A 228335-nucleotide genomic window follows, 5' to 3' on the forward strand; every position below is an offset into this window, starting at 1 on the left:
CGCACAGCCAGGACAGCACCAGGGAGGACACCCACGCACCGGCCGACAGCTTCGCACCTGTGGCGGAGCCGATCGCGAAGACGATGATCACCGGCAGGGCGGCCGCGACCATCGCGCACACCACCTTCACGGCGATGTATGCCGAGCCGGACAGCGGTGTCAGGCGCAGCTGCCGGCTCCACCCCTGTGCCCGCTCCACGGCGACGCTCGCGCCGATCGCGGCCGAGGCGGCGAGGGCGCCGTACAGGGCGAACGTGATCATCTCGTACGCCTTGATGTCGATCGGGTTGGCGCTGCTGAACTTCCCGCTCTGGGTCGCGCCGAAGGCGGCGTAGAACGCGACGGGCAGCACCACGGTGAAGATCATCGTGCGCTTGTTGCGCAGCACCCGCTTCAACTCGATGCGCAGCAACCGGGTGCTGAAGCCTCCTCGGGCGGGCACCCGACGCTCCAGGTCGATGCGCTCGGCGGTCGGGACCGCGTGCAGAGCTGTGTAGTCGGTCATCGGTCAGGCTCCTTCCTGGTCGTCGCCGGTGAGCGCGAGGAACGCGTCCTCGAGACCACGAGCGGTGATCTCGACATCACGGGCATTGGTGTTTGCGAAGAGGTAGCGGGCGACCGAGTCGCTGTCCTTGGAGTGCAGGGTGACCGTGTCACCTTGCAACTCAACGGAATCCACGCCGGGTATGCCGGCCAGTTCGCGATCGCTGAGGCCCGTCATCGTGGCGCGGACGGTGCGACCGGTGGCCATCGCCTTGATCTGCGCGCCGGTGCCGTCGGCGACGATCTGGCCCTTGCGGACCAGGACGATCCGATCGGCATACTGATCGGCCTCCTCCAGGTAGTGCGTCGCAAAGAGCACGGTGCGGCCGCGCTGGGCGTCCTGCCGGATCGCCGACCAGAACTCCCGGCGGCCGGTGACGTCCATGCCGGTGGTCGGCTCGTCGAGCACGACCAGCGCGGGGTCCGACACCAGGGCCATCGCGAAACGCAGCCGCTGCTGCTGGCCGCCGGAGCACTTCTGCACGCGGCGGTCGCCGATGTCGGCGATGCCGGCGCGTTCCAGGCACTCGTCGACCGATCGCGTCTGCACGAAAAGGCTGGCGGTCAGCTCGACGGTCTCGCGGATGGTGAGGTCCTTCAACAGTCCGCCGGTCTGCATGACGGCGGCGACCAGGCCGCGGCCGATCGCATCACGCGGCTGCATACCGAAGACCCGGGCGCTGCCGGCGCTCGGGTTCGACAGGCCGAGCATCATGTCGATGGTCGTGGTCTTGCCGGCGCCGTTCGGGCCGAGGAAGGCGACGATCTCGCCCTGCTCGACGGTCAGGTCGAGCCCGCGCACGGCGTGGACCGACCCGAAGCTCTTCTCCAGGCCGACGAGTTCGATCGCCGGCGCCCCCTGCGGATCCGGGCAACCCACGGCTCCCGGCTGTTGTGTCGTCATCATGTCGAGAACTCTGCCAGGGGCGGCGCCTGCCGCCCCGTGCCGCGGATCATGCCGTGCCCATGACATCGGTCATGGGGCATCGTTCGTGGCAGATATCCTGGAGTGGATGTCAGCCACTTCCCGACCGAGCGTCCGTACCTCTCCCCTGCGCGTCCGTATCGAGCACGCCAGCGATCCGCTGCTCCAGCGGCTCGCCGCTGCGCCGCGCGCCCTGCCTGCTGTCGTCGTCCTGCTCCTGCTGGTGGTCGGTGCGGTCTTCCGCGGTGTCGTCGGCACTGTGTGCTTCGGGATCTGCGCCCTCGTCGTCGCCTGGCTGCTCTATCTCGCGTGGCCGCGCATCCAGCCGATCGAGCGCATGATGCGCTGCTCGGTGTTGTTGCTCGCGGTCGCACTCGCCGTCGTCAGCACCGGGATGTGATGACGGTGGCAGGCAAGCAGCCGGCGCGCCGGACGACCCGTCAGCAGGTGGCGGTCGCGGAGCAGTTGCGTGACCAGGAGGACTTCGTCTCCGCCCAGGAGTTGCACTCCGCGCTCAAGGACTGCGGTGAATCCGTCGGTCTGGCAACGGTTTACCGGATCCTGCAGACCATGGCGGCCGACGGTGAACTCGACGTGCTGCGCGCGCCGGACGGTGAGTCGATCTACCGGCGGTGCAGCACCGGGCACCACCATCACCTCGTATGCCGCCGCTGCGGCCGTGCCGTCGAGGTCGAGGGACCGCAGGTCGAGCGCTGGGCCGCCTCGGTCAGCGCCGAGCACGGTTTCACCGAGGTCGAGCACACCGTGGAGATCTTCGGCGTCTGCGCGGACTGCGCCGCGAAGGCCTGAATCGAGCGCTTCTGCCGTTTTGCCGATGCCCAGCGGGAGGTATGGCTCCCGTTCGGCATGGGGAAGGAGTCGCTATCGCCGAGCCAGCTCGTCATACGTATGGCGGACCTGCTGCATGAAGCGGTCCGACGCAATCCGAAAGCCGATGACCGGAATGCGCAGGACACGTTCACCCGCGACGACCCGATCGTTCTGCCGGAGTGCGTCGTCGATCGGGTTCAACGCGCGGGCATGGTGTCCGCCGTCGATCTCGACCACGAGGCCAATCGCGTCCCAGGCGATATCGAGATAGACGCGACCGCCGGGCCCGGTTCGTAGCGCCTGATGCGACGGCGCAGGCATTCCGGCTCGGCGCGCCCATCGCGTGAAGTCCAGTTCCCCGAGCGAGTGCGCTCCGTCGGTGACATCGGTGATGATTGTGTCCAAGAACCGTCGTCTCGCAGAGCGCCCCACACCCCGCCATGCCATCTGAAGCCGAACCGTGCTGACCAGCCGTTGCTGGATCGGCAGGCAGATGAGCAGCGCAGCCTGCCGATCGCTGACGGCCCATTGGGCGGCATGGATCGTTGCGAGTTCCAAGGCGACCCGTGGAATGCCGGCACCTTTGCGCGGTGCGGGGCAATCCACGCGATGCAAGCGGACACCGTCGAGCCGATGGTGTCGATTGCGTGCTGGCATCGTCACGTCGATGACATCTGGGGTGAAGCCCGCGATGCCTCCTGCCAACAACGCACTCGCGCCGTCAAGCCGTGCTCCGGATCCGCTCTCCCACACCGCACGCCAGTGCAGTGCCGGCGTACTCAAGGCAGGGGTATCGATCGCGACCGTGTGAGTCCCTGCTCGAAACCACCGGCCGGCGGCAATCTCGTCACGGATGGCGTTCCGCCCGATCCCCAGGTCGGCCAACTCGGTGCGATGCACGACGCCGCCGTGCTCGGCGGCGAATTCCCTGGCCGCACCGCGTCGAGCGGCACCGCTCGCTCGAGGCCATCCGACGACTGCCTCCTGGACGGCACGATCTTTCATCCGCAGATGATGCCGGGGTCTCGGCACCTGCCGCAGAACCGCTGTGGATATCCCCGTTTCGTGGATCTTCCCCATGCCGAACGGGAGGTATGGCTCCCGTTCGGCATGGGGAAGGTTGGAGCCGCGGTCAGCTCTTGGCTGCGTCGATCGCGCCACCGAACCGCCGGTCACGCTCCGCATAGATCTGTATGGCGCGCCACAGGTCACGCCGGTCGAAATCCGGCCACAGGGTGTCGAGAAAGACCATCTCGGCATACGCCGACTGCCAGAGCATGAAGTTGCTGGTGCGCTGCTCGCCCGAGGAGCGCACGAACAGGTCGACGTCCGGCATGTCCGGCCACGTGAGGTTGCGCGCGATCGTCTTCTCGCTGATCGAGGACGGCTTGAGCTTGCCGGCCTTGACCTGCTCGGCGATGCGGCGGGTGGCGTCGGCGATCTCCGCGCGGCCGCCGTAGTTGACGCACATCTGCAGCGTCATCACGGTGTTGCCGGCGGTCATCTCCTCGGCGCGCTGCAACTCCTTGAGCACCGAACGCCACAGCCGCGGTCGCTGCCCGGACCAGCGGCACCGCACTCCCCACGAGTGCAGCAGGTCGACCCGGCGCCGGATGACGTCACGATTGAAGCCCATCAGGAAGCGCACCTCGTCGGGCGAACGCCGCCAGTTCTCGGTCGAGAACATGTATGCCGACAGGTTCTGCACGCCCGCATCGATGCAGCCGGCGATCACGTCGATCAGTTGTGCTTCGCCGGCCTCGTGGCCCTTGGTCCGCGGCAGGCCGCGCTGGTTGGCCCAGCGTCCGTTGCCGTCCATCACCATCGCGATGTGCTGCGGCACGAGGTCCGCGGGTATGACGGGCGGCGTCGCACCGCTCGGGTGCGGGAAGGGTCGTTCGGTCATCGGGAGGTTTCCAGGTTCGCGCGGCCGAAGGACGCGCCATCGGGTTCAGTTCGAGGGCGCGAGGATGAGGGACGAATCGTCGCGTCGGAGGTCCGGTCCACGAGACGCAACGATCTCACGCCTCGCTCCAGGTGCCACTGCACGTATGCCGCCACCAAGCCGCTCGCCTCGCGACGTGCACCCGGGCCGCTCGCGTCGGCCGTCTCCCAGTCACCGGTGAGCAGTGCCGCCAACAGCGCGAATGTCTCCGGGTGCGGTGCCGAACTGCCCGGCGTACGGCACGAGTAGCAGACAGCTCCACCCGAGGCCAGGTTGAACGCTCGGTGCGGACCGGCCGCCCCGCAACCCGCGCAGTCCACGAAGCTGGGCGCCCAGCCGGCGATCGCGACGGACCGCAGCAGGTAGGAGTCGAGCACCAGGGTGGGCTCGTGCTCCCGGTGCGCGAGCGACGCCAGGGCACCGGCGAGCAGGTTGAACTGCTGTGGCACGGCCTCACGTTCCTCGACGAGTCGCTCGGCGGTCTCCAGCATGGCGGTCGCCGCGGTGAAGGCGCCGTAGTCGTGGACCAGCCGTTCGCCATAGGGGGCGATGATCTCGGCCTGGGTGACGGTGTCGAGCGAACGTCCCTCGTAGCACTGCAGATCGACGATCATGCCCGGCTCGAGACGTGCCCCGAACTTCGACTTGGTGCGACGCACGCCCTTGGCGACGGCCCGGATCTCGCCGCGGCCGCGCGTCAGCATGGTGACGATGCGATCGGTCTCCCCCAGCTTGTGGGTGCGCAGCACGATGCCGACGTCGCGATAAGTGGCCATGACCTGCTCATTGTCCCCGATGCCCGGTAGGTCGTCGCACTGCCACGCGGCATTGCGGCGACAAAGTGACGACAGTAGCGATCTGCTCGCCCGATTTGCTCGGCGACGGATCGCCCTCGGTCCTACGCTGCCCCCATGCCACGTTCTCGGTATGACGTCATCGTCGTCGGCGGCGGTCACAACGGCCTGACCGCGGCGGCCTATCTGGCCAAGGCCGGCAAGTCCGTCCTGTTGTTGGAACGCCAGGCGGCGCTCGGTGGGGCATCGGTGTCGGCCGACGCGTTCCCCGGGATGGGCGCGCACCTGTCGCGCTACTCCTATCTGGTCAGCCTGCTTCCCCGGCAGATCATCGACGACCTGGGCCTGCGGATCACGTTGAAGCGCAGGCGTTTTGCGTCATACACGCCGGTGCCGGGCGGCGACCACGGATTGCTCGTCGACCATGGCGACGCGGCCGCGACGGCGGCATCGTTCGCGGCTGTCGGGGCGGGCGACGACGTCGTCGGTTGGGACGAGTTCTACGGCCGTGCCGGACGTATGGCGCAGGCGCTCTGGCCGACAGTCACCGAGCCACTGCAGCGGGCGACGGACATCGCCCGGACCATCGGCGACGACTCGCTGGTGCGGGATTTCCTGCAGCGACCGCTGGGCGAGGCGATCGAGTCGGCCGTGCGGGACGACCTGGTGCGTGGCGTGATCCTGACCGACGGCCTCATCTCCACGTTCGCCGGCGCACACGACACGGATCTGCAGCAGAACATCTGCTTCCTCTACCACGTGATCGGCGGCGGGACCGGCGACTGGGACGTGCCGGTCGGCGGCATGGGCGCGGTGTCCGGAGCGCTCGAGCAGGCGGCGCGGGACGCCGGCGCGGAGCTGCGCACCGGTTGCGAGGTGACCGGTGTGGAGGACGGCATCGTCCGCTGGCGGCACCGCGACGACGAGGAGGTCGCCGACGCCGGGCAGGTGCTCTGGGCGGCGGCGCCGGGAGTGCTCGACGGATTGCGCGGCCGGACGCCCGGGCCTGCCGAAGGTGCGCAGGTCAAGGTCAACCTGCTGCTGCGCCGTCTGCCGAAGCTGCGCGAGAGCGACGTCGATCCGGCAGCGGCATTCGGTGGGACGTTCCACATCAACGAGACCTACACCGGACTCGAAACCGCTTACCAACAGGCACTTTCCGGACAGGTACCATCACCGATGCCGGCCGAGATCTACTGCCACTCCCTCACCGATCCGAGCATCCTGTCCCCGCACCTGCAGGAGTCGGGCGCCCACACGTTGACCGTGTTCTCGCTGCAGACTCCCGACCGGCTGCTCACCGGTGGTGACACCGAACGCGACCGACTGCAACGCGTCGTGCTCGACTCGCTGTCCAGCGTGCTCGCCGAGCCCATCGAGGACGTCGTGCTGGCCGACACCGCCGGCAACCCGTGCATCGAGACCAAGACGACCCGCGACCTGCAGGACACGTTGCGTATGCCGGGCGGCAACATCTTCCACGGACCACTGTCCTGGCCCTGGGCGACCGACGACGAGCCCCTGGACACCCCTGCGCAGCGCTGGGGTGTGGCCACGGCGGACGACGGAATCCTGTTGGCCGGAGCGGGATCTCGCCGCGGCGGCGGGGTCAGCGCCCTCGGCGGGTACCACGCCGCGCGTGCCGCGTTGGAGTCCAACACAGACTAGACATATGTTCGAACGCGCGCCTATGCTGGATGCGTGAACTTGGCATTGCAGGGTTCGTTGTTGGACCAGGTCGACGAGGTCGGGCTGCGTCCGCTGACCGGCGCGATCCGGCGGATCGAGCTCAGCGACGGGGCGTGGCTCGACCTGCGACCCGGCTGGCTGACCGGCGCGGACGAGTTGTTCAGCCGACTGTCGCTGGGCGGCAGCGCGGGGGTCGACTGGCAGGGTGAACGACGGCAGATGTACGACCGGGAGGTCGCGACACCGCGGTTGCTGCGCTTCTACCACCAGCACGAGACGCTCCCCGATCCGGTTCTGACACAGGCACGTTCGGCATTGTCAGCGCACTACGCGAACGAGCTCGGCGAGCCGTTCACCACGGCCGGCATGTGCCTTTACCGCGACGGCCGCGACTCGGTGGCCTGGCACGGCGACCGGATCGGCCGGTCCAACACGCAGGACACGATGATCGCGATCGTCTCGATCGGCCAGCCGCGCACCTTCGCGATGCGCCCGGTCGGCGGTGGCGCGTCGATCCGGCACACCATCGGGCACGGCGACCTGATCGTGATGGGCGGTTCGGCGCAGCGGACCTGGGAGCACGCCATACCCAAGACCAGCAAGCCGGTCGGCCCGCGGATCAGCATCCAGTTCCGCCCGTACGACGTGCGATAGGCGTCAGAGGTCGGTCGGCAGCTTGCCGAAGATCACCAGGTCGACACGTCCACCGTGGGTGAAACCGGCCGAGCGCAGCACACCCTCTTCCCGATACCCCGCCGCGAGGGCGGCCCGTTGGGAGCCGACATTGCCTGTCGCAGAACGAATCTCGACCCGTTGCATGCCCTGCTCGCGCAGCGCCCAGTCACCCAGCAACTGCGCCGCTCGCCCCGCGAGCCCCTGGCCGCGGTGGCCCGGGGCGACCCAGTAGCCGATCTCCGTCGTCAGCCCGCGCCAGTCGGTCTTCTTCAGATCGATCATGCCGGCGAAGTCGCCGTCCCATTCGATGGCTCGCACGATGCCGAAACCGGTCCGCAGCGCCGCGGGCGCAGTGTCCGAGACGAAGCCGAGAGCGTGCGTCTCGTCATACGGTGTCGGCAGCGGAAGCCATTGCTGTGTCAAGGGATCCCGGCAGGCTCGGACGATGGCTGGCACGTCGTCCGTCGAAGGCGCACGCAACACCAGCACGTCGTCGTGCAGGGTCACGTCGTCGAAGGTTCTCGTCCCCGGTGCAGTCACCGCGCGAGTCTCGCACAGGGCAGGCCCCTTCGAGACGCTCACTCGTCCCTCGTGAGCTCCTCAGGGCGCACTAACGGCAAGAAGCGAGCGCCCTGCGCCGGAACGCTCTAGAGTCCGCGCATGAGCGACTCCACCATGACCCGACGGCTGCTCATCGCCGGTGGCCTGTCGACCGCGGGCACCGCACTCCTCGGCACCGCACCAGCCGAAGCCGCGAACATGACGGCGGCCCAGCTGACCGCGAAACTGAAGTCATACCAAGCGAGCCGGGGCGGCTCGTTCAGCGTCGCGCTCTACGACCGACGCAACCACCGGACGTTCACCTACCAGGGCAGCTGGCGCAACGAGACGCTCAGCACCATCAAGGTGCTGATCATGGCGACCGTCCTGCGTCGGTGCCAGGAGGGCAAGGTCAACCTGACCAAGACCCAGGTCGCGCAGGCCAAGGCAATGATCACCCGCAGCGACAACACGGCCACGAACGCACTGCTCACCTGGGCAGGTGTCTCGAACGTCCGCCGCGTCGCCGGCCTCTACGGGATGAAGAGCACCGTCATACAGGGCGGCACGACAGCGGGCGCGAGCAACTGGTGGGGCTACTCGACGACGACCGCACAGGACCAGATCGTGCTGATGACGGGGATCATCTGGGGCACGTCGGTGATCTCCGTCGCCAACCGCGACTACCTCAAACGACTCATGGCACAGGTGACCTCGTCGCAGCGTTGGGGCGTGTGCGCTCCCCCTCTGCCGACCAGCAACGCGTGGAACACCAAGAACGGCTGGGGGCCACGGACCGGCGGCTACCGGCTGAACTCGATCGGTCACATCTACGGCAACGGCCGCAACTACAACGCGGTGATCCTCAGCCGGGCACCGAAGGGCTTCTACTACGGCCGCGACACCGTCAACGGCGTGTCCAAGATCCTGTATGCCGCGATGGCTCAGCCCCTGAGCTGACCGACAGAGTGCCGTCCTCGGACCACTATCGTGGTCCGAATGGTCAACCCCGCCGTGAGTCGCCGTTTGCTGGTTGCGGGCGGTCTCGGTGCGGGCGGCGTTGCCCTCGTGGGCGTCCTGAAGCACGAAGCACACGGCTCCGCCACACCCGCGGCCACGCGCACCACGACGGCGTCGCCGAGGCCTACCGCAGCCCCCGCAGCGACGCGATCCGAGAGCGCCACCCCGAGCGCGCCGACCACCGTGGCCACACCCCGAACTCCGGCCGAGCTGAGCGCCAAGCTCGAGGCATACGGCCGCAGCCGCGGTGCCACGTTCTCGGTCGCCCTGCGCGACCGTCGCAACCGCGCTGTCTACAGCCTCCGCGGGACCTGGCGCAGCGAGACGTTGAGCATCGTGAAGGTGCTGATCATGGCCACGGTGCTGCACGAGTGCCAGGAGCGCGGGACCAGCCTGACACCCCAGCAGGTCGGGCAGGCATCGGCGATGATCACTCGCAGTGACAATGATGCGGCCGACGCGCTGCTCACCTGGGTGGGTGTCGCGGAAGTGCGCGAGATCGCGAAGCGCTACGGGCTGGCCAGCACCGTCATACAGGCCGGCACCGAGGACGGCGAGGACGACTGGTGGGGCTACTCGACCACCACTGCCCTCGACCAGCTCCGACTGCTGACCGGTCTGCTCGGAGGCAGCAGCGTCCTGTCCACGGCCAACCGCAACTACCTGACCGGCCTGATGGGGTCGGTGACACCACCGCAGCGCTGGGGCATCTGCACGCCGCCGCTGCCCACGAATGTCCGGTGGACCACCAAGAACGGCTGGGGCGGCCGGGAGGACGGCTACCGGGCCAATTCGATCGGCCACATCTCCGGCAACGGCCGCGACTATGAGGCCGTCGTGCTGAGCAGGACACCACGGGATCGCGCGTATGCGCGCGACACCGTCAGTGGCATCTCGCAGATCCTGTATGACGCCATGGCGTCACCGCTGCACTGACCGCTCAGGAGCCGGCCGCGGCGATGACGATGATGACGATCGCGATGAGCAGCAGAACGCCGAAGACACCGAGGAAGACGCCCTTGCCCCCACGCTTCTGCTTGATCGGCCCCATCTTCCCCTTCACGAACTGCACCATCGGCGCCGCGTAGAAGACCGGCACCGACTGCCCGGGCTGGACGTCGACGACGTACGACGCCTGGCCGTACTTCAGCGTACGCGCTGACCGTGTGCCGCCCGGCGGGAACGGGCAACCTGTTCAGGCCGTATGACGCAGGGACCGGGAAGCCGTCGATCTGGACCTGCGGGGTGAGCATGTTCGAGGTGAGCGCGCTGCCCTGCAACGTCAGCTCGATCGTGCCCTCGGGGCCGAAGTGTCCCTGCGGCGGCCCCGGCTGCACGTAGCCCTGCGGCGGCTGCTGGTACGGGTATTGCTGCGGCAGCGGCGGATTCGCCCCTGGCCCCTGCCACGGGTTGTTCGACGGGTTCCCTGGTTGAGTCATGCCGGTGAGTGTAGGTGTCGCTCCGATATCCGGTCGCTCGTTGTCCGCAGGCACCTCTACTGTCCTTCGGTATGACGACCCTTGACTTCCTGACCACCATCCGCGACGAGTCCAGCCGTTTCCGTGCGGCGTTGGCGGACAGCCCGGACCGATCCGTGCCGACGTGCCCCGACTGGTCGACCGACGACCTGCTGTGGCATCTCGCCGAAGTCCAATGGTTCTGGGGCACGATCGTCGCCGAAAACGTCGATGACCCGGACGGGCTGAAGCACCCGCAGCGTCCGGAGGGACGCGAAGCCACGCTCGCCGCCTTCGACGACGCCACCCGGGCTCTGCAGGAGACACTGCGGGACACGCCGCCGGACGACCCGCGCTGGATGTGGACGGTGGACGAGGCGTTGCACACTGCGGGTTACATCCGCCGGCGACAGGCGCACGAGGCGCTGATCCACCGCATCGACGCCGAACTCACTGCGGGAGCCGTGGTTTCGGCGATAGACCCGTCGTTCGCCGCCGACGGCATCGACGAAGTGGTGGACGTCATGTACGGGCGGGACCACCCGCTCGTCACCTTCACTGCCGCCGAGGGACGCGTCGTCGAGTTGGCCGCCACCGATGTCGACCGCCGCTGGGTGCTGCAGCTCGGCCGTGAGACGGCCGACATCGACGGCGAGCACGTCGACGACGCCAACTTCCGCCCGGCGCCGAATGCCACTGCGAACGCGACGATCTCGGGCACCGCAGCCGACCTCGACCTCTGGCTCTGGAACCGCCCGACCGTCGGTGACCTCAGCCGCTCGGGCGACCCGGCGACACTGTCGGCCATCGATGAAGTGCTCGCCGAAGGCCTCCAGTAACGCTAACCCGCCTGCAAGATCTCCTGCAGCGCGGCGAGGTTGAGCGACTCGTCGTCCCGGACCACAGGCAGGCGGCGTATGCCGGGCCGTTCCTTGCTGAGCCGGTCGAGATTGTCGGCATACCAACGCATTTCGCCGGACGACACGTTGGCCTGCCACTGCTCGGCACCCAATCGTGACTCTCCGTCCAGCAGCACGACGACGAAATCGTAGCCCTCGCAGGCCTTTTCGAATCTCCTCAGCTGGTCCGGGTTCGCGACCAGCTGCGGTACGACCACATCGTGCCCGGTGGACAGATGCACCGGAATGATCCGCAACGCGAGAGCGCGCCCGCGCTCGGCGGTCTCCTCCCAGGGACCGCCGAGCAAGGTGCGCGGTCGCTCAACCCGCTTGCTCAGCCAACTCGGCGTCGCGCTCGGCCCGGTTGATGGCGGACAGGATCGCGGTGAGCGACGCCTTCACGATCGAGCTGTGCACGCCGACGCCCCAAATGACCCGGTCGCCGATCGCGCACTCGAGGTATGCCGCGGCGCGCGCGTCACCACCGGTCGACAGCGTGTGCTCGGCGTAGTCCAGCACCCGCACATCCACGTCGATCGTCGCGAGTGCCGCGGTGAACGCGTCGATCGGACCGTTGCCCTCCCCCTCGACGGTGATCTGTTTCCCGTGATCGGTCATCGTCGCGACGATGCGGTCGCGACCGTCCGAACCGCTCTCGAGGGTGTGCGTCACGGGCTGGAAGCGGCCCCAGGCGGATTCGCCCTCGCCGGTGCTCGGCAGGTATTCGTCCTGGAACACCTCCCACAGGTGCTCGGCCGTGACCTCGCCGCCTGCCGTGTCGGTGTGCTGCTGCACCACGGCGCTGAATTCGATCTGCAGTCGACGCGGCAGGTCGAGCTGGTGCTCGGTCTTGAGCAGATAGGCGACGCCGCCCTTGCCGGACTGGCTGTTGACCCGGACGACCGCCTCGTAGGAGCGGCCGACGTCGTGCGGGTCGATCGGCAGGTAGGGCACGCCCCAGACCAGGTCGTCGATCGACTTGCCGGTCTCCGACTCCTGTCGCTGCATGTCGGCGAAGCCCTTGTTGATGGCGTCCTGGTGCGATCCGGAGAAGGCGGTGAACACCAGGTCGCCGCCATACGGGTGACGCTCGTGGACCGGCAGCTGGTTGCAGTGCTCGACGGTCCGGCGGATCTCGTCGATGTTGGAGAAGTCGATCTGCGGATCGATGCTCTGGCTGAACAGGTTCAGGCCCAGGGTGACGAGGTCGACGTTGCCGGTGCGCTCGCCGTTGCCGAAGAGGCATCCCTCGATGCGGTCGGCGCCCGCCTGATAGCCGAGTTCGGCTGCGGCCACACCGGTTCCGCGGTCGTTGTGGGGGTGCAGGCTCAGCAGCACCGACTCGCGACGAGCGAGGTGGGCCGACATCCACTCGATGGAGTCGGCGTAGACGTTGGGTGTCGCCATCTCGACGGTCGCGGGCAGGTTGATGATCATCTGGTGATCCGGCGTCGGATCGATGATCTCGATGACCTCGTTGCAGATCCGCGCCGCGAACTCCAGCTCGGTGCCGGTGTAGGACTCGGGCGAATACTCGTAGTAGACGTCCGTGTCGGGGATGGTCTCCTCGAGCTTCTTGACCAGTCGTGCGGCCTGGGTCGCGATGTCGACGATGCCGTCCTGGTCCAGCCCGAAGACGACTCGTCGCTGCAGCACACTCGTGGAGTTGTAGAAGTGGACGATCGCCTGTTTGGCGCCACGGATCGCGTCGAAGGTCCGCTCGATCAGTTGGTCGCGGCACTGGGTGAGCACCTGGATCGTCACGTCGTCCGGGATGTGGCCGCCGTCGATCAGCTCTCGGACGAAGTCGAAGTCGGTCTGACTGGCGCTGGGGAAACCGACCTCGATCTCCTTGTAACCCATGCGTACCAGCAGGTCGAACATCCGCATCTTGCGCTCGGAGTTCATCGGGTCGATGAGCGCCTGATTGCCGTCACGCAGATCGACGGCACACCAGCGCGGCGCCTTGTTGATGATCTTGCTCGGCCATTGTCGGTCGGGCAGGTCGACCTTGATCTGCTCGTGGAAGGGGACGTACTTGCCGATCGGCATCGAGGTCGGCTGCTGGGGGTGCTTCATGTCTCGCCTTTACGGATGAGTGCTGGGCTTCGGCCCGGGCAGCAACGACACCGCGGCGAGGAAGGCCGAAACGTCAGGCCCCGCCGCGGCAACCAAGAAGAAGCACGTATGCCGCATGCACGCAGGCGACTTTACGGCACCGAGCAGAACCGTGTCCACGAGACGGACCTCACGTCCAGTAGGTGGACGTGGCCCGTTCAGTCGTCGCTGTGCCCCGGATGCACATCGGGGTCGAGACCGTGCCCGGCCGCCAGCTTGCCCAACAGCACGATCAACTCGCGCTGTTCGCGATCGTCCAGTGGGGCGAGGAGTTGCCGGTCCGCCCGCTCGGCTGCGACCCGGATGCGCGGCAACACCTGCTGGGCTGCCTTCGTCAGGTGCAGTTCGTGCAGTCGCCGGTCGGTCTTCTTGCGACGCCGTTCGACAAGTCCGCGCTTCTCCAACGAATCGATCATCACCACGACCCTGCTCGGGACGATGCCGAGACGCGTAGCGAGATCCCGCTGACTGACGGCCGGGTTGCGTGCAAGCAGCCGCAGTGTCCCGGCATCACCGGGTGACAACTCGAGCCCGGCAACAGCTTCGGCGAAGCCACGGGCGGCATACGTTCCCAACGCGGACAGCAGGAACGAGACGCGTCGACCTCTGCGGGTTTCACTCACGCGCACAAGGTAACCCATTGACAGAATCGTTCTGTATATGAATTATTCATTGCATGACCGAATCCGCCAATCGACCCACACCTCGAACCCACCCCACCGGCCCTCCTCCGGGAGTGGTCGCCGCCGTGAGCTTCGTACTCATGGTCGCCGGGCTGGCGGTCGGCGCGGCAATGTCCGGTGGCAACACCCTGTCGTCGCCATTCACATCGACGGCGGAAGTCGTCAATCACGTTGTCGCGCATCACAATGCAGTTCGAGCTTCGGCATTCTTCACCTTCGGTTCCGCGATCCCTCTCGCCATCTTCACCGCGACGGTCTACGCGCGTCAGTTGCGCCTCGGCGTCCGCGTACCCGGACCGGTCATCGCCCTGTCCGGCGGTCTGATCGCCGTCACCTCGCTGCTGTTCTCCGCCTTCGTCACCTATGTCGAGTCACGTCCCGAAGTCGGCTCGGACCACGTCCTCGTGCACGCCCTCGCGTTCCTGGCGTATGTCGGTGGCGGTCCCGGATACGTCGTCGGACTCGGGTTGCTCATCGCCGGCATCGCCGTGCCCGCGTACATCCTGCGTTTCGTCGCGCGACCGGTTGCGATCGCCGGCCTCGTGCTCGCAGTCCTCGCCGAACTCAGCTGGCTCTGCCTGCTCATCGAGCCGCTGCAACCACTGCTCCCCATCGGTCGATTCCTCGGCGGGCTATGGCTCATCGCCGCCGGATTCCTGCTGCCGGTCGATCGACAGCACGCGCGCCGCGACTCCTGAAGGCCGGCCTACATCCCGCGGCGGATGCGACCCGCATCCGTGTCCGTCACACTGGAGCGCATGCCACAGATCTGGGAGCAGGGCCGACCCACGCGTCGGCAGCTGATCTTCGATCTCGGTTGCGCGGCCGGGTTCGCGGTGCTGCTGGGCTTGCTCTACGCGCAGGTTGCGATCGCTCAGGTCGTGGTCGTTCTCGTGCTGGCCGCAGCACTCGCGGTCCGTCGCCTCAGCCTCCCTGCGATGGTGCTGCTCGGAGCGACTGCGGCGATCATCCAGTTCGCCCATCCGGGCTGGTCACTGCAACTCTTCGTCGCCGACGTGGCGTATGCCGCACTCTTCTTCGTGCTGGGGGCGCACCCACGACTCGCGGTGCGTCGCTTCGGCGCGATGGCCGGTGGGGCCGGTTGCGTGCTGTTGCTGGCCTGGATGTGCAGTTTCGTCAACACGGACATGTCCACGAAGGAACGACTCTTCGCCGCGATCGCGGTGACCGGACTCGCAGCGCTGGTGTGCGGCGGCGGCTGGGTCGGCGGCTATCTCCGGCTGCAGCGGCGACGTTCCATCCAGGCCGAACTCGACCGGGTCGAGCAACGTCGGCTCGCCGAGAGTTACGAGCACGAGCTGCAACGCAGCCGCGTCGCCGCCGACATGCACGACATCGTCGCCCACTCGTGGGCGGTCGTGGCCGCGCAGGCCGATGGTGCGCGGTACGCCCTCCGCACCAGCCCCGACGACACCGAACAGGCACTCGAGGTCATCGCCGAGACCGCCCGGTCGACCATCGCCGATCTGCGCACGATCCTCGCCGAGTTGCGGGACAACGACGTCGAGCGGTCGACACCCGGCTACGAGCAGCACGAACGGCTCATGCAACGGATGCGCTTGACCGGCATGCAGATTGACGAACAGCGCACCGGCGAGGCTCCCACCTCCTCGCTGATCGCGCTGACCGCCTACCGTCTGCTGAGCGAGGCACTCACCAACGCGCTCAAGCACGGCGACCTGGGTCGGCCCGTCATCGTCCGACAGGACTGGACGAGCGGCTATCGGCTGCACGTCGTCAACACGGTCGGCATCCGAGGAGACGGCACCGGGCACGGCATCATCGGCATGATGGAGCGTGCCACCATCTCCGGCGGCCACCTCGAGTCACGACAGGTCGGTGACGAGTGGGTCGTCGATGCCGTCATACCCGATCCACAACGCAGCGGGGCGGACGCCGCGCAGAACACCAAGGAGTCGGCCACCAGGTGACGAACCAACCGATCCGCGTTGCGATGATCGACGACCAGGCGCTCTTCCGCAGCGGCCTGCGCCTGGTCATCGGCAGTCAGCCCGACCTCACGGTTGTCGGCGAGGCGGCCGACGGCGCCGACGCTCTCGACGTGGTGCAGCGCACCTCCCCCGACGTCGTACTGATGGATGTTCGTATGCCGCGGGTCGACGGCGTGACCGCCACGCGCACCCTCTGCGAGAAGCTCGGCGCGAAAGCCCCGAAAGTGTTGGTACTCACGACATTCGACCTCGATGCCGCAGTGGCCGACGCCATCGACGCCGGGGCCAGCGGGTTCCTGCTCAAGGACGCCCAGCCCGAGTTCCTGCTCGGCTCCATTCGCGCCGTCGCCGCCGGCAGCCAGGTCGTCGCGGCCAGCGCGACCAAGTCGCTCTTCGAACGCTTCCGCACCAGCCAGAGCCGCCTCCCCGGGAGCGAGTACGAGCAGCTCACGGCACGCGAACGCGAGATCATGCTGCGCGCCGCCGAAGGTATGTCGAACGCCGAAATCGCTTCTGCCGAATACCTTTCCGAGGCAACCGTCAAGACACACATGTCGCGCATCCTGGCCAAGCTGCAACTACGCGATCGGGTGCAACTGGTCGTCTACTGCTACGAGCACGGCCTGCTCTGACCCACGAAGCTGGTCGAGTAGGGCGAGCCGCTAGGCGAGCCCGTATCGAGACCGTGAGATGTATGACGTGGGACTCGTCATACATCTCAGGATGTAGCCGTTTTCGCTCTTGCGCCGGATGTGCCGGACAGCCGGCAACCGCGACGCTGGAGGCATGTTCACCACACCCACGCCCAACGACCCCGCGGTCGTGTCCTTCCGAGAAGTCAGCAAGAGCTACGGCACCGGCGCCGGCGCGGTGCACGCACTCGCCGAGGTCGACGTCGACATCCGGCGCGGTGAATTCACCGCGATCATGGGCCCGTCCGGCTCCGGCAAGTCCACCTTCATGAACGTCGCCGCCGGACTGGACGACGTCACGGCCGGTGGCGTCTTTCTCGACGGGCAGCCGTTGCACGCCATGGACGACACCGCACGGACGATGCTCCGCCGCCGACAGGTCGGCTTCATCTTCCAGTCGTTCAACCTGGTCCCGACGCTCACGGTCGCGGAGAACATCGTGTTGCCGTTCCAACTCGCGGGCCATCGGGTGACTCCCGACGAGCGGCAGTGGATCGACCACCTGGTCAGCGTCCTGGGACTCGACCAGCGGACCGGCCACAAACCCGCCGAACTCTCCGGCGGTCAGCAGCAACGCGTCGCCATCGCACGTGCCCTGGCATCGCGTCCGGCAATCATCTTCGCGGACGAGCCCACCGGGAACCTCGACACCCGGTCCTCCAGTGAAGTGCTGCAGCTGATGCGTTCTGCCGCAACGGAATACGGTCAGACGATCGCAATGGTCAGCCACGACCCGATCGCCGCGTCATACGCCGATCGAGTGCTCGTCCTCGCGGACGGCCGCGTCGTCGCGGACCACGGCCGGCTCTCGCCGCAACAGATCTCCCAGCTACTCCTCACCGCCGAAGGAGCAATCGCATGAGCACCCCGCGCACGAAGCGCAACCTGGTCCTCGGATCGCCACGGGAACTCGGCACGGTCGGCCTGGTCGCCGGTCTCTCCGGTGCGTATGCCGGGGCACTACTCACCTGCAGCAGCATGGTGTCGGCGATCAACTCCGGCGAGGGTGGCTCGGTCGGGGTGCTCCTCGCCGTCGTCTCCACCGTCTTCATCGGTATGGCGCTGTATGTCGCCGCCGTCGTCATCTCCGCCGGAGTCACCACGGTGATTGCCGGACGACTGCACCACATCGCCACCCTGCGGTTGCTCGGCGCCAGAAGCACTGACCTGCGCCGGTCGGTGACCGGGAGCACGGCACGAATCTGCTTGATGGGCAGCGTGATCGGCGTGTTGCTGGCGACGCTGCTGACCGATCTCACCCGTGTCGTCCTCGTGGAACAGGACCACCTCCCGAGCAACGTCGACTACCCGTGGTTCTCCACCGGGTCGATCGTCGCGGTGCTCGCGATCACCGGCGTGGCAGCAGTGGCCGGATGGGCCGGCTCACGCCGGGTCCTGGAGGTCTCGCCCGCGCAGGCACTCGCCGGCACCTCCGGTGCCCGGACCGACACCAAGGCCGTCTCGCGGCTTCGCCTGGTCTGCTCCGTGACGCTGATCATCGTCGGCGTCATACTCTTCGCACTCGCGATGGCGCTCGGCGAACGCGGCGGGGCAGCCGGCTTCTTCATGGCGTTCCTCGCCGCGTGCGTGACGTCCACCGGCCTGCTGGCCGGCGCTCGACTGGTCCTGCCCTGGTCTGTCTCCCAGATCGGCAAGCTCGTCGGAGCCGACGCGGCAAGCAACATCGCGCGTCGGAATGCGGTGGCCGATCCGGCTCGTACGACACGCTCCACTCTCGGACTGTTCATCGGTGTCGCCCTGGTGACGACGATCGCCTCGGGCACCGCCGCCCTGCAGAGCTCGGTGAATTCCTGGGACGGTCTGAGCGCCCACCAGCGCGAGGTCGCGCACACGATGCTCTCGGTCGCCTCGACCGTGACGATCATGGTCGGGGTCGTGTCGTCCCTCATCGCCGCCGTCGGCTTCGTCAGCACCATGTCGCTCACGGTCATCCAGCGACGCCGCGAGCTGGGCCTGCTCCGAGCACTCGGGTTCACCGGCGCCCAGGTCCGCTCGATGATCACCAAGGAGTCGGTGGCGATGTCGGCGGCAGCGACAGCGGCGGGTATCGCCGTCGGACTCTGCTACGGATCGGCGAGCGCCCAGGCGCTGGTCGGCGTCGAGACGTCCGGCTTCGTATGGGGCCTGCCCTGGCTGGTCCTCGTCGCCATCGTGCTCGGCGCGGTGGCCGTCATCCTGCTCGCGTCCCAGCCGCCCGCGCGGCGGGCCATCGCGACCTCCCCGGTCACTGCCCTGCGTGTCGACGCCTGATCCGTCACCCGCCGATTGTCAGCGGGCGGGTCCACCATGGATTCCATGAGTTGCTGCCAGATCGTCCCACCGCACCTGCTCGCCCGGCTGGCCGAGGCCGCCGAGCCGGAGGTCGCTCGAGCCGCCCAGCGCACCCTGGCCGTCAGTCGGTTGCATGCCGACCAGCGCGCCGTGCGCAGCGCTCAGGTGACGACCGACGGCGGCACGGGTGCGTCGGGGCTGATCCCACCGGACCTGCGCGAGCGCGCCGAGCAGTCCGGCGACTACCAGTTGCCCGCCGATACCGTTCGCTCCCAAGCCGATTCAAGTCCGCCGTTCCGCCCGGACCGCACCGTCTACGACGCCCAACACGGCACCGACCTGCCCGGCACGAAGCAGCGCGGCGAGGGCGATCCGGCGAGCGCGGACGAGTCGGTCAACGAGGCCTACGACGGGCTCGGTCAGACGTTCGCGCTCTACGCCGACGCCTACAACCGCAACTCGCTCGACGGCAAGGGGCTACCGCTGATCGCGTCGGTCCATTACGACCGCAACTTCGACAACGCCTACTGGGACGGCGAGCAGATGGTCTTCGGCGACGGCGACGGCGTCTACTTCAGCTCCTTCACCGACTCGGTCGACGTCATCGGCCACGAGCTGACCCACGGTGTCACGCAATACACCGCCGGACTGACCTATGTCGGCCAGTCGGGAGCGCTCAACGAGTCGATCTCCGACTGTTTCGGGTCGATGGTCAAACAACGCGCGCTCGGCCAGTCGGCAGCCGACGCCGATTGGCTGATCGGCGCCGGACTCTTCACCGCGAAGGTGCACGGTGTGGCGCTGCGGTCGATGAAGGCGCCCGGCACCGCGTATGACGACCCGCATCTCGGCAAGGACCCGCAGCCCGCGGACATGAGCGGCTACCAGGACCTGCCGCACGACCAATCGCACGACAACGGTGGTGTGCACATCAACTCCGGCATACCCAACCACGCGTTCTATCTCGCGGCGACCGCCATCGGCGGTAACTCCTGGGAGGGCGCCGGGCGGATCTGGTACGACGTGCTGACCAATGCCAACCTGCCGAAAGACGTTGATTTCAAAGGCTTCGCAGCGGCATCCATCAAGTCGGCGAGCACAGTATTCGGCGCCGGAAGCGCCCAGGAGCAGGCCGTCCAGCAGGCCTGGATCGACGTGCAGGTGCTCGGCGCCTGACTACCGCTTGATGTCGGGCAGCCGCCGGATCGCGAAGTAGCGTTCGTCGATCTCCTCGATGCCGAACTGCCCGATCGGCACTTCGCCGAGCACGATCTCCTCGTCGAGCCCGAAGGCATGGATGGTCGAGACCACTTCACGGACCTGGTCGCCGTCGCGCAGCACCCGGAAGGTGTTGGTGATCTCCACCCGACCGTCGCCCACCGGCTGTGCCTCGAACCACCGCTGGTACTCCATCCGGCCCATGGCGGCGGACTGCACGAGCGATCGTTCGACCGGCTCCTCGGGCACTCCGCCATACGAACGGCTCATCAGGATCGGGGCGCCCGGCACGAGCACCTGCGCCATCCGCTGCCAGAACGCCTCGCGGGCCCGGCCGCCGAGGAAGTAGATGACGTTGAACAGCAACGCTCCACCGCACCGATCCGGCAACCAGGCGTCCAGGATCGGCTCGGCAAGGACGGTGGTGCGAGCGCGCAGGTCCTCGCGCTCGGCGATGCGCAGCATCTGCAGCGAGCGAGTGAGCGGCTCCGGTTCGACGGAGATGATCTCGGCCTCGGGGAACCGCTCGCCGAGGGTGACCGTGGTCAGTCCACTGCCCGAGCCGATGTCGATCAGCGGTAGCTGCGGGAGCAATCCCGCTGCCTCCCAAGGGATTCCGTGAACGTAGTCGCGCTCGGGATCCACGGGCAGCCGCAACACTTCACCGAACTCGGCCCAGACAAGACTCTCCCGATCACGCGCCATGATCATTCATCTTGCTGCATGTGGGCGTTCACTCGTCGGCCACCCCCTCACGACGACGGTTCGACCGAGCGCTCACTCCTCCGGCGGGACGAGGTAGATCCTGAATTCGTTGTCGCCCTGGTGGACCGTTCCCATGGCCTGCGCGTCCTCCGGTGCCGTGATCTCCGTCGTCTCGTCGTTGAGCCAGAGCACGACGACCCGCACGGCATCCTTGGGCGCCCGATCGCTGCTGCGGAACGCCGTGTCGTCATGACCCTGGATCGCCGGCGGCAGGTAAACGTCGTATCCGTCGTTGCGCAGTGCGAGGCCGAGCGATGGCGAGATCTCGAAGACGGGACCGAGGCCGCTGCCGTGGACCGCGATCGAGCGCGCCGACCCGTCCGCGGCGGGCCACTGCGGCATGGCGTCCACGATCTGCCGCTCCACCGCACGCACATCCCGGCCGACCGCGATCTCGCCCTCCGACGTGGTGGTCGCGTGTGCCGTGAGGACCAGACCGGACACCCCGAGCGCGCATGCCGCGACGGCGGCGGTGCCGATCAGCGGCGGCCGGATCCATCGTCTCGACAGCGCCATACGCACGCGTGCGACGGCATACCCCAGCAGTACCACCAGGCCGAACGCACCGACGGGTGCGCCGGCGGCCACCATCCATGGCTCGGCGAAGTAGGCGGTGTGCGGCACCATCACGATCTGTATGACGAAGAGGGCGATCCCGACCAGCGCGATCCGGGCCGCCATGGTCAGCGCCCGTTGCGTTCCGGGCACTCGGCGTCCCCACGCGACCGGGAGAAGCGCCGCCGTGCCGAGCGTTGCGATCACCTTTGCCGCAGCTCCGGACGCGTGCGGGACCATCCCCTTCGCGATCTGCTCGAACCGGTCGACGTCGGGCCTGGCAACCCCGGGCAGCGTCTTGATCCGCATCTGGTCGATGAGGCTGCTGAAGTTGTTCGGGTGGTAGGTCAGCAACTCGATGACGACCGGCAGCCACAGCAACGCCGTCGCGACAACGCACAGCCACATCGATCGGCTCAGTCGCGTGCGCGACACACCATGCGGCAGCCAACCACGTGCCGGCCACCAGGCATCACGTTCACGACGCCACGCACGTGCACCGACCACCAGTAGGACGAGCGTCAGCCCCACGACGAGGTATCCGTAGGACAGGTGAGACTGCAGCGCGATCGTCCCGGCCAGCGCGAAGACCGGCCATCTCTCGCGACGTCCACCGACGAATTCGGTTGCCACGAAAAGCATCAGCAGGATCATCAGCAACGGCGGGAACGGGTTGAACGGCCGGAAGAGCAAGCCGACCCCGATGTGCAATGCCGTGACCAGGGCGGCGAACGCAGCCGCCACGGCCCCGGACAGGCCGCCGAGCCGATGACCGACCTGCACGGTGGCCGTGGCGGTGATGCCGTTGACCAGGGCGACCCCGACGAGGATGCCCAACGCGCTGAAGCCGAACGGCACCGCACCGATGGACGTCACGTAGTAGAGCGCCGGACCGGGGTGATGCGGATAGACGCCGGTGAATCCGAGCGTGCTCGCCCACGGACCCATCACCCGAGGGTGACCGGTCCAGATGTCGCGCATGGCCATCGCCGTGAACGCGTCGTCGTTCGTCGGCCACCAGTCACGGGCGTTGAGCACTAACACGGTCGCCACGATCGGCACGAGCACGGAGGCGAGGATCAGCCGATAGGCCACGCGTTCGTATGCCGTCGGCACTCGGCCACGGATCGGCCGGGACATCGGCTGCTCAATCCTCCGGCTGCAGGACGGACCGAACAAGCCACTGCCGAGCCGCCGATGAGGGACGAGTCGTCACCTCAGAAGCCGAGCTTCGACAACTGGTTGGGGTCGCGCTGCCAATCCTTGGCGATCTTCACGTGCAGGTCCAGGAAGACCTTCTGCCCGAGCAGTTCCTCGATGGCGGTCCGTGCCCGGGTGCCGACATCACGCAGCCGCGAGCCGCCGCGACCGATGATGATCGCCTTCTGGCTGGACCGCTCGACGAAGATGTTGACCCGGACGTCCATCAACGGGCGATCGACGGGCCGGCCCTCACGCGGCAGCATCTCCTCGACGACGACCGCGATGCTGTGCGGGAGCTCGTCACGCACGCCTTCCAGTGCCGCCTCCCGCACCAGCTCGGCGACCATCACGTCATCGGGCTCGTCGGTCAGCACGCCGTCCGGGTAGAGCTTGGGTGACTCCGGCAGGTACTTCATCAGCACCTCGAGGACGGTCTCGACCTGCTCGCCGCCGGTGGCCGAACACGGCACGATCTCCTGCCAGTCGCCCAGCTGGTCGATGGCCAGCAGGTGTTGCGCCAGCCGGTCCCGATCGACGGTGTCGGACTTGGTCGCCAGCGCCACCACCGGGCGCTTGCGGCCACGCCGCAGCTCGGCGAGTTCGGCGGCGATGAACTGGTCCCCCGGTCCGATCCGCTGGTCGCACGGCAGGCAGAAGCCGATCACGTCGACGTCCATCAATGTCTCGCGCACGACGTCGTTGAGCCGCTGACCCAGGAGGGTGCGCGGCTTGTGCAGCCCGGGGGTGTCCACCAGGATCAGCTGACCTTCATCGGTCGTCGCGATGCCGCGGATCGTGTGCCGGGTCGTCTGCGGCTTGCTGGAGGTGATCGCGACCTTCTGCCCCACCAGGGCGTTGGTCAGCGTCGACTTGCCGGCGTTCGGGCGCCCGACGAGACAGGCGAATCCCGCGCGATACTCACTCATTGCCGTACATCCTTTGCTGACTTCCGCCGACGTGGCCCATCCTGCGTCAATCCTGCTGTATGGCGGCCGGAACCGCCGCATCCGCCCCGGTTTCGGCGCGGTTGACGTCCCGCTCCCCCGCGTCCTCGAGCGGCTCCATCCGCCGCACGATCACCGTTGCGATCTGGTGGCGACGACCGGCGAGCCGCTCAGCGACCAGTCGCAGACCCTCCAGCTCGGCGGTCGCGCCCGGGATCGGCACCCGCCCGACCAGCTTGGCCAACAGGCCACCGACCGTCTCGACGTCGTCGTCCTCGATCGTGACGTCGAAGTATTCGGCCAGGTCGTCGACCGACATACGAGCCGGGACACGGACGGTTCCGTCCGGCAACGGCTCGGGGCCCGGTGTCACGCGGTCGTATTCGTCGTCGATCTCGCCGACGACCTCTTCGATGATGTCCTCGAGGGTCACCAGCCCGGCGGTGCCGCCATACTCGTCGATCACGATGGCGAAATGCCTTCTGGCCAGCTGCATCTCGCGCAGCAGATCGTCGGCCGGCTTGCTGTCCGGCACGAACGTCACGTCCCGCATGACGGAGACGACCGGCTGGTCGAGCATCTCGTCGTGACGGAAGACCCGGGCGGCGACATCCTTGAAGTAGAGGACGCCGTCGATGGCGTCCGGGCTGCCCACGGCCACCGGGACCCGGGAAAAGCCGGACCGCAGGAACAACCGCATCGCCTGGCCAAGCGTCTTGCTCGCATCGATGGTCAGCATGTCCGGACGCGGCACCATCAGCTCGCGCACGACCGTCTCGTCGAGCTCGAAGACCGACTGGATCATCTTCCGCTCGTCGTCCTCGATGAGCTCCGAATCCGTTGCCAGGTCGACGTATTCGCGCAGCTCTTCCTCCGTGTCGAACGGGCCGTCACGGTAGCCGCGACCGGGCGTCACCGCATTGCCGACTGCGACCAGCGCGCGCGCGATCGGTCCGAGGATGCGGTGCAACCAGAGCACGATCGGTGCCGTGCTCAGCGCCACGGCGATGGCGTGTTGGCGACCGAGGGTGCGTGGGGACACTCCGACGAGCACGAACGACACGATCGCCATGACGACGATCGCGATCAGCAGCGCGATCCAGAAGCTGTCGATGGCCTCCCGCACGCCGAGCGTGACGAGCACGGCGGCGGTGGCTTCGGCGGCGACGCGCAGGAACGCGAGGACCATGGCGACCGCGGAGCTGTCCTCGACGAGCTTGCCGAGGGCGTCCGCGCCGCGGCGCTTCTGCTCCACCAGGTCCTCGGCCGTATGGCGCCCGATCCGGCCGAGCGACGAGTCGACCGCCGCGAAGCCGAAGCCGAGCACCACGGACAGCAGTGCCGCGATGAGGAGAAGGATCATGAGTTCACTCGCCGGTCGGCGGAATGATGCGCACGTCCTCACCCTGCCGTTCCCGGCCGGCCAGGAAGGTGAGCAGCAGGGTGCGCTGCAGCGAGAACATCTCGCGACGCTCGTCCGGCTCGGCGTGATCGAATCCGAGCAGGTGCAACAGACCGTGGACGGTCAGCAGCAACAGCTCCTCGGCGGTCGTATGGCCTGCCGCCGCAGCCTGTTTCGCGGCCACCGTCGGGCACAGCACGATGTCGCCGAGCACGCCCTCGACCGGTTCGTCGCCGGTCTTGCCGGGACGCAGCTCGTCCATCGGGAAGCTCATGACATCGGTCGGACCGGGCAGGTCCATCCACTGCTTGTGCAGGATCTCCATCGCGGCCTCGTCAATGATGCCGATGTAGAGCTCCACCTCCGGGTGCACGTTGAGCTCACCGAGGACGTGCACCGCGCAGTCGCGCAACTCGGGCAGATCGACCTCGAAGTCGGTCTCGTTGAGTAGATCGATGCTCACGAGCGATCCCGCCGTTCGGCGCGTACGACGTTGCTCGGCCGGGCGGATGCGCCGCGCGCGTCGAACTCCTCGTAGGCCTCGACGATGGCGCTGACCAACCGGTGTCGCACCACGTCCTGCGCGGTCAACCGGGAGAAGTGGATGTCCTCGACGTCCTCCAAGATGTCCTGCACCACCCGCAGACCGGAGGTCGTACCGCCGGGCAGGTCGACCTGCGTGACGTCCCCGGTCACGACCATCTTGGAGCCGAATCCGAGCCGGGTGAGGAACATCTTCATCTGCTCGGCCGAGGTGTTCTGGGCCTCGTCCAGGATGATGAAGGCGTCGTTCAGGGTGCGACCGCGCATGTATGCCAAGGGGGCGACCTCGATCGTGCCGCTGGCCATCAGCCGCGGGATCGAGTCGGGGTCGATCATGTCGTGCAGCGCGTCATACAACGGCCGCAGGTAGGGGTCGATCTTGTCGTTCAGCGTGCCGGGCAGGAAGCCGAGTCGCTCGCCGGCCTCGACGGCGGGGCGAGTCAGGATGATCCGGTTGACCTGCTTGGCCTGCAGCGCGGCGACCGCCTTCGCCATGGCCAGATAGGTCTTGCCGGTGCCGGCCGGTCCGATGCCGAAGACGACCGTGTGATCGTCGATCGCGTCGACATACTCCTTCTGGCCGAGGGTCTTGGGCCGGATCGTGCGGCCGCGGCTGCTGACGATGTTCATCGTCAGCACGTCCGCCGGACGCTCCCGAGTTCGCCCACGCAGCATGCCGATCGAGCGCTCGACGGCGTCGCGGTTGAGTTGCTGACCGGCGTCGAGCACCGTCAGGAGTTCGTCGAGCAACTCCTCGACGAGTGCCATGTCGGCCGGCGGTCCGGCGAGGTGGAAGACGTTGCCCCGCACATGGATCGTCAGCTTCGGGAACGCCCGCTCCATCGTGCGCAACAACTCGTCGCGCGGTCCGAGGAGGGTCACCATCGACACGTCCGGCGCGATCTCGACGGTGTGCTCGGCCTGGACATCGCCCGGCACGCCGTGGCCGTGGGCGGTGTCGCCGGTCGGCCGGTTCAGCGCTCCGAGCTGGGCATCATGATCGTCACTTGTCATCGTGTGACCATTCTACGGGCGCAGCACGGCACACTCGAATCGTTTCCCTCCCACTCGTGGGCGTGCGTTTCGAGGGCTCGTACGGGTAATGCGCAACGGTTTCCGTATGACGCCCCGATCCCGGTGACTGGATGCGAACGGAGCTGGCGGTACCGGCGCGGGCACGCCGCGTCCCTGGGATGCAGGTTCACCGACTGTGGAACGTCGAGCGGGGCAGGTTCGGCGCTGCCGTAGGACCGGCCGCGGGTCGGATAGTCGCTGGACGCTTAGTCGTCCTCGTCATCCTCACCAGCGGGATGGAGTCGTTCGCTGATACGACTCGCGCCCATCGCCGCCGCGAACGTGATCGCGAGTTCGACGTACCAGGGGTCTGTGAACTTGATGGCGAGCATCGTGATGACGGCGAACACCAACCAGACCAGGTAGCTGACCGCGCGTTGCATGGCGCGAAGCCTATGGGTGTCGCCAGCCTCCAGCAGACCGAATGGCGCGTATCCGCGAACATGAACTTGTTGTCGGTCGCAGCCAACTACAGGCTGCGATGGACGATCCTGTACCGGGCGGTCTCGGAGTGAGATCGGGCTAGTCGCTCACTGTCACGTTGTGTGCTCGATAGACACATCCGTCCTGACCGCTCGGGAAGTGCTCACATTCGAAGCGAACCACTTGCCCGGGCCGAAGAGATCGGTAGCCGTCCATCACGACCGAGGAGAAATGGGCAAAGACGTCCGACTCGACCTCGGCAGAACACAACACTCCCCAGCCCTCCTCGTCGTTCCAGCTGACGACGCTACCGACGACGACCCTCACGACAATCGATCGTAGGCCGACGACGCAGGTGAACGATCCTTTTGTGGCACGCTCCGCGTGACAATCGCCATACGGCGGCGTGTCCTGCGTGGGGCGGCATTGCGTCGCGCTTGCTTCGCGCTCAACGTTCTGCGCGCAGAACGGTCGCGTGCGATCCTGGGTTTCATGCCCCAAAGGTGGCTTTGCGCGACGGCGGTCATCGCGACGCTGCTGAGCGCCTGCAGTTCTCCAGGTGAAAGCCCAACCCGTAGCCTGCGGCCGATCACCGTGACGATCGGCATCGTGTACGCCGGTGGTCCGGCACCCGGCAACTCCAAGCAACTCGTACCCGGAACCATCCGCCTGCGAGGCTCTGGGACTGACAAGTCCCAGGCGGTCGCCAACGGTCAGATCGCGACCTTCTCGGTGCAGCCGGGTCGGTACACCGCAACTGCCCGAAGCGGAGATGCCCGGTGCGCCGACATGAATGTCAGGGTGTCGACCCGCACGTCCGGAAAGGCGGCGCCGATTCTAGTTCGGTGCCACGTCAAGTAAGCCCAACTCTCGAGCAGTGACCGCGTACCGATCCGCATGCGGAACCCTGTATGAGGCCACTGCGGCGCAGCACGGCGCCTGACATGATTTCCCGGTCAGTTGGACGATAAGGAACTGCCCGTGTCGAGCGCATCTGCCGTGGATTGGGACAACCTGCGCAGCATGTTGCGTTCCGCGATCGACGATCCGAGTGTGAGCGACTGGTTCTCCAGCGTCATCCCTCTTACCGATGTCCATCCGCCGGTGACCGCGTGGTCAGATGTGCTGGACCTGATCGCAGACACCTTTGCTGACGACGTCTGCGCGACAACCAGTCGCCGCGACCGCAAGGGCGCCACGTCATGGCAAGACCTCGCGACCACGACCCGGGTCGCCAGTTGGGTCGACGTCCTACTGCACGATCTATGGAGCAACGACGAGGACGACCCACGGCCGACCATGCCCGGTCACGTCCTTCGACAACTGCACGCGGCGATCCAACGGACGCGCACAACACCGGACGAATGACCCATGCGGAAGCACACCGCCTGGTGCGCAGGTCATCCATCGAGTTGTACGCCCTGCCAGTTGTCGGAGCCCGCGTTCGGCCATGGGCATAGGCGGTTCGCCACGTCTTTGAGAACCGTGGGCGCATAGTCCGCGCCGGCCCCTGATCCAGTGGGTCATCGGTCTTCAGTTGCACGTACCCAATCCGCGGTCCAGTACACCCGGCAACCTTGTGGACAACGGCAGCCACGAGAGTGGGGATGTGGATAACACTCGTGCGTGAAAAGCGTTGTGCAGCAACCATATCCATGAGATAATCGAACACATGAACGACATACAGCAGGACGCAAGCGAGGGCGTTGCGGACGCCCTCGACGCACCTGCCGTGCGTGCCTTCCACGACCGGCTCGACGCCCCGATCACCGGTGGCGACCTGCTCGCGGAGCTGCGGGCGTGTGAGGAGTTGAAGAACGCCCTGTCCGCCCGACAAGCCCGCCTTGCCGTGGCCGTGCACGAGAACCAGTCGGCACGTGACATACCGCGCGGCATCAACAAGGCCGACACCGCCCGCCAGGCCGGCGCCCAGGTGGCGCTCGCCCGGCGCTGCGCGCCGCACCTGGGATCCCGGTTACTCGGCCTCGCGCACGCCGTGGTGGAGGAAATGCCACGCACCCGGGAGGCACTGGCGGCCGGGGTGATCACCGAGTGGGACGCGACCATGCTGTGCCGCGAGACCGCATGCCCTGACCCGCGAGGACCGCGCCACCGTGGACGCGGCCGTCGCTGCACTGCTCGGCGCGGTCAGTCACCAACGCCTGGAAGCCCAGACCAGGAAACACGCTTACCAGGCCGACCCGGCAGCGGTCACCGCACGCCGGGCGCGGGCCGAGTCCGAACGCCGGGTCAGCCTGCGCCCCGCACCGGACTGCATGACCCGGCTGAGCGCACTCCTACCCGTCAAGGACGGCGTCGCCTGCTACGCAGCACTGACCAATACCGCCGACGCCACGGCGACACCGCAGCACCCGCGCGGGCACGTCATGGCCGACACTCTCGTCGACCGGATCACCGGACGTGCCCCGAAGAACCCCACCGCGAGCACGGGCCCGACCGCCGGCACTGAGGATGCGTCCGCTGCTGAGCCGATTGCTGCGTCCGATTCACCCGAGGGGTCCGCAGCAATCGGGCTGCCCGGGGCAACCCGTGACGACAGCCCATCATCGGCGGAGAGCGCGAAGAGGTCACCGAAGCCCGAGGTGCGGGTCCACCTGCTGATGCCGGTCGACACCCTGACCGGCGACGTGCCCGCCTACCTCCCCGGGTATGGCCCGATCCCGGCCGACCTGGCCCGCCAGTGGGTGACCGACCCCGACCTGGCGGTCCAGGTGCGGCGCATTTTCGCCTTCCCCGACACCGGCGACCTGGTCGGGATGGACTCCCGAGCCCGTACCTTCCCGAAGCTGCTGGCCGAGTTCATCCGGTTGCGGGACCAGACCTGCCGCACCCCGTACTGCACCGCACCGATCCGGCACACCGACCACATCCGATCCCACGCGGACGGCGGAGCCACCAACGAGCGCAACGGCGACGGCCTGTGCGAGTGGTGCAACTACGTCAAAGAACACCCCGACCACCACGTGACCGGCCACGCGGGCGAAATCACCACCCAGATCGGCAGCCTCACCGCGACCAGTCGGCCGCCCGCACCACCTGGACTTCCACCACCCACCACGTCATACATCGAACGCATCCTCATCGACCTCACCTGGAAACAGTGGCTCAGGCCAAGGCAGTAGACGTTCCGCGCTCGATGCGGCAGGTGAACTCGCCGACGTGGGTTCTGCCGAGCGAGCGGACCGAGCGTGCAGCAGTATGGAGACGTGATCGAGATCCGACCGGCACGAGCTGCCGATGCTGAAGACATGGCCGAGGTGCAGAACGCGATCTACCACGCAGGCCTGCGAGCGACCATGGTCGACGTCGCTGACATTCGCGAGCGATACCTCGACACGGAACACACGGTCGCGTGCTCGGTCGCCGAGTCGAACGGCCGTGTCGTCGGGTTCCAGTCACTCAAGCGGGCGTGGCCCGGGAACCCGTATGACGTCACTCCGGGATGGGGCATCATCGGCACCCACATCCGCCCTGACGTCGGACGAACAGGACTGGGGCGCCGCCTCTTCGCAACATCGTTGGCGGCGGCGCAGGCCGCCGGCCTGCAGCACATCGACGCCACCATCGGTGCCAACAGCCCGCCCGCACTCGCCTACTACGCGGCGATGGGATTCGTGCCGTATCGAGACACCGGCGACGCCATCCCCCACCGGTTCGACGTCCCGTAGCCCGGCCACCTCGCCACACAATTCGTGCTGGGAGAGCTGTATGGATAACCGCATCGAGCCCCTCATGCTTCCTGATCTACGCCGAATCAGTAGACAGCAGAGACGCTTTCGTCATGTCACCGCTACGGCGACGGCTTTGCCGATGAGAGACCGCCATCCACCGGAAGGGTGTGTCCGGTGATCCACGCTGCATCGTCGGAGGCCAGGAACGCGATCGCCGCGGCGACATCCTCCGGCTCGCCGACACGGCCGAGCGGATACAGACCACTGAGCCGATCGGCACCGCCGTCCTGCCCGTCCCAGACCCGGGTACGGATCGTCGCCGGCGCGACCGCGTTCACCCGAATCCCCTGTGGTCCCAACTCTCCTGCCAGGTTCGTCACCAGTGCACCGAGGCCGGCCTTGGCGGCGGCATACGGCTCACTTCCCAAGCTCATCAGCGCATTGATCGAGCTCACGAACACCATGGCACCGCCGCCGTCGCCAGGCAGATACGGAATCGCCGCTCGCGCACAGCGCACCGTTCCGAGCAGGTTCAGCTCGAACATCCGCTGCCACACCTCGTCGCCCGTCCGGGCGAAGTCGGGGTGTGCCGTGTCACCACCTGCGGCCACGACCAATCCGCTCAGCCCACCCAGCCGCTCCGCAGCGGACGCGACACCACGTTCAACGCTGTCCGCCCGGGTGACGTCGAGTTCGACCGACCCGTGGCCCTTTTCGTCGTTCTGGGCAGGCAACTGCCCCGCCACCCCCGCAGCCGCGTCCGCCTCACGATCGGCGATGACGACGCGGGCGCCCTCGGCCGCCAACCGCGCGGCCGCAGCCCGCCCGATGCCATGAGCGCCACCGACGACCAACACCGACCTGCCGGCGAACCGGGATCCTTGCCACATCATCCATGCAGCATTCACCACTCACCGGACGATGCCCAGGACGACTCCGTCACCGGTGTTGATCCGAACGCCCTCCCGCGAACAGCCCGGCGAGCAACCAGATGCCGGCACCGACGACGAAGCAGCTCGCCGTACGAGCGGTGGCGTGGGGTGCACCGACCGGTCCGGCGAGGACGCCGAACAGCGCAACGCCGAACGACGTACCGACCTGCCGCGCCGCGTTGTTCAGCCCACCCACCAGACCGCTGTATGACGGCGCTGCGGCCACCGCAGTGGCGACCAACGGCGTCACCAACAGCCCGAGCGCCCCACCCGCGAGCAACATCCCGGGCACGAGCGGCAGCACGTCGTGCGGTGCCCGCCATACGGCGACGCTGAGGCAGAGCTGACCCAGCACGCCGACCGCGAACCCGAAGCGCACCAACCGATCCGGCGGCACCTGCAGCATCCACCGACGACCGAGCAACGGCACGAGCGTCAGCGGCGCGAACATCGGCAGCGTCGCGAGGCCGGCGGCGAGTGCGTCGCGACCCTGGACCAGTTGGAAGAGGAAGGCCAACACCAACAACGATCCGTTGCCGACCAGGTTCATCCCGAGCGAGCCGACGCAGGAACGCCACAGCGCGACGTTGCGCCACAGCTCGCGCGGCACGATCGGCGACGTCAGCCGGCGTTGCCCGACCACGAAGAGGATCAGGCCGAGGACTGCCCCGCCCACCAACGACAACCTGACCACCGTGATGCCGGATCGGCCGATGAGAATCAGTGCGGCGATCGCGCAGGCGAGACATCCGGTCGAGGACATGGCGCCGAACCAGTCGAGCTGCCGTTGCTGGGTCGGTCCGACCGGCAATCGGCGGGCACCCGTAGCCGCGACGATCACCACGGGCAGATTGATCAGGAAGATCAACCGCCAGCTACCCGCCTCGACCAAGGCACCACCGGCCAGCGGACCGATCGCGACCGCCGAACCCGACACCCCCGACCAGACCGCGATGGCCCGCCCCCGGGCGGCCGGTTCGCCCCAGATCACGGCGATCAGCGACAGACTCGCGGGCAGCATCGCCACCGCTCCGATCCCCTGCAGCATTCGGCCGATCACCAGCATTGGCAACGTGATTGCCGCCGCACACACGACCGAACCGACCCCGAACCCCACCAGTCCGGCGATGAACGACCGCCGCGCGCCCCACCGGTCGGCTGCCGTCCCGGCGGTCAGCAGCAGCGCCGCCAACGGCACCGTGTAGCCGTCGACCACCGCCTGGGCACCTGCGGTGCCACCGCCGAGCCCGCGCGCGATGCTGGGCAATGCGACGTTGACGATCGACACGTCGAGCAGCACCAGGAACATCGCCGCGCACAGGATGACCAGACTGCGCCCGGCGGACCGCCGAGCGCTGTCCGTCGGTGGCCGATCTGCCTTTGCTTCCGTCCGCGTCGCCGCGTTGTCGTTCGTCATACATCGAGCGTGTGGTCGAAACCGTTCGGTGCCGGGCGAAGCATGCTCGGGCCAACAGTTCGCTCGCGGCCGAAGCGTTCCGGACCCACAATGGCGGTATGGCCGACAAGACGACACCGGACGTCTCCGACATCGCCGCGATCTTCGCCGACCGGGCTCGGGCGCAGATGCTCGGCGCGCTGATCGACGGGCGGCGGCTGCCCGCCTCACGGTTGGCGGCGGAGGCCGGTGTCAGCGCGGCCACCGCGAGCGGACACCTGCGTCGGATGCTCGACTCCGGAGTGGTGCGAGTGGAGGTGAGCGGCCGGCATCGCTTCTACTACCTGGCCGATCGGCAGGTCGCCGCGGCGTACGAGGCATTGAGCGCCATGACTCCCTTGCCGCCGATCACCTCCCTGCGCGCCGGCACCCGGATGCAACGGTTGCGCAGTGCGCGCACCTGCTACGACCACTTCGCCGGTCGGCTCGGCGTCGCGATCACCGCGGCCCTGATCGACTCGGCGGTCCTTGAGCCGTCGGACGAGTACGCCGACAATCGTCGCCGCCCGGACGACATGTTGTCCGCGCAACTGGGTGCCGGCCACTTTGTGCTCGGTCGGCGCGCCGCTGACGAATTGCCTTCGTGGGGCGTCGATCTCGCGACCGTGGAGGCGCTCAGCCGTCCGACATTGCGCTTCTGTCTGGACTGGACGGAGCAACGCGAGCACCTTGCCGGCGCGCTGGGTGCAGCGATCCTCGATGCTGCGCGAGAGCGGGAGTGGGTACGTCGTGGGCCGCGACCCCGTGAGCTGGTCGTCACCGACGACGGAGAAGCTGCCTTCGCCCGGCTGGCACCGCAGATCGGCGCACAGCGCGCCGGGTGACACCTACCAGCGGCTGCGCGCGAGCAGCACGGCGAGCGCGGTGGGGCCGGCATTGGACGCGCGCAACACCGTCGGCCCCAGTCGTATGGCGCACCCGCCGACAGCCTCGAAGGCCGCCAGCTCGTCGGGCGTGATACCGCCCTCCGGACCCACGACAACGACGACTTCGCCTGCAGGAACATCGAACTCGGCGATCGACGCCTCCGCGTCCTCATGGAGTATGACGACGGCGTTCGCGTCCTGGAGTCGTGCGACCGCCGACCGAGTGGTCACCAGTTGCTCCACCTGCGGCACGGTCGGGCGACGGGACTGCTTGCTCGCCGCCAGCGCTAGTGACTCCCACTTGCGGTGTGCCTTGGCCGCCTTGTCCCCCCGCCACTGCACGATGCTTCGGTCGGCCTGCCACGGGATCACGGCGTCGACACCGAGCTCGACGGCGGCCTCGATCGCCTGCTCGTCCCGCCCACCCTTGGCGAGCGCCTGCATCAACACGAATCGTGTTGTGGGCTGGTCGAATTCGCTGAGTGACCCGACTCGCACTGTGAGCTGATCGCGGGCAGCGGTGACGATCTCGCCCTCGACAACCCGTCCGGAGCCGTCGGCGACCTGAACCGTCTCGCCGACCTCGAGCCGACTGACCACGACCGCGTGCCGCGCCTCGTCCCCGGACACGCCGACGGTGTCCCCCACCGCGGTGCCGTCGAGCGCACCGGGCTCGGCGAAGAACAGGCGGGAGGTCACGCGCTGCTACTTCGCCTGGAAGGCGTCGCGCAGCTTCCCGAACAGGCCCTTCTCGACGCGACCGAAGCGAGCCTCGGGCCGCTCCTCGCCGCGTTCCTTGGCCAGCAGGCGGAGCAACTCCTCCTGCTGCGGGTCCAGCTTCGTGGGGACGCGCACGTTGGCGTGCACCAGCAGGTCGCCGCGCACCTGCGAGCGCAGGTGCGTCACGCCCAGCCCGCGCAGAGTGATCACGTCGCCGGGCTGGGTGCCCTGCGGGATCTCCACGTCACGTGTGCCGTCGAAGGTCTCCAGCGGAAGTGCTGTGCCGAGCGCAGCGGCCGTCATCGGCAGCTCGACCGAGCAGTGCAGGTCGTCACCGCGTCGCTGGAAGGTCGCGTGCTTGCGGACCCGCACCTCGACATACAGGTCACCGGCGGGTCCGCCGCCGGTGCCGACCTCACCCTCCCCGGACAGCTGGATGCGGGTGCCGGTGTCGACGCCGGCGGGCACCTTGACGGTGATCGTACGACGGTCGCGGACGCGCCCCTCACCGGAGCAGTTGAAGCACGGGTCGTCGATGATCTCGCCGAAGCCGCGGCACGCCTGGCACGGGCGGGTGGTCATGACCTGGCCAAGGAAGGACCGCTGCACCTCCTGGACCTGACCGCTGCCGTGGCAGATGTCGCAGGTGTGCTTGCCGGTGCCGGGCCGTGCACCGTCGCCGTGGCAGACCGAGCACGAGACCGCCGTGTCGAAGGTGAGCTCCTCCGCCCCACCGAAAACCGCTGTGCCCAGATCGATCTCGACCGCAATGAGGGCGTCCTGGCCGCGCTGCATCCGCGACCGCGGACCGCCCTGCGCCGCTCCGGCACCGCCGAAGAAGGCGTCCATGATGTCGGAGAACGAGAAACCCTGGCCATAGCCGGCACCGCCGCCGGCCGCGGCATAGGGGTCGCTGCCCATGTCGTAGGCGCGCCGCTTCTCGGCGTCGCCCAGCACGTCATACGCCTGGGAGACCTTCTTGAACTGGTCGGACGCCTCCTCGGACGGGTTCACGTCCGGGTGCAGCTTGCGGGCCAGCTTGCGGTAGGCCCGCTTGATCTCTTCCGGGCTCGCGTTCTGTGCGACACCCAGGTCGCCGTAGTAGTCGTTCACGAAGTTCCTTCGAGCGTCGCCGCTGTCATCGGGGTCTGGTTGAAGTTGCTCACTGATCGAGAATGTCGGCGACATAGCGTGCCACCGCACGCACCGCCGCCATGGTCGAGGGGTAGTCCATCCGCGTCGGACCGAGCACACCCAGGCTGGCGAGGCTGCCCGCGTCATACGCCGTCGTCACCAGCGAGGTGCCAGAGAGTCCGCTGATGGTGTTCTCGGTGCCGATCCGGACGGCGACACCCTCCGTGGGTTCGCCGCCCTCCTGCGTCAACAACCGCAACAGCACGACGTGTTCCTCGAGCGCGTCGAGCAACGGGCCGAGGGACAGCGCGAAGTCGCTGGAGCGGACGAGGTTGGCGGTGCCACCGAGCACAACCCGGTCCTCGCGCTCCTCCGCGAGGGTCGCGGCGACGGCCTCGATGACCACCGATCGCGAATCCTCCGGGCCCTGCTGCCGCAGCTCGACCGACCACTCGCGCAACGCCCTGGCCGCCACTGCTCGCCGCAGCCCGACGCTCCTGTCGTTGAGGCCGGCGCGCACCTGCTGGATGAGCTCGTCCGCCTCGTCCTCCGTGACCGAACGGCCGAGCTCGATGATTCGCTGGTCCACCTGGCCGGTCGACAGGATCACCACGAGCGTGAGCCGATCGGCGGACCGCGGGACGAGCTCGACGTGCCGCACCATGGCCGCATTGAGCGACGGGTACTGCACCACGGCCGCCTGGCCGGTCAACGAGGACAACAGGCGCACCGTGCGCGAGATCACGTCGTCCAGGTCCACCGAACGGACCAGGAACGCCTCGATCGCCGTGCGCTCGGCACGGGACAACGGCTTGATCTGGCTCAGCTTGTCGACATACAGGCGGTAACCGGCGTCGGTGGGGATGCGGCCGGCGGACGTGTGCGGCGCCGCGATCAGGCCTTCCTCCTCGAGGGCGGCCATGTCGTTGCGGACGGTCGCGGCGCTGACGCCGAGCTGGTGCCGGTCCAGCAGCGCCTTCGAGCCGACCGGCTCGGAGGTCGACACGTAGTCCTGCACGATGGCGCGCAACACCTGGAGCCGACGTTCCTCACTCATCCCGTGCACCTCCTCCGTGACCTCTCCTGCTGGCACTCAAGTATGTCGAGTGCCAAGTCTACGTTGCTCTCGCAACTCGACCGAATCGCCGAACAGCGCGGGGATTCTCCTGCGATGTTTCTCGTGGGATCACGGATAGTCTTCGCGACGTGACCGACAGATATGGCACGGATGTCCTCTCCGGCGACTGGCGCAAGCCACCGCGCGGTCGCTCCGAGCAGGTGCCGGCGGAGACCGGCCTGGTGGTCGAGGAGGTCCAGACCGGCTGGTGCGGCGCCGTCATCTCGGTGGAGAAGGCCGGCGGCATCCGCGTGGTCCACCTGGAGGACCGGCACGGCCGCAGCCGCGCGTTCCCGATGGGACCCGGATTCCTCATCGACGGCAAGCCGGTCGAACTGACCGCACCGACCTCCAGGGCGGACGCCGCGGCGCTGCAGGCCGCCCGCACCGCCGCCCTGACGACCGCGAGCGGCTCGCGAGCCGTCGCCGACGCACCGGCCCGTGTCGCGCGCGGGTCACGCATCTTCGTGGAGGGCAAGCACGACGCCGAACTCGTCGAGAAGGTGTGGGGCGCCGACCTGCGCATCGAGGGTGTCGTCGTCGAGCCGCTGCACGGCGTGGACGATCTGCGGGACGTCATCCGCGACTTCGCGCCCACGCCCGACCGTCGGATGGGTGTGCTCGTCGACCATCTCCTCCCGGGGACCAAGGAAGCGCGGATCGTGGCCGAGGCCCTCGCCATACCGGAGGCGCGGCGGGACGTGCTCGTGCTCGGCCACCCGTATGTCGACGTCTGGCAGTCCGTCCGGCCGGAACGGCTCGGCTGGACCAAGTGGCCGGTCATCCCGCGTGGCACCTCCTGGAAGCACGGCATCCTCGCCGCGCTCGACTGGCCGCACGAGACACAGGCCGACGTCGCGATGGGCTGGCAGCGCATCCTCGGCACGGTCCGCAGCTACACCGACCTGCAGCCCGAATTGCTCGGCCGTGTAGAGGAACTCATCGATTTCGTGACGGCGTCGTCATGAAGCTCGAGGCCGAGCTCGTCGCGGTCGTGCTCGCCGTCGACGCCGGCCGGCCGTGGGTACTGGCGACCGGGCAGCCCACCGCCCTGCCCGCCGGACCGCTGCGCGTCGAGGAGGAGTCGCTGCAGGCCGGAGTGCGCGAATTCGCCCGCGAACGGAGCGGATTCGAGCTCGGGTATGTCGAACAGCTCTACACCTTCGCGGACCTGAGTCGTTCCGGTGGCGACCGCCGCATGGTGTCCATCTCCTACCTCGGCCTGACTCGCGCGCAGATCGCCGGCAGCGTCCGGCCGACCGACTGGTCGCCGCTCTACGACCTGCTGCCCTGGGAGGACCGCCGGCATCTCGATGGCTCCGGCGCGGATCGACTCGGCGAGGAGATCGAACGCGCCCTGCGACGCTGGTCGGACGATTCCGAGGAGCGCCTCGACCGCTGCCGCTTCCTCTTCGCGCATGACGAACGACCCTGGCGCCCCGACCTGGCACTGCAGCGTTACGAGCTGCTCTGGGAAGCCGGCCTGGTTGCCGAATCACCTTCTGCAGGAAGCGTTTCCGCGCTCACTGCAGGGCCGATGCTGCATGACCATCGCCGCATTCTGGCGACCGGCCTCTCCCGCATCCGCGCCAAGCTGCAGTACCGGCCGGTGATCTTCGAGCTGATGCCCGAGACCTTCACCCTGCTGGCCCTGCAGGAGACGGTCGAGGCCATCGCGGGCCAGCATCTGCACAAGCAGAACTTCCGTCGCGCGGTCGAGGTCCAGCACGAGCTGGTCGAACCCACCGGCGGTGTCTCGCACGAGACCGGTGGCCGACCGGCGAAGCTGTACCGCTTCCGTGGCTCGGTCCGCGAGGAACGTGCCCAGGTCGGCACGAAGCTCCCGCTGCCCCGCTGAGTCCTCTGCTCCGACTCCTCGCGGGCCGGCTGCGACTCCTGCTCGCAGGCTCGCAGCGCGTCGCAGCCGACCTGGTCGTCGCCGAAACGTACCCAACTCTCCCCAGGGTCGACATACGCACGCTCCAGCACCCGAAACCGTGCCCAACTGTCCCCCGGGTCGAGGTGGGTACGCACCGGTGTTATGCTCAGTTTCAGCATTTACTCAACATGAGCATTAACCAATCCGAGGAGTCGATGGTGAGCATCAGCGAGTTGCAGTCCTACGACCACGCGGCGGCATACGAAGCTGTCCGGCACGTGATCCCCGAGGTCGAGTGGGCGATGTACGCCGACGACATCGAGGCGATCCAGCGGCTGAAGCGGGAGCAGGACGCCGTGATCCTCGCGCACAACTACATGACGCCGGAGGTGTTCCACGGCGTCGCCGACATCAAGGGCGACTCGCTGGCACTCGCCCGCGAGGCCGAGAAGGTCGACGCCGGCACCATCGTCCTGGCCGGCGTGCACTTCATGGCGGAGACCGCGAAGCTGCTCAACCCCAGCAAGCGGGTGCTGCTCCCCGATCTGCGTTCCGGCTGCTCGCTCGCGGAAAGCATTACGCCGGAAGACATTGCGCAGCTGCGCAAGGAGCACCCCGGTGCTCCGGTCGTCACCTACGTCAACACTTCCGCGGCGGTGAAGGCGGCGAGTGACATCTGCTGCACGTCCGGCAATGCGGTCAAGATCATCCAGTCCCTCGGTGTCGACAAGGTCATCATGATCCCCGACCAGTACCTCGCGCGGAACATCGCGGCGCTGACCGGCGTCGAGGTCGTCACCCACCCCGGAGCATGCGAGGTCCACGAGCGCTTCAGCTCGTTGGACATCGTGCAGATCCGCGAGGGCCACCCCGGCGTGACCGTCCTGGCGCACCCCGAGTGCCCGCCCGAGGTGGTCGCCGAGGCCGACTTCGCCGGCTCCACCGCCGACATGCAGCGGTATGTCGAGACCGAACAGCCTGCCAAGGTCGCGCTCATCACGGAGTGCTCGATGAGTGACAATATCGCCGCCGAGCACCCCGATCTCGAATTCGTCCGACCGTGCAACCTGTGCCCGCACATGAAGCGAAACACGTTGAGCGCCATACGAACCGCGCTGGAGACAGGTGGTCCGGAGATCGATGTCGACCCCGCCGTCGCCGCACTCGCCCGTCGCGCCATCGACCGGATGCTGGAGGTGCACTGATGAGCAACCCGATCATCATCGTCGGCTCCGGCCTGGCCGGACTCACCTGCGCATGGGCAAGCACCGAGCCCTGCGTTCTGGTGACCGCCGGATCGTTGACCGCCGGGGCTGCGAGCATGTGGGCCCAGGGCGGCGTCGCCGCGGCTCTCGCGCCGAACGACTCGACGCAGGACCACGCGGACGACACCTGGCGCGCCGGCGCGTTCTACGGTGACCGAGCCGTCATCGATCGCATCACCGACGACGCACCGGGCATCGTTCGCCTCCTGACGGAGCTCGAGGTCCCCTTCGACCGGGCTCCCGACGGGAGTCTGGACCTGGCGCTCGAGGGCGGTCACAGCAGGCCGCGCGTCGCCCACGCCGGCGACCACAGCGGTGCCGCCATCACGGCGTGCATGGCGTCCGCGGTGCTGCACTCCCCGACGATTGATGTGCGCGAAAACCATTCTGTCGTCGAGGTTCTCACCAACGAGAGCGGTTCGGTGCGTGGCGTCGTCATACGCCGGGCCGATGGTACGACGGAGACGATCGCGACCGAACGTGTCGTCCTGGCGACGGGTGGCCTCGGTGGCCTGTGGGCCGACACCACCAACCCGACGACCGCCCTCGGGCAGGGCGTCGCACTGGCCGCTCGGATCGGTGCGCGCACAGACGACCTGCATCTGGTGCAGTTCCACCCGACCGCTCTCGACGTACCGCGTGACCCGAAACCCCTTCTCACCGAGGCGCTTCGAGGTGCCGGCGCGGTTCTGCTGGCCGACGACGCTCGGTTCGTCGACGAGTTGCAACCGCGCGATGTTGTCGCCGCGGCCGTCTGGGATCAGCTGCGTGCCGGACGCGAGGTACGCCTCGACGCACGTGAAATCCCCGACGTGGCAAGCAAATTCCCCGCCGTCGCCGAACTCACGGCTGCCTCGGGGCTCGACCTGACATCGGACCTGCTTCCCGTCCGGCCCGCCCTGCACTACTCGATGGGCGGCGTCACCGTCGATTCCCGCAGCCGCTCCTCGGTGCCCGGGCTGTGGGCGATCGGCGAGGTCTCCCGGACCGGGCTGCACGGGGCCAACCGGCTGGCATCCAACTCGTTGCTCGAGGCCGTGGTCACCGGTCGTGCCGCCGCAGCGGACGCCTGCAACCCGGGCACCGACAGTTGGGCGCCCACACTCGCGCCGGTCGACCCCGAGACGGTCCTGGCCCGTGACGACACCACCGTCATGGCCGTGCACGACGTGCGCACGCTGCTCGGCGGCGCGTGCGGTGTGCTCCGCGACGGTGCGACCCTGGAACGTGCCGTCGACGCGCTGGCGCCGCACACCGGTGACGACGTGGCGTATGTCGCCTGGCTCATCGCCCGTTCCGCCCTCGCACATCCGCACAGCGTCGGTGCACACCGGCGCACCGACGACACCACCGATGCACGCACCGGAACGACCCAAGGAGTGACCGCATGACCTTCTCCCCCGCACTCGACCGCGTCGTGCGCACGGCGTTGACCGAAGACCTCGGCCTGGGTGGCGACCTGACCACCCGGTTGACCGTTCCCGGCGACGCTCAAGGCACGGCATACATCGTCAGCCGCCATGAGGGCGTCCTGTCCGGCATCGATGCCGCCACCGCCACGTTCGCCGCCGTCGACCCGTCCCTGCGCGTCGATTGGGCCAAGCAGCCCGGCGACAAACTCGTGGGCGGCGACGTCGTCGCGACCATCAGCGGCCCGGCACGATCGGTCCTGACCGCAGAGCGCACCGCACTCAACCTCCTCGGCCATCTGACCGGGATCGCCTCTCGCACCAGCGTTTTCGTCGGTCTGGTCGACGGCACGAAGACTCGGATCGTCGACACCCGCAAGACGACACCTGGGTTGCGAGAGCTGGAGAAGCAGGCGGTGCTGGACGGCGGCGGCACCAACCACCGCTTCGGCCTGTATGACGCGATCCTGGTCAAGGACAACCACATCGGCCTCGGCGGCGGCCTCCTCCCGGTGCTGCAACGGCTCGCTGCGGACGCGGGTCACCTCGTGCGTGTCGAGGTGGAGGTCGACACGATCGAGCAGCTCGACACGCTGCTCGCGTTCGATGCCGACCGCATCGCGCAGGGCAAGGCGCCCGTGGTCCACGCGGTGCTGCTGGACAACATGGAGGCGTGGCAGGTCGCGACGGGCGTCGCACACATCCGACGCCACCCGGCACCGCTCATCGCAGAAGTCTCCGGTGGCGTCAACGAGGACACCGTGCAGGAGCTCGCCCGTGCGGGCGCCGACGCGATCTCGATCGGTGCGCTGACCCACAGCGTCACCTGCCACGACTTCGGGCTCGACCTCCAGGTCTGACCGCGCCCGGTCACCCCACCCACACGCCCATCGCGAATGACGGCTTCTTCGGCGAGTGACGGCCTGATCCGACCGTCACTCGGCGAGGAAGCCGTCATTCGGCATGGTGGGTGGGTCATCGTCCTACCGCGGGCCGAGTCCGGTGCGTCCGTCGAGCAACTCACGCGCGATGTCCAGATGTCCGGCGTGCCGGGCGGTCTCCTCGATCATGTGCAGCACGATGGTTCGCACGCTCCTTGCCAGCTCCGTGTGCACCGGGGCGATCGGGCCACTCGGCGAGGCGTCCAGCGCGACGGAGGCAAGCACCTCGTCCGACTGGCGGCATTGATCGCGGTATGCCTCGAGCACTTCGGCGACCGGCTCGTCGACGCGGAAGCCCTCCGCCGGACCGCCATCATCGGAGTCATCGTCGCCCCCGTCGTCCGGCACCCGGCCGGCCAGCACGATCTGGAACCAGTACATCTCCGCACCGCCCAGATGCCAGACCAGCCCGAGCGGCGTCCACCCCGACGGCACCACGGGCGTGCGCAAGGCCGCATCGTCCAGACCATCGACGATGGCGAGCACCGCCGCACGCTGCTCGCGCAGGTATGCCGTCAGCGTCTCCTTCTCGACATCCGCCCTGACATCGACAATCGTGTCCATGGTTTCCGCTCCTTCTGCGGGCCGCGGCCCGTCCGTTTGTATTCCGTCACCAGTGAGACGTCCGGCTCGCGGCATACTCATCGGAGTGAGCGAAAATTCTTCGCGGGGGCCATCGCCAGCGCCGTCCGCGTGCACCGATGAGGACCTGACGCTGGCGGGCCGCGGAGACCGTGCGGCATACGACCGACTGGTGCGTCCGCTGCTTCCCGAGCTGCACGCGCACTGCTACCGGATGCTCGCCGCGTCTCATGACGCCGACGACGCGCTGCAGGACGCCTTGGTCAAGGCATGGCGGGGGCTCGGCGACTTCGAGGGACACAGCACGCTGCGGACCTGGCTCTACACCGTGGCGACGCGTTCCTGCGTCGACCTTGCGCGCGCACGCGGCCGACGGGCCATGCCGGTCGACCTCGGGCCGGCCAGTTCACACGCGGTCGCCGACGACGCACCGAACACCGACATCACCTGGCTCGGCCCGTATGCCGGCACCGCACCACCGGGCACCGCCTCGCCCGCAGCGCGTTACGAGCAGCGGGAAGCGGTCGAACTTGCCTTCGTCGCGGCGCTCCAGCACCTACCGGGCAATCAGCGCGCCGCGCTGCTGCTCTTCGACGTGCTCGGCTTCGCCGCCGAGGAGATCGCGGCGATGATGCGCACCACGACGGCGTCGGTCAACAGCGCGCTGCAACGAGCCCGAGCGACCGTCGCGCAGCGGATTCCCGATGCCTCCCAGCAGGTCACCGCGCGCAAGATCGGTGACCGGGAGCTGCACGCGGTCGTCGAACGCTTCACGACGGCGCTCGAGCACCGCGACACCGATGCACTCGTCGATCTGGTGACCGAGGACGTCACGTGGGCGATGCCACCGATGCCTCATTGGTATGCCGGGCTCGCCGCCGTCGGCGACTTCGCAGCGCGGGTGCCGATGGGCGACTGCGGCAGCTGGCGGACCCTGCCGACGAGCGTCAACGCACAGCCGGCCGTTGCGTGTTACCTGCGCCCGGATGGTGCGCGGTCCCACGGAGCCTGGGCAATCACCGTCCTGACCCTGCGTGATGCCCGGGTCTCCGGCATCACGTCCTTCCTCGGCGTCGAGCACTTCACCGCTCTCGGCCTGCCGACCGAGTTGCCACCGCTCGCTCAGTAGCCGAGCAGGCGGCGCACCACCGTGTCGGCGAGCAGTCTGCCGCGCAGCGTCAGTCGTGCCGCGGGGTGTTCCCGATGGACCGCCGGTGCGCCTTCGAGCAGCCCATCCGCGATGAGTCCGGCAACAGTTGCTCGACCGGTCGCGTGCAGAGCGTCAAGGGGCAAACCTTCGGTCAGTCGTGTGCCGAGCAACACCTGCTCGTCATACCGCTGCTCGGCCGTGAGCAGCTCGCGGCCGGCGCCCGGCGACGTGCCGGCCATGACCCGATCCGCGTATGGCGCAGGGTGTTTGACGTTCCACCAGCGCACACCGCCGACGTGGCTGTGCGCTCCCGGACCGATGCCCCACCAGTCGTCACCACGCCAATAGGACTCGTTGTGTCTGCATCGGGCGTCAGGTCGACGGGCCCAGTTGCTGATCTCGTACCACTCGAATCCGGCTGCGGTCAGGATGGATTCGGCGATCTCGTACTTCTCGGCCTCGTCGTCGTCCTCCGGCATCCGGACGACACCACGGCGGACCTGCGCCGCGAGCTTGGTGCCTTCCTCCACGACCAGGGCGTAGGCACTGATGTGGTCCGGCTCGAGCTCGACCGCAGCCTCGAGGCTGCGTCGCCAGTCGTCGGCACTCTCGCCGGGCGTGCCGTAGATGAGATCCAGGCTGACCTGCAGGCCGGCGTCGCGCACCGCGCGCACCGCCGTCGCGACCCCGGCCGGATCATGGGTGCGTTCCAGTGTCGCGAGCACGTGCGGGACCGCCGACTGCATGCCGAGGCTGACCCGGTTGAAGCCGCCGTCCGCCAGTGTCTCGGCGACCTGCCGATCCACCGTGTCCGGGTTCGCCTCGGTGGTGACCTCCGCGTCGAGAGCGAGTCCGAATCCGGACCGGACCTCGTCCAGCATGCGCACCAGGTCCCCGGCGCGCAGCATCGTGGGCGTCCCACCACCGACGAAGACCGTGCTCACGGACGGCGCGGCATCGCCGAGCACCTGCCGGGCGAGCCGCAACTCGGCGACCGCCGCGTCGGCATACGTCGAGACGCCCGCGCCATGGCCGCCGAGCTCGCCGATCGTGTAGGTGTTGAAGTCGCAGTATCCGCACCGCACCGAGCAGAACGGCACGTGCAGGTAGATGCCCAACTGGCGCTGCGCGATCCCGTGCAACGCCGCCGCGGGCAGTGAGCCGTCGGAGGGGACCGGTTCTCCGTCGGGCAGGGCTGAGGGCACGTCCCCATGGTAGGTGGCGTCACCACGCCTGCCGGTGACCACATCTCACGCGACCGGTATGAATGGACCCATGAACCTCTTCCTCACCGTCGACGCGGGCGGCACCTCCACACGGGCGCTTGTCCACGACGCCGAGGGGAACTGCTCCGGGTATGCCGTCGCCGGCGGCGGCAACCCCACCGCCTCCGGGGTGGAAGCTGTTGCGAACACTATGCGTTCGGCCGCGGGCGATGCACTGGACCAGGCCGGTGCCGGCCCGGAGCAGGTCGGGCACGCGCTGGCCGCGATGGCCGGTTCGGCGATCGGGCTGACCGGCGTCGAGCGCGGCCTGCAACAGCTCGGAGTCACCGCGCCGTTGCACCTCGGCAGTGACCTGGAGGCGATGTTCTTCGCGGGAACGGCACGGCTCAGCGGCACAGCCCTGGTCTCGGGCACCGGTGCTGCGGCCATCGTCGTCCGCGACGGCGTGACCACGGCGCGCAGCGACGGGCGGGGCTGGCTGCTCGGGGACGACGGATCCGGCTATTGGATCGCCCACCGGTTGGTGCGCGCAGCGACCGCCGATCTGGACGGCCGTGGACCGCGGACCGCACTCACCGACGCACTGCTGCCCGCTGCCGGGGTGACCGGCGACCGGTCCACCGACAAGGACGTGCTGCTCGACCAGCTCGTGACCAACCTCTACGCCATACCGACACCGGGGATCGCCCGCTTCGCACCACTGGCCTTCGAGCAGGCGCCCCACGATGCGATCGCCCGGTCGATCATCGAGGATGCCGCCGCAGCGCTGGCGGACACCGTCACAGCGCTGGCCGCACCCGACCGCGATGCACCACTGATCGTCGGCGGCAGTGTGCTTTTCCACCAGGAGGGTCTGCGCAACCGGGTGACCGAGCTGCTCCGGGAGCATGGCTGGACCGGCCCGGTCGAGCCGATGGCGGACGGCACGCTCGGCGCCGTCTCGATGAACCTGCGTTCCGCGGGCGTCACGGTCGACGACGAGTTGCACGCACACGCACGGAACTCGTTGAACGCCATACGTTCTCGAGGTTGACTCGGGGCGTCAGAGCGTCCCGGTCGCTGCCTGTAGGCCTAGGCTGGCGAGGGAGACGCAGATCCACAGCAATGCGCCGAGCGCGAGCGGCCGCGCACCGGCTTCGCGCAGTTGGGCCGGTCGCATGCCGACGCCGATCGCCGCGAGTGCGACCGTGATCAGGAACGTCCCGAGGAAGGTCAGGCCGTCGTGCCAGGAGCCGGGGATCACACCGATCGAGTTCAGCGTCGCGGCGACCAGGAAGCCGATGAGGAACGCCGGAACGACCTTGCGCCACGGGATGGCCACCCGCTCGCCGTTGCTCACCGCGTCGCGACGGGCGGTCACGAACGCAAGCACGATCACGATCGGGATGATCAGCAACGACCGAGTCAGCTTGACCACGATCGCGTAGGGGCCGGCTCCGTCGCCGAAGCTGTATGCCGCGGCGACGACCGAGGACGTGTCGTTGACCGCCGTGCCGCTCCACAGGCCGAAGGAGTGGCCGGTCATCCCGAGCAGATGCCCGAGCGGCGGAAACAGCAGCACCGCAAGGATGTTGAACGTGAAGATCGTGCCGATCGCGTAGGCGACGTTCGACTGCTTCGGCCGTATGACGGCCGTCGTGGCAGCGATCGCCGACGCGCCACAGATGCCGGTGCCGACGCCGATCAGCGTGGCCACTTCGGCGTTGATGCCGAGCAGGCGCCCGAGCAGGAAGGCGCCGCCGATCGCTACTGCGAAGGTTCCGAGCATCACGGGCAGCGAGCCACCGCCCACGTGCACGACCTGCGCCAGTGACAGACCGGTCCCGAGCACGACGATCGACAGTTGCAGGACGTCCTTGCCGGCGAACCCGAGTCCAGTGGCGAACCGTGGGCCGTGCAGGACCGGGAGTGCCGTGCCTGCGACGATGCCGAGAACGATCCCGAACACCGGCCCGCCGATGACCGGGGCGAAATGACCGAACAGCGTTGCGACACTGGCGATGCCGACAGCGACGAGCAGTCCTGGCAGGTAGGACGACACCGTGCGTGCCAGGTTTCGATACGCCTCCTCCGCTACGCTCCCCCGGCTACTCAACCCGCTTTCATTGCTGGTCGAGTGCCGCGAGGAACGAGCGCCCTCCACGCCGGTCGAGTGCCGCGAGGCACGAGCGGTGTATCGAGACCCGCTGTCGGACTTCGTCGCTATTGCCACACCACAAGGCTCGGGCACCGCGACGCGGCACGGTAGCCGTCATATCTCCATGGCGGGTATATCCTCCGCATATGACGAACTGGCCGGATCTGAGCGCGCTGGAGTTGCTCATCGCTGTCGCCGACCACGGCAGTCTGTCCGCCGGAGCACGCGCCGCCGGCGTGGCGCAGCCCAATGCCAGCCGGTCCATCGCCCGGCTGGAGCGTCACCTCGGCGTGACACTCCTGCACCGATCTACGCACGGTTCGACGCTCACCGACCCCGGCCTGCTGGTCGTCGAGTGGTCTCGGAAGGTCATCCAGGCTGCTCGCGAACTGTCAGCAGGCGCAACGTCGCTCGCCGCAGACAGCACGGATTCGATCGTCGTGGCTGCGAGCCAGACGGTCGCCGAACATCTGCTCCCGTCGTGGCTGGCGGCGCTGCGCGAGACGCATCCGCAGATCCGGATCGAGGTCCACGTCCACAACACCCACGACGTCCTCGACGATCTGCACGAGGCGCGGTGCGATCTGGGGTTCATCGAGGGCCCGCGGCCACCGCGGGGCGTCAATCATCTGGTCGTCGCCCACGACGAGCTGGTCCTCGTCGTGCCGCCGAAACATCCGTGGGCCCGCCGACGCACCCCGGTGACCGAGGCGGAGCTCCGTGCGACGCCGCTGGTGATGCGTGAGGCCGGTTCGGGGACCCGGGTTGCCCTCGAGGACGCACTGGGCGTCCCGGCCACCCCGATGCTCGAACTCGCGAGCAATGCCGCCGTGCGGGTGAGCGTCCAGTCGGGCACGGCGCCGGCCGTGCTCAGTCGGCTCACGGTGTCCGACGCCCTCGCGACCGGCAGCCTCTGCGAAGTGCCGACGACGCTCGACATGCGCCGTCAATTGCGCGCCGTCTGGACCGGTCCGCGCCGACTGGGTGGCGTCGCCGCCGAACTCGTGTCGATCGCCCGCGCAGCCGGTCAGCAGTAGCCGGTCAGACGTCGTCGGGACCGGCCTCGTCGGTCAGGACCGACGGTTCTCGGTCACCCACAGTGGTATGACGCCGCGCACGACCTCGGTGCCGTCGGCCAGCTTGCCGACCACGCGGACATTGACCTCGTGCGGCGTCGGTTGATCCCAGTCCGCCGGGTCGGTCTCCGCGATGCAGTCGACCGCACTCGGCACCTTGGTGATGTATTCGAGCTGAATACCCTTGGGAATCCAGCGAGTTCCTGGCTTCACAGTTGCCTCGGCGAGCAGACCCATCGCAGCTTCCATCCCGTTGGCGACCGCGATCGCGTGAATGGTCCCGATGTGGTTCTGCACGCCCTTCCACTTGCGGATGCGCACGACGCCACGGTTCGGCGCCATCTCGCGCACCTGGGGCTGGACCGTCGCGAAGTACGGCGCACGCGTCACGAACCCGAGAGTGAAGAGCTGCCGCCCGAACGGCTTGGCCGTCAGACGCTGGTAGAGACGGTAGGTCGAGGTCATGACCCGATGTTACTGGTCAGTAGTTCTGCGTGTCCCGACGACGTCCCGCACGATGCGTTCCACCCTGAGACCCTTGCGCTCGAAACGGGTCTCGATCCGCCCCTCGAACCGAGGCGCGAAGCCGCCCCGATCACCCCGCGGGTCCACGTCGGCATCACCCGGGTCGGCCAGGCGGCCGGCATACGGGTTGAGCAACCCCGAACATCCCTCGACGACGTCGCGGATCTGCCAGGCGTAGTCGGCCCAGTCGGTCGCGAGCCGCCAATTGCCTTCCGGTTCCAGCAGATCGGCGATCTTGTCGGCGAACTCCGGTTGCACCAGCCGTCGCTTGTGATGCTTGGACTTCGGCCACGGGTCGGGGAAGAAGGTCCAGACCTCCCGCACGCTCGCCGGTCCGAGCATGGTGGGCAACGCCTGCGCGGCGTCGGCGCAGATCAACCGGACGTTGTCGACACCCTCGTGCACGGCCTTCGCGATGGTCTGTGCCACACCCGGGATCCACACCTCGATCGCGAGGAAGTCCAGCTCCGGGTGCTGCTTCGCGGCGTGCACGACGCAGTCGCCGCCGCCCGAACCGATCTCCACGACGAGGGGCGCGGTCCGCCCGAACACGGATGCCACGTCGAGCCGGAAGTCGGGCTCCACCACCGTGCCCTCGCCGACCATCGGCACGTCCAACAGGTAGGTCGGGCCGTGTTCGGCGAGCGCGCGATGATGCCGCTCGGCCATCCGGCCGCCGCGGCGCGTGAAGGAGCGGGTCCGTGCAAAGTGTCCCGACGAATCAGGCTGCGACACTTACTTCTTCGCCTTCTCGGCAGTGCTGGAGTCCTGCGACAGCGCGGCGATGAACGCCTCCTGCGGCACCTCGACGGAGCCGACCATCTTCATCCGCTTCTTGCCTTCCTTCTGCTTCTCCAGCAGCTTGCGCTTACGGCTGATGTCACCGCCGTAGCACTTCGCCAACACGTCCTTGCGGATGGCGCGGATGTTCTCGCGCGCGATCACTCGCGTGCCGATCGCGGCCTGGATCGGCACCTCGAACTGCTGCCGCGGGATGAGGTCCTTCAGCTTGGTCGCCATGGACACGCCATACGCATAGGCTTTGTCGCGGTGCACGATGTTGGAGAACGCGTCGACCTTGTCGCCCTGCAGCAGTACGTCGACCTTCACCAGGTCGGCTTCCTGTTCGCCGTCGGGCTCGTAGTCGAGAGAGGCGTATCCGCGGGTCTTCGACTTCAACGCGTCGAAGAAGTCGAAGACGATCTCGGCCAGTGGAAGGGTGTAGCGCATCTCCACGCGCTCGGGTGAGAGGTAGTCCATCCCGCGGAGCGTGCCGCGCCGGGACTGGCACAGCTCCATGACCGCACCGATGAACTCACTGGGAGCCAGGATGGTCCCGCGGACCACCGGCTCAGTGATCGAGGAAACCTTGCCGTCCGGGAACTCGCTCGGGTTCGTGACGGTGACCGTCTGCCCGTCGTCGAGCTGCACGTCGTAGACCACACTCGGCAGCGTCGAGATCAGGTCGAGGTCGAACTCGCGCTCCAGCCGCTCGCGGACGATCTCCAGGTGCAGCATGCCCAGGAAGCCGATGCGGAAACCGAAGCCGAGCGCGGCAGACGTCTCGGGTTCGTAGACCAGGGCGGCGTCGTTCAGCTTCAGCTTGTCCAGCGCATCGCGCAGCACCGGATAGTCAGAGCCATCAATGGGATAGAGGCCCGAATAGACCATCGGCTTCGGGTCGCGATAACCGCCGAGCGCCGTCGTGGCACCGCGCCGCGCGGACGTGACCGTGTCACCGACCCGGGACTGCCGCACGTCCTTCACCCCGGTGATGAGGTAGCCGACCTCGCCGACGCCCAGACCGTCCGAGGGCTTGGGCTCGGGCGAGATCACCCCGATCTCGAGCAACTCGTGCACGGCACCGGTCGACATCATCTCGATGCGCTCGCGCGGACTCAGCGAACCGTCGACCACTCGGACGTACGTGACGACACCGCGGTAGGTGTCGTAGACCGAGTCGAAGATCATCGCTCGTGCGGGGGCATCGGCCTCGCCCTGCGGCGCGGGGATCTGCCGGACGATCTCGTCCAGCAGGGGTTCGACCCCCACGCCGGTCTTGCCCGACACCTGCAACACGTCGCCCGGGTCGCAGCCGATGAGGCCGGCGAGCTCCTCGGCATAGCGCTCCGGCTGCGCGGCCGGCAGGTCGATCTTGTTGAGCACCGGGATGATCGTGAGGTCGTTCTCCATGGCGAGGTAGAGATTCGCCAAGGTCTGCGCCTCGATGCCCTGCGCCGCGTCGACCAGCAGGATCGCGCCCTCGCACGCCGCCAGCGAGCGCGACACCTCGTAGGTGAAGTCCACGTGCCCCGGGGTGTCGATCATGTTGAGGCAGTACGTCGCGTCCGCCACGTCCCACGGCATACGCACGGCCTGGCTCTTGATGGTGATGCCACGCTCGCGCTCGATGTCCATGCGGTCGAGGTACTGCGCACGCATCGCCCGCTGCTCCACGACGCCGGTGATCTGCAGCATCCGGTCGGCCAGCGTGGACTTGCCGTGGTCGATGTGGGCGATGATGCAGAAATTCCGGATCAGGTCCGGGGGCGTTGCGGCGGGCGGCAACGCCTGACGAGCCATGGGAGACAACGTGGCTTACCTCGAGAAAGTGGACTGGGATGACTGGAGACAGTCTCCCATGAGCCCGCCGTCCCACCGAACCGGCGAAACCCCACCCCGTAGTTACCGGGTGGTAACCTTGTGGGCCGCATCACAGCAGACCGACAACCGAGGAAAGGATCATCATGACCCCCACCACCCGGCGGATCGGGCTCGCGCTGGCGGCTGCAGGGACCGCAACCGGCCTTGCCGTTGCCACCTCACCCGGCGCGCACGCCGAACCCATCTGGAAACTGCACCACAAGGCGACCGTCGTCACGCACGTCGCCAAGCCGAACAAGGACGTCACCTTCTCCGGCACCCTCGACTCGACCGTGGACATCGGAACCGGCAAGAACAACCTCAGCGCCGCGCTCTCCGTCGGCAAGGGCACCATGAAGGTGGATCTCCCGATCATCCCGGGCAAGCTGTCCGTCCCGAGTGTTGCCACCGCGACCCTGCAGATCGAGCCGCTCGGCCCGGCCAAGGGCTCGTTCGACAGCGGCAAGATCGATGCCACACAGCAGTTCAACGTCCGGATCGTCAAACTGGCTCCCGCCCTCCTGGGCTTCATCAACCTCGTCCCGAATACGTGTATGACGGAGACGCCGGCGACCATGAAGCTGTCCGGCAAGCTGTCCGGCCTCTTCGATCCCGCGACCCTCAAGGGCAGCTACACGCTGCCGAAGTTCAAGGGCTGCGGCCTGCTCACCCCGCTCGTCAGCAGCCTCACCTCCGGCGGTGGCAACTCGGTGCAGGTGCACCTCACCGTCTGATCGGATCCGTTCCGGCCGAAGGCCTCACTCGTCGTGCGCGACGGGTGGGGCCTTCCGTCGTCCAGGGGGCCTCATTCGGGCGCGTCATCGCCGGTGATTGGCGGTGCCGCGTCGAATCACGCAAACCTACGACCACGGAACTTACTTGTTGGTAGTTTGTGATCCCCATCACAGAACTGCGTTTCCTCAGTTCGGCCGAAAGGACACACCCATGGCTCACACCGCACGACGCATCGGAATCGCTCTCGCCGCCACAGGCACCGCAGCCGGCGTCGCCGTCGCGGGGTCCCCCGGTGCCGACGCCGCACCGGTGATCCCGATCAATCAGACGGCCTCGGTGTCGACCTTCGTGGCCAAGCCGGGCAAGACCGTCGTGTTCAGCGGCACGCAGACCGTGAAGGTCGACCTGGGCGCCACGACGAACAACCTGACGGCGTCGCTCAACCTGAAGCCGGCACAGATGAAGGTGGACCTGCCGATCATTCCGGGAGTCTTCAGCATTCCCGGCATCGCCACCGCCACCATGCAGATCGAGCCGCTGGGCGACGCCACGGGCAACCTCAACTTCGCCGATCAGAGCGTGACCGCGACGCAGCAGTTCAACGTGCACATCACCAAGCTGACGCCGCCGATCTTCAGCTTCATCAACCTGGTTCCCAGCACCACCTGTAAGACGTCCGCGCCGGCGACGATGAAACTGAGCGGCAAGCTGACCAGCCTGACCGATCCGCTCACCCTGACCTCGACCTACTCGATCCCGTCCTTCACCGGCTGCGGCCTGCTCACGCCGCTGATCACCCAGCTGACCTCCGGCGGGGGAAACACCGTCAAGGCGACCTTCACACCCGTCGCATCCTGATCGAGAGCACATCGGGCCCGCCCGTCGTCCGCCACGGACGCGGGCGGGTCCTCATCTCTCCCGGCGCGCGAGCAGGGCACTGACCCCGGCGATCGCGATGCCGGCGACGGCGAGCATCGCGCCGACGCGACTGGGCCACTCGTACCCGAGGCCGTGCGCGAGCACGACGCTGCCGAGCCAGGCGCCGAGGGCGTTGGCGATGTTCAGCGTCGAGTGGTTCAGTGCGGCCGCGAGCGACTGCCCCTCGTGCGCCACATCCATCAACCGGGTCTGCAGCAACGGCACGAGCACGGACGGCAGGAGGCCGAGCAGGAAGACACCGAGCACCGCCGTCGGACGGGCCTGCGCGAGGAATCCGAAGGCCGCGAGCAACACCGCGATAGCCGCGAGCATCACGATCATCCCGCGCAGCATCCCGTATGCCGCGACACGGCCCGAGAGCATCGTCCCGAACGTCATACCGACGCCGTACGCGACCAGGATGAAGGGCACGGCGGCGTCGCCGAAGCCGGCCAGGTGCGTCATCGTCGGGGTGATGTAGGAGAAGGTCGCGAACATGCCACCGAAGCCGACGGTGCCCACGCCGAGCGTCAACCACACCTGCGGCCGGGCGAGCGCACTCAGCTCGGAGCGCGCCGACGCCCCGGTATCCGCCGGCTGCATCGGCACCCAGGCGAGGACGGCCAGCACCGTGACGAGCGCGATGACACCGACGAGGACGTACGGCCATTGCCAGCCGAGGTGCTGGCCGAGCAGCGTCCCGAGCGGGACGCCGACGATATTGGCGACCGTCAGGCCGGCAAGCATCATCGCCACGGCCGACGTACGCCGGTGCCGCGGCACCAGCGACGCGGCCACCACCGAGCCGATGCCGAAGAACGCGCCGTGCGGCAGTCCGCTGACGAACCGGGCGATCAGCAGCGTCGCGTAATTGGGTGCCAGCGCCGATCCGATGTTGCCCACGGCGAACGCCACCATCAGCGCCACCAGCACGGCCTTGCGTCGCACTCCGGCCGCGAGCATGGCCACCAGTGGTGCGCCCACCACCACACCCAGTGCGTATGCCGAGACGACGTGACCAGCGGTCGGGATGCTGATGTGGACGCCACCGGCGATCTGCGGCAGAAGTCCCATCGTGACGAATTCCGTTGTCCCGATGGCAAATCCGCCGAGGGCGAGCGCGAACAGCGCGGCCCGGGTTTGCAGTGGCGGCAGCAGCTCGTCGTCGCCGGCAACGGGTCGGCGGGGTGTCACGGAGGTTGTCACCGACCCAGGGTTCCGTGTCACCATGGTTACTCGCGAGTAGATCCGCCCGACGTGACCGGATTCACCCACGACGCATCGCGCGACGACCGCGTGCCGGCCACCCCTTGCGGCCGTCCGCGAGGGGGGAAAGGATCGGCGGGAGGCTGCACGCTAGGCTGCGCGTAGCGAGCCAGAAAATTCCGACATGCGAAAATTTCACATCACATTGTGGAGGTTGCACCAATGTCCGACGAGACCACGCCGACGTTTCCGACCGGCGTGCAAGTCACTGGCCCGATCCAGCCGAGGTATGACGAGATCCTCAGCACGGCCGCGCTGGAGCTCATCGCCGAGCTGCACCGCGCGCTGAACGCTCGCCGGCTCGAGGCCCTCGAGGCCCGCAAGCAGCGCGTCGCCGACGTTGCCGCCGGCAAGGATCTGGACTTCCTGGAGGAGACCCGCTCGGTCCGCGAGGACACCGGCTGGAAGGTCGCGCCGCTGGCACCCGGGCTGGAGGACCGCCGGGTCGAGATGACCGGTCCCACTGATCGCAAGATGACGATCAACGCGCTCAACTCCGGCGCCAAGGCCTGGCTCGCCGACCAGGAGGACGCCAACACCCCGCTGTGGGAGAACGTCGTCGAGGGACCGCTCAACCTGAAGGACGCGATCGACGGCACGATCGACTTCACCAGCCCGGAGGGCAAGGAGTACAAGCTCGTCCCGCCCGAGCAGCAGCCCACGATCATCGTCCGGCCGCGCGGTTGGCACATGCCGGAGAAGCACATCCTGGTCGACGGCGAGGAGACCTCCGGGTCGCTCGTCGACTTCGCCCTCTACTTCGCGGCGTGCGCCCAGAAGCAGATCGACCGCGGCAAGGGTCCGTACTTCTACCTGCCGAAGATGGAGAGCCACAAGGAGGCTCGCCTCTGGAACGATGCGTTCGTCATCGCGCAGGACCGGCTCGGCATACCGCAGGGCACCATCCGGGCAACCTGCCTGATCGAGACGCTGCCCGCAGCGTTCGAGATGGAGGAGATCCTCTACGAGCTGCGCGACCACTCCTCCGGCCTGAACGCCGGCCGCTGGGACTACCTCTTCTCGGTCATCAAGACCTACCGGACCCGCGGTGCGGACTACATCGTCCCGGACCGCAACTCGGTCGGTATGACGGTGCCGTTCATGCGCGCCTACACCCAGCTGCTGGTCAACACCTGCCACCGTCGCGGTGCCTCGGCGATCGGCGGTATGGCGGCGTTCATCCCGAGCAAGGACGAGGCCGTCAACAAGGCCGCCTACGAGAAGGTCACCGCCGACAAGTCCCGCGAGGCCGGCGACGGCTTCGACGGTTCGTGGGTCGCGCACCCGGCCATGGTCGAGACCTGCAAGGACGTCTTCACCGGCGTCCTGGGTGACAACCCGAACCAGATCGCCACGGTCCCCGCGGCCGACGTCAAGGCCGCCGACCTGCTCGACGTGAAGTCGACGCCCGGTGAGGTCACCTCCGCCGGTTTGCGCAGCAACATCGACGTCGCGCTGCAGTACCTCAAGTCCTGGCTCGCCGGGCGCGGTGCGGTCGGCATCCACAACCTGATGGAGGACGCCGCCACTGCCGAGATCAGCCGTTCGCAGATCTGGCAGCAGATCCGCAACGAGGTGAAGCTGGCCGACACCGGTGAACAGGTGACCGAGCAGCTCGTGCTCGGGCTCGTCGACGAGGTGATCGCCGGGCTGCCGGGTGAACCGAGCGACTACGACGCCGCCAAGGCGACGTTCCTCGCGGTCGCGGTCGCCGACGACTACGCGGACTTCCTCACCCTGCCGGCATACGCACGCATGCCCTGATCCGTATGACGCAGTCCGGAGCACCGATCGCAGCTGTCACCGCGCAGCTGCGGTCGGTGCTTGCGTCCGGCGCCGTCATCGACGACCCGACGCAGCTCGCGACCTACGACTGCGACGGCCTGCTGCACTACCGGGTCACGCCCGCCCTCGTGGTCCTGGCGACATCCGCCGACGACGTGCAGCACGCGGTGCGCGCCTGCGCCGAGCACGGTGTGCCGTTCGTGGCGCGCGGGTCCGGCACCGGACTCTCCGGTGGAGCACTCCCCCACGCCGACGGTGTGCTGATCGTGATGAGCGGATTCCGTGAGATCAGAAGCGTTTCCGCACGCGACCAGCGGGCCGTGGTCGACCCCGGCGTCATCAACCTCAACGTCTCCACCCGCACCCGACCGGAGGGCTACTACTTCGCGCCGGATCCCTCCAGTCAGCAGGTGTGCAGCATCGGCGGCAACGTCGCCGAGAACTCCGGTGGCGCCCACTGCCTGAAGTACGGCTTCACGGCGACCCACGTCGTTGCCGCCGAAGTGGTGCTCCCCGACGGGGAGCGCACGACGCTCGGCAGCACCGCGCCGGATGCTCCCGGGTACGACGTGCTCGGCGCCTTCATCGGGTCCGAGGGCACGCTCGGCATCGCGACCGAGGTCACCGTGCGGCTGACCCGGACGCCGGCCGCGGTCCAGACCTTCCTGGCCGGCTTCGCCGACACGGACTCCGCGGGTGCGGCGGTGTCGGCGATCATCGGTGCGGGGATCGTGCCCGCCGCGATCGAGATGATGGACGCACTCGCGATCGAGGCTGCCGAGGCCGCCGTCGCCTGCAACTATCCGGCCGGTGCCGGAGCGGTGCTGGTCGTCGAGCTGGACGGACCGGAGCACGAGGTCGCCGTCGAGTTGGCCGCTGCCGAAGCACACTGCCGCGACGCCGACGCCTTCGAGATCCGGATCGCCGCCGATGACGAGGAACGCCAGGCCATTTGGCGCGGTCGCAAGTCGGCCTTCGCCGCCGTCGGCCGCATCAGCCCCGACTACATCGTGCAGGACGGCGTCATACCGCGCACCGCGCTGCCCGAAGTCCTGCGCTCCATGACCGCGCTGGCCACCGAGCGTGGCGTGCGCGTCGCGAACGTCTTCCATGCGGGTGACGGGAACCTGCACCCGCTGGTGCTCTTCGACGAGCGGGTACCCGGCCAGGCCGAGGCCGCCGAGGACGCCTCGGGCGCCATACTCGACCTGTGCCTCGCGCACGGCGGGTCGATCACCGGCGAACACGGCGTCGGCGCCGACAAGGCCAAGCACATGCCCAAGATGTTCACCGAGGAAGACCTGGACACCATGCAACTCGTGCGTTGTGCCTTCGATCCGACCGGAATCTCCAATCCCGGCAAGGTCTTCCCGACGCCACGCCTGTGCGGAGAGGTCCCCGGGAAGCGACGTGCAGCACATCCCGTGCAGTCGGCCGGGTTGGGCGAGGTCTTCTGAGCATGAAACTGATCGGCACGCTGCGCGACCTCGGGGTCGACGTGCGCCCGGGCGAAGCAGCAGATGCACTCGACGGCCACGTCCCCGGCTGCGTCGCTCGCCCCACGACCACGGCGCAGGTCGCGGCGACGCTGCGCGCCGCCCGCGGTGTCGATGCGGTGACGGTGGTGCGTGGCAACGGCACCAAGCAGACCTTCGGCGGAGCCTGTCCGGCACCCGACCTCGTGCTGGACACGCGTTCGCTGGACCGGATGATCGAGCACCAGCCCGGTGACCTGATCGTGCGGGTCGAGTCCGGTATGCCGCTCGCGACGCTCCAGGACCAGGTCCGCGGCAGTGGACAACTGCTCAGCCTCGACGAGCCGGTGCCCGGCAGCACCATCGGTGGTGTCCTGGCCACCAACAGCAGTGGCCCGCACCGCCTCTCGCACGGCACCGCACGCGATCTGCTCATCGGCGTCACCGTCGTCCTCGCCGACGGCACCGTCGCGCACTCGGGCGGCAAAGTGGTCAAGAACGTCGCGGGCTACGACCTCGGGAAGCTACTGGTCGGCTCGCACGGCACGCTCGCCGTCATCACCGAGGCGACCTTCCGGTTGCACCCGGTCCCCGAGACCCACGCGTGGGTCTCCGCATCGGTTGCGTCCGCGGACCTCGAACCGCTCCTCGCTCGGCTGTGCCACTCACAATTGGCACCGTCCGCGCTCGAGATCGACTGGCATCCGGGCGAACTCGCGACGGTGGCACTGCTGCTGGAGGGCACCGCGGACGGTGTTGCCGGACGTGTCGAGGCGGCGCAGGCCGAGTTCGCTGTCCCGACGGACGTTGCACCGGACCTCGAATGGCCGTGGTCGCTCCCTGGTGCGACCGATGGCAGCGACGTCATCCTCAAGATCACCTGCCGACTCGGAGCCGTGGCCGAGATCGCCCAGGCGGCAACGGAACTCGGCCTCCGGGTGCGCGGAGCAGCAGGCACCGGTGTCCTGTATGCCGCCCCGACGTCCGACTCGTCGACAGATGCACTGGCCGCGTCCCTGCAGGTGCTCCGGCCACTCGCGGGTCGCGCCGGCGGCGCGGTGGTCGTGCTGACCGGGTCCGCGGCCTTGCGCCGGGAGCTCGATGTCTGGGGTCCGGTCGACGGGCTTCCGGTGATGCGCCGGCTCAAGCAGCAGTTCGATCCCGGGCGGCTGCTCGCCCCCGGCCGTTTCGTGGGAGGTGTCTGATGACGCACGAGCTTCCTTCCGCCTTCGACGCGCACAATCCGCCGTCGCAGGAATTGATCGCCGACTGCGTGCACTGCGGGTTCTGCCTGCCTACCTGCCCGACATACCAACTCTGGGGCGAGGAGATGGACTCTCCGCGCGGACGCATCCACCTGATGCAGGCCGGGCTGGAGGGTGCCCCGCTCACGGATCAGATGGTCGAACATTTCGATGCCTGCCTGGGCTGCATGTCCTGCGTCACCGCCTGTCCGAGCGGCGTGCAGTACGACCGGCTGCTGGAGCAGGCCCGAGCGCAGGTCGAGCGGCACCACGAGCGGTCTCGTTCCGAGAAGGCTTTGCGCGGAACCATTTTCAACCTCTTCCCCTACCCCGCCCGGCTGCGCAGACTGCGCGGACCGTTGCGGGCCACGCAGCGACTTGGCCTGGATCGTGCGCTGCGCAGGACGAAGCTGCTGGATCGCTTCTTCCCCGGCCTGGCGGCGATGGAGCGCCTCACCCCGAAACTCGGGGTGCCGGAGCCATTGCCACGTGTGATGCCTGCCGTGGGCGAACAACGTGCGGTGGTCGGCCTGCTGACCGGCTGCGTCCAGGACGTCTTCTTCTCCGACGTCAATGCCGCGACCGCGCGCGTGCTGGCGGCGGAGGGCTGCCGTGTCGTCATACCCGCCGATCAGGGCTGTTGCGGTGCTCTCAGCAGCCATTCGGGTCGAGAGCCCGAGGCACAGGGCTTCGCTCGGCGGACGATGGCGACCTTCGAGGACGCAGCCGAGATCGGGACGATCGTGACCAACGCCGCCGGCTGCGGCAGCGCGATGAAGGACTACGGCACGCTCTTCGCGGCCGAGAACGACGACACCGCAACGCGATCCGCGCAGGACTTCGGCGCGCGGGTGCGTGATCTGAGTGAGGTCCTCACCGAGCTCGGCACCGTTGCGACCCGGCATCCGCTGCCCTTGCGCATCGCCTACCACGACGCGTGTCACCTGGGGCACGCCCAGGGCGTGCGGTCGCAACCACGGGAGCTGCTGCGCGGCATACCCGGTGTGGAGCTGGTCGAGATCCCGGATGCCGCGATCTGCTGCGGCTCCGCCGGCGTCTACAACATCCTGCATCCGCAGACCGCGGCCGAGCTCGGCGAGGCCAAGGCCCGCAGCATCCTGCGCACCGAGCCCGACCTGATCGTGACCGCGAATCCCGGCTGTCTCATGCAGATCGCGAACGCACTGGAGCGGCTCGGCCGCCCGATCCCGATGGCACACACCGCAACCGTGCTGGACGCGTCCATCCGCGGGCTGGCCGCCGAGAGCCTGGTCACCCGATGACCTCACGCCTCGACCTCGCCCGGACGGCCGGCCGCTTCCTCGGCGGCGTACTGCGGAACTCTTGGCAACAGCCCGGGAGGCGTCGGCCCACCGGGACCGTGGCGGAGCGGCGTCGCGGCGACATTCCCTCCGGACCAGCGCATCCCGCGTCGGACTATCCCGGCGACTACGTCGGCGCGCCGTCGATGTCCTACGCGCCGAAGCCGGACGGTCTACCCGATCCCGGCGAAATCGTCTGGGGTTGGGTCCCTTACGAGGAGGACCATGGTCAGGGCAAGGACCGCCCGGTGTTGCTCGTCGGCCGGGACGGTGACTGGTTGCTCGGCCTCATGCTGACCAGCAAGGATCACCATCGGGACGCCGAACAGGAACGCCGTGCCGGCCGGCTGTGGTGCGACATCGGCAGCGGTGACTGGGATCCGAAGCACCGGCCCAGCGAGGTGCGCGTCAACCGGGTGATCCGGTTGTCCGAGCGCAGCATCCGCCGGGAGGGCGCATTCCTCCCCCGCGACCGCTTCGACGCGGTCGCAGCCGCCGTGCGTGCGGCATACGCCTGATCGATCCGGGCCGTCCGACCGTCTTTCGTGGGTGCAGTACCCGATACTCGATGTTTCCGGTACCGTAAGTTACAAGAACATCCGCCTGTCACGAAAGGCAACCATGAGTCACCCGCAATCCAAGCCGTCGCTCGCCGACCGCGGACAGTCCTTCGGCATGCGTCTGATCACCCGCGCCGGTGGCCTGGAAGCGATGAAGAACCCCGCACTGCGCGCCAAGGTCGAGAAGGTTCTCTACCGCGGCGCCCGCCAGGGATTCCGCGCCCAGGTCGCCGCCGGTCGCGCCTTCGCCGCCAAGAGCGGCTCGGGATCGCCGACGCGCACCAAGCCGGCCAAGCCGCGCGTCCAGTTCGACCTCACGCCGAACGACGACCAGGAGATGATCCGCGAGGCGGCTCGCGAGCTCGCCGACGAGGTGCTCCGCCCGGCGGCTGCGACGGCCGACACCGAGCGTGCCGTGCCCGACTCGGTCCGCGAGCAGGCCGCCCAGATGGGTATGGCGCTGCTCGGCGTTCCCACCGAGCTCGGCGGCGTCGCCGAGGAGGCGTCCGCCGTGACGAGTGCGCTCGTCCTGGAGGAATTGGCCCGCGGCGACATGGGACTCGCGGTCGCCGTCATGTCTCCCGCAGCCGTTGCGAATTGCATTGTGAACTACGGGGATTCGGACCAGCAGGCGACATACCTGCCGGCGTTCACCGACGAGAGTTCACCCGCCACCGGAGCCCTCGCCCTGATGGAGCCGCAGCCGCTGTTCGACCCGGCCGCACCGCAGACCACCGGCCGCGTCGAGGGTGACAGCATCGTCCTCGACGGCACCAAGTCGCTCGTGCCCGGCGCAGCGACCTCCGACCTGTTCATCGTCTCGGCGCTGATCGACGGTGTCGCCCGACTGGTCATCGTGCCGCCGACCACCGACGGCGTCACGGTGTCGGACAACCCGGCCATGGGTGTGCGGGCGGCCCACACCGGGACCCTGCACCTCGAGCAGGTCCGGGTCCCCACCACGAACCTGCTGGGCACCGCCGCCGACCACACCGATGCGGTCTCGCGGGCCCGGCTCGCCTGGTCCGCCGCCGCGGTCGGCACCGCGCAGGCCGTGCTCGACCAGGTCGCGACCTACACCAAGGAGCGCAAGGCGTTCGGCGAGCCGATCGCCTACCGCCAGGCGGTCGCTTTCACCGTCGCCAACATCGCCATCGAGCTGGACGGCCTCCGCCTGGTCGTATGGCGGGCGGCCTCGCGCCTGGACCGAGGTCTCGACGCCAGCGAGCAGATCGCGCACGCACGCGCACTGACCGAGAAGCACTGCGCACAGATCGGGTCCGACGGGGTGCAGCTGCTCGGCGGCCACGGCTTCGTCAAGGAGTTCGACAACGAGCGGTGGTTCCGCGACCTGCGCGGCGCCGGCCTGATGGAGGGCGCGCTGCTCGTCTAGAGCGCCCGCCCGCCATACCCCCGAAACGCTTTCATCCCAAAGGATTTCACTCATGATTGATCTTGAGGTTCCGAAGAAGTTCGTCCCCCTGCTGAAGCAGGCGTCCGGCCTCGCGGACGAGGTCTTCCGGCCGATCAGCCGCAAGTACGACCTCGCCGAGCACGAGTACCCGCGTGAACTCGACCTGATGTCCGCCGTCATCGACGGCCTGTCCGACTCCGGCGCGTCCCAGGGTGCCGGTGCGCGCACGACCAGCGGCGGCTCGAAGGAGCCCGCCGGTGTCGGCGCCGGCTCCCGGGGTGCCAAGACGAAGGAAACCGTCAACGGCTCCAACCTGTCGTCGGTCCTGTCGATCATGCAGACCTGCCGCGGCGACGTCGGACTCACCCTGTCCCTCCCCCGCCAGGGGCTCGGCAACGCGGCGATCGCGGCGGTCGCCAACGACGAGCAGAAAGCGCGCTACGGCAGCAAGTGGGCCGCCATGGCGATCACCGAACCCGACACCGGCTCGGACTCCGGCGCGATCCGGACGACCGCGACGAAGGACGGTGACGAATACGTCCTGAACGGCGAGAAGATCTTCGTCACCAGCGGCGAGCGTGCCGAGCTGGTGGTCGTGTGGGCGACGCTGGACCGCTCGCTCGGCAAGAAGGCCATCAAGTCCTTCGTCGTACGCCGCGACAACCCCGGGCTGAAGCTGGTCCGTCTGGAGCACAAGCTCGGCATCCGGGCCTCCGACACGGCAGCCTTCTCGCTCGACAACTGCCGCGTGCCGGCGGAGGACCTGCTCGGCGACCCCGAGATCCGCACCGAGGGCGGCTTCGGCGGCGCCATGCAGACCTTCGACAACACGCGTCCGCTGGTCGCGGCGATGGCCGTCGGGCTGACCCGCGCGAGCCTGGACCTGGCCACCGAGCTGCTCGAGAAGGCCGGCATCACCGCCGACCCGAACGCACCCGTGCACACCCAGCCGTATGCCGCCGCGCGCCTGCTGCAGATGGAGGCCGACTACGAGGCGGCCTACCTGCTGACCATGCGGGCGGCATGGATGGCCGACAACGGCAAGCCGAACTCGATGCAGGCCTCGATGGCCAAGGCGAAGGCCGGTCGCACCTGTGTCGACGTCGCGCTGACCTGCGTACAGCTTTGTGGCGCAACGGGATACGCGGAGACCGAGCTGCTGGAGAAGTGGGCTCGCGACAGCAAGATCCTGGACATCTTCGAGGGGACCCAGCAGATCCAGCTGCTCGTCGTGGCCCGTCGCCTGCTGGAGCTCAGCTCCAGTGAGCTGAAGTAGTCGTCATACGCATGAAGGCCCTGTCCGGTGAACACCGGGCAGGGCCTTTCTGTATGTCGGCACCTCGAGACGCTCGCTCGTCCCTCACGAGCTCCTCGGCGACCTGACAGTCAGCGCGTGGCGTTGGCGCGCTGCATCGCCATCACCAGGTCGTCCCGCGCGCTCTGCGTCGAGGCGCCCCGGATGGCTTCCATCAGCGCCCGACGGCTGCGTGCGGACTCACGACGGTCGCGGATGGCACGGGCGAACGAGGTCATGCTGGTCTCCCTTCGAGACGTATTCGATACCGAATTCTTCGTTATCGAAATTTTACGTCCGCCATACCGTCGGGAGCCAACCCGGCCGGGGTGATTTCGCGCACATCCGTGCGACCGGGAGTTCGGTTGGCGTTCAGGCCTGTTCGAGACTGGTGCGGACGATGCGCAGCAGTTCGTCCGTGCCCAACCCGAGCCGCCGCACCCGTGCCGCGAAGTCGGCCGCCGCCGACGCCGCGAGCGCCCGGGTTCCGTCACCTCCTGCCGCGACCCGCGTCCCGGAGCGCCCCATCCCCTCGACGAGTCCCGCCGCCTCGAGCTCGGTGTAGGCCTTGGCGACGGTGCCGGGCGCCAGCCCGAGCTCCGCAGCCAGCCCGCGCACGGACGTCAGTCGCGCCCCGACGGCCAGCTCACCCGCCTCGATGCGCGCCGCGATCTGATCGCAGATCTGCTGGTACGGCGGGACCGAGCTGTCGTGATCGATGGTCATCATCAGCCCATCGAACCGCCTCCGGCCACGATCCGGAAGACGCGCCGCAACCGGCAGGACCCAAGACGCCTGACGGAAACAATTTTCCCCTACTCTGCCCTTTACGCATCGAAATTTTCGTAGGGTCGCCCTGTCCCGGGTCCATCCCGTTCACCCCCGCTTCACCCCGTCATCGGCCAGCTCACCAAGGAGAACCATGCGCACCACGACAGCTGCGGCACTCGCCTCACTCACCGCTCTCACCCTGGCCCTGGCCGGTTGTGGTGACAGCGGTGGTTCCGACGGTTCGGGCGGCTCCGGAGGCGGCGCGACCGCGGGCGGTGGCGGCAGCGCCAAGTCACTGACCTTCTGGGTCATGAAGGGCACGAACCCGGACGCCTCGAAGTTCTATGCGGAGGCCAAGAAGGAGTTCAAGGCGAAGACCGGCGCGACGCTGAACATCCAGGAGGTCGAGTGGGCGGATGCCCATGACCGGCTGGTGCGTTCGTTCGCGGGCGGCGGTGGTCCGGACGTGTCCGAGATCGGCACGACGTGGACACCGGAGTTCGCGGCGGCCGGCGGCCTGGCCGACATCACCAAGCAGGTCACCTCCTCGGGCATGGGCAAGGACGAGCTGAAGGCGCTGAAGGACTCGGCCACGTATGACGGCAAGCAGTACGGCGTCGGCTGGTACGCCGGTGTCCGGGCGATCGTCTACCGCAAGGACGTCTTCGCCAAGGACGGCATCAAGGTCCCCACGAACTGGGCCGAGCTGGAGCAGGCCGTCAAGACGCTGAAGACCAAGGAGCCGAAGATGGCGGCGATGCCCATCGCCGGCGGTTCGTCATACGCCTCGGCACCGTTCATCTGGGGTGCGGGCGGCGACTTCGCGACCATGTCCGGCGGCAAGTGGAAGAGCACGCTGGACTCCCCGCAGTCCCAGGCGGGGCTGAAGTTCTACACCGACCTGGCGCTGAAGGACGGCTCGTCCACCACCGCGGCCTCCACCTGGAAGGAGACCGACCTGCTGGACGCCTTCGCCAAGAACAAGGCGGCAATGGTCATCCAGGGCAACTGGACGCCCAAGACCGCCATCGAGCAGAACCCCGATCTGAAGAACAAGATCGGCGCGTTCGCGATCCCCGGCAAGAACGGTGGCGTGGCGCCGGCGTTCCTCGGTGGCTCCAACCTGTCGGTGATGGCCACCAGCAAGAAGCAGGACCTCGCCTGGAAGTTCGTCCAGCTGATGACGACCGGTGACCTGGCCAAGAAGTGGGCCGACCAGACCGGTTACCTGCCGACCACCAAGACCGCCCTGCAGCCGTTCGCCGACAGCTCCGACAAGCTCGTCGCGCCGTTCGCGACCGCGATGCTCAAGGGCGGCCGGAACGTTCCGAGCGCGCCGCAGTGGGGCACGGTCGAGGGAAACCAGACCATCACGCAGATGCTGCAGTCGATCCTGACCGGCACGTCGGTGCCGGCGGCGACCAAGAAGGCATCGGAGGCGATCACCTCCACGCTGAACGCCAAGAGCTGACCGCCGCCCCTCCCCGACCGACCCGACAGCGAAGAACCACCACGTGCCCACTTCCAAGACACGGCCCTGGCTGCTGCTCGCCGGCCCGCTGATCGTCATCGCCGGACTGCTGCTCTACCCGATCGTCCGGGTGACGGTGTTGTCCTTCCAGCGCTACAACCTGCGCGAGGTGATCAGCGGGCACCCGGTGGGTGTCGGCTTCGACAACTACAAGCAGATCTTCTCCGGTGCACCCGGCCTTCCGGCGTCATACCTGTGGAAGACGATCCTGCCGAACACCGTTGTGTTCGCTGCACTTGCGGTGTTCTGCACGATCGTGCTCGGGACGCTGGTCGCCCTGCTGTTGCTGAATGTCGGGCCGAAGGTCCGCGCCCTGATCATCGGGTCGATCCTGATCGCCTGGGCGATCCCGGCGGTCTCCGACACCTATGTCTGGACGTGGATCTTCGCGCCGGACGACGGCGTCGCCAAGCACTTCCTGGAGTGGTTGGGGCTGATCGGCCCGGAGGGGCACAACTGGTTCACCGACCGGTGGTCGTTCTACGCGATCGTGCTGCTGAACGTCGTCCACCACAGCTTCCCGTTCGTGGCGGTGACGCTCTTCGCCGGCATGCTCACGGTGCCGACCGAGCTGCACGAGGCGGCGAAGATCGACGGTGCATCAGCGTGGCGGCGGTTCTGGTCCGTCACCATGCCGCTGCTGCGCCCGGTCTTCGCCGTGGTGACCATCCTGTCGACGATCTGGGACTTCAAGGTCTTCACCCAGATCTATCTGATGCCCGGCGGCAACGGCACCAACCCCGAGGTCTTCAACCTCGGCGTCTGGTCGTACGTCACGTCGATCAACCAGACGAAATACGGTCTGGGTTCGGCGATCGCCGTGCTGCTCACCCTGGTGTTGTTGGTGATCACGCTGATCTACCTGCGGGTGATGTTCCGTGAGGAGGAGACCGCATGAGCACCAACTCCCCCTGGCGCACCGTCGGGAAGACGGTGGCCGTCGTCGCGCTGCTGCTCTTCACCCTCTTCCCTGTCTATTTCATGCTCAGCACCGCGTTCAACGGCCGCAACGGCTCGGGCACCGACAACCTGGTGCCGGAACACGTCACGTTCGACAACTTCACCCGCGTCTTCACCAAGCATGATTTCGGTCAGTACCTGCTGAATTCGGCGATCGTGACGGTCGCGGTGGTCGTGATCTCCGGAGCTCTCGCCCTGCTCGGCGCCGTCGCGATCGCGCGGTTCCGTTTCCGGTTCCGCTCCACCATGCTCGTGCTGATCCTGGTGGTGCAGATGCTGCCCGCGGAAGCGCTGGTCATTCCGCTCTTCCTGCAGATGAAGGACTGGAAGATGCTCAACTCGCTGGTCGGGTTGATCCTGGTCTACATCGCCTTCTCGTTGCCGTTCGCGATCTGGAACCTCCGTGGTTTCGTGGCCGCCGTCCCTCGTGAGCTGGAGGAGGCGGCATACCTCGACGGCTGCGGTTGGTGGCGGATGTTCCGGTCGATCCTGCTGCCGCTCGTGGTGCCGGGACTCGTTGCCACATCGGCGTTCTCGTTCGTCATGGCCTGGGAGGAGTTCACCTTCGCGCTGACTTTCCTGTCCAAGGACAGCGTGTTGACGGTCGGGGTCGGGCTGCAGCATTTCTCGACCGCCAACACGAATGACTGGGGAGGCCTCATGGCAGCGTCCACCGTGGTTACTCTTCCTGTCGTGATCGTCTTCGTGCTCGCCCAGCGGCGCCTGGGCGCCGGTCTCGTCTCCGGCGCCGTCAAATGAGTGAGGACCCCGGGGTCGACCGGCTGATCCACACTGTCCTCAAACCAGGTTTTGCCGGTCACGAGACACCACCGCGGTGGCTGGCCGATGCGATCGACCGGGGCCTGGGCGGCGTCGTCTATTTCAGCCACAACATCGGCGACGTCGACACGACCGCGGCACTGTCGCGACAGCTCCACGAGCTCGGCGACGTGCTCATCGCCACTGACGAGGAGGGCGGCATCGTCAGCCGCCTCGGCGCGCGCGCCGGCTCACCGCACGTCGGTGCCGCGATGCTCGGCCGCGTGGACGACGTCGACGCCACCCGCAACGTGGGTGCCGCGATCGGCGCCGACCTGCGCGCGTCCGGCATCGACGTCGATCTGGCGCCCGTCGTCGACGTCAACAGCAACCCGAACAACCCGGTCATCGGGGTGCGCTCGTTCGGCGCCGATCCGGACCTGGTCGCCCGGCACGCCGTGGCGTATGCCGAGGGCTTGCAGTCGACCGGGGTCGCCGCGACGGCCAAGCACTTCCCGGGTCACGGTGACACTGCAGTGGATTCGCACGTCGGGCTGCCTCGGGTGGATGCGCCGCTCGAGGTGCTCAGGCAGCGGGAGCTCGCGCCGTTCGAGGCCGCGGTGCGTGCGGGTGTGCGTGCGGTGATGACGGCGCACGTCATACTTCCGGCGCTGGACCCGTCGCGGCCCGCCACCATCAGTGCACCGGTCCTCTCGCTGCTGCGCGACGAGCTCGGGTTCGACGGCGTGATCATGACCGACGCGCTCGACATGGGTGCGATCCGGGACACGATCGGCCTGGGCGAGGGCTGCGTCCAGGCGCTGCTCGCCGGTGCGGACCTGCTCGGCCTCGGCAACCCGGTGCTCGGCGCGACCAACCCGGACAAGGACGTGCAGGTCTTCACCGAGGCCCGCACCGCGCTGCAGCGTGCCGTCGACGAGGACCGACTGCCGGTCGAACGGCTCGAGGAAGCCGCCGCCCGGATCGACGCGTTGCGGCGGTGGCGACAATCCCGACCGACCCGGGTGCCGGTGGCCGACGACGCAGCGGACCTGTCCGTGGCGCGCCGATCGCCGGCCACCCGTGGCGTGGTGCGGACCGGCCGAGAACGCCTGCGAATCCTTGACATCCGCCGGCAGCGGAACGTCGCGGCGGGGGCCTTGCCCGCGCTGACGGTCCAGGCCCTCCTCGACACGGCGCCCGGCTCCTCGGTCACCTCGGCCTTCGTGCTCCCCGAAGCCGTGGAAGGGCACGCGGACGAGACCGCGCTGGTCCTTCGTCCGGACCTGCCGGTCGCCGATGTCGTCGTGACCGGCTCCCCCGGGCATGACTCGGCGGAGGACGACCAGCTCCGGCGCGCCCTCGCCGCCAACCCGGACGCACTCGTGCTCGTGCTCGGTTACGCGACCGGCGACGAGGAACTGTGTGGCGCTCGACGAGCGATCTGGACCTTCGGGGACAGCGTGCCGACGGCAGCCGCGGTTGCCGAACTCGTCACGCGCTGAGGCACTCCCGCTGCGCTTCCGCCTTCGTCAGGGTTTGGTCAAAACTTCGCATTTTCCTTGGTGCCGATCGCTGTCGGCGCCAGACTACTCGCGTGGGTAATCGTTTACACAAACGGCTGACAGACGCGCGATCCCTTTCGGAGGCACGGCGTGTTCGCCGCATCGCATCCGTCGGGATCGCCGTCTGCGCACTGCTCCTGAGTGGGTGCTTCTCGCCCGCACTGGCGACACCGCGCCCCGACCTGACGCATGTCTCCGCCCACCCGGCGGTAGCGAGCGAGAACCTGGTGGCCGACCCGGGATTCGAGCAACAGTCATCGCAGGCGATGGGCTCACCGTGGCACTGCACCGGCAACTGCGGCGTCGATCTCGCCAAGGGTTGGGCACACGGTGGCGCCAACAACGGTTTCGCGCGCTACAACAGCGGCTGGAACAGCGTCTACCAGACGGTCCCCGTGACCGCCCACACGACATACCTGCTGACCGGTTGGCTGCAGACCTCCGACAACTCCACCGAGGGCTACATCGGTGCACGTGTGCCGGGTGGCGGACCCGTCCGCAACGAGGACCGCTTCGGCGCGATCGGCTCGTGGCGGGAGTTCAGCGTCACCGTCGACAGCGGCACCGCCACCTCCCTCGACGTGTATGCCGGCATCTGGGCCACCGAGGACACCTGGATCCAGGTCGACGATGTCAGTCTGACCGCCGTCGGCGGCGACCAGCTGGGTGACGGCACCAACATGTACCCACGGGCCATCCGCCTCTCACACTCGGGCAGTGCGAACGGCCAGATCATCGCGTCGACTTCGTATGACGCACAACGAGTTTCGTCGATCTACCGCAGCATCGATGACGGCCGGACCTTCAGCAAGATCAGCGCGATCAACGAGCCGCGCGCTCCGCAGGGTGTGTGCTGCGCGTCCATCTACGAGCTGCCGCAGGCCGTCGGCGACCTACCCACGGGCACGTTGCTGTTCGCGGCGTCGTATGGCGCCGACGCACGCCCGATGTCGCTCGAGCTCTGGGCGTCGGAGGACCACGGTGTCTCCTGGACCAAGCGCTCGACGGCGATCACCGCGACCGGCACCGGCACCCTCTGGGAGCCCGAGATGCGAGTGAACGCAGAGGGGCAGCTGACGATGTACTACTCCGACGAGACGCAGCCCAGACACAGCCAGACGCTGATGGAGATCTTCTCCCCCGACGGCGGCAAGACCTTCGGTGCACCATATCCCGTTGTCAGCCTTGCCGATTCGTCAGCGCGACCGGGCATGGCCGTCGTCCGCGAACTCAAGAACGGCACCCGGATCATGACCTACGAGGTCTGCGGTGGCAACTACGCCTGCGACGTCTACTACCGCACCTCCGCGGACGGTGCCGACTGGGGAGATCCGGCCGACGCCGGGAGCCGGATCGTCGCGACGGACGGCACGCACTTCCGGCACACGCCGGTCATCACCGTCGTCGACGACGGCTCGGCCACCGGCAAGCTGGTGCTGGCCGGCCAGCTCTACGTCAACGGCTCGGGCGGAGCAGATGGTGGCAACGGCATCACGTTGCTCACCAACAGCTCCGGCGGCTCCGGTCCGTGGCAGCGCATCGTCGCTCCGGTGAGCGTCCCGGATGCGGCCGACAACCCCTGCGACAACTACAGTCCCGCGCTCGTGCCGACCGCCGATGATCGACACGTGGTGGAGATCTCGACCATGTGGGCCGGCAGCACCTGCATCGCCCGGTTCGCGACCGGGCGTGTCTGACCATCGTCCGACCGAGAAGAAGGATCCTGATGAAACCGACCCGTCGCGCCGTGCTGGGCGCCACCGCCACCGCCGCTCTCACCGGGGCACTCGGTGTGAGCGCGTCCCGCCGGCCGGCGTCCGCCGCGACCGGCGCCGCGAAGATCAAGGACCTCAGCGGTCCGGCGCAGACCGGGCAGTTCGCCACACCCTGGTCCGACCTCGGCATACCGGCGAAATGTCCCGACGGCTCCATGCTCTTCGTCGGCGGTGATTCGTTCGACGGCGCGGGAGTCGGCGGACCCAACTGGCGCTCACCCGTCGGATTGCGTTCCAGCAGCAGCAATCTCGGCTCCCTCACCATTGACAGCGCGGTCGGCGGCAGTTCCGCGGTCGGTCTCGTACCCGAAGGGCACGTGCCGGTCGGTGACGGACGGACGACCGCGATCCCGAGCGACGTCTTCACCATCGGCAACACGATGTACCTGCACCTGATGCGCGGCGTCATCTACCAGACCGACCACAGCGATTTCTGGAAGTCCGACGACAACGGCAACACCTGGACCTACCTGTGCCAGTGGCCAGGTGACCTGCTGGGCGGCCAGTTCCAGCAGAAGACGTATGCCGTCGCGGACGACGGATACTGCTACGTCCTGTCCACCGTCTTCAACCGTGGCACCACGTCCGGCCTCCTGCTGCACCGGGTGCCGCACGCCGAGGTGGGCACGCCGGCGTCGTACCAGCCATGGGGATACACGAACGGTCAATGGGCATGGGGCAATCCGGCATCCACCATCACGACGGCGCGTGGTTGGGGTGAGATCTGCTTCCGTCAGGTCGACGGTCGCTTCGTCTTCACCAATCTGCAGGGCTCGACCATCTATGCCCAGGTCGTCGACAGCCCGTTGGGCAACTTCTTCACGACGCCGCAGCAGACGCTGATCGTGAACGGACCCGCGAACGCCCAGGGTGGCCAGGTCGTGTGCGCGCCGTACGGCGGCTTCATCATCCCGGGATCGACCTTCGCCGACTTCGAGATCGTCGTGAGTCAGTGGTACGACGACACCGACTATCGGTTCATGCAGTATCGGATCGACGGCCTGGCCGTCTGATCGACCGGACAATCTGCGCAGTCTTCAGCCGAACGGCTGACAGCCTCCCACCACGGTCGGTTAGCGTCGTGGGTGCAAGTCGTCGGGCCAGGGGGGCCCGACCGGGGAGGAAAAATGAAGAAGATTCTGGGGACCGCTGCCATCGGCGCCATGGTGCTGGGCGGTCTGACTCTCGGAACAGGGGAAGCGACCGCGGCGCAGGCACCGTCATGTGACGGTATGGCGCCCGTGTCGCAGTTGAACTCGGTCACTTACGCGGATCGCACGATGCGCGCGTTCGGAGCCGAGAACACCAGTGCCCTGCGCTGCTACACGACCCGGTGGGCGTACAGCTCACTGCTCAAGGTCGGGTACGACAACCGCACGCACTGGGCACGGACCGGTTACTCGGGGGCGGCAGGCACGATCTACGTGACCTACCGCAACACCGTCGACGGCCGGCACGTGACGATCGGTGTCAACAACGTCTCGCGCGGCCCCGGAGGTTGGCACGCGGCATACACCGTCAGAGCCTGACGGGAGGGACGACGAAAGACGAACAGGGCGAATCCTGTTGAGGATCCGCCCTGTTCGTCGTTCAAAGTCCGGCCTCAGCCCTCGCTGCGTTTCGCCTCGACGGTGCGGCGCACCGCCTCGGCCACCGCCGGCGCCACGTCGGCGTCGAAGACACTCGGAACGATGTAGCTGGCGTTCAGCTCGCTCGGACCGACCGAGTCGGCGATCGCGCGCGCTGCGGCGACCAGCAACTCGGTGCTGATCTTGTGTGCGGAGGCGTCGAGCAGCCCACGGAACAGCCCCGGAAAAGCCAGCACGTTGTTGATCTGGTTGGGGAAGTCGCTGCGACCGGTCGCGACCACCGCAGCGTGCTTGGCCGCCTCTGCGGCCGGGATCTCCGGGTCGGGGTTGGCGAGCGCGAAGACGATCGAGTCGTCCGCCATCCGCGCGACCTCCTGCTCCCCCAGGATGTTCGGGCCGGAGACGCCGATGAAGACGTCGGCATCGACCAGTGCATCACCGAGCGACCCGATCACGCCCCGCGGGTTGGTGTGCTCGGCGATCCACTGACGGTGCTCGTCCTCGTACGTCTCCCCATTGTGTATGGCGCCCTTGCGGCTGCAGGCCACGATGTCCGAGGCGCCCTGCGCCCCGAGGAGTTGGATGATCGCGTGCCCGGCCGCACCGACGCCGGACACCACGATGCGGACGTCCTCGATCTTCTTGTCGACGACGCGCAGCGCGTTGATGAGCGCGGCGAGCACCACGATCGCGGTGCCGTGCTGGTCGTCGTGGAAGACCGGGATGCTCAGTTCTTCGCGCAGCCGGCGCTCGATCTCGAAACACCGTGGTGCCGCGATGTCCTCCAGGTTGACGCCGCCGTAGACCGGCGCCAGTGCCTTGACGATCGAGATGATCTCCTCGGTGTCTGTCGTGTCGAGGCAGACCGGCCACGCGTCGACACCCCCGAACTGCTTGAAAAGTGCCGCCTTGCCCTCCATCACCGGCAGCGCCGCCTCCGGACCGATGTCGCCGAGACCCAGCACCGCGGTGCCGTCGGTCACCACGGCGACGGTGTTGCGCTTGACGGTCAGCCGCCGCGCGTCCTCGGGGTTGTCCGCGATCGCGAGGCAGACGCGCGCCACACCCGGGGTGTAGGCGCGGGACAGGTCGTCCCGCGTGCGCAACTCGACCTTCGGCTCGACGGACAGCTTGCCGCCGATGTGCATCAGGAAGGTGCGGTCACTGACCTTGCGGACGTCGTATCCGCCTGCGGATGCGAGGGATTCACGAATTCGTCCGGCGTGATCCTCGTCCGTGGTGTCGCAGGTGACGTCCACGACCAGGCCGTCGGGAGTCGACTCGGTGACGTCCAGGGCGGTCACCGACGCCCCGGTGGACGCGACCGCCGACGCGAGATCACTCGCCGTGCGCTGCCCGGGCGTCAGTCCGACGCGCAGCGTGACCGAGTATCCGGGGCTCGTGTGGGTCATGCGTACCTCTCCGTTCTCGCGGGGACGACGGCGGCTGCCGCCGGAATTTCGTCGCAGTATGCCGCATGCGGTTCGCCGAGCGCCGAAGCGACGGCAATGCGGACAGCACCCTTGACGAAGCGGGATCCATCTTGGCACACTTCCATCATTCAATATTTTGTTTCCGTATTGTGGAATTCAGAAAGGCGCCAGGCATGACCCGACACACCGTGAACGCCTCGATCCTGCTGACCGATCGTCCGCTGCTGGAGCGCCCCGCGGTAGTCCGGGACGCCGGATTCGACGCGGTCGAGTTCTGGTGGCCCTGGCCGCAGACCGCGACTCCGTCGACCGACGAGGTCGACGCGTTCGTCGCGGCCCTCGACGACGCCGGGGTGCAACTGACCGGCCTCAACTTCTTCGCGGGTGACATGCCCGCGGGTGAGCGAGGCATCGTCAACAACCCGGACCGCCAGGACGAGTTCCGGGCCAATGTGGAGCTGGTCGTCGACATCGCGCGCCGGACCGGCTGCCGGCACTTCAACGCCCTCTACGGCCTGCACTCCGACGAGCGCGAGGCAGAGGTGGAGGCACGGACCGCGCGGGACAACCTCGCGTATGCCGCGAAGGCGGTCTCGTCGACAGGTGGCACCGTGTTGCTCGAGCCGGTGTCGGGCGCCGATGCCTACCCCCTCAAGACGGCGGCCGACGCGCTCGCGGTCATCGAGGCCGTCGGCGCCGACAACGTGCGACTGCTCGCGGACTTCTACCACCTGGCGGTCAACGGGGACGACGTTGCAACGATCATCGCCGAGCACGCGCCGGACTTCGGACACATCCAGATCGCGGACTCACCGGGACGCGGTGCACCCGGCACCGGGCAACTGCCGCTCGACGACTGGATCGCGGCTGCCGAACAGGGCGGCTACGACGGACCGGTCGGCCTGGAGTACGTCGCCGCCGAAGGCGATCCGTTCAGCTGGATGCAGCGCTGAATCCGCCTGTCCGCCATACACTTTCAAGGAGCCAAGTCATGAACAACAGCAACACCACCGTCGCCGTCGTCGGCCTGGGCATCATGGGCGCACCCATGGCCGCCAACCTCGTCTCCGCCGGATACCAGGTCACCGGCTACAACCGCAGCCAGGACGCGATCGACAAGCTGGTCGCAGCCGGCGGCAGGGGCGCGACCTCCGTCGCGGATGCCGTGCGTGACGCCGACGTCATCATCACGATGGTCCCCGACTCCCCCGACGTCGCCGGGGTCGCCCGCGGCGAGGGTGACGAGCCCGGCCTGATCGCGTCCGCCAAGCAGGGCGCCGTCTGGGTCGACTGCTCGACGATCCGTCCGGACGTCGCCCGCGAGGTCGCGGCGGAGGCGACGGCCGCCGGCCTCAAGGCGCTCGACGCACCAGTGTCCGGTGGAGAGGCCGGAGCTGTCGAGGGCACTTTGTCGATCATGGTCGGTGGCGACTCGGGCGACCTCGAGTCGGTCCGGCCGATCCTCGAAACCGTCGGCAAGACAGTGGTGCACGTGGGTCCGAGCGGATCCGGGCAGACCGTCAAGGCGGCCAACCAGCTCATCGTGGCCGGCACCATCGAACTCGTCGCCGAGGCACTCGTCTTCCTCGAGGCGTATGACGTCGACACGACCGCTGCCGTCGAGGTGCTGGCCGGCGGGCTCGCGGGCAACCGGATCCTGGACCGCAAGGCCGCATCGATGCTCAAGCGCGAATTCGAGCCCGGTTTCCGCATCGACCTGCACCACAAGGACATGGGCATCGTGCTCGACTCGGCTCGTGCGGCCGGGGTCGCCATACCGCTCGGCAGCCAGACCGCCCAACTCGTGCAGGATCTGCGCAACCTGGGCCACGGCAGCCTGGACCACTCCGCACTGCTGCTGCTCGTCGAGCAGCTGTCCGGCCGCGGCGCCCAGAGCCAAGGTGATGCGCGATGACACGGATGCAGGCTGTGGACGCCGCAGTGCTGATTCTCGAAAAAGAAGGCGCCACACAGACTTTCGGACTTCCCGGCGCCGCGATCAACCCGTTGTATGCCGCGATGCGCCGGCACGGTGGGATGCAGCACGTGCTCGCCCGGCACGTCGAGGCCGCCTCGCACATGGCCGAGGGCTACACCCGCGCGGCGCCCGGCAATATCGGCGTCTGCCTCGGCACGTCGGGTCCGGCGGGCACCGACATGATCACCGGCCTCTACTCCGCCGGTGCCGACTCCACGCCCATCCTCGCCATCACCGGTCAGGCACCGCTGGCCAAGCTCGACAAGGAGGACTTCCAGGCCGTCGACATCGCGTCGATCGCCGCACCGGTCACCAAGTGGGCGGTCACCGTGAAGGAGGCCGCGCAGGTGCCCGGCACGTTCGCCAAGGCGTTCTGGCTGATGCGCGAGGGCCGTCCGGGTCCGGTGCTGATCGACCTGCCGCTGGACGTGCAGCAGGCCGAGATCGACTTCGACATCGACACCTACGAGCCGCTGCCGGTCACTCGCCCGGCCGCGACGCAGGCACAGGTCGCCAAGGTCTTCGATCTGCTGCTCGCGGCCGAACGGCCGGTCATCATCGCCGGTGGCGGCATCATCAACGCCGACGCCTCCGACAAGCTGGTCGAGGTTGCCGAATTGCTCGGCATACCAGTCATTCCCACCCTGATGGGGTGGGGCGTCATACCGGATGACCACCCGCTGCACGCGGGCATGGTCGGGCTGCAGACCGCGCACCGCTACGGCAACGAGACCCTGCTCGCCTCCGACTTCGTGCTCGGGGTCGGCAACCGGTGGGCCAACCGTCATACCGGCGCACTGGACGTCTATCGGCAGGGTCGCACGTTCGTGCACGTGGACATCGAGCCGACCCAGATCGGTCGGGTCTTCGCACCCGATTACGGCGTCGTCTCCGACGCGGGTGCGTTCCTCGATGCGTTCCTGGCCGAGGCCGCGCGACGCACGGCGGACGGGCCGCTGCCGGACAACGCCGTCTGGGCGAAGGACTGCCAGCAGCGGAAGGCGACCCTGCAGCGCAAGACGCACTTCGACAACGTCCCGATCAAGCCGCAGCGGGTCTACGAGGCGATGAACGCCGCGTTCACCCGCGAGACGACCTACGTCTCGACGATCGGGCTGTCGCAGATCGCCGGCGCGCAACTGTTGCACGTCTTCGGTCCGCGTCGTTGGATCAACTGCGGCCAGGCCGGTCCGCTGGGTTGGACCCTGCCGGCGGCGCTCGGCGTGGCCACGGCGCACCCGGATCGCCCGGTGGTCGCCCTGTCCGGCGACTACGACTTCCAGTTCCTCATCGAGGAGCTGGCCGCCGGCGCACAGCACAACATCGGCTACGTCCACGTCCTGGTGAACAACTCCTACCTCGGGCTGATCCGCCAGTCGCAGCGCGCCTTCGACATGGACTACTACGTGTCGCTCGCCTTCGAGAACATCAATTCTCCGGAGGTCGAGGGGTATGGCGTGGACCATCTCAAGGTCGTGGAAGGACTGGGCTGCAAGGCAATTCGGGTGCACCACCCGGAGGACCTGGAGTCCGCGTTCCGGAAGGCGAGCGCGATGGCCGCCGAACTGAAGGTGCCCGTCGTCGTCGAGGTCATCATGGAGCGGGTCACTAACATCTCCATGGGTGCCGCCGGAATCGACACGGTCACCGAGTTCGAGGAGGTCGCCCTGACGGCGGCCGACGCACCCACCGCCATCCTGCCGATCGGTTGACGATCGGCAGCAACGAGTAGGAATCGACGATCGGAGAGCATCGTGCGAGTGGTCATCGCCCCGGACAAGTTCAAGGGGTCCCTGCCTGCCGACAGGGTGGCCCGCGCCGTGGCCGAAGGTCTACGCGGTGTCGCTTCGGCCGACATCGACCTCGTTCCCATGGCGGACGGTGGCGACGGAACCGTTGAAGCCGCCGTGCGTGCGGGATTCTCTGCGGCCGCACACACCGTGACCGGTCCGGCCGGGACCGAGGTCGAGGCGGCCATCGCGATCGACGATCGGACTGCGGTCGTGGAGCTGGCGACGGCCTCCGGCATCGCGCTCCTGCCGCAGAACGGACTGCAGCCGCTCACGGCGACCAGCCGCGGCACGGGCGAACTCATCCGCGCCGCACTTGATGCAGGGTGCTCGCGCATCGTGCTCGGCCTCGGCGGCAGCGCCTGCACCGACGGTGGTGCAGGTCTGCTCGCCGCGCTCGGAGCGCGACTGCTCGATTCGACGGGAGCCGACCTGCCGGACGGAGGCGGCGCTCTCGCCGATCTCGACCGGATCGACCTGTCCGCGTTGGATGGCCGGATTCGGCAGACCGAAGTCGTCGTAGCCCTCGACGTCGACAATCCGCTGCTGGGCAGCACCGGGGCCGCGCACACGTTCGGCCCGCAGAAGGGTGCGGACCCGCAGCAGGTCGCCGAACTCGACGCCGCACTGGCCAACTTCGCACGGGTGCTGTGCAGCGAACTCGGCACCGACCTGCGGGAAGCGGTCGAGACACCCGGGGCGGGCGCCGCCGGCGGCGTCGGCTTCGCCGCCCTGACCGGGCTCGACGCAGCCGGTCGACCGGGGCTGGACCTGGTCGCCGACCTCGTGGGGCTGGCGGAGAGGGTACGAGGCGCTGACCTGGTGATCACGGGCGAAGGAAGCCTCGACCGGCAGAGCCTGTCGGGTAAGACCCCGGTCGGCGTCGCCCGAATCGCCCGCACCGCGGGGGTGCCGACGGTCCTCGCGGTCTGTGGTGTCAGTTCGCTGCCGCCCGACGAGGCACGCACGAGCGGCATCGACGCGGTCTGGACCCTCGCCGAACTCGAGCCGGATGTCACCGCGAGCATGGCGAATGCCGCAGCTCTGCTGACCCGTATCGGCGAACAGATCGGTCGATGGACGGTAGCTGCTTCACCCACGGAAAACGTCATTCAACCCGCGCCCGAGGAGGCACGATGACCAACACCCACCTCGCCGGGGTCAACCAACCGGACGTCGTGCAGCAGCAGATCGACGACTTCATTGCGACGCACGGCGACCCGCGGACGTCCGACCGACCCGACCGTACGCAGCCCGCCGGCGATTTCGACCTCGTGGTGCGGGCCCGACGGGCGGTGACTCCCACCGGCGTCATCGCGTGCGAGATCGGCGTACGTGACGGCCGCATCGCCGCCCTGGAACCCTTCGGCAGCGATCTCCGGGCGGGGCAGGTGCTCGATCTCGGCGACGACGAGACTTTGATCCCTGGTGTGGTCGACGCCCACGTGCACGTCAACGAACCTGGCCGGACGGATTGGGAAGGCTTCTGGACCGCCACGAAGGCGGCAGCCGCGGGCGGGGTGACCACGATCATCGACATGCCGCTCAACTCGATCCCGTCGACGGTGACGCCGCAGGCGCTGGAGTTCAAACAGCTCGTGGCGACCGGTCAGACGTTCGTCGACGTGGGCTTCTGGGGTGGTGCGGTGCCCGGCAACCGGGAGTACCTGCGCTCGCTGCAGGAAGCCGGCGTCTTCGGCTTCAAGTGTTTCCTTCTCGACTCGGGTGTCGACGAATACCCGCCGCTGGACCCGGATGCGTTGCAGGACTACCTGGCCACCGTGGCAGAGTTCGACGGCCTGATGATCGTGCACGCGGAGGACGCCGAGACCATCGGTGCAGCGACGGAGCCCCACGGCGACCACTACATCGACTTCCTGCAGTCCCGCCCGCGCGAGGCGGAGAACCTGGCGATCGCCCAGGTGATCGACGCAGCGCGCCGGACGGGTGCGCGCACGCACATCCTGCACCTGTCGTCCTCGGACGCACTCCCTCTGCTGCGTGCCGCCAAACAGGACGGTGTGGACATCACCGCGGAGACCTGTCCGCACTACCTCACTCTGCTCGCCGAGGACGTGCCCAACGGTGGGACTGCCTACAAGTGCTGTCCGCCGATCCGTGAGTCCGCCAATCGCGAGCTGCTCTGGGCAGCGCTCGAGGACGGGACCATCGACTACGTCGCGTCGGACCACTCCCCCTCGACGGTGGAGCTCAAGGACGTCGAGCACGGCGACTTCGGCGCCGCGTGGGGCGGAATCGCCTCGGTGCAGCTCGAACTGGCTGCGGTCTGGACCGAAGCGCGTCGTCGCGGTATCCCGCTGGAGCGGGTGTCACGGTGGCTGTCCGAGCGTCCCGCCGAGCGAATCGGTCTGCAGCACAAGGGAAAGATCGCCATCGGGTATGACGCGGACCTTGTCGTGTTCGCCTCCGAGGACGAGTTCTCGGTCGATGCCGGCCGGCTGCATCACAAGAACCCGGTCTCGGCATACGACGGGAAGACGATGCACGGTGTCGTCCGCGCAACCTTCGTCCGCGGCGACCGGGTCGACCTCGACCGACCTGCCGGCCGCCTGCTCACGCACGGCATCGACTGAGGATCAGATCGTTCATGCGACTACTTCGGGTCGGCGCCCCCGGCGAGGAAAGTCCGGCGGTACTGACCGCCGACGGGTCAGCCGTCGACGTCTCCTCCGTGGTGCCCGACTACGACCACCGCACGCTCGATGCCGACTCGCTCGAGGCTCTCGCGCAGACGGTCGAGGCCGGTGGCCTCCCGGTCGTCGATCTCGGCGAAACACGCGTGGGCCCGCCGGTGGCGCGGCCCGGCAAAGTGGTCTGCATCGGGCTCAACTACCGGGATCACGCAGCGGAAACGGGAGCCGAGATCCCCTCGGAACCCATCGTTTTCATGAAGGACCCATGGACGGTCGTCGGACCGGACGACGACGTGCCGATCCCCCGCGGCAGCACCAAGACCGACTACGAGGTCGAGCTCGCCGTGGTGATCGGTCGCACCGCCAGCTACCTCGAGTCGCCCGGACAGTCTGCCCACCACATCGCCGGTTACGCGATCGCCAACGACGTCTCCGAGCGTGAGTACCAGCTCGAACGCGGGGGCCAATGGGACAAGGGCAAGAGCTGCGAGGGCTTCAACCCGCTCGGACCGTGGCTGGTGACACCCGACGAGTTCGACCCGTCGGACGTGCCGATTCGATTGCAGGTCAACGGTGTTGCACGTCAGTCCAGCCGGACCGGTCAGCTGATCTTCGACGTGCCGACAGTCGTGCACTACCTCAGCCAGTTCATGGTTCTGCGGCCCGGCGATGTCGTCATCACCGGCACGCCGGGCGGAGTCGCGATGGGGCAGCCGGACCCGAAGCCCTACCTGCGTGACGGGGACGTCGTCGAGGCGGAGATCGCCGGTCTCGGACGCATGAGGCAGGTCTTCCGGCAAGCCTGATGGGATCACGGTCGAGGAAGGGGTGGTGGCCAGATCGGCCACCACCCCTTCGTCATACCCGATGAACGGACTCGGCTACTTCTTCCGAATCACCTTCGCGAACTGTGCCTTCTGCCGCAACGAGATCGGCTGGAGGTGGAACTTTCCGTCGTCGCCCAACGTGAGCGCGAGGTTCGAGTTGCGGCTCACCAGAACGTAATGCGTCGAACCGTTGACGTCGGTGTCGTCCGCGCCGTCGACCTTTTTCGCCCCGGAGTTCGGGCCGAGCACTGCGGGCTCGGCATTCGTCTGCGGGAGCAGATACCACTGGTCGGCACCGCCGCCGGACCCGTACCCGCCGTTTCCCTTCGGGTCGTAGTTCTTCTCCTCGGCACCGGTCGTCGCCGTCGCGCCCCAGGCCCGTTTCGCCTCCACATTGTCGCCCGCGATCGTCAGATACTGCCCCGTCTGCATGTTCTCGATCTTGTAGACGCCGGTGTTGTATGCCGTCTGGAACGAGTCCTTGACCGGAACAACCCGCCACTGGGTGTTCTTCGATCCGTCGCTGAGCTTCTTCCCGCCGACGTTCAACTGATAGACACCACTCGTGCTGACGTCGTTGCCCGCAGTGTCCTTCGGCAGTCGTTCCTGCAGGAACAACGGCTGTTGCGCGTTGTGTGGCGTCGGCGTCACCCTGGTGATCGAACTGTCCAGATCGTTGACCGCCAGGAACGAGCGCGTCGTGATGTTCTGATTCGTCAAGCTGCCGTAGTCCAGTGTCGACTGGTAGGCGGGGTTGGACAGAGGCGCATAGCCGACCGGGGTCCAGTTGTTCATCTTGCTCAGGTCGTCGTTCTGGTAGATGTAGCCGTCATACCCGAACGCCTGATAGCGCTGTGACACCGTGTTGTAACTGAGCGCCCACTCGTCCAACGGTTTCGGCAGGAAGATCCGCCCGGTCTTGTCGTCGGTATAGACCGTGTAGTTGCTACCGACAGTGCTGGTGTTGACCACACCCTCGGCACTGATCTGACTGATCTTCAATGTCTTCTTGCCGTCGACCTCGACGGACTGCACCCGGGTGGTCATGTCCAAGGCGGGATCCTGGAACTCCACCTTGTCGACGGTCTTGCCATCCGCATCGGTGATCGTCCCGGTTGCGTAGTCTGCCGTGTACTTCGATCCGACGGCATCGGAGAAACTGAACTGCGGCGAGTCCTTGGTCACCAGATGATTGCGATAGCTGAGCTCACTGCCGTCGGCACCCGAGCCCTTCCACGTCACGAGGTCCTTCGCCGGGGTGTACTTCGGTGTCAGGCCACGAGGCGTGTTCACCGCTCCCTCGAAGCCGCCGATCCCGGGCTGCTTCCAGTTGCCGTTGTCGAACTTGTTCCACGAGCCGGGCGCCATCTTGGCGCTGATCGGCGAGCGCGCCACGGCGTTCCACTGCACGACACTGGTGAACGGTGCCGACTTCAGCCGCACCTGGTAGTTGTAGCTCATGTAGAAGTAGCCGGACGTGTTGTCGACCCAGAACCGCACGCCCGAGACTCCGAACGCCCACGTCGAACCCGGGTAGTCCGAGGGACGCAGGTGGTTCTTCGGCTCCATCGGCGGTGTCACCGCGGCCCCTTCGATGTGCCAGGACTTCCCCTTGTCGGTCGACGTGGCGACCAGCAGTCGGTTGCTGTGGCTGGCGGTCGCGATCCGGTCCGGGACCGGTTTCGCATCCTGATTCAGCGGATCGAAGATGTACTCGTCGTTGATGACGGCGTACCAGGTCTTGGTCGACGGATCGACCCAGGTGCCCACGGTGTCGCAGTGATCGTCGTTGTACGGCGACGGCAGGATTCGCTTGCCCTTGGCGTTCTTGCGATCGTTGAGCCGGTAGCACAGTGTGCCGGGCGTGTTGTAGAACGAACTGGGCTTGTTGGACTGAGTCGTCCCGTCCTTCTGTCCCAGGCTCACCGCACCCATGTCGGTGTTGGTGAACGTGCTGTTGGTCGAGACGCCGGTGTCCGTCCGCTCGTAGCCGGCAACGCCGTTGGTCCAGTGGAACTGGCCGTCCTGGTCGGTGTATGCCGAGCCCACGATGTCCGAGTCGAGTCCGGGTGCAAGGCTTCCGGTGGTGTCCTCGGTGGCCGTCGGGAACTTGGCGTTCTCCGGCGGCACCGAGGGACTCGCCGAGGCGGCGGACAGTGTGGTGCCGACCAACGCCATACTCAGCACGCCTCCGGCGGCGATCTTCCTCATGCGTGACCGTGAATTCACGGGGGTATCCTTTCCGCGTGCGTTTCCGGCCGTGGCCGCGGTGACGGAAACGTGCACGCCGAACCAAATGTGTCGCTTACTGGGTACGTGGTTCGCCGGCTCGGTGTCGGTCGGCCGGCGTCAGGGGGCCTCCTCCTCCGTCGTGACCGGCCGGCGCCGAGCGCCCGGCCTTTCCGCAGTCGAGCCACGCAGAATCACATGCGTGCCCAACTGCACACTTCGCGCCGACCCCTTCGGGCCGTCCACCGCAGCAAGGCCGATACGCACGGCCTCGGCGCCCAACCCTTCCAACGGAATCCGGACGGTGGTCAACCCCGGGCTCAGCTGCCGAGCAACGGGTACGTCGTCGTACCCGACGATGCTCACGTCCGTCGGCACCTGCAGGCCCTTTTCGCGCAGGGCTTGGTACGCGCCCTCGGCGACGATGTCGTTGGCGGCGAAGATCGCAGTGAAGTCCCTTGCCCGTTCGAGTCGGCGGCTGAGGGTCGCGTAGCCGAACTCCCGCCCGAAACTACCGATCTCGACCAGCCCGGGATCCGGCCGAATCCCTCGTGCGGTCAGCGCCCGGCGATGCCCCTCCAGTCGCGCGGCGGTGGTCGACAGCCCGTCCGGGCCACCAAGGTAGAGGATCCGCTCGTGTCCACGGCTGATCAGATGATCGGTCACCGCCGCGGCTCCGTCGGCGTTGTCGTACTCGATCTGGCAGGTCAGGTCGTCAACCCCCAGTGAGGGTCGACCGCACAGGACCAATGCCGAGCCGATGCCGTGCAGAGCGCGCGCACGCGCGGCCATCTTCCGACGGTAGGACTCATCGGAGAAGGAGCCTCCGACGAGGATCACCAGGTTGGTCCGTTGCTGCAGCAACAGGTCGGTGACCGCGATCTCCCGGTCCGCATTGCCCCCGGTCGCGGCGATCAGACTCAGCCGACCCAGCGACGACGCGGCTTGTTCGGCACCACGTGCGATGAAGGCGAAGAAGGGGTCGACGAGATCGTTGAGCACGATGCCGATCGAGCGCACGCGGGAACCAGCCAGAGCCTGGGCGTGCGCATTGGGGATGTAGCCCAGGTCAGTGGCTGCCCGTGTCACCTTCAGCCGGGTTGACTCGGCAACGGGATAGTTGCCGGCAAAGGTGCGAGAGACGGTCGCCGTCGATACGCCGGCTTGCCGTGCGACGTCCTCGATCGTCGCGGAGCGTGGCCCCGATTCCTTGTCCATCAACCCTTCTTCCCCTCGAACGTTCGTACTCGGCGCAGTCTGCCCGACTGGGACGAGCGTCCTCCGAGCACCACACAGACCTGCTCCTCCCCTGCGAGGTCGAGTTCGACGCGAGCGCCGTCGTGGGTGGTCGTCACGTCCACACCAACCGGCACGGCCGCGGGCGCTGGTTCACCGCTGAGCGTCACCAGTGCCACGAAGACCGACTGATCGTCCGCCCTCGCGCCGAGCTGCGGGACGACTGCCCACGGGCCGAATGCACCCGAGTCGATCGAGGTCCGCAGGGATGCATCCGTCCAGCCGTGCAGTCCGAGCACGGCACTGGTCAAACCGGCCGCTGTGGTCGCTGAGGCGCGGACCCCGTCGGCGCACTGATCGCCGGGACCGTCCGCACTGAGCGGATAGCCGCCCAGTTGCACCACCAGGCCGGCAGCACCCCGGACCAGTGCGAGGCGAAGCTCGTGCCGGCCCCACAGCACGCTCGCGACATCGATCGAAGCGACTGTCCCATCAGGGAGTTCAGCTTCGTAGCGGGACGCCGCCATGTCATCCGTCATGCCGAGACGCACGATGTGACTTCGCCGTGTGCTGTGTCCGAGTTCGTCGAGCACGGCGACGTGATTGCCGATTCTCGGCAGCGGTCCGAGGTCGGGTGATGTGTGATTGCTGTAGGCGAACGCTGCGTAGCACGGATCGTCGGCACGCTCGGTCGGTGCGTTGTGGTCGCTGCCGTGATTGATCAACCGCACCACGCCGTCGTCGTGCGTCGAGTGCACCAGCCACCCCGGTGTGGGCAGCGCGACCCGAAGGTCCTGGTCGTCCTGGCTCAACGCCAGCTCCCGATCGGTCCACACCGGATCGTCGGGATCGATCGTCAGGCCGAAGAACGCCATACTCGCCCAATAAGGTGAGGCGGGCCCGGAGTACGGCTGGGTGATCGGCAAGTGCGTGCCGTGCCAGCCGAGGGGCAGCAGACCGGCGCGGTCGGGAGCTCCGTGTTCGGCGAAGTAGCGGATGACGCTCGAGGTCAAGCGCCTCGTCTGCCCCGGTCGCAACGGGGTGGCGTCGAACTGCTGCCCCAGCCAGAAGGGTGCCAGGATCCCGAAGCGATAGGTGAGCGACCGTCCGTGCAGGACGGGTGCGCCGTCACGGCCGAAGAGCAGGCTGTGTTGTCCGAGGAACGTGCGTAGTCGCTCGCGGTAGACATCGCGTCGCCCACCGTCGTCCTGGACCATGGTGGTCCAGAACAACGGGTACGTGTGCAGGATGAACGCGTTGTAGTAGTCGAACTTCCGGCCGTCGCCATCGGTGTACCACCCGTCGCCGGCATACCAGTCCTCGATCCGATCCAGGCCCTCTTCGATCTCGCGCACCGAGTGAGCTGCACCGACGGAGGCGAGGAACTGCTCGATGATGGTCCGGAACAGTATCCAGTTGTTGTCCCAGGTGCGCTTGCCGACGACGCCGGCCAGCCATTCGGTGACCTGCTCCCGTTCCCGGTCGTCCAGCGCTGCCCACACGGTGTCGCGCCCGAGGTGCAGACCGAGCGCGATCGACGCGGCTTCGACCACTTGTTGGCTGCAGTCGGTGAGCGTCGGCCAGGCGTGCGCCCCGCGCGGGTTCGTGCCCGCGAGCAGGCCACGTGTGTACCTCTCGATGAGAGGTTCTGCAGGTGGCGCGGCTGGGGCTGCCAACCGGGTTGCCGCCAGCAGGAAAGGTCGAGCGAAGCCCTCCAAGCCGTCCAGGACGACACCGGACCAGCTGTTGCGTCCGGGGAGCCGATACTGGGCGCCGTCGGCCGTGGCCCACGGCACGAGCGCGTCCAGCAGCTGATCGGCGACCGCCAGCCAGTGATCCCGCGTCCAGCCGGTGAAGCTCGAGAGTTCTCGGTCCAGGGGCGGCAGCCGAAGATGAGGCGGCTGCGCCGATGCATCGATCGATATGAAAGGCACTAGGCGATTCTCCCCAAATCACTTGCTCGGACGGGGAACTGCAGTCCTCGGCCGGCTGCAAGACGTTCGACCTCGTCCACCGCCGACGACCCCATGCGCAGCACTTCGTTGCCCAACGACCCAGCGATATGGGGTGTGAGGACGACGTTCGGCAGCCCGAAGAGGGCACTGTCCTTCGGCAGCGGCTCCGGCTCGGTGACATCCAGATAGGCATCCAGGCGTCCCGAGACCACGTGCGGCTCGAGTGCCGCTGTGTCGACCAGACTCCCGCGTGCCGTGTTGACCAGGATCGCGCCATCCCGCATCAACGGCAGTGTGCCTTCGCCGATCATGTGCCGCGTGGAGCGGTTCTCCGGTGCGTGCAGGGTGACTACGTCACTACGCCGCAGCAGGTCGGGCAGCTCGACGAGTTCCCCGCCGAGGGCTGACGCCTCCTCGTCGTCGAGGAAGGGGTCGCTGATCAGAACGGTGGCATCGAGCACCTGCAGGAGCTCGATCACCCGACGGCCGATCCGCGACGCACCGACGACCCCCACCGTGATGCCGTTGGTCCCATGCGCCAGGGTGTTGATGTCGAACGATCGTTTGTGTCCTGTCGCGCGATAGGCAGCGATGTGCCGGGGGACCCGACTGCGCGCGAAAATTACTGTGGCGACGGTGAATTCGGCGACAGGAATCGCGTTGGCGTCCGCAGCCGAAGACACGGCCACACCGGTGGCCCAGACATCCGGATCGAGGAACGTCTTGACGGTGCCGCCGGAGTGGACGACGGCTGCCAAGTGATCGAAGCGTCCGATGACCTCGGCGTCGATCCGTGGAGCGCCCCAGCCCGTGATGAGGACGTCGGCGGAGCGCAACTGCCCCCAATCACCGTCCTCGAAGGAGTCGACGAGGCGCGGTCGACCACGTCCGTCGCGAACGATCGTCGCGGCTTGCTCGAGTCGGTGCAGGGCCACGTCGTCGAACGCAGCCGCGAATGCCCGCTCGGCCATCGCGAAGCAAACCACGGGCGGACGGGCATCGGTTCGATCCGACGCGTCCCGCATCGCCACAGACACCCACGGGACTGACTCTCCGTCCTCTGGCTGCATCGCACTCTCTCTTTCCCCCGGCGCGGGACGGATCACCACGACTGGCATGGCGTTGTCAGGAACGGCCGACCCGGATCACACAGCCAACCGGCAACAAAATGTAAGCGTTTACTGAATGAGGACAGTAGCGATAGGCACTTCCGGCGTCAACCATCTCATGACCGAACACCGAGCCGGCATGAGGGCGAACCGGTCCGGCAGCAGGAGAACCGCGTTCCGCGTACCTGGCAATTCCCAGCAACAACAGCGCAAAAGGGCTCACAAGCGGCGCGAAGCAAACTCACCCGACCGGCCCGTCTCCGCGATGTCGCCCACCTGGATTCTGCGGGAACCGTTGACAGGGATGCGGATAACTTCTAGGTTTCCGTGGAGCAAGATAGAAAGCGCTTGCTATCCGATCTTGAACACTCGAGGCGTTCGTCGCGAGTCCAGCGAGCAACGGAAGGACGCACCGCACCCATGACGCAGGACGTCCGCACGGCAGAGCCCGTGCCCGCGCATGCCTCGACAGTCAGGTCGAGCGAGCCGCGGAAAAGGAATCGGCGACGCCGCTCGTCGTTGAGCTTCACCCAACGTGTGCGCCGCGACTGGCCGCTGCTCGTGATGATGATCCCGGGGCTGCTCTACTTCGTGGTCTTCCAATACCTGCCGCTGCTGGGGAACGTCATCGCGTTTCAGGACTACCAGCCCTACCTCGGTTTCGGCGGAAGCCCGTTCGTCGGTCTGGAGAACTTCAGCGAGTTGTTCGCCGACCCGGCGTTCTGGCAGGCCACGGTCAACACCTTGAAGATCACCATGCTGCAACTGATCTTCTTCTTCCCGGCTCCGATCTGCCTCGCTCTGCTGCTCAACAGCATCGCCGGCACGAAGATCAAGCGCTTCGTTCAGAGCGTGGTCTACATCCCGCACTTCATCGGTTGGGTAGTCATCGTCTCGCTCTTCCAACAGGTGCTCGGGCCGACAGGCGGTCTGCACCAGCTCCTCGACCTGGTCGGCGTACACCAACCGCAGCTCACGACATCTCCAGGATTCTTCCCGTGGCTGATGGTGCTGGAGATCATCTGGAAGGACACCGGCTGGGGGACGATCATCTTCCTCGCGGCCTTGATGAACATCGACCAGAACCTCTACGAGTCATCCGCCATCGACGGCGCCGGCAAGTGGCGGCGTCTCTGGCACATCACTCTCCCGTCGATCCGCCCGGTGATCATCCTGTTGCTGATCCTGCAACTGGGCAACGCCCTCACTGTGGGCTTCGAACAGATCCTGTTGCAACGCAACAACGTCGGTGCCACCGCCGGCGAAGTGCTCGACACCTACGTCTACTACCACGGAGTCGTCGACGGTCAATGGGGAGTTTCTGCAGCAGCCGGGTTGATCAAGGGCCTGGTCGGCCTCGTACTCGTGCTCGGTGCCAACAAACTCGCGCACATCTTCGGACAAGACGGGATCTATCGCCGTGACGACACGTGAGCTCGACCGAACCCTTCGCCGCAAGAAGGCCAAGGAGACCGCGGTCCATCCCGCCTGGATGGAAAAGCCCTCACGAGCGGGCTCCGTCGGCAAGGGCGTCCTCATCGCCATCATCTCGATGCTGGTGTGTTACCCGTTCGTCACGGTGCTTGCGACCAGCTTCGCGTCCGAAGAGGACATCACGGTCGCCGGCGGCATGGTGTTGTGGCCCAAGCACCCCACCACGGCGGCATACGACAAGATCTTCGCCGGCGGCACCGTCACCCATGCGCTGATCATCAGCATCGTCGTCACGCTCGTCGGCACCGCGCTGAGTATGTTCTGCACGATCACCCTCGCCTATGCGCTGTCGCGCAAAGGTGTCACCGGCGGACGATTCGTGCTGTCGGTCGTTCTCTTCACGATGCTCTTCTCCCCCGGCATCATCGCCAACTTCCTGGCGGTCAAGTCGCTGGGCCTGCTCGGCACGTTCGCGGCAGTGATCCTGCCGGTGATGGTCAGCCCGTTCAACCTGATCGTCATGCGTTCGTTCTTCATGGGATTGCCGGATGAGTTGTACGACGCGGCCCGGATCGACGGCGCCGGCGAGTTCCGGATCCTGGCCACCCTCGCGCTGCCGCTGTCCAAGGGCGTCAGCGCGGTCGTTGCCTTGTTCTACGCCGTGAGCTACTGGAACTCCTTCTTCCTCGCGATGCTCTACCTCGGCTCGGACAAGTGGCCCCTCGCCATGGTGCTGCGGCAGTACGTCCTGCTCGGCCAGCCGATGTCCGGCAACAACACGACGACGTCCGAAGCGGCAGTTCCGTCCCAGGCGATCCAGATGGCCGTCGTGATCGTCGCTCTGGTCCCGATCCTGGCCGTCTATCCGTTCCTCCAGCGCTTCTTCACCAAGGGCGTGCTGACCGGAGCCATCAAGGGCTGACCCGGAAGTCAGCCGAAAACCGTTCTCAATCAAGGAATCCAGCAAGGAGACACCATGAGTCCAGAATTCCCCTCCCCAGGACGGCCCAACCGGTCGACAGCGACTCGACGCACCATCCTGAAGGGCTCGCTCGGCTCGATGGCGACACTTGCCCTCGGCGCCCCGGCCATCGCGGCCCTGGCCGGCTGCTCTTCCAAGAAGAGCGGGAAGGTCTCCAACGCCAGTGAGGTGAAACTTCCGGCCTACATCCCGCAGACCGCTGTGAAGGCCGATCTCGCGGCCGGACGGAATGGTGCGCCCCCGGGTTACTTCAGTTACCCGGCCGACCCCGCCGACACGGTGAAGAAACCACCGCTCGGTGGTACGACGATCTCCGCCATCACGAACCTCTTCCTGCCGCCTCCGCCGGGAGCGGGCAGCAACAAGGCCTGGCAGGGCATCGAGAAGCGCCTCGGCGGCTCGGTCAAATTCCAGATGGTCGGTAGCGACGACTACGCGACCAAGCTGAGCACGGTGATCGCCGGCGGCGACCTACCTGATGTGATGACGTTCCTCGGGCTCGGGGCGCAGAGCGGCATACAGGACGCGCCCGGTTTCCTGGAGAGCAAGTGTCAGGACCTGACCGACGCCCTCGGGGGCGACGCAGTCAAGGACTACCCCAACCTCGCCAACATTCCGACGGTCTTCTGGGAGCAGTGCACGGTAGCCGGAAAGCTCTGGTTCGTCCCCATCCCCCGGAACATCAGTGCCGGAGCAGGTTTCGTTCACCGCGAACTCGTCACCAAGGCCGGGTTGAAGTCGACCGCAGAGCTGGACAGCACTGAGAAACTGAAGTCCTTCTTCAAGGAGGTCACCGACAAGGGCAAGAACCGTTACGCCCTGGGCGCGTCGAAGGACTCCTACTACGCGAACCAGACGTTCTACCAGACCTTCGGTGTCCCGAACCAGTGGAAGAAATCCGGTGACACGATCATCAGCCAGTACGACACGGACGAGTTCGTCCAGGCTGTGGAGTTCATGGCCGAACTGCACGCCGCGGGTTACTACTTCCCCGGTTCTGAGGGATGGACGAAAGCCCAGCTGCAAGATGCCTACCAGTCCGGGCGGATCTGCACGATGTACGACGGCTTCCCGTCCCTGGTCAATCCCTACTGGCAGTCGATGCCCAAGATCAACAAGTCGTTCAAGCCGGGAATGTTCATGCCGCCCGGGTTGAACGGCAGGACACCGACGACGTACGCCGACAACATCAACTTCGCGTACACCATGTTGAAGAAGGCCGACAGCGGACATCTGAAGAAGGTGCTCGGCCTGCTCAACTTCCTTGCAGCACCGTTCGGCTCGTCGGAGTACCTGCTGATCAACTATGGGGTGAAGGGAGCCGACTACACCGTCGACGCCCAGCACAATCCGGTATTGACCGACAGGGGCACCCGCGAAACAGCGGTGCCATGGAAGTACCTCGCGGCCGGCCCGCAGGTCCTCTATGACCCCGGGCACAAGGACTTCGTCGAGTACGCGCACCCGGTGATGAAGACCATCGTCAGCGAAGCCGTGAAAGACCCGACCGCGGGCGCCTACTCACCGACGTATGCCGAGAAGTACCAATCCATCTCCCAGACACTGACCGACTCGGTCAGTGACATCATCGCCGGGCGCAAGCCGACCAGCACGCTGAAGTCCGCAGTCCAGAAGTGGAAGTCAGGTGGCGGCGACAAGATCGCGCACGAGTTCGCCGAGGCACTCAGCCCGAAGAAGTCGACCGCGACCTCCTGAAGACCGGCCGGCTGCCGGAGCCGCGCCGGCAGCCGGCCACCCTTCGTCCTCCTCACCAAAGGCGAGCTACATGAGCGAGCAACCAGAACCGCACGACGACGTTGCCGACGATCCGGAGAACACGGCCTCCGTCGGAGCAGACCTGTGGACCTCATCACGTGTCCTTCCGACGACGAACCTGGCTGTGCGGTTCGGGCCTCTCGTCGGACGACGGGACGACGTGGCGATGCAGGACTTCCGGAGCTACGGCGTCGGACAGTTCTTCCACTTCGGGCTGTTCTCCATCCCCGGCAACGAATGGGAAGGGGTGAGCGCGAGGCGTGGTGCACCGGCGTCCGAATGGATCCGGCACTGGTCCGGACCGACAAAACCCGCAGGTTGGGAGAGCACCTACGACAACCTGTGGCGGGTGTTCGACCCGCACGCCCTCGACACGGCCGGCCTTGCCCGGCAAGCACACGCCATGGGCGCGCGCTACGTCATCGTGCCCACCAAACATCATGACGGGTTCTGCTTGTGGCCAAGCGAATTCAGCGATCACACGGTGGCTCGAACGCCCTATGGAAAGGACATCGTCGGGCAATTCGTCTCGGCGTACGAGGCCGAGGGCATCGACGTCTTCCTCTACTTCTCCGTACTCGAATGGAACCACCCGGACTACATGTCCCACGCTCCCCGAACCGCGGCGGAAGAATCGCGCTTCGAGCGGTTCTTGACGTACACACGCCGCCAACTTCTCGAACTCATCGATCGGTATCCGACGATCAAAGGCTTCTGGTTCGATGGCACGTGGGACGAGTCCTGGGTGCAGTCCTATGAGTTCACGTACCGCCTCGAGCAGGAACTACGATCGGCCGTCCCCGGCCTGATCATCGGCTCACGGTTCCGCAACGACGAATACGGCCGCCGGCATTTCGACAGCCGCGGACGGCTGCTGGGCGACTATGAACAGGGCTGGGAACGCAAGGTTCCCCCGAACTTCGAGATGCTCGATGGCCACGACTGGGACTGCGTCACCTCGATACCCCCGAACGGCTGGGGGTATCTGAAGGACGTTTCCGATCTCTATCTGAAGACCCCGGACGACATCATCGAGATGCTGATGCGTTGCCGTTCGATGAACGGAAACCTGGTCGTCAACTTCGGACCGGACGGCGACGGCCGGTTGCGACCGGAAGAGGACCGGATCGCCGAAGTCCTGGCCGATTGGACCAGTACCAACGCCGACGCGATCTATCCGGCGCGGCATACCGAGCTGCCGGCCAACCGGGCCGGACATCTCACACGCAGCGGCACAAACCTGTACCTGACGGTGCTGAACCGGCCGGTGACGGGCATCGTTCGGGTGGCGCTCCCGAAGGACTCCGTCGAAGTGCCCTGCGCCGCGCGAGTTCTCGGCGATGGCCGCGAGCTACCGGTGCGTCATTCCGACATCGGCTATGACCTCGATGAGAACACCTACTACGACATTCGCCTTCCCACCGGCTTCACGGCCGAGCACGCCTTCGTGATCGCGATGAGACTGGGGCGGCCCGCGAGGCCTGCTGAGTCGTTGATGGACGCACGCATCTAGCACTGGAGCAGGAGAGAGGTTCAGGAATGCAGACGAGATTCTCACGACGCACCTTGATCGTCGGAGCCGGTGCAGGCACCGGGCTGGCGTTCGGGATCGGATCGGCCGCACGGGCGGCGACCGACGACCCAGAGCTGATCGCCACTCGCCGGGTCACCCAACTGGTCGGCGATCTCACCGGCACACCGCCGGCAAGCGTGACGAAGAAGATCAAAGCCGCTGACGACGTCGTCGCCTCCCTTCTCGGAGACACCGACGTCTCCGGGTCATCGGAGGCGATCTGGCCCGACCTGGATCTCGCCGGGATCGGTCGCGTCGCTGCCGCAACCGGGAACCTCGGCGTCACGTTCGACCGCCTACTCACCATCGCGAAAGCCGTTGCGACACCGGGTAGTCGCTACCATCGGGACGCCGCTGCCACAGAGATCGTCTCGAAGGCGCTGGGTCGTCTCACCGAGTTCGCGTACCGGCCCGACGTCCCTGCAGCGGGCAACTGGTGGTTCTGGGAGATCGGCATACCGCGTGATGGGGCGGACATCGCGGTTCTGCTCGGCTCCGCGCTCCCGACCGCGACGCGAGACGCGTTGTTCGCCGCAATTCGCCACTTCACACCCGATCCGAACTACCGGGGTAGGACGCCTGGGTTCGCCGAGACGGGCGCCAATCGGGTCGACAAGGCACTGTCCTGCGTGTTGCGTGGCGTCGCGGACGGCACGACCGCAGACATCGAAGCCGGCCGCGACGCGCTCACTGATGTCCGGGGAAACGGCCGGGACAGTGTTTTCGGCTACGTGACCAGTGGGGACGGCTACTACGCGGATGGATCATTCATCCAGCACGACAAGCTCCCCTACGCCGGCTCGTACGGCGCGGTTGCCCTGCAGGGCGTGTCACGGACACTTGCCCTCGTGACAGGCACCGCTTGGGCCGTCACCGATCCGGCATCGACGTCCTTCTTCGACGTCGTCGAAGCGACCTATGCGCCCTTCATGGTCGACCTCTACCCGATGGACACCGTCCGAGGCCGCGCCGTGTCGCGGCAGCGGGATCTGCAGTACATCATCGGCTACGGCATCTGCGAGGCGGTGCTCACACTCGCCGAGGCTGCGCCGCCGGCCACCGCCAAGCGGTTGCGCAGCATCGCGAAGGGATGGATCCATCGGACGACCAGGCACCCGATGACGACCGACCCCGGAAGCACCGTGCCACAAGCATTGGCGGCCCACGCGCTGCTGCAGGACAAGTCCATCCAGGTTGCGGAGCAACTCGTGATGACCAAGTTCTTCGGCTCGCAGGAACGCCTCGTGCACCGGCGACCCACCTGGTCCTTCTCCGTGAACACGTCCTCGACGCGGATAGGCCGCTTCGAATGGGGCAACGCCGAGAACATTCGCGGTTGGTACCAGGGCGACGGGCAATACTTCCTGCACCACATCGCAGATCCAGCGCAGTACGCCGACGACTTCTGGCCGGTGATCGACAGCACGGCTCTGCCCGGAACCACGGAGAGCACCGAAGCTCGGGTCGGAGACGCCAGTGAGGGGACCGGGATCCCATCAGCATCCAACAGCTACAACGGTGGCCTGACGATCGGCGACGGAATCGGAACTGTCGCAATGGATTTCGGAAACCAGCAGGACACAGTCACTGCCTACAAGAGCTGGTTCACGTTCCCCGAGGAGGTCGTCTGCGTCACCTCGAACGTCCGTAACACCAGCGGCCATGACGTCAAGACCTACCTCGAGCAGCGTGTCTTCGAACCCGGAACGACACCGCGACTGACCGTCGACGGATCCTTCGTGCCGAGCGAGGTGTCCGACAACATCTCCACGGTCAAGCACTGGGCCCACGTCGCCCGCCACGCCGGCTTCGTTCTGTTGCCGATTGATTCGGCCAAACCGGCTCCGGCGAAGCTGCATCTCACGCGTCGCACCGGCACCTGGTGGGACATCGATCAAGGTGCCGACACCTACGGCGACAAGACAGTCCGCACCAAGGACGTGCTGCGAATCGACACCACCCATACGACCGCGAACGCGGCGTTCGCATATCGGATCCTGCCCCTCGCGACCCGCCGACGCACGCAGGCGGCGGTGCACGACGGCGCCGTCCGCGTCGTCTGCGCCGACGACACCGCGCACGTCATACACAGTGAACGGACGAGTACGACGCTGGCACACTTCTTCGTCGCAGCTGAGCGCAGCGGCATAACAGTCAGTCACCCATGCTCCGTGGCGTGGCGACAGATCCGCAATACTCGCTACGAGTTGGTGATCAGCGATCCGACCCGCGCGGCAGGAAAAGTGCTGCTCACGCTCCCGATCGGCGGTTCGGGGTACACCCTCACCGTCGACCTCTCCGCCACGTTCGGCGCCTCGAAGACCGTTCAGGTCGATCTCCTCGCCCCGTAGCGGTGTCAGACATTCATCGGCTCTATCCGGCACTTGTCGCCACTTCTTCGCGCCTACCTGCTAAATTTGCCCAAAATCATCCGATCTTTCAGAGAGTCTGAATTACATGCGCTTGCTCCGTGTCGGCAATCCGGGCGCCGAGCGACCTGCCGTCCTTGCGACGGACGGTTCGGTTCTCGACATCTCCTCCGTGCTGTCTGACCTCGACGACCGCACGCTGGACGATGCGTCCCTCGACCGGGTCCGATCCGCGGTCTCGGCGGGCGGCTTGCCGAAGCTCGATCCGACCGGGGAACGCGTCGGGGCGCCGATCGCGCGCCCCGGGAAGGTCGTCTGCATCGGTCTCAACTACCGTGATCACGCGCGCGAGACCGGCGCCGAGATCCCGGCGGAGCCGATCGTCTTCATGAAGGACCCATGGACCGTCGTCGGCCCGGACGACACCGTGCCGATCCCCCGCGGCAGCACCAAGACCGACTATGAGGCCGAGCTGGCCATCGTCATCGGCCGGACCGCGCGCTACCTGGATTCACCGTCCGACGCCGCCGCGCACATCGCCGGCTATGCGCTGTCTCACGACGTCTCCGAGCGGGAGTTCCAGCTCGAGCGTGGTGGCCAATGGGACAAGGGGAAGAGCTGCGAGGCCTTCAACCCACTCGGACCATGGCTGGTCACCCGCGACGAGTTCGACCCGTCGTCTGCGGCAGTTCGGTTATGGGTCAACGGAATTGCGCGCCAGGACAGCAATACCGACCAGCTGATCTTCGATGTGCCGACCGTCGTGCACTACCTGAGCCAGTTCATGGTCCTGTACCCCGGCGACGTCATCAACACCGGTACCCCGGCCGGTGTCGCACTCGGTATGGCGGACCCCAAGCCCTACCTGCGGGACGGTGACGTCGTCGAGGCCGAGATCGAAGGACTCGGACGGATGCGCCAGACGTTCGAGCAGGCCTGACCGTGTCGACGATCACCGGGTTACGAACCGTCGATGTCCGGTTCCCCACGTCGCAGTCGCTCGACGGCTCGGACGCCATGAACGCCGACCCGGACTACTCGGCCGCCTATGTCATCGTCGAGACCGATGCTGAGGACGAGTTGGCCGGCCACGGCTTCGTTTTCACGATCGGCCGCGGCAACGAGGTCGCGGTCGCCGCGATCGCCGCGCTCGAGCCGGCCCTGATCGGTCAGCAGGTCGAGCCGTTGCTGGCCGATCTCGGTGCGACGTCGGCGATGCTGGTCGGGGACAGCCAGTTGCGCTGGCTCGGGCCGGAGAAGGGCGTCATGCACATGGCGATCTCCGCCGTGCTCAATGCGCTGTGGGACCTGCGCGCGAAGCGCGCCGGGATGCCTCTCTGGCAGCTGCTCGGACGCATGTCGCCGGAGGAGATCGTCGACCTGGTCGATTTCCGCTACCTCACCGATGCGCTCACGCGCGAGGAGGCACTGCAAATCCTGCGCGCCGCAGAACCCGGCCGACGCGAACGCGAGGAGCAGTTGGTGCGCGACGGATACCCGGCATACACGACCTCACCGGGCTGGCTGGGATACTCCGACGAGAAACTGGCCCGACTGGCGACCGAAGCGGTCGCGGACGGCTTCACCCAGATCAAGCTGAAGGTCGGTGCCGACCTGGAGGAAGACATCCGGCGTATGACGCTGGCCCGCAGCACTGTCGGACCCGACGTCCGCATAGCCATCGACGCCAACCAGCGGTGGGACGTCGACGACGCGATCAGGTGGACCCGCGCGCTCGCCGACACCGACCCCTATTGGATCGAAGAACCCACCAGTCCCGATGACGTGCTGGGTCACGCACGCATCCGTGAGGGAGTTCAGCCGATCAAGGTAGCGACCGGCGAACACGCCCAGAACAGAGTCATTTTCAAACAGCTTCTGCAAGCGGACGCTATTGACGTGGTGCAGATCGATGCCGCCCGCGTCGGCGGCGTCAACGAGAACATCGCGATTCTCCTGCTTGCCGCGAAGTTCGGTCGGCCGGTCTGCCCGCACGCCGGCGGCGTCGGACTGTGCGAGATGGTGCAGCACCTGTCGATGTTCGACTTCGTCGCGGTCTCGGGCACGCTCGAGAACCGCGTCATCGAGTATGTCGATCACCTGCACGAGATGTTCCTGGCACCTACCGTGATCACACGCGGCCGATACACGGCGCCGACGGCCCCTGGATTCTCGTCCGAGATGCACGAGAAGGCCTTGCACGACTACACATTCCCGAGCGGCCCGATCTGGACCGAGATCAACTCCGGAGGCAATGAATGAGCGACTACAACGACCTGAGGGTGCTCGTCACCGGCGGGGGCAGCGGCATCGGCCGGGCGACAGCGGAGCTGTTGCAGTCGCGTGGCGCGCGGGTCGCGGTGCTCGACCTTGACGCTTCCGGTGCACCGCAGGGCACGTCCGGCATACGGTGCGACGTGTCGAACGACGATGAGGTGCGCTCCGCCGTCGAGGCCGCCGCGAACCAGCTCGGCGGCATCGACGTCGTGATCAACAACGCGGGCATCGGCGCACAGGGTGACGTCACCGCGAACCCGGACGACGAATGGCACCGCGTCCTGGACATCAACGTCCTCGGCATCGTGCGCGTCACGCGGGCCGCGCTTCCGCAACTGCGCTCCTCGGAGCGCGCAGCCGTCGTCAACACCTGCTCGATCGCCGGCTGGGCGGGCCTGCCGCAACGGGCGCTCTACAGCGCGAGCAAGGGAGCGGTCCAGGCGCTCACCCTGGCCATGGCGGCCGATCACGTTCGCGAGGGCATCCGCGTCAACTGCGTGAACCCGGGGACCGCAGACACTCCCTGGGTCGGTCGACTGTTGGACAGCGCGGACGACCCCGCAGCCGAGCGTGCCGCGCTGGAGGCTCGTCAGCCGACCGGTCGGCTGGTCTCCGCGAGCGACGTCGCCGAGGCCATCTGCTATCTCGCATCACCAGCGGCGCGGTCGACGACCGGCACGGTGCTCGCTGTTGACGGCGGGATGTACGGCCTGCGGGTCCGGCCGAGTTGAGGACCTGATCGTGGACCGGATCGCCCTGCACACCAAGGTTTCTCGCGGGAAGGAAGCCGAATACGCTCAAGCGCACGCCGCCATGCCGGTCGAACTCACCGACGCGCTGCGTGAGGCCGGAGCGCACAGCTGGCGGATCTGGCGGGACGGGCAGGACCTCTTCCACGTCGTCGAGTGCGACGACTATCAGCAGATGCGGGCATTTCTTCGCGACCACCCGGCGAATCTGCCCTGGCAGCAACGGATGAGCGCGTTGCTGGATGTGGAGGACGACTACTCCGGCGAGGACAGCGGCATCGAGCAGGTCTGGGAACTTCCCCCGCTATGAGCACCCCACGACGTTCTCCTCCGAATACTTCGCGGCACTCCGCATGACGCTGCATCCTGTCGCGCTCCCCCGCCGGCCGCAGGTCTCGATCAGTTCGGTCGGGTTCGGCGCCGCGAGCCTCGGCAACCTCTATCAAGCGATCTCCGACGAGCAGGCCCAACAGACGTGCGACGCGGTCACCGCGGCCGGCATCACGTACGTCGACACCGCGCCGCACTACGGCCTCGGGTTGTCCGAGGAGCGCGTCGGCGGCTGGGCCGGGCGAACGCCCGACGTGGTGATCTCGACCAAGGTGGGCCGTGTTCTGGAGCCTCTCGACCCGCCGTGGTCGCGCGACACCGAAGGCTTCGATGCGCCGGCGCGTTTCCGGCGGGTACGCGACTACTCCGCCGCCGGCATCCGCAGGAGCCTCGAGAGCAGTCTCCAACGGTTGGGCCGCGACCGGGTGCAGATCGCACTGCTGCACGACCCGGACGACTTCTACGACCAGGCGCGCACCGAGTCGATACCCGAGTTGATCCGGATGCGGGACGAAGGCATGGTCGACGCCATCGGTGTCGGCATGAACGGATCAACGATGCTGACCGATTTCGTGCAGCGGTGCGACATCGATGTGGTGATGTGTGCCGGACGTTTCACGCTGCTGGACCAGTCTGCCGCGAAGGACCTGTTGCCTGCCGCCGCCGAGCACGGCGTCGCAGTGCTCGCAGCAGGCGTCTTCAACTCAGGCATCCTGACCCGACCAGAGCCCGCTGCGGATGCGACGTACGACTACCTTCCGGCGGGCCCGGCACTCATCGCTCGGGCGCGGCGCGTCGCACAGATCTGCCGCGATCACGGCGTCTCGCTTCCGGATGCAGCAGTCCAGTTCCCGTTGCTCCATCCCGCGGTTGCGAGCGTGGTACTGGGCATGCGGTCCGCCGGGGAGGTTGCCGCGGATGTCACGGCGGCGACGACCGCCATACCCGTGGAGTTGTGGGCTCGGCTGGTGCTCGACGGGCTACTTCCCGAGTCACTGCTCGAGGTGCTGCCGCAGTGAGCACGATCGACGCACACCACCACCTCTGGGATCCGAGCGTCCGGGAGTACCCCTTCCTGGCGGGCGACGAGCTCGCACCGATCCGTCGCCGCTACGTGGTCGACGATCTGCAATCCGTGGCGTCGACACTCGGCGTCGACCGGACGCTTCTGGTCCAGACAGTCTCCGACGAGAGCGAGACTCGCGAATTTCTTCGTTTCGCAGCGAGTTCCGGCGGTCTGATCGCCGGCGTCATCGGTTGGGTCGATCTCACCGCAGCCGACGTGTCCGACCGGTTGCACCGAATGCGCGAGGCACCCGGAGGGGATCTGCTCGTCGGAATCCGGCATCAGATCGAGGACGAGCCGGACCCCCGGTGGGCGCTGCGCGACGACGTGCTGCACGGCATCCGCACGGTCGGTGCCTCCGGGCTCGCCTTCGACGTCCTGGTCCGCCAACCTCAGTGGCCTGCTGTGTCGGAACTCGCCGACGCGTGCCCTGACGTACCCATGGTGCTCGACCATGCGGGGAAACCCCCGATCGCCGGCGGTGAGCTGGTGGAATGGGCCGCGTGGATCCGAGCCGTTGCCGCCCGCCCGAACCTGATGGTCAAGATCAGCGGTCTGGTGACCGAAGCTGACTGGCATCATTGGCGACCCGAGGATCTCGAGCCCGTGGTCGACACCTCGCTGGACGCCTTCGGAACGTCCCGCGCAATGGTCGGCTCCGACTGGCCGGTGGCGGAACTCGCCGGCCCGGTGCAACGCAGTTGGCACGTGCTCAGCGAACTCGTCCGGCAGCGCGCGGGCGACGGCCCGATGGGGCGGACCGCTGAGCGGTTCTATTCGCTCTCCCCCGCCACCGAGGCCTGATCCGGCTCCGCAGCGGCCGCCCGACGTAACCACTCCTCGACGCCGGCGATGTGGACCACCGCGGCAGCCGCCGCGACGTTCGGCTGCCGAGAACGCAGTCCGGACAGGATCTGGCGGTGCTCCCGGATCGTCTGCTCGGTCGCCCGCTGCTGGGTGAGGCCACGCCAGATGCGTGCTCGGTGCGTCGGACCGGCAATCGTGTCCAGCAACGACGCGAGCACCGGGTTGCCGGAACCTCGAGCGATGATGCGGTGGAAGACCAGGTCCGAATCGACGAGCTCCTCGGGTGTCGGCTCGTCCGGCAAGTTGTCGAGATGGGCTGTCAACTCGTCCAATTCGGCGTCGGTCAGCTTCGTCGCAGCCGCGGCGCAGGCTGCCGGCTCGAGTATCCGTCGGACCTCCAGGAAGTGCAGCACCGTGTCGTCATGATGGAAGTCCACGACGAACTCCATGGCGCTGAGCAGCAGATGCGGGTCCAGGCTGGTGACATAGGTGCCGTCTCCCTGGCGCACATCGAGCACATGGATCAGGGACAGTGCACGGACCGCTTCGCGCAGCGAGTTGCGGGACAACCCCAGTCGGCCGGCGAGATCCCCTTCCCTCGGAAGCTTGGATCCGGGCGTGAGTTCCCCGTCGACGATCATCTGCTTGATCTTGGTGATGGCGTCGTCGGTGACGGCCACGGCACCTCCCAGTGTCAGTGTGTGCACGGCTCGGGAGCCAGTATCGCGCATGACCGCCGACCCACGTCGGAGCGCGACAGCCGCTACTTGCCGTGTGCTACGAGGAAATCGGTCACCGTTCGGTGGACCCTTCCGTTGCTGAGCAACGCCGTGCCGTGGGCGGTGCCGGGGACGGTGAGCAGTTGTTTGGTCTTTGCCGGCGATGACTTGTAGTAGCCCGGGGTCGACTCGTCGGAGCCGTAGGGGTCGTCGGACGCGGTGACGTAGAGCGTCGGCGCACTCACGCGCTTGGCGTATGGCGCGACGTCGGTGCCCTGCAGCGCACTCTCCGCCGACAGGCTGACGACCGAATTCGGTTGCGGCCGTAACTTGCTCGCCGCGATCACGGAGGTCTTCGCGCCCTCGGACGCTCCCAGCACGGCGACCGTCCGAGCTCCGTGGGCGCGTTCCGACCGGACCACGGCCGAGAGATCATGCACCGGGTCGGTCGCGTAGTCGTACATCGCGATCGCGAAGCCGTCCCGTTCGAGCGTCCGGGCCAGTGGCAACCAGGAACAGAGATCCTCGTCGCTCTCCTCGGACAACACCACGACGTGCGCACTCCGGCCCAGCAGGACCACGCGCAGGGCCGTCGGTTCGGCGACGGTGCGCACCCTCGCGCCGGCACCCTTGAGGCACGGCCAGTTGGCGACGCCGATGCTCGGAGTCGCGGTGGGCGATGCGGTCGTGGTGGGCCCGGGGGTGGCGGGCGCGGACGTCGCCGACTGTGCACCGGTTGCTCCTGATCCGCACGCTGCGAGGCCGACCGTGAGTAGACCGGCGAGCACTGCGGTCGGCGCCCGCCACCGATATGTCGATATTGACATATTCGCACCGTAGCACCGGTGGCTGTCGGAATGCAGCGGTCAGCCGAGTTCGCCCAGCAGCCAGTCGAACCAGTCGACGACGGCGCGCTCGACGCTGCGTCCGCGCTGGACCGAAGCGGCATCCAGGAAGTCGGCGGACCCGGGCTCCAGTGGGCCCGCATCGGCGAACTCGGCCGCGAGCGCGTCATACCGTTCCAGCGTCGCGCGATGCTGCTCGCGCTGCTCGCGGAGTATGTCGCGCGCTCCGGCCGGGTCCGCGAGCCAGAGCGAGTAGATCTTCAGCAGTTCGACACTGCGCGATGGCTCCGGGGGCGTGCTGGATGCCGCCCACTGCGCGAGCGCGCGGCGACCGGCCGCACGGATGGAGTACCGCCGATTCTCGCGGGGACCCGGTCCGTGCTCCACCTTGCCGCCGATCAGTCCGGCATCCTCCAGCTTGGCCAGCTCGGGGTAGATCTGACTGTGCCGCGCAGTCCAGAAGAAGCCGACCGGTTCGCGCATCGCACGGGACAGTTCGTAGCCCGTTCGCGGACGGCGCGCGAGCAGGCCCAGCAGGGCGTAACCCAGAGTCGACGGCATCGCGCCAGCATAAGCGGGTGGAACTCCGATGGCGTGTCGCGCAAGTCAGCGCGAGGGATGCAGCACCCAGTGCGCGATCTCGCTCGCAAGCACACTCGGTCTCCCCGCCGGCGTCGTGAGCAGATCCCAGCCGTGCACACCCGGACTGCCCTTCTCGATGTCCAGCCGCCGCACCCGGGACCGGACCGCGTTGTAGAACCTGCGGGTCGCGGCGACCGACACGTACTCGTCACCCGGGGCGACGGCGAAGTATGCCGGGACCGTGACGCGCCGCGCGAGCTGGAGATCGTTTGCGCCCGTGTCGTTCTCGTCGCCGGAGATGTCGACAAGGCTGTTCGCGCCGTGGACCGTGGCTGCCGCCTCGAGTGCGTCGAGGCCGCCGCTGGACGCACCGACCAGGGCGACCGTGCGCGCACCGTGGGCCCGGGCCCAGTCGACGGCGGGCTGCGTCTCGCGGCGGATGTCGTGACTGTCGGCCGCGCTCTTGCACGCCGTCTCGCCATACCCGCACCGGTCGACGAGCAGGACCTGCACGTGATCGTGTCCGGCCAGCCACTGCGCGTAGGTCGCGAAGCCGCACATGCCCTGTCCACCCGTCTCATGGAGGAAGACCACGGCTGTCCGACCCGTGCCCGCGACCGCGCCCTGCAGCGACCCGCCGTCCGCCATAGGTAGCCGGACAGCTCGAGCAGCTGGAACCTCCGGACACGGAACTTCTTTCACAGCAGCTGTTTTCGTCGCCGCATCGGCCGCCGGTCGCGTTGTGGCAATGGGAGTCGAGGCGGACGTGGTACCACCCGATGCGGACGACGAGCACCCACCCATGAGGCTGCCCGCCAGCAGCGCAGCGACGCCGGCGCACGCCGACCTGGCCATCAGCCGATGACCGTATGTCACTTTTGTCATAGCTCCACTATGCCGCACGAGAAACGGTGTCCGCGAGACGATCAGGGCGTATACCGCAGCGCGACGATCCCGCTGGCGAACCGGTCGACCCCGGCGAGCGTGAGCGATGGCGCATCTTCCATGCTTTCGAACAGCGGCTGCACCGTCGCCGGAGCTGCCACCGGAGCCAGCCAGAAGTGGTATTCGTCGACAAGCCGTTGCTGCAACAGCAGAGCGTCCAACGGCCCGGTGCCGAATTTCAGCAGACCACCCGGCAGGTCACTCTTCAGCCGCCGGACCGCCTCGGCGACGTCGCCGTTCGACGGCAACTCGAGTCGCTGCGCGTTCCAACCGAATTCGGTCAGCGTCGTGGTGACGACATACTTCGGAATCGCATTCATCCGGCGCACGAACTCGCCGAAGACGCCCTTCGCGTGCTCCTCCATCGCGGGGTATGCCGAGGAAAGCCCCTCGTAGGTCTTACGGCCGAGCAACAGTGCCTCCGCCGCGCGCAGCAGGTCCCACGAGTACTCCTTGTGCTGATCGTCGAGGTACGGGAACGCCCAATCGATGGCCCCGACCTCTCCTCCCAGGGATACGTGTGTTGCCTCGACGAGCCGCCCCATGATGTGCCTCACTTTCCTTGAAAATGCTTGCTGTCATTACTGATTGAGCCGAGTCACACCAGTCGGAACGTCGCCATCATGCCCATGTCCTCATGCTCGAGGTTGTGACAGTGCAGCACGTACCGACCGGGATATTCACCGAAGGTGATCGCCACCCGGATCCGTTCCGCCGGGCGCAGGTCCAGCACGTCCTTGAGTCCGTGGTCGAATTCGCCGGGGCCATTCAGGCCACGGTTGAGGACGCGCATCGACGCCAGGTGCACGTGGATCGGGTGATGGAAGTCCGAGACGAACTCCCAGATCTCGGTGCTTCCTGCCCGCGGGCTGATCAGCGCCTCGGTGGGACTGAACGTCTCGCCGTTGATGGTCCAGCCATGTCCGCCACTACGACGAAAGACGAAGGAACGCGTCCGGGCGGATCGTGCCGGATCCGGCACCGGCGGATGGGACAACCGAATCGGGACTCGGCTGTCGTCGTGAGCCTTTCGTGCGATGCGGAACTGCATTACCTGCTCCATCCGACCAGTGCCGAACCCGTTGCGCAAGGTGATCCGCTCCCCCGGACGGCAGGCCGAGAAGTCGACGACTACGTCGTAACGCTGCGCGGGTGCGATCTCGATCGCCGCATGCCCAAGGGGTGCGTCGAGCAGTCCGCCGTCCGTCCCGACCTGGATGAACGGCGCCTGACCCAACCGCGGGTCGAGGGTCAGGCGATAGCGACGAGCGTTGCTGGCATTGAGGATTCGGAATCGATAGCGAGCTGCATCCACCTCGAGGAACGGCCACGGTCGACCGTTGACGAGCGCGACGTCGCCGAGCACACCGGCGGCATACGCGGCACGCACGCCCGGCCGGATCAGCGACGGATAGCTACTGGGATAGATGAGTTCGCCGTCCCCGCCGAACGAACGGTCGGCGATCATCAGCGGTATGTCGCGCTCGCCCGCAGGCAGCTCGAGCGCCTCCTCCTCCGCATCATGGACGATGAACATGCCGGCCAACCCCCGCCATACGCTCGGTGCGGTGAAGTCCATCCGGTGGTCGTGGTACCAGAGCATGGCGGCGCGCTGCTGCAACGGGTAGGTGTAGTCGCGGCTGGTCTGCACCACGGATGCATGCGGATCGTTCCCGCCCATGCCGTCCATCGACATCGACGCGGCCATCGAGTTGCGAGCGGCGGTCGACGGACTCGGCAGCAGCAAGTCGGTCGGGAATCCGTCACTCGCAGAAGGGGTTTGGCCGGCGTGCAGGTGGGTGACGGTCGGCACCGGCAACAGATTGGTATGCCGCACCACGACGGGTCGGCCACTGCGCGCGTGGATGGTGGAGCCGGGAAACGTCCCGTCATACCCCCAGATCGCGGTGCGCACGCCGGGCAGCACCTCGACCTCCGCCTGGCGCTGGGTGAGCTCGTAGTGGTCCGCCCCGGGAACCGAACCGCGGTTCGGCGTCAGCACCCTGGGGATCTCCAACGGCACCTGGAACGCAGCCGGCAGCGGGCGCCCGCTGCGCAACAGCGTGGCGCTGGACGCCTCTCCGCCGGAACGCAACCCGAGGCCGAACGGTACACCGACCACCGCAGCCGCGGCGCCGCCGCCGGCGACCAACGCCTGCCGGCGACTGATCCGCGCCGCCATCAGGCGCCCACCGATGCGGGCCGGTAACGCCACGCCCACACCGCGAGGTACGACGCCGCGACGATGATCGAGACCCCGAGCGGGATGTGGATCGCGATGACCCGCATGAAGCCGAGCAGAATCTGCACGCCGATCAGCGCGAACAACCCGAACGTCGCGGCGATGGGCCACCACGGCCCCTTCCCGGGCCAGCGGATGAAGATCGCCATCAGTCCGGACACCACGATCATGATCCCGGCGTACGTCGCGTTCTCCCGGTGCGTCAGCAGGGCGCCGTACCGGCCGTCGAGGAACTGGCCGGCGAAGACCGCCTGATTGAACAGCATGAGCGCCCCCAACGTCACCGCCACGCGGTAGGGCCAGATCGTCCACCCCGGCACGGTCGACTCCGCCGCGTCCGGTGCGACGTCGAGTTCGGTCGACATCCGCCATCCCCAATCGTTCCTGATGAGATCGTTTCACTTGAAACGGTAACGATAGGATGGTGCCCATGGCAAGCGACTACCCGATCCGACTCGGCATGCTGCTGCGACAGGCGCATCGACGCGCCGCGGTCGCCGCCGATGAGGCGCTGTCCGAATTCGGTGTGAGCGGAAGGCATCTCGGCGTTCTGACCGCGCTGCGAGATGGGCCACTGAGCCAGCAGGAGCTCGTCACGGCGCTGCGCTCCGACAAGGCTTCGATGGTGCGTAGCGTCGACCACCTGGAGAACTTGGGCTACGTCCAGCGAGCGCCCGTGCGCGAGGACCGACGGTTGCATGCGGTGTCGCTGACAGCCCGCGGCCGCACCGTCCTGCACGACGCCATCGACGCCGCTCGCGCGATGGCGGAGGAACTCACCTCCGGCTTCACCCCGGCCGAGCGAGAGACGTTCGTGGAGTTGCTGGGCAAGTTCGTCGGCGAGCACTGAGGTCTACGCACTCGGAGCACCAAACGTGAAAGAGCCCGGCCGATCGGCCGGGCTCTTTCACGTTTGGTGGAGCATAGGGGATTCGAACCCCTGACCTCTTCCATGCCATGGAAGCGCGCTACCAACTGCGCCAATGCCCCGTGAAGGGTGTCGATCCGGAGAACCGGCGACCGACATACTGTAGCCAGCGAGGGTCGACTGCACCAAATCGGGGGCTGCCGATGCAGCCGATCGGTGTTCAAGCAGTCTTTTTCTTCGGCGGCAACGGTTCCGCGGGAGCCAGGTGTTGCGCACCGAAGTAGTCGGCGACCTTCTCCATCGTGTGCTGCGACTTGCTGAAGATGACGTAGCGCTTGCGACGCGGCGTGGCCCCACCCGGATACCGGAAGTCGAGGTGGTAGCCGAACGCTTGGGCGATCCGCCGCAGCGACTCCGGCGAGTAGTAGGCCGTGTGGTCCGGGAAGTAGATGTAGCGGTCCTCGTTGAGGTCCCCGCCATCGGTGATGTTCGTGCCGCACACGACGACGCCGTCGCGCTTGACCAGCCTGAGCAACTTGTCGAAATCGCTCCACGGGTCGCGGAAGTGCTCGATCACCTCGCAGGCGATCACGATCGAGAACTGGCGCTGCGGAGGCTCGTTGGCGTCGATGAACTCGGCGTCGTCACGGACCTTCATGATGTCGCCGATGGCGACTTGGCTGACTCCGGGCAGCTTCTCCATGTGGTGGTTGTCGAGGCTGCGGCCAGGGCCGTAGACGAGGATGTCCACGTCCTGTTGCTTCAGGATGTCCACTGCCATCTGCGCCATGAAGAACTCGCGACCCTTCTTGGTCGGCGTCCCGGCTCGAGCAGCGCCCGGCAGGCTCTTGAAGTCCTTCAGGTCGGAGTAGTGGCTCCGCTCCTCCTTCGGACAGCGCACGAAACCGCACTGCGGGCACATCCGCACGTCGCAGCTGAGCTTCGGATCCCGGAAGTAGGTGACCCTGCGCTCGGTGAGTCCAGACGCGCCGCACACGAGGCAGCGTTCACCCTGCCGTCGGCGCCGAGGTCCTCCAGGCAGTCGCCTGCGCGCGGCGGCGACGTAACGCGGTCGCGACGCCGGATCCATCAATCCCCGGGCGATCCGCGTCCCACGGATCCTTGACGACCTCAACTTGCGAGCGGTCGAACCAATCATCCGAACGAGGCTAACAAGCTGGGCGTTCCCTGTGTGGTGTCTGCATTCAGCCGATCGAAGCTACGGCGTCCTCCGCGGCGAGATCACGCTTCCAGGTGCGGAAGGCCTCCTCGGTCCGACCGTGCCGCCAATAGCCGGAGATCGACGCCAGAGCGGCCGGTACGCCGCGCTCCTTGCGCAGGTACGGACGCAACTGCCGCATGGTGACCTCGGCCTCGCCGTGCGCGAAGACCTGCACGACACCCTCCGGCCACGGCGCGGCCAGCACCGCATCGCGCAACTGCGAATGGTCGTCCCCGACGCGTCGCACCCAATGCACGGCGAAGCCGTCGGGAAGGGGCAGCGCGAGCTCGTCGGCTGCGTCACCGGTCTCGGCATACACGACGCCGCGGGCACCCTCGGGCATGGCACGCAGGGCGGCGCCGATCGCCGGCAGGGCGGTCTCGTCGCCGATCAGCAGGTGGAAGTCGGCGTCGGGGTTCGGCGAGTAGCCACCGCCTGGTCCCATCATCGGCAGGAGGTCGCCGGGTGTGGCTCGTGCGGCCCACGGTCCGGCGACACCCTCGTCCCCATGTATGACGAAATCGATTGCGAACCGGCGGTTTTCGTCGTCCACCTGTTGGATCGTGTAGGTGCGCCGAATCGCGGCTTCGTCGCCCGGCTGCAGGAAGACGAGCTTCACGTAGGCGTCGGTGTGACCACGCGCGGCGATGGCGTCGAACCCGCCGCCGGTGAACCAGACGCGGGTGAGGTGCGGGGTGATCGTCTCGGTCGAAACGACGTACAGGTCATGGGGCGCGCGAGGGCCGGGCATTCGAACAACTCCTGATCACTTAGGTATGCCTAAATTATCAGGGCCTCGATACACTCCTCCGCTTCGCTCCCCCGCTACTCGACCCGCGTCCTTTTGCGGACGTAGACCTGGCGTCGCACGTGTGCCACCACGGTGCCGTCGTCGAGGGTCAGGTCGGTCTCGAACCAGTGCAGCACCTTCTGTCCGGACTCTGCCTCGGCGCGGATCTGCTCGGCGACCTCACGCGGCACCTCGAAGCGACCGTGCACCGTCGAGATACCGGGGCTGAGGTAGTCGATCTCGGCCTTCGTGTCCCACACGTAATAGCCCTTGCCGAGCTGGTTCCAGAGCAGCAGCGCGAAGAACGCGTCCGACATGGAGCCGATCGATCCACCGAACGCGGTGCCCTGCTGGTTGCGGTTGAGTCGGTTGAGTCGCAACTCGGTCCGGCACACGGTCCAGTCGTCGGAGAACTCCCGCACGCGGATCCCGGCGCCGAGCAACGGCGGGTAGAGAGACATCACCCGCGCGAGCCAACGCGGCGCGATGGTGGGGCGGCCACCGAACTTGGAGGACTTCTTGGCGTCGCTCATCGGGACATCGCTCCTGCCATCACGGTTGCGGGTTGTCGGACGTTCCAGCCGGCGATCTGCCAGCCGCCGGCGCGCTCCACCAGGAGCGCCCAGTGACAGTTCGTCATGCCGTGGAGGGCGTGGAACGCGATCTGCTGCGGTATGCCGGCCAGCGCCGCGCACAGGATGCGCGCGGCGAACCCGTGCGTCGCGATCGCGGCGGTCTCCCCCGCCGGCAGACCCTCGATCAGCTCACCGACTCCGGCCAGCACCCGATCGGCGACCTCGCCGACCGTCTCACCGGTCCCGCCGCGGCGCAGGTCCTCCCCGGCATTGATCCGGTCCAGCAGCTCGCCCTGTGTCGCGCGAATCTCCGGAGTTGTCAGGCCCGCCCAGTTGCCGACGTCGATCTCGCGGAACCGCCGATCGGACGTCACCGTCCGGCCGGTCACGTCCGCGAGCGCCCGCGCCGTGTCAGCCGCGCGACTCAGGTCAGAGGCGAGGATCCGCGAAACGTCGTATGTCGCAAGGGATTTCGCGGCTGTCGTCGCCTGCTCACGGCCGATGTCGGAGAGCGGCGCATCGAACTGCCCTTGCCAGCGGCCGGTGGCGTTGTACTCGGTCTCACCGTGCCGCCATACGACCAAGCGCCGGGGCGCGGCGCTCACTGCGTCAGGTCGATGGTCGGGCAATCGCGCCAGAGCCGCTCGAGGGCGTAGAACTCGCGCTCTTCCTCGTGCAGCACGTGCACCACGATGTCGCCGAAATCGATGAGCACCCAACGGCCTTCGCGGCCACCGCCCTCACGACGGATCGGCTTGCTGCCCAGCTCGCGCAGGCGGTCCTCGACCGCGTCCACGATGGAATTGACCTGGCGTTCGGTCTCACCGGAGGCAACGACGAAGACGTCGGTCAGCGCCAACTGGTCGCTGACGTCGATCGCGACGACCGAGGTCGCCAGCTTGTCCTCCGCCGCGGCGGCTGCGGCCTTGGCCAAATCGATGGCCCGTGCGGTCGCGGTCACCCTTCTGCCTCCTTCATCACGCCGGCTTCCGGCTTGTAGAGCTGATACTTCCCGATGTATTGGACGACGCCGTCCGGCACGAGATACCAGACCGGCTCATCGTCGACGACCCGCTGGCGACAGTCGGTGGAACTGATCGCCATCGCGGGCACTTCCATCAACTGCACGTGCTCCGGTGGCAGTCCCTTGTCGGAGAGCACGTGACCGGGCCGGGTGACGCCGATGAAGTGCGCGAGCGACCACATCTGATCGACCCCGTGCCAGGAGAGGATCTGCGCGAGCGCGTCGGCGCCGGTGATGAAGAACAGCTCCGCGTCCGGGCGCTGCTTGCGCAGGTCGGTCAGCGTGTCGAGCGTGTAGGTGGGTCCGGGCCGGTCGATGTCGACCCGGCTGACGGTGAACCGCGGGTTGGACGCCGTCGCGATGACCGTCATGAGATAGCGGTGCTCGGCCGAGGTGACCCCGCGGCCTTCCTTCTGCCAGGGCTGCCCGGTCGGCACGAAGACGACCTCGTCCAGATCGAGTCGGGCCTGGACCTCACTGGCCGCAACCAGGTGGCCGTGGTGAATGGGGTCGAACGTGCCGCCCATCACCCCCAGCCGAACGGTCAGTGCTCCTTCTCCCCTTTGGCACCGTCGCGCAGGTTGGCGGCAGTGTTGCGGAACGTCCACAGGATGCCGAGCAACAGCAGGAACACACAGAAGGCGATGCCGCCATACATCCAGTGCGGCATCGGCAGGTGGTTCTCCTCCAGCTTCGGCACGCTGGAATCCGTCGCGTATTTCACCAGGGACGAGGTCATGCGGTCAGCTTATCGGGTATGACGATCGGGGTTTCACCGGCAACGCGATAGGCCCTGGTGGCATCCCGGTCACAGGTCGGGCGCGATCAACTCGTCGAAGCGCGTCGCGACCCGTTCGGCGACCTGCGCGAATGACGTCTCCCATGTCTCCTGGTTGAAGATCTCGACCTCGATGTCTCCGGTGTACCCCGCGGCCATCACGGCGCGCGTCAGTGGACCGAAGTCGATCGAGCCGTCCCCCATGAGCCCCCGGCCGAGCAGGTTGTCGGCCGGGATTGGCACCAGCCAGTCGCACACCTGGTAGCTCGCAATCCGACCCTCCGCACCGGCCAGAGCGATCTGCCGTGTGACTTCCGGGTCCCACCACACGTGGTAGGTGTCGACGACTACGCCAACGCTCGGCCCGGCGGCCCGGGCAACCGCCAACGCCTGTGCGAGTGTGGAGATGACGGCCCGGTCAGCGGCGAAGATCGGGTGCAGCGGCTCCACCGCCAGGGTCACGCCGCACGAGGCGGCATACGGCTCCAGCGCTCCGATGACGTCGACGACCCGCTGTCGAGCCCCGGCGAGGTCCTTCGACCCTCGCGGCATACCTCCCGCAACCAGGACCAGGACGGCTCGTGAGCCGTCCGCTCCCGCATCGGCGAGGGCCGCGGTCTCGTCGATCGCCCGGCGGTTGTCGACCAGTGCGTCGTCTTGCGCGCGTCCGGGTTCGGCGGTGAAGAAGCCGCCTCGGCACAGGCTGGAGACACGCAAGCCGGATTCCCGGACCAATTCGACCGCGCGGCTCAGTCCTACCGCGGCAACGGGCTCCCGCCACAGCCCGATGCTCTGATACCCCTGAGTGGTTGACTCCGCGATCGCCTGTTCCAAGGAGGCGTACTTGATCGTCGCCTGGTTGAGCGAGAGTCGCGGGTGCGGTGTCACCGGGTCACTCCGTTCAGTCCGAGCAACGCATGCCAGCGGCCGGCCGCCAGCTGTGGGTCCTCCAGCGCCCCAGCGCTGTTGGCCAGACGTACGATCTCCGAGAGATGCGGCAGGCTGCGCGCGGAGTGCAGCCCACCGACCATCGTCGGCGACGCCTGGTGCCCGTTCAGCCAGCTCAGGAACGCCACGCCGGTCTTGTAGTAGAAGGTCGGTGCAGCGAAGATGTGCCGGGACAATTCTTCGGAGGGCCGCAGAATCTGTTCGTAGCCGTCGCTGTCCCCGGCATCCAGCGCTCGGATCGCCCGAGCAGCCAGAGGCGCGATCGCGGCGAAGGCGCCGAGGAGCGCGTGCGAGAAGTGGCCGGGTTGTTCGGTGCCGTCACCGCGGATCAGGTCGACGTAGTGGAAGTCGTCACCGGTGAACATCGACGCCGATCGCGGCAGCCGGCAACGCACGTCGATCTCGGCATCGGCGTTCAGCAGGCTCATCTTGACGCCCGCGACCTTGTCGGGATGCGCTTCGACAATTCGGATCAGAGTGTCGGCCGCCTCGTCGCCGGCGCCGAAGTAGCCGCGCAGCACCGGATCGAACGCCTCACCCAACCAGTGCAGGATCACCGGGGCCCCGGCGCGCTCAAGCACCGCGCCATATACCCGCTCGTAGTCGGCAGACGACTGTGCGGCACGCGCGAGATGGCGCGAAGCCATGAGCACAACGCCGGCGCCGGCGTCTTCGGTGAATTCCAGTTGCCGCAAGTACGCGTCGGTCACCGAGCTCAGGGAGACCACCTCCTGGTCCACGTCGTCGGTGTTCACACCGGCCACGATCGACCCGCCGACCGACCGCGCCGCGGCGGCACTGCGCCGGATCAGCTCGCGGGTCGCCGCCGAGTCGAGTCCCATATTGCGCTGAGCTGTGTCCATCGCATCCGCGACGCCGAGCCCGTGGGACCACAAGTGCCGGCGGAAGGCGATCGTGGCATCCCAATCGATCTCGGCCGGTGCACCGGGCGTGTTCTGCCCGTGCACCTCGGGTATGACGTGGGCTGCGGCATACGCCACCCGCGACCGGAGGGAATCGGCGGCGACCGGGATCGGAGACTGCTCGAGCAGGCGTTCGCTATGTGTTCGCCCGTCGGCGCCGAGCAGCAGCAGTTCGCTCATAGAGTGACCTCCGGGATCTCGACCCGGCGCTCCGCGCGAGCGCTCTCCAAGCCCTTCTCGGCCAACAGCACCCCGCGCGCTCCGGCGAGGAAGTCGTAGGGGAACGGCGAGTCCTCGGCGACGTGGCGGATGAACTCCTCCCATTGGACCTTGAAGCCGTTCTCGAAGACCTCGTTGTCGGGCACTTCGTGCCAGTCGCCGGCGTAGTCGTGGCCGTCCAGGACGTCGGGGTTCCAGGTGGGACGCGGGGTCGCAGTGCGGTGTTGGACCTTGCAACCCCACAGCCCCACAACGGCGCTGCCGTGTGTGCCGTCGACCTGGAACTCCACCAGTTCGTCCCTGTTGACCCGGGTCACCCAGCTGGAGTTGAGCTGTGCTGTCACTCCCCCGGCCAGCTCGAAGATCGCGTAGGCGGCGTCGTCGGCGGTCGCGCGGTAGGACTCGCCGCGCTCGTCCACCCGCTCCGGAATCTCTGTGGTGGTACGCGCGTACACGGACTCGACTCTCCCGAAAAGGTTTTCGAGCAGATAGTTCCAGTGCGGGAACATGTCGACGACAATTCCTCCCCCGTCCTCGGACCGGTAGTTCCAGCTGGGTCGCTGCGCAGGAATCCCGTCGCCTTCGAAGACCCAGTAGCCGAACTCGCCGCGGACGGAGAGGATCTCGCCGAAGAAGCCCGAGTCGATGAGTCGACGCAACTTGCGCAATCCCGGCAGGTAGAGCTTGTCGTGCACGACGCCGTTCTTGATTCCGGCCCCGTCCGCCAGTCTGGCGAGCTCCAGCGCATCGGCGTAGCTCTCGGCGGTCGGCTTCTCCGTATAGATCGCTTTGCCCGCCGCAATCGCCTTGCGAATGGCCGGAACTCGCGCACTGGTGACGAGGAAATCGGCGTACACCTGCCATCGGTCGTCGGCGAGCGCGGCGTCCAGGTCCGTCGTGTAATGCTCGATGTTGTGCCGCTTCGCGATCTCGGCCAGCTTCGCCTCGGTCCGACCGACCAGGAGCGGCTCGACGGTGACTCGGCTGCCGTCGGAGAGCAGCACCCCACCCTGGTCACGGATAGCCAGGATCGAGCGCACCAAATGCTGGCGATAGCCCATGCGCCCGGAGGCGCCGTTCATGATGATGCCGAGAGGCTTGGTCGACACGAGTGCTCACTTCCGATGTGATGATGAGCGCTGGAAAGCGCTTTCCGAACGCAAAGATTAGGCCCATCGACCCCACGGGGCAAGGGCATGCCGAATCAAGCAGGCGACACGGCTCTGCGATACCACGCGAGCGCAGGCTCGAGCGCCTCCGGCAGGTCGGCGATCTCCGGGTGCCAAAGCTTCTCCCACTCCAGCGACCACCAGCGATCTGCGCGGTCCGGCAGTTGTGCCGCTATGCGGTCAAGCGGCACTCGTCCGTCGCCGACCTTGCGCAGGACGCCGTCGTCGTCGGCGTCCTTGATCTGCACGTATGCCAGCCACGGGCCGATCGCTTGCAACGTCGACTCCGGCGTCTCTCCGGCCCGCCACGGATGCAGGGCGTCCCAGACCACCTCCACCTCGTGGGCCGGGCTCTGCTGGTCGAGCATGTGGAGGATGCCGGAGATGTCGCTTCCCCGCGGGTGAGAATCGTGTGTTTCCAGGCATATTCGAACACCGAGCGATTTTGCAGTCGCCACACACTCGCTGAGTCTGCGCACCGCTCGAGCATCACCTTCGAGGTCATCGGCGTCCGACCCGGGAAAGGTGCGCACGTAGCTCGCCCCCAGGTCTGCAGCCAGCCGCAGGTGGTCTACCGCATCGCGCACGAACGCGCCGTCGTCCCCCGGGTCGCACACCCGCAGATAGCTCGCGACGGTCAGCACTCGCATCCCCGCCGCCTCGAACGCGGTGCGCAGGCGGGCGCGCTCGGCGTCATCGAGGCCGACGTGGACGCCTGCATCGGGTGCGGCGCGCAACTCGAGTCCGCTGACGCCGGTGGAGGTGGCGAGCTCGAGCACCTCCTGCATCGAGCGATCCGGACAACCGAGAGTCGAGAAGGCGAACGGCATGTGGACTGGTCTCCTTTGATGAACGGGCTTCAGGAAGATCTGGTGGGTGTGCTCTCGCGCAACACGACCGAACCGAGTACCGGCTCGACGGTCGTCTGCGGGCCATCCCCGAGCGCAACCTCCAGGAGACGACGGCCCATGTCCCGCAGGGGCAACGAGACCGTCGTCAGTCCCGGTGTCACGTCCTGCAGCATCTCGATGTCGTCATACCCCGCGACGGCGACGTCTCGCCCCGGCTGCAACCCGGCCGCCCGGATCGCCGCCATCGCCCCGACCGCCATGACGTCGGTGACGGCGAAGACGACCTCAGGTCGTGATCCCCCTTCGAGAACGGTTGTCATCGCTGTGAATCCGCCTTCTCGGGACAGCGGTCCAGCAACCTGCAGCTCGCGCGAGACGGGTAGTTCTGCGCGCAGCATCCCGGCCAGGAAACCGGATGCGCGCTCGGTCGCCGTCAGCAACTCGGCCGGCCCGGTCAGCACTGCGGCCCTTCGGTAACCGAGGGCGACCATCTGTTCGGCCAGCGCTTCAGCGCTGGCGCCATGGTCCACCGGCACCCCGTCGAACCCGTCGGGCGCGCGACCGAGGTACGCGACGCGACCGCCATACGCGCGAACCCGGGACAATTCGGTGGCGACCCGGTCGTCCGCGGCCCGGTCGACGTGCCGGCTGACCGTCATCAGTACGGCGAGCGGCCGGCCCCCGCGCAGCACCGAGAGTGACGCGACCACCCGGTCCGGATCGCCGGCCGCGGATGCCATGGTCACAACCAGTCCCCGTTCCGCGGCTGCGGCGGTGACACCCGAGGCCACCTGCGCGAAATAGGGGTCGGCGATGTCTCCGACCACGATGCCGACGGTGCGGGTCGCACCCCGTGCGACGGCCTGCGCCTGTTGGTTGGCCGTGTAGCCCAGCTCCGCCGCCGCCGCGAGCACGCGGTCGCGCAACTCTGGGCGCACGACTCGCTCACTCCCGTTGAGCGCGCGTGACGCGGTCGCCAGCGAGACCCCCGCAGCCGCCGCGACATCGGACAGCTTCACCGATCCGCCCATCGCGCGTTCGTTGTCCACGAGACGTCACACTACGTCCTGGCCGGGCCGTGAATCACGTGTGCAGAACTGTTCATTTCCTTGACCGATACGCCGAATCGCCCCAAGACTCACGGCATTTCCCGGCCACACGTCCGGCGCGAGAGCGTCTGCGGCCCACGACGAAGGAGTCAAGGTGAACAGATTCACGATGTCCGGACGGTTGTGTCCAAAAGGCTGGTTCGTCCTTCCGATCGTCGCGGCTGCAGCACTCGGGTTCTGCGGAACCGTGACGGCAGCCCCCGCCGCTCATGCGTCGCCGACCCGTCACTACGTCGACTGTGGCGCGACCGGCGGCACCGGTGACGGTTCGGCGTCATCGCCGTGGTCGACGCTGGCAGCGGTCAACGAACGCACCTTCGAGCCGGGAGATGTCCTGGCCTTCGCTGCTGGATCGACCTGCAAGGGCACGCTCAGCCCCCGAGGCAGCGGCAGCGCGACCGCCCCCATCACCGTCACGCGGTATGGCACAGGCTCGCTGCCCGTCATCGACGGGAACGGCGCAGCCGACGCTCTCACCCTGACCGATCAGGATCACTGGACGATAAGGGACATCGAGGTCATCAACCCGGGGACCCAGGACAACATCACCGCCCGGACCGGGATCCACGTGACCGCTGATGACGGGGCGGCGCACCACGGCATTCACATCACCCATGTGGCGGTCGATCGCACGGCCGGGTCGGGGGTCAAGAGCACCGGCGGAACCTACAGCGCTGGAATCGAATTCGGCTGTACCGGGGACAACACGACGATCAACGACAGCGATGTCACCGACAGCACGATCAGCGACACCGGTGGTGGCGGCATCAAACTGCGGGTCGGTTCGTCGCCGACCGTGACCGCCCCACACGGACGACACGTCAAGGCCACCCACAACACACTCAAGGACGTTGGCGGCGACGGAATCATCATCGAGTTCGCGGTGTCCCCGCTGATCGAGCACAACACCGCCGATCGTCTCGGCTACGGCGCCTACCCCTGGACCGGTGGCAACTTCGCCGGCATGTGGTTCGCCACCGACATCGGCACGTCCGTCGCGCAGTACAACACCGTCCGCAACTCCAAAATCACGTACGACAGCGAGGGATTCGACTGCGATGGTGGGATGGTGGGCACCTGTCTCATCCAGCACAACCGCACTGTCAACAACAACGGTTTGTTCCTGGACTGCAACGGATGTTTCGACGGTGGCAAGGCGCGCGACGTCGTCCGCTACAACGTCGCGATCAACGACTGCAATGTTCATATCGCGGAGAGCAGCAGTTCCCCGAACGCCGTCTACGGCAACGTCTTCTACTGCCCCGGCCGCAAGGCGTCGTTCTACCAACCCGGGGCAACCGATGCGACTGTTGACTTCGAGCACAATGTGGTCGTGGCGGCTCCCGGATCGACCATGCCGAGCGGACCGGTGTTCACCTACCGCGACAACATCTGGAAGGGAGTCACTCCTCCCCCCGCCGGCGATGCCGTGTCCTCTCCAGGAGTCACCCCGGCAGAGCGGCACTGAGCTGTCCGTCGGGAAGATTCACCTGGACAGCCGAGCCGTCGGAGCTGGCAGTCGCCGTGATGGCGTCGACGCACGACAGCACCTCCGGATCACCGGAGAGCACGGCGAGGGTGGCGTACACCGCGCGCGTTCCGTCATACGCACGCTCGATCCACGGAACCAACGTCTCGCCCAACGGACTCGCGCCGTGCACCGACGTCTCATCGACCTCGGCATCGTCCAGGAGAGGCACTATCCGACTGACCATCGAGCCGTCCGCCGGCGCGGCGTAACCCGACTCGTAGACGGATCGGGTTGCTGCCACGGCAGATTCGACCAGGTGCAGGCGCAGTTCGTAGGGCCCCCGCACAGCCGATGCCGAGGTGATGGTCCAGTCTGCAGCTGCCTCGTCGTCGTCCCACACCGGATGATGCATGCTCGCGACCACCCCGTCCGGCTGCGGCAACACTCGGTGGATCCGGGTGCGCCGTGAGAGTCGGCCCACCTCGTCGCGCACCGCAACGTGCGAATCGACCGTGCCCGTGCCGTAGAGCGGCGTGGTGTGACTGGAGTAGGCGAATCGGGAGTATGCCGGGTCGTCACCCGGCTCGAGCGACGGCTGGTGATCGCTGCCGTGGTTCAGCAGCCGGACGACACCGTCCATCGAGGTCGACGAAAGCACGAAGCCGGGAGCACGCAGCGTCCGCACCGCGTCGGACGTTTCCACCGGCGACGCAGCCTCGGTTTGGGCCCAGACCGGGCTGTCCGCGGGGAGCAGCAGTCCGAGAAAACCCTTCGAGGCCCAGTAGGGCGAGGCCGGACCGGAGTAGGGCTGCACCATCGGCGGAAAGTCGTCGAACCAGCCCAGCGTCAGCAGCCCGGCATCGTTGAAGGCACCGCCGTCGACGAAGTGGCGAAGACTCCCACTGGCTACTCGGCGGACGGCGCCCGGTGACACCGGGCTCACGTCCAGCAGCTCACCCAGCCACAACGGCGCCGTGGCCGCGCAGCGGTAGATCAACGATCGACCCTGAAAGACAGGCGCGCCGTCTGCGCCGAAGAAGTAGATGTAATCCTGGAGGAACCGCCGCAGCCGTTCCCGGTATGTCGCCAGCCGTTCCGCGGCCAGCTCCGGCAGCCGATCCTGCGCCATCCGTGCCCAAAGGATCGGATAGAGGTGCATCGCCCAGCCGCAGTAGTAGTCGAAGTTGTCGCCGCTGCCGTCGCGATACCAGCCGTCTCCGACATACCAGTCTTCGATGCGGGCGAGTCCTGCCTCGATGTCGTTGTCGCAGAACGGCATTCCAACGGACGCGAGGAATTCCTGGACCACCACTCGGAATAGCACCCAGTTGTTGTCCGGCGTCTCGACACCCGCGGCACCGGACAGCCACCGCCCGACGCGAGAACGATCGCCGTTGCTCAGTTCGTCCCACAACCAGGGCCTGGTCAGGTGGAGACCGATCGCGATCGAGGCTGCCTCGACCAGCGGTTGGCCGCGGTCCTCGATCGCCGGCCAAACCTCCGCCGAGAGCGGGTCGGTGCCGGCCACCAGGCCACGCCCGTAGGACGACATCAGGCCAGCAGGATCGTCTCCGCCCTCACCGGCGACGCGGAAGCAGGCGAGCAGGAAGGTCCGGGCGAAGCCCTCCAACCCGTCCGACACAGGTCCTGACCAGCTCGGTCGACCCGGTAGCGAGAGCCGGGCACCGCCGCTCGATGCGAACGGGAGAACCGCGGCCAACTGTGCGTCGGCGAATGCGAGCCAGTGCGCGCGGGTGTATCCGGTCAGCGGGCTGAGCGCCCGGTCCTGCGGGGGCATCATGTGCGATTCCTGTCGTGGACGGTTCGTCGCCGGCGAGTCTATGATCCAGAATGTTCGTTCAGTAGCAAATGAACATCAATGCACATCGAGGAGATCGTGGGACGCATGCTGCCCTCTGAGCGACGCGAGCAGATCCTGCGCGAACTCGAACTGCGCGGCAGCGTGACCGTGGCAGAGTTCGCCGATCGCACCGGCGTGTCCGGCATGACACTGCGACGCGATCTTGCTGCCCTGGAGGGCAGGGGTCTCTTGCGCAGGGTCCACGGCGGCGCGATCTCCGCCAACCAGACGGCCGCCCGCGGCGCGAGCTCGGAGCGACGCACCAGCCGGCCCCTCGCGACCATCGGCATGGTCGTGCCAAGCGCGTCGTACTACTACCCCGAGGTCATCCGAGGAGCGAAGGACGCGGTGCGGTCACTCGGCTGTCGGCTCATCCTCGCGGTCTCGGGGTACGTGGCCACCGAGGAGCTGCGCCAGGTCGACCGGTTGCTCGCCATCGGCGTCGACGGTCTCCTCGTCACTCCGAGCGATCCACTGATCGAAGGGACGGCGATCCACACCCGACTCACTGAAGCACGAATCCCCGTGGTGATCCTCGAGCGATCGATCGACGAAGGCATGGCCGCGCAGCGTCTGGAGTCCGTCCGCAGCGACCACGCCTACGGCGCCGAGTTGGCTGTCCGGCACCTCGCGGAGCTCGGCCATCGCGCGGTTGCCCTGGCGGTACAGGCCAATCCGACCGCGCCGTCAGTGCGGTCCGGGCACTCCCGTGCCATCGACCGACTCGACCTCGACCGAGCACGCTCGTTCTGCTGCGAGATCGAGCGCCAAGGCGACGACCTGACCACATGGCACGCAAGCATCGAACACTTCCTCGACCGAATGCTGCAGGCGGAGGTTCGCGCGGCACTCGTGCTGACCGACGTCGATGCGATGCGATTGATCGACGCCGCCGCCGAACGCGGCATCGGCGTGCCGCAGGACCTGGCGGTGGTCGCATACGACGACGAAGTCGCCTCTCTGGCGCAGGTGCCGTTGACCGCCGTCGCACCCGCGAAGTACGACCTCGGCCACCTCGCGACGACCAGTTGCTTCGAGCGCATCAGTGAGCCGGTCGGCGTGCACGGTCGGGCCTTCAGCCGCACCAGCCTGCTACCCGAGCTCAAGGTGCGTAAATCCACCATGTCCCGTCAAGGACGCTGAGCACCCGATCTCCGATGTGATGTTCAGATATGTTCATTTGAGCATGTTTTTCTTGACACCTGAACACGGCTCTCGTTTCGATGTGTCGCACACCACACGGTGCACACCCCGAAGGAGTAACACATGGCCAAGCGTTCGATCCCGGCGGTCGTGTCCGTCATCGCAGGAGCTGCCCTGGCGTTGACCGGATGCAGCGGCTCCGGTTCCGGTCCGGCCGTCCCCACCGGCGGGACCGGCTCCGGGGGCACGGCTGTCGACATCACGTTCTGGTCGGCCATCGGCGGCATGGACGCCGTGACCGCCAAGTTCAACGCGACCCACCAGAACATCCACGTGAGCTTCACCGCCATACCCAATGGCGGGGGTGGTGGTTATGCCAAGCTGGCCACGGCCATCAAGGCAGGCAACGGTCCGGATGTCGCCGGTTTCGAGTACCCGCAGCTTCCCGAGTTCGCGGCGGCCGGCCAGCTCCAGTCGCTGACCAAGCACCTCGACAAGGCGTCGTTCGGCAAATATCCCGAGTCGGCGCGCAATCTGGTGACCTTCGGGGGTCAGACGTATGGCGTGCCGTACGACTCGGCCCCGATGATCGCCTACTACCGACAGGACCAGCTCAAGGCGGTCGGCGTCGACAAGGCGCCCGCCACGTGGAAGGAGTTCGAGGTTGCCGGTAAGAAGCTGAAGGCCAAGGGCAAATACATCGCCAGCTTCAATCCGAACGACCCCGCTTCCTTCGTCGGGCTCGCCTGGGCAGCCGGCGCACGGTGGTTCCAGCCGAAGGATGACGCGTGGCAGGTCAACTTCACCGACTCGCAGGCCGAACAGGTCGCCGCACGCGTCCAGCGATTCATCAATGAGGGAATCGTCAAGGTGGAGCCCTCGTTCAGCGACCAGTGGAATTCCGACCTGGCGCACTCCAAGGTGGTCGGCGTGTTCGGCGCGAGCTGGAGCGCCACCGGTATCCAGAAGGCCACCGAGAGCGGCAAGCAGAAGGGCGACTGGATCGCTGCACCTGTCCCGACGACAGCAGGCACTCCATCCGGCGCCTACTACGGCGGCACCGCCTGGGCAGTCACCAAGAGCTCCAAGCACGTCGATGCTGCTTCGGAATTCGCACAATGGCTCGGCGAGAATCCCGAGGCGATCAAGGCACGCGGCGATGCGGGCTCGGCATACCTCGCCTACCCCGGGATGACCGCCGTGGCGAAGAAGGTCTTCGATGCCGGCTACTTCGCCAACGACATCTACTCCGTCTTCGACACGGCATACAGGTCGGTCACTCCGGACTGGCAGTGGGGCCCGGACTGGGACATCAGCAACACCGCACTCATGGATGCGTTCGGCAAGGTCGGATCGGGAACGACGATCTCCTCGGCCTTGTCCGCTGCGCAGCAGCGCACCCTCACGGGCCTGAAGCAGAAGGGCTTCTCGATCGCCAAGTGACACCATCTCCCGTGCCCGGTGGAGTGGCCGCGCCCGCGAGGTGCGACCACTCCACCGGCACCAGAACCACCGCCTGCCCGACGCCACAAGGAGCTTCGTGACCACCGCATCCACATCGACCAAGAAGCGCGACACGCGCAGGCCGTCACCGGATGGTGGTGGTCGGGTCGCCACCCTCTACCTTGCGCCCTTCTTCGTGCTCTTCGCGCTGGTGACGATCGCCCCGATCATCTACTCCATCAAGCTCAGCTTCTTCGCCGAGAAACACTCCGGCCTCGGTTTCGGCGGCGTCAAGACGGTCTTCTCCGGCTTGGGCAACTACCGCGAGGTCCTGCAGTCCGGGTCGTTCGTCTCCGGTTTCGCGCACCTGGCTCTCTATTGCCTGCTCTACATCCCGGTGATGCTCGTCGGCGCCACCGTGTTCGCATTGTTGGTCGACGCGACCGCCGCACGGATGCGCAAGACGTTCCAGACGCTGGTCTTCCTGCCGCACGCGGTACCGAGCGTTATCGCCGCGCTGATCTGGTCCTATCTCTTCGCGCCGGGCATCAGCCCGATCGTGGCAGCGCTGCACAGCGTCGGAATCAACGTCGACCTGTTGTCCCCGCATTTGGTGACCGGCTCGATCGCCGGTATCGGGGTCTGGGAGTGGACCGGGTACAACGCGATCATCATCTTCACCGCACTGCAGGCGGTGCCGCACGAGATTCTCGAAGCGGCCAGGGTCGATGGAGCGTCCGAACTGCGCGCGACGCTGAGCATCAAGCTGCCGCAGGTGCTTCCGGCGCTTGCCGTGGCGCTGCTCTTCACCATCATCGGCACACTGCAGCTCTTCACCGAGCCGACCATCATCGCCCAATCGACCTCGAGCGTCACAAGCGGCTGGGTGCCGAACATGTGGGCTTACAACGCGGCGTTCAACGACCACAACCTCGGGCAGGCAGCCGCGGCGTCCATCATCATCGCGCTGGTCGCGGCCGGCATGTCATTCACCGTCACCCGCCTGAGCATGAAGGTGAACGAATCATGACCGCCCTGTCAACGCGGACCCGAGGGGGACGCACCCGAGCCGGAGTCCCTCGTGGCAGCCGGATCGGACCGAGCTCAGGTTCAGTGTTCACCGTCAACCTGGTCCTTGTCATCGGTTGCCTCTACATGGTGCTGCCACTGGTGTGGTTACTCATCTCGGCGACCAAGAACTCTGCTGACCTCTACGGCACCGGGGGCTTCAGCCTGGGCACGTTCAACCTGGTGGACAACGTCCGCATGGTCGCCACCGCGCAAGGGGGCATCTTCTGGCACTGGATGCTCAACAGCGTCCTCTATGCAGGCGTGGGCGCGATCGTCGGCGGATTCGTCTGTGTCATGGCCGGTTACGCGTTCGACAAGATCAGTTTCGCCGGGAAGAACAAGCTGTTCGGGTTCGTGCTCGTCGGCGTACTGATCCCGAACACTGCGACCGTCATACCCCTCTACCTACTGGCGTCCGAGGTGCACCTCACCAACACGGTCTGGTCGATCCTCATCCCCTCGCTGTGCAACCCGTTCGGGGTGTACCTGGCCCGCATCTTCAGTGCCGGTTATGTCCCGAACGAAACCCTCGAGGCCGCTCGTGTGGACGGCGCGGGTCCGGTGCGAGCCTTTCGATCCGTGGCGCTACCGATGCTGCGCCCCGGTTACGTCACGATCGGTCTCTTCCAGTTCGTCGCCATCTGGAACAATTTCATGCTGCCGCTGGTGATGCTGCAGACGAACAAGCTTTTTCCCGTCAGCCTCGGTATGTCGATCTGGCAGGGCTACACCAAGCCGCAACCGGATTTCATGCCACTGGTGATCACTGGGTCTCTGCTCTCGGTCCTGCCGCTCATCGTGGCTTTCCTTCTGTTGCAACGTTTTTGGAAGTCCGGTCTCACCGCGGGGAGTGTCAAGTGAAGCCAACAGTCGCATTCGCGATGCCCGCGGAGACCTTCAGCCGTGTCTTCACGCGAGAACACATCGATCGGGTTCGCGCCGCCGGACGCCTGTTGAGCGAGACTCCCCTGGAATCATTTGATGAACTTGCGGATCGACGGACGCTCGCGCAAGCCGAGATCCTGGTCACTGGATGGGGCACCCCAGTGCTCGACTCCACGGTCCTGGACGCGGCACCCCGGTTGCGGGCGATCGTCCACGCGGCCGGATCCGTGAAGCACCACGTCACCCGCGCATGTTGGGAGCGAGGTGTCGCGGTCACCTCGGCCGCCTCCGCCAATGCGCTTCCTGTGGCCGAATACACGGTTGCGATGATTCTGCTGGCCGGCAAGAACGTCCTGCAGGTCGCGCACGCGCTGCGGGAGAAACGATCGAGTCTCGACGTGAACTCCCTGTTTCCGCGAATGGGCAATTACCGCAAGCGGATCGGCATCATCGGCGCATCGAAGATCGGCCGTGACGTCATTCGCCTGCTGGAGCCCTACGATCTACAGGTCGTCGTGGCCGATCCCTACTTGAACTCCGCAGACGCCGCACGACTCGGCGTCGACCTCGTCGAACTCCCGGCGCTGCTTTCGACTTGCGACATCGTCAGCCTCCATGCGCCGTCGCTACCGGAGACACGGCACCTGCTGGACGGTCCGGCGCTCGACCTGCTGCGTCCGGGCGCCGCCCTGATCAACACTGCGCGCGGCGAGCTCATCGACCAGGACGCGCTCGTCGAGCGAGTCGGACGCGGCGACCTCTTCGTGATTCTGGATGTCACCACACCGTGGACGTTGCCTGCGGAACATCCGTTCTACGACGATCCGAATGTTCTACTGACACCACACATCGCCGGCTCGCTGGGGGTCGAGCTCGCGCGCCTGGCCGAGTCGGCAACCGACGAGGTCGAACGGATCGTCAGCGGTCTGCCACCGGCACATCCGGTCGACCTGGCGACGTTGTCGATCACGGCGTAGTGAGCCGCCGCGGCTCAGCGGATCTGCCCGTCCCCTTCGACGACCCACTTGGTGCTGGTGAGCTCCTGCAGGCCCATCGGTCCGCGCGCGTGCAGCTTCTGGGTCGAGATGCCGATCTCGGCACCGAAGCCGAACTCGCCGCCGTCGGTGAAACGCGACGACGCGTTGACCGTGACGACAGCCGCGTCCACCCGTGCCACGAAAGCCCGGGCCGCGGCGCGGTCACCGGTGACGATGACCTCGGTGTGGCCCGAGCCGTAGCGGTCGATGTGCGCGACGGCGGCGGCCAGATCATCGACGACGGCGATGCTGATCTGCAGGTCGAGGTACTCGGTCCCGAAATCGGCCTCCGTCGCCGGTGTGTAGGGCGCTCCCGACCTGTCCGCGATCGCCGACGCCCGCTCGTCGGTGTGCAGGCCGACACCCGCGTCGATCAGTGCGTCATACAGACGAGGCAGGAAGGTGTCGGCGACCTCGCGGTGCACCAGCAGGGACTCCGCTGCGTTGCAGACACTCGGCCGGTGCGTCTTGGAGTTGATCGTGATCGCGAGCGCCTGCTCGAGATCCGCGGCAGCGTCGACGTAGACGTGGCAGTTGCCGACCCCGGTCTCGATGACCGGCACGGTGGCGCCCTGCACGACGGCCTGGATCAGCCGGTCGCTGCCGCGTGGGATCACCAGGTCGACGAGGCCACGCGCGGTGATCAGTGCGTCCACGTCGTCGTGCCCGCCGTCCAGCAGTTGCACTGCGTCGGCCGTGATCCCCTGCTCCTGCAACGCATTCCGCAAGACCTCGACGATCACCCGGTTGGTGTCCGCTGCAGCCGATCCGCCGCGCAGGATCATCGTGTTGCCGCTCTTGAGACCGAGGCCGGCCGCGTCGACGGTGACGTTGGGTCGCGCCTCGTAGACCATCCCGATGACACCCATCGGCACTCGGACCTGCCGCAGCTGCAGGCCGTTGGCGAGTGTCGAGCCGCGCACGACGTCCCCGATCGGGTCGGGCAGGCCGGCCAGCGCCCGCAGCGCCTCGGCGATCGCGTCGACGCGCTCCGGGGTGAGCCGCAGCCGGTCCTGCAGGCCCTCCGGCATACCGGATTCGCGGCCGCGGCGGAGGTCCGCCGCGTTGGCCTCGACGATGCGGGCCGTCGCCACCACGAGCGCGTCGGCGAGCGCCTGCAATGCCGCATCCTTGTCGGCCCGGGTCAGCACCGCGAGGTCCTTCGCGGCGGCTCTGGCGGCACACCCCGCGTCCCGGACGCGGCTCGTCGCGTCGGTGCGGGTGGAGTGGTCGAGTGTGCTGGTCATGCCACCAGGGTACGAGCGCGTAGGGCGACGGCACTTTACGATTCGGTCCATGGACACACCGCACTCCTCCCCCGTCGGCCGGTTGGGCACGCTGGTGGTCGCAACGCGGGGCGACGCCGGACCGGGTGAAGTGGTGGTGCAGATCCGCGGCGGCAGCGAGACTTTCACGGCATACTCCGCAGAGCCGTTGCAGAAGGACCAGCAGGTGTATGTCGCCGAGGATCTCGGTGCCCGCAGGGTGACCGTCGTCGCCTGGGGTGAGCGCGAGGACTCGCTGCTCAAGCTCTGACGGAACCCGCAGCCGATGGACCAACGTCCGCACTCGGCGAACCCGCCGCACCGGCCCTCGGCCTGTGGTGGTATTCCAGTCACACGACCCGGCGGCTGAACCGCGGGGCACCTCAGGGGAAAGTGAAGGACGAACATGTTTGGATATCGGGTCCCGCAGGCCGATCAGGCGATGCTGATCTCCGGTGGACGAGGGGGCACGACCGCGCCGTTCAAGGTGGTCACCGGGCACGGGGCGTTCGTGGTGCCGGTCTTCCGCAAGGTGCAGTTCCTCACGCTGTCGCTCTTCGAGTCCGAGGTCGAGGAACCGTGCGTCACCAAGCAGGGCATCGCCCTGACGGTGAAGGCGGTCATCGCGGCCAAGGTCGGCAACGACACCGAGTCCATCGTCAATGCCGCGCAGCGCTTCCTGTCCGACCAGCGGCAGATGCCGACGCTGACCGGCCGGATCTTCGCCGGCCACCTGCGCTCCATCATCGGCTCGATGACGGTCGAGGAGATCATCACCGAGCGGCAGAAGCTGGCAATGGAAGTGCTCGACGGGTCCAAGGAGGAGATGGCCAAGATGGGCCTGATCGTGGACGCGCTGCAGATCCAGGGCATCGACGACGGCGGGCTGGGCTACGTCAAGGCGATGGCCGCACCGCACAACGCGCGCATCCAGCAGCAGGCGCAGATCGCCCAGGCGAGCGCTGACCAGGCCGCCGCGGAGGCCCAGCAGGAGTCGCTGCGGCAGCAGGCGAAGTACGAACGTGACACGGCGATCACCCAGGCCGGGTTCGCCGCGGAAACCCAAGCGGCACAGGCGAAGGCGGCTCAGGCCGGGCCGTTGTCGCAGGCCCAGTCGCAGCAGGAGGTCATCAACGCGCAGACCGAGCTGGCGCAGCGTCAGGCCGCACTGCGCGAGGAGCAGCTGGTGGCCGAGATCATCAAACCGGCACAGGCGGATGCCGAGAAGCTGCGCATCCTGGCCAAGGCCGAGGCAGAACGCACCCGGATCCAGGCCGAGGCAGCTGCGACCAGCAACCGGGTCGCACTCGACCAGGCGCTGATCGACCAGTTGCCGGTCATCGTCGAGAAGGCCGCGCAGGGGCTGTCCGGTGCGAAGGTCACCATGCTGAACGGTTCCGACGGCCTGTCCGACATCATCTCCGGCCTCGCGTCGCAGGGCGTCGCGATCTTCGACGCACTGCGCGGCGAGGTCGGCTCGGAGAAGCCGCAGGACGGTCCGGCCCTGCCGGAGCCGAAGGGCATCGCCGGCAAGGGTGGGGTCAACGAACGATCGAGCGGACGATCGACCGACTGATCAGCCGGTCGCCAAGAACTCCTGGGCACCCCGCAAGGTGGTGCGCAGGAGTTCCTGCGTATGGCGGGAGTCCAGCCGGACGTCGAGCTGTTGGCCCGGACCGAGGTCGGCGCGCGACCCGATGCGGATGTGGTCGACATCGAGGCCGCTCCGTTGCGCGATCAGCCGACCCATGTCGGCACGACTGAGCGCGTCCGCACCACCGCAGTGGAAGATCCCAGGGTGCCGCTCCCCCGCCAGCTCCAGCAGCGCAGCCGCCAGGTCGTCACGGTGCACCGGACAGCGGATCTGATCGGTGAAGAGCATCCCGTCGGCGCCGTCCGCGAGTGCGTGGACGAGGCGTTCCATGGACGAGCCCGGCCCGAGGATGAGCGAACTGCGGGCGATCGTCGCGGTGGGAAGGAGCGCCCGGATCGCAGTCTCGGCTGCGGCCTTCGCGGCGCCGTAGCGAGTGACCGGGTCCGGCTGTGCCTGCTCGTCATACGGCGAACCGGTGCCGGAGAAGATCGCGTCGCTCGACACGAAGACCAGGTGCGCCCCCATCGCGGCGGTCGCGAGCGCCACGTTGACCGCGCCGTCCGCGGTCGTCGCCCAGTCGGTCTGGACGAACGCCGTGTGTATGACGACGTCGGGTGCGACCTCGCGCATGACTGCATGACACGCGTCGGAGTCGGTGACGTCCAGACGGACCCACCTGCCGGTCGAGTAGGTGGAGGAGCGAAGCGGGGGAACCGTATCGAGACCCCGGGACACGGAAAACACTTCGTGGCCGGCAGCGGATGCCTGCGTGACGAGCTCGGCACCGAGATAGCCGGTGCCCCCGGTGACGAGCAGCCTCACTGGTGCTGCGAAGCAGCGAACCGCCGCTGCTGGCGGACGACGCCGATGACGACGATGACGAGGCACGCGATGGTCAGATACGTGCTGTACCGCGCGATCGTGCTGACCAAATCCTTTGCAGGAGTACCCATCCGGTAACCCAGATACATCCACAATCCGCGGTAGACGATGCCAGCTGAGAAGTCGATGAACAGGAAGCGCCGCAACGACATGCGCGCATCGCCGACGAACGCGTAGACGATCGAGCTGGGCAGCAGCGGGATGAACCAGACCAGGAACACCGCCGGTCCGCCGAAGCGTTTGGCGACACTCTCCGCCCAGTAGGCAGAGCGGGCCGCCCACTTCGAGCGGGCGGCGACCATGTCGATGACGCCCCGGCCCCACAGGCGCCCGGCCCACCACCACAGCCAGTCGAACTTGATCGAGGTCAGGGACGCGGCGATCAAAGCCGCCCACCAGAACGTGACGTCCTGACCAACGCCCAGCCGCGCGCCGAGATCGACCATGGCGATGTTGGAGCCGCTGAAGCAGGCCAGGATGTAGTCACGTGCCGGCGCCGAGAAGGTGCCGAGGATCCACGGCCGGACCGGGAGAGTAACCAGACTGTAGAGGCCAGTGATAACGATGAGCGCGCCGCACCACATGTCGGCCTTGCCGGGCTTGCCCTTCCACGGCATCCGAGGGTCGTCCCACCATTCCTTGGTGGGCGGCTCCTGCTCCTGTGCCGCGGCCGCCAACTGCTCGGCCTCCGCCTCCGACGCAGGGATCGGCCGACTGTAGTCGCTCACGTCACCATCCTCGTTCATCGTCCCGTCCCCGGTCACAGCACCGCGAGGTGGTCGCGGTGCACGACCTCACGTTCGTATGCCGGGCCGAGCGTACGCGCCAGCTCGTGGGTGTTGTGACCCAGCAGGGCCGGTAACTCTTTGGCGTCGTAGTTGACCAGCCCGCGGGCCACCACCACACCCGATTCGTCCACCAGGTCAACGGCGTCACCCGTCGAGAAGTGCCCGGTGACGCGGCGAATTCCCGCCGGCAGCAACGACTTCCCGCGCCGGGTGACCGCCGCGACGGCGCCGTCGTCGATGATCAGCTTGCCCTGCGGTGAGGTGGCGTAACGCAGCCACAGCTGGCGGGCGCTGGGCCGCCGGCCCTGTGGCGCGAATATCGTGCCGACGTCCGCGCCGTCCAGTGCGGCGCCGGCCTGACCGGCCGAGGTCAGCACCGTGGGCACGCCTGCGGCTGTTGCGATCTGGGCGGCTTCGATCTTGGTGACCATGCCGCCCGTGCCGACCGCCGAGCCGGTGCCGCCGATGTCGACTGCGTCCAGCGTCGCCTGATCGTGCACCTCACCGATGCGCTGCGCCTCGGGCCGCGACGGTGGTGCGTCATACAGGGCATCGACGTCGGACAGCAGGACCAGCGCCGACGCGTCGATCAGGTGCGCGACGAGCGCGGCCAGCCGGTCGTTGTCGCCGAACCGGATCTCGTGGGTGGCGACGGTGTCGTTCTCGTTGATGACCGGCACGATGCCGAGGGCCAGCAGTCGCTCGATGGTGCGGCGGGCGTTGACGTAGTGCCCGCGACGGGTCACGTCGTCCGCGGTCAGCAGCACCTGCCCGGTCGTCAGCCCGTGCCGCCCGAACGCCACGGTGTATGCCGCGAGCAGCGCCCCCTGACCCACGCTGGCGGCAGCCTGCTGGGTGGCCAGGTCCCGCGGCCGCCGGCGCAACCCCAGCGGCACCATGCCGGCGGCGATGGCACCGGAGGAGACGAGGACGACGTTGCTCCCGGCAAGCCGCCGAGCCGCGAGGGCATCGGCCAACGCGCCGACCCGGGCCTCGTCGAGGCCGCCGCGTTCGCCGGTCAGCGAACTCGAGCCGACCTTCACCACGACCGTGTCGGCCGCGGCCACGGCGGTTCGCAGCGAACCGGCGGAGCGATCAGTCATCGCTGTCGATCACCGTGGGATCGCGATCGGTCCACAGACCGGCCTTGCGCTCGGCGTCCAGTTCCTCACGCGCCTCCCGCTGGGCGTCCTTGCGGCGGTGGAACTCGTCGCGCTTCTCCGAGCGCGTGGCACGGCCGGTGCCTTCGTCGAGCCGCAGGTCGGTGCCGCGCGGGCCGAGCAGTTCGGCACCGGTGGCCATGGTCGGCTCCCAGTCGAAGACGACGGCGTTCTCCTCGGGGCCGATGAGCACCGTCGATCCGGGCACGGCGCCGGCCTTGAAGAGTTCTTCCTCCACGCCCAGCCGGTTGAGCCGGTCGGCCAGGTAGCCGACCGCTTCGTCGTTGGTGAAGTCGGTCTGGCGAACCCACCGGGTCGGCCGTTCGCCGAGGATGCGGAAGACCTGGTCGGCGCCGTGCATCTCCTTGCGAATCCGGAAGCCGGAGTCGTCAACAGCCTTGGGGCGCACCACGATTCGCTGCGGGACGATGGTGGACTCGATCTCCTCGCGCGCCCGGTCGACGTGCTTGGCGAGTGAGAAGCTGAGCTCCTTCAGACCGATGTGCGCGACCGCCGAGACGATGTGCACCTCCAGGCCGCGTGCCTCCAGGTCGGGCTTGACCATCTCGGCCAGCTCGCGTGCGTCGGGGACGTCGGCCTTGTTGAGGACCACGATGCGGGTGCGCTCCGACAGCGGCTTCCCGCCGAGCGAGTCGTCGGCGACATACTCCGCCAGCTCCTGCTCGATGACGTCGAGATCGGAGAGCGGGTCACGGCCGGGCTCGAGGGTGGCGCAGTCGACGACGTGCACCAGCACCGAGCAGCGCTCGACGTGCCGCAGGAACTCCAGGCCGAGTCCCTTGCCCTGGCTGGCGCCGGGAATCAGGCCCGGGACGTCGGCGATGGTGTAGCGCTGCGAACCGGCGGTGACGACACCGAGGTTGGGCACCAGCGTGGTGAACGGGTAGTCGGCGATCTTCGGTTTCGCGGCGGACATCACCGAGACCAGGCTGGACTTGCCCGCCGACGGGTAGCCGATGAGGGCCACGTCGGCGAGCGTCTTCAGCTCGAGGGTGATGTCGGACTCGTCGCCCGGCTCGCCGAGCAGCGCGAACCCGGGCGCCTTGCGACGCTGCGAGGCGAGCGCCTTGTTGCCGAGGCCGCCACGTCCGCCGTTCGCGGCCACGAAGATGGTCCCGTCGCCGACCAGATCGGCCAGCACCTCACCACGAGAGTTCTTCACGACGGTGCCCTCGGGCACCGGCAGGATCAGGTCGTCGCCGTCGGCACCGTTGCGCTCGTCGCCGGCCCCGGGTCGGCCGTTGGGCGCAACCCGTTGCGGACTCCGGTGGTATTCGAGCAGCGTGGTCGCCTGCGTGTCGACCTGCAGGACGACGCTGCCGCCCTTGCCGCCGTTGCCCCCGTCCGGTCCGCCCAGCGGCTTGAACTTCTCCCGGTGCACCGATGCGACACCGTGCCCGCCGTGTCCGGCGCGCACGTGCAGGACCACTCGGTCCACGAAATTGGTGCCCACGGGGCGTCTCCTTAGCGGTGATGTATGACGGCGAAAGGGGTGGGTCCGCGAAACTCGGACCCACCCCTTTCGACGGAGGTATTGCTTGGCTGAGCCTGACTCAGGCCTCGGCCTTCTCGGTCAGCACGATGTTGACGGTCTTGCGGCCGCGCTTGGCGCCGAACTGCACCGCGCCCGCGCGCAGCGCGAACAGCGTGTCGTCCTTGCCGCGGCCGACACCCTCACCGGGGTGGAAGTGCGTGCCGCGCTGGCGGACGATGATCTCGCCGGCGTTGACGACCTCGCCACCGAAGCGCTTGACGCCGAGTCGCTGTGCGTTGGAATCGCGACCGTTACGGGTCGAGGACGCACCCTTCTTGTGTGCCATTTTCTAAGCCTTTGCTTGAAGAGAAGTTGGACGGACCGATCGGCGCCTAGGCGTTGATCTCGGTGACCTTGACCTGGGTCAGCGGCTGACGGTGGCCCTGACGCTTGCGGTAGCCGGTCTTGTTCTTGTACTTGATGATGGTGATCTTCGGGCCCTTGGCCGACTTCATCACCTCGGCCTTGACCGTGACCTTCGCCAGCTTGTCGGCGTCAGTGGTCACGGTGGTGCCGTCGACCAGCAGCAGCGGCTTGAGCTCGATGCTCTCGCCGGCGGCAACGGCCACCTTGTCAATGGTCAGGACGTCGCCCACGGAGACCTTCTCCTGGCGACCGCCTGCGCGAACAATCGCGTACACGTCGGAACTCTCTTTCGTCATGGATGCGCAACTTGTCTGGAACCGCCAGGCAGCTACCCCGGGTGAACCGGGACGCCCGCACGGTGGGCACACCGAGGCACGAGTTTACGGGCCCGGCCGGTCATGCTCCAAATCGGTGGATCGGTCAGTCGGTCTCCGGTGCCGGCGGACCGGCCGGCGCGACGACCCGCGCACGCTTCTTGCGCTTGGGGGTGGTCTGCTCGGGGGTGGTCACCGGCGGTGCGGCGGGCTCGTCCGCGGCCGGCGTCGGCTGTGCGGTCGGTGCGGTCACCGCGGGTGCCGGCGTCGAGACGTGCTGCGCGGCACCGGCGGCGGCGGTCGCGCGACGCCGGGCACGCCCGGTCATCTTGCGGGCCGGAGCAGGCGTCGCCGTCGACTCCTCGGCCGCGGGCGACTCGACCGCTGCGTCCTCGGCCTCCGGAGCGTTCCGCTGGCTGCCGGCGCGGCCGGTGACGGCCGGGCCTTCGGCCTGCTTCGCGGCGCGCTTCCGACCGGAACGAGCCTTCTTGCCGGCCGGCTCGGCGGCTGCGGTGTCGGCCGTTTCGGCGTTCGCCTCGGGCTTGTTCTCGGGCTCGGTCTCGGGTTCGGCGTGGACGCTCGGGTCGGCGACGACGGGCGTCTCGTCCGCAGCGCCGCCGGACTGAGCGGCGGCGTGTGCCGCCGCGGCGATCTGCGCGGCGGTCGGACCGGTCGGCTTGGGCGGCTCCTCGGTCTGCTTCTTGGCCCGGCCCTTGCGGGACTTGCTGCCGCCGGCGTTGTTGCCGCCACCGCCGGTGTTGCCCGACGGCTTGTCGACCGGGTCGGAGTGGACGATGATGCCGCGTCCACCGCAGTGTTCGCAGGGCTCGGAGAAGACCTCGACCAGGCCGGAGCCGACCCGCTTACGGGTCATCTGCACCAGGCCGAGCGAGGTGACCTCGGCCACCTGGTGCTTGGTGCGGTCGCGACCGAGGCACTCCAGCAACCGGCGTACGACGAGGTCGCGGTTGGACTCCAGGACCATGTCGATGAAGTCGACGACGATGATGCCGCCGATGTCGCGCAGCCGCAGCTGGCGCACGATCTCCTCGGCCGCCTCCAGGTTGTTCTTGGTGACGGTCTCCTCGAGGTTGCCGCCCGAACCGACGAACTTGCCGGTGTTGACGTCGATGACTGTCATCGCCTCGGTGCGGTCGATGACCAGCGATCCACCGCTGGGCAGCCAGACCTTGCGGTCCATGGCCTTGGCGAGCTGCTCGTCGATGCGGTGTACGGCGAACGCGTCCTTCTCGCCGGTCCACTTCTCCAACCGCTCGGCGAGGTCGGGCGCGACCGAGCCGACGTAGTCGTGCACCTGCGACCAGGCCTTGTCACCGGCGACGACGAGCTTGCTGAAGTCCTCGTTGAACACGTCACGGATGACGCGCACGGTCAGGTCCGGCTCACCGTGCAGCAGGCTCGGTGCGTTGGCGGACTTGGCGTCGGACTGGATCTTCTCCCACTGCTTCTGCAGTCGCTCCACGTCGGCGCGCAGGTCGGCCTCGCTGGCACCCTCGGCCGCGGTGCGCACGATGACACCCGCGTCGCTCGGCACGACCTCCTTGAGGATCTTCTTCAGACGCGAGCGCTCGGTGTCCGGCAGCTTGCGCGAGATGCCGGTCATCGAGTTGCCCGGCACGTAGACCAGGAAGCGGCCCGGCAACGACACCTGGCTGGTCAGCCGGGCGCCCTTGTGACCGATCGGGTCCTTGGTGACCTGGACCAGAACCGTGTCGCCGCCCTTCAGGGCGTTCTCGATGCGCTTGGCCTGACCGTTCTCGAGGCCGGCGGCGTCCCAGTTGACCTCACCGGCATACAGGACGGCGTTGCGGCCGCGGCCGATGTCGACGAACGCGGCCTCCATGCTCGGCAGGACGTTCTGGACCTTGCCGAGGTAGACGTTGCCGGCCATCGAGGCCTGCTGGACCTCCCGCGAGACGTAGTGCTCGACCAGGACGCCGTCCTCCAGGACGCCGATCTGGGTGCGGCCGGCCTTCTCGCGAACCACCATCTGGCGGTCGACGCTCTCGCGCCGGGCGAGGAACTCGGCCTCGGTGATGACGGTGCGGCGACGGCCGGCCTCGCGACCTTCGCGGCGGCGCTGCTTCTTGGCCTCCAGTCGGGTCGAGCCCTTGATGGCGGTGACCTCGTCGCGGTCCTTGCGGGGCTCACGCACCTTGGTCACGGTGCCGGGCGGGTCGTCGCCCTCGGTCGCGCCGCCGCTGCGGCGACGACGGCGGGTACGACGCCGGCCACTGCCCTCGGACTGCGCATCGGAGTCGTCGTGGTCGTCCGAGTTGTCCGGACCGGAGCCACCGGCCGAGTCGTTCTTGCCCTTCGCCTCGGACCGCTTGTCGGCGCCGCTCTTGTCGTTGGTCTTGTCGGTGTTCTTCTCGGATCCGTTCTTGTCGCCGTTGTCCGAGGTGTTGTCGGCGTTGTCCGAGTCGCTCTGGTTGCGGCGGCCGCGACCGCCGCGGCGCCGGGAGCGGTTGGCGCTCTGACCGTCGCCGTCGTTGTCGTCACGCGACGCGGAGCCCTGCGAATCGTTGTCGTTGCCGCCGTTGTTGCTGTTGTTGTCGTTGTTGTCGTCGTTCGTGCGCTGCTCACGTTCGGGCTCACGGCGCGGTGCGCGGGCCTGTGGATCGGGCGCCTGGAAGAGGAGACCGAAGTTCATCGCGGACGAGTGCTCGACCGCGGCCTGGTCAACGGTGGTGCTGTCTGCCGTTGCGTTGTCCGCTGCGGGTGCCAGGAACGGATTGGTGTCTTGCGGGGCCATGGCCCTCGTTTCTTCCTCAGCATGCGGGTGACCCACAACGAGGCAGCGCCTGCACACCCGCATGTTGCGGTTGGGCCGTCGCTCACGGGCGAACGTTCGCCGTGGCGACGCGAAAGTCGTCTGTTACGTCACGCTGTCGGGTTCGCGTCGTTCGCGGGCACCTGATCAGTCAGACGCCGTCGGTCCTGCACTCGGCTGGTCGCGAAGTCTCGCGGGCTCGAGTAACTGCCAACGGGGCGCCGAGCAGGTTGTGGCACTGCCGACGACCGCTCTCATTGTCGCACACAATCGGCCGCACACCGTCCGGACGCGGAACGAACCAGCCCGCGAAGTCACCGCAACGGGTCGCCGATCGTGCCGTCCGCCAGCAACGGACCCTGGCTCAATCGGGTGATCTGCGGTGGGCGTGTCGGGTGCAGGGCGCCATACGTCGCGAGCGCCGTGATGACGTCGTCGGGCCGCACCAGCGGCGTCAGGTGACGCAGCGCGAGCGTGACTCGCGGCCCGGCCACGGACAGGCCGTCGATCGCGGAGCGCACGTCGAACTCGCGCTCGCCCCGTTTGGTCATCCGGCTGACCGTCGCATCGCTGCGGGCGAGCAGCGCCTCGGTCGCCGCGGCCAGTGCGCCCGACTCATCGGGGGCGAAGTCGAGCTGCCAGCAACTCGCCTCCAACCGGTCGGCGAGCGCACCGGGCAGCGCCGCCGCGACATCGAGGATGACCAGGTCGGCCGGCAGTGCCGCGTCCAGGTCGGTCCGCAGCCGGTCCGGCTCGCAGACGCGGGTCAGCTGGATCTCGAAGTACTCGGCCTCGCTGGCGGTGCCGGTCGGCGCCGCGTTGGCGTAGCTGATCCGCGGGTGCGGGTGGAACCCGGCCGAGAACGCCACCGGCACCTGAGCCCGACGGACCGCCCGCTCCAGAGCTCGCTGGAAGTCACGCGTGGAGGAGAACCGGAGTCGGCCGCGCTTGGCGTACCGCACGCGCAGGCGTTGGACGGCGGGGTCGGGCGCGGGTCCTTCGGGAACGCGTTGTCTGCTGGCCACCGGGACACCGTAATGGCGACCGGCTCCGCGTGCTCAGCTGGCGGTCGGCGCCGGCGCCACACCGTTCTTGCCGATCAACCGCCCGTCCCCGATGCCCATGGACGCCAGGTCGCCGCACGCGTCGCCCGCGTCGTTGGTCGCGATGACGAGGTTGTCGCCGCCGTGCACCGGTATGTCGAACTTCTTGGGCGCATCGCCGACCTTCATCGGTTGCGACTGCCACATCAGCTTGTTGTCGACATACACCTTCAGTTCGCCCTTGGCGTCCCGGTCACTGCTGTCGTCGGTCGGTCCGACCGCGCCCTGGAAGCGCTCCCACTTCCCGGCCAGCGACCAGCTGACCCGGCTGCCGTCACCGCTGTCGGTGTAGCAGTACTTCATGGTCTGCAGATGCGTGTAGGGGTGGCCGGCCAGGGTGACGTCACCGTCGGACTGCGAGGTCTGCTCCGAGCTCGACGGGTTCAGCTCGGACAGGAACTGCGTCACGGTCGCCGGGGCTCCGTCCGAGACAGCCGGGCCGGAGGTCGCCGTGCTGGGGGCACTCTCGGTCGGTTGCGCTGCCGTGCTCGGCGCTGTCGTCGTGGGCGCCGGTGCCGCGTGAGTCGTCTGCGCGGCGGGGGTCTTTCCCGCGTGCGCGTCGTCGTTCGACTGACGACCGAACGCGAAGTAGCCGACCGCGGCCAGTACGAGGGCCGCCGCGACGACTGCCGCGACGATGGCCGGTGTCCGTTTCGACCCGGAGCCGGTCCGCGAACCGTGCTGGTCCGGACCGTGCTGGCCCGGACCGGGCCCCTGGTGCGGCCCACTCCCCTGGGCCCGCGCCTCCCGCGTCGGCTGCTGGTATGACGCGAGGTGCGTGCGGTCCGGGTCCGACGCAGCAGTTGCTGCCCCGACACGACGCGTCTCCTCGTCCATCGAACCCGAGAGCGCCCGCTGGGCAGCGGTGGCGAGCGCGCCGGCGCTGCCGAACCGCTGCGCCGGATCCTTGGCCAGTCCGCGTCGGATGACGGCGTCCAGCTCCGGGGACACCCCGGTCGCGCTCGGTGGCGGGATCTCGCCGAAGAGATGCGCCTTGATCACGGCGCCGGTCGACGTACTCGCATAGGGCTGGACCCCGGTCAGCATCTCGAACAGCACGCACGCCAGGGCGTATTCGTCGACGGCGCGGGTCGGCTCACCGTCCTCGAAACGCTCGGGCGCCATGTAACCCATGGAGCCGACGGCGCCGCCGGTCCCGGTGAGCCGCGTCTGATCGGCCTGGGTGGCGATTCCGAAGTCGGTCAGGTAGGCGAAGCCGCGCTCGGTCAGCAGGATGTTCCCGGGTTTGACGTCCCGGTGCAGCAGCCCCTGGGCATGCGCCGCGTCGAGCGCGGAGGCGATCTCGGTGGTGATCCGCACTGCCTCGCCCGGGTCGAGCCTGCCGCGCTGCACGATCGAGGCCAGATCGCGCCCCTCGATGAACGGCATCTCCATGTAGAGGGTGCCGTCGAACTCGCCGTAGTCGTGGATCGGCAGGACGTGCGGGTCGTTGAGCCGGGCCGCGATGTCGGCCTCCCGCCGGAACCGGGTGCGGAACTGCTGGTCCCCCGACAGCGACCGGAGCAGCAGTTTGATCGCGACGACCCGGTTCTTGCGGGTGTCGACGGCGCGGTAGACCTCCCCCATCCCGCCGTGCCCGATCCGGGCCTGCAGTTCGTACGGTCCGAACTGCCGCGGCAGCTCTGTCGACTCGGGTGTCATGCGATCGGTTCTCCCCACACCATCGTTGCGAGCCGCCGGACCGACCGGCGACACGTCCTCCTACCGACGACCGTCGTGCAGCCTCCTACCGACGACCGTCGTGCAGCCGTGCCCGCTCACCCACGGGTGACGGCCGCCGGATCGCGCGACCACCATAAGCCGCCCGCCGCGCTCAGCGGCCGTTCGGCCCGGTCGGGTCTGCCGGCGCGCGGCGCCGGTCCGGCTGCATACGCTTGCGCCATGGCAGGGGTGGCGCGACGCATCGACCGCGGGCACGGGACGGCATACGCAGTGGCGCTGTTCGTCGCGATCCGGCTGCTTGGCGTGCTCGTGCTGGGCGTCGTGCTCCGGTTCCGTGACGCCGGCTCGCTGCACCACACGCTGACCCGGTACGACGGGCAGTGGTACGCCCGGATCGCGGAACACGGCTACGGCACGACGATCGCGGCGCACGACGGGTTGCACTCGGACTACGCGTTCTTCCCGTTGTTGCCGCTGCTCGAACGGGCATTGCACACGGTGCTGCCGCTGTCGTACGCCGACCTCGGCGTGGCCGTCAATTGGGTGGCGGCGCTCGTGGCCGCGGCCGGTGTGTATGCCGCCACCGCCCGGGTCGTCGATCACCGGACGGCGATCATCACCCTGGTGCTGTGGGCGATCTACCCCTATGCGCTCGTGCTGTCGATGTCCTACACGGAGGGCTTGCTCTGCGCGCTCGCCGCGTGGGCGTTGTGGGCGGTGGCCGACCGGCGCTGGCTGCTCGCCGGCGTGCTGGCCGCCCTCGCGGGGCTGACCCGGCCGACCGGCGCAGCAGTCGTCGCAGCCGTCTGCGTGGCAGCGCTGATCACCGGCCTGCAGGGTCGCGCGTCGTGGCGACGCCTGGTGCCGGCGATCGTCATCGCGCCGCTCGGCCTGATCGGTTATCTGGCGTACGTCGCCGTACGCCGTCACGAGTTGATGGGCTACTTCCACGCCACCGAGGGCTGGGCGCGCAGCTGGGACAACGGTGCCTATTTCGCGGACTTCGTCCGTGACCTGGTGACCGGCGGCGGACTCGAAACCGTCAAGGGCATCGGCCTCGTCGTGCTGTTGCTCGGCATGGTGTGGCTGATCTGGCAGGGCGCCCGCGACGGGTTGCCGCTCGGCTACACGATTTTCGGAGTCGTGCTGCTGCTGATGACGATCGGCACGTCCGGCTACTTCGGATCACGGCCGCGCTACCTGTTGCCGATGTTCACGGTGCTCGTCCCGCTCGCCGCACGGTTGGCGCGCCTCCGCCCCGCGGTCCGGGTCCCCGTCGCCGTGCTCCTCGCCGTCGGTATGGCCGTCGTTGGCGGCTACGCCCTCACCACCGGCGCACCCTGATCAGCGCCGACCCACGACCGTCATACCCGGTGATGGTGCCGTCGCACGACGGCGAGCGCCGACCAGAACGACCACGGTGATCGCGCAGACGACCATGACGCCGGCAGCGAGCTGGAATGTGCTGCCGAGTCCGGAGACGAAGGCTGCCCGGGCGGCATCGCGCACCGGGACGCCGAGTTGCGTTGCAGCACCGACGGATTCACGGGCGGCAGCCGCCTCCCGCCCGGCGCCGGACGGCAGCTCGAGAGCGGACCGGTAGCCGGCGCTCAACACACTGCCGAGCACCGCGATGCCGAGCGCGCCACCGACCTCGCGGGCAACATCGTTCATCGCGGAGGCGACGCCCTGCTCCGCCTCGGGCAGGGAATCGGTGATGCTCGCCGTCGCCGGAGTCATCGCCCAGCCCATACCGGTGCCGCCCACCCACAGCAGCAGGGCGATCACCCCATAGTGGGTGTCCGTGCCGGCCGTCGACAGGCCGACCATCGCGAGCGCCACGAGCGTCATACCGGCGCCGCAGAGGACACGCACGCCCACCCGCCGCACGAGGTATGGCGCCAGTCGCGCGCCCGGCAGCAGCCCGAGAGCCACCGGCGCGGCTGCACATGCGGCGACCAACGGTGACCAGCCGCGGACGAACTGCAGGTACTGCATGAACACGAAGATGAAACCGAAGAAGACGAAGAACAGCGATGACACGGTGAGCATCCCGGCAGCGAAACCACGCCGCCCGAAGAGCCGAACGTCCAGCAACGGCGCGCTGTTTCGCAGCTCCCACGCGGCGAACAGAGCCAGCACCACGATCCCTGCGGCCAGGCCGCCGACGGTGCGTGCACTCCCCCAGCCCTCGATGGGCGCCTCGATGATCGAGTAGACCAGCAGCCCGAGCCCGGCTACCGAGAGCACCGCGCCACCGACATCGAACCGGCCCGGCTCCGGCGCGCGTGACTCCGGGACGAGTCGCACGGTCAGCACCGTCGCCACGCCCGCGACCACGACCGTGAACCAGAAGATCGACTGCCAGGAGAACCATTCCAGCAACAGGCCCGACGCGAACAGCCCGAGCACCGCACTGCCGCCTGCCAATCCGGCCCAGACGGCGACGCCGCGCACCCGTTGGGCGGGCGGGAAGGTCGCGGTGATCGTCGACAAGGTCGCGGGCATGATCATCGCGGCCGCGACACCCATCGCGACGCGAACACTGATCAAGGTGCCCGGGCTCGTGACCAGGGCACCGGCGGCAGCCGCGGCCATGATCAGTCCGAGGCCGCCGAGCAGCACGCGCCGCCGGCCCAGCCGGTCCCCGAGGTAACCGCCCGGCAGCAGCAGCGCGGCGAAGGTGAGCGCGTATCCGTCGACGATCCAGGACAACTGCGTCTGCGACGCCCCGGTATGGCGCGCCACGTCCGGCAGCGCCACCATCAGCGACGACACCGCCGACACGACGGTGGCGAGCGCGACACATACGGCGACCAGCGCGCCCTTCGTGCGATCCATGACCAAACTCCTTCGTCGTTGCGCGATCGGCGTTGACCGCGCACCACCAACGCTCCGGCGCGGAACGCAGTAGCTTCAACGGTGATGAATAAGTCGCGAGGCCGGAGAGCCGGCAAACCGGACACGCGCGCCGAGATCCTCGACGCGGCGCGGGATCACTTCCTGACCACCGGGTATGCCGGCACCACACTGCGGGCGGTCGCCGCCGACGCGGGCGTCGATGTTGCCCTGCTCAGTTACCACTTCGGTTCCAAACAAGGGCTTTTCGCGGCTGCAATGGCCCTGCCGGTGCGTCCCGGCGAGCTCATCGAACATGCCCTGGACGCTCCGGTCGAGCAGTGGCCGACGCGGATCCTACGGACGGTGCTGCGGGTCTGGGACGACCCCGAGATAGGCCCGGTGCTCGTCCAGACGGTGCTCGCGACTGCTACCGCTCAGGACGGCACAGGAGGCTTTGTTGAATTCCTGGAGACCGAACTGCTCGGCCGGATGACGAGCCGCTTGGCCGGTCGGGACGCCGAGGCACGAGCCACCGGAATCCTGATGACCATTGCCGGGCTGCTGATGACCCGCTACGTGCTCAAGGTGCCGACCATGGCCGATGCGTCGCCCGAGGAGATCGTGCGGATCGCGACGCCGGGGATCGCCATACACCTGCGCGGAGCGCGGTTGCGCGGCTCCGCCGGGACCTAGGCTGGGCGACGTGCACCTGGACTTCGACGGCGAGATCCTCGAATGGCGCGGCCCTGCGCCATACCTCTTCGTGGCGCTGCCGCCGGAGCAGGCGGACGATCTCGCGCAGATCGCGCGGGACGTGACCTATGGGTGGGGCTGCATCCCGGCCGCCGGCCGCATCGGCGACACCGACTTCACCACCTCCATCTTTCCCCGCAACGGTGGCTATCTGGTGCCGGTCAAGGTCGCCGTGCAGCGCGCGGAGGACGTCGGGCTCGGGGACATCATACACGTGCAGCTGACGATCGACGAGTATTGAGCGGGCTGTCAGCCTTCTCACATATTGCGTTCACCTGATGTTGGCGACGGGCTTCCTTGTCGGTCGGTTCGGTTCGTTTGCATCAGCCTCGGCCGGTGTATTCCCCGTCAGGTTCAGATGAGCCGGCACCGGCCGACGGAGGAACTACATCAATGAACGCATTCCGCTCCACCACTCACCGGATTCCCCACCGCGGCAAGGCATTCGGTGCACTCGCCGCCGTCGTCGCATTGACCGGCGCCGCGACCGCAACAGCGTCGCCCGACCCGCTGCACCACGGTTCCCGCCACGAGCCGACCAACGTGATCCTGCTCATCGGCGACGGCATGGGTGACTCGGAGATCACCGCCGCACGCAACTACGAGGTCGGCGCCAACGGACGACTGAACCTGGATCGGCTCCAGAGCACCGGCGCGTACACGACATACTCGGTCCAGAAGGGCACGAACACCCCTGACTACGTGACGGATTCGGCTGCTTCCGGCACCGGCTGGGCGACCGGTACGAAGAGCTACAACGGCGCGATCAGCGTCGACACGAACGGCAACCCCAAGGCGACCGTGCTGGAGCTCGCCAAGAAGGCGGGATACCGCACCGGTGACGTCACGACGGCCGAGATCCAGGACGCCACCCCTGCCGTCCTCGGCTCGCACGTCACCAGCCGCGACTGCAAGGGCCCGTCGGCCACGACCGCCAAGTGCCCGACCGACGCTCTGGAGAACGGCGGCAAGGGCTCGATCTCCGAGCAGTTGGTCAAGACCCGTCCGGACGTGCTGCTGGGCGGCGGCCGCAGCTACCTCGACGAGAAGATCACGGCCGGGAAGTATGCCGGGCAGACCGTCCTGGACCGCGCGCGCACGAGCGGCTACTTCGTCGCCACCAACGAGCAGCAACTGCGCAAGGCGCCGAAGAACAAGCCGGTCCTGGGCAGCTTCGCGCCGAACAACATGGACCTGGAGTGGACCGGCCCCAAGCCGACCCACGACAACACCCCGGCCACCCGTTGCGCGGTCAACGCGAAGCGGGACGCCGCCCAGCCGCACCTGTCGACCATGGCCGATGTGGCGATCAACCGACTCGACACCCTGAGCAAGGGCGCCAAGAAGGGCAAGGGCTTCTTCCTGCAGATCGAGGGCGCCTCGATCGACAAGGAGGACCACGCGGCGAACCCGTGCGGTCAGATCGGTGAGAACGTCGAGTTCGACAAGGCCGTCGGCAAGGCGCTCGCCTACCAGCAGAAGCACAAGAACACCCTGGTGATCGTCACCGGCGACCACGGCCACACCAGCCAGATCGTCGAGGCCGGCAGCAAGACCGCCGGCGTCACCGCCACTCTGACGACCGCGGACAACGCGCCGATGACGATCAGCTACGCGACGGCGGCCAAGGACGGCGACAGCCAGGAGCACACCGGCACGCAGATCCGGGTCGCCGCCACCGGCCCCGAGGCCAGCCGTGTCGAGGGCGTCACCAACCAGACCGATCTGTTCACGACCATGACGACCGCCATGTCGATCGGCCGTCGCTGACCACAGCACCCTTCGCGCACCGCGGAGCCGAACGACATCGGGAGGACCGGAAGACACGCCGCACAGCCGTGCCCTTCCGGCCCTCCCGCTGCGTCGGGGCCTTCGGGATCGTGATCGCGCCGAAACCGTTTGCTGATCAACGGCCGGGCGGCGATGGTGGGTCTCGTGACTCACATCGTCGTACGCTGCGCCGGCGACGCGCAACGGACCGACTCCGCCACGGGTGAGAGCTGGCTCGCCGCCGCGCGACGCCTCGCGTCGCCGGCCGAGCCTGCCGCTGACGACCTGTCCGGCGACGACAAGGTCTTCGTGGTCGAGCCGGATCTGCGGATCGTGTTGCGGCCGATGACGTACGGCGACCTGCCGGACGTCGTGCGATGGCGTCAGGCGGAGCATGTGCAGCGCTGGTTCGGCGGCCGTCCGAGCCCGCAGGAAGTGATCGATCGCTATCGGCCGCGCATCGACGGCGACCAACCGACCCGTATGTCGGTCGTGGAGGCGAACGGCCGATCGATCGGCTTCGTCCAGGACTACCTGATCGAGGATCATCCCGAGTACGCCGCGCTCACTCCCGACCCGGAGGCGATCGGCGGCGACTACCTCATCGGCGACTCGAACTGGATCGGCCGCGGGATCGGCACCCGCATGATGTGGGCGTGGCTGATCGGGCTGTCAGCCGAATATCCCGACGGCCGCACAGTTTTCGTGGCACCGGATCACCGCAACAGGGCTTCGTTGCGGATGCTGGCTAAGGCCGGATTCACCCCCGGTCTCTGGTTCGACGAACCGCAGCGAGACGGCACGACCGCGACCCTGATCGGCTGCAGTCTCGATCTCGACGTGGTGATCGGCACCTCCGGCTGAGCGCCAACGACGAAACTCTGCGGCTGCTGCCGGCGATCGCCTCAGACGACGGTCAACGGCAGCAGCTTCTTGCCGGTAGGACCGATCTGGATCTCGGTGTTCATCTGCGGGCAGACGCCGCAGTCGAAACACGGGGTCCACCGGCAGTCGTCGAGCTCCTGCTCGTCGATCGCGTCCTGCCAGTCGTCCCACAGCCAGTCCTTGTCGAGACCGGAGTCGAGGTGGTCCCAGGGCAGTACTTCGTGCTCGTCGCGTTCGCGGGTGGTGTACCACGCCACCGACACCGGGGAACCGTCGAAAACCGTTGTCGCACAGTCCATCCAGCGGTCATAGCTGAAGTGCTCGCTCCACCCGTCGAAGCGGCCGCCGTCGCGCCATACGGCCTCGATGACTGCGCCCACCCGGCGGTCCCCACGGCTGAGCAGTCCTTCGACGATGCCCGGCTTGCCGTCGTGGTAGCGCATGCCGATCGACGAACCCAACCGTCGGTCGGACTTGATCTCCTCGCGCAGTTTGGCCAGCCGTGCGTCGGTCTCCTCCGCACCCAACTGCGCCGCCCACTGGAACGGCGTGTGCGGCTTCGGCACGAAGCCACCGATCGACACGGTGCAGCGGATGTCCTTGCGACCACTGACCTTCCGGCCGGTCTCGATGACCCGCTTGGCCAGGTCGGCGATCTGCAGCACGTCCTCGTCGGTCTCGGTCGGCAGCCCGCACATGAAGTAGAGCTTCACCTGCCGCCAGCCGGCGGAGTATGCCGCCGCGACGGTGTTGATCAGATCGTCCTCGCTGACCATCTTGTTGATGACCTTGCGGATCCGCTCGGACCCGCCCTCCGGCGCGAACGTGAGACCGGAGCGCCGACCACCGCGGGTCAGCTCGTTGGCGAGATCGATGTTGAACGCGTCGACGCGCGTCGACGGCAGCGACAAACCGGTCTGGCTGCCCTCGTAGCGATCGGCAAGCCCCTTGGTGATGTCCGCGATCTCGGAGTGGTCGGCCGACGACAGTGACAGCAGCCCGACTTCCTCGAAACCCGTTGCCTGCAAACCCTTTTGCACCATCTCACCGATGCCGGTGATCGACCGCTCCCGCACCGGACGGGTGATCATCCCGGCCTGGCAGAACCGGCAGCCGCGGGTGCAGCCGCGGAATATCTCCACCGACATACGCTCGTGCACCGTTTCGGCGAGCGGCACCAGCGGTTGCTTCGGGTAGGGCCACGCATCCAGGTCCATCACGGTGTGCTTGGACACGCGCCACGGCACACCGGTGGCGGTGGGAGCCGGAGCGACCCGCTGGATCCGCCCGTCTGGCAGGTAGTCGACGTCGTAGAACGCCGGCACGTAGACACCGCCGGTGCGGGCCAGCCGCAGCAGCAACTCGCGTCGCCCGCCGGGCCGCCCCTCGCCCTTCCACGCCTTGATGATCTCGGTGATCGCCAGCAGGGCCTCCTCACCGTCGCCGAGCACTGCGGCATCGATGAAGTCCGCGATCGGCTCCGGGTTGAAGGCGGCATGACCGCCCGCGAGCACGATCGGGTCGTCCTCGCGCCGGTCGGCGGCGTGCAACGGCATACCGGCCAGGTCGATCGCCGTCAGCATGTTGGTGTAACCGAGCTCGGTCGACAACGAGAAGCCGAAGACGTCGAAGTCGCGCACCGCGCGGTGCCCGTCCACGGTGAACTGCGGGACGCCCGCCTCGCGCATCGCCGACTCCATGTCCGACCAGACGGCGTAGGACCGCTCCGCGAGCGTGTCCGCACGCTCGTTGAGGACCTCGTAGAGGATCATGACGCCCTGGTTGGGCAGTCCGACCTCGTAGGCGTCGGGGTACATCAGCGCCCAGCGAACGGTCTGTTCCGCACCGTCCGGTCCGAAACCGCCGCAGTCCCAGTCCTTGACCGTGGAGTTGAGCTCGCCGCCGACGTACTGGATCGGCTTGCTCACCCGCTCCAGCAGCGGCTCGAGGTTCGCGAAGAGTGACTCACCTGCCATGCGGACAAGGGTATGGCGTGCCGGGCGTCGAGACGAAACAGAGCGGTTTCGATACGCCTCCGCCGCTGCGCTCCCCCGGCTACTCAACCCGCTTTGGATGGATGCGCGAGACGACGACGAAGGCGGATGGAGGGACCGAGCGAGCTTGCGAGCCGGTCCTCCATCCGCCTTCCGAGGAGTCGAGCCAGAGGACTCAGTCGTAGAGGCCGTCCAGCTCGCCGGCGAACTTACGGGTGACGACCTTGCGCTTGAGCTTCAGACTGGGCGTGATCTCGCCGTCCTCGACCGTCAGGTCGCGCGGCAGGATGATGAACTTCTTGATCTGCTCCCAGCGGTTCAGGCCGAGGTTGAGCTCGTCGACATACCCCTGGACCATCTCGCGCGCGGCGTCCGAGGAGACGATCGTGCGGTAGTCCGAGCCCGTCATACCGTTGGCGGCAGCCCAGTCCACGATGGCTTCCTCGTCGAGCGTGACGAGCGCCGAGACGAACTTGCGCCCGTCGCCCTCGACGACGAACTGCGAGGCGTAGGGGCAGATCCCCTTGAACGTCGCCTCGATGAGGCTCGGTGCGACGTACTTGCCGTTGGAGGTCTTGAACAGGTCCTTCTTGCGGTCGGTGATCCGCAGGTGGCCGGTTGGCAGCACCTCGCCGATGTCGCCGGTGTGGAACCACCCGTCGACCAGCGTCTCCGCGGTGACGTCGTCGAGGCCGCGGTAGCCCTGCATGACACCGGGTCCCTTGATCAGGACCTCACCGTCGTCGGCGATCTTCACCTCGGTGCCCGGGATCGGCAGGCCGACCGTGCCCACGATGTTGGACGAGGGACGGTTGACGCACGACGCCGCGGAGGTCTCGGTCAGGCCGTAACCCTCGAGGATCGGCATACCCATCGCGTCGAACCACTTCGCGACGTCCTGGTTCAGCGCCGCGGAGCCGGAGATGAAGAAGCGCACCCGGCCCCCGAACCGCTCGCGGATCTTGCCGAGCACGATCTTGTCGCCGAGCGCGTGCTGGGCGCCGAGCACCGGGTTGACCTTGCCACCGGCGCCGCGGGCGTCGGCGACCTTGCGTGCGTTGCCGCTGGCCCAGTCGAAGAGCTTGGCCTTGGCGCCGCCCTCGTTCGCCATCATCGTGGTGATGCGGCCGTAGACCTTCTCGAAGATGCGCGGCGCCGCACCCATCCAGGTGGGTCGTACGACGGTGAGGTTGTCGACGATCTTGTCGACGCGGCCGTCGATCGCCGTCGGGAAGCCGATCTGCAACGGCAGGGTGAGCAGCACTTTGCCGAAGACATGGGCGAGCGGCAGCCAGAGGTACTGCACGTCGTCCTCGCCGAGGATGCCGACCGAGTCGACCGCAGCCGCCTCGTAGGTCCACGCGTCGTGCGGGAGACGGACACCCTTCGGCCGGCCGGTGGTGCCCGAGGTGTAGATCAGGGTCGCGAGCGACTGCGGGGTCAGCTGCTCGATGCGGCCCTCGAGCACGTCCTCGTGTTCGGCGAGGTATGCCGCGCCGAGACGCTCCAGCTCGGCCAGGCCGATGACCCAGTCGCCGTCACCGTCGCCGTCGATCTGCACGACCTTGCGGACCGACGGGATGACGTCGCGTCCACCGCGCAGCTTGGCGACCTGTTCGTCGTTCTCGGCGAACACCACGGTGCTGCCGGAGTCGGACACGATGAAGAGCACCTCGTCGGCCGTGGTCGACGGATAGATCGTCGTCGTCGCCGCCGCGCAGAGCATGATGCCGAGGTCCGCCAGCGCCCACTCCAGCCGGGTCGCGGAGGCGATCGCCACCCGGTCCTCCGGCTCGACGCCGAGCGACACCAGTCCCGCACCGATCCGCCGGGAGCGCTCGTCCGCCTCGGCCCAGGTCATGGACTTCCACTGGTCACCGACGGGGTAGCGGTATGCCTCCCGCGTCGGGGTCTTGGCCACTCGGTCCACGAAGAGGTGTGCCACGGAGGTGGCGCGACCTTCGACGATCGCGAGGTCGGGCTGCTCTGCGCTCAACGACTTCGTCATGGACCGGAAGCCTACTAGCCAGTTGGGTTCCGGATCAGCGAGTGCCGGACTCCGCTTCGCAGATCTCCCTCGCGACGTCGACGTCGCGGTGCATCTGCTCGATGAGGGCGTCGATGGAGTCGAACTTCGTGTTGCCCCGCAGTCGCCGGACGAACTCGATCCGGACCATTTCGTCGTAGAGGTCGAGGTCGTCGCGATCGAGCACGTAGGCCTCGACCGTGCGTTCCGGGACGTCGTCGAACGTCGGATTGGTGCCGACCGAGATGGCCGCCGGCATCCGGTGCTCCGGGTCGCCGTCCGGGACCGATTCGCGGACCAGCCAGCCGACATACACGCCATCCGCCGGGACGAGCCCTTCCGGCATACGCCCGAGATTGGCGGTGGGGAAGCCCAACTCGCGGCCGCGCTGCAGACCTCGGACGACGACACCCCGCACGTCGTGCAGGTGCCCGAGGGCCTCGGCGGCGACGTCGACCGCACCGTCGGCGAGCGCCGCGCGGATCTCGGTCGAGGAGATGCGCCGGCCCTCCCCCACGTCGGCCATCACTCGCACGTCGAACCCGTAGCGCTCGCCCAACTCCCGCAAGGTGGTGACGTCCCCGGCGTTCTTCGCGCCGAACCGGGTGTCTCCCCCGACGACGGCCTCGACGGCGTGCAGTCCGTCGACGAACACGTCGCGGACGAAGTCCTCCGGTGACATCCCGGCGAGTTCGTGGGTGAAGTCCAGCACCAGGACGGCGTCCAGGCCGGTCTGCGCCATCCGGTCGAACCGGGACGCCGACGAGGCGATCAGTTGCGGCGCCCGCTCCGGGAAGAGGACCTGCAACGGGTGCGGGTCGAAGGTGACGGCGCAGGAGCGGACCTCACGTTCCCGAGCCCGTTCGACGACCTGGCGCAGCAACGCGGCGTGGCCGCGGTGCACCCCGTCGAAGTTGCCGATGGTGACCACACACTCACCGAAGTCGGCGGGGATCTCGGTCAGCTTCGAAAGGCGCAGCACGCGCGCAACTTTATCCCGCTGACAATTCCTTCTCGGACAGTCCCAGCACGCGCCACGCGGCGACGGCCAGCAGCCAGGTCAGGACGAAGACTCCGACGATGACGAATCCGACGCCGTCCAGGTCGATCGAGCCGATCGCCGCCACCGGGCCGTCGGTCCAGGAGAGTCGATCCGCCAGCACGGAGCACAGCTCGATGCTGCCGATCACCAGCGCCACGAAGACCGACAACCACGTGACGGTCGCGTTGTAGTAGAGCCGCCGCAACGGCTTGGCGAACGCCCAGCGGTAGGCCTTCGCCATGAACACGCCGTCGGCCGCGTCGAGCAGGCTCATCCCGGCGGCGAACAGCACCGGCAGCGTGAGGATGGCGTACCAGGGCAGGGACACCGCGGCACCGCCGGCGAGCACGAGCAGGCTGACCTCGGTGGCCGTGTCGAAGCCGAGCCCGAAGAGGAAACCGATCGGGTACATGTTCCACGGCTCGGTGACCGACTTGGTCAGGCCGCCGAGGATCCGGTTGACGAAACCGCGGGAGTTGAGGTGGTGCTCCAGCGCCTCCTCGTCGAACTCACCGTGCCGGGCACGGCGCCATACCCGGATGATGCCGATGAACGCGATCAGGTTGAGGATGCCGATGATCCACAGGAAGAGACCCGATACGGTCACCCCGATGACGCCGGTCACGGCGTGCAGCGTCGAGTTGTCGTTCTCGACCGAGCCGGCCAGTGCCTTCATCCCGAGCGCGAGCAGGAAGCACAACCCGAAGACGACGCTGGAGTGGCCGAGCGAGAACCAGAATCCCACCGACATCGGCCGCTTGCCGTCCGACAGCAGCTTGCGGGTCGTGTTGTCGATCGCCGCGATGTGGTCGGCGTCGAACGCGTGCCGCATCCCGAGCGTGTATGCCGTGACGCCGAGCCCGATGCCGAATGCTTGCGCGTGCGCGGCGTCTGCGCCGAATTCGAAGTGCTGCGGCGCCACCACGAACAGCAAGGTGCCCCAGCCGAGCACGTGCAGCGCGAGCACCGCCGCCGACATACCGAGCACCGAACGACGTTCTGCCGGAGTGAAATCGGCGAAGAACGCGCGGGCACGTTGGAGCTTGGAGGCTTGCGGTGCGGTGACGGTGGCCATGGTGCATCGAGCATATCGACCCAGCGCGACCCTGTCGCATCTGGCTCGCGACGGGCCGACGAGCGGGTCAGGCGGGGAACACCACGCGCGAGACCGGCACCGGCTTGCTCTCGTCGAGCATCGCCACCAGCTCACCGTCCTCGGTGATCGCGGCCGACACCTCGATCCGCTCGGGTCGCCGGGCGAGGCGCTTCCCGTGGCGCAGGTCGATCGCCTCCTGCGCGCTGATCGCTCGGACCGGGAACTGCGCGGCGGCGGCCTCACCCATGCCGATGATCGGTAGTGGCTCATCGCGGTCGGCCATCGCGGTGAGGTCGTCCAGCGCAGTGCAGTCCTCGATGCCGAATCGGCCCACACGTGTCCGGCGCAGCGCGGTGAGGTGACCACCGACACCGAGCGCCGCACCCAGGTCACGAGCCAGCGCGCGCACGTAGGTGCCCGAGGAGACCTCCACCTCCACGTCCACATCGCGCAATTGGCCTGCGTCGGATGCGATTTCGCGCTCGGCCAGGATGTCGAACCTGCTCACCCGCACCGGGCGTGGCTGCAGTTTGACCTCATCGCCCCCACGCACCTTGGCGTACGAGCGCACGCCGTCGACCTTGATCGCACTGACGGCGCTGGGCACCTGCTGGATGTCCCCGCGCAGGGTGTCGACGGCGGCCGCGACCGCCTCGCTCGTGACCCCCGCGGCGTCATACGACTCGGTGACGTCGCCCTCGGCGTCGTCGGTGATCGTCGACTGGCCGAGTCGGATGGTCGCGGTGTAGGTCTTGTCGCAGCCGACCAGGAACGTCAGCAGCTTGGTCGCCTTGTTGACGCCGAGCACGAGCACCCCGGTCGCCATCGGGTCGAGAGTGCCCGCGTGACCGACGCGGCGCGTATGTGCCAGTCGTCGACCGCGCGCGACCACGTCGTGGCTCGTCCAGCCGGCGGGCTTGTCGACGAGAAGCAGCCCGTCAGGCGTCATCCGACGCGCTCATTCGGTGTCGGCTGCGTCGTCGGTGGTCGCCGGCTTCTTGTAGGGATCGGCGTCCCCTGCGTATGACGCGGAGGCCTTGGACTTCGCCAGCTCGTCGTCCCGCTCCCGGGCGGCCTTGAGGGCCTCCTCGATGTGCGCGGCGCCCTCCGGAATGGCGTCGGGGATGAACTCCAACGACGGGGTCAGGCGTATGCCGAGCCCCTTGCCGACGTGCGAGCGAATGCGACCTCGCCAATCCTCAAGAGCTTCAGCGGTGTTCGTACGCTCCTCGTCACTGCCGAAGACGGTGTAGAAGATCGATGCGTGCTGCAGGTCACCGGTGACGCGGACGTCGGTGATCGTCACGAAGCCGAGGCGCTCGTCCTTGACGCGACGCTCGACGAAATCGGCGACGAGGGTCTTGGTGCGCTCGGCGATCTTGCGGGCGCGTGCCGGGTCAGCCATGAGAGCCTCCTGAACTGGTGCGGACGTGGTCGGGCAACGACACAGCCTACGTTCACCCGACTCTGCGGGCGACGATGAGGTCGCGGTCGATGGAGGCGTCGACGCGGTGCCGGAACTCGTCGGCCGGACCGTCGACGGGGGTCAAGCCGTTCGCGATCAAGAGCTCGCTGAGCTCGTCACGGGGAGCCACGTGCGTGTTGTACGACAGCCCGATCGCGCCGCCGGTCCGCAGCAACCGCTGCCATTGCGGCAGGGCCCGGCCCAGCAGGTCGAGCGGACTGCGAGCGATCCGATCACCGTGCGAGCCGTGCTGCACGCCATACGGCGTGTCGGTGACGATCACGTCGACGCTGCGCGCCTTCAGCAGACCGTCGATGTCAGTCGTATCGGTCGAGAGATAGCTGACGTGCTGCACGTCGCCCGCCCTGGCAGCTTCCTTCGACGGGGCGACCTCGATCCGCAGCTGCTTGCCACGGCTGCGGCCGCTGGTGCGCAGAGCCGCCTCGTCGGCCGAGTGCTTGAGGCGGTGCTGCCGCATCCAGGTCTTGATGAATGCCGAATAAGCCTGGAAATCCTTGGCATCCAGGTCGATGCCGGTGACGTCCAGACCGAGCGACAGCGCGATGTTGAGGGTGGTGCCGCGGCCGCACATCGGGTCGAGGACCTGCACGGTCCCGTCCAGCAGCTTCTCCGGCGACCTGGTGGCTGCGACGGTCACGTTGAGCAGCAGCCGGGTCCACTGCTCATTGGTCTTGCCCTGGTACTTCTGGATCGTCACCAGGTCGCTCGGGTACGGCTCCGGCCGTTCGAGCGGCACGGGTGCGAGCAGATCGCCCTCGCGCCGGAAGATCGCATGCGTCGCCGAGAGCGTCGACACCACGCGCACGGCGCGGTCGTCCAGATCCCCGCCGGTGTGCAGCTCCAGGTAGTCGACACCCGCCAGCCGGGTGGTGCTCACCTCGGGGTCGGGTAGCCCGAATCCGGCTGCCATTGTGCGGAGTTCGGCTTCGGCGAGACGGGGCGTGTCTGCGGCATAGACCCGGTTGGCGGACGGTGCGAGCAGGATCAGGTGTTCGGGCACGACGACAAATCTAGTCTGCGGCGGCGTGGATCCGATCCCGGTAGACGCCGGGTGACTCCCCCACCAACGCGGTGAAATCGCGGCCGAAGTGCGCCTGATCGAACCATCCCAGCTCCGTGGCGAGCTCGGCGAGCGTGTCGTGATCGCCGGCATGGAGCCGCGCGATCGCCGTGTGCACCCGCGCCCGGGCGACCAGCCACTGCGGGCCGACACCGATGTAGTGCCGGCACAGGCGCTGCAGGGACCGCAGCCCCATGCCGCAGCGATCGGCGAGCTCCGCCGCCGACATCGCGGGCGCCGAGTCCTCGAGGATCGCGATGACGGTCGCCAGCGCGTCCAGCTCGGCGCTGCCGGCCAGCGGCTTACCGAGCAGGTAGGCGTCCAGCCGGTCGACGACCTCGGGGTCGTCGGCGGAGAGACCGCTCAGTGCGTCGGCGTCGCCGAAGACCTCGGTGGCCGGGATGACCCGGTCCCGCAAGCCGGTCGCCGCGACCCCGGTCAGGGCGGTCAGCGCGCCCGGTCGGAACTTCACACCGACAACGCCGCCGGACCCGGTGAGCGTCACGTCGAAGCGAGCGCGGCTGACGACACCGGTGATGAACACGCCGGGCGTGCTCGCTCCCGATCGGTGGCTCGTCGCATCCTCGACGGTCAGGTTCGCCTGCGCGACCGGCACCAATGACGAGCGGTATGACGCACCCGCGGGCAGCTGCCACCGAACTGTCCAGTAGTGCTGCACGAACGTGTCCAGTGCCGGATGGCAGGCCGGCCGTGCCAGCGTGGCGTGCTCGGCGAACCGATGCGGATCCAGAATCACGCCATCGGTTGTCGCGATTGTCCTAGGCGCCATACCTCGCAGCCTAGAAGGATGGTCCGACAGCCACATCCGACATTCGAGGAGCCGCAGATGACCGACACCACCAAGCCCGCAGCGAGCATCGGCATGGTGACCATCGACTGCCCCGACGCGGGCGCGATGGCCACCTTCTACGGCGCCGCGCTCGGCTGGGACATCACGGCCCAGGGAGAGGGTTACGCGATGCTGCAGCACGGCGACCAGCGACTCGGCTTCGGCGAGACGCCCGACTACGAGCGCCCGTCCTGGCCAGATCACGGGCACAAGCAGTTCCACCTCGACCTCGCAGCCGAGGACCCCGAGGCCACCGTGGCGCGTTGTGTCGAGTTGGGCGCCACCAAGCCGGAGCAGCAACCGGGCGAGACGTGGACGGTCCTGCTCGACCCGGCGGGTCACCCGTTCTGCGTCACGAACGCGGCCAACTGGGGCTGACCCAGGAGATCAGTCGGCGGGCGGGGTCGTGATCACCAACACGGCCTCGGCCGCGCCCCCGACGGCCGCATAGGAGTGCCGTCGGCTGCTGACCCAGGTGGTGGACTCCCCCGCGTGCACGAGCACCGACCCGGCCGTGCGGACCCGCACGGCTCCGGCCGTGACGACGAGATGTTCGGTCACGGCCCGGCCGTGCGCCGGTGAGGTATGCCGGGCTCCGGCGGGGAAATCGAGACGGAACACCTCGATCGTCGTGCCGTCGGGCCGATGCCGCAGATCGAGCAGCACGGTACGCATGCCGCCGGCAGCGGCTGCCTGTGCACCGCCGGACTCGCCGACCAGGACCGACAACGGCACACCGAGCGGACCGCAGATCGCGTAGAGGGTCTCGATCGTCGGATTGCGGTCCCCCGCCTCGAGCTGCGACAAGGTGGCCTTGCCGATGCCCGCATCTCTGGCCAGCGCCGACAGGCTGATACCGCGGTCCTGGCGAGCCTGGCGGATGCGCGCTCCGACGACCGCCGACGTTCCCCGCTCGCTCACTTCCTGGACGCCCGTCGTACGGCCGAGCATGGCGCGTTAGCGTTCCGTATACAGAACGTTTCGCGAACGGAACAGCACATGCTCGACACTCTACCGACTCAACGGACCAGCCCGGTCACACCCATGATTGCCGGAATCGTCTGCGCACTGGTGGGATTCACCAGCTCGTTCGCGGTCGTGCTCACCGGCCTGCGCGCGGTGGGCGCCAGCCCGGCACAGGCCGCGTCGGGGCTGCTCGCCGTCACGCTGCTGCAGGGGGTCGGGGCGATCGTGCTCGCCACGCGCTTCCGGATCCCCATCACGCTTGCCTGGTCCACCCCGGGCGCGGCACTGCTCGCAGGGTCGGGTGCCGTCTCCGGAGGTTGGGCAGCGGCGACCGGTGCCTTCGCGGTGACCGGCCTGCTGATCGTCGCCGGCGGACTGTGGTCCGGCCTTGCGGACCTGATCGCGCGGATCCCGACGAACATCGCGCAGGCCATGCTGGCCGGCGTGCTGCTTCCGCTGTGCCTGGAGCCGGTCCGCGCTGTCGCCATACATCCGTGGGATGTGCTGCCGGTCATCCTCGTCTGGCTCGTCCTCGTGCGCGTCGCGCCCCGATGGGCCGTGCCCGGCGCCTTCGTCGCTGCCAGCGCCGTGATCGGCATCGAACTCGCCCGCACCGGAACGTCATTCGCCGATCACCGGATGCTGCCCGGCCTCGCGCCCGTCGTACCGCACCTGTCGGTGCAGGCCGTTCTCGGGATCGCCATCCCGCTGTTCATCGTCACGATGGCCTCGCAGAACATCCCGGGGGTCGCCGTCATGCGCGGCTTCGGATACACGGTCCCGTGGCGGCCGAGCATGCTCGTCACCGGCGCCGGCACCGCGCTCGGCGCCCCCGCCGGCGGACACGCGATCAATCTGGCGGCGATCAGTGCCGCGCTCGCGGCCGGTCCGGACGCAGGGCCCGACACCTCCCGACGCTGGCTCGCTGCCGCCTCCAGCGGTGCGACCTACCTGGTGCTCGGATTGTCCTCGGCCGCGCTGACCACCCTGGTCACGCTCGCACCGTCCGGAGTGGTGGAGACGGTCGCGGGGCTCGCCCTGCTCGGCGCACTGGCCGGCGCCATCCAGGGAGCTGTCGGCGAAACCCGTTCTGTCGGCACACGATCCGCCGAGACGACCGCGGCCGTGCTCACCTTGGTCGTTGCGGCATCGGGCACGACCATCGCCGGTGTCGAATCGGCGTTCTGGGCACTGCTGATGGGGCTCACCGCCCGCTGGTGGCTGCTGCGCGAACGTCGACCGGACGACGATCGCGCAGCCTGACGGCGACCCCGGCTCGTAGGGTGGTGGGCATGCTCGCCGCGTATGCCGCCCGACTCGACCGTGACGACCCGCTGTCCGCCCTCGAGGTGGGCGATCGACCGGATCCGGAGGTGCCGGACGGCTGGTCCCGCGTGCACCTGCGTGCGGCGGCGCTGAACCGCCACGATCTATGGTCGCTGCAGGGCGTCGGCCTCGGCGCGGACCGACTGCCGATGATCCTCGGGTGTGACGGCGCCGGTGTCACCGACGACGGCCGCGAGGTCATCCTGCACAGCGTGATCCCCAGTCCCGGCTGGTCCGGCGACGAGACCCTGGATCCGCGCCGGACCCTGCTGTCCGAGTTGTATGACGGAACGCTCGCCGAACAGGTCGTGGTGCCGACCGCCCATCTGGTGCCCAAGCCGGAATCGATGTCCTGGCAGGTGGCGGGGTGCCTGTCGACGGCATGGCTCACGGCATACCGGATGCTCTTCGGCAACGCCGGCGTCTCCCCCGGCGACACCGTGCTGGTGCAGGGCGCCGGCGGCGGCGTCTCCACCGCATTGGTGCAGCTGGGGTCGGCCGCCGGGCTGCGCATGTGGGTCACATCCCGCGACGAGGAGCGCGGCGCGCGTGCGGTGCAACTCGGTGCGGAACGCGCGTTCGCCGACGGCGAGCGGTTGCCCGAGCGGGTGAGCGCCGTCATGGAGTCCGTCGGCGCGGCCACCTGGAGTCATTCGGTGAACTCGCTCCATCCCGGCGGCACCATCGTCATCTGCGGGGCGACGTCCGGCGATGCTCCCGCGAAGGCGGAACTCACCAAGATCTTCTTCAAGCAGCTACGGGTCATCGGCTCGACGATGGGATCGATCGCGGAGTTGCGCCGACTCGTCGATTTCGTTGCCCGCGAAGGAATTTCACCCGTGATCGATCAGGCCCTGCCCCTCGCCGACGCGCGCACGGCGTTCGAACGGCTGGCGGCGGGCGACAGTTTCGGCAAGATCGTCCTGACCACGGACGGCTGAGTTCAGCGCCCGGCGCGGCGGGCGTTGTTCGCTTCCTCGTAAATGGCCCAAGGGTCGGCGACCGGCCCAAGGTGCTCGAGCTTCTCGGGGTTGAGCACCGTGCGGATCGTCTGGATCCGGCCCTCGACGATGTCCAGGGTCCAGGTGTTGAGCACCCGGCCGTCCCGATCCCGGAAGAGGGCGCCGGGCTGCCCGTTCACCTCGTGCAGCTCGACCTGCCCGCCGATCCGGAAGAACCACGGCATCGTCGAGCCGAGCAGCCGGGACACCTTGTCGGCACCGGTGATCGAACGCGCCCATTGCGGCGCCTTGCCGCCGCCGTCGCCGACCATCGCCACGTCCGCGGTGAGCAGGTCCTGCAGGTCCTCGACCTCGCCGTCCCGCAACGCGTCGAAGAAGCGCGCGGCGAGCTGCTCGCGCTCGATGCGGTCCGCCTCGAACCGCGGCCGGCCCTCGTCCATGTGTCGTCGCGCCCGCACTGCGAGCTGACGGCAGGCCGACTCCGACCGGTCGACCGCTGACGCGACCTCCGCGAACCCGAAGCCGAAGACCTCGTGCAGGACGAACACCGCACGCTCCAGCGGGCTGAGCCGCTCCAGCAGCAACAAGGCCGCCATCGACACCGAATCGGCCAGTTCCGCGGCGCGTGCCGGATCGTCATACGGGTCCTCGAGCAGTGGTTCGGGGAACCAGGCACCGACATACTTCTCGCGGCGTACGCGGGCGGACCGCAGCACGTCGATCGAGATACGGGTCACCACCGCTGACAGGAACGCCTTGGTCGACCTCGGCTCCGTCCCGGTGTCCGCGTAGCGCAGCCAGGTCTCCTGGACGGCGTCCTCGGCCTCGCTCACGCTGGCGAGGATCCGGTAGGCGATCGAGAACAGCAGGGGCCGTAGCTCCTCGAACTCCTCGGCCCGTGTCACGCCAGCTCCTCCTTGAATCCCTGCCGCCACGATGCGTACTGCGGCTTCCAGCCCAACTCGGTCCGCGCCTTGGCATTGGAGAAGCCACGACCTTCGGTCATCATCAGCACCGCCACCTGCCCGGCCAGCGGCCGGGCCATCCAGGCGGGAACGTTCATCGGTCGCTTGGCGCCGGCGCACTCGGCCAGGTAGGGCAGCCAATCGCGGGCCGACGCAGGTTCGTCGTCCACCACGTTGAACACGCCACGCACTCGTTGCTCCACCGCCAGCAGCGTAGCCCGGGCGGCATCGTCCAGGTGGAGCCACGAGCAGTGACCTGCGCCGCCACCGACGACCGGGAACTGCCGTTTGCGAACGGGTTCCACCAGGTCCTCCATGGCGCCCGGTCCGTAGAGCCACCCGTACCTGAGCACCGCCCCACCTGCCTTCACGACGGCGTCCTCGACGTGGCCGATCGCCGCCATACCCGGTTCCGCGACGGTTCCGGCCATCGGATCCAGCGGGTCATCCTCCGTCTTGACCCAGCCGCCGGACCGTATGCCGTTCCACGCCCCGTAGCTCTGGGCGACGAAGTGGGAGACACCGGTTGCCTCGGCGGCGGCCAGCAGGTGATCCGTGCCCTCGGTCCGCAGCCGGTTCGTGGTGGCGAACCACCGATCCATGTGCTTCATGTCCGGCTTGCCGGCGTGCGTCACGGAGATGGCGGTCATCTGGTGCACGATCACATCCGGCCGCGCGGCGGCCACGGCCTCGCCGACCGACATCGCGTCCAGACCATCCATCACCAGGCCGACGGCGCCGAGCCCCTCCAGCCGGCCGACCCGGTCCGCACTGGTCGTCGTCGCGGTCACCTGATGACCGCGCGCCACCAGTTGCGGGACCAACCGTCGCCCGAGGACTCCGGTGCCACCTGCCACAAAAACTCTCATTGCCGTCACCATCCCCACGCGAATCGGCCGCTCGCCACGAAGGCGATCACCGCCAGGTACATCAGGTTGACCGCGACATGCCTCCCGTCGCGGAGCCGGAACTCCACGATCGCCGCCCCGATCATGATCAGTCCCAGCCCGACGGCCGCGAGTGGCACCAAGACCGGCGCCACGTCGAGCGCTCCCGGCACTATCAGGCCGACGGCGCCGAGTACCTTTACCGCTCCGAGCGACTTCACGAATCCTCCGCTGAAGTCGTTCACCCACGCTCCCCCCGGAGCTCGCGCGAGTCTCTCCCGAGAGACGAAGAGTTTGGTGCTGCCGGCCACGAGGAAAACGGTCGCCAACAGCCCGGCTGCGATCCAGAGCGCGAGATTCACCGCGGTTCCTCGCTGGTCGGGCACGACAGTCCGTGCGCGAACCCGTCCCGCCAACTGCTCCAGCGGGGTGTCCACGCGAGTTCCGCCTTCGCCTTCGCGTTGGACGATCCGCGCATCGTGGTCATCCAGGACTCGGCCACCTCGCCGGCCGCGAGTCCCACGAGCCAGGCCGGGAGGTGGCGCGGTGGCTTCGCGCCGATGACGTCGGCGAAGTACGGCAGCCATTCCGAGATCGGCGCCGGGTCGTCGTCGACGATGTTGTAGACGCCGTCGCCGTGGTCGAGGGCGGCCACGGCGGCCGATGCGGCGTCGTCGACGTGACACCACGACCAGATCCCCGCACCGTCGCCACCGACGGGCATCTTGCGGGCCCGCACCGTCTCGATCATCGGGTCGGATGCGCCTGGGCCGTAAAGGAACCCGTAACGCACGGCCACCCCACCGATGTCCGTGACGGACCGCTCCAGGTGCGCGATCGCACCGGAGGTGAGGGTCTGGTGTCTCAGTGGGTGTGGGTCGAGGCCGTCTGCCTCCGACTTGATCGGGCCACCCGTGCGGGCGTTGGTCCACCCGGTGAAACTCTGTGCGACGAACCGGGACACCCCGGCTGCCCGCGCCGCGTCGATCAGATTGTCGAGGCCCTCGGTCCGCAACCGGTTCGTCATGGCGAACGTCCGGTCGAACTTGCGCAGGTCGCCCATGTCGGCCAGCGCGGTCATCTGGTGGATGATCGCATCCGGCGCAGCCTGGGCCACGGCCTCGCCGACCGCCGTACCGTCCAATCCGTCCAGCACCACCGGTGTCGCACCCATGGTTCGCACCAGGTCGGTCTTGCCGGATGTTCGGGTACTGGCCACCACTTCGTGCCCGGCCGCGACCAACTGCGGCACGAGACGGCGCCCCACCGCGCCGGTGGCGCCCGCGACGAAAACTCGCATCTCCGTGTACTCCTCGTTCGTGGCTGTTTCCCCTTGAGACGAACCGTCCACCCGGTCTGTGACATCCGTTGCCGCAACACCCCGGTCCAGGTCTCGCGCGCAGATGTCCGCGCAGATGTCACAGACCGGCTGCGCGGTGCGTCTTGGGGTTAGTCGGCTGTTGGCGTCGACCGAGGAGGCACCGGATGACTCACACCGTGGAGCGCAGCGACCAGATCACCGATCGGATCGGCGCGTGGCTGGATCGGCGAACACTGTTGCGGGACCTGCGAACACGCGCATCGACGGACCGATGGTTGCGGCATCTGCGGTTGATCGCGCTGGCGAGTCTCGTGGTCTGCGTCCTCACCGGCGTGCTTCTGCTCGCCTTCTACCGACCGTCGGCTGCGACGGTCCGGTATGACGGCTCGTACGCACCGCTACGCGGCGTACCCATGTCGCGCGCACTCGACTCGACGCTGCACACGTCGTTCGACGTCCGGGGCGGGTTGCTGGTGCGCCAACTGCACAACTGGAGCGCGTCGCTGTTGATCGTCAGCCTGCTGCTGCAGGTCCTGCGGGTGTTCTTCACCGCGAGCTTCCGCGGCGCTCAGCGGTCACGGTGGGTGCTGCTGTTCCTCGTGCTCGTCATCGCCATGGGTGAGGGACTCACCGGTACCGTGTTGCCGTTCGACCTGCTGTCGGCCAGCAGCCTCGCGGTGCTCAACGGAATCCTGCAGGCGATGCCGTTCGTCGGCACGGATCTGTCGGCTCTCGTGTTCCGCGGCCAGTTCCCCGGCGGCGGCATCGTCGTGTTCTACGTCCTCCACGTCGCGGTGCTTCCGCTGACCCTCATCGGCCTTGCCGCGATCGCGTTTCGGGCGCGGCGCCGAGGCATCGCCCCGAACCGGAGAACGCGAGTCACCCGCACACCCGCGACAGCAGTCCATGCGATCGGCATCCTGTTCGTCGTCGGCGGCGTACTGGCGGCCGCAGCCGCGTTCGTGACGACCAATCCGGTCTGGGCGCTGGGTCCCGCCGACCCGGAGAACGCGACCGCCGGTTCCGGTGCGACGTGGTACCTGGCATTCCTCGACGGCGCCCAGCGACTGGTGCCGTCAGGGTGGGAGTTCGTGTGGCTGGGGCGCACCTGGACCCTCGGGCTGCTCGTCCCCGTCGGCGTGTGCACCCTCTTCCTGGCACTGGTGATCGCGTATCCGTTCCTGGAGACCTGGCTGCTCGGGGATCTGAGTGCTCGTCCCGTTGCCGAGCGGTCCCGTCATACCCCGACCCACACGGCGATCGGTGCCGCAGGCATCGCGTTCTACGGAGTGTTGTGGGCCGCGGCCGGGTCCGACCAACTCGCCATGAAGCTGTCCCTCAGCCTCGAGGACGTCGTGCACGTCCTACAGCTCGCCCTGGTGCTCGCACCTGTGGCGGCGTTCATGATCACTCGGCGGGTCTGTCTCGGTCTGCAGCACCGCGACGCCGTGACCGCCGTGCACGGTCACGAGACCGGCCGCCTCGTGCGTCTGCCGTCCGGCGGATTCCGCGAGGTGCATCGTCCCGTCGATGCACAGGAGCGTCGGTTGCGGCTCCCCCGGACATCGGCCAACACCCTTGTCGCACAACCTGATCCGGTTCGTCCGGATCATCGCCACGGACGGATACGGGCCGGACTGCTCCGGTGGTACGACCGGGACGACGCACAACCCTGACGGTACGTCCACCGATTCCGTCCCCGTCCGGGGAGGCCGGTCAGATCATCCCGGAGTCACGATGCTCGGCCGCCTGCTGTCGGATCTGCGGGGTGAGTGCGGCCTCGGGCACCCGGCTCGTCATCTCCCATTTCCGGTGGACCGGACAGCGTTGAAACCGCTTGGGACCCAACCGGATCGCCTTGAAGGATGCCAACGGGATCCATTTGGTCTCGTAGAAGGCACCACCGGAACACTGCACGATCTCCCAATCCGCCATGCCCCCATGCAAACACAGTCGGCGGACCGTCATCGCCCGACCGGTCGACCCAGCTGGTCCGCGGCTGCTGCAAGCGCCTCGACGACCTGGACGCCGAGGTCGAGCCCGAGCGCATGGTCGGTGCCGGTGGAGACGACAGCCGCGAGTTCGTCCGCCGCGGTGGCCAGCGCCGTCGTCGCAGGAGTGGTTGCCACCGGCGCCACACTCACGCCGGAGTCGCCCCACATTCGCATCCCCCAGGTGTATGCCGCGGGCGGCGCCCAGAGCGCCAGACTCGCGGTGCTCACCGCGTCGGAGTCGTGCGTCAGAGTGAGGTGTACGGCGTCGCCCATTCCTGGCTGTGCCACAACGCTTCGCACCGCGCCGAGCGCCGGGATCAGTGTCGCCAGCAGGTGCGGACCGAGATCCCACAGCGCACCCTCGCGCTGCCGCCACGGGGAGTCCTTGTACGGACTCTCGGGTCGCTGGTTCGCGACGATCCACTCCGTCCAGGAACCCCGCCAACCGTCCACGGCCGCCAATTCGTCCAGCCAGGAACGGGTTTCGGGTGTGTAGCGAGCGGTGAAGAACACCACCGACCGGCACCCGGATGCCCGGGCGGTGTCGCGCAGTTCCCGTGCCGTGCTCGCATCCAGCGCGACCGGCTTGTCGAGCAGCAGGTGTTTGCCGGCCCGCGCCGCCTCGATCGCCAGCGGCGCCTGCACGTCCGGCGGCACGGCATACGTCACGGCGTCGACGGCATCAAGCAGCGCCGTGTGGCTGCAGAATGCTTCGACCCCAAGGGCTTTCGCGACGTCCGCAGTCTTGGCGGCGTCCCTGCCCCACACGCCGACCAGCTCGTTGTTCGATGCCTGTATGCCGGGCCCGTGCGTCATACGGGCCCAGTAGCCGGTGCCGACCATTCCGAATCGCATGCGCCCAGCCTCTCAGAGACGACACCCACCCGAACGCGAATGACGGCTCCCTCGCCGAGTGACGGCGATATTGCACCGTCACTCGTCGAAGAAGCCGTCATTCAGGCCCTACGACTGGGTTTAGTCGCGGGGCTTCTCGCGCATCTCGTAGGTCGCGATGAGGTCACCCAACTGCAGGTCGTTGTACGAACCGAGGTTGATACCGCACTCGAAGCCCTCACGGACCTCGGTGACGTCATCCTTGAAGCGCCGCAGACCGGCGACCTCGACGTTCTCGGAGACTACCTTGCCATCGCGGGTGATCCGCGCCTTCGAACCGCGCTTGATCTCGCCGGAGCGGACGATCGAACCGGCGATGTTGCCGAACTTGCTGGAGCGGAAGATCTCGCGGATCTCGGCCGTGCCGAGCTCGACCTCTTCGTACTCCGGCTTGAGCATGCCCTTCAGCGCCTGCTCGATCTCCTCGATGGCCTGGTAGATCACCGGGTAGTAGCGGATCTCGACGCCTTCCTTGTCGGCGTACTCGGCGTTCTGACCCTCGGCTCGCACGTTGAAGCCGATGATCACCGCTTCCGAGGCGACCGCAAGGTTGATGTTGTTCATCGTGATCGCGCCGACGCCGCGGTCGATGATCCGCAGGTCCACGCCGTCGCCGACGTCGATCTGCAGCAACGCGTCCTCCAGCGCCTCGACCGAACCGGACACGTCACCCTTGAGGATGAGGTTGAGGGTCTCGATCTTGCCGGCCTCGAGCTGCTCGTTGAGGTCCTCCAGGCTGATCCGCTTGCGGACCTTCGCCAGCGCGGCCTGCCGGTCGGCAGCCTCGCGCTTCTCGGCGATCTGCCGGGCGGTGCGGTCGTCCGGGGCCACCACGAAGGTGTCACCCGCACGCGGCACCGAGGCCAGACCGGTCACCTGCACCGGACGCGACGGGGTCGCCTCCTGCACGTTGTTGCCGTGCTCGTCGAGCATCGCGCGAACACGACCGTGCGCGGTGCCGGCGACGATGCCGTCACCGACGCGCAGGGTGCCCTGCTGGACCAGAACCGTCGCCACCGCACCGCGGCCGCGGTCCAGGTTGGCCTCGATCGCGACACCCTGGGCATCACGGTCGGGGTTGGCGCGCAGATCGAGCGCGGCGTCCGCGGTCAGCAGCACCGCCTCGAGCAGGCCGTCGATGTTCTTGCCCTGCTTGGCCGAGACCTCGACGAACATCGTGTCGCCGCCGTACTCCTCGGCGATCAGGTTGTACTCGGTCAGCTGCTGGCGAACCTTGTCCGGGTTGGCCCCGTCGACGTCGATCTTGTTGACCGCGACGACGATAGGCAGATCGGCGGCCTGCGCGTGGTTGAGCGCCTCCACCGTCTGCGGCATGACGCCGTCGTCGGCTGCGACGACCAGGATCGCGATGTCGGTGACCTTCGCACCACGAGCACGCATGGCGGTGAACGCCTCGTGACCCGGGGTGTCGATGAAGGTGATCGCGCGATCCTCGCCCTCGTGCTCGACGTGGACCTGGTAGGCACCGATGTGCTGGGTGATGCCGCCCGCTTCGCCGGACTGCACGTCGGCGTGACGGACCGCGTCCAACAGGCGGGTCTTACCGTGGTCGACGTGACCCATGACGGTCACGACCGGCGGACGGGGCTTGAGGTTCTCCTCGTCCTCCACGGCCTCGAGGTCGATGTTGAAGGAGTCGAAGAGCTCCTTCTCCTCCTCCTCCGGCGACACGATCTGGATGTCGTAGCCCAGCTCCGAGCCGAGCAGCGCGAACGTGTCCTCGTCCAGCGACTGCGTGGCGGTGGCCATCTCACCGAGGTGGATGAGCACGGTCACCAGCGAGCCGGGGTTGGCGTCGATGCGGTCGGCGAAGTCGGTCAGCGACGCACCGCGCCGCATTCGGATGACGGTCGAACCGTCGCCGCGGGGAACAGTCACACCGCCGACGGACGGCGCCTGCATCTGCTCGAACTCCTGGCGCTTCGCGCGCTTGGACTTGCGACCGCGGACCTTTCCGCCGCCTCGACCGAACGCACCGGCAGTGCCACCACGGGCCGGTCCGCGACCGCCGGGGCGTCCGCCGAAACCGCCACCACCGCGGGGGCCACCACCACCGGGGCCGCCGCCGGGGCCGCCACGGCCACGGGCCGGACGCTCACCGGGTCGGACCGCAGCGCGGTCGGGCATCATGCCCGGGTTGGGACGCGCACCACCGGCACCGGCACCGCCGGGACGGGGCGCACCAGCGGGACGAGGGGCACCCGGTCGGGGGCCTGCCGCACCACCGGCGCCGCCTCGGCCGGAGGCCGGGCGCGGCATACCTTGGCTGGACGCGAACGGGTTGTTGCCCGGACGTGCCGGACCACCGCTGTTGCCACCAGCGGAGCGCATGCCCTGGTTGGAGGAGAACGGGTTGTTACCCGGACGCGGTGCGCCCGGACGCGGCGAGCCGCCACGGTTGCCACCGGGGCGCGGGGCGCCCTGCTGGCGCTCGGGGCGCGGACCTGGTGCAGCCGGGCGCGGACCCGCATTGCGAGCGGCCGGAGCAGCAGGAGCGCTCGGTGCCGACTTCGGTGCGGGCGCAGCCGCCTTCTCGGCGGCCGGCTTCGGAGTCGCCGGTGCCGGCGCCTGGGGTGCTTCGGCAGCCGGCGTCGGACGCGCAGCCTTCGGACCGGGCTTGGGACCCGGCTGCGGCGCAGCCTTGGGGCCGGGCGTCGCGGGTGCGGGCGTCGTCGTTGTCGAGGTGGACTTCTCGGCGGTCGGGGGCTTGGGAGCCGCCTTCTTCGCCGGAGCCTTCTGTTCCGTGTCTCCAGCGCCGGACTGGGCGCCGGCCGGAGGGTTTTCCTTGATCTTGCGGACCACCGGAGCCTCGATGGTCGAGCTCGCCGTCTTGACGAACTCGCCCTGCTCCTTCAGGTAGGACAGCAGATCCTTGCTTGGCATTCCGAGCTCTTTCGCGAGCTCGTGAACCCGAACCTTAGCCACACTTCTCCTTGTCGGATTGCGGCGGTCCAGGTTGGCCGGCCAAGTCAGCCGGGCAGCACGAACCGCCAGTTTGGGTGCTTCATCGCTGAGTACTCATCGGGTGCTCATCAGCGTCAAAACCCGCCTTCGGTTGTTGTTGCCGGCGCGGACGTCGCCGTCCACGCGTCACAGTTCACTCGTCATACCGGTCTGTATGACGGGCATCATCGCCCGGCGATCCAGTCCCGGACGTGCGTCGGGTCCACCCCTTGGGTGATCCGCAACGCGCGGGGAAAGGCTCGCCGCTGGACCGCCTGCTCCAGGCACTCCAGCCGGGGGTGCAACCAGGCCCCTCGGCCCGGCAGCCGGCCCCGCTCATCAGGGACGAGCACCGCAACATCACGTTGCGCCGCGTCATTCCCGACGAGTGCGACCACCCGCAGCAATACCGACCGTTCGTCGCGAGTCCGGCACCCCACACACGTTCGCAACCCGGCATGCCGGGTCGGTGAAGTGGGTGGTGTGCGGTGGGCTCGCGTCCGACCGCTCACGACCAGCCTACCGCAGTCAGTCGGTTGCCCCGGCATCGCCGGGGGCGGCGGTGTCCGGTCGGATGTCGATCCGCCAGCCGGTCAGCTTCGCGGCGAGGCGGGCGTTCTGGCCCTCCTTGCCGATCGCCAGGCTCAGCTGGAAGTCCGGGACGACGACGCGTGCCGAGCGCGCGCGATCGTCGATGATGTCGACCGACTCCACCCGGGACGGCGACAACGCCGCAGCGATGAACACCGCGGGGTCGGCGGAATAGTCGACGATGTCGATCTTCTCGCCGCGCAACTCGGTCATGACCGCTCGCACCCGCGAGCCCATCGGACCGATGCACGCGCCCTTGGCGTTGACGCCCTGCTGCTTGCCGTGCACCGCGATCTTGCTGCGGTGGCCGGCCTCGCGGGCCAGCGCGGAGATCTCGACGGTGCCATCGGCGATCTCCGGGACCTCCAGCGCGAACAGCTTGCGGACCAGGTTGGGGTGCTTGCGGGAGAGCAGGATCTGCGGGCCCTTCGGACCACGCTTGACGCTCACGACATACGCACGGAGTCGCTCGCCGTGGACGTATCGCTCGCCGGGGACCTGCTCGGCCGAGGGCAGCAGACCCTCGACGGTGCCGAAGTCGACGTGCACGGCGTGCGGATCGCTGGACTGCTGGATCACGCCGGCGACAACGTCGCCCTCGCGGCCGCGGAAGTCACCGAGGATCGCCTCGTCCTCGACATCGCGCATGCGCTGCACGATCACCTGGCGTGCGGTGGCGGCCGCCACGCGACCGAAGTCGCTGGGCGTGTCGTCGAACTCCGGACCCGGCTCGCCGCGGTTGCCCTCCTCGTCGACCGGCGCGTCCTCCCGCGCCCACACCACGACGTGGCCGGACTTACGGTCCAGCTCGACGCGGGCGTTGCGGTAGGTGCCGTCCTCCCGGTGGTATGCCGTCAGCAGTGCCTGCTCGATCGCGGGGACGATCACGTCCATCGGGATGTCCCGCTCGCGCTCCAGCGCCCGCAACGCGGCCATGTCGATGTCCATCAGTGGTCGTCTCCTTCTGAGTCGCTGCTGCGGTTGAACTCGACCTGCACTGCGCCGCGCAGGCCGTCGTCATACGAAAAGGACTGCTCGGTGGTCGCGCCCTTGGCGCCCGGGACCTCGAGCGTGAATCCGGACTCGTCGGCGCGGGTGATCCGGCCGGTCACGGCGGGCGACTCCGGGACGGTCAGCTCGATCAGTCGGCCGACGTTGCGCCGGAAGTGGCGCGGCAGGGTGAGCGGACGGTCGGTGCCGGGTGAACTCACCTCGAGGACGTAGGCCTGCTCCCCCATGGCGTCGGTCTCGTCCAGCCGCTCGCTGACCACTCGGGTGGCCGCCGCGACCTGATCCAGGTCCAGCGGAGGTATGACGGCGGTCGGGTCGCTCGCGGCGTCGTCGCCGGACGGAATGTCCCGGTCGACCAGAACGCGCACCAGCCGCCGTTTGCCTGCAGGCATGACGGTGATGTCCTCGACTACGAGATCCAGCGGGGCGAGGACCTCGGCGAGGTCTGCGGAGATACGTTCCGTCCGGGCGGATGGGTTCTCGCTCATCACTGACGCGCTCCTGCTGTTCTCGAGTGGAGTGCTCAGCCTACAGGGCGTCAGGTGCTGGCCCGGGCGGGCGCGACACGCGGTCGTCGCGTCCATCCCGGCGACCTGCAGGGGTTGCCGGCTCGATCAACGTCAGGAATACTGAACCAAATGGTTCAGCATACGGCGGAGGTCTTCGCGGCTCTCGGGCACCCCACCCGGATGCGGGTCGTCACCGAGTGCTGCGGTGCTCCGCGATCCACCTCCCAACTACAGGCCGCCTGCGCTCCGATCACGCTGACCGGGATGCGCAAGCACCTGCAGGTCCTGGAGGACGCCGGCTTGGTACGTCGACGCAAGGTCGGCCGCACCGTCTGGTGCTCGGTCGCCCCGGAGGCGATCGACGACGCGTCCGACTGGCTGCGCGACCTGCGCGCGTTCTGGACGACTCAGCTCGATTCCCTCGCAACCACCTTGGAGCAGCAATGACCGACTTCTCCCTGCAACGCCACGTCCACGCCCCGATCGAGTCGGTATGGCGGGCCTGGACCACCCGGGAGGGCATCGCGACCTGGTGGTGGCCGCAATTGCCCGACACGTCATACGAGATGGAGGCGCGGGTCGGCGGGCGCTATCGCTTCGAGTCGAAGGCGGCCGGCATCGGCGTGCGGGGCGAGTTCACGACCGTCGACGAACCGCACGTGCTCGAGTTGACCTGGTGGTGGATCGGTGGCGACGAACCGAACCTTCCCGATCACGTGCGGGTCGAGTTGCGGCCCGACGGCGACGGCACGTCGGTCACGGTGATCCATCGGGTGAGCCGGCCCGGTGACTCCGGCGACGGGCTCCGGCAGGGCTGGAGCGACGTGCTGGACCGCCTCGCCCTGCTGGAGGGCTAGCTCGGTCAGACGCCGGTGGGCGTCAGACCGCGGTCGCGCAGCACCTTGCGTTCGATCGGGGCGAAGACACCGAGCTCGACCACGATGCCGACGAGGAGGATCAGGATCATCGCGGTGATGACAGTGGGCATGTCGTTGATGTCCCGGCCGTTCTCCATCACCTGGCCGAGACCGACGCCGAGCTTCGGGCTGTTGACGATCAGTTCCGCCGCCATCAGCGAGCGCCAGGAGAACGCCCACCCCTGTTTGAGGCCGGTCAGGTACGTCGGCAGGGCGGCCGGCACCAGCACATGGCGCACCAGTGAGAGACCACGCGCGCCCAGGACCGTGCCGGCGCGGCGCAGCAGCGGCGGCGTCTGGTCCAGTCCACCGATCAGCCCGTTGGCGATGGACGGGACCGCGCCGAGCAGGACCACCATGTAGAGCGCCGACGGGTTCAACCCGAGCAGCAGCACCGCGAACGGCACCCAGGCCACGGACGGCATGGACTGCAGCGCGGACAGGATCGGACGGAATCCCTTGCGCAAGAACGAGATCTGGCTGATGAGCAGGCCGAGCGCGGTGCCGAGCACCAGCGCGATCAGGAAGCCGAACACGCCGCGCCGCAGGCTCGTCCAGGTGGCATCCCACGCGCTGCCATCGGTGACCATCCGCCACAGCTCGTGCCCGACGGTCGATGGTGACGGTATGACGTACTCCGGCTTGATCGCCGAGGCCCAGACCGCCTGCCAGATCGCGACGAACGCGGCGACCACGACGATCGGGGCGATGATCGCGACCTTGTCGACCCGTCGGCGTTCCGGGCGCTTCTCCTCGAGCGCATCGAGGCCGTCGCTGATGCGCGCGAAGTCGTCCGTCGTCCGTTCGTCCTCACGCACCGGCATGGCGGCTGATCTCCGTTCGTAGTGAGCCGGTGATCTCGGCGGCGAGTTCCATCACGGACACGTCCTCCAGCGATCGCGAGGTGGGCAGGTCGACGTCCCACGTGCGCAACACGCGGCCCGGCCGGGAGGAGAGCAGTACGACGCGCTGCCCCAGCCGGACCGCCTCGCGAACGTTGTGCGTCACGAACACGACGCTCAGGTCCGTGGTCCGCCAGAGTTGCGTCAGTTCCTCGTGCAACACGTCACGCGTGATGGCATCGAGCGCCGCGAACGGCTCATCCATCAAGAGCAGCCTCGACCCCTGGGCGAGACTGCGAGCCAACGCGATGCGCTGTCGTTGACCGCCGGACAGCTCATGCACCCGACGGTCTCCGGCTGCACCGAGCCGCACCAGCTCCAGGAGTTCGGTGGCGCGCGTACCCCGCTGGGACGCCGGCACCTTGCCCAGCTTGAGCGCGAGCTCGATGTTGCCGCGGGCGGTCAGCCAGGGAAAGAGCGCCGCCTCCTGGAACATCAGTGCCGGGCGTTCGGTGGTGCGGATAGTGCCGGACGTCGGCGTGTCCAGACCCGCGATCAGTTGCAACAGGGTCGACTTGCCACACCCGGACGCGCCGATCACCGTGACGAACTCGCCGGGCGCGACGGTCAGATCGACACCGTCAAGGGCGGTGACGACATTGTCCCGCTGGCGGAACTCCTTGCGAACGCCGCGGACCTCGACCCGTGCTTCCGAGGACTCGGCAACGTCCGGCCGATCGGCGATGAGCGTGCTGGTCATTTCGACTCCTGCCCCAAACCTGCATCCGAAACCTGCTGCAACCCTTGCTGTTTCAGCACGCTGTTGAGGATCGACAGGTCATAGATCCCCTTGAGGTCGGTCTTCTTCAGCAGCCCGATGGATTCGGCGTGCTGCGCCGAAGCGCTCAAGGTCGCGGCATACGGGTCCCAGCCCGGGGTGAGGTTCTTCAGCGATGCCGCCGTGACTCCGGCCGGGAGGGCCTTGCCGTTGAGTTTGGTGAGCGCGGCGTCGATCTGCTTCGCCGAGCCGGTCGGATCCTTGGTGATCCGTTGCGCAGTCTTGATCTGCGCGGTGATCAGCGCCTTGATCGTCTGCGGATGTTCGTGGAGGAACTTCGTCGAGACGAGCAGGTTCGTCGTGACGAACTGCCCGTGCGGCCAGCGGGTCTTCTCGTTGACGAGGACCTTGCCGCCGCCCTGCTTCACCAGGCGGGTCGCCCACGGCTCCGGGAGCCACGCACCGTCGATCCCGCCCTGCTGGAACAGTTGGAGACTCTGCGCGTTGTCCTGCGCGATGACGTTGACGTTCTTCGCGCCGCCCTTGCCGTTGACGCCGAAGCCCTTCTGCTTCAGGAAGTACTTCAGGGCGACGTCCTGCGTGTTGGCCAATTGCGGTGTGGCCAGTGTCTTTCCGGCAAGTTGAGAAACCGACGTGATGGACGGCTTCACCACGAGCGCGGCCCCGCCGGAGGCCCCTCCTGCAACCAGGCGCACGTCCTTCCCGCCGGTCTTGGCGAAGGCGTTGATCGCCGGGCTCGGTCCGAGGTAGACGGCGTCCACCGAGCCACCGAGCAGGGCCTCGGTCGCCGCAGGGCCGGCGTTGAACGTCTGCGTCGACAGCTTGGTCTTGCCGAGTTCCTTGGCGAACTCGCCGTCGGCGACGCCGAGCACCGGGACCGCGTGGGTGACGTTCGGGAAATAGCCGAGGCGCAACTCCGTGGCCGGCGTGCCGGCACTGCTCGTCGCGGCTCCGGTGTTCTCGGTGGCGTCCGCTCGTCGGGAGCAGCCGCTGAGCGACGCGATCGCGAGCGCAGCGATGACGGGCACGGTGAGCACACTCACCTTGCGGGTGGGTTTCATGGGAGAAGTCCTTGTGTTCGAAGAAGATTCAGCCGTCCAGAGCGCGTAGTGCAATGCGTGGAAGGCTGCTTGATTTCACATTCACTGCATGAGCTCGGAGCCGGTGAGTCCGGCCGCCAGGGTGGCGCCGGTGTCGGGGTCGATCACCACGAAGGCGCCGGTGGCCCGCAGTTCCGCGTAGTCGTCGACCGCCACCGGCTCCGCGAGCTGCAGACGGACGCGACCGATGTCGTTCAGCTCCAACGGTTCCGATCGCTCCTGCCACTCCAGGTCGTCGACGTGCCAGACCGCGTGTGGCGCCGCGAGGAACGCGCGCGTCGTCCTCGTGCCGACCTTGACAAGTACGCGTTGACGCGGCGTGGTCCGACGCTCGTCGAGCCAGGTGACGACGGCGTCGAGCTCCTGCGTGGTGCGGACGGGCTCGGTCGCGAGCACCTCGCCGCGTCCCACATCGAGCTCGTCGGTGAGACGGATCGTGATGGCATCACCGGACGATGCCTGCGGCACCTCTCCGGTTGCACCGTCGATACCCGCCAGCGTGGAGCTTCGTCCGCTCGGGTATGCCGTGACGGTGTCGCCGACGCGGATCGTTCCGGACGCGACGCGTCCGGCCAGCCCCCGGTAGTCGGGGTGTTCGGGAGTGCGTGGCCGAATCACCAATTGAACTGGCATCCGGAAAGGTTCGCCCTCCGCCGCCACTCGCGCCGGCAGCTGTTCCAGGACCTCGAGCAGTGGCAGCCCGGCATACCAGTCAGGACCCGGTGCGGCGACGTTCTCACCGGTGAGCGCGCTCACCGGGATGATGTGCGCGGCCTGGAGGCCGACACGTTCGGCCAGCGCGCGCACCTCGTCCGCGACCTCGGCGAAGCGGTCCTCCGACCAGTCAACGGCATCCATCTTGTTGATCGCGAAGACGACCTGCGGGACACGCAGCAGCGACAGCACGGCGGCATGCCGCCGCGTCTGCGCCGAGACGCCGTTGCGGACGTCGACGAGCACCACGGCCGCCTCCGCCGTCGACGCGCCGGTCACCGTGTTGCGGGTGTACTGCACGTGACCCGGGGTGTCGGCGAGGACGAAATTCCTTCGTGGGGTTGCGAAATAGCGGTAGGCGACGTCGATCGTGATGCCCTGCTCGCGCTCGGCCCGCAGGCCGTCGGTCAGCAGCGCAAGGTCGAACTCGGCCGCCCCGCGGCCCTGACTCGCATGCAGGGTGGCCTCGAACTGGTCGGCCAGGATCGACTTCGTGTCATGCAGGAGACGACCGACGAGGGTCGACTTGCCGTCGTCGACGGAACCGGCGATGACGAGCCGCAATTGATCGCGGTCGGCGAGCACCGCCTGCGGAGTCGTGGTCTCGAGAGTCATCTTTAGAAGTAGCCTTCCCGCTTGCGGTCTTCCATGGCGGCCTCCGACAGTCGGTCGTCGGCCCGGGTCGCACCTCGCTCGGTGAGCGTGCTGACCGAGATCTCCTCGATAACCTCGCCGACCGTCGTCGCGTCGCTGAGCACGGCGCCGGTACACGAGCCGTCGCCGACCGTGCGGTAGCGAACGCTCAACGTTTCCAACGACTCCGCGCCTCGCGGGCCGCCCCATGGACCCGGCGTGAGCCACATGCCGTCACGTTGGAATACCTCGCGACGGTGGGCGTAGTAGATGCTCGGCAACGCGACGTTCTCAGCCTCGATGTAGCGCCATACGTCCAGCTCGGTCCAGTTCGAGATCGGGAACACCCGGGTGTTCTCCCCCGGCGCGTGCCGTCCGTTGTAGATCCGCCACAACTCCGGGCGTTGCTTGCGAGGGTCCCATCCGCCGAATGCGTCTCGGACGGAGAAGATCCGTTCCTTCGCGCGCGCCCGGTCCTCGTCGCGGCGTGCGCCACCGAGCAGCGCGTCGAACTTCTGCTCCGCGATCGTGTCCAGAAGCGGCACGGTCTGCAACGGGTTGCGTGTGCCGTCCGGGCGCTCGGTCAGCCGTCCGTCCGCGATCCACTGTTCGACCTCCGCGACCACCAGTCGGTGGCCGCCCTCGGCCACCACACGGTCGCGGAAATCCAGTACCTCCGGCAGATTGTGGCCGGTGTCCACATGCAGCAGGGTGATCGGCAACGGCGCCGGGCGGATCGCCTTCCGGGCAAGGTGCAGCAGGACGGCCGAGTCCTTGCCACCACTGAACAGCAGTGCCGGTCGGTCGAATTCGGCGATCACCTCACGGATGATCTCGATCGACTCGGCCTCCAACTCGCGCAGCGACACGTCCGTCGCGGACAGGGTGGTGGTCGTCATGCGGTCTCCTTCAGATCGGTCAGCAGCGTCCCGACGACGGTCACCGCGTCGGCGAGGTCCACGTGCTCCGTGTCGATGGTCAGATCGGGTTGCAGCGGTGGCTCATAGGGGTCGTCGACACCGGTCATCCCGGTCAGCTCCCCCGCTGCGGCTTTGGCATACAGCCCCTTCACGTCCCTGCGTTGGCACTCCTGCAAGGCGGTGGCGACATACACCTCGTGGTAAGGGGTGCCGTGCTGCTCGTGGTGCCGCCGCACCGCGTCACGCGCATCGGCATACGGTGCGATGACCGGCACCAGTGCGATCACGCCGTGCCGGGCGAGCAGCTCGGCGACGAAGCCCACCCGCGTCACATGCGTGTTGCGGTCCTCTCGCGAAAATCCCAGACCCGCAGACAGATTCGTGCGCAGCTCGTCGCCGTCCAGGATCTGCACCCGGTGTCCGCGTTCGGTCAGGTCGGCCGCCAGGGCCTCGGCGATGGTGCTCTTGCCCGCCCCGGACAGGCCGGTCAGCCACACTGTCCCGCCCGTCACAGGTGGATCCCGCACTCGACCTTGTCCGTGCCGGACCAGCGTCCGGATCGGGCGTCGGCACCGGCCGCCACACGCCGCGTGCACGGTCCGCAGCCGATCGACGGATAGCCCTGTGCCAGCAGCGGATTACTGATCAACTGGTGCTCCTGGATGTATGCCGCGACGGCGTCGTCGGTCCACGCCGCGAGCGGAGCCAATTTGATCTTGTCCCGGCGCTCGTCGAACGACACCACAGCGGTGTTGCTCCGGGACGCGGATTCGACCCGTCGCAATCCCGTTGCCCACGCGTCGTATTCGTCGAGCACCTCGTCCAGTGGCTGGGTCTTGCGCAGCGCACAGCACAGGTCGGGGTCGCGCTCGTGCAGCGCGACGCCGTAGTCCGCATCCTGCTCGGCAACCGTCTGTCGTGGCGTGATCGACCGCAGGTGCACCCGGTATGACGCAGCGACGCGGTCGCGGGTCTGCAGCGTCTCGGCGAAGTGGTAGCCGGTGTCCAGGAAGATGACGTCGACGCCGGGCAGGATCGTGCTCGCCAGGTGCACCAGGACGGTGTCCTGCATCGAGCCGGCGACTGCCAGCCGCAGTCCGGAGTCGGCCGCCCAGCGCAACACGTCGGCTGCCGACGAATCCGCAAGCGTCGCAGCACCTTCGGCCGCGAGCTGTTGCAGGTCCGCTGCCGTTCGGGTGGTCATCGGAGTGACTCCTCGTCGGCCCGGACCGCCCAGTCGGAGAACGTCTCACCGTCGGCACGGTCTGTCATGAAGTTGCGGGCGACGCGCTCGATGTAGTCGCCGAGGTCCGCCGAGGTGACCTTGTGGCCACGTAGTTTCCGGCCGAAGTCGGCGCGCTGACCGAGCCGCCCACCGAGGTGCACCTGGAAGCCCTCCACCTTGTTGCCGTCCGCATCGGTGACGATCTGTCCCTTGAGACCGATGTCCGCGACCTGGACCCGGGCACACGAGTTCGCGCAACCGTTCAGATGCACGGAGATCGGGTTCTCGGGATCGATGTCGGCCAGTCGCTTCTCGAGTTCGGGCAAGAGCGAGTGGGCGCGCTGCTTGGTCTCGACGATGGCGAGCTTGCAGTACTCCACGCCGGTGCAGGCCATCAGGTTGCGCCGCCATGGCGTCGGATCGGCATTGAGGCCAAGGGGGTTCAACGCCTCGACCAGTCCGTCCACCTTGTCGTCGGCGACATCCGCGACGATCAGCTTCTGGTAGGGCGTCAGCCGCACACGGTGCGAGCCGGCAGCCTCAGCAGCGGACGCGACCGCCGCGAGCGTGGTGCCGCTGACGCGGCCGGCGACAGCGGTGAAGCCGACATACTTGCCGCCGCCGCGCTGGTCGTGGATGCCGACGTGGTCCATCTTGACGGTCGGCAGGGTCGCGGCCGGGCCGTCGGGCAGCGGCGTCTTGAGGTACTCGTTCTCGAGCACCTCACGGAACTTGGCAACGCCCCAATCGGCGACGAGGAACTTCAGCCGCGCCCGATTCCGGGACCGGCGGTAGCCGTAGTCGCGGAACAACCGCACCACCGACACCCAGACGTCGGGCACCTGTTCCAGCGTCACGAACACGCCCAGCCGCTCGGCGAGGAACGGATTCGTGGAGAGCCCGCCGCCGACGAGGAGGTCGAATCCCGGCCCGAGCTGGGGGTGTTCGACACCGACGAGGGACACGTCGTTTATCTCCGGAGCCGCGTCGGGCAGCCACGCGATCGAGCTCTTAAACTTGCGCGGCAGGTTGGACAACTCCGGGTCGCCGACATACCGCTCGTTGATCTCGGCGATCGCCGGCGTGACGTCGAGCTTCTCGTCGAGGCTCAGCCCGGCCACCGGCGAACCCATGACGACGCGCGTGCAGTCGCCACATGCCTCGGTCGTCTCCAGGCCGACCGCCTCGAGACGGCGCCAGATCTCCGGGACGTCCTCGATCGCAATCCAGTGGAACTGGACGTTCTGCCGGTCGGTGAGGTCCGCGGTATCCCGGGCGAAATCCTGGGAGATACCGGCGATGACCCGGAGTTGCTCGGTCGTCAGTGTCCCGCCGTCGATGCGGACCCGCATCATGAAGTACGGCGCCTCGAGTTCCTCGGGCGACAACGTCGCGGTCTGGCCACCGGGGATGCCGTCGCGACGCTGGGTGTAGAGCCCCCACCAGCGCATGCGGCCGCGCAGGTCATCGGCCGGAATCGACGCGAACCCCTCGCGGGCGTAGGTCTCCTCGATGCGCGCCCGTACGTTGAGACTGTCGTCGTCGCGCTTGAATTCCTCGTTATGGTTCAGCGGTTCGTGCTCGCCGAGCGCCCACTGCCCGTTCGTCTTGGTCGCCACGTCTCATAACGTTCCATTTGGACATGCAAAACGTCAAATGATGTTCAAGGAGTGGCCCCGCCGCCGTCGACGAGGCGCGCCGCTTCGAGCCGCGCCGCTCGTGCGAGGATGCGGGCATGCCGAACGTCGATCGCCGCGCCACTGTGCGCCGTCGCACGTTCCTGACCGCCGCACTCGCCGGCTCGCTCGTGGGCCTGACCGGTTGCGGCATACGCCTGGAGAGTGACGCACCTCACATCCCCGGCATCAAGAAGCAGGGACCACCCGCGGACCAGGCGGTCCTGCGCACGCTGTGGAAGCAACTCGACGCCGCCATCGGGACCGCAGCACTCGACTCCTCCGGCTGGGCGACGAAGCTCGGTGCCGTCCATCGCGCCCAGCGCACCCGCCTCACCCAGGTGATGGCAACGCAGGGTATGACGCCACCGGCTCACAAGGCGCTGCCCTCCGGACCCACCGTCGACCTGGCCGGTCTCTTCTTCGTCGAACAGCAGGGTGCGCGTCAGATCGGGTCGTATGCCGACCTGACGACCCGCAACCTGCCGATGGCCGCGGCCATCACCGTGACCCAGAATGCCGGCGCCCAACTGCTCGGTCACGGCATCGAGGCAAAGGGCGGGTCCGTGCCGAAACCCGCTGTCGTACAAGCGATCCTGCCGTCATTGCGGGCAGCCGCCTACGCGTCCGAGGTAATCATCGCCAAGACGCCGCTGGACGCCCGGAAACGCGCCGAGGCAACCGTGACCATGCTGCACGCCGCCCGGGCAACGTGGGAGGCATCGCTGGGCACGGACGTCCCGCCCTCGCCCGACGGCTACCGCCTGCCGGTCAGCCCGACGACGGACACTGCGCGACAGAAGCTGGCGCAGCGTGTGCTGACCGACCTCGTCACGGCCTGCGCGGGGCAGGCCGCAACGACACGAGGCGATCGGGCTGCTCTCATCGGCCTCACCGCGCTCTGGGCGGACGCCACCGCCCAGCTGTGGACCTGGGGAGCGGCGCCGACGCCCTTCCCCGGCATGACGCCGGTCGAGTAACGGATGGCGGAGCGAAGTGGGGGAAGCCCGCGTATCGAGAGCACTTCCGACAGGTCCCGATTCACCTGGTCTCGATACACCTCCTCCGCTTCGCTCCCCCGGCACTCGACCCACCGCTCCGACTCGCTCCCCCGGAACTCGACCCACCGCTCCGACTCGCTGCCCCGGCACTCGACCAGCTTTGACGACCTCGCTCCCAGCATCCCGAGGGCGTTCCGGGAGATGGTGCAGGGACGACCCGCCGAACCCACGATCAGCGGTGACGACTGGCTCGCGCACTTGCCGGCACAAGCGGCCGAGCTCGCCGCGGAATGGGATCTCGTCGCCGACGGTCCGGTCTGGCACGGCGTCTGCGCGATCGTCATACCGTGTCATCGCGGGACCGAGCCGGTCGTGCTCAAGATGTCCTGGCCGCACGAGGAGGCGCGACTCGAGCACCTCGCACTGCAGACCTGGGCGGGCCGCGGCGCGGTGCGCCTCCTCGCCGCCGACCCGGCCCGATGGGCGATGCTGCTCGAGCCACTGCAGCACGACCGCAACCTCGACGAACCGGATCTCCTCGAGGCATGCGAAGTCATCGGCGGTCTCATGCGCCGCCTGGACCGGCCGGCGACACCACAGTTCACCCGACTGAGTTCGGACGTCGCCCGCTGGATCCCGTTGTGTCGCAAGGGATCTCCGCACGTGCCACGGCGACTCAGCGACCAAGCAGCGAGCCTGATGACCGACCTGCAGAACGACTGCGACGGGCGACTGATCCACCAGGACCTGCACTTCCAGAACGTCCTCGCCGCCGACCGTGAGCCATGGCTGGCCATCGACCCGAAACCGTTGTCCGGCGAGTGGGCGTTCGCCGTCGCACCCGTACTGTGGAACCGCTGGGACGAGGCGACGGACGCGCACAACCTGCGCGCTCACTTGCGGCTGCGGCTCGGACTCGTCTGCGAGGCGGCCGGGATCGACGAGGACCGCGCGCTGGCGTGGAGCTTCGTGCGACTGGTCACCAACGCGATCTGGGAGGCCGAGGAGCCGCAGCCCGGCCAGGCCGAACTTTCGCGATGGATCGCCGCCGCCAAGGCCATGACGGACTGACGGCGCGGTTCCGGGTTTCGATACGCCTCCTCCGCTGCGCTCCCCCGACTACTCAACCCGCTTGGCATACGAAACGGCGGCCACACCACCCTGGGTGTGGCCGCCGTTCGCGGTCAGACGAAGCGACGAATCACTTGGTCATCTTGGCCAGGACCTTGTCCCAGGTGTTCTTCGTCTGGAGCAGCGTGGTGTAGTCGGCGGAGCTGTTCTTGATCTCCTTGCCGTTGATCTTGATGGTCGGGGTGCCCGTCACGCCGTCCTTGCCGGCCTGGGTGGCCGTCGCCTTGACGTACTTCTTGTAGGTGCCCTTGTCCACGCACGAGTTGAACTTCGTCAGCGCGGATCCGGTGATGCCGGCCTGCTTGCCGAACGTCTTGATGTTGGCGACCGTGTAGCCGGTGCCCTCCTTGGCGGGCTGCCCCGCGAAGTTCGCCTTGTGGTACTCGGCGGCCTTACCTGCATCCGCGGCGCAGTACAGACCGTTCGCCGCGATCGTCGACGCCGGCTGGTTCTGGAAGTTGTCCTCGAGGAACGTCATCAGGTGCCAGACCAACTTGATCTTCCCCGACTTCGCGTCCTGCAGGATCTGGTCGCCGTTGGCCTTCTCCAGGTCGTTGCAGATCGGGCACTGGAAGTCCTCGTAGAGGTCGACGGTGGGTGCGTTGGCCTTCAGCTTCACGTCCGGGTAGGCACGCAGACCGTGACCGCCCTTCGTGCCGCCAGTGGGAACCGCAGCGCCGGCGACCGAACCATCACTCTTGTTCGCCTGCGTGACGAAGACCGCCACGACGAGCGCCACCACCAGAACGGCGGCGACGATGCCGCCGATCAGGCCCTTGGACGGGCCGTCCTTGGGCTTGGTCGCGGCAAGCTTTTGCGATGCATCAGGGCGTGGCATGGAGTCACCTTAACTTATTTGAATTTGCAACGATTTTGGTCTGCGCTGTCACTTCGCCGTCATGGCAACGAGTGTCGGCGCCGATGAGTTCGCGGACCCGCCGGATCAGCCCCAGAGCGCGCGGTCGGCGCTCAGCTTGGTGCGGGGCCAGATGACCAGCCACGCGGCACAGAGCAGCAGGCCGACGTCTCGCAGGATGTCCCACTTGTATGCCGCCATGGTCGGGATCTTGCCGTTGTTGCCGAAGCAGCCGCACTGGATGATGATGCCGCGCGCCCACACCGAACTGATGCCGATGATGAACGCGATCATCAACAGTCCGCCGAGCACCGCAGTCATCCGGGTCATCAGGCCGATGATGAGCAACAGGCCCAGAACGATCTCCAGGAACGGCATGAAGGTGCCCCAGATGTTCGCCAGGTCGTAGGACAGGATGCGGAAGGCACGCGTGTCCATCCGGGTCGATTCCAGATCCCGCGCCTTGAGGACACCGGCGACCACGTAGGTCACGCCGAGGATCAACCGAGCGGCGACCCCGATCCACTCCATCGCCGGGTGTTGGTGCCAGCTGGGCGTCGCGGTCGCACCGGATGACATGGATCGGGTCTGGTCTGCCACGCGCCACAGAGTAAACGACTAATCTGTCGGCGCCGCGTCAGCAGGGGGCGGGCCACTGTCACCACAGTCACCGGAAAGGTCCGTACGCCACCATGTCGACACCCACCGGGCGCGAGAAGCTCGCCGCCCTCCAGGCCCAGCAAGCGCGAGCAGCCCGGCAGAAGAAGTTGCTCGCACTCACGTCGGGCGCCGTCGTCGTGGTCCTCGCGATCGTCGCCGTCTTCTATTTCGTCGGACGCAGCAACGCGAACTCGGACAACAAGAAGGCCGTCGCGAACTCCAAGCAGTCCGGCTACCTCACCACGATCCAGCGCATCCCCGCCAAGACGTATGACGCCGTCGGCGCCGGTGCTGCGTCGGGTGGACCCACTGCCGTGAAGGACACGCCGCTGACCAAGAACGGCAGGCCCGAGGTGCTCTACATCGGTGCGGAGTTCTGCCCGTTCTGTGGCATGGAGCGGTGGGCGCTGACCGCAGCGCTGTCCCGCTTCGGAACGTTCAGCGGACTCACGACGGCCGTCTCGAGCCAGAACGACAACCCGGCGAACATTCCGACGATGTCCTACCTGAAGGCGAAGTACACGAGCAAATACCTGACCTTCACGAGCTTCGAGACCGAGGACCGAAACCGCAAACCCCTGCAGACGCCCGACAAGGCCTCCTTGGCGTTGGCATCGAAGTACAGCGGAGGAAGCATTCCCTTCATCGACTACGGCAACGCTGCGATCAGCTCCGGCGCGAACTACCAGGGCGCGAGCTTCATGCAAAACGTCTCCGGCAATTACGTTGCCGCCAAGTTGAAGGACCCGAATTCCACTGAGGCGCAAGGGATTCTGGGCGCTGCCAACACCATCACCAGCCAGCTGTGCCAACTGACGAACGGCAAGCCGGCCACGGTGTGCACGTCGATCGGTGTGGCACGGGCAGGCGCTCTGAAGCGATGACCGACCTGGTGCTGCGTCACCCCCGCTGGCTGGCTCCGACGACATCGGTCCTGAGCGTCATCGGGCTGGCCGACTCGGCATACCTGACGTTCGAGCACTACAGCGGGTCGACGTCGCTGGCCTGCTCGGACAGCGGCGCGGTCGACTGCGCCAAGGTCACCACGAGCCAGTGGTCGTCGGTCGCCGGTGTGCCGGTGGCATTGCTCGGGCTGCTCTTCTTCGTCGCCATGACGGCGCTCTGCCTGCCTGCTGTATGGCGCCGCACGACGGCACTGCTGGACAACGTCCGGATCGGTGCGGCAGGCGTCGGCCTGCTGATGGTCTTCTACCTGATCTGGGCAGAGCTGGTGAAGATCCACGCGATCTGTCTGTGGTGCACCGGGGTGCACGTGATCACGGTCGTGTTGTTCTTCGTCCTGCTCGTCGGTCAGATCCTGCGCGTGCCGGAGATCGACGGATCAGTCGCCGGCCCAGTCGCTCACGACACGGAGCACGTCGAGTAGTTCATGTGCGACCGCGTCCGGGCGGGCGTCGGTCGCCACCACCTGCGCTTCCGGCAGCACCGAGTGCGGGATCCAGATCGCGCGCATGCCGACCTGTTGCGGGCCGTGCACGTCCTCGAAGAGCCGATCCCCGACGTAGACACACTTGGCCGGATCGGCGCGGACCGCGTCGGCCGCAGCGCGGAACGCCTCGTGATGCGGCTTCACCCACGGGATCTCGCTGGAGTAGACGTCGCCGTCGACCAGGTCGAGCACGCCGTCACGCTCGAACAGCGCCCGGTGGTAGTCGCGGTCCCAGATCGTGTTGGAGAGCACACCGACGCGAATACCGTTGTCCTGCAAGCCTTCCCAGACCAGACGGACCTGCGGGTCGGTCATCGTGTGCGGATCCCAGAAACTGCGGTATGCCGCGAGGCCGTCCCGGTGCGAGGAGCCGTGCACGTCTGCGCCGGCCTCGACGAGGATCTCCTCGAGGCGCGCGCTGCTGTGCTCCTCACGCGCTCGCGCCCAGGCAAGGGTCGTGGCGTCGAGCAACCGCTCTGCGAGGGCCGGGTCGCCGTACGCCGAGGCGTACGACATCGCTTCGGCCTCGAAATCGATGTCGTGCCAAGGCGTCAGCGTGCCGCCCCAGTCGAAGATGACGGCCTCAATTTGTCTGGTCATCCCTGAACTCCGAAGGATCGGGGCCCCCGCGAAGTATCGGAGCGAGGTACGAGCGGAGAACTTCGTGGGGTGATCATATTGTCTTTTCGGGCTCGCCGATCTCGGCGGTGACCTCGGCGACGGCGTCGTCGACGGAGATCTCGCGGCGCTCGCCCGAACGACGGTCCTTGAGCTCGACCTTGCCGTCCGCCAGACCCTTGCCCACGACGAGAATCGTTGGCACACCGATGAGTTCGGAGTCCTTGAACTTCACCCCCGGCGAGACCTTGCGGCGGTCGTCGAAGAGCACGTCGATGCCGGTGGCTTCCAGCGAGCGGACGATCTCTTCAGCCTTGACGAAGACCTCCTCGTCCTTGCCGGTCGCCACGACATGCACGTCGGCGGGCGCGATGTTGCGCGGCCAGATCAGCCCGCTGTCGTCCAGGTTGTCCTCGGCGATCGCGCCGACCGCGCGGGTCACGCCGAAGCCGTAGGAACCCATCGTCACGGTGACCAGCTTGCCGTGCTCGTCGAGCACCTTCAGGCCCAGCGCCTCGGCATACTTCGTGCCGAGCTGGAAGATGTGCCCCATCTCGATGCCGCGCTGCAGCTTGAGCGTGCCGTGACCGGTCGGCGAGGCATCGCCCTCGCGGATCTCCGCGGCCTGGATGGTGCCGTCGGCGGTGAAGTCGCGACCGTGGACCAGGTCGATGACGTGGTGGCCGTCCTCGTCGGCGCCGGTCACCCAGGCCGAACCGACAGCGACGGACGGGTCGAGCAGGTAGCGGATCTTGGAGGCCTTCTCCTCCCCCAGCACGCCGGGTCCGATGTAGCCCTTGGCCAGCATCGGGTATGCCGCGAAGTCCTTCTCCTCGAAGGCTGCGACCTCGGCCGGGGCCACCTTGACCTCGAGGCGCTTCGCGTCGACCTCCCGGTCACCGGGCAGGCCGATGGCCAGCGGCTCGCGGGTGCCGTCCGGGTGCACCAGCATCACGATGACGTTCTTCAGCGAGTCGGCGGCCGTCCACTCCCGGCCGTCGGTGCGAGGGTGGTCCTTGTTGAGCATCGTGACCAGCGTGTCGATGGTCGGCGTCCCGGGCGTCGATTCGACGTGCGCCGGCCCGGCGGTCACCTCGACCTCGGGCGCCTGCGACACCTCGACGGCCTCGACGTTGGCGGCGTACCCGCTGTCGTCGCGCACGAAGGTGTCCTCACCGTGCTGGCTGACCGCGAGGAACTCCTCGGACGCCGAGCCGCCCATCGCGCCCGAGTCGGCCTTGACGATGACGTATTCGAAGCCGAGCCGGTCGAAGGTGCGGATGTAGGCCTCGCGGTGCGCGTCATACGCCTTCTGCAGGCCGGCCTGGTCGACGTCGAAGGAGTAGGAGTCCTTCATGATGAACTCGCGGCCGCGCAGGATGCCGGCGCGCGGACGCGCCTCGTCGCGATATTTGTTCTGGACCTGGTAGAGCGCGAGCGGCAGGTCCTTGTAGGACGAGTACATGTCCTTGACCGTGAGGCAGAACATCTCCTCGTGGGTCGGACCGAGCAGCATGTCGGCGTCCTTGCGGTCCTTGAGCCGGAAGAGGTTGTCGCCATACTCCGTCCAGCGGTTCGTGGCCTCGTAGGGCTCCCGCGGCAGCAGCGCGGGGAATTTCACTTCCTGGCTGCCGATCCGGGCCATCTCCTCGCGGATGATCGCCTCGACCTTGCCGAGGACACGCATCCCGAGGGGCAGCCAGGTGTAGATGCCGGGCGCCACGCGACGGACGTAGCCCGCACGCACCAGGAGCTTGTGGCCCGGCAGCTCCGCGTCGGCCGGGTCCTCGCGCAGGGTTCGCAGGAACAGGGTCGACATACGCAGTGCCACGGGGGCTCCTTCGGGAAGGTGTCTCGATCAATCAGCTGTGGACAGGAGAGAAGGATATCTGCCGTGCCACGCGCCCGTGGACGCCGTTGTTCGGCCCGACCCGGGTTCGAACCTGACAGAAACCTGGGAAGACAACGACGTCCCGGTGAACTCACGACGACCCCTGGTGAACACCGTTGAAAGACGGCCGTTTTCGACATATCGACTTCATATGGTGAGCCGGTGCCGTTACACAGGAAGGGGCTGCTGGCCGCAGCATGCGTCGGGATGGCCGTTCTCACCGGCTGTGGTTCCGCAGGATCCACGACTTCGTCCGCCTCCCATCGTCCCGCCGTCCCCGAGGCCCAGGCCTCCCGCAGCCACTGCGGCGCCGGATGGACGCACGCGACGTCCGGCTCGGTGCAGGTCCGGGTGCGCAACACCGACGTCAACGCCGCCGAGGTCTACCTCGCCGACACCGCCGGCAAGCTGTATGGCGAGATCGACCCGCTCGGCCCGGGCGCGACCGCACTGCTCACGACGTCCCTCGCGGCGGGCACCTACCACCTGATCTGCTCGGTCAATGACGGCGCACCGGTCAACGGCCCGAAGGTCACGGTGACCGGCGAAGGCAGCGGAGCGCGCGGCGTCGAGCCGGTCACCTCCGCTCAACTGGCGCCGAAGGTCATCGCGTACCAACATTGGATCCGCGGCCGGCTCACCGTGTTGCAGGGCCAGACCACGACGCTCGTCACCGCGTTGCGCAGCGGCGACAGGTCGGCATCGCAGGCGGCATGGAAGAAGGCCGATCGCACCTGGAACACCATGGGCGGAGCGTATGGCGCCTTCGGTGACCTCGGCGACGCGATCGCCGGAAACACGCTGGGCTCCCGCGCCGGCGTCCGTGACCCGAAGTGGACCGGACTGCTGCGGATCGAATACGGGCTGTGGCACGGCCAGTCGCCGACGTCTCTCGGCAGGTTCGGCACCCGCCTGCAGGACGACCTCGGATCGCTCGGCAAGGACCTCAAGACCACCCAGTTCGATCCGCTCGACACCGTCCTGCGCACCCACGAGATCACCGAGGACACGCTGCAGCAGACGCTCACGGGTCGGGGCGACTACGGCGCCCATGTCGAGCTCTCCGAGGCACTCGCCCAACTGGACGGCACGTCCGAACTGCTGCAGTTGCTCAAGCCGCTGCTCGCACCCCGCTATCCGGCGCTGCCCAAGGTCACGTCGTGGATCACCAAGTCCCGCAACGACATCCGCTCTCAGCACAGCTGGACCGTGACCCCGTCCGGCGGCACTGCGGATGCCGGCCACCGACTGGTCGATGCCGATATCGCGCAACTCGCCGAACTGCTCACCCCCATCCCCACCATTCTCGAACCAAGGGTCTATTAGATGCCCGAGCTGAACCGTCGCACGATGTTGCGGGCCGGAGCCGTCACGGGCGGACTGGGTGCGGTGACCGCAGCCGTCGCTGCAGGCAGCGCCGCCGCCGCAGACAACACCCCGACACCCCCGACCGCCTACGGGCCGCGAGTCACCCCTGCCGGTGACGGCAACCCGTGGCGCCCGTTGCAGGGCTTCCACGGTGAGCACCAGAGCGGCATCCTCGGGGATCCGGTGCCGGCCGCCACGATCGTCGCGTTCGACCTGACGGTGACCGATCGCTCGGGTCTGACAGCGCTGCTGCGCACGCTCACCACGACGATCCGCTCACTGACCGCCGGCGGCATACCCACCTCGCCCGGCATCAGCACCACCGACGGCACCGGAATCCTCGGGACCAGCGCACCCGTGCGGGCGTTGGAGTCGGTCGTTGCGCTCGGCCCGGGGGTGTTCAGCGCGAAGTTCGGCCTCACGGCCGCCAAGCCGCGCCGGCTCCGGGAGATGGACACCTTCCCGAACGATGATCTCGACCCGGCCTGGTGCGGCGGCGACCTGCTGATCACGCTGCAGGGGCACGACCGCGACGTGGTCACCAACGCTCTCCGCGAAGTATGCCGAGCGACCCGCGGATCGATGCAGATCCGTTGGAAACAGGACGGATTCACCCCGTCGCCGCGACCGACCGGCCACCCGCGCAACCTGTTGGGCTTCAAGGACGGGATCGCCGGTCCGGACACCGCTTCGAAGAAGCAGACCGACACGCTGATCTGGGCGGGCGCCGGTGAACCCTCCTGGACGGCCGGCGGCAGCTACTACGTGATCCGCCGGATCCGGATGCTGGTGGAGTTCTGGGACCGGGTGTCCACCTCCGAGCAGGAGCGCATGTTCGGCCGCCGCAAGGACAGCGGCGCACCGCTGACCGGTGGTGCCGAGAACTCCCTCCCGAACTACGACAACGACCCGGGCGGCAACGCCATACCGCTGGACAGCCACATCCGGAAGGCGAACCCGCGGACCCCGCAGACGGCGAACTCACAGTTCCTCCGGCGCTCGTATTCGTATGACGCGGGCGTCGATTCCGTCGGCAACCTCGACATGGGCCTGATGTTCGGCGCATTCAACGCCGACCTGGACCGGCAGTTCGTGACGGTCCAGAAGCGCCTCGCCGACGAGCCGCTCGTCGACTACATCACCCCGGTCGGGGGCGGCTATTTCTTCGCGCTGCCCGGCGTCCGCAATCCCAAAGATTTCTACGGGAGCGCCCTGCTCGCGTAGGACCCCTGCACCACCGAACCCTGGAAGGAAACGAAAGTGCAGAAGAAGTCCGCACTTCTGGCCGCGGCGTCGGCCGGTGTCGTGATCATCGCGGCCGGCACGACAGTCGCCACCACTGCCTATGCGGCGAGCCCTTCGCATCCGAAGCCGCCCGCGTCCCACAGCAGCACGACGACGCCGATCAAGCACGTCGTCGTCCTCTTCGACGAGAACGTCTCGTTCGACCACTACTTCGGCACCTACCCGAACGCCACCAACGCCGACGGCACGAAGTTCACGGCCGCGCGCAACACCCCGCGCGCCAACACGGTCCAGAACGCCGGGCTGATCCGCTCGAACCCCAATCTCTACAAGCCGTTCCGTCTGTCCCCCGACCAGGCGGTCACGTGCGACCAGAACCACTCGTACCTGCCCGAGCAGAAGGCCGTGAACAACGGCAAGAACGACCAGGTCGTGCAGAACACCAGCGTCGACACCTGCACCGGCATGTACGGCGCGCCGGGTCTGGCGATGGGCTACTACGACGGCAACACGGTCACCGGCCTGTGGAACTACGCGCAGCACTACGCGATGAGCGACAACATGTACTCCTCGACCTACGGCCCGTCGACACCGGGCGCGCTGAACCTCATCGCCGGCCAGACCCACGGCGTACACGCGGTCGACTCCAAGACCGGTAAGCCGGCCACCGACAGCTACGTCGTGTCCGGTGCCGACTCCAAGGGCGTCGGCACGGTCACCAACGACCCCGATCCGGCATACGACGACTGCGCCGACAGCAACCACACCTCCACCAACAACCTCGGGGTGATGGAGGGCAAGAACATCGGCGACCAGCTGAACTCCGCTGGGGTCACTTGGGGTTGGTTCCAGGGCGGCTTCGCCCCGAGCACGGCGTATGCCGGCAACGGGACCTACGCACAGTGCTCGACCAAGCACACCAACGTCGCCGGTGGTTCGTCGGTCGACTACAGCCCGCACCACAACCCGTTCGAGTACTACAAGTCGACGGCCAACCCGCACCACCTGCCGCCGAAGTCGCTGGCCGAGGTCGGCCACAACGGACAGGCCAACCACCAGTACGACCTGAGCTACTTCAACGAGGCGCTCAAGAGCGGCAACATGCCTGCGGTCTCGTTCCTGAAGGCGCCGGAGTACCAGGACGGCCACGCGGCATACTCCGACCCGACCGATGAGCAGGACTTCATCGTCAAGGAGATCAACGCGATCCAGCAGTCGCCGGAGTGGAAGGACACCGCGATCGTCGTCACGTATGACGACTCGGACGGCTGGTACGACCACCAGTCCTCGAAGGTCCTGACCGGCGCCAAGGACGCGTCGCTGAACACGGCCATGTGCACCAAGGTCAAGGAGCCGGTCACCAGCGCCGGTCCGCAGGACGACCGTTGCGGCCCCGGACCGCGGATGCCGTTCCTGGTCATCTCGCCGTACTCGAAGGTGAACTCGGTGAACCACCAGCCGCTCGAGCAGGCGTCGGTGATCAAGTTCGTCGAGCAGAACTGGAAGCTGCCGGAGCTGGGTGACGGTTCCTTCGATGCACGGGCGAAGTCGTTCTCGTCGCTGCTGAGCTTGGGCAAGCCGAAGGCATCGACGGTGCTGCTCCACCAGAACGGTTCGGTGGCCAGCGTCACGCCGCCGGCCAAGGGTCACGGCAAGGGCCATGGCCATGGACATGGACACGGCAAGGGCCACGGGCACGGCCACGGCCACGGGCACGGCCACGGTCACTGATCGCGAGTAACCGACGACAGTAGCGGTCCATTCGCTGCATTTCCCGCTCAGGGGCGAGCAACTCACGACGGTCGCGGGTTGCTCGCCCTTGCCTGCACCACCTCGGGGCGAGCAATCGACGACAGTCGTCGGTTGCTCGCCCCGATCGCGTGGTCGCGTGGTCGCGTGGTCGCGTGACCACGCACCGAATGACGGCTTCCTCGCCGACTGACGGCCGTATTCGGGCGTCACTCGGCGAGGAAGCCGTCATTCGCGGTGAGGGGCGGCGCGATCGACGATCGCCGCGGTGTCGAGACCGGTCGGCAGCGTGCCGAACACGCCGGCGTGCTGCCCCAGCACCCGCGAGGCCAGGAACGCCTCGGACACCTCGCTCGGTGACTGCCGGACCAGCAGGCTGGCCTGCAACAGCACCGCCATACGGGAGGCGAGCCAGCGGGCGACATACTCCGCGTCCGACGGATCGACAAGGTTCGCAATCGTTTTCAGCACCTCGTTGACACCGTCGTGCAGCTCGGGCACCCCGGCCGCCTCGACCTCGTCACGCCAGGCGTCGACTCCCTCGGGCTGCCGCTGCAACACCCGCAACACGTCGAGGGCGTTGACGTTGCCGCTGCCCTCCCAGATGGAATTCAGCGGTGACTCGCGGAAGAGCATCGGCAGACCGGACTCCTCGACGTACCCGTTGCCGCCGAGCACCTCCAGCGCCTCGGCCACCTGGAACGAGGTGCGCTTGCAGACCCAGAACTTCGCCAGCGGCAGTCCGATCCGACGCAGCGCACGTTGCGCGGGGTCGTCCGGCGACTCCACTGCACGAGCCAGGCGCAGGCCGAGCGCCGTCGCAGCCTCGGACTCGATCGCGAGGTCCGCCAGGACGTTTCGCATGGCCGGCTTGTCGACCAACAGCCCACCGAACGCGCTGCGGTGCTGCGCGTGCCAGATCGCCTCGGCGAGACTGCGCCGCATCAACGCCGACGAGCCGAGCACACAATCCAACCGGGTCGCAGCCACCATCTCGATGATGGTGCGGACGCCGGCGCCCTCGTCGCCGAGCCGCCGGGCGTGCACGTCCGCGAATTCCAACTCGCTGGACGCGTTGGAGCGGTTGCCGAGCTTGTCCTTCAATCGCACGATGTGCAGCGGATTGCGGCTGCCGTCGGGCAACACGCGCGGCACGACGAAGCAGGTCAGCCCGCCGGGTGCCTGGGCCAGCACCAGGAAGAGGTCGTTCATCGGCGCCGATGTGAACCACTTGTGCCCGGTCAGCCGATAGGTCCCGTCGGCGTTCGGTGTCGCGACGGTTGTGTTGGTGCGTACGTCGGAGCCGCCCTGCTTCTCCGTCATACCCATGCCGGCGAGCAGGCCGCGCTTCTCGGAGATCGGTCGCAGCCCGAAATCATAAGTGGCAGAAGCCAACCCAGGAACGAGCTCGTCGGCGAGCGATCGATCTGCGCGGAGCGCGGGCACCGCGGCATACGTCATCGTCATGGGGCAGCCGTGCCCCGGCTCGATCGCGCTCCAGGCGATGTAGCCCGCCGCGCGGCGCACATGCGGCAGCGGATCCGGCGAAGTCCACGGTGCCCCGCTGAGCCCGAGTCCGACGCCCTTGGCCAGCATCCAGTGCCAGCTGGGGTGGAAGTCGACCTCGTCGACGCGCGTGCCGAACCGGTCCACCGGGCGGAAGACGGGTTCGTGGGCGTTGGCGAGCATCCCGTGCTCGCGCGCCTCCGCCGAGCCGGCCAGCTCGCCGAGCGGTCGCAACGACTCGATCAGCTCCGGGGCCGCGTCGCCGGCCTGGGCACCTAACGCGTCCAGCAGCGCGGCGTCGCCGGTGACCGTGTTGTGGCCGGCGAGCAACGGCACCTGATTGCTCGGTGTCCTTGCGAAGAGATCAGCGGTGTCGCCAGAGAAGTCCACCATGGGCAAAAGGTTACGCATCCGGTCCCCGCGCCACGTTACGGTCGTCCCATGGCTGTGTCGCTGGAGTTCGACGATTGCGTCAACGCGCTCTACAGCGCGACCGAACGGCTGCGCGGGGACACCGTGGACATCCCGGAGGACTCGCTCGTGCCGACCTGCCCCGGCTGGACCGCGCGGCAATTGCTCGCGCACACCGGGATGGTGCACCGATGGGCTGCGCGCATCATCCGCGGTGACGACGACTCCGTGGACGCCGACCGGCCGACGGCCGAGCTGGAGGAGGAGGGCATGCTGGCCGACGACCCCGGCGCGTGGCTGCTCGCGGGTGCCGGCGACCTGGTGCATGCGCTCGAATCCGCGCCGGACGACCTGGACCGGCCGTTCTTCCTGAACGACGCACCGCCGGCCAAGCTCGCCTGGGCGCGACGACAGTGCCACGAGACCACGATCCACGCCTTCGACGGACTCACCGCGCGATTCGGCGGGGTGCCGACGGCAGCCGCCGCCGACGTCGACGTGGACGTCGCGGTCGACGGGATCGACGAACTGCTGCGCGGGTTCGCCACCCGCCGACGGGAGGACCTGCGGACGACCTCCGGCTCCGCGGTCAGCGTCGTCGTCCAAGCGTCCGATGTGGAACGATCGTGGACGTTGCGTCTGTCCGGCGAGCCGATGGTGTGCGAAGAGGGCAGCACCGAGAAGAAGCCGGACGCACGCCTCACCGGAACAGCCACCCAGCTCTACCTCGGCCTTTGGAACCGGGGTGACGAAATCACCCAGGAGGGCGCCGACGTGCTCACCTTCTGGCGTGATCACCTACGTGTCGAATGGTGAATCGGATGTATGACGAGCAGCAGAACCCCTACCGGGACCTGCCGACGGTGACGTCGGTCGAGCAGTTGGAGGAGTTCGGCCTGCCCGATCCCCCGACCCGCGACAAGGTCCGCGACGTGCTGCACCCGCTCGACAAGGACTGGCTGGCCGTGTCGCCGCTGGTGTTCGTCGGAACGGCGACCCCGGACGGTCGCTGCGACGTCTCCCCGAAGGGCGACCCGGCCGGGGTCGGGAAGGTGCTCGACGACCACACGCTGGTCATCCCCGAGCGACCGGGCAACAAGCGGATGGACGGATTCCACAACCTGCTCGCGAATCCACACGTCGGGCTGAATTTCGTGATCCCCGGGCGGCCGGACACCTTGCGGGTCAACGGTGTTGGGCAACTGGTGACCGACGGACCGTTCTTCGACGATCTCGTCGTCCAGGGCCACCGGCCCAAGCTGGCACTGATCGTGCACATCGAGGAGGTCTTCTACCACTGCCCGAAGGCATTCATGCGGGCCAGGGCGTGGCGGCCGGAGACCTGGCAGCCGGAGGCCGTCGCGCGGTACGCCGACGTCGCCAAGGCGCTGTGGCGGGTCGACGACGACCCGGACGTGGTCGAGGAGCACTACCGGGCGGACCGCTACGCCGCCTCGCTCTACGCCAAGTAGCCCAGGTGAGGTGGCCGACGCTGCCCGTTCCGTGGGCGACCGATGAGCTGGCCCGTGGGCCGCGACGCTGGTGGACCGGTCCGCTCGACGTCGAGGGACTCGCGGTGGCCAGCGTGGCGGCTGCCGGATCGGCAGCGAATGCACTTGCTGCCGCACGAGATTCGTCCTGGCGGGCGTTCGTGCCCAGCGGATTGGTCGGCGCGTCCTTCGGGTCGATAGGCCGGCTCCGGGTCGCGGGCGAGCCGGTCAGCAGTTGGGGCGAGCTGTCCGGATTCTTCCGCACCGCGGACGGCTGGATCCGCCTGCACGGCAACTACCCCCACCACGCAGCGGTCATCCGGTCGGTCCTGGATGTCACGGACCGGGCGAGCGCGGAGAGCGCCATACAAGAGCGGGAGGCGGTGGCACTCGAGGAGACGCTGCGAGCGGCCGGCGGCATCGCCGGTGCCGTTCGCACGCAAGAGGTATGGCGCGCCCACCCGCATCACGCGGCAGCGATCGACCATCGACCGCTGGTGGCGGTCGACCCCTCGACCGGCGCGACTCGACGATTGACACCGTCAATGTCGTTGCCGTTGCAAGGCATTCGCGTCCTGGATCTCACCAGGGTGATTGCCGGACCAACCGCGGCACGCTTCCTGGGCGCACTCGGCGCCGACGTGCTGCACATCGATCCGCCGGGTTCGCCGGAATTGCTCGATCAGCACCTGGACACCGGTTTCGCCAAGCGGACTGCCTTGGTCGATTTCACCGACCCGGACGGGCAGGCGTCGGCCCGGACCCTGGCCGGCTCGGCCGACATCGTGCTGACCGGCTACCGGCCGGGCGCGCTGCGTCGCTTCGGACTCGACCGGGAGTCGTTGCTGGACGACCATCCGCACCTGGTGGTCGTCGAACTCTCCGCGTGGGGCGATTCAGGTCCCTGGGGCGACGAGCGCGGCTTCGACAGCATCGTCCAGGCGGTGAGCGGCGTCGCGTCCGCCTACGCGGACGCAGACGGCCGACCCGGTGCGCTGCCGGTCCAAGCACTGGATCACGCGACGGGTTACCTGCTCGCCGCCACCGCGATGCGGCTCCTGGCCCGTCGGCCGCAGGAAGGTGGCGCGAGCGCCCGGCTCGCGCTGGCCCGGACGGCGGAGTGGCTGCTGCAGCACCACGCCGCGGAGGTCGAAGCCGCCGACGCCTTCGACGGACCGGACTGCCCGCTCTGGCTCGCAACCGCCGAATCGCCATACGGTGCAATCGAATACGTCCGCCCACCACTCTTCGTCGGAGAGGTCCCGTTGGACTTCCCGGCGCCGCCTCGGCGCTACGGGCAGGATCCGGCCGAGTGGTGGCTGGACGACTGACGGCGGATCAGCGACCGGCGCGCCAGCCCGCGCGGATCAGCGGCCACTGCAGCGGGAGCCTGGCCACCGTCCCGGCGAGCCACGCCACGCGCTGCGCCGAGGGGCCGCGGTCCGCAACGACGCGGGCAGCGTCAACCGTCATCTGCACGTTGGCCGGAAACACCCCGACCAACAGCGCCGCAGACGCCGGGCCGGCGAGGCGGCGGGTGGGCGGCGCCAGAAGGCCTGCAGCGCAAGCAAGTTCGGCAACCCCGGAAGCGCGGATCACGTCGATCTTGCGCGGTACCCCGCTCGGCATACTCGGCAGGAACGTCTTGGGGCGGACCAGATGGATGACGCCGGAGGTGGCGAACGCCGCCACGAGCACCTTGGCCGTCGGGGTCAGGGAGGAAACCATCCGCCGATCCTGTCAGAGGATGACTGTCGCGAACTTCCCGACCTGCCGGAAGCCGGCCGAGTGGTAGGTCCGTAGGGCGGGCTCGTTGTAGGCATTGACGTAGAGCGTGACGGTCGGTGCGATCGTCTCGATGACCTGCCGCACCACGGCACGCATCGCGGGAGTCGCCAACCCCCTGCCGCGATGTCGCGGTGCGACCCAGACGCCTTGCAACTGCGCGACGCCGGCGGCCAGCGAGCCGACATCCGCCTTGAAGATCACCTCGTGGCCCTCGGTCACGACGAAGGTGTGGCCGGCACTGATCAGCGAGGTGACCATCCGCCGATAGTCGCGGTCCGAGCCGACGTACGGCGGGTAGCCGATCTCCTCGGTGAACATCGCCGTCGATGCCGGGAGCACCTGGTCGACCTCGTCCAGGCGGGCCCGGCGCACCCGCGCATCGACCGGACCGGACCCCTTCGCCGGGGCGGCGGAGACCGCCATCATCGGCTGATCCGGGCGCACCGATCGCGCGTCGCCCCAGTGCTTCTCCAACCGACCCCACAGACCCAGGACCTGGTCCGCGTCACCGAAGATCGACGAACACCGGCGGCGCTTGCGGCGCAAGCGGGCCGCGTACGCGTCCAGGGCGTTCTCGTCGGCGCCGATCGGCACGACGTTCGCGGATGTCCAGCACATGGATCGCAATCGCCGGCCGTCGTCGGTGCCCAGCAGCGCTCCGGCGTATGACGGACCGCCCTCGATCAGGCGCGCCGCGACGAAGACGTTGGCCAGCGGATCGACCGCACACAGGTCCAACGCCGCCGGGAAATCGCCCGGCCCCAAGGCGCGGGCGCCGCTCAGCGTCCGTAACACGGCACCAGCCTTGCACCGACCGATGCTGCGCACACCGAAAATCGCTGATCGATTCGTGGTGCTCCTCGTTACAGTTGCCCGCGATGACTACTCCCACCGCATCCGACCGTCCCGGCACACCCGTTCACGTCGACTACCGGAAGTGGGACGGGACTCCGCACTGGCAGAGCGACGGTCTGCTGCTCGGGGTCGACGAGCACGGCTGCTGGGTGGGTTTCCCACAAGGCACGCATTTCGAGCGACCGGGCGCCGCATTCGACCTCGACTGCGACTCGGTCTCGCTCTTCCCCGACACCGGATACACCCCCGCGTTCAATCAGCCGACCGGGCGCCTCGAGCAGGTGCTGGTGTATGTCGACACCACCACTCCCCCCACCTGGTCACGCACCGACGACGGCGGTTGGCAGGTGACGATGATCGACCTCGACCTGGATGTGGTGCAGCGCGCGAACGGCTTCCTCTACGTGGACGACGAGGACGAGTTCGTCGACCATCAGCAGCAATTCGGCTATCCGGACGATGTCGTACGCCGGGCCGAGGCAGACACGCGAGCCGTCTTCGCGGCCCTCCGCGACGGGCAGCCGCCGTTCGACGGCACCGGCGAACGATGGATGCAGCAGCTGAGCGTGACGAACGCCCTCGGTCGACCACAAGGCACGTGATCCGCCCGTCAGTCCTCGTCGTCGAACGCCCGGACCGATGCCGTGATCGCGGCCTTCTCCCGCGAGCTGACCGTCATACCGAGCACTCCGGCCCAGCCGTCGATGAGCTCGGAACGGTAGCGGTGGCCGTGGCCACCCACCGATGAGTTCGCCGAGATCAGGTCGACGGTGGTGAGCCAAAAGGTGACCAGTGGGTACCAGGTCAGGTCCTTGTCGACGTCATGACCGGCACGCTCCCGCGTCCATGCGGGCTGCTGATAGATCAGCGATGGGTCCCACCAGACGATGGGGTCGGACGGATGCTGCATGAAGAGCACCCGCGGCGACCGCCACTGGCCCGACAGCGGACGCCCGTAGGCGTCGTGATCGATCTGCTCCGGGCTGCCGGCGAACCGGATGTGCCGCCCGTTGTCGATCACCGGCGCGACCTGCGGACTGCCCCGTTGCCGGCTGTTGCTGATGGAGCGCCAGAGCGGAGTGGAGTTCGGGGTGCCGCTCCACAGCGCTCCGTCGACCGCCTCGAGCAATTGATCCGCGTGCCGGAACGGGGCTTCGGTGCTGAGCGCACCGAGCGACTCACCGGAGAGCAACAGATGTGGCCGCTCGGCGGGCGGCCGCTGCTCGATCAGCGCCTCGACCTTCCGAACCAACGCCGTTCCGACCTGGGCCGGCAGGGACCGGTTGGTCAGGAACTGCACGACGCTGGGCAGGAAGGAGTACTGGACGGCCACGGTCGCGACGTCGCCCCCTGTCAGCACCTCGAGAGAGCGAACGTTGTATTCGTCGACCCAGCCGCTGCCCGTGCTGCCGACCACGTTGATGTAGCGCCGGTCCAGCGCGCCGGTGCGCCGCATCTCCGTGACGATCGTCCGCACCAGTTCGTCCGGGTCGACCTCACCCGTCTGCGGCGCGGCATACAGCCGGATCGGCTGTATGGCGGACCGCCCGGTGATCGCCGAGATCTGCGCCGGGCTCGGTGTGTGTGCGGTGTAGATCTGCCCTTCGCGGCCCAACTCCGCCCATGGCTGCGTCGATCCGATACTGCCGGAGACCAGCCGCGAGGTCGGTGCCTGCAACGACTTCGGCGGGTCGTCGTTGACCTTCGCGGCGGAGGCCGAGAGCGCCTCCAGACCCTTCACCGCGATGACACTGCGGGTGAGCCAGGTGACCGATCCGGCCACGAGACAGACGGCGAGCAGACCCGCAACCGGCTTCGGCAGCGCGAAACCGAGCACGAACCGGGACGCCCGGAACGCACCGCGCACCGTCCAGATGATCACCATCAGCACGGCGGTCAATGCGATGGCGGCAACGAGCGACAGACCGTCGCTCAGCAGCGACGGCTCCGGCAGGTCGACCAGCCGGGCACTGTGCCGACGACCCCGGTAACCCGCGAACCAGACCGTGATGGTGATGGCCACCGCGAGCGTCCACAACACGATGTGCAGCCGGGTCCGGTGCGCGTGGTCGGCAACCAGCACCCGGACACCGAGCCACCCGAAGATCACCGCGGCGACGGAGCCGAGCAGGGCGCCGACGGCATACCCGGTGAGGGCGGACAGCGCGGACGCCGCCGCCTGCACCGCCCACGGGCGGGGCAACAAGCTCGGCGCGAAACTGACCAGCAGAGCGAGCCAGCCGAGAACCAGCCCGGTCACGGACCGTCGCATCAGGAACTGTACGAACGGATTCGGCGGGTCAGTCGCTTCGGCATCACGAACGACCAAGTCCTGGTCGTCATCGGGCTCGCGACCGAGCACCTGCTGGGGTGGATCGCCGGCCGTCACCCCCGCAGCGTATCCAGCAGGTATGACGCGATGCCGGAGCGGTCAGTCCACGAAACCGCTTTCGTACGCAGCGATCACGGCCTGGGTCCGATCGCGCGCCGACAGCTTGGCGAGCAGCGTCGCGACGTGCGACTTGACCGTCTCCACGCCGACGAAGAGATCGGCCGCGATCTCGGCGTTCGTCATACCGCGAGCGAGCAGGCGCAACACCTCCTGCTCGCGCTCGGTCAGGCGAGGCAGGGTGCGTCCACGCGCCGGTCGCGAGTTCACCAGCTCGCGGATCGATTCCGGGAAGAGCACGACGTCGAGCCGAGCGAGCGCACGCACCGCGGAGACCAGTTGCGCCGCCCCGGACCGCTTGAGCAGGAAGCCGTGTGCACCGGACACCAGGGCGTCATAGACGTAGGAATCGTGCTCGAAGGTCGTGACCACCAGGATCTTCGGCGCGTCCGGGGCGGTGAGCAGTCGACGCGTCGCCTCGATGCCGTCCAGGAGCGGCATGCGCACGTCCATCACGACCACGTCGGGCGCGACGGATCGAACCGTCTGCAGTGCGGAGACACCGTCGTCCGCGGAGCCGACGACCTCCATGTCCGGCTGAGCGCCGAGAATCGCGGCGAAGCCGTCGCGGACCATCTCATCGTCGTCGGCGATGACGACCTTGATCACCGGTTCGGGAGTCGGACACACAGCTGCCACTCCTTCCCGCCCGAACGAGGACCCACGTCAACGGTGCCGCCGGCGAGTTCCGCACGTTCACGCAGACCGACCAGGCCACGTCCACCTGGTATCGGTGAATCCCGTTGTTCCGCAGTCATGTTCATAACCTTGATCTCGACGTCTGAATCGATCGCGACGTGTACGACGGCCGCACCCTTGCCGTGTTTCACCGCGTTGGTCAGTCCTTCCTGAACGATCCGGAACACATCACCGGATCGTGCCGCGGACAGGCTGGCCCACTCCCCCGTCGTCCGGAGCGAGGAGGGCTCGCTCGTCGCGGCCCGGTGCACCAGGGCCGCCAGGTCGGCCGCCGTACGTCCGCCGCCCCCGGTACGCAATGACCCCAGCACCTCATCCAGCTCCTGGAGTGCCGCGGAAGCACTCGCGCTGATCCGCTCCAATGCACCCAGCGCCACTTGCGGGTCCGTCGGACCGACCGCACTACCGGCCTCGGCCTGCACACTGATCGCGGTGAGCGAGTGGCCGATCGTGTCGTGCAGTTCGCGCGCGAGCTCGTTGCTACGTGCCAACTCCTGCTCGCGCTCCGCCGCGAGCGCCAGCTTGTCGGCGGTGGTTGGGCCGAGCACGCGCGGCGCGGCCCACACGAGTATGCCGCCGAAAACCGCTTGTGCGGCGAAGGATCCGAGCACGATCACAATCCCCAGCGGCACCCGCCATACGAGCTCAGCACCGTCGCTGACCCGGCCGGCGGCAAGGCCCACACCGCCGGGAACGCCGCTGAGCAACACGACCGCCGCAAGCGCACCCACGACCAGCACCAGACCCGCCCAGGCGGCACCGTGCCACCGGCTGTCCCAGGAGTACCGGTCGCGGACGGCCGGCAGCTCGACCCCGAGCAGCGGTCGCGCCATCGCCACCTCGGCGTCGCGCACCGGTGGACTCAGCAGCACGAACCCGGCCACCGCCACCGCGACGCCGGCCAGCGCGATCACGAAGACCCGGTCCTGCCCCGAGGTGCCCTGGACGGAAATGGTGAAGGCATAGATCAGCCACCCCAGCAGGGCCGCACCGCCGGCGCCCAGCACGAGGTATGCCGCACCGCGTGTCCCTCTCCGCACGAGTCCCATGCTGTCACGGTGCGGACGTCGCGCGGGTCCCCCGGACGAGGGATGCCGTTCGCCCGTACAGGTGACAACGGACGCCCTGCCGGACGAAAACCCAGTGATACGAACACGGTCGCCGCGCGGCAGTCGCTCCGGTCGACCCGGACCACGCGCCGAACGGGAGCACTTACCTGCGCTTGATGATCCCCGCGATGCCGACGCCGACGATGCCGACGGAAGCGAGCATGCTGAGCCAGAGCCCCCAGCCGACGCTGCCACCGCTGTTGTCGCTCACGTCGCCGAAGTCATAGACCGTCGTCGCGGTGGACAGGACACCCATGACCAGGATGACGATTGCCGCGGCCAGCGAGATCCTCCCCAGCCCGCGCAGCAGCCCGAACACCATGACCACGACGGCGAACACCGTGACGACCACGCCGTCCTTGACATCGTCGGACGATGTGCTGACGGTGCCGGAGACCTGCCCGTAGCCGTTCATCGAGATGTGGCCGAACAGACCGGCATCGAGGGTGACCCACGCACCGAAGCAACCGATGATCGCCAGGGCCCCGAGGGCGAGGGACAACCAGCCGATCGTCCGCGCCGGCCGGCTCACGGGTGCCTTCGGAATGGCCCCGGGGTAGGTCGGCGCGCCACCGTACGGCTGTTGTCCGTACGGCTGCTGGTTGTACGGCTGGCCCTGTCCGTACTGGGGTTGCCCGTACTGCGGCTGGCCGTATTGGGGTTGCCCGTACTGCGGTTGCCCGTACTGCGGTTGCCCGTACTGCGGCTGGCCGTACGCCGGCTGCTGCCCCTGCCCGTTGTTCGGCTGCCCCTGAGGACGCGACTGATTCGCGTCACCGTCGCCGCCCCACGGCGGTGGTTGTTGTGTCATCAGATCTCCCTTCCGATGCGCGCAGACTAACCGTTCCCCCGCGCGGGGGAACGCGAACACCCGGGCAGGGGAACCGTTGTCGCGTGCACCGGGCAATCGTGGTCGGTATGAGAGGACAGACACCCACGGCATACATCCCGGCGTCGTCGGCCACAGGGCGGCGGCTACCGAACAGCGCGTTCCGAGAGCGCGCCTGGCGGATCCACGAGATCGCCGACGACTTCGAGCTGCTCGACGTGTGGCAGTTGCCGACGCCCGGCGGGCCGGACGACCTGCGACTGCTGGTGGAGCTGATCGCCGGCGACGTCCTGTCCGAACACCGGTCCGCCATCGTCAAGCTGGTCTGGTCGGTGCGCTGGGAGCTCGGCCGGCTGCTGCACTGGGACGATCCGCACAACGGCGTCGGCATGCGCGTGCCGTCACTCAGCGCCCGGTTCCCGGCGGACCTGCGCGGCGCACCGATCGGACCGGATTTCGGTCAGTCCCCCTTCACCTCCCTCTACTTGTTGCATGACGAGTTCGCCGCCGAGCTGGCCAACTCGACCTGCCACGGCGTGCTGCACATCGGTTGGGTCGAGACCGAATCAGGTTGCTACACCGCACAGTTGGCCATTCTGGTCAAGCCGAACGGGGCCAAGGGCCGCGCATATCTCGCCGGCATACAACCGTTCCGCCACGCCCTGATCTATCCGGCGATGTTGCGCCAGATCGGTCGGTCGTGGTCGGACCTGCACGAGGCGGGCCGACGGTGAGTGCGGTGTCGATGGCAACCCGCCGACCCGTCGAGCATCGTGCGGTGCGGAACCGAGCGGATCGGGTCCGGCGACGACTCGCCGTCGGGGCTGTGGTCGCCACGCTCCCCTACAGCGCGCTGAAGGTCGGCTGGTTGGCCGGCTCGCGGGTCGGCCTGCAGGACGCGTCGTTCGGGACCAGCGCCACGATGCACGTACTGAACGCGGCGACCTTCGGACTCGACCTCGTCGCTCTGGGGCTCGCCATTGCCTTCTTCCGCGGCACACGCGCGCCGACCTGGTTCGTGCTGCCGACCATGTGGATCGGCTACGGGCTGCTCGGTCAGATCGTGATGATCATCGGACCCTCGATCGTCGTGCAGCTCATCACCGGACCACCGACGACGAACGATGGAGCTGCACCCATCGCCGGTTGGGTCTACGCGGTGGTCTACACCGGCTTCAGCGGTCTGGGACTGTGCCTGTTGCCGGCATTCGGCATCTACGCGTGGCAACGCTGGGCCGGCGTGAACGGTTGGGGCGAGCGGCTTTCCGGCATACCCCGGACGCTGCCCCGCTGGCCCACCGCTGCCGTCGCCGTGGTGAGCGTCGCACTGTTGGTGCGGTCGGTGTGCTCGAGTTCCGCACCGGAGGCCATGGGGTGGTGCGTCGACGCCGTGATCGGTTTCGTCGCCGTCCTGACCGTCCGGTCTGCACGCCGAGGTCGACCCACCCGCATGCGACGTGCGGTGCCGCTGGCTGTGCTCTGGACAGCGTCGGGGGCGTGGACGGCGTGGGCGGCATACGGCCTGGTGCTCGGAGTCGTCCCCAACGACCTGGCGGACGAGACCGCGTCACCCGTCGACGTGGTGCTTCTCGTCGCCAAGCTCGTCGCCGGCGCCGGCCTGCTGTTCACGGTACGACGCCTGGCGAGCAGCTCGGGTCGCGACGTCAGCTGACGGTGACGCTCGGGCTGCCGGCGGACTCCTCGTCGATCGGCTCACCCATCTCGTCGGCGATGCGCATCGCTTCCTCGATCAGCGTCTCGACGATCTGCGCCTCGGGAACGGTCTTGATGACCTCGCCCTTGACGAAGATCTGGCCCTTGCCGTTGCCCGATGCGACGCCGAGGTCGGCCTCGCGCGCCTCGCCGGGACCGTTGACGACACAGCCCATGACGGCAACGCGCAATGGCACCGTCATACCTTCCAGACCGGCGGTGACCTGCTCGGCGAGCGTGTAGACGTCGACCTGGGCACGACCGCAGGACGGGCAGGAGACGATCTCCAACTTGCGCGGCTTGAGGTTGAGCGACTGCAGGATCTGGATGCCGACCTTGATCTCCTCGACCGGCGGCGCCGACAAGGAGACACGGATCGTGTCGCCGATGCCCTTGGACAGCAGCGCACCGAACGCGGTCGCCGACTTGATCGTGCCCTGGAACGCCGGACCCGCCTCGGTGACGCCGAGGTGCAGCGGCCAGTCACCGCGCTCGGCGAGCAGCTCGTAGGCGCGCACCATGACGACCGGGTCGTTGTGCTTGACCGAGATCTTGAAGTCGTGGAAGTCGTGCTCCTCGAAGAGGCTCGCTTCCCAGACCGCGGACTCGACCAGCGCCTCGGGCGTCGGCTTGCCGTACTTCTCCAGCAGCCGCTTGTCGAGGGAGCCGGCGTTGACGCCGATGCGCAGCGAGACCCCGGCGTCCTTGGCGGCCTTGGCGATCTCCTTGACCTGGTCGTCGAACTTACGGATGTTGCCCGGGTTGACGCGCACGGCCGCACAGCCGGCGTCGATCGCCGCGAAGACGTACTTCGGCTGGAAGTGGATGTCGGCGATGACCGGGATCTGCGACTTCTTCGCGATCGCCGGCAGCGCGTCGGCGTCATCCTGACTCGGGCAGGCGACGCGCACGATGTCACAGCCGGCGGCGGTCAACTCGGCGATCTGCTGAAGGGTCGCGTTGATGTCGGTGGTCGGCGTCGTGCACATCGACTGCACCGAGATCGGAGCGTCTCCTCCGACCTCGACCTTGCCGACCTTGATCTTGCGGGACTTGCGGCGGGGTGCGAGTACGGGCGCCGGGGCGCTCGGCATACCGAGAGAAACAGTCACCCCTTCAGTATGACTCTCCGCACCGCTCCTGCCGCAACGCGGCCGACCAACGCCCACGGGTATGCCGCCGCGGTCCACCCTTCGAACCTTCTTCAACAAAACGTTGACGACCGTTGTGGTCCATGCCACTCTTTCACGTATCGGAATTCATTTTCCATATAGCGATAGGAGCCGCCCATGTGCCACGAACCGATCGGACCTCGATCCCGCCCCTCCCCCACGACGAACTGAGGGTGCGCGCCGTGAAACTCCTACGACGCGAGGGCAATTCGACGACCGAGGGTCGGCCCGAGGACACGATGTACAGTCCCGGCCGCCTGCTCGTCTACGGAACCCAACACATCCTCACGATGTATGGCGGAGTGATCGCCCCACCCATCATCATCGGCGGAGCCGCGCACCTGAAGACGTCCGACATCGCGCTGCTCGTGACCGCCGGACTGTTCATCAGCGGTGTCGCCACCCTGCTGCAGACGCTCGGCATCGGACCGGTCGGCAGCCAGTTGCCCATCGTGCAGGGCGTGTCGTTCGCCAGCGTGTCGACGATGGTGTCGATCGCCGGCAAGGACGGCGTGCGGCCGGTGCTCGGCGCGATCATCGTCGCCGGGCTGATCGGGGTCATCGCCTCGACATACTTCGCGAAGATCGTGCGGTTCTTCCCGGCAGTGGTCACCGGGTCGATCATCACCGTGATCGGAGCGTCGCTGATGCCGACCGCGTTCACGTGGTGCATGGGTGGCGACTCCGGCGCCAAGGACTTCGGATCACCGACGAACATCGGCTTTGCCGGCCTCACGCTGCTGATCATCGTGCTGATCAGCAGGCTCTTCCAGGGCGCGATCTCACGGTTGTCGATCCTGATCGGCATGGTGATCGGCACGATCGTGGCGGCCGCGACCGGGCATGCCGATTTCTCCGGGGTGCGCGACGCGAAGATCGTGGCGCTGCCGCAGATCCTGCACTTCGGCTCACCGACGTTCCAGGTCGGCGCGATCATCTCGATGACCATCGTCGTCCTGGTGATCATGACCGAGACGACCGCCGACATCCTCGCCATCGGCGAGATCGTGGAGACCGAGGTCGACGACAAGCGGGTCGCCGCGGGCCTGCGCGCCGACATGGCCGCCACCACCGTGGCGCCGTTCTTCGGCAGCTTCCCGGCGAGCGCCTTCGCTCAGAACGTCGGCCTCGTCGCACTTACCGGCATCAAGAGCCGGTTCGCCGTTGCGGCCGGCGGTGGCGTGCTCGTGGTGCTCGGCCTGCTGCCCGTGGTCGGTGCGGTGGTCGCGGGAATTCCGTCGCCGGTGCTCGGCGGGGCGGGGATCATCCTGTTCGGATCGGTCACCGCCAGCGGCATACGAACGCTCGCGCGGGTGGACTTCGAGAACGGCCTCAACCTGATCATCATCTCGGTGGCGTTCGGGCTCGGCGTCATACCGATCGCCGCGCCGACGTTCTGGGACAAGTTCCCGGACTGGTTCGGTGTGATCATGGGCTCCGGCATCAGCTCCGCCGCGATCAGTGCCGTGCTGCTCAACCTCTTCTTCAACGAGTGGACGTGGGGCAACAAGCCGGGCGCCTCGGTGTTCGCCGAGCGTGACAGCCGGGTCCAGCAGTTCGGCGACCGACTGGAGGACGACATCCGACGATCGGAGCGGCGCTCGCCCGCGCCGAGCGAATAAGCCTGGTGTCAGGCGGAACTCGTCATTCGGTAGCGCGTGCAGCTCGGTGTTCGTCGGCCAGGATCGCCCAGACCTGCTTGTCGTGATGTATGCCGCCGTTCAGCCACGCCTGTCGCAGCGTCGCCTCGTGCGTCATACCCAGTCGACGTGCGACGGCGGCGCTGCGTGCGTTGTCCGCGCGGCACCGCCACTCCACCCGATGCAGGTTCCGCTCATCGAAGGCCCAGTCCAGCATCCGGCGCCCGCCGGCGGTGATCAGCCCGCGGCCTTCGCCGGCCGGCTCGAGCCAGCAGCCGAGCTCGGCGGTGCCGCCGGTGGCGTCGAAGCCGACGAACATCAACCCACCGACGAGGGTGCCGTCGGACCAGATGCCGACGAGCCTGGCCTGGTCACGTGCGGCTCCTTCGGCATACCGGACGAGCGTGGCGCGTGCTGCGTCCACCGTCTCGGTGACGAATGACGGCCCGACCCAGGGTCGGATGTGCTCGCGTGCCCGATCGAGGTGGGCTGCGAACTCGTCGGCATGCCAGGGCTCGAGGGCGCGCAGGCAGGCTCCGTCGGCGAGGTGATGGCTGAACACGGTTGCTCCGATCATTTGCATAACGTTTGTTGTGCAAATTAGCATCCGGGCATGGCCAGACCCAAGGGGAATCATGAGGACCGCCGCGGCGAGGTCGCCGAGGCCGTATGGCGGGTGCTCGCCCGCGACGGTTTCAACGGTCTGACGATCAGGGCGATCGCGCGCCAACTGCAGGCGACAACCGGAGTCGTGACGCACTACTTCCGGTCCAAGCGGGAGATCATCGGCTACGCGCTGGAACTGCTCGACAAACGATCAACGGATCGGCCGCGCCGGTCGGCCGACGCGGGGTTGCCCGCCGTTCGCTCGGCGATCATCGACATGCTGCCGCTGGATGCGGACTCCGTCACGGCCAACCGGGTCTGGGTCTCGTCGTGGGACCAGGCATTGGCCGATCCGCAGTTCCGGCGGGATCACGCGCGGCGTTACGCGGCCGGTGTCGATCGACTGACCGAGCTCGTCAGCGACGCGCAGACGCGGGGTGAAATGCGCGCCGGAGATTCGCACTCGATGGCGACCGAGCTGCAGTGCTTCGCGCTCGGCCTGATCGTGCAGGCAGTGCTTGATCCGACGCATTACCCCGAGGAAAGGCAAGTGGCGCTGCTGGACGATCTCCTCGAAAACATGGCAGGAAGACCCGAATCCCCGTGAAACACAGAGCGGTTCGCACCTCGTAGGTCGCCGCATGTCGTGCGCGGCAGGCAGCGCGCAGCGGTCGGTATCCGCCTTCGTCGGTTCGTCCGGTCACGGGCCCGGGGGCCGTCCACATCTCTGCGGTGCGGGAGCGGTTGTCCACATGCGGGCACGATGGCGAGCGGTGAGCCGGGATCGGCCGACTACTTTGGGCGACTCCACAAGCGACGGATAGCGGTGCAGCACATGGCTGTTGACGAGGGCGAGCTGCTCCTCCAGTTGCGCAATTGCTTGTCCGCGCTCGACGCTGCGCCGAGCATCGTCCATGGGCTTTGCAATGCTGTGTACGACGCATCATCAGCTCGTCCACCGGTTCGGCTACACGGCGTCCGTCTCGGCGACGCGCGTCGAGTGGGCCCTCACCACTGTGCCCATGACGGCACGGCGGTCCGACGAGGACGCAGTGCGATCGTCGTCACCTCACGTGGTCGCGCGAGTCTCGTCGCGCAGTACGGCGACGAATCGCCGCCCACGGGCGCGGAACCACGGCTCGACTGCTTCAGCCGTCGGTCCGCCAGACCGAGACGTGTGACTCGCTGTCACTGGTGAACTCGCTGCCGTTCCAGTCCGCCATCCGCCGCTCGAGCGTCATACCGGCGAGTTGCGCCATCAGATCGCATTCCGCGGGCCAGACGTAACGAAAGTTTCCGACGCCATACCGGAACGTGCCGTCGGCCTGCCGCGTGTAGTGATGTGACTGACTTTGCTGGGTGGCCAGGTCGTAGGTGTCGAAACCGAGGTGTCCTTCCCCGATGTGGAAAGGCACCGCCGACTGGCCCGGGGGTAGCCGGCGAAGGGTGGGCACGCCGAGCTCGATGACGAACCGGCCGCCGGGCGCGAGGTGCCTCGCCGCGTTGCGGAACACCTCGACTTGTTCGGCCTGCGTGCGCACGTTCGCAAGGCTGTTCCACACGAGGTAGACCAAGGAGAACTCACCCTCCACCCTCGTCGTCGCCATGTCGCCGACCGTCACCGGAACATCAGGGGCCTTGACGTGCAACTGATCGATCATCGGCTGCGACAACTCGATACCGGCGACGCGAACCCCCTTCTCGATCAGGGGAATTGCAACGCGGCCCGTGCCAATGGCGAACTCCAGGGCGGCCCCCTCACCCGCCAGTCCGGCAAGGTAGTCGACGGCCGGAGTCAGGACCTCCGCGGTGAACATGAACGACGCCTCGGCGTCGTACCGCTCGGCCGTTGCGGCGTCCCACAGATCGCTACTCGACATAGACATGAGCGTGCCCCAACTCATGATCCGATGCGAACAAATTTGACCTGAGCGATGGTGTCGACACTCGCTCAGACGGTGCCGATCGTCCCAGGGGCAGGTTCGTAGGGCTGGAAGAACTGCGACGCCGGCATGCCTTCCAGGGTCATCACCAATGCAGGGATCGCCACGCCGTCCAGTTCTTCCCGAATGATGTCGGCATGGCCGGCGTGCCGCGCGAACTCTTCGAAGAAGTGGCCGATGTCGTACCGCCGCAGGACAGGCTGCGGCTCCATGATGCCGTGCCACGGCGCAGCCGGTGCCGTGGCCGCCGCATCCGGATCGGCCTGCTCCACGGCGGCCAACAACTCCGCACGAGCGGCATCGAACTCAGCCAGCAGGTCCGCCACTCGTTCGTCCGGACCGACCACCAGGCTCCCGAGGTATGTCGCGAAAGCCGCGTCATCGAGTGCGGACAGCGAACCGGACAGTTGCGCGATGTAGCCGCTCATGCTGTACGCGGCGTGCTTGAGCAACGCCGCAAGTGAGAGCGTGCTGCGACACGGCGTCGCCTTCGCCTGCTCCTCCGTCAGTCCGTGGACCGAGGCGCGGATCGCCGCCAGTTGTTGGTCGACGTAGTTGAGCAGGCCGGTGATCTCGTCGTGCTGGGCGGGTGCGTACATCGGTCGCTCCTCGTTGCGATGTGAGTCGGTGGATGAGACGCACGCTCCTCCCCCAAGCGGACAGCTTCGGTCCGCAAGCCGATCGCGCGGTCGGCTCAGCCGAGCTTCACCGGATTCACGATGTCGGCATAGGCCAACAGGGCGAACATCACCAGCAGCACGATCGAGACGCCATACGCCAGCGGAAGTGCCTTGGCGACGTCGACATACACCGGGCCGGTGATCCCGCGGGCTCGTGCGATCCGACGCTTGATCGCCTCCCACAACGCGCCGGCGATGTGACCACCGTCGAGCGGCAGCAGCGGCACCATGTTGAAGACGAAGAGCGCCATGTTGAGCGACGCGAGGATCATCAGCAGCACGACGATCTTGTCCTTCGTGCTGGCGTACTTCGACTCGGTGACATCGCCGGCCGTCCGGCCGACACCCACAACCGACTGCGGGCCGTTCTGATCGCGCGTCCCGCCGCTGAAGGCGGCATTCCAGACACCGACCATCTTCTGCGGGATCTTCACGAACACCGAGGAGGTGCGCTCGAGGGCATTGCCGAAGGTGCCGATGGCGGCCGGAAGTGATTGACGCTCGTCCCGGTAGGTGCCACCGATCGACGCACCGATGATGCCGACGTCCTCGTACTCGACCTGACCCTTCCAGTTGACCACCTCGGTGCCGTTGCTGTCCTGCTTGGGCATGCGCTCCAGCTTCGGCGTCACGTGGAGCGTGACGGCCTTCCCGTCGCGCTGCACCACCAGCGGGATCCGATCACCCGGGTGGGCACGCACGATCCGGGTGAAATCCGTGGTCGAGGAGATCTTCGTTCCATCGATCGACACGATGCGGTCGCCGGGCTTCACCCCGGCTGCGGCTGCGGCGGTGCGCCCGGCAGCGTCGCAGTCGGTCACCGCCTTACCGGCCGTCGTGGCAGTGCACGACTGAACCGCCGCGATGCTCGCACTCTGCTGCACCGGCAGCCCGATCCCGCTCGCAATGATGATCAGCAGAACCAGTGCGATGACGAGGTTCATGAACGGGCCGCCGAACATGATGACGACCTTCTTCCAGGTCGGCAGCTTGTAGAAGACCCGGTCGGCGTCCTGCGGTGCGATGTGCTCGTACGCGTCCTCGCGCATCTGGTCGGCCAGCTGGCTGAACCGACCGGTCGAGGAGGAGCGGATCAGACCCTCGCTCTCACCGGGTCGCGGAGGGAACATCCCGATCATCCGGATGTAGCCACCGAGCGGGATCGCCTTCACGCCATACTCCGTCTCGCCGCGGCGACGTGACCAGAGAGTCGGACCGAAGCCGACCATGTACTGCGTGACCTTGACGCCGAAGAGCTTCGCGGGGGTGAGATGACCGATCTCGTGCAGGGCGATCGAGATACCGACGCCGAGCAGCAGGATGATCACACCGATCAGGAACAACACGCCCATTAGCGTCTCACGGTCTCCTGCGACCGCGCTCAGCGCTGATCGAGTAGTGACTGTGCGTGGGCGCGCGCCCAGGTCTCTGCAGCGAGGACGTCTTCGACCGTGAGCTCGGCCCCGGATGGCGCGTGTTCCTCCACGACCCGCCGGACCGTCTCGATGATGTCGGTGAAATTCACCCGGCCGTCGTGGAATGCCTCCACGCACTCCTCGTTCGCGGCGTTGTACACCGCTGGGTATGTCGAACCGGCCAGGCCGACCTGACGCGCCAGCTGCACGGCCGGGAAGGCGTCGTCGTTCAGCGGTTCGAAGCGCCAGTCCGCCGCCTTCGTCCAGTCGATCGGTGTCTCGGCGTCCGGAACCCGATCCGGCCAGCCGAGGCCGAGCGCGATGGGCACCAGCATCGTGGGCAGTCCGATCTGGGCGACGACGGCGCCGTCGACGAACTCGACCATCGAATGGATGAACTGCTGCGGATGCACCACGACATCGATGCGTTCGAAGGGCACATCGAAGAGCAGATGTGCCTCGATCACTTCCAGGCCCTTGTTGACCAACGTCGCCGAATTGGTGGTGATGACCTTGCCCATCGCGAAGTTCGGATGTGCCAACGCCTGCTCGGGCGAGACCTTCTTCAGCTCGTCGAACGGCAGCCCGCGGAACGGACCTCCGCTCGCGGTGATCACCAGTCGCCGTACCTCCCGGTCGCTGCCCGCACGCAGGCTCTGCGCGATGGCGGAGTGCTCGCTGTCGACCGGCACGATCTGCCCGGGACGCGCGGCACGTTTGACGACGGGACCACCGACGATCAACGACTCCTTGTTGGCGAGCGCCAGCGTCGAACCGGCTTCCAGCGCGGCGAGCGTCGGGCGCAGTCCGATCGACCCGGTGATGCCGTTGAGCACCACATCGGCTCCACAGCTCGCCACGCGTTCCGAAGCATCCGTCCCGACCACGATGTCGGGGTGGTAACCGCCCACCCCTGCGGCGCGCGCCTCGTCCTCGAGCAGCTCGCGGAACTCCGCCTCGTCACCGGCGGCGAGCCCCACCAGCGCAGCCCTCGCCTGTACTGCCTGACGTGCGATGAGCCGCGGCTGGCCCCCTCCGGCGCTCAGCGCCGTGACCCGGAAGCGGTCCGGGTTGCGCTCGACGATGTCCATGGCCTGTGTGCCGATCGACCCGGTCGATCCCAGGATCGCCACGGTTCGCTGGGCGGGGGCAGCTGTCGGTGTCTCGGTCACGTTCTCATTAAATGCCATTCACCCGCTGTGACGCCGTCGCCCTCCCGACCGAGCAGCTCGTCCAGGATGTAGTCGCCCACCGCAGCGGCCTTGGCCGGCCGCATCTCGATCATCCTGTCGCCCGGCTCCTGCGACACCATCGTCCGACGGCTGGTCCAACTCCCGTCCGTGCCCAGCAGCACTCCGAGGAGTATCTGCTCACCGGCGGGAACCTGGCCGGCACGCCATACCGTGGCATCGAACTGTGCGACACCGTCACCCCAGAGATCCCGAGCCAGGTCGCCGGCCGCGAAGGACGAGACGGTCAGCGACACGGGGTCACCGCGTCCGTCCGCCACACCCTCCACGGTGCAGAAGGCGTCGACCTCGTCGGGCAACCTCTCCGGATCGACGAGCCGGAACTCGTGCATGCCGTCGTCGGTCACGTCCTCGATGACGACGACCTGCTCACCGAGGTGGTGGTACCGCAGGACTCCGATGTCAGCGGTCGCCTTGCTGATCAGCAGCGCGGACCTCGCACAACTGCGGACCTGCAACATCGTCACGACGTCCTCCGGCAGCTCCATACCTCTCCCGCCGTCGATCGCGACCGCACCATGAGCGCACAGCGATCGGAAGGCCACCTGCGTCGCGAGCTGACGTTGGGCGGCGTCCAACCGACTCAGGTATGGCGCATCGACGATCGGATGATCAGCGCTGAACAGCAACAACTCCTCGTCCGTGAAACGGACCAACAGCGGTGCGAGTCGCCTCATGCGACGACCCCCACCGGACGGACCGAGGCCGGTGGATGGGACGGAGACACCGGAGGATGTATCGGCCCGGGCCACCGGCGGGAACGGATGGGACCGCTCAACGGCGGCGGCTCGAACGGCCGGACCGGCGCCCAACGAACCGGACTGTCCATCGGACCACTCAACGGCGGCGCCCTGAACGGCCACACGCTCCTCGGCTCGCCCGGTGTGCTCGTCGGCCCGCTCAACGGCGGTGGCTCGAGCGGCCATCGTCTGACGCGTCCATCGGGCGGGCGAATCGGTCCGACCCATCGAGGCGGAACGATCGGCCGTCGCAGCAGGACGTGTTGCAGCTCCGATTCGAGCTGCGTCGACTGCTGATGAAAACGCCGGCGCAGCAGGCCGATCCGGTCCTCGATCGCTTGTCTCTCTGCCACGGCATGATCCGGCAGCCGCCGCGCCTGCACCTGCGCGTCGGCCAGTTCAATTCCGAAGCTGCGCGCGAGTATGCCGAGCTGCTCCACCACGGACCTGGCCCTCTGCACCGTGCCACGGTGGCCGTGGGCCAACGCGGCAAAGGACGCTGCCGCCGTTCCGGACCATCGCGCGTAAGTGCTCTCGGCGGCGCCGCTCAGGGCCCGCTCCAACCGGCACAATTCGAGCGCCAGCGCTCCGCATCGTTCCCCTGCACGCACCAGTGAGTCCGCGTCACCGTCCAGTGGACTCACGACTGGGCCGCCAATGCGATGCGAACGATCCGATCGGTCCGTCGATACGACCCGGCAGCCGAGTCCAGTTGCCCCGAGACTGCTGCTGCATGTTCCAGCACGGACTCCGTGACCTGCGGCAGCAGGTCGCCCAATCTGCTTGCAGCGGAACCGCTTTCGTCAACCACGGTGCCACGTCGCAGGTCGTCGATGATCGCACGCGCGAGCATCGTCACGCTGTGATCGACGGCCCCACGCAGTGATACGGCTGCTGACTCCAGCGACCCCGGGTCGACCGTGAGCTGCCCCATCGCCGGCTCCCTTCCTCGTCCTCGGAACGAGATTAGGAGCCGGCGACGATCAGCCGCAGAAGTTATCCACAGCTCGCGGTCATCACCTCAGAACGCGAGACCGACGTACTTCGTCTCGAGGTACTCGTCGATGCCTTCGAAGCCGCCCTCTCGGCCGAACCCGCTGGCCTTGACGCCCCCGAACGGCGCCGCCGGATTGGAGACCACTCCCTGGTTCACGCCGACCATGCCGTATTCCAGCGCCTCACTCACGCGCAGCACCCGCGCGTAGTCGCGGGTGAAGAAGTAGCCGACCAGACCGAACTCGGTGTCATTCGCCCGCTGGATCACGTCGGCCTCGTCGGTGAAGGTCTGGATGGCGGCCACCGGTCCGAATATCTCTTCCCGCGCCATCGCTGCGTCGCCGGGCAGACCGGTGATCACCGTCGGTGTGAAGAAGAATCCGGCGCCATCGCGCTTGCCGCCACCGGTCACGACCTGCGCGCCGCGGTCGGTCGCGTCCGTGACGAGACCAGTCACCTTGTCGACGGCCTTGGCGTTGATCAGTGGACCGACGTCCACACCATCGGTGAGTCCGTCACCCACGGTCAGCGCGGCCATTCGCGCGGCGAACTTCTCGCTGAACTCGGTCGCGACGTCGGCGTGGACGAAGAAGCGGTTGGCCGCCGTGCACGCCTCTCCGATGTTGCGCATCTTGGCGAGCATCGCGCCTTCCACGGCGGCGTCGATATCGGCGTCCTCGAAGACGATGAAGGGTGCGTTGCCGCCGAGTTCCATCGACACGCGCAGCACCTGCTGGGCCGACTGCTCGATGAGCGTGCGACCGACCGGTGTCGACCCGGTGAAGGTCAGCTTCCGGGCCCTCGGGTCGCGGATGAGCGGCTCCATGACCTCGCCGCTCTTGCTCGTGGTGATGACGTTGAGTACGCCGGCCGGCAGACCAGCCTCCTCCAGGACCTGCGCGAGATAGAGCATGGTGAGGGGCGTCTCGGCCGCGGGCTTGACGACCATCGTGCAGCCGGCCGCGATGGCCGGCCCGATCTTGCGAGTGCCCATCGCAAGCGGGAAGTTCCACGGCGTGATCATCAGAGTCGGCCCGACCGGCTGCTTCATCGTCATCAGGCGGGTCGCGCCGTTCGGAGCCGTCGAGTAGCGCCCGGATACGCGGACCGCCTCCTCCGCGAACCAGCGGAAGAACTCCGAACCGTAGGCGACCTCGCCACGTGCTTCCGCGAGCGGTTTGCCCATCTCGAGCGTCATCAACTCGGCGAACACCTCAGTGCGGTCCACGATCAATTCGTATGCCGCGCGCAGGATCTCGCTCCGATCGCGAGGCGCCGAACGAGCCCATTCGGCCTGCACATCCGATGCAGCGGCCAGCGCCGCATCGCCGTCTGCGACCGATCCGTCAGCGACCCGTGCGAGCTCGCCACCGGTTGCCGGATTGTCCACCTCGAGCGTGGCGCCGCCCTCGGCGTCCCGCCAGGTGCCGCCGATGAACAACTGCTTCTTGACCTGCTCAACAACCGGGAAATTCTGTGTCATGGATCAAGCGTGCCACCCCGACGCGGCGTCGGCGACGCGGCCCACAATGGGACCCATGAGCCGGACTCTCGAAGTGATCGTGACCAACACTGCTGACGCGCGCGCTGCCGCTGACGGGGGCGCCGACCGACTGGAGCTGATCGCTGCCCCGCACCTCGGAGGTATGACGCCCTCCCCTGCCGTCGTCGCGTCCGTACAGGCCGAGACCGACCTGCCTGTGCGGGTCATGATCCGTCGGACCGAATCACATCGCCTGGCGCAGCAGACCATCGACGCACTCGTCGCCGATGTCGAATCATTACCGATGGCAACAGAATTCGTGTGCGGAGCCGTCGATGAAGACGGTATGCCGGATGCTGTCCTCGAGCAGCTGATCGCTGCCTTCGCGGGTCGCCGGTGGACCTTCCACCGCGCTGTCGACGATGCGCCGGACCTGCTGGCGGCGGTCGCCGCCGCGCTGCAGCTCACCGGATGTGATCAGGTGTTGACGGCCGGCGACGCCGGCGGGGTCGACAGCGGGTTCCCACGTCTTGCGACCGCGCTGGCGGATCCGAGCCTGGCACCTGGTCTCCTCATCGGTGGCGGCGTCACCGTCGACAATCTGCCGCCGCTCCTCGCCGCCGGAGCCCACGGCATACATCTGGGCCGGGTGGTGCGGGCGGCCGGTAGCTGGGACCAACCGGTCCGTGCCGATCTCGTTCGCGCCGCTGCCGAGCTGGTCCACGCTCACTGACCGGCGTCGAAGAGCTGTACTTCCGGCCGCCAACCATCCTCGATCGCATCGAACGGATGCAGTGGGTGTTGGGTGCGCACGAAGCGCAACCGGTCGATCCGCTGGTCGACCGGACCGTCGGTCAGTGCCATCGCCCAGCCATTGCTGGCTCGCTCCAACTCCGGCTCGAGGTACCCGATCTTGTTGATCACCAGGCGGGTTCGCGTCAGGTCGACGCCAATACGCGCGTAGTCCGCCACGGTGTGGAACGGCGTCCGCCGCGTCGTCAGCACCACCTGCAACCGGCCAACGGCGATCACCGCGAGGTCGCCCGACGCGTCGCTCACCAGAGTCCGCACGACGCCCCCGAGTTCCACCCGCGCCGGCCAGCCGAAGCAGCCACCGACCAGTTCCTCGAAGCCACCGCCCACGCCGGCGCGCTGCGCCGCGTGCACACCGTCCGGGTCGACGAGGGCGGTCCAGACGGCGTCGTCCGCGCCGCCGGTCACTCTCCGGTCCGCCAGTAGCTGCGCGAGTGTCGTTGCCACATCACCGGATCCGCCTGCCGTCGGGTTGTCGCCGGTGTCGCTGACGAAGAACGGCCCGCCCGTCGCTGCGAACGCCTCATCCAACGCCCACGACAGCGTTCCGGTCGGACCGCAGAACCTGAAATCGTCACGAGCAGCGACGAATTCGCCCGCCAGCCGCTCACATTCACGCCGTATGGCGCCAGGGTCATCCCCCGTCACCACGACTGCCGCCGAGGTCCGCGGCTCGTCCGCCCACGCGTATCCGACCCACAGAGCCGCGTCCCAGACACTCTCGGGCGGATCGTCGAGCGATCCGTAGAGCGACGCCGCGGGTTCGACCCGGGTGGACGTCTTCTCCCCTGGTAGGGCGACCGGAACCCGGCACCAGGCACGCGACGGATGCACACCGGACGTCAGCGCACGGGCGAGCAGCCCGGCTGCGCGATCCCTCGTCTCCGCCTCGTCCACGTGCGGCGCCGTCCGATAGCACGTCGGCAGTTCCACCAGCTCCGCGAAGTCACGTGACACCTGCCCGTGCAGGTCCATCGCGGCTGCGAGCACGACGTCAGCGCCGCCGGCGGCATCCCGTACGCGTCGGGCCAGGTGCGCCTCGGCATCGTCGAGCCCCTCGACCAGCATCGCTCCGTGGATGTCGAGCAGCACCCCGTCCCAGGGCGCACCCTGTCGCACTGCCTCCAGCACCTGCTCGAGCAGAGCGTCATACGTGGCACGCAGGAGCGGGCCACCGGGCAGTGCCCGCGCGACCGGCCCTGGTACGAAATCGACCTGGCCGAACCGCCCCGCCACAAGTCCCGGGAAGCGCTCCAACACCCGCGATCCCACCCGAATACCGAAGTCCGCCAACGACGTTCGGTGCGGCGCGAACGACGACGACTCGGTCCCGATGCCGACGATGATCGCTCGTGGACGGCGCTCGCTCACTCAGCCAGCCATGCCGCGTAGGCGTCGAACGTGTAGGGCCGGCCGAGGAAGTCGGCGACCAGGTCGGCCGCGTCCTGGCTCCCACCCGGGACCAGGACCTTGTCGCGATAGCGACCCGCGACCTCGGCGTCGTAGAGGTCGTCCGTGTCGAACGCGCTGAACATGTCCTTCGCGATCACCAGCGACCACATGTAGGTGTAATAGCCCGAGCTGTACCCGTCCAGGTGTCCGAACGCGGCGTGGAAGTGTGTGTCCGGCACGTACGGGAAGACGGAGTACTGCCCCTGCAGGTCACGTACGACGGCGGTCAGGTCGTCATACCGACGCAGGTGCAGGTTCAGCGAGAGCGCTGCGTAGAACATCTGGGTGCGTGCCTGGAATCCCTTGCCGAAGTCGTCCGCACGACGCATCTTCGCGACGAGGTCCGCCGGGATCGTCTCTCCGGCCTCGTTGGTGGCGAAGGTCGCCAACACGTCGGCGTCCCAGGCCCATTCCTCGAGCATCTGACTCGGCGCCTCGACGAAGTCCCACTCGGTGGCGACGCCGCTGAAACTGATCCACTCCTGATCACCACCGAGCACGTGGTGGATGAGATGCCCGAACTCGTGGAAGAGCGTCACGACCTCGTCGTGCTCCATCAGGCCCCGACCGAAGTTGCACATCAGCACGCCCTCCGGCAGTTGCCGGCCGCGCAGGCCCCCACGCAGATCGAACTGCGCCGCGTGCTTGTACTTCCCGTCCCGCGGGTGCAGGTCGAGGTGGATCCGGCCGATCCGCTCCCCCTCACGCAGCACGTCGTATGACGCCACCTCCGCGTCCCAGGTGACGGCGTTGACGGGTTCGAACGAGATCCCGAAGAGCCGGGCCGTCACGTCGAGCAGACCCTGCCGGACCTTCTCGAACGCGAAGTACGTGCGCACCTGCTGCGCGTCGACGGCGTACTGCTCCTTGCGCACCAACTCGGAGTAGTAGCTCAGGTCCGGCGAGGAGATGTCCGTGGCTTGCGGCACGTCCTGCTGCAGTCGCTGCAGCAGGATCGCCTTGTCCCGTTGGGCGCTGTCGGCAGCAGCCGACGTGATCTTGTCGATGAATTCGCCGATGGCAGAAGCGTTTCCGATCATCTTCACTTCTGCATCGAAGTCTGCCCAGGTCTCGTAACCGAGCAGCTTCGCGTGCTCCGCGCGCAGTTCGAGCAGTCGCTGCAGCACGGCGTCGTTCGCCGGCCAGGCGACGTTCAGTCGTTCGAGCGTCATCGCCATACGGGTGCCGGGGTCCTGGCAGAAGGTGATCAGTGGGATCGCGTCCGGGTAGTCCGTCGTCACCGTGACCAGTCCGTCGTCGCCCACCGGGTGCGCGTCCAGCCAGTCCTGCGGCATACCGGTGAGCGCCTCCGGCGGCACGGTGATCGTCCGCACGCCTTCGCGGATGTTCTTGCTGTGCTCCTGGCTGGCCTTCAGCTCCAGTTCGGCGAGCTCACTCAGCCGCGCGCGGGTCTGCTCATCACGGTCGACCCCGCTGCGGCGGAAGTCGCGCAGGGTGTGGTCCAGGAAGCGCTGCGCCGACGCGTCGAGTCCGGCCGGTTTGACCCCCGACAGGATCGCGAACAGGTCTCCGTCCATGCCGAGCTCGGTCGAATAGGCGTCCAACCGTTGCATCGCGCGCTCGGCCGCGTCGCGCACCGCGGAGTTCGGATCCGCCTCGGCATACACGCCGGCGACACCGGCCGCGCCGGCGAGCGCAACGTGGATGTCGTTCCAGGCGTGCAGCGTCTCGAGCGCACCCGTGGGCGGCGTCTTCTTGAAGGCGGCCACGAGCGAGCGGGCCTGGTCGAGGCCACCATCACAGGTCCGCTCGACCCATTCGAGCGCAGCGTCGGCGGTCGGCAGGGTCTGTGGTTGCAGAGCAGTCATGCCAGCAACCTAATCCCAGTGCGGCTAGCCGCGGACGCGCGGCCGTCGTTGACACCGCGGACAGCTGAACGACGATCGGTTCATGAAGGACTCACGAACCATCAACGTGCCGCAGCGTCGACACGGATCGCCTTGCCGCCCATAGGCATTCAGCGATCGTTCGAAGTAGCCGCTTGCTCCGTTGACGTCGACGTAGAGGCTGTCGAAGCTGGTACCGCCGCGGCCCAGTGCCTCGGTCATCACCTCGGCTGCGTGCCCGAGCACCTCACGCGCCGCAGCGGCGGTGAGTCGCTCGGTCGGACGCTCCCCGTGCAGCCGCGCGCGCCACAGCGCCTCGTCCGCATAGATGTTGCCGATCCCCGAGACGAGCGATTGGTCCAGCAGCGCGCGCTTCACCTGGGTATGACGCCGCCGCATCGCCCGACCGACCGCCTGCTGGTCGAACGCTGCCTCCAGCGGGTCCGGAGCGATGTGCCCGATGATCTCCGGAACCGTGCCCGGCCCGAACGGATCCGGCACCAACGCGACCAGCTGCAAACCGCCGAAGGTGCGCTGGTCGACGAACCGAAACTGCCGTCCGTCGGACAGGTCGAAGACTGCGTGCGCGTGCTTCTCCCGAGGTGAGTCGGGAGCCTCGACGAGCAGCTGTCCGCTCATCCCGAGATGTATGACGAGCGCCTCCGCAGCGCCGTCCAGCTCCAGCCAGAGGTACTTACCGCGACGTCGGGCGCCGGTGACCGCCCGCCCGCGCAGGCGATCGGCCAGATCGACCGGCCCGGGGACATGTCGCCGCGCGACGCGGTGACCGAAGAGCTGGACGTCGTCCAGCGATCGCCCGACGACGTGGGCAGCCACACCGCGTCGGACGACCTCGACCTCGGGTAGCTCAGGCACGTCCGGCGCGCGGCGCGCTCTCGGAGTCCGACGTGCTTTCCGAGTCCGACGGGTTCGGCCTGCGTGCGGCCGTCTTCTCCGCAGCGTCGGCGCGTGCCTTGAGTGCCTTCCAGGCGATCTCGGCGGCCTGCTGCTCGGCCGACTTCTTGTTGCGGCCGACGCCCTTCCCAAGCTCCTCGTCGGAGATCAGCACGGTGGCTGTGAAGGTCTTGTCGTGGTCGGGGCCGTCCTCCTCGACGCGGTAGAACGGCACGCCGAGTCCGAGCGCGGACGAGATCTCCTGCAGGGAGGTCTTCCAGTCCAGGCCAGCTCCGAGGGTCGCCGACTGCTCGATGAGGGTGTCCATCAGGCTGTGGATCAACGCAGTCGCACCCGGTATGCCACTGCACAGATAGACGGTCCCGATGACCGCTTCCATGGTGTCGGCCAGGATCGAATCCTTGTCGCGTCCGCCGGTGGTCGCCTCGCCACGGCCCAGCTTCAGGAAGTCCCCCAACTCGAGCTGTCGGGCGACCTTGGCGAGCGCGAGCGAATTGACCACTGCCGCACGGAATTTCGCCAGTTGACCCTCGGGCAGGTCCGGGTGCTCGTGATAGAGGTGATCGGTCACGACCACACCAAGCACCGCGTCGCCGAGGAACTCCTGGCGTTCGTTGTGCGGAATGCTGCCGTTCTCGTAGGCGAACGACCGATGTGTGAGCGCACGCGAGAGCAGCGACTCGTCGACAACCTGGCCGGATCGCTCTTCGAGGATCCGGGCAAGGTCGGCGACGGGCCGCTGTGCGTGTTCGGGACGCTGCCGCTTGCTGGGGCTCACGTCGTCGAAGAGGCCGTCAGGCCTGGTGCTCGGTGCGCTCCGCGGCGCTGTAGTGACGGTCCTTGTAGGTACCGCACGCCGGGCAGGCGACGTGCGACTGCTTCGGCGCGTTGCACTGCGGGCAGGTCGACAGCGCAACCGGCGTCGCCTTCCACTGCGCGCGGCGGGACCGGGTGTTCGAGCGCGACATCTTCCGCTTCGGGACAGCCACGTCAATTCCTCTTCTCGTCGTTGTCGGTGTCGTTGTCGCCGCCGGCAAGCTGTGCCAGCGCCGACCACCGGGGGTCGATCACTTCGTGATGGTGCGTCGGGTCGTCCGCGAGCAGCGCTCCGCATTCGGAGCACAGGCCCGGGCAGTCTTCCCGGCATACCGGCTGGAACGGCAGTGCAGGCACCACCGCATCCCGCAGCACGGGCTCCAGGTCGGCGAGGTCGCCGTCCAGCTCGTGCACGTCTTCCTCGTCGCCGTCCTCCACCTCGCGGTGGTGGGCGGCGCGATCGGCGTAGGCGAACAGCTCCTGAAACGGGACATCGATCGCAAGATCGACGGGCTCCAGGCACCGCACGCAAGCACCGGTCGCCGTGGCGTGCACCGTGCCGGTCACCAGAACGCCTTCCATCACCGACTCCAGACGCAACCGCAAGGTCATCGGCTGACCTTCCGGCACGCTGATCACGTCGGTGCCGAAGTGCTCAGGTGCCGCCACCTGCACTTCACCCTCCAGCATCCCGCCGGGTCGCCTCGGAAGCTCCTTGGTGTCAAGGGCCAGCGGGCGTCGCGTATCGGTATGCATCAAAGTGTGTTTCGCAGGAGACAGGGCACGGTCTCACGTTCGAACGACAAGACCGAAGAGCAAGGTTACCGGGTAACGTGCCCGTCGCCCAAACCGGCGCCGTCACTCGTCCCCGGCACTCCCGCCGGCGCCTGGCCGCAGCCTGTCCAGCAACGGAGCGAGCACCGGCTCGGGCACCATCGCGCGGACATCCGCGCCGCGCTGGGCGATCAACCGGATCAGCGAGCTCGAGTAGTGCGTGTATGCCGGATCACCCGGCAGCAGCAGGGTTTCGACGCCGGTCATCTCGCGGTTCATCAGCGCCATCGGCAGTTCGTACTCGTAGTCGGTCAGTCCGCGAATGCCCTTCACCAGCACCCCTGCGTCCAGCTCTCGGCAGACATCGACGATCAGCCGGTCACCGAAGGCCAGCGCCCGCACGTTGGGCAGGTCGGCGGTCGCCGCGGCGATGAGTTCGACGCGTTCCTCCGGGCTGAACGTGCCCTGCTTGGCGGTGTTGTGGAGTACGGCGACGACGACGTCGTCATACATTGCATTCGCCCGCCTGATGACGTCCAGGTGACCGTTGGTGATCGGGTCGTAGGAGCCCGGGCACACACACCGCTGGGGATTGCCACTCATATCAGGCAAGCTACCGGACTCACGCTGTTTCGCCCTCCGGGACGTAGTCCGCGAACCAGCAGGTGGTCTCGCCGTAGCGCCGGGGTCCGATCAACTCGATGCCCGCCGGCCACACCGGCTCGGCGGACCGGCTGGACCGCTCGACGACGAGTATGGCGTCGACGGCCAACGAGCCGTGCTCGACCAGGCGGGCCAGCACCTCGGCCAGCGCCTCATCGGTCACGGCGTATGGCGGATCGATGAACACCAGATCCGCCCGTGGCGACAACGGACCACTCACGACCGCTTCGACGGTGCCGGCACGGACGTGAACGCCCGCGAGCCCGAGATGACGAACGTTCTTGTCGATCGTCGCGGCGGCCTTGCGGTCCGATTCGACCAGCAGCGCCGACGTGGCGCCGCGCGACACCGCCTCCAGCCCGAGCGCACCCGAGCCGGCATAGAGGTCGACGACATGCCCGCCGGCGATCGCGTCGAGGTGCTCGAGGCGCCCGAAGACGGCCTCGCGGACCCGATCCGAGGTGGGCCGGGTGCCGGAGCCGGGCGGGGTGAGGAGTCGGCGGCCGCCGGCGACACCGGCAATGATGCGCGTCATCCGCGCTCCAGGAACGCCGCTTGTTCCTCGCTGAGCCGGTCGGCGACGAGCTGTGCCAACCGCGGATGGCCGGTCAGGTCCGGGTCGGTCGCGACGATCGCCGTCGCGTCCTCGCGGGCGAAGTCGATCAACTCCACGTCGGAGGGATGACTCAGCCGCAGCAACCGCAACTGGCTGCGCGTGCCACTCTGCGAGGCGCCGAGAACATCGCCCTCGCGGCGCAGCGAGAGATCGAGGTCGGCCAGCCGGAACCCGTCGGACGTCGCAGCCACGGCTTCGATGCGTTCCACCGTCGCCGGGTTCTCGGTTTCGGTCACCAGCAGACACAACCCGGCCGCGTCGCCACGACCGACGCGACCGCGCAACTGGTGCAACTGGGAGATGCCGAATCGGTCGGCATCCATAACGACCATCACGGTCGCGTTCGGGACGTCGACACCGACCTCGATCACCGTGGTCGAAACCAGCACATCGATGTCGCCCGCTCCGAACGCCTGCATCACGGCGTCCTTGTCCTCGGCCGACATCCGTCCGTGCAGCATCTCGATCCGCAGGCCCTGCAACGACTCTTCGCCGCGCAGTCGCTCGAGTTGCTGGTGCACGCCGGTCAGCTCCCGCTGCGCTTCGGGCTCCTCACCCTCGTCATACGCCTCGAAGTCGACCGGCGGCTCGCCGTCGAAATCGACGCTCACCTCGAGCGATGCGTCCATCGGGTCGCCGATGCGCGGGCAGACGACATACGCCTGATGCCCCGCCCGCACCTCTTCGGCGACACGCTCCCAGGTGCGGGTCATCCAGTTGGCCCGGTTGCCGGGGACGACATGGCTGGCGATCGGTTGCCGACCACGCGGCAGCTCACGCAGCACCGAGGTGTCCATGTCACCGAACACCGTCATCGCAACCGTCCGCGGTATCGGGGTCGCGGTCATCACCAGAACATGCGGCGGTCGAATCGCCTTGGCGCGCAAGGCATCCCGCTGTTCGACTCCGAACCGGTGCTGCTCGTCGACGACCACCAGGCCGAGGTCGGCGAACATCACGTGCTCCTGGATCAGCGCGTGTGTGCCGACGACGATCCCGACGTGGCCGGTGGCGACGTCGAGCAGCACCTTCTCGCGCTGCCCCTTGGTCATCGAACCGGTCAACAGCGCCACCCGGGTGGCGTTGTCGGCACCGCCGAGCATGCCGGCCTGGCCGAGCTCTCCGAGCATCGCGCTGATGGACCGCTCATGTTGTTGGGCGAGCACCTCGGTGGGCGCGAGCAGCGCTGCCTGACCGCCGGCGTCGATCGCCGCGAGCATCGCGCGGAGCGCGACGATCGTCTTTCCCGAGCCGACCTCACCCTGCAACAGCCGGTGCATCGGGTGGCCCTGCGCCATGTCGTGGGCGATCTGCTCACCGACCTCTCGCTGGCCGTCGGTCAACTGGAACGGCAGTCGCGCGTCGAACGCCTCGAGCAGCCCACCCGAGACGGCGTTGCGTGGGGTGGCCTCCTCTTGGCGTGCCTGCGCTCGCCGTTGCGCCAGGACGGTTTGGACGACGAGCGCTTCGTCATACCGGAGACGGCGTTTGCCGCGCCCCCAGTCGGCGTCCTGGTGCGGCAGGTGCACGTGTTCGTATGCCGAGCGCAGATCCAGCAGCTTGCGGTCATGGCGGACCTCGTCGGGCACGGGGTCGTCCAACTCGACCTGCTCGAGCACCAACCGCATGGTCTGGGTCAGCTGCATGTCCGTGACGCCCTTGACCGCCGGGTAGAGCGGGATCAGCCCACCCCGGTAGACCGGGTCGGTCTCCCCTCCGGTGAAGAGGGTGTATTCGGGATGTGCCAACTGCAGCGTGTGCCCGTAGGTCTGCATCTTGCCGCGGAACACACCGTGCGCGCCGGACACCAGTCGCTCCTCGTGTCCCCATGCGCTGAAGAAGACGAGTGAGGCCTGCTGCCCGTCGGCGTCCTGCAGCACTGCGGTGAGCATCTTGCCCTTGCGACCGCGCATCGGGCGGGTCTGCGCGGAGACGATGGTCGCCACCAGCACGGCATCCTGGCCAGGATGGAAGTCGGACAGCCGACCGCTCTTGCTCGCGTCGAGATAACGACGCGGCAGGAAGTCGAGCAGGTCACCGACCGTGCGCAGGCCACGTGCCTTCTCCAGCTTGGTGGCAACTGCTCCGACGACGGGCTTGAGCGAGCTGCTGCGGGTGATCACCACCACCTACTCCACCCCGATGGTCAGCAACGGCTCGCCGATCCCGCCGGCGACATGCGTCACGTCCACCGAGGGGTGTTCCCGCCGAACGGCGTTCAGCAGACCGTCGATCCGCTCCGCGTCCAGGCCGTCGCCGGTCACCAGAGTGACCAGCTCCGCCTCGCCCGTGCTGTGGATCAGCTCTCGGATCTGCCCCATCAGTGCATCATCCCCCGGGTCACCGACAATCCGGCTGCTGCGCACGTCGGCCGCCGCATCACGTGCCGTGGCACAGAGCTGTTCGAAATCTGCGTCGGTGTCCAGCACTGTTGCCGCAGCGATCGCCTGCGCGGAATCGCGTCCGACGGCGACGACATCGTGCTCGGGTCCGAGTGCCTGCGCGGCGTCATACGCGTCCGGAGCTGCACACAGCAGCAAGGTGCCCGATCGTCCGAGCCGCGCGCTCAACGCCACCTCGTCGGTCCAGTCGGTCACCGTCGGGATCCCTGCGCGCTGCAACTGATGCGCCACCCCCTGACCGTGTGCGAGGGCGAGCACCGCGATGTCGGGCGGCTCCTCCGATCGATGATCGGCGAACCGGGTGATCCGGAATCGGTGTGCGTGCCCCGACCCGACGCCTGCGTTGACCGCCGCCGCGACGTCGTCGACGTGGACATGGACGGAATAGCGGTCCGGCCCTCCGGCGACCACGAGCGAATCACCGAGGTCGTGCAAGGTCGCCTTCAGATCACCGACCGCGGTCTCGGTCGTCCCGTCGAGCAGGAACATCACTTCGTATGACGGGCCGTCCGCCGGAGCATGATCACCGCAGTCGACGGGTAGTTCCACCGAACCCTTACCGGTCCTGCTGATCCGCAGCCATTCGGGTTGTTCACCGGCCGTCGTGGCCAGCCCACCCGCGCCGTGGACCACCCGCTGCAACGCCTCGAGCACCAGCAGGTAGCCGGCACCCCCCGCATCGACAACACCGGCCCGAGACAGCACCGGGTTGTCGATCCGGGTGCGCAACAACACGTCACCGGCACCCTTCACGGCGGCGTCCACGACGCCGGCCAGGTCCGCTGCCGCTCCGGCGGCTTCGGTCGCAGCCTCGCCGGCCGCGGTCGCCACAGTCAGGATCGTGCCCGGGACAGGAGCGGAGACGCCGTCCTGCGCCAGCTGGGCCGCTCGCGCGAGCACCTCCGCCAACTGGCTCCCACCGATCTCCCGGCCGCCGGCTGCCGCAACGACCTCGCTCACCCCACGGGACAGCTGGCTGAGGATCACGCCCGAGTTGCCACGTGCGGCGGTCAACGTGGCGTCGGCCATGGCCGCGGTCGCGGCGACGAGGTCCTCGGGTGCCCGTCGGTCCAGTTCGTCGACCGCGTCGCTCATCGTCATCAGCAAATTGCTGCCGGTGTCACCATCGGGGACCGGGAAGACGTTCAGGGCGTTCAATGCCTCCGCGTAGGCCGCCAGATCGGCGCGTGCGGTGATGACCCATCGGCGCAGCGCTGCCAGATCGAGGTGGGCGAGCGGCATGAGACGCTGGATACCTTTCCGGTCGGCGGCGCGGAGCACCCCGAGCCTAGTCATAGGCCGGGTGGCCCGTTTTGGAGACCAGGCACCGCCTCGGCTACTCTTGTGCGGTTCCCGTTTGCGCCATGCCTTGCGGCATGCCTTCGGGCCGGATCGTTTTCAACCATTATCCAAGGAGATTCACCGTGGCTGCCACCTGCGACGTCTGCGGCAAGGGACCCGGCTTCGGTCACAACATCTCGCACTCGCACCGCCGCACCAAGCGTCGTTGGAACCCCAACATCCAGCGCGTCAAGGCGCTGGTGGGCGAGGCCGGTGTGACCCCGAAGCGTCTGAACGTTTGCACCTCCTGCCTGAAGGCCGGCAAAGTCAAGCGTTGAGCTGAGTTCTTCGCTCTCAGAACGGGCTGTCCCTATGGGGACGGCCCGTTTTTGTATGCCGGAGGGCCACGAAGCATCAACCGACGCAGCAGAACGCCGACAGGCTCACCCATGGGTAAGCCTGTCGGCGTTCTGAGCCTCTCGGCGAAGGAGTCAGTCGTCCTTCGAGAGGTTGGGGTTGCTCAGCTCTGCGGCAGCCTTGTCCCGCTCGAGCTCGACCTCGTCGACCACGATCGGTCGCAGGTAGGCCCACAGGGCCATCAGCACGGCGAAGATGAACATGCCGAGCCCGCACCACAGGTTCAGGTTGACGTCGTCGGCCTTGCGCTTGTCATCGGCCGTGAAGTTGACCAGGCCCATGATGAACAGCACCACGCCGTAGATGCCCATCAGCGCCGCGATGATGTTGCGCACGTCGAACAGGCCGGCCGTGTGCTTCCGCGGGGCGTTCGTTGTTTCAGCAGTCATGACTCTTCAGCTCCTTTCAGGGCAGCCGGTCAGTGGAAGACCACGTTGAGGATGATGACCAGGACGAGGGAGACTCCGGCCAGCTTCGGCGGCGACAGCCACCAGTGGGCGACTGCGTCCTCGGCGTGGTCCTCCTTCGGGGTCAGCGACTTCACCAGGCCACGCAACTCCGAGTCGGGCTTCGGGACGGTGAACCCGGTGACGACGACGCTGACGACGATGTCGACCACGAATGCCGCACCGGCACAGACGAAGCTCGCACCCTGACCGCTGAGGCTGAGTGCACCCACCGACAGCGAACCGAGCGCATCCTCGGACAGGATGCCGACGACGACCGCTCCGAGTGTTCCGGCGACGAGACCGGTCCAACCGGCGGTCGGTGTCATCTTCTTCCAGAACATGCCGAGGATGAAGGTCGCGAACAACGGTGCGTTGAAGAAGCCGAACAGCGTCTGCAGGTAGTTCATGACGTTG

Annotated in this window: 222 protein-coding genes and 1 tRNA gene (2 of these 223 cut by a window edge); 95 read left to right on the forward strand and 128 right to left on the reverse strand. The window is 67.7% G+C overall.

The features are described 5' to 3' along the window. Together ACZ50J_RS14550 and ACZ50J_RS14555 are read right to left on the reverse strand one after the other, a co-directional pair. On the reverse strand, positions 1–505 hold the 5' portion of the coding sequence (locus tag ACZ50J_RS14550; protein WP_464297868.1) for an ABC transporter permease. Its footprint begins 311 nt before the window's first position; the window shows 505 of its 816 coding nt (coding positions 1–505); its start codon is at positions 503–505; its stop codon lies off the left edge, out of view. A gap of 3 nt (positions 506–508) precedes the next feature. After that, on the reverse strand, positions 509–1450 hold the full coding sequence (locus tag ACZ50J_RS14555; protein WP_464297869.1) for an ABC transporter ATP-binding protein: 942 nt from the start codon (positions 1448–1450) through the stop codon (positions 509–511). Positions 1451–1556: 106 nt separating this feature from the next. On the opposite strand from ACZ50J_RS14555, the gene ACZ50J_RS14560 reads away from it, so the two are divergent. Continuing rightward, positions 1557–1868, forward strand: a complete 312-nt coding sequence (locus ACZ50J_RS14560; protein ID WP_464297870.1) for a DUF6703 family protein — start codon at positions 1557–1559, stop codon at positions 1866–1868. Beyond that, positions 1868–2278 carry a Fur family transcriptional regulator gene (locus ACZ50J_RS14565; RefSeq protein WP_464297871.1) on the forward strand — a complete coding sequence of 137 codons (411 nt, stop codon included), beginning with the start codon at positions 1868–1870 and terminating at the stop codon, positions 2276–2278. Before ACZ50J_RS14560 ends, ACZ50J_RS14565 begins: the two co-directional genes overlap by 1 nt. Before the next feature lie 72 nt (positions 2279–2350). On the opposite strand, the gene ACZ50J_RS14570 is transcribed toward ACZ50J_RS14565, so the two are convergent. From ACZ50J_RS14570 to recO, 3 genes are all read right to left on the reverse strand, one after another. After that, positions 2351–3304 carry a hypothetical protein gene (locus tag ACZ50J_RS14570; RefSeq protein WP_464297872.1) on the reverse strand — a complete coding sequence of 318 codons (954 nt, stop codon included), beginning with the start codon at positions 3302–3304 and terminating at the stop codon, positions 2351–2353. Positions 3305–3431: 127 nt separating this feature from the next. Next, entirely contained in the window at positions 3432–4205 is a 774-nt protein-coding gene (locus ACZ50J_RS14575; RefSeq protein ID WP_464297873.1) for an isoprenyl transferase, read from the reverse strand. Then, on the reverse strand, positions 4202–5020 hold the full coding sequence (recO, locus tag ACZ50J_RS14580) for a DNA repair protein RecO (protein WP_464297874.1): 819 nt from the start codon (positions 5018–5020) through the stop codon (positions 4202–4204). Before recO ends, ACZ50J_RS14575 begins: the two co-directional genes overlap by 4 nt. 135 nt (positions 5021–5155) lie before the next feature. Here recO and ACZ50J_RS14585 point away from each other — a divergent pair, with 135 nt between their 5' ends. Together ACZ50J_RS14585 and ACZ50J_RS14590 are read left to right on the forward strand one after the other, a co-directional pair. Continuing rightward, the gene (locus ACZ50J_RS14585) at positions 5156–6706 is read left to right on the forward strand and encodes a phytoene desaturase family protein (RefSeq protein WP_464297875.1); all 1551 of its coding nucleotides are present in this window, start codon (positions 5156–5158) and stop codon (positions 6704–6706) included. A 33-nt stretch (positions 6707–6739) separates the two neighbouring features. Beyond that, positions 6740–7381 carry an alpha-ketoglutarate-dependent dioxygenase AlkB gene (locus ACZ50J_RS14590; RefSeq protein ID WP_464297876.1) on the forward strand — a complete coding sequence of 214 codons (642 nt, stop codon included), beginning with the start codon at positions 6740–6742 and terminating at the stop codon, positions 7379–7381. Positions 7382–7384: 3 nt separating this feature from the next. Here the strand turns inward: ACZ50J_RS14590 and ACZ50J_RS14595 are convergent, their stop codons facing one another. Continuing rightward, complete coding sequence (locus ACZ50J_RS14595) at positions 7385–7942, reverse strand: GNAT family N-acetyltransferase (RefSeq protein WP_464297877.1); 558 nt, start codon at positions 7940–7942, stop codon at positions 7385–7387. A 120-nt stretch (positions 7943–8062) separates the two neighbouring features. Between ACZ50J_RS14595 and ACZ50J_RS14600 the strand changes: the two genes are divergently transcribed. Together ACZ50J_RS14600 and ACZ50J_RS14605 are read left to right on the forward strand one after the other, a co-directional pair. Next, complete coding sequence (locus ACZ50J_RS14600; RefSeq protein WP_464297878.1) at positions 8063–8902, forward strand: serine hydrolase; 840 nt, start codon at positions 8063–8065, stop codon at positions 8900–8902. 39 nt (positions 8903–8941) lie between these two features. Continuing rightward, complete coding sequence (locus ACZ50J_RS14605; RefSeq protein ID WP_464297879.1) at positions 8942–9898, forward strand: serine hydrolase; 957 nt, start codon at positions 8942–8944, stop codon at positions 9896–9898. Between the two features lie 4 nt (positions 9899–9902). On the opposite strand, the gene ACZ50J_RS14610 is transcribed toward ACZ50J_RS14605, so the two are convergent. After that, positions 9903–10037: a hypothetical protein gene (locus ACZ50J_RS14610; RefSeq protein ID WP_464297880.1), complete on the reverse strand. Its 135-nt coding sequence runs from the start codon at positions 10035–10037 to the stop codon at positions 9903–9905. A 435-nt stretch (positions 10038–10472) separates the two neighbouring features. Here ACZ50J_RS14610 and ACZ50J_RS14615 point away from each other — a divergent pair, with 435 nt between their 5' ends. Then, on the forward strand, positions 10473–11258 hold the full coding sequence (locus ACZ50J_RS14615) for a maleylpyruvate isomerase N-terminal domain-containing protein (protein ID WP_464297881.1): 786 nt from the start codon (positions 10473–10475) through the stop codon (positions 11256–11258). A gap of 2 nt (positions 11259–11260) precedes the next feature. On the opposite strand, the gene ACZ50J_RS14620 is transcribed toward ACZ50J_RS14615, so the two are convergent. The 3 genes from ACZ50J_RS14620 to ACZ50J_RS14630 all read right to left on the reverse strand — a co-directional run bounded on the left by ACZ50J_RS14620 (position 11261) and on the right by ACZ50J_RS14630 (position 14059). After that, positions 11261–11626 (reverse strand): hypothetical protein, encoded by a 366-nt coding sequence (locus tag ACZ50J_RS14620; RefSeq protein ID WP_464297882.1) that lies wholly within the window; start codon positions 11624–11626, stop codon positions 11261–11263. A 13-nt stretch (positions 11627–11639) separates the two neighbouring features. Continuing rightward, positions 11640–13397 (reverse strand): 2-isopropylmalate synthase, encoded by a 1758-nt coding sequence (gene leuA, locus ACZ50J_RS14625; protein ID WP_464297883.1) that lies wholly within the window; start codon positions 13395–13397, stop codon positions 11640–11642. Between the two features lie 197 nt (positions 13398–13594). Further along, entirely contained in the window at positions 13595–14059 is a 465-nt protein-coding gene (locus ACZ50J_RS14630; RefSeq protein WP_464297884.1) for a MarR family winged helix-turn-helix transcriptional regulator, read from the reverse strand. 125 nt (positions 14060–14184) lie between these two features. On the opposite strand from ACZ50J_RS14630, the gene ACZ50J_RS14635 reads away from it, so the two are divergent. The 6 genes from ACZ50J_RS14635 (at position 14185) to ACZ50J_RS14660 (ending at position 20252) form a co-directional block, all read left to right on the forward strand. Further along, positions 14185–14817, forward strand: coding sequence for a hypothetical protein (locus ACZ50J_RS14635; RefSeq protein ID WP_464297885.1), 633 nt, complete (start codon positions 14185–14187; stop codon positions 14815–14817). Positions 14818–14877: 60 nt separating this feature from the next. Continuing rightward, positions 14878–16071, forward strand: coding sequence for a sensor histidine kinase (locus ACZ50J_RS14640; RefSeq protein WP_464297886.1), 1194 nt, complete (start codon positions 14878–14880; stop codon positions 16069–16071). A 23-nt stretch (positions 16072–16094) separates the two neighbouring features. Next, entirely contained in the window at positions 16095–16724 is a 630-nt protein-coding gene (locus tag ACZ50J_RS14645) for a response regulator (protein WP_464301355.1), read from the forward strand. 154 nt (positions 16725–16878) lie between these two features. Further along, positions 16879–17646, forward strand: coding sequence for an ABC transporter ATP-binding protein (locus ACZ50J_RS14650; protein ID WP_464297887.1), 768 nt, complete (start codon positions 16879–16881; stop codon positions 17644–17646). Further along, a complete protein-coding gene (locus ACZ50J_RS14655) occupies positions 17643–19055 on the forward strand; it encodes an ABC transporter permease (protein WP_464297888.1) in 1413 nt (470 codons plus the stop codon). The genes ACZ50J_RS14650 and ACZ50J_RS14655 overlap by 4 nt, the downstream gene beginning before the upstream one ends. Before the next feature lie 45 nt (positions 19056–19100). Further along, complete coding sequence (locus tag ACZ50J_RS14660; protein ID WP_464297889.1) at positions 19101–20252, forward strand: M4 family metallopeptidase; 1152 nt, start codon at positions 19101–19103, stop codon at positions 20250–20252. Here the strand turns inward: ACZ50J_RS14660 and ACZ50J_RS14665 are convergent, their stop codons facing one another. The 8 genes from ACZ50J_RS14665 to ACZ50J_RS14700 form a co-directional block, all read right to left on the reverse strand. Further along, on the reverse strand, positions 20253–20999 hold the full coding sequence (locus ACZ50J_RS14665) for a class I SAM-dependent methyltransferase (RefSeq protein WP_464297890.1): 747 nt from the start codon (positions 20997–20999) through the stop codon (positions 20253–20255). A 72-nt stretch (positions 21000–21071) separates the two neighbouring features. Further along, positions 21072–22754, reverse strand: a complete 1683-nt coding sequence (locus ACZ50J_RS14670) for a hypothetical protein (RefSeq protein WP_464297891.1) — start codon at positions 22752–22754, stop codon at positions 21072–21074. A gap of 77 nt (positions 22755–22831) precedes the next feature. Next, entirely contained in the window at positions 22832–23743 is a 912-nt protein-coding gene (gene era / locus ACZ50J_RS14675) for a GTPase Era (protein ID WP_464297892.1), read from the reverse strand. Between the two features lie 46 nt (positions 23744–23789). Then, entirely contained in the window at positions 23790–25124 is a 1335-nt protein-coding gene (locus tag ACZ50J_RS14680) for a hemolysin family protein (protein WP_464297893.1), read from the reverse strand. Between the two features lie 4 nt (positions 25125–25128). After that, positions 25129–25626, reverse strand: coding sequence for an rRNA maturation RNase YbeY (gene ybeY, locus ACZ50J_RS14685; RefSeq protein ID WP_464297894.1), 498 nt, complete (start codon positions 25624–25626; stop codon positions 25129–25131). Beyond that, complete coding sequence (locus ACZ50J_RS14690; protein ID WP_464297895.1) at positions 25623–26720, reverse strand: PhoH family protein; 1098 nt, start codon at positions 26718–26720, stop codon at positions 25623–25625. The genes ybeY and ACZ50J_RS14690 overlap by 4 nt, the downstream gene beginning before the upstream one ends. Before the next feature lie 266 nt (positions 26721–26986). After that, positions 26987–27163 (reverse strand): hypothetical protein, encoded by a 177-nt coding sequence (locus tag ACZ50J_RS14695; RefSeq protein ID WP_464297896.1) that lies wholly within the window; start codon positions 27161–27163, stop codon positions 26987–26989. A 139-nt stretch (positions 27164–27302) separates the two neighbouring features. Beyond that, positions 27303–27530: a cold shock domain-containing protein gene (locus tag ACZ50J_RS14700; protein ID WP_464297897.1), complete on the reverse strand. Its 228-nt coding sequence runs from the start codon at positions 27528–27530 to the stop codon at positions 27303–27305. A gap of 654 nt (positions 27531–28184) precedes the next feature. Here ACZ50J_RS14700 and ACZ50J_RS14705 point away from each other — a divergent pair. From ACZ50J_RS14705 to ACZ50J_RS14715, 3 genes are all read left to right on the forward strand, one after another. Further along, on the forward strand, positions 28185–28571 hold the full coding sequence (locus ACZ50J_RS14705) for a hypothetical protein (protein ID WP_464297898.1): 387 nt from the start codon (positions 28185–28187) through the stop codon (positions 28569–28571). Positions 28572–29317: 746 nt separating this feature from the next. Continuing rightward, entirely contained in the window at positions 29318–30346 is a 1029-nt protein-coding gene (locus tag ACZ50J_RS14710) for an HNH endonuclease (RefSeq protein ID WP_464297899.1), read from the forward strand. A 126-nt stretch (positions 30347–30472) separates the two neighbouring features. Further along, positions 30473–30892, forward strand: a complete 420-nt coding sequence (locus tag ACZ50J_RS14715) for an N-acetyltransferase family protein (protein ID WP_464297900.1) — start codon at positions 30473–30475, stop codon at positions 30890–30892. 122 nt (positions 30893–31014) lie between these two features. On the opposite strand, the gene ACZ50J_RS14720 is transcribed toward ACZ50J_RS14715, so the two are convergent. Both ACZ50J_RS14720 and ACZ50J_RS14725 read right to left on the reverse strand, forming a co-directional pair. Then, on the reverse strand, positions 31015–31788 hold the full coding sequence (locus ACZ50J_RS14720) for an SDR family NAD(P)-dependent oxidoreductase (protein WP_464297901.1): 774 nt from the start codon (positions 31786–31788) through the stop codon (positions 31015–31017). 46 nt (positions 31789–31834) lie between these two features. Further along, entirely contained in the window at positions 31835–33244 is a 1410-nt protein-coding gene (locus tag ACZ50J_RS14725; protein WP_464297902.1) for an MFS transporter, read from the reverse strand. A 98-nt stretch (positions 33245–33342) separates the two neighbouring features. Between ACZ50J_RS14725 and ACZ50J_RS14730 the strand changes: the two genes are divergently transcribed. Continuing rightward, the gene (locus ACZ50J_RS14730) at positions 33343–34107 is read left to right on the forward strand and encodes an ArsR/SmtB family transcription factor (protein ID WP_464297903.1); all 765 of its coding nucleotides are present in this window, start codon (positions 33343–33345) and stop codon (positions 34105–34107) included. 3 nt (positions 34108–34110) lie between these two features. Here ACZ50J_RS14730 and ACZ50J_RS14735 read toward each other — a convergent pair whose 3' ends face one another. Genes ACZ50J_RS14735 through hrcA form a run of 3 tightly spaced genes read right to left on the reverse strand, consistent with a single transcriptional unit; the run spans position 34111 to position 37060 of the window. Continuing rightward, positions 34111–34848 (reverse strand): 16S rRNA (uracil(1498)-N(3))-methyltransferase, encoded by a 738-nt coding sequence (locus ACZ50J_RS14735; protein WP_464297904.1) that lies wholly within the window; start codon positions 34846–34848, stop codon positions 34111–34113. 6 nt (positions 34849–34854) lie between these two features. Next, complete coding sequence (dnaJ, locus tag ACZ50J_RS14740) at positions 34855–35982, reverse strand: molecular chaperone DnaJ (RefSeq protein WP_464297905.1); 1128 nt, start codon at positions 35980–35982, stop codon at positions 34855–34857. Positions 35983–36031: 49 nt separating this feature from the next. After that, the gene (gene hrcA / locus ACZ50J_RS14745) at positions 36032–37060 is read right to left on the reverse strand and encodes a heat-inducible transcriptional repressor HrcA (protein WP_464297906.1); all 1029 of its coding nucleotides are present in this window, start codon (positions 37058–37060) and stop codon (positions 36032–36034) included. 149 nt (positions 37061–37209) lie between these two features. Between hrcA and ACZ50J_RS14750 the strand changes: the two genes are divergently transcribed. The 5 genes from ACZ50J_RS14750 to nadC all read left to right on the forward strand — a co-directional run bounded on the left by ACZ50J_RS14750 (position 37210) and on the right by nadC (position 42533). Then, entirely contained in the window at positions 37210–38088 is an 879-nt protein-coding gene (locus ACZ50J_RS14750; RefSeq protein WP_464297907.1) for a DUF3097 domain-containing protein, read from the forward strand. Continuing rightward, positions 38085–38978 carry an NUDIX hydrolase gene (locus ACZ50J_RS14755; protein ID WP_464297908.1) on the forward strand — a complete coding sequence of 298 codons (894 nt, stop codon included), beginning with the start codon at positions 38085–38087 and terminating at the stop codon, positions 38976–38978. Before ACZ50J_RS14750 ends, ACZ50J_RS14755 begins: the two co-directional genes overlap by 4 nt. A gap of 209 nt (positions 38979–39187) precedes the next feature. Continuing rightward, positions 39188–40204, forward strand: a complete 1017-nt coding sequence (gene nadA, locus ACZ50J_RS14760) for a quinolinate synthase NadA (RefSeq protein WP_464297909.1) — start codon at positions 39188–39190, stop codon at positions 40202–40204. Next, positions 40204–41655 carry an L-aspartate oxidase gene (locus tag ACZ50J_RS14765; protein WP_464297910.1) on the forward strand — a complete coding sequence of 484 codons (1452 nt, stop codon included), beginning with the start codon at positions 40204–40206 and terminating at the stop codon, positions 41653–41655. The genes nadA and ACZ50J_RS14765 overlap by 1 nt, the downstream gene beginning before the upstream one ends. Next, positions 41652–42533, forward strand: a complete 882-nt coding sequence (gene nadC, locus ACZ50J_RS14770) for a carboxylating nicotinate-nucleotide diphosphorylase (RefSeq protein ID WP_464297911.1) — start codon at positions 41652–41654, stop codon at positions 42531–42533. Before ACZ50J_RS14765 ends, nadC begins: the two co-directional genes overlap by 4 nt. A gap of 123 nt (positions 42534–42656) precedes the next feature. Here nadC and ACZ50J_RS14775 read toward each other — a convergent pair whose 3' ends face one another. After that, entirely contained in the window at positions 42657–43178 is a 522-nt protein-coding gene (locus ACZ50J_RS14775) for a DinB family protein (RefSeq protein ID WP_464297912.1), read from the reverse strand. Positions 43179–43263: 85 nt separating this feature from the next. On the opposite strand from ACZ50J_RS14775, the gene ACZ50J_RS14780 reads away from it, so the two are divergent. Beyond that, on the forward strand, positions 43264–44325 hold the full coding sequence (locus tag ACZ50J_RS14780) for a sigma-70 family RNA polymerase sigma factor (protein WP_464297913.1): 1062 nt from the start codon (positions 43264–43266) through the stop codon (positions 44323–44325). Here ACZ50J_RS14780 and hemW read toward each other — a convergent pair. Beyond that, complete coding sequence (gene hemW, locus ACZ50J_RS14785; RefSeq protein ID WP_464297914.1) at positions 44319–45551, reverse strand: radical SAM family heme chaperone HemW; 1233 nt, start codon at positions 45549–45551, stop codon at positions 44319–44321. The genes ACZ50J_RS14780 and hemW overlap by 7 nt on opposite strands. A 70-nt stretch (positions 45552–45621) precedes the next feature. Here hemW and ACZ50J_RS14790 point away from each other — a divergent pair, with 70 nt between their 5' ends. Continuing rightward, a complete protein-coding gene (locus tag ACZ50J_RS14790; protein ID WP_464297915.1) occupies positions 45622–46605 on the forward strand; it encodes an N-acetylglucosamine kinase in 984 nt (327 codons plus the stop codon). A 9-nt stretch (positions 46606–46614) separates the two neighbouring features. Here ACZ50J_RS14790 and ACZ50J_RS14795 read toward each other — a convergent pair whose 3' ends face one another. Further along, positions 46615–47613 (reverse strand): YeiH family protein, encoded by a 999-nt coding sequence (locus ACZ50J_RS14795; protein WP_464297916.1) that lies wholly within the window; start codon positions 47611–47613, stop codon positions 46615–46617. A gap of 242 nt (positions 47614–47855) precedes the next feature. Between ACZ50J_RS14795 and ACZ50J_RS14800 the strand changes: the two genes are divergently transcribed. Further along, entirely contained in the window at positions 47856–48746 is an 891-nt protein-coding gene (locus ACZ50J_RS14800) for a LysR family transcriptional regulator (protein WP_464297917.1), read from the forward strand. Between the two features lie 33 nt (positions 48747–48779). Here ACZ50J_RS14800 and ACZ50J_RS14805 read toward each other — a convergent pair whose 3' ends face one another. The 3 genes from ACZ50J_RS14805 to lepA all read right to left on the reverse strand — a co-directional run bounded on the left by ACZ50J_RS14805 (position 48780) and on the right by lepA (position 51893). Beyond that, on the reverse strand, positions 48780–49250 hold the full coding sequence (locus tag ACZ50J_RS14805) for a hotdog fold domain-containing protein (protein ID WP_464297918.1): 471 nt from the start codon (positions 49248–49250) through the stop codon (positions 48780–48782). Positions 49251–49259: 9 nt separating this feature from the next. Beyond that, positions 49260–49979, reverse strand: a complete 720-nt coding sequence (gene trmB, locus ACZ50J_RS14810; RefSeq protein WP_464297919.1) for a tRNA (guanosine(46)-N7)-methyltransferase TrmB — start codon at positions 49977–49979, stop codon at positions 49260–49262. A 66-nt stretch (positions 49980–50045) separates the two neighbouring features. Next, positions 50046–51893, reverse strand: a complete 1848-nt coding sequence (lepA, locus tag ACZ50J_RS14815; RefSeq protein WP_464297920.1) for a translation elongation factor 4 — start codon at positions 51891–51893, stop codon at positions 50046–50048. A gap of 164 nt (positions 51894–52057) precedes the next feature. On the opposite strand from lepA, the gene ACZ50J_RS14820 reads away from it, so the two are divergent. Together ACZ50J_RS14820 and ACZ50J_RS14825 are read left to right on the forward strand one after the other, a co-directional pair. After that, complete coding sequence (locus ACZ50J_RS14820) at positions 52058–52687, forward strand: hypothetical protein (protein ID WP_464297921.1); 630 nt, start codon at positions 52058–52060, stop codon at positions 52685–52687. A 211-nt stretch (positions 52688–52898) separates the two neighbouring features. Further along, complete coding sequence (locus ACZ50J_RS14825) at positions 52899–53546, forward strand: hypothetical protein (RefSeq protein ID WP_464297922.1); 648 nt, start codon at positions 52899–52901, stop codon at positions 53544–53546. Positions 53547–53597: 51 nt separating this feature from the next. Here ACZ50J_RS14825 and ACZ50J_RS14830 read toward each other — a convergent pair whose 3' ends face one another. Continuing rightward, entirely contained in the window at positions 53598–54812 is a 1215-nt protein-coding gene (locus ACZ50J_RS14830) for an MFS transporter (protein WP_464297923.1), read from the reverse strand. 222 nt (positions 54813–55034) lie between these two features. On the opposite strand from ACZ50J_RS14830, the gene aceB reads away from it, so the two are divergent. The 7 genes from aceB to ACZ50J_RS14865 all read left to right on the forward strand — a co-directional run bounded on the left by aceB (position 55035) and on the right by ACZ50J_RS14865 (position 63948). Continuing rightward, on the forward strand, positions 55035–56636 hold the full coding sequence (aceB, locus tag ACZ50J_RS14835) for a malate synthase A (RefSeq protein WP_464297924.1): 1602 nt from the start codon (positions 55035–55037) through the stop codon (positions 56634–56636). A 5-nt stretch (positions 56637–56641) separates the two neighbouring features. Then, entirely contained in the window at positions 56642–58114 is a 1473-nt protein-coding gene (locus ACZ50J_RS14840; protein ID WP_464297925.1) for an FAD-linked oxidase C-terminal domain-containing protein, read from the forward strand. Between the two features lie 2 nt (positions 58115–58116). Continuing rightward, positions 58117–59337, forward strand: coding sequence for an FAD-binding oxidoreductase (locus ACZ50J_RS14845; RefSeq protein ID WP_464297926.1), 1221 nt, complete (start codon positions 58117–58119; stop codon positions 59335–59337). Further along, a complete protein-coding gene (locus ACZ50J_RS14850; RefSeq protein ID WP_464297927.1) occupies positions 59337–60659 on the forward strand; it encodes a (Fe-S)-binding protein in 1323 nt (440 codons plus the stop codon). The genes ACZ50J_RS14845 and ACZ50J_RS14850 overlap by 1 nt, the downstream gene beginning before the upstream one ends. Next, positions 60656–61216, forward strand: coding sequence for a type II toxin-antitoxin system PemK/MazF family toxin (locus ACZ50J_RS14855; RefSeq protein WP_464297928.1), 561 nt, complete (start codon positions 60656–60658; stop codon positions 61214–61216). The genes ACZ50J_RS14850 and ACZ50J_RS14855 overlap by 4 nt, the downstream gene beginning before the upstream one ends. Positions 61217–61319: 103 nt before the next feature. Next, positions 61320–62651, forward strand: a complete 1332-nt coding sequence (locus tag ACZ50J_RS14860) for an acyl-CoA dehydrogenase family protein (RefSeq protein ID WP_464297929.1) — start codon at positions 61320–61322, stop codon at positions 62649–62651. Between the two features lie 52 nt (positions 62652–62703). Next, the gene (locus ACZ50J_RS14865) at positions 62704–63948 is read left to right on the forward strand and encodes an acyl-CoA dehydrogenase family protein (RefSeq protein WP_464297930.1); all 1245 of its coding nucleotides are present in this window, start codon (positions 62704–62706) and stop codon (positions 63946–63948) included. Positions 63949–64058: 110 nt separating this feature from the next. On the opposite strand, the gene ACZ50J_RS14870 is transcribed toward ACZ50J_RS14865, so the two are convergent. Then, positions 64059–64205: a hypothetical protein gene (locus ACZ50J_RS14870; protein ID WP_464297931.1), complete on the reverse strand. Its 147-nt coding sequence runs from the start codon at positions 64203–64205 to the stop codon at positions 64059–64061. Between the two features lie 133 nt (positions 64206–64338). After that, positions 64339–64695, reverse strand: a complete 357-nt coding sequence (locus ACZ50J_RS14875) for a GntR family transcriptional regulator (protein ID WP_464297932.1) — start codon at positions 64693–64695, stop codon at positions 64339–64341. Positions 64696–64888: 193 nt separating this feature from the next. On the opposite strand from ACZ50J_RS14875, the gene ACZ50J_RS14880 reads away from it, so the two are divergent. The 7 genes from ACZ50J_RS14880 (at position 64889) to ACZ50J_RS14910 (ending at position 72856) form a co-directional block, all read left to right on the forward strand. Beyond that, complete coding sequence (locus tag ACZ50J_RS14880; protein ID WP_464297933.1) at positions 64889–66208, forward strand: sugar ABC transporter substrate-binding protein; 1320 nt, start codon at positions 64889–64891, stop codon at positions 66206–66208. A 43-nt stretch (positions 66209–66251) separates the two neighbouring features. After that, entirely contained in the window at positions 66252–67166 is a 915-nt protein-coding gene (locus ACZ50J_RS14885; protein WP_464297934.1) for a carbohydrate ABC transporter permease, read from the forward strand. Continuing rightward, entirely contained in the window at positions 67163–67987 is an 825-nt protein-coding gene (locus ACZ50J_RS14890; RefSeq protein WP_464297935.1) for a carbohydrate ABC transporter permease, read from the forward strand. Before ACZ50J_RS14885 ends, ACZ50J_RS14890 begins: the two co-directional genes overlap by 4 nt. Further along, entirely contained in the window at positions 67984–69492 is a 1509-nt protein-coding gene (locus ACZ50J_RS14895) for a glycoside hydrolase family 3 protein (protein WP_464297936.1), read from the forward strand. Before ACZ50J_RS14890 ends, ACZ50J_RS14895 begins: the two co-directional genes overlap by 4 nt. A gap of 92 nt (positions 69493–69584) precedes the next feature. After that, a complete protein-coding gene (locus ACZ50J_RS14900; RefSeq protein ID WP_464297937.1) occupies positions 69585–71249 on the forward strand; it encodes a sialidase family protein in 1665 nt (554 codons plus the stop codon). Positions 71250–71278: 29 nt separating this feature from the next. After that, entirely contained in the window at positions 71279–72340 is a 1062-nt protein-coding gene (locus tag ACZ50J_RS14905) for a DUF4185 domain-containing protein (RefSeq protein WP_464297938.1), read from the forward strand. 114 nt (positions 72341–72454) lie between these two features. After that, the gene (locus tag ACZ50J_RS14910; protein WP_464297939.1) at positions 72455–72856 is read left to right on the forward strand and encodes a hypothetical protein; all 402 of its coding nucleotides are present in this window, start codon (positions 72455–72457) and stop codon (positions 72854–72856) included. A gap of 74 nt (positions 72857–72930) precedes the next feature. On the opposite strand, the gene ACZ50J_RS14915 is transcribed toward ACZ50J_RS14910, so the two are convergent. Then, complete coding sequence (locus ACZ50J_RS14915; protein WP_464297940.1) at positions 72931–74328, reverse strand: NAD-dependent malic enzyme; 1398 nt, start codon at positions 74326–74328, stop codon at positions 72931–72933. A gap of 194 nt (positions 74329–74522) precedes the next feature. Between ACZ50J_RS14915 and ACZ50J_RS14920 the strand changes: the two genes are divergently transcribed. The 6 genes from ACZ50J_RS14920 to ACZ50J_RS14945 are packed head-to-tail and all read left to right on the forward strand — an operon-like array spanning position 74523 to position 81577. Continuing rightward, positions 74523–75302 (forward strand): hydroxypyruvate isomerase family protein, encoded by a 780-nt coding sequence (locus tag ACZ50J_RS14920; protein WP_464297941.1) that lies wholly within the window; start codon positions 74523–74525, stop codon positions 75300–75302. 38 nt (positions 75303–75340) lie between these two features. Beyond that, a complete protein-coding gene (locus ACZ50J_RS14925) occupies positions 75341–76264 on the forward strand; it encodes a 2-hydroxy-3-oxopropionate reductase (protein ID WP_464297942.1) in 924 nt (307 codons plus the stop codon). Next, positions 76261–78039: a glyoxylate carboligase gene (gene gcl, locus ACZ50J_RS14930; RefSeq protein ID WP_464297943.1), complete on the forward strand. Its 1779-nt coding sequence runs from the start codon at positions 76261–76263 to the stop codon at positions 78037–78039. The genes ACZ50J_RS14925 and gcl overlap by 4 nt, the downstream gene beginning before the upstream one ends. A gap of 42 nt (positions 78040–78081) precedes the next feature. Next, positions 78082–79257 (forward strand): glycerate kinase, encoded by a 1176-nt coding sequence (locus ACZ50J_RS14935; RefSeq protein ID WP_464297944.1) that lies wholly within the window; start codon positions 78082–78084, stop codon positions 79255–79257. Then, positions 79254–80711: an allantoinase AllB gene (allB, locus tag ACZ50J_RS14940; protein WP_464297945.1), complete on the forward strand. Its 1458-nt coding sequence runs from the start codon at positions 79254–79256 to the stop codon at positions 80709–80711. Before ACZ50J_RS14935 ends, allB begins: the two co-directional genes overlap by 4 nt. Before the next feature lie 14 nt (positions 80712–80725). Continuing rightward, positions 80726–81577 (forward strand): fumarylacetoacetate hydrolase family protein, encoded by an 852-nt coding sequence (locus ACZ50J_RS14945; protein ID WP_464297946.1) that lies wholly within the window; start codon positions 80726–80728, stop codon positions 81575–81577. A gap of 75 nt (positions 81578–81652) precedes the next feature. Here the strand turns inward: ACZ50J_RS14945 and ACZ50J_RS14950 are convergent, their stop codons facing one another. From ACZ50J_RS14950 to ACZ50J_RS14965, 4 genes are all read right to left on the reverse strand, one after another. Further along, on the reverse strand, positions 81653–83827 hold the full coding sequence (locus tag ACZ50J_RS14950) for a hypothetical protein (RefSeq protein WP_464297947.1): 2175 nt from the start codon (positions 83825–83827) through the stop codon (positions 81653–81655). A 120-nt stretch (positions 83828–83947) separates the two neighbouring features. Then, positions 83948–85045, reverse strand: coding sequence for a LacI family DNA-binding transcriptional regulator (locus ACZ50J_RS14955; RefSeq protein WP_464297948.1), 1098 nt, complete (start codon positions 85043–85045; stop codon positions 83948–83950). Further along, on the reverse strand, positions 85045–86997 hold the full coding sequence (locus ACZ50J_RS14960; protein ID WP_464297949.1) for a DUF2264 domain-containing protein: 1953 nt from the start codon (positions 86995–86997) through the stop codon (positions 85045–85047). The genes ACZ50J_RS14955 and ACZ50J_RS14960 overlap by 1 nt, the downstream gene beginning before the upstream one ends. Next, complete coding sequence (locus tag ACZ50J_RS14965; RefSeq protein WP_464297950.1) at positions 86997–87989, reverse strand: hydroxyacid dehydrogenase; 993 nt, start codon at positions 87987–87989, stop codon at positions 86997–86999. The genes ACZ50J_RS14960 and ACZ50J_RS14965 overlap by 1 nt, the downstream gene beginning before the upstream one ends. A gap of 657 nt (positions 87990–88646) precedes the next feature. On the opposite strand from ACZ50J_RS14965, the gene ACZ50J_RS14970 reads away from it, so the two are divergent. The 11 genes from ACZ50J_RS14970 (at position 88647) to ACZ50J_RS15020 (ending at position 101487) form a co-directional block, all read left to right on the forward strand. Continuing rightward, the gene (locus ACZ50J_RS14970) at positions 88647–89561 is read left to right on the forward strand and encodes an ABC transporter permease (RefSeq protein ID WP_464297951.1); all 915 of its coding nucleotides are present in this window, start codon (positions 88647–88649) and stop codon (positions 89559–89561) included. Beyond that, positions 89548–90483: a carbohydrate ABC transporter permease gene (locus ACZ50J_RS14975; RefSeq protein WP_464297952.1), complete on the forward strand. Its 936-nt coding sequence runs from the start codon at positions 89548–89550 to the stop codon at positions 90481–90483. The genes ACZ50J_RS14970 and ACZ50J_RS14975 overlap by 14 nt, the downstream gene beginning before the upstream one ends. 54 nt (positions 90484–90537) lie before the next feature. After that, positions 90538–92259, forward strand: a complete 1722-nt coding sequence (locus ACZ50J_RS14980; RefSeq protein WP_464297953.1) for an extracellular solute-binding protein — start codon at positions 90538–90540, stop codon at positions 92257–92259. A 226-nt stretch (positions 92260–92485) separates the two neighbouring features. Next, positions 92486–93832: an alpha-L-fucosidase gene (locus tag ACZ50J_RS14985; protein WP_464301356.1), complete on the forward strand. Its 1347-nt coding sequence runs from the start codon at positions 92486–92488 to the stop codon at positions 93830–93832. A 26-nt stretch (positions 93833–93858) separates the two neighbouring features. Continuing rightward, positions 93859–96243 (forward strand): polysaccharide lyase 8 family protein, encoded by a 2385-nt coding sequence (locus tag ACZ50J_RS14990; protein WP_464297954.1) that lies wholly within the window; start codon positions 93859–93861, stop codon positions 96241–96243. A gap of 106 nt (positions 96244–96349) precedes the next feature. Further along, positions 96350–97201 carry a fumarylacetoacetate hydrolase family protein gene (locus ACZ50J_RS14995; protein WP_464297955.1) on the forward strand — a complete coding sequence of 284 codons (852 nt, stop codon included), beginning with the start codon at positions 96350–96352 and terminating at the stop codon, positions 97199–97201. Positions 97202–97203: 2 nt separating this feature from the next. Next, complete coding sequence (locus ACZ50J_RS15000; RefSeq protein ID WP_464297956.1) at positions 97204–98523, forward strand: L-fuconate dehydratase; 1320 nt, start codon at positions 97204–97206, stop codon at positions 98521–98523. Further along, a complete protein-coding gene (locus tag ACZ50J_RS15005) occupies positions 98520–99269 on the forward strand; it encodes an SDR family NAD(P)-dependent oxidoreductase (RefSeq protein ID WP_464297957.1) in 750 nt (249 codons plus the stop codon). Before ACZ50J_RS15000 ends, ACZ50J_RS15005 begins: the two co-directional genes overlap by 4 nt. Positions 99270–99279: 10 nt before the next feature. Continuing rightward, positions 99280–99597 carry an L-rhamnose mutarotase gene (locus tag ACZ50J_RS15010; RefSeq protein WP_464297958.1) on the forward strand — a complete coding sequence of 106 codons (318 nt, stop codon included), beginning with the start codon at positions 99280–99282 and terminating at the stop codon, positions 99595–99597. Between the two features lie 43 nt (positions 99598–99640). After that, entirely contained in the window at positions 99641–100636 is a 996-nt protein-coding gene (locus tag ACZ50J_RS15015; protein ID WP_464297959.1) for an aldo/keto reductase, read from the forward strand. Continuing rightward, positions 100633–101487, forward strand: coding sequence for an amidohydrolase family protein (locus ACZ50J_RS15020; protein ID WP_464297960.1), 855 nt, complete (start codon positions 100633–100635; stop codon positions 101485–101487). The genes ACZ50J_RS15015 and ACZ50J_RS15020 overlap by 4 nt, the downstream gene beginning before the upstream one ends. On the opposite strand, the gene ACZ50J_RS15025 is transcribed toward ACZ50J_RS15020, so the two are convergent. The 7 genes from ACZ50J_RS15025 to ACZ50J_RS15055 form a co-directional block, all read right to left on the reverse strand. After that, entirely contained in the window at positions 101457–102170 is a 714-nt protein-coding gene (locus ACZ50J_RS15025; protein WP_464297961.1) for a FadR/GntR family transcriptional regulator, read from the reverse strand. The genes ACZ50J_RS15020 and ACZ50J_RS15025 overlap by 31 nt on opposite strands. A gap of 83 nt (positions 102171–102253) precedes the next feature. Beyond that, positions 102254–103036: an alpha/beta hydrolase gene (locus ACZ50J_RS15030; RefSeq protein ID WP_464297962.1), complete on the reverse strand. Its 783-nt coding sequence runs from the start codon at positions 103034–103036 to the stop codon at positions 102254–102256. Between the two features lie 39 nt (positions 103037–103075). Continuing rightward, positions 103076–103615 carry a PadR family transcriptional regulator gene (locus ACZ50J_RS15035; RefSeq protein ID WP_464297963.1) on the reverse strand — a complete coding sequence of 180 codons (540 nt, stop codon included), beginning with the start codon at positions 103613–103615 and terminating at the stop codon, positions 103076–103078. Between the two features lie 45 nt (positions 103616–103660). Then, the gene (locus ACZ50J_RS15040; RefSeq protein ID WP_464297964.1) at positions 103661–104284 is read right to left on the reverse strand and encodes an alpha/beta hydrolase family protein; all 624 of its coding nucleotides are present in this window, start codon (positions 104282–104284) and stop codon (positions 103661–103663) included. 278 nt (positions 104285–104562) lie between these two features. Beyond that, positions 104563–105126, reverse strand: a complete 564-nt coding sequence (locus tag ACZ50J_RS15045; protein WP_464297965.1) for a dihydrofolate reductase family protein — start codon at positions 105124–105126, stop codon at positions 104563–104565. A 53-nt stretch (positions 105127–105179) separates the two neighbouring features. Continuing rightward, positions 105180–106796: a multicopper oxidase family protein gene (locus tag ACZ50J_RS15050; protein WP_464297966.1), complete on the reverse strand. Its 1617-nt coding sequence runs from the start codon at positions 106794–106796 to the stop codon at positions 105180–105182. Beyond that, positions 106763–107188, reverse strand: coding sequence for a hypothetical protein (locus ACZ50J_RS15055; RefSeq protein WP_464297967.1), 426 nt, complete (start codon positions 107186–107188; stop codon positions 106763–106765). Before ACZ50J_RS15055 ends, ACZ50J_RS15050 begins: the two co-directional genes overlap by 34 nt. A gap of 65 nt (positions 107189–107253) precedes the next feature. Here ACZ50J_RS15055 and ACZ50J_RS15060 point away from each other — a divergent pair, with 65 nt between their 5' ends. After that, positions 107254–107673, forward strand: a complete 420-nt coding sequence (locus ACZ50J_RS15060) for a MarR family winged helix-turn-helix transcriptional regulator (protein ID WP_464297968.1) — start codon at positions 107254–107256, stop codon at positions 107671–107673. 64 nt (positions 107674–107737) lie between these two features. Here the strand turns inward: ACZ50J_RS15060 and ACZ50J_RS15065 are convergent. From ACZ50J_RS15065 to ACZ50J_RS15125, 13 genes are all read right to left on the reverse strand, one after another. Beyond that, positions 107738–107813, reverse strand: a tRNA-Ala gene (locus ACZ50J_RS15065). Between the two features lie 98 nt (positions 107814–107911). Then, on the reverse strand, positions 107912–108688 hold the full coding sequence (locus tag ACZ50J_RS15070; protein ID WP_464297969.1) for a methyltransferase domain-containing protein: 777 nt from the start codon (positions 108686–108688) through the stop codon (positions 107912–107914). Between the two features lie 208 nt (positions 108689–108896). Next, positions 108897–109664 carry a siderophore-interacting protein gene (locus ACZ50J_RS15075; protein WP_464297970.1) on the reverse strand — a complete coding sequence of 256 codons (768 nt, stop codon included), beginning with the start codon at positions 109662–109664 and terminating at the stop codon, positions 108897–108899. Positions 109665–109738: 74 nt separating this feature from the next. Beyond that, positions 109739–110236, reverse strand: a complete 498-nt coding sequence (locus tag ACZ50J_RS15080; protein ID WP_464297971.1) for a DUF4442 domain-containing protein — start codon at positions 110234–110236, stop codon at positions 109739–109741. Beyond that, entirely contained in the window at positions 110233–110883 is a 651-nt protein-coding gene (locus ACZ50J_RS15085; protein ID WP_464297972.1) for a histidine phosphatase family protein, read from the reverse strand. The genes ACZ50J_RS15080 and ACZ50J_RS15085 overlap by 4 nt, the downstream gene beginning before the upstream one ends. After that, a complete protein-coding gene (gene rsfS / locus ACZ50J_RS15090; protein ID WP_464297973.1) occupies positions 110880–111239 on the reverse strand; it encodes a ribosome silencing factor in 360 nt (119 codons plus the stop codon). Before rsfS ends, ACZ50J_RS15085 begins: the two co-directional genes overlap by 4 nt. Then, a complete protein-coding gene (nadD, locus tag ACZ50J_RS15095) occupies positions 111236–111832 on the reverse strand; it encodes a nicotinate-nucleotide adenylyltransferase (protein ID WP_464297974.1) in 597 nt (198 codons plus the stop codon). The genes rsfS and nadD overlap by 4 nt, the downstream gene beginning before the upstream one ends. 14 nt (positions 111833–111846) lie before the next feature. Beyond that, positions 111847–112041 (reverse strand): hypothetical protein, encoded by a 195-nt coding sequence (locus ACZ50J_RS15100; RefSeq protein WP_464297975.1) that lies wholly within the window; start codon positions 112039–112041, stop codon positions 111847–111849. 69 nt (positions 112042–112110) lie between these two features. Further along, positions 112111–112968 carry a sugar phosphate isomerase/epimerase family protein gene (locus tag ACZ50J_RS15105; RefSeq protein WP_464297976.1) on the reverse strand — a complete coding sequence of 286 codons (858 nt, stop codon included), beginning with the start codon at positions 112966–112968 and terminating at the stop codon, positions 112111–112113. Next, the gene (locus ACZ50J_RS15110) at positions 112965–114131 is read right to left on the reverse strand and encodes a DUF993 family protein (RefSeq protein ID WP_464297977.1); all 1167 of its coding nucleotides are present in this window, start codon (positions 114129–114131) and stop codon (positions 112965–112967) included. The genes ACZ50J_RS15105 and ACZ50J_RS15110 overlap by 4 nt, the downstream gene beginning before the upstream one ends. Beyond that, positions 114128–115252, reverse strand: a complete 1125-nt coding sequence (locus ACZ50J_RS15115) for a Gfo/Idh/MocA family protein (protein ID WP_464301357.1) — start codon at positions 115250–115252, stop codon at positions 114128–114130. Before ACZ50J_RS15115 ends, ACZ50J_RS15110 begins: the two co-directional genes overlap by 4 nt. A gap of 122 nt (positions 115253–115374) precedes the next feature. Then, positions 115375–116169 carry a sugar phosphate isomerase/epimerase family protein gene (locus ACZ50J_RS15120; RefSeq protein WP_464297978.1) on the reverse strand — a complete coding sequence of 265 codons (795 nt, stop codon included), beginning with the start codon at positions 116167–116169 and terminating at the stop codon, positions 115375–115377. A 29-nt stretch (positions 116170–116198) separates the two neighbouring features. Next, positions 116199–117239 carry a LacI family DNA-binding transcriptional regulator gene (locus ACZ50J_RS15125; protein WP_464297979.1) on the reverse strand — a complete coding sequence of 347 codons (1041 nt, stop codon included), beginning with the start codon at positions 117237–117239 and terminating at the stop codon, positions 116199–116201. Positions 117240–117393: 154 nt separating this feature from the next. On the opposite strand from ACZ50J_RS15125, the gene ACZ50J_RS15130 reads away from it, so the two are divergent. Then, positions 117394–118767: a right-handed parallel beta-helix repeat-containing protein gene (locus ACZ50J_RS15130; RefSeq protein ID WP_464297980.1), complete on the forward strand. Its 1374-nt coding sequence runs from the start codon at positions 117394–117396 to the stop codon at positions 118765–118767. Here ACZ50J_RS15130 and ACZ50J_RS15135 read toward each other — a convergent pair. Further along, the gene (locus ACZ50J_RS15135; RefSeq protein WP_464297981.1) at positions 118745–120571 is read right to left on the reverse strand and encodes a DUF2264 domain-containing protein; all 1827 of its coding nucleotides are present in this window, start codon (positions 120569–120571) and stop codon (positions 118745–118747) included. The genes ACZ50J_RS15130 and ACZ50J_RS15135 overlap by 23 nt on opposite strands. Positions 120572–120649: 78 nt before the next feature. Here ACZ50J_RS15135 and ACZ50J_RS15140 point away from each other — a divergent pair, with 78 nt between their 5' ends. From ACZ50J_RS15140 to ACZ50J_RS15160, 5 genes are all read left to right on the forward strand, one after another. Continuing rightward, a complete protein-coding gene (locus ACZ50J_RS15140; protein WP_464297982.1) occupies positions 120650–121774 on the forward strand; it encodes a substrate-binding domain-containing protein in 1125 nt (374 codons plus the stop codon). A gap of 123 nt (positions 121775–121897) precedes the next feature. Further along, positions 121898–123217: an ABC transporter substrate-binding protein gene (locus ACZ50J_RS15145; protein ID WP_464297983.1), complete on the forward strand. Its 1320-nt coding sequence runs from the start codon at positions 121898–121900 to the stop codon at positions 123215–123217. A gap of 97 nt (positions 123218–123314) precedes the next feature. Continuing rightward, the gene (locus ACZ50J_RS15150) at positions 123315–124247 is read left to right on the forward strand and encodes a carbohydrate ABC transporter permease (RefSeq protein WP_464297984.1); all 933 of its coding nucleotides are present in this window, start codon (positions 123315–123317) and stop codon (positions 124245–124247) included. Then, on the forward strand, positions 124244–125149 hold the full coding sequence (locus ACZ50J_RS15155) for a carbohydrate ABC transporter permease (protein ID WP_464297985.1): 906 nt from the start codon (positions 124244–124246) through the stop codon (positions 125147–125149). Before ACZ50J_RS15150 ends, ACZ50J_RS15155 begins: the two co-directional genes overlap by 4 nt. Beyond that, positions 125146–126150 carry a hydroxyacid dehydrogenase gene (locus tag ACZ50J_RS15160; protein ID WP_464297986.1) on the forward strand — a complete coding sequence of 335 codons (1005 nt, stop codon included), beginning with the start codon at positions 125146–125148 and terminating at the stop codon, positions 126148–126150. The genes ACZ50J_RS15155 and ACZ50J_RS15160 overlap by 4 nt, the downstream gene beginning before the upstream one ends. Before the next feature lie 14 nt (positions 126151–126164). Here ACZ50J_RS15160 and ACZ50J_RS15165 read toward each other — a convergent pair whose 3' ends face one another. Continuing rightward, positions 126165–127457 (reverse strand): glutamate-5-semialdehyde dehydrogenase, encoded by a 1293-nt coding sequence (locus ACZ50J_RS15165; RefSeq protein ID WP_464297987.1) that lies wholly within the window; start codon positions 127455–127457, stop codon positions 126165–126167. A 49-nt stretch (positions 127458–127506) separates the two neighbouring features. On the opposite strand from ACZ50J_RS15165, the gene ACZ50J_RS15170 reads away from it, so the two are divergent. Together ACZ50J_RS15170 and ACZ50J_RS15175 are read left to right on the forward strand one after the other, a co-directional pair. After that, a complete protein-coding gene (locus ACZ50J_RS15170) occupies positions 127507–127746 on the forward strand; it encodes a hypothetical protein (RefSeq protein WP_464297988.1) in 240 nt (79 codons plus the stop codon). Between the two features lie 135 nt (positions 127747–127881). Beyond that, positions 127882–129051, forward strand: a complete 1170-nt coding sequence (locus ACZ50J_RS15175; RefSeq protein ID WP_464297989.1) for an SPFH domain-containing protein — start codon at positions 127882–127884, stop codon at positions 129049–129051. Here ACZ50J_RS15175 and ACZ50J_RS15180 read toward each other — a convergent pair whose 3' ends face one another. The 9 genes from ACZ50J_RS15180 to ACZ50J_RS15220 form a co-directional block, all read right to left on the reverse strand. Then, complete coding sequence (locus ACZ50J_RS15180; RefSeq protein ID WP_464297990.1) at positions 129052–129957, reverse strand: SDR family oxidoreductase; 906 nt, start codon at positions 129955–129957, stop codon at positions 129052–129054. Continuing rightward, the gene (locus ACZ50J_RS15185; protein WP_464297991.1) at positions 129888–130679 is read right to left on the reverse strand and encodes a DedA family protein; all 792 of its coding nucleotides are present in this window, start codon (positions 130677–130679) and stop codon (positions 129888–129890) included. The genes ACZ50J_RS15180 and ACZ50J_RS15185 overlap by 70 nt, the downstream gene beginning before the upstream one ends. Before the next feature lie 32 nt (positions 130680–130711). Beyond that, the gene (gene proB, locus ACZ50J_RS15190; protein WP_464297992.1) at positions 130712–131842 is read right to left on the reverse strand and encodes a glutamate 5-kinase; all 1131 of its coding nucleotides are present in this window, start codon (positions 131840–131842) and stop codon (positions 130712–130714) included. Continuing rightward, entirely contained in the window at positions 131835–133373 is a 1539-nt protein-coding gene (gene obgE / locus ACZ50J_RS15195; RefSeq protein WP_464297993.1) for a GTPase ObgE, read from the reverse strand. Before obgE ends, proB begins: the two co-directional genes overlap by 8 nt. 100 nt (positions 133374–133473) lie before the next feature. Beyond that, on the reverse strand, positions 133474–133740 hold the full coding sequence (gene rpmA / locus ACZ50J_RS15200) for a 50S ribosomal protein L27 (RefSeq protein ID WP_464297994.1): 267 nt from the start codon (positions 133738–133740) through the stop codon (positions 133474–133476). A 46-nt stretch (positions 133741–133786) separates the two neighbouring features. Beyond that, positions 133787–134095 carry a 50S ribosomal protein L21 gene (gene rplU, locus ACZ50J_RS15205; protein ID WP_464301358.1) on the reverse strand — a complete coding sequence of 103 codons (309 nt, stop codon included), beginning with the start codon at positions 134093–134095 and terminating at the stop codon, positions 133787–133789. 145 nt (positions 134096–134240) lie between these two features. Continuing rightward, complete coding sequence (locus ACZ50J_RS15210) at positions 134241–136910, reverse strand: Rne/Rng family ribonuclease (protein ID WP_464297995.1); 2670 nt, start codon at positions 136908–136910, stop codon at positions 134241–134243. 332 nt (positions 136911–137242) lie between these two features. Further along, on the reverse strand, positions 137243–137953 hold the full coding sequence (locus tag ACZ50J_RS15215) for a TIGR03936 family radical SAM-associated protein (RefSeq protein ID WP_464297996.1): 711 nt from the start codon (positions 137951–137953) through the stop codon (positions 137243–137245). Between the two features lie 33 nt (positions 137954–137986). Further along, positions 137987–139693: a protein kinase domain-containing protein gene (locus ACZ50J_RS15220; protein WP_464297997.1), complete on the reverse strand. Its 1707-nt coding sequence runs from the start codon at positions 139691–139693 to the stop codon at positions 137987–137989. Positions 139694–139933: 240 nt separating this feature from the next. Here ACZ50J_RS15220 and ACZ50J_RS15225 point away from each other — a divergent pair, with 240 nt between their 5' ends. Then, on the forward strand, positions 139934–141058 hold the full coding sequence (locus tag ACZ50J_RS15225; RefSeq protein WP_464297998.1) for a glycosyltransferase family 39 protein: 1125 nt from the start codon (positions 139934–139936) through the stop codon (positions 141056–141058). Here the strand turns inward: ACZ50J_RS15225 and ACZ50J_RS15230 are convergent, their stop codons facing one another. Next, the gene (locus ACZ50J_RS15230; RefSeq protein ID WP_464297999.1) at positions 141059–142555 is read right to left on the reverse strand and encodes an MFS transporter; all 1497 of its coding nucleotides are present in this window, start codon (positions 142553–142555) and stop codon (positions 141059–141061) included. Positions 142556–142639: 84 nt separating this feature from the next. Here ACZ50J_RS15230 and ACZ50J_RS15235 point away from each other — a divergent pair, with 84 nt between their 5' ends. From ACZ50J_RS15235 to ACZ50J_RS15250, 4 genes are all read left to right on the forward strand, one after another. Then, positions 142640–143248: a TetR/AcrR family transcriptional regulator gene (locus ACZ50J_RS15235; protein ID WP_464298000.1), complete on the forward strand. Its 609-nt coding sequence runs from the start codon at positions 142640–142642 to the stop codon at positions 143246–143248. 10 nt (positions 143249–143258) lie between these two features. After that, the gene (locus ACZ50J_RS15240) at positions 143259–143549 is read left to right on the forward strand and encodes a DUF1905 domain-containing protein (RefSeq protein ID WP_464298001.1); all 291 of its coding nucleotides are present in this window, start codon (positions 143259–143261) and stop codon (positions 143547–143549) included. 152 nt (positions 143550–143701) lie between these two features. After that, on the forward strand, positions 143702–145078 hold the full coding sequence (gene phoA / locus ACZ50J_RS15245) for an alkaline phosphatase (protein ID WP_464298002.1): 1377 nt from the start codon (positions 143702–143704) through the stop codon (positions 145076–145078). 165 nt (positions 145079–145243) lie between these two features. Beyond that, on the forward strand, positions 145244–145942 hold the full coding sequence (locus ACZ50J_RS15250) for a GNAT family N-acetyltransferase (RefSeq protein ID WP_464298003.1): 699 nt from the start codon (positions 145244–145246) through the stop codon (positions 145940–145942). Positions 145943–145983: 41 nt separating this feature from the next. Here the strand turns inward: ACZ50J_RS15250 and ACZ50J_RS15255 are convergent, their stop codons facing one another. From ACZ50J_RS15255 to ACZ50J_RS15290, 8 genes are all read right to left on the reverse strand, one after another. Then, a complete protein-coding gene (locus ACZ50J_RS15255; RefSeq protein WP_464298004.1) occupies positions 145984–147939 on the reverse strand; it encodes a TIGR03960 family B12-binding radical SAM protein in 1956 nt (651 codons plus the stop codon). Positions 147940–148132: 193 nt separating this feature from the next. Beyond that, positions 148133–149965 (reverse strand): AMP-dependent synthetase/ligase, encoded by a 1833-nt coding sequence (locus ACZ50J_RS15260; RefSeq protein ID WP_464298005.1) that lies wholly within the window; start codon positions 149963–149965, stop codon positions 148133–148135. A gap of 34 nt (positions 149966–149999) precedes the next feature. Beyond that, positions 150000–150965 carry a bifunctional riboflavin kinase/FAD synthetase gene (locus ACZ50J_RS15265; protein ID WP_464298006.1) on the reverse strand — a complete coding sequence of 322 codons (966 nt, stop codon included), beginning with the start codon at positions 150963–150965 and terminating at the stop codon, positions 150000–150002. Positions 150966–150975: 10 nt separating this feature from the next. Next, positions 150976–152100 carry a Nickel transporter NicT gene (nicT, locus tag ACZ50J_RS15270; protein ID WP_464298007.1) on the reverse strand — a complete coding sequence of 375 codons (1125 nt, stop codon included), beginning with the start codon at positions 152098–152100 and terminating at the stop codon, positions 150976–150978. Positions 152101–152167: 67 nt separating this feature from the next. Continuing rightward, positions 152168–153070: a tRNA pseudouridine(55) synthase TruB gene (truB, locus tag ACZ50J_RS15275; protein ID WP_464298008.1), complete on the reverse strand. Its 903-nt coding sequence runs from the start codon at positions 153068–153070 to the stop codon at positions 152168–152170. Between the two features lie 9 nt (positions 153071–153079). Then, positions 153080–153526 carry a 30S ribosome-binding factor RbfA gene (rbfA, locus tag ACZ50J_RS15280; protein ID WP_464298009.1) on the reverse strand — a complete coding sequence of 149 codons (447 nt, stop codon included), beginning with the start codon at positions 153524–153526 and terminating at the stop codon, positions 153080–153082. A 52-nt stretch (positions 153527–153578) separates the two neighbouring features. Further along, entirely contained in the window at positions 153579–154607 is a 1029-nt protein-coding gene (locus ACZ50J_RS15285) for a TRM11 family SAM-dependent methyltransferase (RefSeq protein WP_464298010.1), read from the reverse strand. 10 nt (positions 154608–154617) lie between these two features. Continuing rightward, positions 154618–155457 carry an AraC family transcriptional regulator gene (locus ACZ50J_RS15290; protein WP_464298011.1) on the reverse strand — a complete coding sequence of 280 codons (840 nt, stop codon included), beginning with the start codon at positions 155455–155457 and terminating at the stop codon, positions 154618–154620. 57 nt (positions 155458–155514) lie between these two features. Here ACZ50J_RS15290 and ACZ50J_RS15295 point away from each other — a divergent pair, with 57 nt between their 5' ends. Then, positions 155515–155895: a VOC family protein gene (locus ACZ50J_RS15295; protein WP_464298012.1), complete on the forward strand. Its 381-nt coding sequence runs from the start codon at positions 155515–155517 to the stop codon at positions 155893–155895. A 9-nt stretch (positions 155896–155904) separates the two neighbouring features. Here ACZ50J_RS15295 and ACZ50J_RS15300 read toward each other — a convergent pair whose 3' ends face one another. After that, positions 155905–156468 carry a helix-turn-helix domain-containing protein gene (locus ACZ50J_RS15300; protein WP_464298013.1) on the reverse strand — a complete coding sequence of 188 codons (564 nt, stop codon included), beginning with the start codon at positions 156466–156468 and terminating at the stop codon, positions 155905–155907. 48 nt (positions 156469–156516) lie between these two features. On the opposite strand from ACZ50J_RS15300, the gene ACZ50J_RS15305 reads away from it, so the two are divergent. Both ACZ50J_RS15305 and ACZ50J_RS15310 read left to right on the forward strand, forming a co-directional pair. Further along, positions 156517–157746: a benzoate/H(+) symporter BenE family transporter gene (locus ACZ50J_RS15305; protein ID WP_464298014.1), complete on the forward strand. Its 1230-nt coding sequence runs from the start codon at positions 156517–156519 to the stop codon at positions 157744–157746. Between the two features lie 29 nt (positions 157747–157775). Continuing rightward, a complete protein-coding gene (locus tag ACZ50J_RS15310; RefSeq protein ID WP_464298015.1) occupies positions 157776–158750 on the forward strand; it encodes a zinc-binding dehydrogenase in 975 nt (324 codons plus the stop codon). A gap of 2 nt (positions 158751–158752) precedes the next feature. Here the strand turns inward: ACZ50J_RS15310 and ACZ50J_RS15315 are convergent, their stop codons facing one another. From ACZ50J_RS15315 to ACZ50J_RS15330, 4 genes are read right to left on the reverse strand one after another with little or no spacing between them, the layout of a single operon-like run. Next, entirely contained in the window at positions 158753–159676 is a 924-nt protein-coding gene (locus tag ACZ50J_RS15315) for an RNA polymerase sigma-70 factor (protein ID WP_464298016.1), read from the reverse strand. Then, positions 159673–160605 carry an NAD-dependent epimerase/dehydratase family protein gene (locus ACZ50J_RS15320; protein WP_464298017.1) on the reverse strand — a complete coding sequence of 311 codons (933 nt, stop codon included), beginning with the start codon at positions 160603–160605 and terminating at the stop codon, positions 159673–159675. The genes ACZ50J_RS15315 and ACZ50J_RS15320 overlap by 4 nt, the downstream gene beginning before the upstream one ends. A 5-nt stretch (positions 160606–160610) precedes the next feature. Continuing rightward, positions 160611–160985: a DoxX family protein gene (locus ACZ50J_RS15325; protein WP_464298018.1), complete on the reverse strand. Its 375-nt coding sequence runs from the start codon at positions 160983–160985 to the stop codon at positions 160611–160613. Continuing rightward, positions 160982–161923 (reverse strand): NAD-dependent epimerase/dehydratase family protein, encoded by a 942-nt coding sequence (locus ACZ50J_RS15330; RefSeq protein WP_464298019.1) that lies wholly within the window; start codon positions 161921–161923, stop codon positions 160982–160984. Before ACZ50J_RS15330 ends, ACZ50J_RS15325 begins: the two co-directional genes overlap by 4 nt. Before the next feature lie 185 nt (positions 161924–162108). On the opposite strand from ACZ50J_RS15330, the gene ACZ50J_RS15335 reads away from it, so the two are divergent. After that, complete coding sequence (locus tag ACZ50J_RS15335) at positions 162109–163620, forward strand: cytochrome b (RefSeq protein WP_464298020.1); 1512 nt, start codon at positions 162109–162111, stop codon at positions 163618–163620. Positions 163621–163660: 40 nt separating this feature from the next. On the opposite strand, the gene ACZ50J_RS15340 is transcribed toward ACZ50J_RS15335, so the two are convergent. The 6 genes from ACZ50J_RS15340 to rimP form a co-directional block, all read right to left on the reverse strand. Further along, positions 163661–163879: a hypothetical protein gene (locus ACZ50J_RS15340; protein ID WP_464298021.1), complete on the reverse strand. Its 219-nt coding sequence runs from the start codon at positions 163877–163879 to the stop codon at positions 163661–163663. A gap of 29 nt (positions 163880–163908) precedes the next feature. Continuing rightward, entirely contained in the window at positions 163909–164793 is an 885-nt protein-coding gene (locus ACZ50J_RS15345) for a Gfo/Idh/MocA family protein (protein WP_464298022.1), read from the reverse strand. A 120-nt stretch (positions 164794–164913) separates the two neighbouring features. Beyond that, positions 164914–167778, reverse strand: a complete 2865-nt coding sequence (gene infB / locus ACZ50J_RS15350) for a translation initiation factor IF-2 (RefSeq protein ID WP_464298023.1) — start codon at positions 167776–167778, stop codon at positions 164914–164916. A 203-nt stretch (positions 167779–167981) separates the two neighbouring features. Next, the gene (locus tag ACZ50J_RS15355; protein WP_464298024.1) at positions 167982–168344 is read right to left on the reverse strand and encodes a YlxR family protein; all 363 of its coding nucleotides are present in this window, start codon (positions 168342–168344) and stop codon (positions 167982–167984) included. Beyond that, positions 168325–169335 carry a transcription termination factor NusA gene (gene nusA / locus ACZ50J_RS15360; RefSeq protein WP_464298025.1) on the reverse strand — a complete coding sequence of 337 codons (1011 nt, stop codon included), beginning with the start codon at positions 169333–169335 and terminating at the stop codon, positions 168325–168327. Before nusA ends, ACZ50J_RS15355 begins: the two co-directional genes overlap by 20 nt. Beyond that, positions 169335–169886 carry a ribosome maturation factor RimP gene (rimP, locus tag ACZ50J_RS15365; RefSeq protein WP_464298026.1) on the reverse strand — a complete coding sequence of 184 codons (552 nt, stop codon included), beginning with the start codon at positions 169884–169886 and terminating at the stop codon, positions 169335–169337. The genes nusA and rimP overlap by 1 nt, the downstream gene beginning before the upstream one ends. 150 nt (positions 169887–170036) lie before the next feature. On the opposite strand from rimP, the gene ACZ50J_RS15370 reads away from it, so the two are divergent. Both ACZ50J_RS15370 and ACZ50J_RS15375 read left to right on the forward strand, forming a co-directional pair. Beyond that, entirely contained in the window at positions 170037–170354 is a 318-nt protein-coding gene (locus ACZ50J_RS15370) for an ArsR/SmtB family transcription factor (RefSeq protein ID WP_464298027.1), read from the forward strand. Next, positions 170351–170764 carry an SRPBCC family protein gene (locus tag ACZ50J_RS15375; RefSeq protein ID WP_464298028.1) on the forward strand — a complete coding sequence of 138 codons (414 nt, stop codon included), beginning with the start codon at positions 170351–170353 and terminating at the stop codon, positions 170762–170764. Before ACZ50J_RS15370 ends, ACZ50J_RS15375 begins: the two co-directional genes overlap by 4 nt. 5 nt (positions 170765–170769) lie before the next feature. Here the strand turns inward: ACZ50J_RS15375 and ACZ50J_RS15380 are convergent, their stop codons facing one another. From ACZ50J_RS15380 to ACZ50J_RS15415, 8 genes are all read right to left on the reverse strand, one after another. Beyond that, positions 170770–171648 carry an ABC transporter permease gene (locus tag ACZ50J_RS15380; RefSeq protein WP_464298029.1) on the reverse strand — a complete coding sequence of 293 codons (879 nt, stop codon included), beginning with the start codon at positions 171646–171648 and terminating at the stop codon, positions 170770–170772. Further along, positions 171635–172426: an ABC transporter ATP-binding protein gene (locus ACZ50J_RS15385; RefSeq protein ID WP_464298030.1), complete on the reverse strand. Its 792-nt coding sequence runs from the start codon at positions 172424–172426 to the stop codon at positions 171635–171637. The genes ACZ50J_RS15380 and ACZ50J_RS15385 overlap by 14 nt, the downstream gene beginning before the upstream one ends. Next, positions 172423–173526, reverse strand: coding sequence for an ABC transporter substrate-binding protein (locus ACZ50J_RS15390; protein ID WP_464298031.1), 1104 nt, complete (start codon positions 173524–173526; stop codon positions 172423–172425). The genes ACZ50J_RS15385 and ACZ50J_RS15390 overlap by 4 nt, the downstream gene beginning before the upstream one ends. Before the next feature lie 81 nt (positions 173527–173607). Further along, entirely contained in the window at positions 173608–174894 is a 1287-nt protein-coding gene (locus ACZ50J_RS15395; protein WP_464298032.1) for a sulfate adenylyltransferase subunit 1, read from the reverse strand. A gap of 2 nt (positions 174895–174896) precedes the next feature. After that, a complete protein-coding gene (gene cysD / locus ACZ50J_RS15400; protein WP_464298033.1) occupies positions 174897–175811 on the reverse strand; it encodes a sulfate adenylyltransferase subunit CysD in 915 nt (304 codons plus the stop codon). Next, the gene (gene cysC / locus ACZ50J_RS15405; RefSeq protein ID WP_464298034.1) at positions 175808–176344 is read right to left on the reverse strand and encodes an adenylyl-sulfate kinase; all 537 of its coding nucleotides are present in this window, start codon (positions 176342–176344) and stop codon (positions 175808–175810) included. The genes cysD and cysC overlap by 4 nt, the downstream gene beginning before the upstream one ends. Further along, positions 176341–177036: a phosphoadenylyl-sulfate reductase gene (locus ACZ50J_RS15410; protein ID WP_464298035.1), complete on the reverse strand. Its 696-nt coding sequence runs from the start codon at positions 177034–177036 to the stop codon at positions 176341–176343. The genes cysC and ACZ50J_RS15410 overlap by 4 nt, the downstream gene beginning before the upstream one ends. After that, a complete protein-coding gene (locus ACZ50J_RS15415; RefSeq protein WP_464298036.1) occupies positions 177033–178676 on the reverse strand; it encodes a nitrite/sulfite reductase in 1644 nt (547 codons plus the stop codon). Before ACZ50J_RS15415 ends, ACZ50J_RS15410 begins: the two co-directional genes overlap by 4 nt. 116 nt (positions 178677–178792) lie before the next feature. Between ACZ50J_RS15415 and ACZ50J_RS15420 the strand changes: the two genes are divergently transcribed. Together ACZ50J_RS15420 and ACZ50J_RS15425 are read left to right on the forward strand one after the other, a co-directional pair. After that, entirely contained in the window at positions 178793–179713 is a 921-nt protein-coding gene (locus ACZ50J_RS15420) for a DUF4439 domain-containing protein (RefSeq protein ID WP_464298037.1), read from the forward strand. Between the two features lie 222 nt (positions 179714–179935). Beyond that, positions 179936–180805 (forward strand): aminoglycoside phosphotransferase family protein, encoded by an 870-nt coding sequence (locus ACZ50J_RS15425; RefSeq protein ID WP_464298038.1) that lies wholly within the window; start codon positions 179936–179938, stop codon positions 180803–180805. A gap of 130 nt (positions 180806–180935) precedes the next feature. On the opposite strand, the gene ACZ50J_RS15430 is transcribed toward ACZ50J_RS15425, so the two are convergent. Next, positions 180936–181703: a DsbA family protein gene (locus ACZ50J_RS15430; RefSeq protein ID WP_464298039.1), complete on the reverse strand. Its 768-nt coding sequence runs from the start codon at positions 181701–181703 to the stop codon at positions 180936–180938. A gap of 105 nt (positions 181704–181808) precedes the next feature. Continuing rightward, positions 181809–182321, reverse strand: coding sequence for a MauE/DoxX family redox-associated membrane protein (locus ACZ50J_RS15435; RefSeq protein WP_464298040.1), 513 nt, complete (start codon positions 182319–182321; stop codon positions 181809–181811). 92 nt (positions 182322–182413) lie between these two features. Here ACZ50J_RS15435 and ACZ50J_RS15440 point away from each other — a divergent pair, with 92 nt between their 5' ends. After that, positions 182414–183265, forward strand: a complete 852-nt coding sequence (locus ACZ50J_RS15440; RefSeq protein ID WP_464298041.1) for a DUF929 family protein — start codon at positions 182414–182416, stop codon at positions 183263–183265. Beyond that, the gene (locus ACZ50J_RS15445; protein ID WP_464298042.1) at positions 183262–183768 is read left to right on the forward strand and encodes a vitamin K epoxide reductase family protein; all 507 of its coding nucleotides are present in this window, start codon (positions 183262–183264) and stop codon (positions 183766–183768) included. Before ACZ50J_RS15440 ends, ACZ50J_RS15445 begins: the two co-directional genes overlap by 4 nt. Here ACZ50J_RS15445 and ACZ50J_RS15450 read toward each other — a convergent pair. Together ACZ50J_RS15450 and ACZ50J_RS15455 are read right to left on the reverse strand one after the other, a co-directional pair. Beyond that, positions 183724–184431, reverse strand: a complete 708-nt coding sequence (locus ACZ50J_RS15450) for an HAD family hydrolase (protein WP_464298043.1) — start codon at positions 184429–184431, stop codon at positions 183724–183726. The genes ACZ50J_RS15445 and ACZ50J_RS15450 overlap by 45 nt on opposite strands. Positions 184432–184504: 73 nt before the next feature. Continuing rightward, a complete protein-coding gene (locus ACZ50J_RS15455) occupies positions 184505–186280 on the reverse strand; it encodes a proline--tRNA ligase (RefSeq protein ID WP_464298044.1) in 1776 nt (591 codons plus the stop codon). 222 nt (positions 186281–186502) lie between these two features. On the opposite strand from ACZ50J_RS15455, the gene ACZ50J_RS15460 reads away from it, so the two are divergent. Genes ACZ50J_RS15460 through ACZ50J_RS15470 form a run of 3 tightly spaced genes read left to right on the forward strand, consistent with a single transcriptional unit; the run spans position 186503 to position 190684 of the window. Next, on the forward strand, positions 186503–187666 hold the full coding sequence (locus ACZ50J_RS15460) for an imelysin family protein (protein ID WP_464298045.1): 1164 nt from the start codon (positions 186503–186505) through the stop codon (positions 187664–187666). Then, on the forward strand, positions 187667–188932 hold the full coding sequence (locus ACZ50J_RS15465; protein ID WP_464298046.1) for a Dyp-type peroxidase: 1266 nt from the start codon (positions 187667–187669) through the stop codon (positions 188930–188932). 36 nt (positions 188933–188968) lie between these two features. Then, positions 188969–190684, forward strand: a complete 1716-nt coding sequence (locus tag ACZ50J_RS15470) for a phospholipase C (RefSeq protein WP_464298047.1) — start codon at positions 188969–188971, stop codon at positions 190682–190684. A gap of 246 nt (positions 190685–190930) precedes the next feature. On the opposite strand, the gene ACZ50J_RS15475 is transcribed toward ACZ50J_RS15470, so the two are convergent. Next, positions 190931–192601 (reverse strand): acyl-CoA dehydrogenase family protein, encoded by a 1671-nt coding sequence (locus tag ACZ50J_RS15475; protein ID WP_464298048.1) that lies wholly within the window; start codon positions 192599–192601, stop codon positions 190931–190933. Between the two features lie 48 nt (positions 192602–192649). On the opposite strand from ACZ50J_RS15475, the gene ACZ50J_RS15480 reads away from it, so the two are divergent. Genes ACZ50J_RS15480 through ACZ50J_RS15490 form a run of 3 tightly spaced genes read left to right on the forward strand, consistent with a single transcriptional unit; the run spans position 192650 to position 195440 of the window. Next, entirely contained in the window at positions 192650–193435 is a 786-nt protein-coding gene (locus ACZ50J_RS15480) for a maleylpyruvate isomerase family mycothiol-dependent enzyme (RefSeq protein ID WP_464298049.1), read from the forward strand. A 5-nt stretch (positions 193436–193440) separates the two neighbouring features. Further along, positions 193441–194091 (forward strand): MSMEG_1061 family FMN-dependent PPOX-type flavoprotein, encoded by a 651-nt coding sequence (locus ACZ50J_RS15485; RefSeq protein ID WP_464298050.1) that lies wholly within the window; start codon positions 193441–193443, stop codon positions 194089–194091. 5 nt (positions 194092–194096) lie between these two features. Then, positions 194097–195440: a CoA transferase gene (locus tag ACZ50J_RS15490; RefSeq protein WP_464298051.1), complete on the forward strand. Its 1344-nt coding sequence runs from the start codon at positions 194097–194099 to the stop codon at positions 195438–195440. A gap of 7 nt (positions 195441–195447) precedes the next feature. Here the strand turns inward: ACZ50J_RS15490 and ACZ50J_RS15495 are convergent, their stop codons facing one another. Next, positions 195448–195837: a DoxX family protein gene (locus ACZ50J_RS15495; protein WP_464298052.1), complete on the reverse strand. Its 390-nt coding sequence runs from the start codon at positions 195835–195837 to the stop codon at positions 195448–195450. A gap of 12 nt (positions 195838–195849) precedes the next feature. Continuing rightward, positions 195850–196692: a GNAT family N-acetyltransferase gene (locus ACZ50J_RS15500; RefSeq protein WP_464298053.1), complete on the reverse strand. Its 843-nt coding sequence runs from the start codon at positions 196690–196692 to the stop codon at positions 195850–195852. A gap of 83 nt (positions 196693–196775) precedes the next feature. Here ACZ50J_RS15500 and ACZ50J_RS15505 point away from each other — a divergent pair, with 83 nt between their 5' ends. Then, positions 196776–197354 (forward strand): DUF402 domain-containing protein, encoded by a 579-nt coding sequence (locus ACZ50J_RS15505; RefSeq protein ID WP_464298054.1) that lies wholly within the window; start codon positions 196776–196778, stop codon positions 197352–197354. Positions 197355–197362: 8 nt separating this feature from the next. On the opposite strand, the gene ACZ50J_RS15510 is transcribed toward ACZ50J_RS15505, so the two are convergent. The 4 genes from ACZ50J_RS15510 to ACZ50J_RS15525 all read right to left on the reverse strand — a co-directional run bounded on the left by ACZ50J_RS15510 (position 197363) and on the right by ACZ50J_RS15525 (position 201820). After that, positions 197363–199141, reverse strand: a complete 1779-nt coding sequence (locus tag ACZ50J_RS15510; RefSeq protein WP_464298055.1) for an alpha/beta-hydrolase family protein — start codon at positions 199139–199141, stop codon at positions 197363–197365. Positions 199142–199183: 42 nt separating this feature from the next. Continuing rightward, the gene (locus ACZ50J_RS15515; RefSeq protein WP_464298056.1) at positions 199184–199831 is read right to left on the reverse strand and encodes a response regulator; all 648 of its coding nucleotides are present in this window, start codon (positions 199829–199831) and stop codon (positions 199184–199186) included. Then, on the reverse strand, positions 199807–200949 hold the full coding sequence (locus ACZ50J_RS15520; RefSeq protein WP_464298057.1) for a sensor histidine kinase: 1143 nt from the start codon (positions 200947–200949) through the stop codon (positions 199807–199809). Before ACZ50J_RS15520 ends, ACZ50J_RS15515 begins: the two co-directional genes overlap by 25 nt. Positions 200950–201112: 163 nt before the next feature. Then, on the reverse strand, positions 201113–201820 hold the full coding sequence (locus tag ACZ50J_RS15525) for a hypothetical protein (RefSeq protein WP_464298058.1): 708 nt from the start codon (positions 201818–201820) through the stop codon (positions 201113–201115). Between the two features lie 107 nt (positions 201821–201927). Between ACZ50J_RS15525 and ACZ50J_RS15530 the strand changes: the two genes are divergently transcribed. Next, entirely contained in the window at positions 201928–202572 is a 645-nt protein-coding gene (locus tag ACZ50J_RS15530; protein ID WP_464298059.1) for a DUF2867 domain-containing protein, read from the forward strand. A gap of 44 nt (positions 202573–202616) precedes the next feature. Further along, positions 202617–203510 (forward strand): hypothetical protein, encoded by an 894-nt coding sequence (locus ACZ50J_RS15535; protein WP_464298060.1) that lies wholly within the window; start codon positions 202617–202619, stop codon positions 203508–203510. Here the strand turns inward: ACZ50J_RS15535 and ispG are convergent. Further along, positions 203503–204645, reverse strand: a complete 1143-nt coding sequence (gene ispG, locus ACZ50J_RS15540; RefSeq protein WP_464301359.1) for a flavodoxin-dependent (E)-4-hydroxy-3-methylbut-2-enyl-diphosphate synthase — start codon at positions 204643–204645, stop codon at positions 203503–203505. The genes ACZ50J_RS15535 and ispG overlap by 8 nt on opposite strands. A 260-nt stretch (positions 204646–204905) precedes the next feature. On the opposite strand from ispG, the gene ACZ50J_RS15545 reads away from it, so the two are divergent. Then, positions 204906–206345 carry a nucleobase:cation symporter-2 family protein gene (locus ACZ50J_RS15545; RefSeq protein ID WP_464298061.1) on the forward strand — a complete coding sequence of 480 codons (1440 nt, stop codon included), beginning with the start codon at positions 204906–204908 and terminating at the stop codon, positions 206343–206345. 22 nt (positions 206346–206367) lie between these two features. Here ACZ50J_RS15545 and ACZ50J_RS15550 read toward each other — a convergent pair whose 3' ends face one another. Then, positions 206368–206940: a GNAT family N-acetyltransferase gene (locus ACZ50J_RS15550; protein WP_464298062.1), complete on the reverse strand. Its 573-nt coding sequence runs from the start codon at positions 206938–206940 to the stop codon at positions 206368–206370. Positions 206941–206976: 36 nt separating this feature from the next. On the opposite strand from ACZ50J_RS15550, the gene ACZ50J_RS15555 reads away from it, so the two are divergent. Then, entirely contained in the window at positions 206977–207576 is a 600-nt protein-coding gene (locus ACZ50J_RS15555; protein ID WP_464298063.1) for a TetR/AcrR family transcriptional regulator, read from the forward strand. Positions 207577–208117: 541 nt separating this feature from the next. Here ACZ50J_RS15555 and ACZ50J_RS15560 read toward each other — a convergent pair. From ACZ50J_RS15560 to ACZ50J_RS15590, 7 genes are all read right to left on the reverse strand, one after another. Further along, a complete protein-coding gene (locus ACZ50J_RS15560) occupies positions 208118–208849 on the reverse strand; it encodes a class I SAM-dependent DNA methyltransferase (RefSeq protein ID WP_464298064.1) in 732 nt (243 codons plus the stop codon). A 71-nt stretch (positions 208850–208920) separates the two neighbouring features. After that, positions 208921–209511: a mycothiol transferase gene (locus tag ACZ50J_RS15565; protein WP_464298065.1), complete on the reverse strand. Its 591-nt coding sequence runs from the start codon at positions 209509–209511 to the stop codon at positions 208921–208923. Positions 209512–209606: 95 nt separating this feature from the next. Continuing rightward, positions 209607–210944 (reverse strand): M50 family metallopeptidase, encoded by a 1338-nt coding sequence (locus ACZ50J_RS15570; protein WP_464298066.1) that lies wholly within the window; start codon positions 210942–210944, stop codon positions 209607–209609. Positions 210945–210973: 29 nt separating this feature from the next. Beyond that, positions 210974–212179, reverse strand: coding sequence for a 1-deoxy-D-xylulose-5-phosphate reductoisomerase (gene dxr / locus ACZ50J_RS15575; protein WP_464298067.1), 1206 nt, complete (start codon positions 212177–212179; stop codon positions 210974–210976). Next, a complete protein-coding gene (locus tag ACZ50J_RS15580) occupies positions 212176–212934 on the reverse strand; it encodes a hypothetical protein (protein WP_464298068.1) in 759 nt (252 codons plus the stop codon). Before ACZ50J_RS15580 ends, dxr begins: the two co-directional genes overlap by 4 nt. 703 nt (positions 212935–213637) lie before the next feature. Beyond that, entirely contained in the window at positions 213638–213931 is a 294-nt protein-coding gene (locus ACZ50J_RS15585; protein ID WP_464298069.1) for a hypothetical protein, read from the reverse strand. 87 nt (positions 213932–214018) lie between these two features. Continuing rightward, positions 214019–215476, reverse strand: coding sequence for an NAD-dependent succinate-semialdehyde dehydrogenase (locus ACZ50J_RS15590; RefSeq protein WP_464298070.1), 1458 nt, complete (start codon positions 215474–215476; stop codon positions 214019–214021). Between the two features lie 55 nt (positions 215477–215531). On the opposite strand from ACZ50J_RS15590, the gene ACZ50J_RS15595 reads away from it, so the two are divergent. After that, positions 215532–216209: a copper homeostasis protein CutC gene (locus tag ACZ50J_RS15595; protein WP_464298071.1), complete on the forward strand. Its 678-nt coding sequence runs from the start codon at positions 215532–215534 to the stop codon at positions 216207–216209. Here the strand turns inward: ACZ50J_RS15595 and ACZ50J_RS15600 are convergent. The 10 genes from ACZ50J_RS15600 to ACZ50J_RS15645 all read right to left on the reverse strand — a co-directional run bounded on the left by ACZ50J_RS15600 (position 216203) and on the right by ACZ50J_RS15645 (position 227016). Beyond that, the gene (locus ACZ50J_RS15600; RefSeq protein ID WP_464298072.1) at positions 216203–217660 is read right to left on the reverse strand and encodes a M81 family metallopeptidase; all 1458 of its coding nucleotides are present in this window, start codon (positions 217658–217660) and stop codon (positions 216203–216205) included. The genes ACZ50J_RS15595 and ACZ50J_RS15600 overlap by 7 nt on opposite strands. Next, on the reverse strand, positions 217657–219570 hold the full coding sequence (locus ACZ50J_RS15605) for a M3 family metallopeptidase (RefSeq protein ID WP_464298073.1): 1914 nt from the start codon (positions 219568–219570) through the stop codon (positions 217657–217659). The genes ACZ50J_RS15600 and ACZ50J_RS15605 overlap by 4 nt, the downstream gene beginning before the upstream one ends. A gap of 24 nt (positions 219571–219594) precedes the next feature. Next, positions 219595–220464, reverse strand: a complete 870-nt coding sequence (gene mutM / locus ACZ50J_RS15610; RefSeq protein ID WP_464298074.1) for a bifunctional DNA-formamidopyrimidine glycosylase/DNA-(apurinic or apyrimidinic site) lyase — start codon at positions 220462–220464, stop codon at positions 219595–219597. Next, positions 220457–221281 (reverse strand): ribonuclease III, encoded by an 825-nt coding sequence (rnc, locus tag ACZ50J_RS15615; protein WP_464298075.1) that lies wholly within the window; start codon positions 221279–221281, stop codon positions 220457–220459. The genes mutM and rnc overlap by 8 nt, the downstream gene beginning before the upstream one ends. A 16-nt stretch (positions 221282–221297) precedes the next feature. After that, positions 221298–221492 carry a 50S ribosomal protein L32 gene (gene rpmF / locus ACZ50J_RS15620; protein ID WP_325550474.1) on the reverse strand — a complete coding sequence of 65 codons (195 nt, stop codon included), beginning with the start codon at positions 221490–221492 and terminating at the stop codon, positions 221298–221300. 1 nt (position 221493) lies between these two features. Beyond that, positions 221494–222075, reverse strand: a complete 582-nt coding sequence (locus ACZ50J_RS15625; RefSeq protein WP_464298076.1) for a YceD family protein — start codon at positions 222073–222075, stop codon at positions 221494–221496. Positions 222076–222177: 102 nt separating this feature from the next. Next, positions 222178–222696 carry a pantetheine-phosphate adenylyltransferase gene (gene coaD / locus ACZ50J_RS15630; RefSeq protein WP_464298077.1) on the reverse strand — a complete coding sequence of 173 codons (519 nt, stop codon included), beginning with the start codon at positions 222694–222696 and terminating at the stop codon, positions 222178–222180. A 19-nt stretch (positions 222697–222715) separates the two neighbouring features. Continuing rightward, positions 222716–223291 carry a 16S rRNA (guanine(966)-N(2))-methyltransferase RsmD gene (gene rsmD, locus ACZ50J_RS15635; RefSeq protein WP_464298078.1) on the reverse strand — a complete coding sequence of 192 codons (576 nt, stop codon included), beginning with the start codon at positions 223289–223291 and terminating at the stop codon, positions 222716–222718. Continuing rightward, positions 223288–225501 carry an ATP-dependent DNA helicase RecG gene (locus ACZ50J_RS15640; protein ID WP_464298079.1) on the reverse strand — a complete coding sequence of 738 codons (2214 nt, stop codon included), beginning with the start codon at positions 225499–225501 and terminating at the stop codon, positions 223288–223290. Before ACZ50J_RS15640 ends, rsmD begins: the two co-directional genes overlap by 4 nt. Continuing rightward, entirely contained in the window at positions 225502–227016 is a 1515-nt protein-coding gene (locus ACZ50J_RS15645; RefSeq protein ID WP_464298080.1) for a DAK2 domain-containing protein, read from the reverse strand. Between the two features lie 182 nt (positions 227017–227198). On the opposite strand from ACZ50J_RS15645, the gene rpmB reads away from it, so the two are divergent. Further along, on the forward strand, positions 227199–227393 hold the full coding sequence (gene rpmB / locus ACZ50J_RS15650) for a 50S ribosomal protein L28 (RefSeq protein ID WP_166118878.1): 195 nt from the start codon (positions 227199–227201) through the stop codon (positions 227391–227393). Positions 227394–227546: 153 nt separating this feature from the next. On the opposite strand, the gene ACZ50J_RS15655 is transcribed toward rpmB, so the two are convergent. Together ACZ50J_RS15655 and ACZ50J_RS15660 are read right to left on the reverse strand one after the other, a co-directional pair. Beyond that, on the reverse strand, positions 227547–227861 hold the full coding sequence (locus ACZ50J_RS15655) for a hypothetical protein (protein ID WP_464298081.1): 315 nt from the start codon (positions 227859–227861) through the stop codon (positions 227547–227549). 29 nt (positions 227862–227890) lie between these two features. Then, on the reverse strand, positions 227891–228335 hold the 3' portion of the coding sequence (locus ACZ50J_RS15660; RefSeq protein WP_464301360.1) for a sodium:solute symporter family protein. 1223 nt of this gene lie beyond the right edge of the window; only the last 445 of its 1668 coding nucleotides appear in the window; its start codon lies beyond the right edge, outside the window; it ends in the stop codon at positions 227891–227893.

The sequence above is a fragment of the Flexivirga sp. G2 genome (assembly GCF_055397625.1).

Excerpts from the sequence above, each read along its gene's own strand:
- ispG (WP_464301359.1), bottom strand. The coding sequence starts at position 204,645 with ATGCCGAGCGCCCCGGCGCCCGTACTCGCACCCCGCCGCAAGTCCCGC.
- ACZ50J_RS15605 (WP_464298073.1), bottom strand. The coding sequence starts at position 219,570 with ATGACTGCTCTGCAACCACAGACCCTGCCGACCGCCGACGCTGCGCTC.
- ACZ50J_RS15495 (WP_464298052.1), bottom strand. The coding sequence starts at position 195,837 with ATGGTTTCCTCCCTGACCCCGACGGCCAAGGTGCTCGTGGCGGCGTTC.
- ACZ50J_RS15625 (WP_464298076.1), bottom strand. The coding sequence starts at position 222,075 with ATGCATACCGATACGCGACGCCCGCTGGCCCTTGACACCAAGGAGCTT.
- ACZ50J_RS15355 (WP_464298024.1), bottom strand. The coding sequence starts at position 168,344 with ATGCCGGGGCAACCGACTGACTGCGGTAGGCTGGTCGTGAGCGGTCGG.
- ACZ50J_RS15590 (WP_464298070.1), bottom strand. The coding sequence starts at position 215,476 with ATGACACAGAATTTCCCGGTTGTTGAGCAGGTCAAGAAGCAGTTGTTC.
- ACZ50J_RS15300 (WP_464298013.1), bottom strand. The coding sequence starts at position 156,468 with ATGCTCGGCCGTACGACGGGCGTCCAGGAAGTGAGCGAGCGGGGAACG.
- ACZ50J_RS15530 (WP_464298059.1), top strand. The coding sequence starts at position 201,928 with ATGAGAGGACAGACACCCACGGCATACATCCCGGCGTCGTCGGCCACA.
- ACZ50J_RS14845 (WP_464297926.1), top strand. The coding sequence starts at position 58,117 with ATGAAACTGATCGGCACGCTGCGCGACCTCGGGGTCGACGTGCGCCCG.
- ACZ50J_RS15290 (WP_464298011.1), bottom strand. The coding sequence starts at position 155,457 with ATGGCGCCTAGGACAATCGCGACAACCGATGGCGTGATTCTGGATCCG.
- lepA (WP_464297920.1), bottom strand. The coding sequence starts at position 51,893 with ATGGCTCGTCAGGCGTTGCCGCCCGCCGCAACGCCCCCGGACCTGATC.
- ACZ50J_RS14895 (WP_464297936.1), top strand. The coding sequence starts at position 67,984 with ATGAGTGAGGACCCCGGGGTCGACCGGCTGATCCACACTGTCCTCAAA.
- ACZ50J_RS14615 (WP_464297881.1), top strand. The coding sequence starts at position 10,473 with ATGACGACCCTTGACTTCCTGACCACCATCCGCGACGAGTCCAGCCGT.
- ACZ50J_RS15345 (WP_464298022.1), bottom strand. The coding sequence starts at position 164,793 with ATGCGATTCGGAATGGTCGGCACCGGCTACTGGGCCCGTATGACGCAC.
- allB (WP_464297945.1), top strand. The coding sequence starts at position 79,254 with ATGACCAACACCCACCTCGCCGGGGTCAACCAACCGGACGTCGTGCAG.
- ACZ50J_RS15305 (WP_464298014.1), top strand. The coding sequence starts at position 156,517 with ATGCTCGACACTCTACCGACTCAACGGACCAGCCCGGTCACACCCATG.
- proB (WP_464297992.1), bottom strand. The coding sequence starts at position 131,842 with ATGACTGATCGCTCCGCCGGTTCGCTGCGAACCGCCGTGGCCGCGGCC.
- ACZ50J_RS15370 (WP_464298027.1), top strand. The coding sequence starts at position 170,037 with ATGGTTCAGCATACGGCGGAGGTCTTCGCGGCTCTCGGGCACCCCACC.
- ACZ50J_RS15260 (WP_464298005.1), bottom strand. The coding sequence starts at position 149,965 with ATGACGAAGTCGTTGAGCGCAGAGCAGCCCGACCTCGCGATCGTCGAA.
- ACZ50J_RS14600 (WP_464297878.1), top strand. The coding sequence starts at position 8,063 with ATGAGCGACTCCACCATGACCCGACGGCTGCTCATCGCCGGTGGCCTG.
- ACZ50J_RS14840 (WP_464297925.1), top strand. The coding sequence starts at position 56,642 with ATGACGCAGTCCGGAGCACCGATCGCAGCTGTCACCGCGCAGCTGCGG.
- ACZ50J_RS15225 (WP_464297998.1), top strand. The coding sequence starts at position 139,934 with ATGGCAGGGGTGGCGCGACGCATCGACCGCGGGCACGGGACGGCATAC.
- ACZ50J_RS15230 (WP_464297999.1), bottom strand. The coding sequence starts at position 142,555 with ATGGATCGCACGAAGGGCGCGCTGGTCGCCGTATGTGTCGCGCTCGCC.
- ACZ50J_RS15075 (WP_464297970.1), bottom strand. The coding sequence starts at position 109,664 with ATGCCCGGCCCTCGCGCGCCCCATGACCTGTACGTCGTTTCGACCGAG.
- ACZ50J_RS15445 (WP_464298042.1), top strand. The coding sequence starts at position 183,262 with ATGACCGACCTGGTGCTGCGTCACCCCCGCTGGCTGGCTCCGACGACA.
- nusA (WP_464298025.1), bottom strand. The coding sequence starts at position 169,335 with ATGGACATCGACATGGCCGCGTTGCGGGCGCTGGAGCGCGAGCGGGAC.
- ACZ50J_RS15425 (WP_464298038.1), top strand. The coding sequence starts at position 179,936 with ATGGTGCAGGGACGACCCGCCGAACCCACGATCAGCGGTGACGACTGG.
- nadC (WP_464297911.1), top strand. The coding sequence starts at position 41,652 with ATGACCTTCTCCCCCGCACTCGACCGCGTCGTGCGCACGGCGTTGACC.
- ACZ50J_RS15645 (WP_464298080.1), bottom strand. The coding sequence starts at position 227,016 with ATGCCGCTCGCCCACCTCGATCTGGCAGCGCTGCGCCGATGGGTCATC.
- ACZ50J_RS15420 (WP_464298037.1), top strand. The coding sequence starts at position 178,793 with ATGCCGAACGTCGATCGCCGCGCCACTGTGCGCCGTCGCACGTTCCTG.
- ACZ50J_RS15390 (WP_464298031.1), bottom strand. The coding sequence starts at position 173,526 with ATGAAACCCACCCGCAAGGTGAGTGTGCTCACCGTGCCCGTCATCGCT.
- ACZ50J_RS15140 (WP_464297982.1), top strand. The coding sequence starts at position 120,650 with ATGCACATCGAGGAGATCGTGGGACGCATGCTGCCCTCTGAGCGACGC.
- ACZ50J_RS15135 (WP_464297981.1), bottom strand. The coding sequence starts at position 120,571 with ATGATGCCCCCGCAGGACCGGGCGCTCAGCCCGCTGACCGGATACACC.
- ACZ50J_RS15375 (WP_464298028.1), top strand. The coding sequence starts at position 170,351 with ATGACCGACTTCTCCCTGCAACGCCACGTCCACGCCCCGATCGAGTCG.
- ACZ50J_RS15030 (WP_464297962.1), bottom strand. The coding sequence starts at position 103,036 with ATGTCAATATCGACATATCGGTGGCGGGCGCCGACCGCAGTGCTCGCC.
- ACZ50J_RS14650 (WP_464297887.1), top strand. The coding sequence starts at position 16,879 with ATGTTCACCACACCCACGCCCAACGACCCCGCGGTCGTGTCCTTCCGA.
- ACZ50J_RS14920 (WP_464297941.1), top strand. The coding sequence starts at position 74,523 with ATGACCCGACACACCGTGAACGCCTCGATCCTGCTGACCGATCGTCCG.
- ACZ50J_RS14865 (WP_464297930.1), top strand. The coding sequence starts at position 62,704 with ATGATTGATCTTGAGGTTCCGAAGAAGTTCGTCCCCCTGCTGAAGCAG.
- ACZ50J_RS15440 (WP_464298041.1), top strand. The coding sequence starts at position 182,414 with ATGTCGACACCCACCGGGCGCGAGAAGCTCGCCGCCCTCCAGGCCCAG.
- ACZ50J_RS15450 (WP_464298043.1), bottom strand. The coding sequence starts at position 184,431 with ATGACCAGACAAATTGAGGCCGTCATCTTCGACTGGGGCGGCACGCTG.
- ACZ50J_RS14800 (WP_464297917.1), top strand. The coding sequence starts at position 47,856 with ATGACGAACTGGCCGGATCTGAGCGCGCTGGAGTTGCTCATCGCTGTC.
- ACZ50J_RS14995 (WP_464297955.1), top strand. The coding sequence starts at position 96,350 with ATGCGCTTGCTCCGTGTCGGCAATCCGGGCGCCGAGCGACCTGCCGTC.
- ACZ50J_RS15035 (WP_464297963.1), bottom strand. The coding sequence starts at position 103,615 with ATGCCGTCGACTCTGGGTTACGCCCTGCTGGGCCTGCTCGCGCGCCGT.
- ACZ50J_RS14715 (WP_464297900.1), top strand. The coding sequence starts at position 30,473 with ATGGCCGAGGTGCAGAACGCGATCTACCACGCAGGCCTGCGAGCGACC.
- ACZ50J_RS15005 (WP_464297957.1), top strand. The coding sequence starts at position 98,520 with ATGAGCGACTACAACGACCTGAGGGTGCTCGTCACCGGCGGGGGCAGC.
- ACZ50J_RS15480 (WP_464298049.1), top strand. The coding sequence starts at position 192,650 with ATGGCTGTGTCGCTGGAGTTCGACGATTGCGTCAACGCGCTCTACAGC.
- ACZ50J_RS14645 (WP_464301355.1), top strand. The coding sequence starts at position 16,095 with ATGATCGACGACCAGGCGCTCTTCCGCAGCGGCCTGCGCCTGGTCATC.
- ACZ50J_RS14790 (WP_464297915.1), top strand. The coding sequence starts at position 45,622 with ATGAACCTCTTCCTCACCGTCGACGCGGGCGGCACCTCCACACGGGCG.
- ACZ50J_RS15655 (WP_464298081.1), bottom strand. The coding sequence starts at position 227,861 with ATGACTGCTGAAACAACGAACGCCCCGCGGAAGCACACGGCCGGCCTG.
- ACZ50J_RS14680 (WP_464297893.1), bottom strand. The coding sequence starts at position 25,124 with ATGATCCTTCTCCTCATCGCGGCACTGCTGTCCGTGGTGCTCGGCTTC.
- ACZ50J_RS15565 (WP_464298065.1), bottom strand. The coding sequence starts at position 209,511 with ATGTACGCACCCGCCCAGCACGACGAGATCACCGGCCTGCTCAACTAC.
- ACZ50J_RS15555 (WP_464298063.1), top strand. The coding sequence starts at position 206,977 with ATGGCCAGACCCAAGGGGAATCATGAGGACCGCCGCGGCGAGGTCGCC.
- ACZ50J_RS15330 (WP_464298019.1), bottom strand. The coding sequence starts at position 161,923 with ATGCGAGTTTTCGTCGCGGGCGCCACCGGCGCGGTGGGGCGCCGTCTC.
- gcl (WP_464297943.1), top strand. The coding sequence starts at position 76,261 with ATGACACGGATGCAGGCTGTGGACGCCGCAGTGCTGATTCTCGAAAAA.
- ACZ50J_RS14660 (WP_464297889.1), top strand. The coding sequence starts at position 19,101 with ATGAGTTGCTGCCAGATCGTCCCACCGCACCTGCTCGCCCGGCTGGCC.
- nicT (WP_464298007.1), bottom strand. The coding sequence starts at position 152,100 with ATGGCCACCGTCACCGCACCGCAAGCCTCCAAGCTCCAACGTGCCCGC.
- ACZ50J_RS15055 (WP_464297967.1), bottom strand. The coding sequence starts at position 107,188 with ATGTCGACCGAACTCGACGTCGCACCGGACGCGGCGGAGTCGACCGTG.
- ACZ50J_RS15110 (WP_464297977.1), bottom strand. The coding sequence starts at position 114,131 with ATGAGCGAACTGCTGCTGCTCGGCGCCGACGGGCGAACACATAGCGAA.
- recO (WP_464297874.1), bottom strand. The coding sequence starts at position 5,020 with ATGGCCACTTATCGCGACGTCGGCATCGTGCTGCGCACCCACAAGCTG.
- ACZ50J_RS14575 (WP_464297873.1), bottom strand. The coding sequence starts at position 4,205 with ATGACCGAACGACCCTTCCCGCACCCGAGCGGTGCGACGCCGCCCGTC.
- ACZ50J_RS15080 (WP_464297971.1), bottom strand. The coding sequence starts at position 110,236 with ATGAGCGACGCCAAGAAGTCCTCCAAGTTCGGTGGCCGCCCCACCATC.
- ACZ50J_RS14910 (WP_464297939.1), top strand. The coding sequence starts at position 72,455 with ATGAAGAAGATTCTGGGGACCGCTGCCATCGGCGCCATGGTGCTGGGC.
- ACZ50J_RS15040 (WP_464297964.1), bottom strand. The coding sequence starts at position 104,284 with ATGGCGGACGGCGGGTCGCTGCAGGGCGCGGTCGCGGGCACGGGTCGG.
- ACZ50J_RS14905 (WP_464297938.1), top strand. The coding sequence starts at position 71,279 with ATGAAACCGACCCGTCGCGCCGTGCTGGGCGCCACCGCCACCGCCGCT.
- ACZ50J_RS14820 (WP_464297921.1), top strand. The coding sequence starts at position 52,058 with ATGACCCCCACCACCCGGCGGATCGGGCTCGCGCTGGCGGCTGCAGGG.
- rsmD (WP_464298078.1), bottom strand. The coding sequence starts at position 223,291 with ATGACGCGCATCATTGCCGGTGTCGCCGGCGGCCGCCGACTCCTCACC.
- ACZ50J_RS15485 (WP_464298050.1), top strand. The coding sequence starts at position 193,441 with ATGTATGACGAGCAGCAGAACCCCTACCGGGACCTGCCGACGGTGACG.
- ACZ50J_RS14880 (WP_464297933.1), top strand. The coding sequence starts at position 64,889 with ATGCGCACCACGACAGCTGCGGCACTCGCCTCACTCACCGCTCTCACC.
- rimP (WP_464298026.1), bottom strand. The coding sequence starts at position 169,886 with ATGAGCGAGAACCCATCCGCCCGGACGGAACGTATCTCCGCAGACCTC.
- ACZ50J_RS15580 (WP_464298068.1), bottom strand. The coding sequence starts at position 212,934 with ATGAGGCGACTCGCACCGCTGTTGGTCCGTTTCACGGACGAGGAGTTG.
- ACZ50J_RS14775 (WP_464297912.1), bottom strand. The coding sequence starts at position 43,178 with ATGGACACGATTGTCGATGTCAGGGCGGATGTCGAGAAGGAGACGCTG.
- ACZ50J_RS15145 (WP_464297983.1), top strand. The coding sequence starts at position 121,898 with ATGGCCAAGCGTTCGATCCCGGCGGTCGTGTCCGTCATCGCAGGAGCT.
- ACZ50J_RS14765 (WP_464297910.1), top strand. The coding sequence starts at position 40,204 with ATGAGCAACCCGATCATCATCGTCGGCTCCGGCCTGGCCGGACTCACC.
- ACZ50J_RS15525 (WP_464298058.1), bottom strand. The coding sequence starts at position 201,820 with ATGACACAACAACCACCGCCGTGGGGCGGCGACGGTGACGCGAATCAG.
- ACZ50J_RS15100 (WP_464297975.1), bottom strand. The coding sequence starts at position 112,041 with ATGACCTCGTCCCTGGTGAAATACGCGACGGATTCCAGCGTGCCGAAG.
- ACZ50J_RS15465 (WP_464298046.1), top strand. The coding sequence starts at position 187,667 with ATGCCCGAGCTGAACCGTCGCACGATGTTGCGGGCCGGAGCCGTCACG.
- ACZ50J_RS15155 (WP_464297985.1), top strand. The coding sequence starts at position 124,244 with ATGACCGCCCTGTCAACGCGGACCCGAGGGGGACGCACCCGAGCCGGA.
- ACZ50J_RS14965 (WP_464297950.1), bottom strand. The coding sequence starts at position 87,989 with ATGGCCGAGCGGGCATTCGCGGCTGCGTTCGACGACGTGGCCCTGCAC.
- ACZ50J_RS15570 (WP_464298066.1), bottom strand. The coding sequence starts at position 210,944 with ATGGGCGTGTTGTTCCTGATCGGTGTGATCATCCTGCTGCTCGGCGTC.
- ACZ50J_RS15380 (WP_464298029.1), bottom strand. The coding sequence starts at position 171,648 with ATGCCGGTGCGTGAGGACGAACGGACGACGGACGACTTCGCGCGCATC.
- ACZ50J_RS15060 (WP_464297968.1), top strand. The coding sequence starts at position 107,254 with ATGGCAAGCGACTACCCGATCCGACTCGGCATGCTGCTGCGACAGGCG.
- ACZ50J_RS15170 (WP_464297988.1), top strand. The coding sequence starts at position 127,507 with ATGGACACACCGCACTCCTCCCCCGTCGGCCGGTTGGGCACGCTGGTG.
- ACZ50J_RS15045 (WP_464297965.1), bottom strand. The coding sequence starts at position 105,126 with ATGGGGCGGCTCGTCGAGGCAACACACGTATCCCTGGGAGGAGAGGTC.
- coaD (WP_464298077.1), bottom strand. The coding sequence starts at position 222,696 with ATGAGTGGCAATCCCCAGCGGTGTGTGTGCCCGGGCTCCTACGACCCG.
- ACZ50J_RS15320 (WP_464298017.1), bottom strand. The coding sequence starts at position 160,605 with ATGAGAGTTTTTGTGGCAGGTGGCACCGGAGTCCTCGGGCGACGGTTG.
- ACZ50J_RS15220 (WP_464297997.1), bottom strand. The coding sequence starts at position 139,693 with ATGACACCCGAGTCGACAGAGCTGCCGCGGCAGTTCGGACCGTACGAA.
- ACZ50J_RS14730 (WP_464297903.1), top strand. The coding sequence starts at position 33,343 with ATGGCCGACAAGACGACACCGGACGTCTCCGACATCGCCGCGATCTTC.
- truB (WP_464298008.1), bottom strand. The coding sequence starts at position 153,070 with ATGACGCCTGACGGGCTGCTTCTCGTCGACAAGCCCGCCGGCTGGACG.
- ACZ50J_RS15295 (WP_464298012.1), top strand. The coding sequence starts at position 155,515 with ATGACCGACACCACCAAGCCCGCAGCGAGCATCGGCATGGTGACCATC.
- ACZ50J_RS15550 (WP_464298062.1), bottom strand. The coding sequence starts at position 206,940 with ATGATCGGAGCAACCGTGTTCAGCCATCACCTCGCCGACGGAGCCTGC.
- ACZ50J_RS15235 (WP_464298000.1), top strand. The coding sequence starts at position 142,640 with ATGAATAAGTCGCGAGGCCGGAGAGCCGGCAAACCGGACACGCGCGCC.
- ACZ50J_RS14605 (WP_464297879.1), top strand. The coding sequence starts at position 8,942 with ATGGTCAACCCCGCCGTGAGTCGCCGTTTGCTGGTTGCGGGCGGTCTC.
- ACZ50J_RS15430 (WP_464298039.1), bottom strand. The coding sequence starts at position 181,703 with ATGCCACGCCCTGATGCATCGCAAAAGCTTGCCGCGACCAAGCCCAAG.
- ACZ50J_RS15115 (WP_464301357.1), bottom strand. The coding sequence starts at position 115,252 with ATGAACGGCGCCTCCGGGCGCATGGGCTATCGCCAGCATTTGGTGCGC.
- ACZ50J_RS14640 (WP_464297886.1), top strand. The coding sequence starts at position 14,878 with ATGCCACAGATCTGGGAGCAGGGCCGACCCACGCGTCGGCAGCTGATC.
- ACZ50J_RS14720 (WP_464297901.1), bottom strand. The coding sequence starts at position 31,788 with ATGATGTGGCAAGGATCCCGGTTCGCCGGCAGGTCGGTGTTGGTCGTC.
- ACZ50J_RS15505 (WP_464298054.1), top strand. The coding sequence starts at position 196,776 with ATGACTACTCCCACCGCATCCGACCGTCCCGGCACACCCGTTCACGTC.
- ACZ50J_RS15210 (WP_464297995.1), bottom strand. The coding sequence starts at position 136,910 with ATGGCCCCGCAAGACACCAATCCGTTCCTGGCACCCGCAGCGGACAAC.
- ACZ50J_RS14945 (WP_464297946.1), top strand. The coding sequence starts at position 80,726 with ATGCGACTACTTCGGGTCGGCGCCCCCGGCGAGGAAAGTCCGGCGGTA.
- ACZ50J_RS14915 (WP_464297940.1), bottom strand. The coding sequence starts at position 74,328 with ATGACCCACACGAGCCCCGGATACTCGGTCACGCTGCGCGTCGGACTG.
- rpmA (WP_464297994.1), bottom strand. The coding sequence starts at position 133,740 with ATGGCACACAAGAAGGGTGCGTCCTCGACCCGTAACGGTCGCGATTCC.
- ACZ50J_RS14585 (WP_464297875.1), top strand. The coding sequence starts at position 5,156 with ATGCCACGTTCTCGGTATGACGTCATCGTCGTCGGCGGCGGTCACAAC.
- ACZ50J_RS14860 (WP_464297929.1), top strand. The coding sequence starts at position 61,320 with ATGAGTCACCCGCAATCCAAGCCGTCGCTCGCCGACCGCGGACAGTCC.
- ACZ50J_RS15120 (WP_464297978.1), bottom strand. The coding sequence starts at position 116,169 with ATGCCGTTCGCCTTCTCGACTCTCGGTTGTCCGGATCGCTCGATGCAG.
- ACZ50J_RS14875 (WP_464297932.1), bottom strand. The coding sequence starts at position 64,695 with ATGATGACCATCGATCACGACAGCTCGGTCCCGCCGTACCAGCAGATC.
- trmB (WP_464297919.1), bottom strand. The coding sequence starts at position 49,979 with ATGGCCGAGCGGCATCATCGCGCGCTCGCCGAACACGGCCCGACCTAC.
- ACZ50J_RS14870 (WP_464297931.1), bottom strand. The coding sequence starts at position 64,205 with ATGACCTCGTTCGCCCGTGCCATCCGCGACCGTCGTGAGTCCGCACGC.
- cysD (WP_464298033.1), bottom strand. The coding sequence starts at position 175,811 with ATGACGACCACCACCCTGTCCGCGACGGACGTGTCGCTGCGCGAGTTG.
- rbfA (WP_464298009.1), bottom strand. The coding sequence starts at position 153,526 with ATGGCTGACCCGGCACGCGCCCGCAAGATCGCCGAGCGCACCAAGACC.
- ACZ50J_RS15585 (WP_464298069.1), bottom strand. The coding sequence starts at position 213,931 with ATGGGGCAGCTCACGGTCGACCCGGGGTCGCTGGAGTCAGCAGCCGTA.
- ACZ50J_RS14980 (WP_464297953.1), top strand. The coding sequence starts at position 90,538 with ATGAGTCCAGAATTCCCCTCCCCAGGACGGCCCAACCGGTCGACAGCG.
- ACZ50J_RS15395 (WP_464298032.1), bottom strand. The coding sequence starts at position 174,894 with ATGACTCTCGAGACCACGACTCCGCAGGCGGTGCTCGCCGACCGCGAT.
- ACZ50J_RS14755 (WP_464297908.1), top strand. The coding sequence starts at position 38,085 with ATGAAGCTCGAGGCCGAGCTCGTCGCGGTCGTGCTCGCCGTCGACGCC.
- ACZ50J_RS15175 (WP_464297989.1), top strand. The coding sequence starts at position 127,882 with ATGTTTGGATATCGGGTCCCGCAGGCCGATCAGGCGATGCTGATCTCC.
- ACZ50J_RS14990 (WP_464297954.1), top strand. The coding sequence starts at position 93,859 with ATGCAGACGAGATTCTCACGACGCACCTTGATCGTCGGAGCCGGTGCA.
- ACZ50J_RS14665 (WP_464297890.1), bottom strand. The coding sequence starts at position 20,999 with ATGGCGCGTGATCGGGAGAGTCTTGTCTGGGCCGAGTTCGGTGAAGTG.
- ACZ50J_RS15385 (WP_464298030.1), bottom strand. The coding sequence starts at position 172,426 with ATGACCAGCACGCTCATCGCCGATCGGCCGGACGTTGCCGAGTCCTCG.
- ACZ50J_RS14570 (WP_464297872.1), bottom strand. The coding sequence starts at position 3,304 with ATGAAAGATCGTGCCGTCCAGGAGGCAGTCGTCGGATGGCCTCGAGCG.
- era (WP_464297892.1), bottom strand. The coding sequence starts at position 23,743 with ATGAGTGAGTATCGCGCGGGATTCGCCTGTCTCGTCGGGCGCCCGAAC.
- ACZ50J_RS14555 (WP_464297869.1), bottom strand. The coding sequence starts at position 1,450 with ATGATGACGACACAACAGCCGGGAGCCGTGGGTTGCCCGGATCCGCAG.
- ACZ50J_RS14825 (WP_464297922.1), top strand. The coding sequence starts at position 52,899 with ATGGCTCACACCGCACGACGCATCGGAATCGCTCTCGCCGCCACAGGC.
- ACZ50J_RS15475 (WP_464298048.1), bottom strand. The coding sequence starts at position 192,601 with ATGGTGGACTTCTCTGGCGACACCGCTGATCTCTTCGCAAGGACACCG.
- nadA (WP_464297909.1), top strand. The coding sequence starts at position 39,188 with ATGAGCATTAACCAATCCGAGGAGTCGATGGTGAGCATCAGCGAGTTG.
- ACZ50J_RS14955 (WP_464297948.1), bottom strand. The coding sequence starts at position 85,045 with ATGGACAAGGAATCGGGGCCACGCTCCGCGACGATCGAGGACGTCGCA.
- ACZ50J_RS15340 (WP_464298021.1), bottom strand. The coding sequence starts at position 163,879 with ATGGCGGATTGGGAGATCGTGCAGTGTTCCGGTGGTGCCTTCTACGAG.
- ACZ50J_RS14565 (WP_464297871.1), top strand. The coding sequence starts at position 1,868 with ATGACGGTGGCAGGCAAGCAGCCGGCGCGCCGGACGACCCGTCAGCAG.
- ACZ50J_RS15165 (WP_464297987.1), bottom strand. The coding sequence starts at position 127,457 with ATGACCAGCACACTCGACCACTCCACCCGCACCGACGCGACGAGCCGC.
- ACZ50J_RS15410 (WP_464298035.1), bottom strand. The coding sequence starts at position 177,036 with ATGACCACCCGAACGGCAGCGGACCTGCAACAGCTCGCGGCCGAAGGT.
- ACZ50J_RS14850 (WP_464297927.1), top strand. The coding sequence starts at position 59,337 with ATGACGCACGAGCTTCCTTCCGCCTTCGACGCGCACAATCCGCCGTCG.
- ACZ50J_RS14805 (WP_464297918.1), bottom strand. The coding sequence starts at position 49,250 with ATGACCTCGACCTACCGTCTCTACCAGCGTCTGACGGCCAAGCCGTTC.
- ACZ50J_RS15015 (WP_464297959.1), top strand. The coding sequence starts at position 99,641 with ATGACGCTGCATCCTGTCGCGCTCCCCCGCCGGCCGCAGGTCTCGATC.
- phoA (WP_464298002.1), top strand. The coding sequence starts at position 143,702 with ATGAACGCATTCCGCTCCACCACTCACCGGATTCCCCACCGCGGCAAG.
- ACZ50J_RS14925 (WP_464297942.1), top strand. The coding sequence starts at position 75,341 with ATGAACAACAGCAACACCACCGTCGCCGTCGTCGGCCTGGGCATCATG.
- ACZ50J_RS14560 (WP_464297870.1), top strand. The coding sequence starts at position 1,557 with ATGTCAGCCACTTCCCGACCGAGCGTCCGTACCTCTCCCCTGCGCGTC.
- ACZ50J_RS14855 (WP_464297928.1), top strand. The coding sequence starts at position 60,656 with ATGACCTCACGCCTCGACCTCGCCCGGACGGCCGGCCGCTTCCTCGGC.
- ACZ50J_RS14670 (WP_464297891.1), bottom strand. The coding sequence starts at position 22,754 with ATGTCCCGGCCGATCCGTGGCCGAGTGCCGACGGCATACGAACGCGTG.
- ACZ50J_RS14985 (WP_464301356.1), top strand. The coding sequence starts at position 92,486 with ATGCAGGACTTCCGGAGCTACGGCGTCGGACAGTTCTTCCACTTCGGG.
- ACZ50J_RS14695 (WP_464297896.1), bottom strand. The coding sequence starts at position 27,163 with ATGCAACGCGCGGTCAGCTACCTGGTCTGGTTGGTGTTCGCCGTCATC.
- ACZ50J_RS14610 (WP_464297880.1), bottom strand. The coding sequence starts at position 10,037 with ATGGTGCAGTTCGTGAAGGGGAAGATGGGGCCGATCAAGCAGAAGCGT.
- ACZ50J_RS14655 (WP_464297888.1), top strand. The coding sequence starts at position 17,643 with ATGAGCACCCCGCGCACGAAGCGCAACCTGGTCCTCGGATCGCCACGG.
- ACZ50J_RS14890 (WP_464297935.1), top strand. The coding sequence starts at position 67,163 with ATGAGCACCAACTCCCCCTGGCGCACCGTCGGGAAGACGGTGGCCGTC.
- ACZ50J_RS15255 (WP_464298004.1), bottom strand. The coding sequence starts at position 147,939 with ATGGCAGGTGAGTCACTCTTCGCGAACCTCGAGCCGCTGCTGGAGCGG.
- ACZ50J_RS15310 (WP_464298015.1), top strand. The coding sequence starts at position 157,776 with ATGCTCGCCGCGTATGCCGCCCGACTCGACCGTGACGACCCGCTGTCC.
- ACZ50J_RS15560 (WP_464298064.1), bottom strand. The coding sequence starts at position 208,849 with ATGTCGAGTAGCGATCTGTGGGACGCCGCAACGGCCGAGCGGTACGAC.
- ACZ50J_RS14690 (WP_464297895.1), bottom strand. The coding sequence starts at position 26,720 with ATGACAAGTGACGATCATGATGCCCAGCTCGGAGCGCTGAACCGGCCG.
- ACZ50J_RS14725 (WP_464297902.1), bottom strand. The coding sequence starts at position 33,244 with ATGACGAACGACAACGCGGCGACGCGGACGGAAGCAAAGGCAGATCGG.
- leuA (WP_464297883.1), bottom strand. The coding sequence starts at position 13,397 with ATGAAGCACCCCCAGCAGCCGACCTCGATGCCGATCGGCAAGTACGTC.
- ACZ50J_RS15335 (WP_464298020.1), top strand. The coding sequence starts at position 162,109 with ATGACTCACACCGTGGAGCGCAGCGACCAGATCACCGATCGGATCGGC.
- ACZ50J_RS15520 (WP_464298057.1), bottom strand. The coding sequence starts at position 200,949 with ATGGGACTCGTGCGGAGAGGGACACGCGGTGCGGCATACCTCGTGCTG.
- aceB (WP_464297924.1), top strand. The coding sequence starts at position 55,035 with ATGTCCGACGAGACCACGCCGACGTTTCCGACCGGCGTGCAAGTCACT.
- ACZ50J_RS15595 (WP_464298071.1), top strand. The coding sequence starts at position 215,532 with ATGAGCCGGACTCTCGAAGTGATCGTGACCAACACTGCTGACGCGCGC.
- hrcA (WP_464297906.1), bottom strand. The coding sequence starts at position 37,060 with ATGAGTGAGGAACGTCGGCTCCAGGTGTTGCGCGCCATCGTGCAGGAC.